174 protein-coding genes, 3 tRNA genes and 1 pseudogene are annotated in these 187936 nt (G+C 69.0%); 89 read left to right on the top strand and 89 right to left on the bottom strand.

The window, feature by feature from the left end:
* The 3 genes and pseudogenes from NVS83_RS20035 to NVS83_RS20025 form a co-directional block, all read right to left on the bottom strand.
* Window positions 1–239: pseudogene (locus tag NVS83_RS20035) on the bottom strand (SPOR domain-containing protein); the annotation flags it as partial.
* Between the two features lie 93 nt (window positions 240–332).
* Window positions 333–2099 carry an arginine--tRNA ligase gene (argS, locus tag NVS83_RS20030; protein WP_258740878.1) on the bottom strand — a complete coding sequence of 589 codons (1767 nt, stop codon included), beginning with the start codon at window positions 2097–2099 and terminating at the stop codon, window positions 333–335.
* 93 nt (window positions 2100–2192) lie between these two features.
* Window positions 2193–3365 (bottom strand): deoxyguanosinetriphosphate triphosphohydrolase, encoded by a 1173-nt coding sequence (locus NVS83_RS20025; RefSeq protein WP_258740876.1) that lies wholly within the window; start codon window positions 3363–3365, stop codon window positions 2193–2195.
* Window positions 3366–3457: 92 nt separating this feature from the next.
* Between NVS83_RS20025 and erpA the strand changes: the two genes are divergently transcribed.
* Genes erpA through xth form a run of 3 tightly spaced genes read left to right on the top strand, consistent with a single transcriptional unit; the run spans window position 3458 to window position 5436 of the window.
* Window positions 3458–3853, top strand: a complete 396-nt coding sequence (erpA, locus tag NVS83_RS20020) for an iron-sulfur cluster insertion protein ErpA (protein ID WP_258733060.1) — start codon at window positions 3458–3460, stop codon at window positions 3851–3853.
* Window positions 3850–4602, top strand: a complete 753-nt coding sequence (locus tag NVS83_RS20015; RefSeq protein WP_258740875.1) for a 5'-methylthioadenosine/adenosylhomocysteine nucleosidase — start codon at window positions 3850–3852, stop codon at window positions 4600–4602. The genes erpA and NVS83_RS20015 overlap by 4 nt, the downstream gene beginning before the upstream one ends.
* A gap of 45 nt (window positions 4603–4647) precedes the next feature.
* Complete coding sequence (gene xth, locus NVS83_RS20010) at window positions 4648–5436, top strand: exodeoxyribonuclease III (protein WP_258740874.1); 789 nt, start codon at window positions 4648–4650, stop codon at window positions 5434–5436.
* Between the two features lie 31 nt (window positions 5437–5467).
* On the opposite strand, the gene NVS83_RS20005 is transcribed toward xth, so the two are convergent.
* Both NVS83_RS20005 and ilvD read right to left on the bottom strand, forming a co-directional pair.
* Window positions 5468–6265 carry a tetratricopeptide repeat protein gene (locus NVS83_RS20005; protein ID WP_374115092.1) on the bottom strand — a complete coding sequence of 266 codons (798 nt, stop codon included), beginning with the start codon at window positions 6263–6265 and terminating at the stop codon, window positions 5468–5470.
* Between the two features lie 46 nt (window positions 6266–6311).
* Window positions 6312–8039, bottom strand: a complete 1728-nt coding sequence (gene ilvD / locus NVS83_RS20000) for a dihydroxy-acid dehydratase (protein WP_258740872.1) — start codon at window positions 8037–8039, stop codon at window positions 6312–6314.
* 242 nt (window positions 8040–8281) lie between these two features.
* Between ilvD and NVS83_RS19995 the strand changes: the two genes are divergently transcribed.
* The gene (locus NVS83_RS19995) at window positions 8282–8485 is read left to right on the top strand and encodes a hypothetical protein (RefSeq protein WP_258740871.1); all 204 of its coding nucleotides are present in this window, start codon (window positions 8282–8284) and stop codon (window positions 8483–8485) included.
* A 57-nt stretch (window positions 8486–8542) separates the two neighbouring features.
* On the opposite strand, the gene NVS83_RS19990 is transcribed toward NVS83_RS19995, so the two are convergent.
* The 5 genes from NVS83_RS19990 to NVS83_RS19965 all read right to left on the bottom strand — a co-directional run bounded on the left by NVS83_RS19990 (window position 8543) and on the right by NVS83_RS19965 (window position 16370).
* Window positions 8543–9259 carry an MgtC/SapB family protein gene (locus NVS83_RS19990; RefSeq protein ID WP_258740870.1) on the bottom strand — a complete coding sequence of 239 codons (717 nt, stop codon included), beginning with the start codon at window positions 9257–9259 and terminating at the stop codon, window positions 8543–8545.
* 43 nt (window positions 9260–9302) lie between these two features.
* Complete coding sequence (locus NVS83_RS19985) at window positions 9303–12140, bottom strand: valine--tRNA ligase (protein WP_258740868.1); 2838 nt, start codon at window positions 12138–12140, stop codon at window positions 9303–9305.
* 352 nt (window positions 12141–12492) lie between these two features.
* A complete protein-coding gene (locus tag NVS83_RS19980; protein ID WP_258740892.1) occupies window positions 12493–13683 on the bottom strand; it encodes a DUF2497 domain-containing protein in 1191 nt (396 codons plus the stop codon).
* A gap of 357 nt (window positions 13684–14040) precedes the next feature.
* The gene (locus NVS83_RS19970) at window positions 14041–15447 is read right to left on the bottom strand and encodes a TolC family outer membrane protein (protein WP_258733068.1); all 1407 of its coding nucleotides are present in this window, start codon (window positions 15445–15447) and stop codon (window positions 14041–14043) included.
* Window positions 15448–15707: 260 nt separating this feature from the next.
* Complete coding sequence (locus NVS83_RS19965) at window positions 15708–16370, bottom strand: protein-L-isoaspartate O-methyltransferase family protein (protein ID WP_258740865.1); 663 nt, start codon at window positions 16368–16370, stop codon at window positions 15708–15710.
* 247 nt (window positions 16371–16617) lie between these two features.
* Between NVS83_RS19965 and NVS83_RS19960 the strand changes: the two genes are divergently transcribed.
* From NVS83_RS19960 to NVS83_RS19950, 3 genes are all read left to right on the top strand, one after another.
* Window positions 16618–16691 (top strand) — tRNA-Cys (locus NVS83_RS19960).
* Between the two features lie 262 nt (window positions 16692–16953).
* Entirely contained in the window at window positions 16954–18726 is a 1773-nt protein-coding gene (locus NVS83_RS19955; RefSeq protein ID WP_374114569.1) for an ABC transporter ATP-binding protein, read from the top strand.
* 100 nt (window positions 18727–18826) lie between these two features.
* Window positions 18827–18902: transfer RNA gene (locus NVS83_RS19950), tRNA-Asn, on the top strand.
* A 168-nt stretch (window positions 18903–19070) separates the two neighbouring features.
* Here NVS83_RS19950 and NVS83_RS19945 read toward each other — a convergent pair.
* Genes NVS83_RS19945 through NVS83_RS19925 form a run of 5 tightly spaced genes read right to left on the bottom strand, consistent with a single transcriptional unit; the run spans window position 19071 to window position 22602 of the window.
* Entirely contained in the window at window positions 19071–20351 is a 1281-nt protein-coding gene (locus NVS83_RS19945) for an RNA polymerase sigma factor (protein WP_258740864.1), read from the bottom strand.
* On the bottom strand, window positions 20351–20722 hold the full coding sequence (locus NVS83_RS19940) for a YciI family protein (protein WP_258740863.1): 372 nt from the start codon (window positions 20720–20722) through the stop codon (window positions 20351–20353). The genes NVS83_RS19945 and NVS83_RS19940 overlap by 1 nt, the downstream gene beginning before the upstream one ends.
* 22 nt (window positions 20723–20744) lie before the next feature.
* A complete protein-coding gene (locus NVS83_RS19935) occupies window positions 20745–21062 on the bottom strand; it encodes a ubiquitin family protein (protein ID WP_258740862.1) in 318 nt (105 codons plus the stop codon).
* A 25-nt stretch (window positions 21063–21087) separates the two neighbouring features.
* Window positions 21088–22173 (bottom strand): WD40/YVTN/BNR-like repeat-containing protein, encoded by a 1086-nt coding sequence (locus NVS83_RS19930; protein WP_258740860.1) that lies wholly within the window; start codon window positions 22171–22173, stop codon window positions 21088–21090.
* A gap of 12 nt (window positions 22174–22185) precedes the next feature.
* Window positions 22186–22602: a VOC family protein gene (locus NVS83_RS19925; RefSeq protein ID WP_258740859.1), complete on the bottom strand. Its 417-nt coding sequence runs from the start codon at window positions 22600–22602 to the stop codon at window positions 22186–22188.
* A 287-nt stretch (window positions 22603–22889) separates the two neighbouring features.
* On the opposite strand from NVS83_RS19925, the gene NVS83_RS19920 reads away from it, so the two are divergent.
* The 5 genes from NVS83_RS19920 to NVS83_RS19900 all read left to right on the top strand — a co-directional run bounded on the left by NVS83_RS19920 (window position 22890) and on the right by NVS83_RS19900 (window position 26489).
* Entirely contained in the window at window positions 22890–23141 is a 252-nt protein-coding gene (locus NVS83_RS19920) for a GlsB/YeaQ/YmgE family stress response membrane protein (RefSeq protein ID WP_258740858.1), read from the top strand.
* Between the two features lie 212 nt (window positions 23142–23353).
* The gene (locus NVS83_RS19915) at window positions 23354–23674 is read left to right on the top strand and encodes a hypothetical protein (protein WP_258733077.1); all 321 of its coding nucleotides are present in this window, start codon (window positions 23354–23356) and stop codon (window positions 23672–23674) included.
* A gap of 144 nt (window positions 23675–23818) precedes the next feature.
* Window positions 23819–25528, top strand: coding sequence for a uracil-xanthine permease family protein (locus NVS83_RS19910; protein ID WP_258740857.1), 1710 nt, complete (start codon window positions 23819–23821; stop codon window positions 25526–25528).
* Between the two features lie 163 nt (window positions 25529–25691).
* The gene (locus tag NVS83_RS19905) at window positions 25692–26024 is read left to right on the top strand and encodes an STAS domain-containing protein (RefSeq protein WP_258740856.1); all 333 of its coding nucleotides are present in this window, start codon (window positions 25692–25694) and stop codon (window positions 26022–26024) included.
* A 39-nt stretch (window positions 26025–26063) separates the two neighbouring features.
* On the top strand, window positions 26064–26489 hold the full coding sequence (locus NVS83_RS19900; protein ID WP_258740855.1) for an ATP-binding protein: 426 nt from the start codon (window positions 26064–26066) through the stop codon (window positions 26487–26489).
* Between the two features lie 18 nt (window positions 26490–26507).
* Here the strand turns inward: NVS83_RS19900 and NVS83_RS19895 are convergent, their stop codons facing one another.
* The 4 genes from NVS83_RS19895 to NVS83_RS23490 form a co-directional block, all read right to left on the bottom strand.
* Complete coding sequence (locus NVS83_RS19895) at window positions 26508–28112, bottom strand: Na/Pi symporter (RefSeq protein ID WP_258740854.1); 1605 nt, start codon at window positions 28110–28112, stop codon at window positions 26508–26510.
* A 145-nt stretch (window positions 28113–28257) separates the two neighbouring features.
* Window positions 28258–28626, bottom strand: coding sequence for a response regulator (locus tag NVS83_RS19890; RefSeq protein WP_258740852.1), 369 nt, complete (start codon window positions 28624–28626; stop codon window positions 28258–28260).
* Window positions 28627–28642: 16 nt separating this feature from the next.
* The gene (locus NVS83_RS19885) at window positions 28643–30973 is read right to left on the bottom strand and encodes a response regulator (protein WP_258740851.1); all 2331 of its coding nucleotides are present in this window, start codon (window positions 30971–30973) and stop codon (window positions 28643–28645) included.
* Between the two features lie 4 nt (window positions 30974–30977).
* The gene (locus tag NVS83_RS23490) at window positions 30978–32165 is read right to left on the bottom strand and encodes a PP2C family protein-serine/threonine phosphatase (RefSeq protein WP_309486225.1); all 1188 of its coding nucleotides are present in this window, start codon (window positions 32163–32165) and stop codon (window positions 30978–30980) included.
* A gap of 170 nt (window positions 32166–32335) precedes the next feature.
* On the opposite strand from NVS83_RS23490, the gene NVS83_RS19870 reads away from it, so the two are divergent.
* The gene (locus NVS83_RS19870; RefSeq protein WP_258740850.1) at window positions 32336–32689 is read left to right on the top strand and encodes a hypothetical protein; all 354 of its coding nucleotides are present in this window, start codon (window positions 32336–32338) and stop codon (window positions 32687–32689) included.
* Between the two features lie 82 nt (window positions 32690–32771).
* On the opposite strand, the gene thrS is transcribed toward NVS83_RS19870, so the two are convergent.
* On the bottom strand, window positions 32772–34781 hold the full coding sequence (gene thrS / locus NVS83_RS19865) for a threonine--tRNA ligase (RefSeq protein ID WP_258740849.1): 2010 nt from the start codon (window positions 34779–34781) through the stop codon (window positions 32772–32774).
* Window positions 34782–34830: 49 nt separating this feature from the next.
* Window positions 34831–35175 carry a membrane protein insertion efficiency factor YidD gene (yidD, locus tag NVS83_RS19860; RefSeq protein WP_258740848.1) on the bottom strand — a complete coding sequence of 115 codons (345 nt, stop codon included), beginning with the start codon at window positions 35173–35175 and terminating at the stop codon, window positions 34831–34833.
* An 86-nt stretch (window positions 35176–35261) separates the two neighbouring features.
* Here yidD and NVS83_RS19855 point away from each other — a divergent pair, with 86 nt between their 5' ends.
* The gene (locus NVS83_RS19855; protein ID WP_258740847.1) at window positions 35262–35873 is read left to right on the top strand and encodes a hypothetical protein; all 612 of its coding nucleotides are present in this window, start codon (window positions 35262–35264) and stop codon (window positions 35871–35873) included.
* 28 nt (window positions 35874–35901) lie between these two features.
* Here NVS83_RS19855 and NVS83_RS19850 read toward each other — a convergent pair whose 3' ends face one another.
* Window positions 35902–36354, bottom strand: a complete 453-nt coding sequence (locus tag NVS83_RS19850; RefSeq protein WP_258733088.1) for an iron-sulfur cluster assembly scaffold protein — start codon at window positions 36352–36354, stop codon at window positions 35902–35904.
* 229 nt (window positions 36355–36583) lie between these two features.
* On the opposite strand from NVS83_RS19850, the gene folE reads away from it, so the two are divergent.
* The gene (folE, locus tag NVS83_RS19845; protein ID WP_258740846.1) at window positions 36584–37231 is read left to right on the top strand and encodes a GTP cyclohydrolase I FolE; all 648 of its coding nucleotides are present in this window, start codon (window positions 36584–36586) and stop codon (window positions 37229–37231) included.
* A gap of 18 nt (window positions 37232–37249) precedes the next feature.
* The gene (gene hisI / locus NVS83_RS19840) at window positions 37250–37741 is read left to right on the top strand and encodes a phosphoribosyl-AMP cyclohydrolase (RefSeq protein ID WP_258740845.1); all 492 of its coding nucleotides are present in this window, start codon (window positions 37250–37252) and stop codon (window positions 37739–37741) included.
* Window positions 37742–37866: 125 nt separating this feature from the next.
* Here hisI and NVS83_RS19835 read toward each other — a convergent pair whose 3' ends face one another.
* Both NVS83_RS19835 and NVS83_RS19830 read right to left on the bottom strand, forming a co-directional pair.
* Window positions 37867–38298: a CBS domain-containing protein gene (locus NVS83_RS19835; protein ID WP_258733091.1), complete on the bottom strand. Its 432-nt coding sequence runs from the start codon at window positions 38296–38298 to the stop codon at window positions 37867–37869.
* A gap of 178 nt (window positions 38299–38476) precedes the next feature.
* Window positions 38477–39247: a rhomboid family intramembrane serine protease gene (locus tag NVS83_RS19830; protein WP_258740844.1), complete on the bottom strand. Its 771-nt coding sequence runs from the start codon at window positions 39245–39247 to the stop codon at window positions 38477–38479.
* Between the two features lie 252 nt (window positions 39248–39499).
* Between NVS83_RS19830 and NVS83_RS19825 the strand changes: the two genes are divergently transcribed.
* A complete protein-coding gene (locus NVS83_RS19825) occupies window positions 39500–40165 on the top strand; it encodes a transglutaminase-like cysteine peptidase (RefSeq protein ID WP_258733093.1) in 666 nt (221 codons plus the stop codon).
* Between the two features lie 72 nt (window positions 40166–40237).
* Here NVS83_RS19825 and NVS83_RS19820 read toward each other — a convergent pair whose 3' ends face one another.
* From NVS83_RS19820 to NVS83_RS19795, 6 genes are all read right to left on the bottom strand, one after another.
* Window positions 40238–40768 (bottom strand): gamma carbonic anhydrase family protein, encoded by a 531-nt coding sequence (locus NVS83_RS19820; protein ID WP_258733094.1) that lies wholly within the window; start codon window positions 40766–40768, stop codon window positions 40238–40240.
* A gap of 15 nt (window positions 40769–40783) precedes the next feature.
* Entirely contained in the window at window positions 40784–40999 is a 216-nt protein-coding gene (locus NVS83_RS19815) for a DUF3126 family protein (RefSeq protein ID WP_258733095.1), read from the bottom strand.
* A 170-nt stretch (window positions 41000–41169) separates the two neighbouring features.
* On the bottom strand, window positions 41170–42018 hold the full coding sequence (gene cysE, locus NVS83_RS19810; RefSeq protein WP_258740843.1) for a serine O-acetyltransferase: 849 nt from the start codon (window positions 42016–42018) through the stop codon (window positions 41170–41172).
* Between the two features lie 219 nt (window positions 42019–42237).
* On the bottom strand, window positions 42238–42990 hold the full coding sequence (locus tag NVS83_RS19805; protein WP_258740842.1) for an alpha/beta fold hydrolase: 753 nt from the start codon (window positions 42988–42990) through the stop codon (window positions 42238–42240).
* A 48-nt stretch (window positions 42991–43038) separates the two neighbouring features.
* Window positions 43039–44052, bottom strand: coding sequence for a hypothetical protein (locus NVS83_RS19800; RefSeq protein WP_258740841.1), 1014 nt, complete (start codon window positions 44050–44052; stop codon window positions 43039–43041).
* A 65-nt stretch (window positions 44053–44117) separates the two neighbouring features.
* The gene (locus NVS83_RS19795; RefSeq protein ID WP_258740840.1) at window positions 44118–44816 is read right to left on the bottom strand and encodes a hypothetical protein; all 699 of its coding nucleotides are present in this window, start codon (window positions 44814–44816) and stop codon (window positions 44118–44120) included.
* Window positions 44817–44970: 154 nt separating this feature from the next.
* On the opposite strand from NVS83_RS19795, the gene NVS83_RS19790 reads away from it, so the two are divergent.
* Complete coding sequence (locus NVS83_RS19790) at window positions 44971–45219, top strand: zinc-finger domain-containing protein (RefSeq protein ID WP_258740839.1); 249 nt, start codon at window positions 44971–44973, stop codon at window positions 45217–45219.
* A 15-nt stretch (window positions 45220–45234) separates the two neighbouring features.
* On the top strand, window positions 45235–46410 hold the full coding sequence (locus NVS83_RS19785; RefSeq protein WP_258740838.1) for an FAD-dependent monooxygenase: 1176 nt from the start codon (window positions 45235–45237) through the stop codon (window positions 46408–46410).
* 5 nt (window positions 46411–46415) lie between these two features.
* On the opposite strand, the gene NVS83_RS19780 is transcribed toward NVS83_RS19785, so the two are convergent.
* On the bottom strand, window positions 46416–46730 hold the full coding sequence (locus NVS83_RS19780; protein ID WP_258733102.1) for a DMT family transporter: 315 nt from the start codon (window positions 46728–46730) through the stop codon (window positions 46416–46418).
* A gap of 151 nt (window positions 46731–46881) precedes the next feature.
* Between NVS83_RS19780 and NVS83_RS19775 the strand changes: the two genes are divergently transcribed.
* A complete protein-coding gene (locus NVS83_RS19775; protein ID WP_258740837.1) occupies window positions 46882–47808 on the top strand; it encodes a LysR substrate-binding domain-containing protein in 927 nt (308 codons plus the stop codon).
* A 208-nt stretch (window positions 47809–48016) separates the two neighbouring features.
* Window positions 48017–48922, top strand: coding sequence for a DMT family transporter (locus NVS83_RS19770; RefSeq protein WP_258740836.1), 906 nt, complete (start codon window positions 48017–48019; stop codon window positions 48920–48922).
* Between the two features lie 27 nt (window positions 48923–48949).
* Here the strand turns inward: NVS83_RS19770 and NVS83_RS19765 are convergent, their stop codons facing one another.
* Window positions 48950–49978 carry an LLM class flavin-dependent oxidoreductase gene (locus tag NVS83_RS19765; protein ID WP_258740835.1) on the bottom strand — a complete coding sequence of 343 codons (1029 nt, stop codon included), beginning with the start codon at window positions 49976–49978 and terminating at the stop codon, window positions 48950–48952.
* A 273-nt stretch (window positions 49979–50251) separates the two neighbouring features.
* On the opposite strand from NVS83_RS19765, the gene putA reads away from it, so the two are divergent.
* Window positions 50252–54118 (top strand): trifunctional transcriptional regulator/proline dehydrogenase/L-glutamate gamma-semialdehyde dehydrogenase, encoded by a 3867-nt coding sequence (gene putA, locus NVS83_RS19760; protein WP_258740834.1) that lies wholly within the window; start codon window positions 50252–50254, stop codon window positions 54116–54118.
* 80 nt (window positions 54119–54198) lie between these two features.
* On the opposite strand, the gene NVS83_RS19755 is transcribed toward putA, so the two are convergent.
* Together NVS83_RS19755 and NVS83_RS19750 are read right to left on the bottom strand one after the other, a co-directional pair.
* A complete protein-coding gene (locus NVS83_RS19755; RefSeq protein ID WP_374115091.1) occupies window positions 54199–55113 on the bottom strand; it encodes an alpha/beta fold hydrolase in 915 nt (304 codons plus the stop codon).
* Window positions 55114–55226: 113 nt separating this feature from the next.
* A complete protein-coding gene (locus tag NVS83_RS19750; RefSeq protein WP_258740832.1) occupies window positions 55227–56069 on the bottom strand; it encodes a helix-turn-helix domain-containing protein in 843 nt (280 codons plus the stop codon).
* A 422-nt stretch (window positions 56070–56491) separates the two neighbouring features.
* On the opposite strand from NVS83_RS19750, the gene NVS83_RS19745 reads away from it, so the two are divergent.
* From NVS83_RS19745 to NVS83_RS19725, 5 genes are all read left to right on the top strand, one after another.
* Window positions 56492–57958: a two-component system sensor histidine kinase NtrB gene (locus NVS83_RS19745; protein ID WP_258740831.1), complete on the top strand. Its 1467-nt coding sequence runs from the start codon at window positions 56492–56494 to the stop codon at window positions 57956–57958.
* Entirely contained in the window at window positions 57958–58608 is a 651-nt protein-coding gene (locus NVS83_RS19740; RefSeq protein WP_374115093.1) for a response regulator transcription factor, read from the top strand. Before NVS83_RS19745 ends, NVS83_RS19740 begins: the two co-directional genes overlap by 1 nt.
* Window positions 58609–58728: 120 nt before the next feature.
* A complete protein-coding gene (locus tag NVS83_RS19735; RefSeq protein ID WP_258733111.1) occupies window positions 58729–59103 on the top strand; it encodes a response regulator transcription factor in 375 nt (124 codons plus the stop codon).
* Window positions 59104–59209: 106 nt separating this feature from the next.
* Window positions 59210–59725: a hypothetical protein gene (locus NVS83_RS19730; RefSeq protein WP_258740829.1), complete on the top strand. Its 516-nt coding sequence runs from the start codon at window positions 59210–59212 to the stop codon at window positions 59723–59725.
* A gap of 168 nt (window positions 59726–59893) precedes the next feature.
* A complete protein-coding gene (locus tag NVS83_RS19725) occupies window positions 59894–60412 on the top strand; it encodes a Dps family protein (RefSeq protein WP_258733113.1) in 519 nt (172 codons plus the stop codon).
* An 81-nt stretch (window positions 60413–60493) separates the two neighbouring features.
* Here NVS83_RS19725 and NVS83_RS19720 read toward each other — a convergent pair whose 3' ends face one another.
* The 7 genes from NVS83_RS19720 to NVS83_RS19690 all read right to left on the bottom strand — a co-directional run bounded on the left by NVS83_RS19720 (window position 60494) and on the right by NVS83_RS19690 (window position 69196).
* Window positions 60494–61039 (bottom strand): DUF924 family protein, encoded by a 546-nt coding sequence (locus tag NVS83_RS19720; RefSeq protein ID WP_258740828.1) that lies wholly within the window; start codon window positions 61037–61039, stop codon window positions 60494–60496.
* Window positions 61036–62841: a monovalent cation:proton antiporter-2 (CPA2) family protein gene (locus NVS83_RS19715; protein ID WP_258740827.1), complete on the bottom strand. Its 1806-nt coding sequence runs from the start codon at window positions 62839–62841 to the stop codon at window positions 61036–61038. Before NVS83_RS19715 ends, NVS83_RS19720 begins: the two co-directional genes overlap by 4 nt.
* Before the next feature lie 75 nt (window positions 62842–62916).
* On the bottom strand, window positions 62917–63078 hold the full coding sequence (locus tag NVS83_RS19710) for a hypothetical protein (protein ID WP_258740893.1): 162 nt from the start codon (window positions 63076–63078) through the stop codon (window positions 62917–62919).
* A 279-nt stretch (window positions 63079–63357) separates the two neighbouring features.
* The gene (locus NVS83_RS19705; RefSeq protein WP_258740826.1) at window positions 63358–64080 is read right to left on the bottom strand and encodes an SDR family NAD(P)-dependent oxidoreductase; all 723 of its coding nucleotides are present in this window, start codon (window positions 64078–64080) and stop codon (window positions 63358–63360) included.
* Window positions 64077–65345 carry a M20/M25/M40 family metallo-hydrolase gene (locus NVS83_RS19700; RefSeq protein ID WP_258740825.1) on the bottom strand — a complete coding sequence of 423 codons (1269 nt, stop codon included), beginning with the start codon at window positions 65343–65345 and terminating at the stop codon, window positions 64077–64079. Before NVS83_RS19700 ends, NVS83_RS19705 begins: the two co-directional genes overlap by 4 nt.
* Before the next feature lie 2 nt (window positions 65346–65347).
* A complete protein-coding gene (locus tag NVS83_RS19695; RefSeq protein WP_258740824.1) occupies window positions 65348–67126 on the bottom strand; it encodes a hydantoinase B/oxoprolinase family protein in 1779 nt (592 codons plus the stop codon).
* A gap of 12 nt (window positions 67127–67138) precedes the next feature.
* Entirely contained in the window at window positions 67139–69196 is a 2058-nt protein-coding gene (locus NVS83_RS19690) for a hydantoinase/oxoprolinase family protein (RefSeq protein WP_258740823.1), read from the bottom strand.
* Between the two features lie 210 nt (window positions 69197–69406).
* Here NVS83_RS19690 and NVS83_RS19685 point away from each other — a divergent pair, with 210 nt between their 5' ends.
* On the top strand, window positions 69407–69997 hold the full coding sequence (locus NVS83_RS19685) for a helix-turn-helix domain-containing protein (protein WP_258733120.1): 591 nt from the start codon (window positions 69407–69409) through the stop codon (window positions 69995–69997).
* A gap of 42 nt (window positions 69998–70039) precedes the next feature.
* On the opposite strand, the gene NVS83_RS23485 is transcribed toward NVS83_RS19685, so the two are convergent.
* The 4 genes from NVS83_RS23485 to NVS83_RS19660 form a co-directional block, all read right to left on the bottom strand.
* Window positions 70040–71833: an amino acid ABC transporter permease/ATP-binding protein gene (locus tag NVS83_RS23485; protein WP_309486224.1), complete on the bottom strand. Its 1794-nt coding sequence runs from the start codon at window positions 71831–71833 to the stop codon at window positions 70040–70042.
* A 118-nt stretch (window positions 71834–71951) separates the two neighbouring features.
* Entirely contained in the window at window positions 71952–72815 is an 864-nt protein-coding gene (locus NVS83_RS19670) for an ABC transporter substrate-binding protein (protein WP_258733121.1), read from the bottom strand.
* Between the two features lie 219 nt (window positions 72816–73034).
* Complete coding sequence (locus tag NVS83_RS19665) at window positions 73035–74054, bottom strand: succinylglutamate desuccinylase/aspartoacylase family protein (RefSeq protein ID WP_258740822.1); 1020 nt, start codon at window positions 74052–74054, stop codon at window positions 73035–73037.
* 14 nt (window positions 74055–74068) lie between these two features.
* Window positions 74069–75565 carry a 4-hydroxyphenylacetate 3-hydroxylase family protein gene (locus tag NVS83_RS19660; protein WP_258740821.1) on the bottom strand — a complete coding sequence of 499 codons (1497 nt, stop codon included), beginning with the start codon at window positions 75563–75565 and terminating at the stop codon, window positions 74069–74071.
* Between the two features lie 163 nt (window positions 75566–75728).
* Here NVS83_RS19660 and NVS83_RS19655 point away from each other — a divergent pair, with 163 nt between their 5' ends.
* Entirely contained in the window at window positions 75729–76259 is a 531-nt protein-coding gene (locus tag NVS83_RS19655) for a MarR family winged helix-turn-helix transcriptional regulator (RefSeq protein WP_258740820.1), read from the top strand.
* On the opposite strand, the gene NVS83_RS19650 is transcribed toward NVS83_RS19655, so the two are convergent.
* Window positions 76256–77704 (bottom strand): 4-hydroxyphenylacetate 3-hydroxylase family protein, encoded by a 1449-nt coding sequence (locus NVS83_RS19650; protein ID WP_258740819.1) that lies wholly within the window; start codon window positions 77702–77704, stop codon window positions 76256–76258. The genes NVS83_RS19655 and NVS83_RS19650 overlap by 4 nt on opposite strands.
* Window positions 77705–77822: 118 nt before the next feature.
* Here NVS83_RS19650 and NVS83_RS19645 point away from each other — a divergent pair, with 118 nt between their 5' ends.
* Together NVS83_RS19645 and NVS83_RS19640 are read left to right on the top strand one after the other, a co-directional pair.
* Complete coding sequence (locus NVS83_RS19645; RefSeq protein ID WP_258740818.1) at window positions 77823–78719, top strand: polysaccharide deacetylase family protein; 897 nt, start codon at window positions 77823–77825, stop codon at window positions 78717–78719.
* Window positions 78716–79678: an NAD-dependent epimerase/dehydratase family protein gene (locus NVS83_RS19640; protein WP_258740817.1), complete on the top strand. Its 963-nt coding sequence runs from the start codon at window positions 78716–78718 to the stop codon at window positions 79676–79678. The genes NVS83_RS19645 and NVS83_RS19640 overlap by 4 nt, the downstream gene beginning before the upstream one ends.
* Here the strand turns inward: NVS83_RS19640 and NVS83_RS19635 are convergent.
* Window positions 79600–81117 (bottom strand): 4-hydroxyphenylacetate 3-hydroxylase family protein, encoded by a 1518-nt coding sequence (locus NVS83_RS19635; RefSeq protein WP_258740816.1) that lies wholly within the window; start codon window positions 81115–81117, stop codon window positions 79600–79602. The two genes, NVS83_RS19640 and NVS83_RS19635, sit on opposite strands and share 79 nt — an antisense overlap.
* Before the next feature lie 179 nt (window positions 81118–81296).
* On the opposite strand from NVS83_RS19635, the gene NVS83_RS19630 reads away from it, so the two are divergent.
* The 8 genes from NVS83_RS19630 to NVS83_RS19595 all read left to right on the top strand — a co-directional run bounded on the left by NVS83_RS19630 (window position 81297) and on the right by NVS83_RS19595 (window position 90030).
* Complete coding sequence (locus tag NVS83_RS19630) at window positions 81297–82463, top strand: M20 aminoacylase family protein (RefSeq protein ID WP_258740815.1); 1167 nt, start codon at window positions 81297–81299, stop codon at window positions 82461–82463.
* A 25-nt stretch (window positions 82464–82488) separates the two neighbouring features.
* Window positions 82489–84081 carry a gamma-glutamyltransferase gene (gene ggt / locus NVS83_RS19625; RefSeq protein ID WP_258740814.1) on the top strand — a complete coding sequence of 531 codons (1593 nt, stop codon included), beginning with the start codon at window positions 82489–82491 and terminating at the stop codon, window positions 84079–84081.
* A 236-nt stretch (window positions 84082–84317) separates the two neighbouring features.
* A complete protein-coding gene (locus NVS83_RS19620) occupies window positions 84318–85403 on the top strand; it encodes an ABC transporter substrate-binding protein (protein WP_258740813.1) in 1086 nt (361 codons plus the stop codon).
* A 45-nt stretch (window positions 85404–85448) separates the two neighbouring features.
* Window positions 85449–86243, top strand: coding sequence for an ABC transporter ATP-binding protein (locus tag NVS83_RS19615; RefSeq protein WP_258740812.1), 795 nt, complete (start codon window positions 85449–85451; stop codon window positions 86241–86243).
* Window positions 86240–87016, top strand: coding sequence for an ABC transporter permease (locus NVS83_RS19610; RefSeq protein WP_258740811.1), 777 nt, complete (start codon window positions 86240–86242; stop codon window positions 87014–87016). The genes NVS83_RS19615 and NVS83_RS19610 overlap by 4 nt, the downstream gene beginning before the upstream one ends.
* A 203-nt stretch (window positions 87017–87219) precedes the next feature.
* Window positions 87220–88158, top strand: coding sequence for a heme/hemin ABC transporter substrate-binding protein (locus tag NVS83_RS19605; protein ID WP_258740810.1), 939 nt, complete (start codon window positions 87220–87222; stop codon window positions 88156–88158).
* A complete protein-coding gene (locus NVS83_RS19600; protein WP_258740809.1) occupies window positions 88155–89246 on the top strand; it encodes a FecCD family ABC transporter permease in 1092 nt (363 codons plus the stop codon). The genes NVS83_RS19605 and NVS83_RS19600 overlap by 4 nt, the downstream gene beginning before the upstream one ends.
* 4 nt (window positions 89247–89250) lie before the next feature.
* Window positions 89251–90030 (top strand): heme ABC transporter ATP-binding protein, encoded by a 780-nt coding sequence (locus NVS83_RS19595; protein WP_258740808.1) that lies wholly within the window; start codon window positions 89251–89253, stop codon window positions 90028–90030.
* Between the two features lie 21 nt (window positions 90031–90051).
* Here NVS83_RS19595 and NVS83_RS19590 read toward each other — a convergent pair whose 3' ends face one another.
* From NVS83_RS19590 to gad, 3 genes are all read right to left on the bottom strand, one after another.
* Window positions 90052–90654: a biliverdin-producing heme oxygenase gene (locus tag NVS83_RS19590; RefSeq protein WP_258740807.1), complete on the bottom strand. Its 603-nt coding sequence runs from the start codon at window positions 90652–90654 to the stop codon at window positions 90052–90054.
* A gap of 37 nt (window positions 90655–90691) precedes the next feature.
* Entirely contained in the window at window positions 90692–92809 is a 2118-nt protein-coding gene (locus NVS83_RS19585; RefSeq protein ID WP_258740806.1) for a TonB-dependent hemoglobin/transferrin/lactoferrin family receptor, read from the bottom strand.
* 501 nt (window positions 92810–93310) lie between these two features.
* Window positions 93311–94717, bottom strand: coding sequence for a glutamate decarboxylase (gad, locus tag NVS83_RS19580; protein WP_258740805.1), 1407 nt, complete (start codon window positions 94715–94717; stop codon window positions 93311–93313).
* Between the two features lie 252 nt (window positions 94718–94969).
* Between gad and NVS83_RS19575 the strand changes: the two genes are divergently transcribed.
* Window positions 94970–95857, top strand: a complete 888-nt coding sequence (locus NVS83_RS19575) for a hypothetical protein (protein WP_258740804.1) — start codon at window positions 94970–94972, stop codon at window positions 95855–95857.
* A gap of 6 nt (window positions 95858–95863) precedes the next feature.
* On the opposite strand, the gene NVS83_RS19570 is transcribed toward NVS83_RS19575, so the two are convergent.
* From NVS83_RS19570 to NVS83_RS19510, 13 genes are all read right to left on the bottom strand, one after another.
* Window positions 95864–96934 carry a threonine aldolase family protein gene (locus NVS83_RS19570; protein WP_258740885.1) on the bottom strand — a complete coding sequence of 357 codons (1071 nt, stop codon included), beginning with the start codon at window positions 96932–96934 and terminating at the stop codon, window positions 95864–95866.
* A complete protein-coding gene (locus NVS83_RS19565) occupies window positions 96934–98142 on the bottom strand; it encodes an aminotransferase class V-fold PLP-dependent enzyme (protein ID WP_258740802.1) in 1209 nt (402 codons plus the stop codon). The genes NVS83_RS19570 and NVS83_RS19565 overlap by 1 nt, the downstream gene beginning before the upstream one ends.
* 6 nt (window positions 98143–98148) lie before the next feature.
* Entirely contained in the window at window positions 98149–98922 is a 774-nt protein-coding gene (locus NVS83_RS19560) for an amino acid ABC transporter ATP-binding protein (protein WP_309486223.1), read from the bottom strand.
* Window positions 98919–100046, bottom strand: coding sequence for an amino acid ABC transporter permease (locus tag NVS83_RS19555; RefSeq protein WP_258740800.1), 1128 nt, complete (start codon window positions 100044–100046; stop codon window positions 98919–98921). Before NVS83_RS19555 ends, NVS83_RS19560 begins: the two co-directional genes overlap by 4 nt.
* Window position 100047: 1 nt before the next feature.
* On the bottom strand, window positions 100048–101172 hold the full coding sequence (locus NVS83_RS19550) for an amino acid ABC transporter permease (RefSeq protein ID WP_258740798.1): 1125 nt from the start codon (window positions 101170–101172) through the stop codon (window positions 100048–100050).
* Window positions 101173–101293: 121 nt separating this feature from the next.
* Window positions 101294–102316, bottom strand: coding sequence for an amino acid ABC transporter substrate-binding protein (locus tag NVS83_RS19545; protein WP_258733145.1), 1023 nt, complete (start codon window positions 102314–102316; stop codon window positions 101294–101296).
* 22 nt (window positions 102317–102338) lie between these two features.
* Entirely contained in the window at window positions 102339–103034 is a 696-nt protein-coding gene (locus NVS83_RS19540; protein WP_258740797.1) for a GntR family transcriptional regulator, read from the bottom strand.
* Between the two features lie 266 nt (window positions 103035–103300).
* Window positions 103301–103386: transfer RNA gene (locus NVS83_RS19535), tRNA-Leu, on the bottom strand.
* Between the two features lie 199 nt (window positions 103387–103585).
* Window positions 103586–105280, bottom strand: coding sequence for a formate--tetrahydrofolate ligase (locus tag NVS83_RS19530; protein ID WP_258740884.1), 1695 nt, complete (start codon window positions 105278–105280; stop codon window positions 103586–103588).
* Window positions 105281–105304: 24 nt separating this feature from the next.
* On the bottom strand, window positions 105305–105715 hold the full coding sequence (locus NVS83_RS19525) for a DoxX family protein (RefSeq protein ID WP_258740796.1): 411 nt from the start codon (window positions 105713–105715) through the stop codon (window positions 105305–105307).
* Window positions 105716–105815: 100 nt separating this feature from the next.
* On the bottom strand, window positions 105816–106205 hold the full coding sequence (locus NVS83_RS19520) for a hypothetical protein (RefSeq protein ID WP_258740795.1): 390 nt from the start codon (window positions 106203–106205) through the stop codon (window positions 105816–105818).
* 25 nt (window positions 106206–106230) lie between these two features.
* Window positions 106231–106779, bottom strand: a complete 549-nt coding sequence (gpt, locus tag NVS83_RS19515; protein WP_374115090.1) for a xanthine phosphoribosyltransferase — start codon at window positions 106777–106779, stop codon at window positions 106231–106233.
* Between the two features lie 69 nt (window positions 106780–106848).
* On the bottom strand, window positions 106849–107601 hold the full coding sequence (locus tag NVS83_RS19510; RefSeq protein WP_258733150.1) for a competence/damage-inducible protein A: 753 nt from the start codon (window positions 107599–107601) through the stop codon (window positions 106849–106851).
* 202 nt (window positions 107602–107803) lie between these two features.
* Between NVS83_RS19510 and NVS83_RS19505 the strand changes: the two genes are divergently transcribed.
* The 6 genes from NVS83_RS19505 (at window position 107804) to NVS83_RS19480 (ending at window position 113734) form a co-directional block, all read left to right on the top strand.
* Complete coding sequence (locus NVS83_RS19505) at window positions 107804–109225, top strand: circularly permuted type 2 ATP-grasp protein (RefSeq protein WP_258733151.1); 1422 nt, start codon at window positions 107804–107806, stop codon at window positions 109223–109225.
* A 52-nt stretch (window positions 109226–109277) separates the two neighbouring features.
* Window positions 109278–109901, top strand: coding sequence for a LysE family translocator (locus NVS83_RS19500; protein WP_258740793.1), 624 nt, complete (start codon window positions 109278–109280; stop codon window positions 109899–109901).
* A gap of 11 nt (window positions 109902–109912) precedes the next feature.
* Entirely contained in the window at window positions 109913–110857 is a 945-nt protein-coding gene (locus tag NVS83_RS19495) for an alpha-E domain-containing protein (protein WP_258733153.1), read from the top strand.
* A 22-nt stretch (window positions 110858–110879) separates the two neighbouring features.
* Complete coding sequence (locus tag NVS83_RS19490; RefSeq protein ID WP_258740792.1) at window positions 110880–111722, top strand: transglutaminase family protein; 843 nt, start codon at window positions 110880–110882, stop codon at window positions 111720–111722.
* Between the two features lie 87 nt (window positions 111723–111809).
* Window positions 111810–112556: a proteasome-type protease gene (locus NVS83_RS19485; protein ID WP_258740791.1), complete on the top strand. Its 747-nt coding sequence runs from the start codon at window positions 111810–111812 to the stop codon at window positions 112554–112556.
* 431 nt (window positions 112557–112987) lie between these two features.
* Entirely contained in the window at window positions 112988–113734 is a 747-nt protein-coding gene (locus tag NVS83_RS19480) for an SDR family oxidoreductase (protein ID WP_258740790.1), read from the top strand.
* 85 nt (window positions 113735–113819) lie between these two features.
* On the opposite strand, the gene NVS83_RS19475 is transcribed toward NVS83_RS19480, so the two are convergent.
* Both NVS83_RS19475 and NVS83_RS19470 read right to left on the bottom strand, forming a co-directional pair.
* Complete coding sequence (locus NVS83_RS19475; RefSeq protein ID WP_258733157.1) at window positions 113820–114422, bottom strand: exopolysaccharide biosynthesis protein; 603 nt, start codon at window positions 114420–114422, stop codon at window positions 113820–113822.
* A gap of 153 nt (window positions 114423–114575) precedes the next feature.
* Window positions 114576–114902: an usg protein gene (locus tag NVS83_RS19470; RefSeq protein ID WP_258740789.1), complete on the bottom strand. Its 327-nt coding sequence runs from the start codon at window positions 114900–114902 to the stop codon at window positions 114576–114578.
* A gap of 290 nt (window positions 114903–115192) precedes the next feature.
* Between NVS83_RS19470 and groES the strand changes: the two genes are divergently transcribed.
* Both groES and groL read left to right on the top strand, forming a co-directional pair.
* Entirely contained in the window at window positions 115193–115507 is a 315-nt protein-coding gene (groES, locus tag NVS83_RS19465) for a co-chaperone GroES (RefSeq protein WP_258733159.1), read from the top strand.
* A gap of 49 nt (window positions 115508–115556) precedes the next feature.
* The gene (groL, locus tag NVS83_RS19460) at window positions 115557–117191 is read left to right on the top strand and encodes a chaperonin GroEL (protein WP_258733160.1); all 1635 of its coding nucleotides are present in this window, start codon (window positions 115557–115559) and stop codon (window positions 117189–117191) included.
* A gap of 101 nt (window positions 117192–117292) precedes the next feature.
* Here the strand turns inward: groL and NVS83_RS19455 are convergent, their stop codons facing one another.
* From NVS83_RS19455 to NVS83_RS19430, 6 genes are all read right to left on the bottom strand, one after another.
* Window positions 117293–118819 (bottom strand): MFS transporter, encoded by a 1527-nt coding sequence (locus NVS83_RS19455; protein WP_258740788.1) that lies wholly within the window; start codon window positions 118817–118819, stop codon window positions 117293–117295.
* Window positions 118820–118921: 102 nt separating this feature from the next.
* Window positions 118922–120085 (bottom strand): ABC transporter permease, encoded by a 1164-nt coding sequence (locus tag NVS83_RS19450; protein ID WP_258740786.1) that lies wholly within the window; start codon window positions 120083–120085, stop codon window positions 118922–118924.
* Window positions 120082–120990: an ABC transporter ATP-binding protein gene (locus NVS83_RS19445; protein WP_258740882.1), complete on the bottom strand. Its 909-nt coding sequence runs from the start codon at window positions 120988–120990 to the stop codon at window positions 120082–120084. Before NVS83_RS19445 ends, NVS83_RS19450 begins: the two co-directional genes overlap by 4 nt.
* Window positions 120991–121052: 62 nt before the next feature.
* Window positions 121053–122033, bottom strand: a complete 981-nt coding sequence (locus tag NVS83_RS19440; RefSeq protein WP_258740785.1) for an HlyD family secretion protein — start codon at window positions 122031–122033, stop codon at window positions 121053–121055.
* Entirely contained in the window at window positions 122030–122707 is a 678-nt protein-coding gene (locus tag NVS83_RS19435; protein ID WP_258740784.1) for a TetR/AcrR family transcriptional regulator, read from the bottom strand. Before NVS83_RS19435 ends, NVS83_RS19440 begins: the two co-directional genes overlap by 4 nt.
* 170 nt (window positions 122708–122877) lie before the next feature.
* Window positions 122878–125091 carry an esterase-like activity of phytase family protein gene (locus NVS83_RS19430; RefSeq protein ID WP_258740783.1) on the bottom strand — a complete coding sequence of 738 codons (2214 nt, stop codon included), beginning with the start codon at window positions 125089–125091 and terminating at the stop codon, window positions 122878–122880.
* 860 nt (window positions 125092–125951) lie between these two features.
* On the opposite strand from NVS83_RS19430, the gene NVS83_RS19425 reads away from it, so the two are divergent.
* The 7 genes from NVS83_RS19425 to bcsS all read left to right on the top strand — a co-directional run bounded on the left by NVS83_RS19425 (window position 125952) and on the right by bcsS (window position 132217).
* Entirely contained in the window at window positions 125952–127082 is a 1131-nt protein-coding gene (locus tag NVS83_RS19425; protein ID WP_258733166.1) for a TRAP transporter substrate-binding protein, read from the top strand.
* A gap of 71 nt (window positions 127083–127153) precedes the next feature.
* A complete protein-coding gene (locus NVS83_RS19420) occupies window positions 127154–127741 on the top strand; it encodes a TRAP transporter small permease subunit (protein ID WP_258733167.1) in 588 nt (195 codons plus the stop codon).
* A gap of 37 nt (window positions 127742–127778) precedes the next feature.
* Window positions 127779–129197, top strand: a complete 1419-nt coding sequence (locus tag NVS83_RS19415; RefSeq protein WP_258740782.1) for a TRAP transporter large permease — start codon at window positions 127779–127781, stop codon at window positions 129195–129197.
* Window positions 129194–130561 (top strand): amidase, encoded by a 1368-nt coding sequence (locus tag NVS83_RS19410; RefSeq protein WP_258740781.1) that lies wholly within the window; start codon window positions 129194–129196, stop codon window positions 130559–130561. The genes NVS83_RS19415 and NVS83_RS19410 overlap by 4 nt, the downstream gene beginning before the upstream one ends.
* A complete protein-coding gene (locus tag NVS83_RS19405) occupies window positions 130561–130728 on the top strand; it encodes a hypothetical protein (RefSeq protein ID WP_258740780.1) in 168 nt (55 codons plus the stop codon). Before NVS83_RS19410 ends, NVS83_RS19405 begins: the two co-directional genes overlap by 1 nt.
* A gap of 132 nt (window positions 130729–130860) precedes the next feature.
* Complete coding sequence (locus NVS83_RS19400; protein WP_258740778.1) at window positions 130861–131313, top strand: DUF488 domain-containing protein; 453 nt, start codon at window positions 130861–130863, stop codon at window positions 131311–131313.
* 211 nt (window positions 131314–131524) lie between these two features.
* Window positions 131525–132217 carry a cellulose biosynthesis protein BcsS gene (gene bcsS, locus NVS83_RS19395; RefSeq protein WP_258740776.1) on the top strand — a complete coding sequence of 231 codons (693 nt, stop codon included), beginning with the start codon at window positions 131525–131527 and terminating at the stop codon, window positions 132215–132217.
* Window positions 132218–132309: 92 nt separating this feature from the next.
* Here the strand turns inward: bcsS and NVS83_RS19390 are convergent, their stop codons facing one another.
* The 3 genes from NVS83_RS19390 to NVS83_RS19380 are packed head-to-tail and all read right to left on the bottom strand — an operon-like array spanning window position 132310 to window position 134995.
* A complete protein-coding gene (locus NVS83_RS19390; RefSeq protein WP_258740775.1) occupies window positions 132310–133974 on the bottom strand; it encodes an NTP transferase domain-containing protein in 1665 nt (554 codons plus the stop codon).
* Window positions 133971–134672, bottom strand: a complete 702-nt coding sequence (locus NVS83_RS19385) for an XdhC family protein (RefSeq protein ID WP_258740774.1) — start codon at window positions 134670–134672, stop codon at window positions 133971–133973. Before NVS83_RS19385 ends, NVS83_RS19390 begins: the two co-directional genes overlap by 4 nt.
* Window positions 134672–134995 (bottom strand): XdhC family protein, encoded by a 324-nt coding sequence (locus tag NVS83_RS19380; protein ID WP_258740773.1) that lies wholly within the window; start codon window positions 134993–134995, stop codon window positions 134672–134674. Before NVS83_RS19380 ends, NVS83_RS19385 begins: the two co-directional genes overlap by 1 nt.
* A gap of 104 nt (window positions 134996–135099) precedes the next feature.
* Between NVS83_RS19380 and NVS83_RS19375 the strand changes: the two genes are divergently transcribed.
* Together NVS83_RS19375 and NVS83_RS19370 are read left to right on the top strand one after the other, a co-directional pair.
* Entirely contained in the window at window positions 135100–136212 is a 1113-nt protein-coding gene (locus tag NVS83_RS19375; RefSeq protein WP_258740772.1) for a lysine-2,3-aminomutase-like protein, read from the top strand.
* Entirely contained in the window at window positions 136209–137399 is a 1191-nt protein-coding gene (locus NVS83_RS19370; protein WP_258740771.1) for a BaiN/RdsA family NAD(P)/FAD-dependent oxidoreductase, read from the top strand. Before NVS83_RS19375 ends, NVS83_RS19370 begins: the two co-directional genes overlap by 4 nt.
* 15 nt (window positions 137400–137414) lie before the next feature.
* On the opposite strand, the gene NVS83_RS19365 is transcribed toward NVS83_RS19370, so the two are convergent.
* Window positions 137415–137939 (bottom strand): flavin reductase, encoded by a 525-nt coding sequence (locus tag NVS83_RS19365; RefSeq protein ID WP_258733178.1) that lies wholly within the window; start codon window positions 137937–137939, stop codon window positions 137415–137417.
* Window positions 137940–138306: 367 nt separating this feature from the next.
* On the opposite strand from NVS83_RS19365, the gene NVS83_RS19360 reads away from it, so the two are divergent.
* From NVS83_RS19360 to NVS83_RS19330, 7 genes are all read left to right on the top strand, one after another.
* The gene (locus NVS83_RS19360; RefSeq protein WP_258733179.1) at window positions 138307–139224 is read left to right on the top strand and encodes a branched-chain amino acid ABC transporter permease; all 918 of its coding nucleotides are present in this window, start codon (window positions 138307–138309) and stop codon (window positions 139222–139224) included.
* 11 nt (window positions 139225–139235) lie between these two features.
* Window positions 139236–140672, top strand: a complete 1437-nt coding sequence (gene livM / locus NVS83_RS19355; protein ID WP_258740770.1) for a high-affinity branched-chain amino acid ABC transporter permease LivM — start codon at window positions 139236–139238, stop codon at window positions 140670–140672.
* On the top strand, window positions 140672–141640 hold the full coding sequence (locus NVS83_RS19350) for an ABC transporter ATP-binding protein (RefSeq protein ID WP_258733181.1): 969 nt from the start codon (window positions 140672–140674) through the stop codon (window positions 141638–141640). The genes livM and NVS83_RS19350 overlap by 1 nt, the downstream gene beginning before the upstream one ends.
* A gap of 68 nt (window positions 141641–141708) precedes the next feature.
* Window positions 141709–142422: an ABC transporter ATP-binding protein gene (locus tag NVS83_RS19345; RefSeq protein ID WP_258733305.1), complete on the top strand. Its 714-nt coding sequence runs from the start codon at window positions 141709–141711 to the stop codon at window positions 142420–142422.
* 113 nt (window positions 142423–142535) lie between these two features.
* Window positions 142536–142898, top strand: coding sequence for a DUF6867 family protein (locus NVS83_RS19340; RefSeq protein WP_258733306.1), 363 nt, complete (start codon window positions 142536–142538; stop codon window positions 142896–142898).
* A 131-nt stretch (window positions 142899–143029) separates the two neighbouring features.
* The gene (locus NVS83_RS19335; RefSeq protein WP_258733182.1) at window positions 143030–144130 is read left to right on the top strand and encodes a branched-chain amino acid ABC transporter substrate-binding protein; all 1101 of its coding nucleotides are present in this window, start codon (window positions 143030–143032) and stop codon (window positions 144128–144130) included.
* 128 nt (window positions 144131–144258) lie between these two features.
* Entirely contained in the window at window positions 144259–144771 is a 513-nt protein-coding gene (locus tag NVS83_RS19330) for a GNAT family N-acetyltransferase (protein WP_258740769.1), read from the top strand.
* Between the two features lie 20 nt (window positions 144772–144791).
* Here the strand turns inward: NVS83_RS19330 and NVS83_RS19325 are convergent, their stop codons facing one another.
* Window positions 144792–145523 (bottom strand): cytochrome c biogenesis CcdA family protein, encoded by a 732-nt coding sequence (locus NVS83_RS19325; protein ID WP_258733307.1) that lies wholly within the window; start codon window positions 145521–145523, stop codon window positions 144792–144794.
* Between the two features lie 228 nt (window positions 145524–145751).
* Between NVS83_RS19325 and NVS83_RS19320 the strand changes: the two genes are divergently transcribed.
* From NVS83_RS19320 to NVS83_RS19305, 4 genes are all read left to right on the top strand, one after another.
* The gene (locus tag NVS83_RS19320) at window positions 145752–146759 is read left to right on the top strand and encodes a P1 family peptidase (protein WP_258740768.1); all 1008 of its coding nucleotides are present in this window, start codon (window positions 145752–145754) and stop codon (window positions 146757–146759) included.
* Between the two features lie 139 nt (window positions 146760–146898).
* Entirely contained in the window at window positions 146899–148110 is a 1212-nt protein-coding gene (locus NVS83_RS19315) for a quaternary amine ABC transporter ATP-binding protein (RefSeq protein WP_258740766.1), read from the top strand.
* An 11-nt stretch (window positions 148111–148121) separates the two neighbouring features.
* Window positions 148122–148976, top strand: a complete 855-nt coding sequence (locus tag NVS83_RS19310; RefSeq protein WP_258740765.1) for an ABC transporter permease — start codon at window positions 148122–148124, stop codon at window positions 148974–148976.
* 77 nt (window positions 148977–149053) lie between these two features.
* A complete protein-coding gene (locus tag NVS83_RS19305; protein ID WP_258733187.1) occupies window positions 149054–149908 on the top strand; it encodes a glycine betaine ABC transporter substrate-binding protein in 855 nt (284 codons plus the stop codon).
* A 121-nt stretch (window positions 149909–150029) separates the two neighbouring features.
* Here the strand turns inward: NVS83_RS19305 and NVS83_RS19300 are convergent, their stop codons facing one another.
* Entirely contained in the window at window positions 150030–150413 is a 384-nt protein-coding gene (locus NVS83_RS19300) for a hypothetical protein (protein WP_258740764.1), read from the bottom strand.
* A gap of 168 nt (window positions 150414–150581) precedes the next feature.
* Here NVS83_RS19300 and rpe point away from each other — a divergent pair, with 168 nt between their 5' ends.
* Both rpe and purB read left to right on the top strand, forming a co-directional pair.
* On the top strand, window positions 150582–151268 hold the full coding sequence (rpe, locus tag NVS83_RS19295; protein WP_258740763.1) for a ribulose-phosphate 3-epimerase: 687 nt from the start codon (window positions 150582–150584) through the stop codon (window positions 151266–151268).
* 98 nt (window positions 151269–151366) lie between these two features.
* The gene (gene purB / locus NVS83_RS19290) at window positions 151367–152674 is read left to right on the top strand and encodes an adenylosuccinate lyase (RefSeq protein WP_258740762.1); all 1308 of its coding nucleotides are present in this window, start codon (window positions 151367–151369) and stop codon (window positions 152672–152674) included.
* A gap of 14 nt (window positions 152675–152688) precedes the next feature.
* Here the strand turns inward: purB and NVS83_RS19285 are convergent, their stop codons facing one another.
* From NVS83_RS19285 to NVS83_RS19275, 3 genes are all read right to left on the bottom strand, one after another.
* Complete coding sequence (locus NVS83_RS19285) at window positions 152689–153384, bottom strand: SH3 domain-containing protein (RefSeq protein ID WP_258740760.1); 696 nt, start codon at window positions 153382–153384, stop codon at window positions 152689–152691.
* 138 nt (window positions 153385–153522) lie between these two features.
* Entirely contained in the window at window positions 153523–156114 is a 2592-nt protein-coding gene (locus NVS83_RS19280) for an SH3 domain-containing protein (RefSeq protein WP_258740759.1), read from the bottom strand.
* A gap of 241 nt (window positions 156115–156355) precedes the next feature.
* A complete protein-coding gene (locus NVS83_RS19275) occupies window positions 156356–156679 on the bottom strand; it encodes a DUF1476 domain-containing protein (protein WP_258740758.1) in 324 nt (107 codons plus the stop codon).
* A 302-nt stretch (window positions 156680–156981) separates the two neighbouring features.
* Here NVS83_RS19275 and purC point away from each other — a divergent pair, with 302 nt between their 5' ends.
* The 6 genes from purC to grxD all read left to right on the top strand — a co-directional run bounded on the left by purC (window position 156982) and on the right by grxD (window position 161903).
* Window positions 156982–157791, top strand: a complete 810-nt coding sequence (gene purC / locus NVS83_RS19270) for a phosphoribosylaminoimidazolesuccinocarboxamide synthase (protein WP_258740757.1) — start codon at window positions 156982–156984, stop codon at window positions 157789–157791.
* Between the two features lie 141 nt (window positions 157792–157932).
* Entirely contained in the window at window positions 157933–158175 is a 243-nt protein-coding gene (purS, locus tag NVS83_RS19265; RefSeq protein ID WP_258733194.1) for a phosphoribosylformylglycinamidine synthase subunit PurS, read from the top strand.
* A 10-nt stretch (window positions 158176–158185) separates the two neighbouring features.
* Window positions 158186–158884, top strand: coding sequence for a phosphoribosylformylglycinamidine synthase subunit PurQ (purQ, locus tag NVS83_RS19260; RefSeq protein ID WP_258740756.1), 699 nt, complete (start codon window positions 158186–158188; stop codon window positions 158882–158884).
* Window positions 158885–158933: 49 nt separating this feature from the next.
* The gene (gene purL / locus NVS83_RS19255; RefSeq protein ID WP_258740755.1) at window positions 158934–161144 is read left to right on the top strand and encodes a phosphoribosylformylglycinamidine synthase subunit PurL; all 2211 of its coding nucleotides are present in this window, start codon (window positions 158934–158936) and stop codon (window positions 161142–161144) included.
* Between the two features lie 13 nt (window positions 161145–161157).
* On the top strand, window positions 161158–161394 hold the full coding sequence (locus tag NVS83_RS19250) for a BolA family protein (protein WP_258733197.1): 237 nt from the start codon (window positions 161158–161160) through the stop codon (window positions 161392–161394).
* Window positions 161395–161564: 170 nt separating this feature from the next.
* Window positions 161565–161903 (top strand): Grx4 family monothiol glutaredoxin, encoded by a 339-nt coding sequence (gene grxD / locus NVS83_RS19245; RefSeq protein WP_258733198.1) that lies wholly within the window; start codon window positions 161565–161567, stop codon window positions 161901–161903.
* 1002 nt (window positions 161904–162905) lie between these two features.
* Here grxD and rpsD read toward each other — a convergent pair.
* The 4 genes from rpsD to NVS83_RS19225 form a co-directional block, all read right to left on the bottom strand.
* Window positions 162906–163523 (bottom strand): 30S ribosomal protein S4, encoded by a 618-nt coding sequence (gene rpsD, locus NVS83_RS19240; protein ID WP_258740754.1) that lies wholly within the window; start codon window positions 163521–163523, stop codon window positions 162906–162908.
* A 216-nt stretch (window positions 163524–163739) separates the two neighbouring features.
* The gene (locus NVS83_RS19235) at window positions 163740–164978 is read right to left on the bottom strand and encodes a lytic murein transglycosylase (protein WP_258740881.1); all 1239 of its coding nucleotides are present in this window, start codon (window positions 164976–164978) and stop codon (window positions 163740–163742) included.
* Window positions 164979–165109: 131 nt separating this feature from the next.
* Window positions 165110–165958 (bottom strand): glutamate racemase, encoded by an 849-nt coding sequence (murI, locus tag NVS83_RS19230; protein WP_258740753.1) that lies wholly within the window; start codon window positions 165956–165958, stop codon window positions 165110–165112.
* A 150-nt stretch (window positions 165959–166108) separates the two neighbouring features.
* Window positions 166109–166930, bottom strand: coding sequence for an RNA methyltransferase (locus tag NVS83_RS19225; protein WP_258740752.1), 822 nt, complete (start codon window positions 166928–166930; stop codon window positions 166109–166111).
* Window positions 166931–167244: 314 nt separating this feature from the next.
* Between NVS83_RS19225 and NVS83_RS19220 the strand changes: the two genes are divergently transcribed.
* Window positions 167245–168456: an NADP-dependent isocitrate dehydrogenase gene (locus tag NVS83_RS19220; protein ID WP_258740750.1), complete on the top strand. Its 1212-nt coding sequence runs from the start codon at window positions 167245–167247 to the stop codon at window positions 168454–168456.
* 24 nt (window positions 168457–168480) lie between these two features.
* Here the strand turns inward: NVS83_RS19220 and NVS83_RS23480 are convergent, their stop codons facing one another.
* The 3 genes from NVS83_RS23480 to recA form a co-directional block, all read right to left on the bottom strand.
* A complete protein-coding gene (locus NVS83_RS23480; RefSeq protein WP_309486222.1) occupies window positions 168481–169737 on the bottom strand; it encodes a cyclic nucleotide-gated ion channel in 1257 nt (418 codons plus the stop codon).
* Window positions 169738–169774: 37 nt separating this feature from the next.
* Window positions 169775–172426, bottom strand: a complete 2652-nt coding sequence (gene alaS / locus NVS83_RS19205; protein ID WP_258740749.1) for an alanine--tRNA ligase — start codon at window positions 172424–172426, stop codon at window positions 169775–169777.
* Between the two features lie 246 nt (window positions 172427–172672).
* On the bottom strand, window positions 172673–173755 hold the full coding sequence (gene recA / locus NVS83_RS19200; RefSeq protein ID WP_258740748.1) for a recombinase RecA: 1083 nt from the start codon (window positions 173753–173755) through the stop codon (window positions 172673–172675).
* A 229-nt stretch (window positions 173756–173984) separates the two neighbouring features.
* Here recA and NVS83_RS19195 point away from each other — a divergent pair, with 229 nt between their 5' ends.
* Window positions 173985–174284 carry an antibiotic biosynthesis monooxygenase family protein gene (locus tag NVS83_RS19195; protein WP_258740747.1) on the top strand — a complete coding sequence of 100 codons (300 nt, stop codon included), beginning with the start codon at window positions 173985–173987 and terminating at the stop codon, window positions 174282–174284.
* A gap of 20 nt (window positions 174285–174304) precedes the next feature.
* On the opposite strand, the gene NVS83_RS19190 is transcribed toward NVS83_RS19195, so the two are convergent.
* Both NVS83_RS19190 and NVS83_RS19185 read right to left on the bottom strand, forming a co-directional pair.
* On the bottom strand, window positions 174305–175063 hold the full coding sequence (locus NVS83_RS19190; RefSeq protein WP_258740746.1) for a hypothetical protein: 759 nt from the start codon (window positions 175061–175063) through the stop codon (window positions 174305–174307).
* 5 nt (window positions 175064–175068) lie between these two features.
* The gene (locus NVS83_RS19185) at window positions 175069–176301 is read right to left on the bottom strand and encodes an LVIVD repeat-containing protein (RefSeq protein WP_258740745.1); all 1233 of its coding nucleotides are present in this window, start codon (window positions 176299–176301) and stop codon (window positions 175069–175071) included.
* 147 nt (window positions 176302–176448) lie between these two features.
* On the opposite strand from NVS83_RS19185, the gene NVS83_RS19180 reads away from it, so the two are divergent.
* The 11 genes from NVS83_RS19180 (at window position 176449) to NVS83_RS19130 (ending at window position 187785) form a co-directional block, all read left to right on the top strand.
* The gene (locus NVS83_RS19180; RefSeq protein WP_258740744.1) at window positions 176449–177669 is read left to right on the top strand and encodes a CobW family GTP-binding protein; all 1221 of its coding nucleotides are present in this window, start codon (window positions 176449–176451) and stop codon (window positions 177667–177669) included.
* 11 nt (window positions 177670–177680) lie between these two features.
* Window positions 177681–178460 (top strand): GntR family transcriptional regulator, encoded by a 780-nt coding sequence (locus tag NVS83_RS19175; protein WP_258740743.1) that lies wholly within the window; start codon window positions 177681–177683, stop codon window positions 178458–178460.
* A gap of 55 nt (window positions 178461–178515) precedes the next feature.
* Window positions 178516–178944 carry a cupin domain-containing protein gene (locus NVS83_RS19170; protein ID WP_258740742.1) on the top strand — a complete coding sequence of 143 codons (429 nt, stop codon included), beginning with the start codon at window positions 178516–178518 and terminating at the stop codon, window positions 178942–178944.
* Window positions 178944–180023: an Ldh family oxidoreductase gene (locus NVS83_RS19165; RefSeq protein ID WP_258733212.1), complete on the top strand. Its 1080-nt coding sequence runs from the start codon at window positions 178944–178946 to the stop codon at window positions 180021–180023. Before NVS83_RS19170 ends, NVS83_RS19165 begins: the two co-directional genes overlap by 1 nt.
* A gap of 143 nt (window positions 180024–180166) precedes the next feature.
* Window positions 180167–181660 carry a carboxypeptidase M32 gene (locus NVS83_RS19160; RefSeq protein ID WP_258740741.1) on the top strand — a complete coding sequence of 498 codons (1494 nt, stop codon included), beginning with the start codon at window positions 180167–180169 and terminating at the stop codon, window positions 181658–181660.
* An 89-nt stretch (window positions 181661–181749) separates the two neighbouring features.
* Complete coding sequence (locus tag NVS83_RS19155; protein WP_258740740.1) at window positions 181750–182730, top strand: LysR family transcriptional regulator; 981 nt, start codon at window positions 181750–181752, stop codon at window positions 182728–182730.
* Window positions 182731–182834: 104 nt separating this feature from the next.
* Window positions 182835–184115, top strand: a complete 1281-nt coding sequence (locus NVS83_RS19150; RefSeq protein WP_258740739.1) for a CaiB/BaiF CoA transferase family protein — start codon at window positions 182835–182837, stop codon at window positions 184113–184115.
* Window positions 184112–185062 carry a hydroxymethylglutaryl-CoA lyase gene (locus tag NVS83_RS19145; RefSeq protein ID WP_258740738.1) on the top strand — a complete coding sequence of 317 codons (951 nt, stop codon included), beginning with the start codon at window positions 184112–184114 and terminating at the stop codon, window positions 185060–185062. Before NVS83_RS19150 ends, NVS83_RS19145 begins: the two co-directional genes overlap by 4 nt.
* Window positions 185063–185090: 28 nt before the next feature.
* A complete protein-coding gene (locus NVS83_RS19140; protein ID WP_374115089.1) occupies window positions 185091–185948 on the top strand; it encodes an ABC transporter ATP-binding protein in 858 nt (285 codons plus the stop codon).
* On the top strand, window positions 185945–186739 hold the full coding sequence (locus NVS83_RS19135; protein ID WP_258733217.1) for an ABC transporter permease: 795 nt from the start codon (window positions 185945–185947) through the stop codon (window positions 186737–186739). Before NVS83_RS19140 ends, NVS83_RS19135 begins: the two co-directional genes overlap by 4 nt.
* Window positions 186740–186771: 32 nt before the next feature.
* The gene (locus NVS83_RS19130; RefSeq protein WP_258733218.1) at window positions 186772–187785 is read left to right on the top strand and encodes an ABC transporter substrate-binding protein; all 1014 of its coding nucleotides are present in this window, start codon (window positions 186772–186774) and stop codon (window positions 187783–187785) included.
* Window positions 187786–187936 lie beyond the last annotated feature (151 nt).

Genomic DNA, 187936 nt, shown 5'->3' with positions numbered 1-187936 from the left:
GGCGCGGGAGCGGCGGGACGCGGGGGCATCGGCGCGCGGGGGGCGGCGCCGGCACTGCCGGCTCCGGGCGCCGGCGCCGCGGGGCGCGGACGGGCGGGAGCACCGGCCGGCGGCGCGGAGGCCTGCGCCTTCTTCAGAAGGTCGGCGAACTCGTCTTCTTGGCCCATGAGGCGTGCGAGTTCGGCAAGCGGATCCTCGGCTGAAGAATCCTGCCGATTACGCATCGTATCGTTGCCCATATCACCGAACCTGTTCGCTGCGTCTCGAAACCTCGCCCCCGGGTGGGAGGCGGCGGTACGGCGGCGGCGGGCGCGAAAATTCGCGCGGCACGCTCACCGCATTTCTTCAGGAGCACCGACCCCAAGAATGGAAAGTCCTGAAGCGATGACCAGCGCGACGGCGTGAACGAGTGCCAACCGCGCATAAGTCAGTTTTCGATCATCTTCGATAATGAAGCGTAAATGAGGCAAGTCTTTGCCGCGATTCCACTGTGCATGCAGCGCACTGGCAAGATCGTAGAGGTAGAAGGCGAGCCGGTGCGGCTCGCGCGCGATAGAGGCTTGCTCGACAAGTCGCGGATAGTTGGCGATCAGCCTGGCGATCGCGACTTCCCCTTCGTCGCCCAGCAGCTCCAGCGGCGCCTCGGTGAAGGCGGACGCCTCCGGCGGCAGATCGGCGAACGCTTCCTTCGCGTTGCGCAGGATCGAATGCGCCCGCGCATGGGCATACTGGACGTAGAAGACCGGGTTGTCCTTGCTCTGCTCGATCACCTTGGCGAGGTCGAAATCGAGCACCGCGTCGTTCTTGCGGTTGACCATCATGAAGCGCACCGCGTCGCGGCCGACCTCGTCGACCACCTCGCGCAGGGTCACGAAGTCCCCTGCCCGCTTCGACATCTTCACCGGCTCGCCATTGCGCAGCAGCCGCACCAGCTGGCACAGCTCGACGTCGAGGCTCGCCGCCCCGTCGCTCGCCGCCTTCACCGCCGCCTGCATGCGCTTGACGTAGCCGCCATGGTCAGCGCCCCACACGTCGATCATGCGGGTGAAGCCGCGGTCGAACTTGTTCTTGTGGTAGGCGATGTCGGCCGCGAAATAGGTGTAGGCGCCGTCCGACTTCATCAGCGGACGGTCGACGTCGTCGCCGAACAGGGTGGCGCGGAACAGGGTCTGCTCGCGGTCCTCCCAGTCCTCCACCGGCTGCCCCTTGGGCGGCGCGAGGCGCCCCTCATAGACGAGGTCGCGCGCCCGCAGCTCCGCCAGCAGCCGGTCGATGACGCTCGCATTGCCGCCCGCGCGGTCATGCAGCGTGCGCTCGGAGAAGAACACGTCGTGATGGATGTTCAGCGCGGCGAGGTCGTCGCGGATCATCGCCATCATGGAATCGATGGCGATGGCGCGCACCGCCGGCAGCCAGTCCGCCTCATCCCGCTCGAGCAGGGTCCGGCCGTACTTCACCACCAGCGCCTTGCCCACGGGCACCAGATAGTCGCCCGGATAGAGCCCCTCGGGGATGGCGATGGTCTCGCCCAGCGCCTCGCGGTAGCGCAGGAAGGCCGAGCGGGCCAGCACGTCGACCTGCGCCCCGGCGTCGTTGATGTAGTATTCGCGCGTCACGCTCCAGCCGGCGAAGGCGAGCAGGTTCGCCAGCGCGTCGCCGAACACAGCGCCGCGGCAATGGCCCACATGCATCGGCCCGGTCGGGTTGGCCGAGACGTATTCGACGTTGATCGACGTGCCGCCGCCTATGTCCGCGCGGCCGAACTCGAGGCCCTGCGTCAGCACCGCCGCGATCACGCGCGGCCAGTAGGAAGCGTCGAGCGCGATGTTGATGAAGCCGGGCCCGGCCACCTCCACCCCGGCCACGCCAGCCACCGCGCTGAGCTTGCCGGCGATCTTCTCGGCGAGGTCGCGCGGCTTCATGCGCGCCTCCTTCGACAGCACCATCGCTGCATTGGTGGCGAGGTCGCCATGGCTGGCGTCGCGCGGCGGCTCGACGACCACGCGTGTCACGTCGACATCCGCCGGCAGCGCGCCTTCGCGGGCGAGCTCTTCGACGGCAGAGCGGACGTGATCGGCGAAGGTCGCGAACAGATTCATGAGGAGACGCTCCCGGCACGGCAGGCCGAAATGGGGGACCGCATCCGCGGTCACAACGGAGGCCATATCTGAGGCCAGATGGGGCCGCTGCCGCTACCGCAGTTCCGGTGCCCTGTCAAAGAGCCGCGCATATTCCGCCAGCGCATAGCGATCGGTCTGGCCGGCGAGGAAATCGGCGATCCGTCGCGCCCGTCCGTCCTCCGCCCGACCCTCGATGCCAGCGCGCCACTCCGGCGGCAATGCCAAGGGGTCAGCCATGTAGCGGGTGAACAGGGCGCGCACCACCTCGCCGGCGACCTCCATCTCGCGCATCACGCGCGGATGGCGGTACATGCGCGGGAACAGGAAGGCCTTGATCGCCCGCTCCGCCTCGGCGAACGGCGCGGAGAAGGCGACGACCGCCCCCTCGTGGCGGCGCACCTCGTCCGAGGAGCCCGGCGCAGCGGCGGCTAAGCGCCGGCGGGTCTCCCCCACCACATCCTCGATCAGCGCCGTGATCATCCGCCGGCCGATCTCATGGATGAAGCGGGAAGCGTCGAGATCGGGCCAGCGCACCGCGATCTCGGCGATGATGTCGCCGACCAGCGGCAGGTCGGCGATCTCGTCCACGGTGAACAGCCCGGCCCGCAGCCCGTCGTCGAGGTCGTGCACGTCATAGGCGATGTCGTCGGCGATCGCCGCTACCTGTGCCTCGGCGCCCGGCCAGCTCCACAGCCACAGATCCTGCCGCTCGGCATGGACGGCCATGGCGTGCGGAAGCGGCCCCGCCACCGGGCCGTTGTGCTTGACGATTCCCTCGTGAGTCTCCCAGGAGAGGTTGAGCCCGTCGAAGGCCGGGTAGCGGCTCTCCAGCCGCGTCACCACCCGAAGCGACTGCGCGTTGTGGTCGAACCCGCCATAGGCCCTCATGCAGGCGTCGAGCACCCGCTCGCCGGCATGGGCAAAGGGTGGATGGCCGAGATCGTGCGCCAGCGCCAGCGCCTCGGCGAGGTCCTCGTCGAGCCCGAGCGCCCGCGCCAGCGAGCGCGCCACCTGCACCACCTCCAGCGTATGGGTCAGCCGGGTGCGGTAATGGTCGCCCTCGTGGTACGAGAAGACCTGCGTCTTGTAGGCCAGCCGCCGGAACGCGGACGAATGGATGATGCGGTCCGCATCGCGGCGAAAGGCGCTGCGCCCGTCGCTTTCGGGCTCGGCGAACAGCCGACCCCGACTTTCCTCCGCCCGCGACGCCCACGCCGCGCGCGGCTCGGCTCCGGCCACCGCCATGCGCGGATCTCCCTTGCAGAATGCCCCTTTGACTCGGGGCCGCCAGCACTTAACTATTCGGGCAAGTCATATTCAACCCGAAGGCCCGCGACATGAGCGCAAGCACACAGGGCGCGAACGCGTCGAGCCCCCCCGTCTCTCCCGAGACGGCGGCCCCGCTGTCCCTTTCCGTCGGCGTCACCGCCAGCGCGGCGAAGCGCATCGCCGAGATTCTGTCGGCCGAGCCGGCCGAGAGCATGCTGCGCGTCAGCGTGGAAGGCGGCGGCTGCTCCGGCTTCCAGTACAAGTTCGACATCACCCGCGAGCGCGAGGCGGACGACGTGCTGATCGACGAACGCGGGGCGCGGGTGGTGATCGATCCGGTGTCGCTGGAATACATGTCGGGCTCGCATATCGACTTCGTCGACGACCTGATGGGCGCCTCGTTCCGCATCGAGAACCCGCACGCCACCGCTTCCTGCGGCTGCGGCACCAGCTTCGCGCTGTGAGCGGGCCGGTCGGCGTTCTCTGCGCCATTCCTCAGGAACTCGCCTTTCTCGCCGACAATCTCGACCATGCGGACATATCCGACGCCGCCGGCATGCGCTTCCATGCCGGCCGGCTCGACGGGCACAAGGTGGTGCTGGCGCAGGCCGGCATGGGCAAGGTCAACGCGGCCATCGCGGCCACGCTGCTGATCGAGCGCTACGACTGCCGTCTGGTGCTGTTCTCCGGCATCGCCGGCGGGCTCGACCCGGCGCTCGCCATCGGCGACGTGGTGGTGGCCGACCATGTGGTCCAGCACGATGCGGGCTACACCACGGCGGACGGGTTCACCGTCTACCAGGCCGGGCACCTGCCCTTCTTCAGCCCGCATGAAGAGCTCGGCCACGCCGCCGATGCCGCGCTGATGGAGCGCGTGCGCGCGGCCCTCGCCGATCTCGAGCTCAGCCCCCTCACCGTCGGCGAGGATGGCCGCCCGCCGCGCCTCCACTTCGGACGCGTGCTCACGGGCGACCAGTTCGTCGGCAGCGAAGCCATGCGCGAGCGCCTGTTCGGCGAGCTCGGCGGCCTTGCGGTCGAGATGGAGGGCGCGGCCATGGCGCAGACCTGCGCCGCCTTCAGCGTGCCCTGGCTGGTGGTGCGCGCGCTGTCGGACCTCGCCGGGCACGAATCCCGTTTCGACTTCCGGCAATTCGTGGACGAGGTGGCGCTTTCCTCGGCGCTGATCGTGCGCCGGCTGCTGCCTGTGCTGTAGAGTGCCGGCGAATCCTTCCCGAGCGCCCGCCCGGAGTGCCCGCCGATGCGCATCGCCACCTGGAACGTCAATTCCGTCCGGCTCCGTCTCGAGAACACGCTCGCCTGGCTGAACGAGACCCGGCCGGACGTGGTGTGCCTGCAGGAGATCAAGTGCCAGGACGACCAGTTCCCGCGCGAGGCGTTCGAGCAGGCGGGCTACAACGTCGCCGTCCACGGGCAGAAGGGCTTCAACGGCGTCGCCGTGCTCTCGCGCCTGCCCTTCGACGAGGTGAACACCGGCCTGCCCGGCGGCGACGGCGACGTGCAGTCGCGCTTCATCGAGGTGGTGGTCTCGACCCCCGAGGGCGTCGTGCGCGTGTGCGGCATCTACCTGCCCAACGGCAACCCGGTCGGCACCGACAAGTACCCCTACAAGCTCGGCTGGATGGAGCGCCTCAAGGCCCATATCGCCGAGCGCCTGACGCTCGAGGAGCCGCTGGTCGTGTGCGGCGACTACAACGTCATCCCCGAGGCGAAGGACGCGGCGCGGCCGGAGATGTGGGTGAACGACGCGCTGTTCCTGCCCGAGACGCGCAGCGCCTTCCGCGAGCTTCTCAATCTCGGCCTCACCGATGCGGTGCGCGCGACGACCGACCAGGGCGGCATCTACAGCTTCTGGGACTACCAGGCCGGCGCCTGGCAGAAGAACAACGGCATCCGCATCGACCACCTGCTGCTCTCGCCGCAGGCCGCCGACCGGCTCAAGGCGGTGGGCGTCGACAAGGAAGTGCGGAGCTGGGAAAAGCCGTCCGATCACGTCCCGGTCTGGGCGGAGCTCGGCCTCGGCGGCTGATTTCTGTTAAAAACCGAGCGTCACCAGTCGCTCAGCGGGCGATCTTCATGTACTTCTCGAGGTAGACGAGAGCCATGGACCGCTCGTCCGGCGTCGCCGAGGCGAAGGCGTCGTCATAGAGGTCGACGACCCATTTGTCGTCCGGGCCGGCCGCCGCGTCGCGCGCCAGCGTGAGCCACATCAGGCCCTGCGCCGCCTGCCGGGGCACGCCGTCGTCGCCCTTGAACAGCAGCCCGCCCAGCGCCGCCTGCGCCTGGTACTGACCCTTATGCGCGGCGAGGCCGAGCCAGCGGGCGGCGAAGCGCGGGTCGCGCCGCACGCCGTCGCCGTCGATATAGAGCCGGGCAAGATGGTACTGCGCGTCCGGGTCGCCGAAATAGGAGGCGGCATAGGCGAACATGTCGCGCGCCCGGCTCGTGTCGCGGTGGATCTTGGTGTTGGGAATGCCGACCAGATAATAGCCGCCCAGCGCCACGAAGGCGTCCGCCACGAAGCGGGCCTGCGGCGTCGCCGGGTTGTCGTCGGCGTGCATGTTGGCGATCTGGCTGAAATACTGGAACGCCTTGATGTCGTTGCGCTCGACGCCCTCGCCCTCGGCATACATGCGCCCGAGCTTCCACTGCGCGCCGGCATGGCCCTGGTCGGCCGCGTAGCGCAGGGAATCGATGCCCTTCTCGGTCTCGCCCGAGCGCAGCGCCTGGGTGCCGAGGCGCACCATCTCCTCGAGCGGGCGCGCACCGCCGGGCGTGACCGGCAACGCGGCATCGGTGGCGCCGGTGCCGTTGGTCGAGCCGTCGAATGCGGCCACGGGGACGAGCGTGGCCGCCATCGCGGACGCCACGATCACGCCCTTGAGGATGGAAAGGGGGAGTCGCTCAGATATCCGCATAGCACGATGTCTCAGCCGCGCCGCCGGGATGGGTGACCGCGCCCTCACGGGCGGGCCCCACGGCCTGCGCGAACTTCCAGATGGCCCCCGAGCCCACGGGCGACGGACGCGGCGCCCACGCCGCCTTGCGGGCGGCGAGTTCCTCGTCCGAAAGCGCCACGTCGAGCGTGCCCTCGATCGCGTCGATGGAAATGACGTCGCCGTCGCGGATCAGCCCGATCGGGCCGCCGACCGCCGCCTCCGGCCCGACATGGCCGATGCAGAAGCCCCGCGTGGCGCCGGAGAAACGGCCATCGGTGATGAGCGCGACCTTGTCGCCCATGCCCTGGCCGTAGAGAGCGGCGGTGGTCGCCAGCATCTCGCGCATGCCGGGGCCGCCCTTCGGCCCCTCATAGCGGATCACCAGCACCTCGCCTTCCTCATAGGCGCGGTTCGTCACCGCCTCGAAGCAGGCCTCCTCGCCGTCGAAGCAGCGCGCCGGGCCGGAGAACCGCTGGTTCTTCAGCCCCGCGACCTTCACGATCGCCCCGTCCGGCGCGAGATTGCCCTGGAGCCCGACCACGCCGCCGGTGGGGGTGATGGGATCGTTGGCCGGGCGCACCACGTCCTGATGCGGGTTCCACTTCACCGAGGCGAGGTTCTCGGCGATGGTGCGGCCGGTCACGGTCATGCAGTCGCCGTGCAGGAAGCCGTGCTCCAGCAGCGTCTTCATCAGCAGCGGAATGCCGCCCACCTCGAACATGTCCTTGGCGACATAGCGCCCGCCGGGCTTGAGGTCGGCGATGTAGGGCGTGCGCCGGAAGATCTCGGCGACGTCGAACAGGTCGAACTTGATGCCCACCTCGTGGGCCATCGCCGGCAGGTGCAGCGCGGCGTTGGTGGAGCCGCCCGAGGCCGCGACCACGGTCGCCGCGTTCTCCAGCGCCTTCAGCGTGACGATGTCGCGCGGGCGGATCTTCTTGGCGAGGAGGTCCATCACCTGCTCGCCCGCCGCCATGCAGAACCTGTCGCGGATCTCGTAGGGCGCCGGCGCGCCGGCCGAATAGGGCAGCGCGAGGCCGATCGCCTCGGAGACGGTCGCCATGGTGTTGGCGGTGAACTGCGCGCCGCAGGCGCCGGCCGAGGGGCACGCCACCTGCTCGAGCTCGTCCAGATCGTCGCCCGACATGGCGCCGACCGAATGCTTGCCGACCGCCTCGAACAGATCCTGGACGGTGACCGGCTGGCCGCGGAAGGAGCCGGGCAGGATGGAGCCGCCATAGATGAAGATCGACGGCACGTTGAGGCGCAGCATGGCCATCATCATGCCGGGCAGAGACTTGTCGCAGCCGGCGAGGCCGATCAGCGCGTCATAGGCGTGCCCGCGCATGGTCAGCTCGACGCTGTCGGCGATGACTTCGCGCGAGGCGAGCGAGGCCTTCATGCCGTCGTGGCCCATGGCGATGCCGTCGGTGACGGTGATGGTGCAGAACTCGCGCGGGGTGCCGCTGGCGGCGGAAACGCCCTTCTTCACCGCCTGCGCCTGGCGCATCAGCGCGATGTTGCACGGTGCGGCCTCGTTCCAGCAGGAAGCGACGCCCACCAGCGGCTGGTGGATCTGCTCCTTGGTCAGGCCCATGGCGTAGAGATAGGACCTGTGCGGGGCGCGCGCCGGGCCTTCCGTTACATGACGGCTCGGCAGGCTCCGCTTGTCGATAATGGTCCTGGCGTCCATTCTTGATCACACATCCCGGCGCGGAGGTTTCACACGGGCAACCGCGCCCGGACACTACTCTCCTCCGTCTATCAGTCGGATTTCGTGCCGGTTTGTGGCGGCTTCGGGGCGTGCGACCCGCCGCCTCTACATATGGTTGCGAATGCGTGACACTGTTGCGGTCCGGTCACAAATTCGCGATAGCTGCTCGGGCCGGGAATAGAGCCCGTTGTCGGCCGAAAAAGCCGGTTCTGGAGAGCATCATGACGAGCGGCAACATCGTCGAACGACTGCGGGCCATGGCGGCCGATATTGACAGCTTCCGTCGCGACAAGGTCGAGGACGAACTCTCCGAAGCCGCCGACGTCATCGAAAGACTGCGCGCCGAGCTCGACCGGATGGAAAGCCTGCTGAAGCAGGTCGAGCCCGCGAGCCCCGGCCTTTCCGGCCAGAACCCTGCATCCTGAAGCACCCACGCGGACGGACACTCCCGGCAGCGGTGCGCCCTGTCGGGCAAGCCGCGCTCAGTCCGACGCGCTGCGGGTCCAGGTCGCGGAGGCGACGCCGTCCAGCACACGCACGCGGGCAAGGGCCGCATCGAGTTCCTTGAGGCTCACCGACGTGTTGATGAGCGTCGCGCGGAGCTCGACCTTGCCGTCCGGCCGGTTCTGCGGCTCGATCACGTCGACCGGGAACTGCGCCGCCTCCAATAGGTCGGACAGCCGGCCCTGCAGTCCGGCGGCCTCGCCGGCCTGCGCGATGACGCTCACGCCATAGGTCGCCTCGGTCGATTCCGGGGTACGCGGCGCGCGCTCCAGGGCACCGACGAGCGGGCGCAGCATCGTGTTGCCGGCGAGGACGAAGGCCGTGAGCAGCGCCGCCTGCGCGATCAGGTCCGCGCCGGCGCAGGCGCCCACGGCGGCCGAACACCACAGCGTCGCCGCCGTGTTCAGCCCGCGTATGTTCGCGCCGTCTTTCATGATGACGCCGGCACCGAGGAAGCCGATGCCGGAGACCACGTAGGCGATGACGCGCACCGCGCCCTCGGGCCCGGTGAGGTGCATCGCCATGTCCACGAACTGGCAGGCGCCGAGCGCCACCAGCACATTGGTGCGCAGTCCCGCCGTGCGCTGGCGGAACTGGCGCTCGGCGCCGATCAGCGTGCCGAGGGCGAACGCCACCGCCAGGCTGATGAGCGTCGAGAGGAAGTCACCCGGATCGAAGCTTTCAATGAACGGCATTCAGCCCCCGCCCGCCCTTCCGTCCGTCGTGAAGGCCGCCGCCTCAGGCGGCCTTGCCGAGGCGTGAGAGTGCCTCGCGGATCTTGGCCGCGCGCGCCTCGGCGCCCTCGCGCCGCTCGCGCTGCTCCTCGATCACCTCTTCCGGCGCCCGGCGGATGAAGTCGGCATTGCCGAGCTTGGCGTCGACGCGGGCGATGTCGTCCGCCGCCTTCTTCAGCTCCTTGGTGAGGCGCGTGGCTTCCGCCTCCATGTCGATGAAGCCGGCGAGCGGCAGTGCCACGGTCTCCCCGCGCACCACGATCTGAGCCGAGCCGGCCGGCGCCTCGGGCTCGAACACGACGCTCGACAGCCGGGCGAGCCGGGTGAGCGCGTCGTGCCAGATCACCACCCGGTCGCGCGTCTCCTCGCCCGCGCCCACCAGCACCAGCGGAAGCTGGGCGCCGGCGGGCACGTTCATCTCCGCCCGCACCGAGCGGATCTCGGTCACGAGGTCGATCAGCCAGCCGAGCTCGGCCTCGGCGCCCGCCGCCTCCAGCCCCGCGGGCGCGGGCCATTCCGCCAGCGCCAGCATGGTGGCGCGCGGCGCGCCGGCATCGCCCGTCAGGCCCCACAGCTCCTCGGTGAGAAAGGGCATGAAGGGGTGCAGCATCTTCAGGATCTCGTCGAGCACGAAGGCGGTGGTCGCTCGCGTCTCCTCCTTCCAGCCGCCGCCCGGGCTCATGAAGACCGGCTTGGCGAGCTCGAGGTACCAGTCGCAGAAGATGTTCCACACGAAGCGGTAGGCCGCGCCGGCCGCCTCGTTGAACTTGTAGGCCTCCAGCGCCTGCGTGATCTCGGCGCTGGTCTTCTGCATCTCGCCGAGGATCCAGCGGTTCAGCGTCGATTCCGCGTTGCGCGGCCGGAAGGACGGCTCGCGCTTGCAGCCGTTCATCTCGGCGAAGCGGGCGGCGTTCCACAGCTTGGTCGCGAAATTGCGGTAGCCCTCGACGCGCGAGGTGGCGAGCTTGATGTCGCGCCCCTGCGCCGCCATCGCCGCCAGGGTGAAGCGCAGCGCGTCGGCGCCGTAGGTCGCCACCAGGTCGAGCGGGTCGATGACGTTGCCCTTCGACTTCGACATCTTGGCGCCCTTCTCGTCGCGGACGAGGGCGTGGATGTAGACGTCCTTGAAGGGCACCTCGTCGTCCATGAAGTGCAGGCCCATCATCATCATCCGGGCGACCCAGAAGAAGATGATGTCGAAGCCGGTGATCAGCACCGAGGTCGGGTAGTAGCGCTTCAGCTCCGCCGTCTCGTCCGGCCAGCCCAGCGTCGAGAACGGCCACAGCGCCGAGGAGAACCAGGTGTCCAGCACGTCCTCGTCGCGGGTGATGAGGGCGGCGCGCCGGTCCGCGTCCGCCGCCAGCGCGCGGGCCTCCTCGTCGGTGACGATGCCGTTCTGCACGCAGTGCGCCAGCGCGGCGGCCACGGCCTCTTCCTCGGTCTCCTCGACGAAGACCGACCCGTCCGGCCCGTACCAGGCCGGGATCTGGTGGCCCCACCAGAGCTGGCGCGAGATGCACCAGGGCTGGATGTTCTCCAGCCACTCGAAATAGGTCTTCTCCCAGTTCTTCGGCACGAAGGTGGTGCGCCCCTCGCGCACCGCCGCCAGCGCCGGCTGGGCCAGCGTGTGGGCGTCGACATACCACTGGTCGGTAAGCCAGGGCTCGATCACGACGTTGGAGCGGTCGCCATGCGGCACGGTGTGGGCATGCGGCTCGATCTGGTCGAGCAGGCCGCGCTCCTCCATCAACGCTACGATCGCCTTGCGCGCCGCCTCGCGGCTCTGGCCGTCGAGGCCGAGCACGATGTCGAGGTCCGGGCCCGGCTGGACACCGTCGAGGAAATCGCCATTGCCGACCAGCGTGAGCCGCGCCTCGGAATCGAGCACGTTGATCATCGCCAGCTCGTGGCGGCGGCCGACCTCGAAGTCGTTGAAGTCGTGCGCCGGGGTGATCTTGACCGCGCCGGTGCCCTTGGTCGGGTCGGAATATTCGTCGGCGACAATCGGGATCAGCCGGCCGACCAGCGGCAGGCGCACCTTCGCCCCCGCCGCGACCAGGCCCTGGTAGCGCGGGTCCTCGGGATGCACCGCGACCGCGGTGTCGCCGAGCATTGTCTCTGGACGCGTGGTGGCGACGACGATGTAGTCGCGGGTCTCGAACTCGACCGGCTGGTCGTTCTCGTCGAACACGATCGGGTGCTGGTAGGTGACGCCGTCCGCCAGCGGGTAGCGGAAGTGCCAGAGATGGCCCTTAACCTCGACCTGCAGCACCTCGAGGTCGGAGATCGCGGACTGGAACTTCGGGTCCCAGTTCACCAGCCGCTTGTCCTTGTAGATCAGTCCTTCCTTGTAGAGCCGGACGAACACCTTGAGGACCGCGCGCGAGAGCCCCTCATCCATGGTGAAGCGTTCGCGCGACCAGTCGCAGGAGGCGCCGAGCTTCTTCAGCTGGTTGATGATGGTGCCGCCCGATTCCTCCTTCCACGCCCAGACCTTTTCGACGAAGGCGGCGCGGCCCATGTCACGGCGGCCGGGAAGCTGGCGCTCGGCGAGCTGGCGCTCGACCACCATCTGGGTGGCGATGCCGGCATGGTCGGTGCCGACCTGCCACAGCACGTCCTTGCCGCGCATGCGCTCGAAGCGGCAGAGGATGTCCTGCAGCGTGTTGTTCAGCGCGTGCCCCATATGGAGCGAGCCGGTGACGTTGGGCGGCGGGATGACGATGCAATAGGGCTCGGCCCCTACCCGCTCCGCACGCCCGGCCTTGAACGCCTCGGCGTCCACCCAGGCCTGGTAGATGCGGTCTTCGACGGCGGCGGGATCGAACCTGTTGTCGAGCATGATGGCTCCGGCACCTCATTTGGAACGGGAGCGAGAGAAAGCGGAGCCGGTCGCTCAAGTCAACTCGCGCCGCGCCATGAAGCCGCGCATACGCTGCGTCGGAGCGGCAAAACGCGCCGATGGGGATGATTTTGTCTTTGAGAGAGAGTGCGCGGGCGCGGTGGGGCGACCAGCCACTCGCGCGGGGTGGGACACCCACGGGGTGGCTGTCAGCCGTCGACGCGCACAACGAGCCGCGATGCGCAGCCCAGCGTCAGGATGATCACTGGAAAGAGCAGAGCACCCTCGCCTGCCCCTCGCCATCGAAGCAGCGGCCGATCCCTGAGAACCCGGCCGCCATAACTCGAACCGCCTACTGCCCCTGGCGGGCGACGCGCTCGATCTCGGCGCGCACCAGCCGCTCCACCAGCTCCGGCAGGTGCTCGTCGAGCCATTCCTTCAGCATCGGGCGCACCGCCTCGGCGACGAGGTCGTCCACCGTGCGGGAGTTCGAGGCGACCGTGCGCGCCAGCGAGCCGAAGGCGGCCGAGACGGCGTTGTTGGTCGCTCCCGAGACGAGACGCTCGCGGACCGCATCGGCAAGCGGACCCGAGGCCGCCTCCGCCGGACGCACCGGGGCGGAGCGCTCAGCCGCGCGCGGGAAGGACGCGCCGGTCTCGGACGGCCGGAACTCCGCCGAGCGGCGCTCCTCCGTCGGCTCGGCGGTACGCTGGACGGCGGCGGGCTGAGCCGCGGCGGACTTCGGGTTCACCTGCATGTCGGCGGCCTCCGTGGCGGTTCGGGCAGCGAAGCTCGCCGTTTCGGCGGGCGGCGCTTCGAAAGGATCAGATTCGGCATCGTCCGGGGCAGCGACCATCACGTCGCCGGCGTCCTCGCGGGCATCTTCGTCGGAGGTCTCGACGTCGACGGGGTTGGCCTCAAGCTCGAGAGCCCCAGCCTCCTCGGCCTCGACGATGTCCGTGTCGCTATCGGCGTCGACGTCCGAGCCGACGGCCACTGCGGCGAGTTCGGCCTGCACCGCCCGCTCGACCATGGCGAGGTCGGCCAGCGCCGAGGAGAAAGGCCGCTCGAAGTCCATCTCCTCGCCGGCGGCCGGCTCGGGAGACGGCTCCGCGGCGGGTGCCGGTACGCGCTGCGCGGCGCCTGACGCCACGGCGGCGGCGCGGGCCGAACCGGGCAGGCGCGAACGCGCGGCGAACGGATCGGCCGCCGGGGCCCGCCCGACCGGCGCGTAGGTGGAATAGCCCTGCCCGCCCGCCGACGCACCGCGCGAGGGCGCATAGCCGCGCGCGGCGGCTTCGGCAGCGCGCGGGCGAAGGGAGGATTCGGCCTCGGAAGCCGAGGAGCGCATCGCGGCGAGGCGCATGCCCACCGCGCTCTCGCGCCGCCAGCCGGCGACGGCCGGGCGCACCATCTCCTCACGCGCATCGGCCTCGGCCTGCGCGGCGGACTCGTCGTGAGCAGAGATGTCTTCGTGGGCGGGAACGTCTTCGGCAGCAGCCTGCCGGCGTCCGGCATCACGGGTGCGCGACCGTTCGGGCATGCTGCCGGCAGCGGGCGAGCTATCCTCGGCCCGTCCGGAATTCCCGGCGCCGGGAGCTGGCTCTACCGATTCCGCGTCCGCCGCGGCCGCTTCCGCAACCGGAGCGGCGGGGGACGGGTCACCCGCAACCTCGTCGGAGATGATGCGCCGGATGGAGGCGAGTATCTCCTCCATCGACGGTTCGCTGCCTCTCGCACCCACCGACATGCGCTGCATCCGATTATTGTGACCGGCGCCGCCGAAGGCCCGCGCGAATCACGCGAATCACTCGTTAACGCCTCATGAATATGGCATTGCGCCAAGCGGCGCGCCAAGCCGACAGACCTTCAGGACTGTGGACGGGGGAGCCGGCGGCGCTTACTGGCCGCCGGGGGTGCGCACACCGATCCAGGCATCGCGGACCTGGTTGTAGTGCACCTGCGGATTGTAGTGCGTGACCTTGAGGCTGAGGCGGCTCGCGCTCAGGCCGCCGGCCGCCGACAGCACCGCGTAGGAGGCGACCACGCGGTCGCGCTGCGCCACCACCAGGCTGGCGCGGGCGTCGAACAGCGCCGTCTGCGCGTTCAGCACATCGAGCGTGGTGCGCTGGCCGACGCGCCATTCCTCGCGCACGCCGCGCAGCGCGATCTCGTTCGCGGCCACGGAGGCCTGCGCGGAGTCGATCGCCGCCTTGGCCGCTTCGAGCGCCCCCCAGTACTGCACCACATTGGCGCGGACCTGGTCGCGGTTCACGTCGACTTCGATGCGCTGCTGGCTCAGCAGTTCCTTGTTCTGCCGGATCTGCGCGTACTCGGCGCCGCCCTGATAGATCGGCACGGTGAGGTTGAGCGCGACCGCGGCGGAGGTCGAACGCTCCACGTTCTGCGTGCTGTTGTAGTCGGACGCCGCCGAGCCGTTCAGGGTCAGCGAGGGCGACAGCGCGGCCTCGGCCACCTTGACGTTGGACAGCGCGGCATCGACCGCGAACTCGGCCGCCTTCACCGCCGGATGATGGCTGAGACCGTCCTGGACCGCGCTGTTCATCGACTTCGGCAGCAGATTGTCAATCGGACGGCCCGGCTTGAGGTTGGTCGGCTGCAGGCCGATGACCTGGAAGAACACCGCGTTGGAGGTGTTGAGGTTGGACTGGGCGAGCGCCAGCTCGCTCTCGGCATTGGCGACGCTCGCCTCGGCCTGGGCGACGTCGGTACGGGTGATCTCACCCACCGAGAAACGGTCGCGCGCCGCGCGCAGCTCTTCGCGCAGGGCCTCGAGGTTCTGCTGCTGCAGCTCCAGCAGCGCCTTGTTCTGCAGCACGTTCATATAGGCGGTGGCAGCGTCGAGCAGCACGAGCTGCTCGGTGTTGCGCAGCAATTCGCGCTGGCCCCGCACCTGCGATTCGGCGCCACGAACCGAGTTCGCGGTCTTCAGCCCGTCATAGATGGTCTGGCTGATCGTGATGCCGAAGCCGGACGGGTAGGTCTTGTTGTTGGTGATCGACCCGGTGCCGAGCGCCGCAGCCTGGGCGCTGTCGACCCGCGTCTCCGCCCACTGCATGCCGACATAGGCGCTGCCGAACACCTGCGGACGGTAGCCCGACAGCGCGATCGGCACGTACTCGTCTGTCGCGCGGGTGGCCGCACGCTGCGAGTTCAGCGTCGGATTGTTCATATAGGCGGCGGAGAGTGACTGCTCGAGCGTTTGGGAACGAGCCGGATGGGCACTCACGACAAACGCCACCGTCGCGAATGCGACGATCCTGCCCCCGGTAGCAGACAGCGACATGGTCCCAAACCCCTGAGAACGCAACTTCTACGGAGTCTCCTTGAAAGGGAGACTCTCAATTTCTGTGCATGATGCGAATCTCAGAATAGGGGCTCGAACGGTGCATGTGAACCGGTCGGTTCACACGCGGATACGTTTTGCCGTGAACGCGGCAGAACGGCCACAGCACAGCGCCCATGCGGGGCTGCTGGCCCTATAAGGAACGGGCGCGCGGGCGCATCACCGCCCCGCGCGCCCGCGCCGTCCACAATCAGAAATATTCAGAAAACGAAGCCCGGCCGGGGTTCGAAGCCCGGCAGCGGCGGCACCGCCGCGTCGAACACGATGCGCGCGCCGACGCCGCCCGGCGTGTTGGTGTAGACCGTCGCGCGGCCCGAGCGCCCCTGCCCGACCACCGCCACCAGCCGCCCCTCGGGCTTGAGCTGGGCGAACAAGGCCTCGGGCGGCGAATCGATCGAGCCGTTCAGCAGGATCACGTCGTAGGGCGCCTCGGCCGACCAGCCGGCCGTCATCGGCCCCTGCACATAGGCCGCGTTCAGCAGCCCGAGCTCGACCAGCAGGTTCGAGCCCTGCCCGGCGAGCTCGGCGTCCTCCTCGAGCGCGACCACTTGTCCCGCCAGCCGGGCCAGCACGGCGGTAGAATAGCCGGTGGCGGCGCCGACATCGAGCACCAGCGCGTCCGGCCCGATCTCCGCCGCCTGCAGCAGCTTGGCGAGCACCATCGGCTCCATCAGGTAGCGGGCCGGGTTGCCCGGCTTCACCAGCAGGTCCTCGTCGATATAGGCGAAATTCTTCAGCCCCGGCGGCACGAAGCGCTCGCGTGGGGTGTCCAGCATGGCGGCAACGATCCTGAGGTCGGTAACGTCGTTGGCGCGCACCTGCGCGTCCACCATGGCGCGCCGCATCTCGGCGAAATCGATCATTCTGGGACAACCTCGCAAACAAAGCCGCCGCGCGGCGGCGGCTCCTGGCCGGAAACTGGAAGGGAGGATTGCGGCACACGCGCGCGCAATGCAAGCCTTCTCGAAGCTTTCCAATGTCGCGGAACGCCTCGCCCGGCCGGTTCGGCGCCCGGAAGCGGGGGACTGGCACGGATGCGCCGTTGCCGATCCCGGGCGGCTCTGTTATGAGGCGCCCCGGTCTTTCGGCCCGGCTGCGCGCCGGGCGTCTGGCCACGTGGCGGAGTGGTTACGCAGCGGACTGCAAATCCGCGTACGGGGGTTCGATTCCCTCCGTGGCCTCCAGTTCACACGCGCGTCGCCGGCTCCCCATAGGGAATGCCGGCGACGCGTGATGCGTGCGACACACCGGGGACGCTGCCGCCTGCCTTAGGACCTCCCATCGTTTGACAAGACCGGTTGATCGTCGTTGATGAAGCCGGAGTTCGACGCTGCGCGCCGCATGGGACGCGCCGTTTCGGAGCGCCCTGTGGCCGAAGGTCCCCGCAAGCGTGCTTCGTTGCAAAGGAAGTATCTGATGTTCCTGCCGCCCAAGCTGGCCAATGCGATGAAGAACATGATCAGTCGCGAAACCCGCGACACGATCCATCGCCTGTTCCTGAACGATGGCCGTCGCCACTGGAAGGGCTACGCGATCTCCTTCGTGTTCATGGGCATCATGGCGGGCTCGACCTCCGGCCTCGCCTATCTCATGGGCGATGTGATCAACCGCATCTTCGTCGAGCAGAGCACGGCGGCGATCTGGATCCTCTCCGCGGCCGTGCTGGCGCTGAGCGTCATCAAGGGCTTCTCGTCCTATGGGCAGGCCGTGACGCTGGCGCGGGTCGGCAACCGCATCGTCGCCGACAACCAGAAGCGCGTGCTCGACCGGCTGCTGACGCAGGATGTGCGCTATTTCAGCGCCAACCACACCGCCGAGATCATGATCCGCTTCAATGCGGGCGCGCAGGGCGCGCGTAACGTGCTGAACCTCATCATCACCAGCCTCGGCCGCGACCTGCTCTCCGTGGTCGGCCTGACGGCGGTGATGATCGTGCAGGACCCGTTCATGGCGCTGATCGGCCTCATCGTGATGCCGATCGCGGTGGGCGGCGTGCGCAGCCTGATCCGCAAGGTGCAGAAGATCTTCGCCCGCGAGTTCCACAGCGCGGTGCAGATCATGACCGAGTCGATCGAGGCGTTTCAGGGCATTCGCACCATCAAGTCCTTCACCATGGAGGAGGAGCTGCGCGGGCGCATCTACGGGCGCATCGATTCGCTTGAGAAGGCTTCGAACCGCATGATCCGCGCCCAGTCGCAGTCCGGCCCGCTGATGGAAGCGCTGGGCGGCGTAGCGATCGGCCTGGTGGTGATGTATGCGGGCTGGGGCGTGCTCCACGCCGGCCGGACGCCGGGCGAGTTCTTCTCCGTCATCACCGCGCTGCTGCTCAGCTACGAGCCCGCCAAGCGGCTCGCGCGCCTCAACATCGACATGACCTCGCACCTGCTCGGCGCGCGGATGCTGTTCGAGATCCTCGACATGAAGCCGGTCGAGCAGGACCCGCCCGGCGTACCGCAGCTCCAGCTCAAGGGCGGGCAGATCGAGTTCGACGACGTGTTCTTCGGCTACCGCCAGGACGAGCCGGTGCTGCGCGGCCTCACCTTCGTCGCCGAGGCCGGCAAGACCACGGCGCTGGTCGGCCCCTCGGGCGGCGGCAAGAGCACGGTGATGAACCTCATCGAGCGCTTCTACGAGGTCGAATCGGGAACCATCGCCATCGACGGGCAGAAGACCAACCAGGTCTCGCTGCGCTCGCTGCGCGAGGCCATTGGCTTCGTGAGCCAGGACGTGTTCCTGTTCTCGGGCACGATCCGCGAGAACATCGCCTTCGGCCGCCCCGGCGCGAGCGAGGAGGACATCGTCGCCGCCGCCAAGGCCGCCCATGCGCACGACTTCATCATGAGCTTCGCCGGCGGCTATAACAGCCGCGTCGGCGAGCATGGCGCCCAGCTCTCCGGCGGCCAGCGCCAGCGCATCGCCATCGCCCGCGCCTTCCTCAAGGACGCGCCGATTCTGCTGCTGGACGAAGCCACGGCGGCGCTCGACAGCGAATCCGAGGCCGAGGTGCAGCGCGCGCTCCGCTCGTTGCAGATGGACCGCACGACGCTGGTCATCGCCCACCGCCTGCAGACCGTCGTCAACGCGGACCGCATCTTCGTGATCGACGGCGGGCGCGTGGTGGAAAGCGGGCGTCACGACGAACTCGTGGCCCGCCGCGGGCGTTACTACACGTTCCATCAGCTTCAGTTCGCCGGGCAGCAGGAGCGGCTCAGCGCCTGAGGGATATCAACAGGCTGCGCATTGCGGCTTCACAAACCGGCCGAGCATTGCTATACGGCCGGCCTCCGAGACGCACAGCGCCCCGCGCCGGCGTCTCTGGTCCCTGATAGCTCAGTTGGTAGAGCGTTCGACTGTTAATCGAATGGTCGCAGGTTCGAGTCCTGCTCAGGGAGCCAACCCTCTTCCCGCACAGCCGAAGCCGGCAAGATGGCGTCCGCGATAGCGCGGGCGACGGCAGGTTCATACGCATCGGTGACGCGCCGCTTCTCCTGGAAAGCCGCGAACGCCGACGGTTCGGACGCATTGCCCCGGTTGCCCCGGCCACGCCCACTCCCCGACCCGCTTCAGGCGCTGTGGCCGGCTTCCGCCGCTTCCTGCTTCAGCGCGTCGAGCTGGGCGCGGATATGGGCGGCCTCGGCGGCGGTGGTGGCGAGGCTTATCGCCGACATGAAATCGTCGCGCGCCTCGCGGGGCCGGCCGAGCTGCATCAGCAGCGCGCCGCGCAGGCCGTGATAGTGGAAATAGCCCGACAGCCGGTTGCCCAGCGGCTCGACCATGGCGAGCGCCGCCGCCGGGCCTCGCAGCTTCGAGATCGCCACCGCCCGGTTCAGCGTCACCACCGGCGAGGGCTGCATGATCTCCAGCGTCGCGTAGAGCGCGTCGATGCCGGCCCAGTCGGTCTCCTCCGGCCGGGCGGCGCGGGCGTGCAGCGCCGCGATCGCCGCCTGCACCTGGTAGGGACCGGGCCGGCGATGGCGGATCGCCTTGTCGAGCAGGGCGAGGCCCTCGGCGATCATCGGCCCGTTCCACAGCCGGCGGTCCTGCCGGTCGAGCAGGCTCACCGTCCCCTCGCCGTCAAAGCGCGCCGCGGCGCGGGCGTGCTGGAGCAGCATCAGCGCGGCGAGCCCCATGATCTCGGGTTCGGCCGGAAACAGCCGCAGCAGCAGGCGGGCGAGGCGGATCGCCTCCTCGCACAGCGGCTCGCGCGCCGCGGCGGTGTCGCCCGCGGCCGAATAACCCTCGTTGAACACGAGATAGATCATCGCCGCCACGGCGCCGAGCCGCTCGGCGCGCTCCACCGCGCCCGGCGCCTCGAACGGCACTCCGGCCTCGCCGAGCTGGGCCCTGGCGATGCGCGCCTTGGCGCGGGTGATGCGCTGCTCCATCGCCGCCTCGCCGACGAGGAAGGCCCGCGCGATCTGGCCGACCGAGAGGCCGGAGACGATGCGCAGCGCGAGCGCGATCTGCTGCGTCGCCGGCAGCTCGGGATGGCAGCAGATGAACAGGAGCCGCAGCACGTCGTCGCGGTAGTGCGAACTGTCGAGGCGCTCGGCGATCTCGGCCTCGGCGTCCTCCGCGTCGGAGAAGGTCTCCTCCGGCGGTAGCGGCGCCTGCTTCGCCCGCCGGCGCACCGCGTCGATCGCGATGTTGCGGCCGACGAAGACCAGCCAGGCCGCGGCGTCGCGCGGCGGGCCCTTCTGCGGCCAGGTCTTCAGCGCGCGCAGGCACGCCTCCTGGAAGGCTTCCTCGGCGAGGTCGAGGTCATGGAAATAACGCAGCAGCGCGGCGAGCGCCTGCGGCCGGGCGGCGGCGAGCGTCGTGCCGATCCACGGCGCCTCCTCCATCACGGCCTCGCGCCGCCGTCATGGAACAGGCCGATCGGCCGGATCTCGTAGGAGCCGCCCGGATTGGCCGCGCCGAGCTCGCGGGCGATGTCGAGCGCTTCCTCCAGATTCGCGCAGTCGAGGACGTAGAAGCCGAGAAGCTGCTCCTTGGTCTCGGCGAAGGGGCCGTCGAGCACCAGCGGCGGGTCGCGGTCCTTGCGCAGCGTGGTGGCGGCGGTGGTCGGCAGCAGCCGGGCCACCGGGCCGAGCTTGCCCGCCTTGGCGAGCCGCTCCTGCACCACGGCAAGCTTCCGCATCACCGCGTCGTCCTCCTCCTTGGTCCAGGCGCAGACGACATCTTCCTGATGGTAGCAAAGGAGGGTGTAGAGCATGGCGGGCCTTTTCGCGTTGAGGTCAGCCGCCGCTGATGGCGGTGATGACGAAGACGTCCGCGCCGGCGGCGAGCGGGGTCGACAGGCTGGCGCGGCGGCCGCCGACGAAGACGTTGATGTGGCGCCGGATCGCCGGCGTCTCGTCGCACAGGCGCTCGCGCATGCCGGGCCAGAGCGCGTCGAGCCTATCCACCATCTCCGCCACGTCGCGGGCGGGGACGGAAACGAGCCGCCCGGCGCCGGGGAACAGGACGACGAGATGGGGCGGCAGGCGCACGAGGACCGGCGCGCGCGTCTCGCCCCCCTGCTCCTGCAACGTCCCCTCGCCCGTCGTCCTCATCGTCCGGTCCTCACGGTTCGGCTCCTCACGGCTCGATCACCAGCGTCTCGACCGAGGTGATGGTCGGCAGGTAGGGCGCGAGGCAGTCCCAGCTCTCGCCCTCGTCGGCGCTGCCATAGAGCCCGCCGGCATTGGTGCCGAAATAGACCCCCGCCGGCTCCAGCGTATCGGTCGCCATCGCCTGGCGCAGCACGTTGAAATAGGCGCCGTCCTGGGGCAAGCCCTCGCGCCGCGCCTGCCAGCTCCGTCCCGCGTCGCCGGTTCGCCAGACCGCGGTCCGGCCCTCCGGCATGAAGCGGCCCTTGATGTCGCCGTTCAGCGGGATGAGGTAGAGGCTGTCCGGGTCACGCGGATGCGCCGCCGCCGGGAAGCCGAAGGAGGACGGAAGCCCCTCCTCGATGCTCTCCCATTGCCGCCCGCCATCGTCCGAGCGGTACATGCCGCAATGGTTCTGCTGGTAGAGCCGCCCGCCCCCGCCCGGCGCCATGACGAGGCAATGCACGCACTGGCCGAATTCGGGGTAGTTCTGGCCCTCGGGCATGTAGTCGGCGCGGGTGCCGCGGTTGCGGGCCTGCCAGCTTTCGCCGCCGTCCTCGGTGGCGAACACGCCGGCGGCGGATATGCCGACCCAGATCCGGTCCGCATCCGCCGGGTCGAGCACCAGCGAGTGCAGGATCAGCCCGGCGCCGCCCGGATTCCATTCCGGCCGGCTCGGATGCTTCTGCAGGCCCTCGACATGGACCCAGCTTTCCCCGCCGTCGCGGCTGCGGAACAGCCCGGCCGGCTCGACGCCGGCATAGAGGCTGCCGTCGCGGCCGACGGCGAGGCTCCACACCGCCTTCACCGGCGCCTGCCCGGCCTCATAGGCGAGACCTTGGCTCGAATGGGTCCAGCTGCGGCCGAAATCGGTCGATTTCCACACCGCCGGGCCGAACCATTCATTGCCGCCGCCGGCATAGATCGTGCCGCTCGCCGGATCGGCGACGACGTGGTTGGTCGGCCAGGTCTCGCAGAACGGCCCGCGGACCTGCCATGAGCGGCGCGCGGCGTCGCTCTCGAGGATGAAGGCGCCCTTTCGGGTGCCGACGAGAATGAAGACCTGTTTCGCCATGATGTCCGCCCGTCACGTGGTCGAAACCAGGACCATCCAGGAAACGCCGAAGCGGTCGGTCAGTGTGCCGAAGCTCGGCGAGAAGAACGTCTTGGCGAGCGGCATGGTAACCGTGCCGCCCTCGGCGAGCGCGGCGAATTTCGCTTCCGCCTCCTCCGTCGAGGCGACGGAGAGCGCCAGCGAGATGCCCTGGAAGGTGCCGCCGCCGGACTGGCAGCCGTCCGAAGCCATCAATTCGACCTCGCCGACCCGGAAGCTCGCATGCATGATCTTGTCGTCCCACCCGTCCGGCGTCATGCCGGGCGGCGGCGGCTCCGGCGCTTCGCGGAAGCGCAGCAGCATCGTGACCTCGGCGCCCAGCACCTTGCCGTAGAAGGCGATCGCCTCCTCGGCGCGGCCGTTGAACATCAGATAAGCCTGTACATTCACCGTTTTGTCCTCCCTTTGCCGATCCCCATGCCCGGCATCGCGCCCATGCCGGGCGCCGCCGTCGACACGAGGACGAACGGGAACAGCCTAGCCCGACATCACGGCGGGATTTTTTTGCGGCCGCCTCACGCATCTCCCCGGCGCTTCGCTGCGGCGCTCCAGTTTAGGCAGCGACAGCGTACTGGGACCCGCCGCGCGGGACGACTTACCCACGGTAAGATTTTCTGGAACCGAATGCCGGGCGCCGCCGTTCTACCGGCGTCCTGAAAATCCGTTTGGGGGCTCTCATGGAAGACGCACAGATCGGCTGGATTGCCGCCATCATCATCGGCGGGCTGGCCGGATGGATCGCATCCGCAATCATGGATTCCGGCACCGGAATCCTGATGAACATCGTGCTCGGCATCATCGGCGCGGCCATCGCCAGCTTCATCTTCAGCTTCGTCGGCGTCGGCTTCGGCGGCTGGCTCGGCTATCTCATCGCCGGCATCATCGGCGCCTGTATCCTGATCTGGCTGGCACGCGCCATCCGCAGATGACGACGCCACAATGACCGGGCGATGGTGAAGCGGCAAAGGTGAAACGGCGCCGCAACCTGGTCACTCGCCGCACCGGCCGGTGCGGCGGATCGTGAACGGGTCCAATGGGTTCGGTCGCGCCCCGCGCGGCCGGACGGGGCGGATCATGTGCCCAAAATATCGCACTGCAAAATTTTCGTGCCGCGGGCGTGCGTTTGGGTTAACATCCGTTCATGGACGGAATCGAGGGTCGCGCACGCGCGATATGCGAGATCGGCCTGCGGGGCGGAGCCCTGATTAACGAGATCGATCTCCCCGCAGCGGTAGATCGCTACTGGCCGGTGTTCGCGGTCGAAATCGCCGCCGGCGTGATAAATCTCGATGCCCGCTGCTCGCTCGGCGACCTCGAAGCCGCGCTTGCCGCCTATGTCGCGTGGAAGGAGCGCCCGATGAGCGTTCCCCCGCTTCCCCCGGTCGATCCCCTCGCCCCCTCCCGTCGCCGGCCACGCCCGCGCGGCCGGATAGCTTGCGGCCCCACACTCAAGACTCCATAGTCGCGGTAACGGATTCGGCAGGTCGGGCGGGCTCGGGATTTCCTGCGCCCCGCGATCCGGCTGGCGACCCGGCCGAGCGTCGCCGCGATTTCCGCACGGCGTGAGGCCGGCCTCCCTCCACGACGTCTTCCCGGCCCCCGCACCATGCCGCGCAAGCCTTCCAACATTCTCTACGGCGCAGAGGACAAGGTCCCGCTCGGAACGCTGGTCAGCCTTGGCGTGCAGCACGCCTCGCTTGCCCTGCTGTTCGTGGTCTATCCGCTCGTCGCTGCCGCCGAGGCGGGGCTGTCCTTCGAGGCGACGCAGAGCCTCATCACCAGCTGCGTCATCTTCATGGGGATCGCCACCATACTGGAATGCTGGCCACGCTTCGGGTCCGGTGTCCTGCTGGTGCAGATCCCCAACACCTCACACCTGCCAATGGCGGTGCAGTCGCTCGCGGCCGGCGGGCCGGCGCTCTACGCCGCCATGAGCCTGGTCGCCGCCGTCTCCCAGCTCTCGCTGACCTTCTTCACCGGCGCGCTGCGCAAGCTGTTCCCGCCGGAGGTCTGCGGCGTCGCCGTCACCATGCTCGGCGTCGCGCTGGCCGAGCCCGCACTGAGGCGCATGTTCGGCCTCGCCCACCAGGCGAGCAGCGCCGGGATGGACCTGCGCTACCCGATGGTCAGCTTCGCCGCGCTGGTCGTCATCGTGGTGCTGGCCATCTTCTCGCGCGGCATGCTGCGCCTGTTCGCGGTCGCCATCGGCACCGGCGTGGGCTGGCTCCTCGCTCATTATGTCGGCCTCACCCACGGGCCGGCCGGCCGCGCCCTCGCCAACCTGCCGCTCATCGACCTGCCCGCCATCGCCTGGCCCGGCCTCGCCTTCTCCTGGGCCATGCTGCCGGCGGCGATCCTCACCGGCATCATCTCGGCGGTGGACATGATCAGCACCGTCGTCTCCATGCAGCGCATGGACGACGCCGACTGGCGCCGCGCCGACATGGGGCAGGCCGCGCGTGCCATCCGTCCCAACACGGTGAGCGACATGGGCGCGGCCCTCACCGGCGGCTTCGCCAGCGCCTCCTCGTCGGCCGCCATCGGCGTCGCCTTCGCCACCGGCGCCACGGCGTGGCGGGTGGGCGTGGCGTCGGGCATCATCATCCTGCTCGCCGCCTTCTCGCCGCGCCTCATCGGCGCGCTGTCGGTGATCCCGGACCCTGTGGTCGGCGCGATCCTGGTCTACAGCTCCGCCTTCCTCGTGGTCGCCGGCATGGAGCTTATCCTCTCCCGCCGGCTCAGCGACCGGCGGATCTTCACCGTCGGCCTCGCCATCATGGCGGGGCTCGCGGTCGCAATCCTGCCCGAGCTGGTGCAGGCGACGCCGAGCTGGGCGCACCCCATCCTCGGCTCGCCGCTCTCGGTCTCCACCGGCGTCGCCATCGGGCTGAACCTGTTCTTCCGCATCGGCATCCGGCAGGAGGCCTCGGTGCCGGTGACCGTGGACGACAACCCGTTCGAGGCCACCACCACCTTCCTCGAGTACCAGGGCGACATCTGGGGCGCGCGCCGCGACGTCATCGCCTCCGCCATCCCCGTCGTCGCCGAGGCGGCGGAGATGCTGCTCGACACCGGCGTCGCCGAGGACGGCCTCGTCATGCGCGCGCGCTTCGACGAGAACGACTTCGACGTCACGCTGCTCTATCGCGGCGCACCGATCGAGATCCCGACGCTGCGCCCCTCGCCCGAGGACCTGCTGGGCGACGCGGCTGCGGTGGCGCGCTTCGTCGGCTACATGCTCTCAAAGCGCGCCGACAAGCTGGTGCTCGGCAAGCTGGGCGAGCGGCAGGCGCTGACCCTGCGCTTCGAGCACTGACGATCGTTCCGCGCGGGCCGACTTCCTTTTCGTCGTCTTGCGCGCCCGACCCTTTGTGTTTAGTTCTGAGCGCGCTCATGCGACAGGAACGATGGCTAACCGCCCCTGCGGGACGGCACCTTCCTGTTGACGCATGACGGACTGACGAGAGCTGGAAAGCGCGATGCAGATCGACCGGCTGGTGGAAGGCAATACCGTCGTCACGGTGGTCAAGGGCCGCCTCGACAGCAGCTCCTCGCCGCGCCTCGACGAGATGCTCGCCGTGATCCCCGATGGCAGCACCGCGGTGCTGCTCGACTTCGAGGAGCTGACCTATATCAGTTCGGCGGGGCTGCGCGTGGTGCTGAAAGCGGCCAAGCTCGCCCGCTCTTCCAGCGTCGCGCTGGCGGTCTGCAGCCTCACGCCGCAGGTGCACGAGGTGTTCGAGGTCAGCGGCTTCTCGTCGCTGATCCCCATTCACCAAAGCCGCGAAACGGCACTTGCTTCCTTTACGTAGGGGTGTCTTTCTGAGGCGCTTCAGCCCTCGGACGGAAACATGACGCTCCGTGAGATGGATGTCCGCCTCCCCAACGACCTGTCGCAGATGCCGGCGCTCGTCGCCCGGCTCGACAGCTTCGCGGAAGCGGCCGATCTGTCGCCCAAGGCGACCCACCGGCTCCAGCTCGCGGTCGACGAGTTCGTCAACAACGCGGTCGATTACGGCTATCCCGACGGGCGCCCCGGCGAGATCGGCGTGCAGGTGCGCTGCGCCGACGATTCGGTCGAGCTCACGCTGAGCGACGACGGCGATCCGTTCGATCCCTTCACCGCGCCCTCGCCGGAAATCGACGGCACCCTCGACGAGCGGCACATCGGCGGGCTGGGCGTCCATCTGATCCGCACGCTCGCGCGCAGCTTCGCCTATCGCCGCGAGAACGGGCGCAACGTGGTCACCCTCTCCCTCGCCCGCGACGCGGCATAGCCGCCGGCTTCCCGCCCGTCACAGCCCCTCGGTCTGGGCGCGGTGCACCTGCGTGAAGCCGTTCACCAGCCGGCGCGACAGCCACACGATCCGCTCGAACAGCACCGTCATGCGGAACAGCCCGTCGAGCGCCTGCGGCGGGACGCCGGCCTGCGTCGACAGCCGGTGGCGCAGCTCGTCCATGAGCTGGTCGCGATGCCCGAGCAGGGTCAGCACCAGCTCGGGGTCCTCTGCGCCAAGACTGACGGCATGGTCCGCCACCGCCCCTAGCAGCGCGTGCAGAGCCTCGATCAGCCGCCCCGCGGCGGGAAGCTGGCGCGCCGGCGCCGAAGCCTCGACGAACTCGGCCAGCGCCTCGTGCAGCGCCGCGGCCGTCCCCGCCGCATCGTCGAGCAGCAGCGCGCGCGACACCCGCCGCGCCGAGAGCTCGCGGTCGAGCAGCGAAGCCAGATAGGACTTCACCAGGCCCGCCAGCCGCGTCCCGGCGACGCACAGCTGCGCCGGCGGCGGGGTCTCCTGCACCTTCTCGTCGCGCACGTGATCGAGCATCAGCGGCAGCCGGGCGGAAAGCCGTGCCAATTCGCGCGTGGCGAGGTCGAGCGCGGTGCCCGGGTCGGAGAGCGCCTCGCGCATGAGGAAGGCCGGCTCTCCCAGCGTCTCCGCCGGGCTCGACTTCATCCGCGCCAGCAGCCGGCGCGTGGGCATCTCGGCGAGATTGGTGATCAGCGCGCCTCCAGCCTGCGCGATCACGAACAGCACCGCGAGCTGCGCGGCCGCGTTCTCGCCCATCAGGCCGAACAGCCCGTCCATCTGCTGCGGCTCGGCGAGGCCGTAGAGGTAGAGCGCCAGCAGCAGCAGCGAGCCGCCGATCTTCTGCACCACCTGCAGCCCGAAGACGATGCGCCCCGCCCGGCTCTCGCCCGGGATCAGCAGCGCATGATTGAACGCCGACGCCGTGTTGGCGCCGATCATCAGCGGCAGCGCGGCGGCGAGGTCGAGCAGGTCGCTGCTCACCGCCGCGACCGCGATCGCCGCGGCGACCGAGGAGGACTGCGCCGCAAGCGCGAAGGCAGCGCCGATGCCGGCGAGCAGCAGCGGCGACTGCAGCGCCGCCGCCCACCAGGCGTCGTGCATCAGCTCCTCGCGCAGCGGGCCGACCGTCGCCGAGACCAGGTGCATGCCGAACAGCAGCAGCCCCGCTCCCAGCGCCGCGTCGAGCATCCGCCGCAGCCGGTCGCCCCGCGCCAGCTTGAAATAGCTGGCGAAGCCGACGAGGCCGATCACCAGCCCCGCCGCCACAGAGGTGTCGATGGCGACGATGATCGGCAGCAGCGCAGTGCCGACATTCGACCAGGTCGGCGCCAGCAGCGCCGCCCCCTCCCCCAACACGCCGCCCTTCACGAAGGAGACGATGATCCAGGAGACGGCGGTGGAGCTCTGCGTCACCAGCCCGGCGACGATACCGCTCAGCGCGCAGCTCGCGGGTCCGCGCAACGCGGCGGCGAAGGCGACCCGGGCGCGCCGCCCCACCAGCGGCACGAGGTTCGACGACAGCCCGCGCACGCCGAGAAAGAACAGGCCCAGCCCGCTCATGAGGGAGGCGATGGTGGCTATGGTACTCAAGGCAGGACGGTTCCCGGGACGGAGCCTTTCCCGTGGACGGCGGCACGCAGGTTTCCGCGTCGGATGAAAGACCGGGTCGGTTTGGTGCAGCGCAGCGTGACGCAGGTCGGCGGCCAGCACAAGCCGCCGGAGACCGCGGGGTGCCTCAACCCGGTGCGAGGAACGCGTTGATCTTGGACAGAAGGCGCGGCATTTCCACCGGCTTGGTGTCGAAATCGTCGCAGCCCGCCGCCATCGCCTCCTCGCGGTCCTGCGCCATGGCGTGGGCGGTCAGGGCGATGACGGGGATCGCCGCGGTCTCCGCGTTGCCCTTCACCTGCCGCGTCGCCTCCCAGCCGTCGAGGACCGGCAGGCTCATGTCCATGAGGATCAGGTCCGGCTTCTGCGCCACGGCGAGGTCCACTCCCTCCTGGCCGTTCACGGCGACGATCACCTCGAAGCCGTTGCGCGTCAGCCGCCGCGAGAGCATGTCGCGGTTCATCTCGTTGTCTTCCACGAGCAGGATCTTCGCCATCGCCTGAACGTCCCGTCTATTTCGCCGCCGGCCGGGCCGGCTTTTCCTGCCCGGCGATCGCCGCCAGCGCGGAGCCGAGCGTGCCGATGGGCTGGGCGCTCTTGCTCAGGATCAGCAGCGTGTTGCGCGCGAGGAAGCTGCGCTCGTCCTCGGTCAGCTCCTTGGCCGTGAGCACGACCACCGGCAGGTCCGCGAAGTCCGGCCGCTGGCGCACCTGCTCGAGGAAGGTGAAGCCGTCCATCTCCGGCATCATCAGGTCCAGCAGCACCAGCGAGGGGCGCGGATGGCGGTCGAGCCATTCCAGCGCCTCGCGCCCGTTGGCGGCCTCGATCGCGGTCAGCCCTACGCCCTCGATGGTCGTGCGCACCATGGCGCGCACATGCGGGTCGTCGTCGACCACCAGCACCGCGTGCTCGTCGCCCGGGGCGAATTTGTGGATCAGCGCGATCAGCCGCTGCCGGTCGATCGGCTTGGTCATGTATTCCGCTGCGCCGAGCGAATAGCCGAGATTCCGGTCGTCGACGATGGTGAGCATGATCACCGGAATATGCTCCAGCGCCGGCTCGGACTTCATGATGCCCAGCACCGACCAGCCGTCGACCTTCGGCATCATCACGTCGAGCGTCACGATGTCCGGCGGGTCGGTGCGCATGATGTTGAGCGCCTCGATGCCGTCGCGGGCATGGCGCAGCACATAGCCTTCCTTGCCCAGCGTCGCGGTCAGCACCTCGTGCACCGCCGGGTCGTCGTCGACCACCAGAACGGTGATCGCGCCCGGATCGGCAACCGCGCCGGTGTCGATCTCCGGCAGCTCGGCGGCGACCTCGGCCTCGCGCGCGACCGGCAGGTCGATGGTGAAGGTCGAGCCCTTGCCCGGCTCGCTGGTCACCGTGATGTTCCCGCCCAGCATCACCGCGAAATGCTTGGTGATGGTGAGGCCGAGCCCGGTGCCGCCGAAATTGCGCGTGGTGGAGGAATCCGCCTGCGTGAACGCCTGGAACAGCCGGCCGAGCTGCTCCTCGGTCATGCCGATGCCGCTGTCGGTCACTGCGAAGCGGATGAAGCCGCCATCCTCGCTCTCATGGCGCGACAGATGCAGCGCCACCTCGCCCTGCTTGGTGAACTTGGCGGCGTTGCTGAGCAGGTTGATGAGGCTCTGCTTGAGCTTGGTGACGTCGGTGCGCAGCGTGCCGATGTCCTTCGGACAGTCGATGACGAAGCGGTTCTCGTTCTTCGCCATCATCGGGCCGACGATGGTCTTCACCTCCTCGACCATGCGGGCGAGGAACACCTGCTCCAGATAGACGTCCATGCGCCCGGCCTCGATCTTCGACAGGTCGAGGATGTCGTTGATCAGCCCCAGCAGGTGCTTGCCGGCGCCCTGGATCTTGTCGAGGTCCGCGACCATGGCCGTGTTGCCCTCGTCGGCGGCATCCTCGGCGAGGATCTCGCTGTAGCCGATGATGGCGTTGAGCGGCGTGCGCAGCTCGTGGCTCATATTGGCGAGGAAGGCGGACTTGACCCGGCTGGCGGATTCGGCCGCCTCCTTGGCCTCGCGAAGCTGCTGCTCCATGCGCACGCGGTCAGAGATATCGACGAAGGTGGCGATCACCGCATGCGCGCCGCGGAACTCCAGCGGCTCGTGCGAGACCATGGTGCAGATCTCGGTGCCGTCGGCGCGCGGCAGGTAGAATTCGCGGCCCTCGGCGAGCGGGGTGAGCATCAGCTCGGCCATCTCCGCGCTCTTGGCCGGGTCGGCGAACAGCTCGGCCATCGGGTGGTCGATGAGGTCGCGCGTGTCGCGACCGACCAGCCGCCCGAAGCAGCCATTGGCGTGGCGCACGGCGCGCTTCTCGACATCCATAATCAGCAGGCCGACCGGCGCGGCGGCGTCGATGGCGCGAAGCTGCTCCTCGTCCTCGCGCAGCTTCATCTCGGCGAGCTTGCGCTCGGTGATGTCGGTGTAGATGGCGATGAAGCCGCCGCCCGGCACCGGGTCGCGGCGCACCTCGAGGATGGTGCCGTCAGGTCGCACCCGCTCGAAGGAATGGGAGTGGTCGAGCTGCGCCACCCGCTTGGCGAGCGCGGTCTCGATGTCGACGTCGCCGAACTCGCCGCGCGAGCCGAGATAGCGGATGTAGTCCTCGAACGTGTGCTCGGTGCCGAGGAATTCCGCCGGCATGTCGAGATACTCGCAGAACAGCGTGTTCCACGTCACCAGCCGGTGCTTGGCGTCGTACATGGCGACGCCCTGAGACATGTTCTCCAGCGTCGCGCGCAGCAGGGTCGCCTCGCGGCCCGCCTGCGATTCGTCCAGCGCGTTCTCCGGCATGGCGTCACTTCCCATCGATCTAGACTTCCCGTGCGCCGAAGGTGAGCAGAATGGCGGCCATGTCGTCAAAGGCGGGCAGCCCGGCCTCGAAGGCCCGGACCTGCGTGGCGAGCCGGGTAAGCACCTGCCCTCCCGCGCCGCCCACCTCCGCCCCGTCGGCAAAGAAGGCACCCACCCGGTCCTCGCCGAACAGTTCGCCGGCCGCGTTCTGCGCCTCGGTGAAGCCGTCCGTCACCACCAGCAGCCGGTCGCCCTCGTTCAGATCGACCTGCGCCGCCTGGTAGTCGAAGCCTTCCACCACGCCCAGCGGTGGGCCGCCCGGGCCGCCCAGCCGCTCCACGCCCCCGTCCGCGCCCTGCAGATAGGGCGGCACATGGCCCGCGCGCACATAGGCTAGCCGGCCGGCCGCGACGTCCACGCTCGCCAGCACGAAGGTGACGAACATGCACCCCGCATTGCCGCGCGCCAGCCCGTCATTGGCGATCGAGACCGCCCGCGCCGGGTCGGCAAACAGCTCGGGGGCGTCCGGCCGGCCGGAAAGCGCGCGGAACATGGAATGGGTGCGCGCCATCATCAGCGCCGCCGCCGCGCCCTTGTCGGAAACGTCGCCGATGGCGAGCACCATCAGCCCGTCGCCGACCGGGAAATAGTCGACCAGGTCGCCGCCGACCTCCTTGGCAGGCTCCAGCAGCGCGTCGACGTCGAGCCGGCGCCCGGCGACGGCGCCCGCAAAGGACGGCGGCACCAGCGAAAGCTGGAGCGTGCGCGCCTCGTTGAGCTCGACCTGCTTGCGCCGGAGTTCCTCGCGGGTCAGGTCGCGCAACGCCTTCTTCTCCAGCGTGGCGAGCACGCGGGCACGCAGCAGCGTCGGGTTGAAGGGCTTGAACAGGAAGTCGTCGGCGCCGAGCTCGATACAGCGCACGACGGGGTCGATCTCGTTGAGTGCCGAGATGACGATCACCGGAATGTCGTTGATCCGCCCGTCGCTGCGCAGCGCCTCAAGCACGCCGAAGCCGTCGAGCTCCGGCATCATGATGTCGAGCAGCACGAGGTCGAAGGCCGCCTGGCCGATAGCGGCCAGCGCCTCAACGCCGTCGGCGGCCTCCTCGATCCGCGAGAAGCCGAGCCGGCGCAGCCGCCGGATCAGCAGGTCGCGGTTCTCGGCGACATCGTCGACCACCAGAATCGCCGCGTTCTGGTCTGCCATAGGCCCGAATCCGTGATTTGCCGCGAGGAAGGCGAGCGAAAGCCGCGGGCGGGGAATATCCACGCAAAGCCCCGGCTACGCAACGGCGCCGGCGGCTTTTCCCTTTCCCGCATCCGACGATGGCAAAAGTGGGCGCGCGACCCCACATTCAGACGAGGAGAATCGGCACGATGAGACTGAAGGGGCTTGCCCTCACCCTCGCCATGCTCACGCCGCCCGCGCTGGCACAGGCCCAGACGCCGGGGCTGCGCGGCACGACGGCGGGCACGACGCTGAACCCGATCCTTTCCAATCCCGGAGCGGCCACGCCGCGGCCGTCGATACCGCAGGCCTCGGGTTCCGCCATACCCACGCGCCCCGACGCGGTGAAACCCAACAGCCAGAACCTCATGCAGGGCCCGTCCTACTGGACGCCGGGCCAGCGCCGGCTGAACGTGCCGAACGCCGACGCCAATCCCACGACGCGGCGCGAGACCCAGCCCTGGCCGCCGCCGCCCGCGATCCCGCGCGGGCCGAACAGGTAGCCTGAAAGCAGAAAGGGCCGGGGAGCTTCCTCCCCGGCCTTCGTGATTCTTGACGCCGTCGAACGTGCCTGCCGCGGCGGGCTCAGTCGCGCTCGCAATCCGGCGGGCACGCCTCTGCGACCAGCGCCTCCAGCGCCTCGTCGAGCGCCAGCGTGGTCTGGTTCGGCGAGCCCAGCCGGCGGATCGAGACGGTGCGCTCCGCCGCCTCCTTGCGGCCGACCACCAGCAGCGCCGGCACCTTGGCCAGCGAGTGCTCGCGGACCTTGTAGTTGATCTTCTCGTTGCGCAGGTCGGTCTCCACCCGCAGCCCCATCTTGGTGGCCGCGGCGGCGATCTCGCGCGCATAGTCGTCGCCATCGGAGGTGATGGTCGCCACCACCGCCTGCGTCGGCGCGAACCACAGCGGGAAGTGGCCGGCGAAATGCTCGATCAGGATGCCGGTGAAGCGCTCCATCGAGCCGCAGATGGCGCGGTGGATCATCACCGGCGTCTTCTTCTGCCCGTCGCCATCGACATAGAAGGCGCCGAAGCGCTCCGGCAGGTTGAAGTCGACCTGCGTGGTGCCGCATTGCCATTCGCGGCCGATCGCGTCGCGCAGCGTGTACTCGAACTTCGGCCCGTAGAACGCGCCCTCGCCGGGCAGGATACCGGTCTTGATCTTGCCGCCGGCCTGCTTCTCGATGGTCTCCAGCACGTCGCGCATCACCGCCTCGGCGTGGTCCCACACCGCGTCGGAGCCGACCCGCTTGTCCGGGCGGGTGGAGAGCTTCACCACGATCTCCTCGAAGCCGAAATCGGCGTAGGTGGAGAGGATCAGCTCGTTGATCTTCAGGCACTCGGCCGCCATCTGCTCCTCGGTGCAGAAGATGTGGGCGTCGTCCTGGGTGAAGCCGCGCACGCGCATCAGCCCGTGCAGCGCGCCGGAAGGCTCGTAGCGGTGCACCGCGCCGAATTCCGCAAGCCGCATGGGAAGATCGCGATAGGACTTCAGGCCGTGCTTGAAGATCTGCACGTGGCCCGGGCAGTTCATCGGCTTCAGCGCATAGACCCGGTCATTGTCCTCGGCGTCGCCCGCGGGCTGCACCTTGAACATGTTGTCCTTGTACCAGCCCCAATGGCCGGAGGTCTCCCACAGCGACTTGTCGAGCACCTGCGGGGCGTTGACCTCGGCATAGTCGGCCTTGATGCGCCGGCGCATGTAGGAGACGAGGTTCTGGAACATGTTCCAGCCCTTCGGGTGCCAGAATACGACGCCCGGGCCTTCCTCCTGGAAGTGGAACAGGTCCATCTCCCGGCCGAGCCGGCGGTGGTCGCGCTTCTCGGCTTCCTCGAGCTGGTGGATATAGGCGTCGAGCTCCTCGCGGCTGCGCCACGCGGTGCCGTAGATGCGGGTCAGCATCGGGTTCCTGGCGTCGCCGCGCCAATAGGCGCCGGCCACCTTCATCAGCTTGAAGGCGTCGCCCACCTTGCCCACGCTCGGCATGTGCGGGCCGCGGCACAGGTCGAACCACTCGCCCTGCCGGTAGATCTTGATCTGCTGGTCGGCGGGGATCGCGTCCACCAGCTCGACCTTGAACGCCTCGCCCTTCTCGGCGAAGACGCGCTTGGTCTCGTCGCGGTCCCACACCTCCTTGGAGAAGGGCGCATCGCGGGCGATGATCTCGCGCATCTTCTTCTCGATCGCCGGGAAATCGTCGAGCGAGAACGGCTCGTTGCGGAAGAAATCGTAATAGAAGCCGTTCTCGATCACCGGGCCGATGGTCACCTGCGTGCCCGGCCACAGCTCCTGCACCGCCTCGGCGAGCACATGCGCCGCGTCGTGCCGGATCAGCTCCAGCGCCTCCGGGCTCTCGCGGGTGACGAGCTCGAAACGGGCGTCGCGGGTTATGGGATCGGAAAGGTCGCTCAACACCCCGTCGAGCTTCATCGCCAGCGACTTCTTGGCGAGCGACTTGGCGATCGAGGCGGCGATCTCGGTGCCGGTGGTACCGGAGGCATAGGCTCGGACGGCACCATCGGGGAAAGTGAGATTGACATTTGCCGGCGCCGCGGCGCCCTCGACAAAATTGTTGCTCACGAGACTGTCGGACATGCGCTTTTCTCCTGCCCACTCCTGCGAACCACGCAGGTAGGCTTGTTTGTCAGGTGTCGCCCGCCTCCTTCATCGGAGTGCGCGCGTAACGCCACGGCATATACCACGCGGCTTTTGGCGGCAATTCGACGGGCACCGCCTCGTAGCCATGCCCGCCCCAGGGGTGGCAGCGGCACACCCGGCCGGCCGCCATCCAGCCGCCCGCCCAGGCGCCGTGCCGCTCGATCGCCTCCTCGGCGAATTCCGAGCAGGTCGGCAGGTAGCGGCACTGCCGGCCCATGAAGGCGGAGAAGGTGTAGCGGTAGACGAGGATCGGCACGCGCAGCGCCCGACGCGGCAGGCGCGCGGCGGCGTGGGCCAGCCAAGGCGGCGGGCGCAGGAAACGCGCGCTCATGGCCTTCTCCCCTTAACCCGGAACCACCGGGAGTCCGGAACGTTGCCTTTCGAACGATACACTGGCACCCGGCGGAGAACCGATCGATGAAAATGTCCCACCCGTCCGCCGCCTGCACCACCGTTCTCGGCGTGCTGGCGGGCCTTCTGCTGGCGATGGCCGCCATGGCCCAGGACGCGCCCCCCGCCCCCGCCGGGGCAGCACCCACGGTGCCGCCCAAAGCGGCTCCCGCGCCGGCCGCCAAGCCCCTCGAAAAGACCCCGCCCGAGAAGACCGCGCCTGCAGCGAACGCGCCCGCCGCAAAGCCGCCCGCCGCCAAACCTCCCGCCGCCACGCTTCCCGCGACCAAGCCGCCGGCGACGCCCGCTCCTCCGCCCGGCCCCACCGGCGGGACGCAGCCCGCGCCCTCGGCGGCGGATTCGCCCGAGGTCGACCCCGACATGCAGCGCATCGCCGCCTGCAAGGCCGAGGCGCTGAAGCGCCTGAAGCTGCGCTCCCCGGCGGTCGACGACATCTATCTCGACGTCGACGGCCTCACCGTGGCGCATGCCGACCTCAAGATCGGCGACACGCCGGTGAAGGGGGTCATCATGGGCGAGGCCTATATCCAGCGCGACCGCTCCGACACCGCCAACCGCTTCCTCTGCCTCACCGGCGACAAGGACCAGGTGATCTTCACCTTCTTCACGGAGCGATAGGACCATGCCACGGCCCAGGCGCCGCTTTCTATTCGGCAGCCTGGGCCGTGCCCTTGCGCGCCTCGATCTGGCCGAGCGCATCGACCACGGCGTCGAAGGTCAGCATGGTCGAGGCGTGGCGCGCCTTATAGTCACGCACCGGCTCCAGCACCGAAAGCTCGGCCCAGCGCCCGGTCGGCGGCGGGCCGTTCTCCTTCAGCATCTTGCGCATGGCCTCGCGCACCTCGCGCAGCTCGTCCGGCGTCGAGCCGACCACCAGCTCGCCCATGAGCGAGGACGAGGCCTGCCCGAGCGCGCAGGCGCGCACCTCGTGAGCGAAGTCGCTCACCCGGCCGTCCTTCAGCGCGAGATCGATGGTCACGGTGGAGCCGCAAAGTTTGGAGTGCGCCGTTGCCGTCGCATCGGGCGAGGCAAGCCGGCCCAGCCGTGGTATATCGGCAGCGAGCTCCAGTATGCGGCGATTGTAAACCTCGTTCAGCATGGCCCTTCCGTCCGTCAGCCCCGCTGCGCCATCATCGCATTGCAGCGTCCGGCGCGTTCCTTATATAGGAGCGGATATTGCGGGTGAAAGCAGCCGGCTTTTCGGCAACCTTCTCCGCATTCGTCGAGTACGATGCAAGGAACAAACAGCGTGCCGGCACGTATGTGGCGAGTTCAACCGGTGACACCCCGGCGCCCGGTCCCAGATGCGCCGTCGAACGGAGTTCGTCATGGATGCCGTGCTTAAATCCCTGATGGCCAGCGCGAAGAGCGAGGCGGAATCGGCCGTCCCGGTCAATCCGGCGCGTCCCTCGCGCGAGGAGGCCGAGGCCGCGGTGCGAACGCTGATCGCCTGGGCCGGGGACGATCCGGAGCGCGAGGGCCTGCTCGATACGCCCAAGCGCGTCGTGCGCGCCTATGAGGAGCTCTACAGCGGCTACCGCACCTCCGCCGACAAGATCCTCGACCGCACCTTCGGCGAGATCGGCAATTTCGACGACATGGTGCTGGTGCGCGACATCGAGTTCCACTCGCATTGCGAACACCACATGGTGCCGTTCATCGGCAAGGCGCATGTCGCCTATTTCCCGGTGGAGCGGGTGGTCGGCCTGTCGAAGATCGCGCGCATCGTCGACATCTTCGCCCGCCGCCTGCAGACGCAGGAGCACCTCACCTCGCAGATCGTGACCGCCATCGACGAGGCGCTGAAGCCGCGCGGCGTCGCGATCCTCGTCGAGGCCGAGCACATGTGCATGGCGATGCGCGGCGTGCGCAAGGCGGGCGCCTCGACCGTGACCACCCAGTTCACCGGCGTGTTCCGCGACGACCCGCAGGAGCAGGTTCGCTTCATGAGCCTGCTGCGCGGCATGCGTCCGTGAGCGCGCGGCGCTGATTCCATGCCCGATACCGTCCCGAGCTTCGCCCCGCGCGGCGACAAGGCCGCCATCGAGGAAGGCGATCGCCTCGCGCCGAAATTCGATGCCGACGGGCTGATCACCGCCGTCGCCGTCGACGCGCACGACGGTGCGGTGCTGATGCTCGCCCATATGGACGCGCAGGCGCTCGCCCTCACCATCGAGACCGGCTTCGCCCACTATTACAGCCGCTCGCGCCGCCGGCTGTGGAAGAAGGGCGAGGAAAGCGGCCACTTCCAGAAGGTGGTCGAGCTTTCCATCGACTGCGACCAGGACGCGGTGCTGATGCGGGTGGAGATGGCAGGCCCGGGCGCGGCCTGCCACACCGGGCACCGTTCCTGCTTCTTCCGCTCTGTGCCGCTGGGCGCTCCGCCCTCGCCCGAGCTGCAGCTCACGGTCAATGACGGCGGCAAGCTGTTCGACCCCTCGCAGGTCTACGGCGCGGCGAAGAAGACCGACACCCCGCGCTTCTGAGCGACGACAGGCGCATTGCGGCACGCGCCGGACGCGCGCGCGGCCCCGTCGTGCGCACACATCCTGCCCTCGCACGCCCCCTGCCGGCGGCGCCGGAACCCGGTTCGGCGCCCGCGCGGGTGTTCTCAGGTCGACATGATGTATTCGCGCATGGCGACGCTCTCGCGCTCCATCTCCGCCAGCCGGTGCTTCACCACGTCGCCGATGGAGATGATGCCGATGAGCTTGCCGCCCTGCACCACCGGCAGATGGCGGAAGCGTCCGCCCGTCATGTGCTCCATCACCTGATGCACGGTCTCGTTGCCGTCGGCGGTCACCACCTTGGTGGTCATCACCGCGCTGACGGGATCGCTCAGCCGGGCCGGGCCGTCGCGGCCGATGACGCGCACCGCGTCCCGCTCGGACAGGATGCCGACCACGCGGCGCTCGCCATCCGTCACCACGATGGCGCCGATGCGCTTCTCGGCCAGCACTTCCACCGCTTCGCGCAGCGAGGCGTTCGGGCTGATGGTCTGAACGTCGTAACCCTTCTCGTCGAGTATCGACCTCACGGTCATGGTCTATCTCCTTCCCGCCGGGACGCGCGCGGCCAGCCCGGTTCGGGGCATCGGCCGCGTCGCCCTCACCATCCGTCTCCTCCCGCGATCGGTGCGCGGGAATGCGGACATTTAGGGGATAATGATCGACCTTAACGCTACGGGAGGCAATAGGGTCCGCGTGGCGGCGCCGTCGGCCTCAGCCGCGCTGCCGGGCGTAGGGCCCCTGGCCGGGAAAGCGGCCGACGGGGTCGAACAGCGGGAACAGCAGCAGTCCGACGAGGAAGCCGCCAATATGCGCCTCCCAGGCAATGCTGCCGTCGACCAGCTGGCCGGGCGAAGCGAGGCCGACGCCCAGATTGATGAGGAACCAGACCGCGACGAAGGCGATCACCCGGCGGTCGCGCATCACCGCCATCAGCGGCTCGGCCGGGTAGTTGACCGACTGGCCGAACATTTCCGGCCCCCAGGCGACATAGCGCTCGGAGGCGAACATGAAGCGGATCGCCGCCGCCATGCAGCCCGACACCGAGGCCGAGGCGCCTATCATCGGCACCACTTCGCCCTCATGGGTCAGCAGATGCAGCCCCGCCCCCGCCGCCGCTGTCACGGCGAAGAACAAGAGAAAGCGCACCGGGCCGAAGCGCCGCGCCACCGGGCTGCCGAAGGCCAGCAGCCACAGCAGGTTGAGCCCGACATGGGTCCAGCCGCCATGCAGGAAGGCGTAGGTGACGAAGGTCCACACATCCGCGCCCCACCCGCCCGGCAGCACGCCCGCGGCCAGAACAGAAGGATCGAACCGGGCCGGGATGAAGGCGAACAGCGCCAATATGTCGACGCCGGTCTCCGGGTCGAGATGGTCGCGCACCAGCTGGATGGCGAGCATCGTCACGGCCAGGGCGGTTATGACCGCCGGCACGTTCAGAAGCGGCTGGCCTTTCTGGTGGGAAAGCTGGGTCGTATCGAGCACTCCGATCACATAGGCGCCGGCGCGCGGCGGGGCAAGTCGGCAGGGCGCGACGCGGGCAAAAGGCTGCGACCGGCAGACCTTGCGAGGGGCTTAAACGGCGTCGTGAACAAGTTGCCTATAGTTGTGGTTAATGCCAATAGAAAAGATATTAACAGGCTCTATCCGCTGTACTCGCGAATCTTCCGCATCGCTTAGATCAGAATAAAAATCTGTATGTCATGATGTCTTTCATAGACAGGAATGAGGTGCGCGATGAAAAAGAGGCTCGAACGGGCCCTTCTCGCGGCGGCGGTGGCGGTCGTGGCAGGTACGATGGCAGGCTCGGTGGCGGGGAGCATCCCCGCCGAGGCGAATGACCGGCTGGCGATGCACGCCAACCTATCCGCGAACATGATCGCGGGCGACAAGACCTCGACGCCGATCGGCTATGTCCAGTTCTGCACCGCCTTCCCCGGCGATTGCGGCGGCGGCAACCATCGCGGCGGCAAGATCGCGCTCAGCGAGGCCGACCTCGCCCAGCTCCGCGCGGTCAATGACGACATCAATGAGCGCATCAAGCCGATGACCGACATGGATCATTACGGCGAGGTCGAGCGCTGGACCTATCCCGAGGACGGCTATGGCGACTGCGAGGACTATGTGCTGCTCAAGCGCCGCACGCTGATCTCGCTCGGCTGGCCGCCGGAGACCCTGCTCATCACGGTGGTGCGCGACCATCAGGGCGAGGGACATTCGGTCCTCACCGTGGTCACCGACCATGGCGATCTGGTGCTCGACAATCAGGAATCGGCGATCATGCCGTGGCAGGAGACCGGCTACCGCTTCGTGAAGCGGCAGGCGCAGGGCAATCCAGACCAGTGGGTCTCGCTCGGCGACGTGCTGGCTCCGCTCACCGTGGGCCGCAACGGCACCCACTGATCAGCCAGCTTCCCGGCAGCCTTTTCGGCGGCCGGCGCCCGCGGGCCCTTCCGGCCGCGGGCGTCAGCGTGTTCAGTCGACCCGGCTCAACCCGGTCGAGAAGCGCCGCCAGTTGCGCACATAATGCGCGGCGGTGCCGTGGATACGCTCCGCCCAGCTCTCGTCCAGCGTGCGGATCGCCTTGGCAGGCGCCCCCACGATCAGCGAATTGTCGGGGAACTCCTTGCCCTCGGTCACCAGCGCGCCGGCGCCGACCAGGCAGTTGCGCCCGATCTTCGCCCCGTTCAGCACGGTGGCGCCCATGCCGACCAGGCTGTTCTCCCCGATCGTGCAGCCGTGCAGAATCGCCTTGTGGCCGATGGTGCAGTCGTCGCCGATCATCATCGGGAAGCCGGGATCGGTGTGCAGCACGCACAGTTCCTGGATGTTCACCCGGGCGCCGAGCGTGACCCGCTCATTGTCGCCCCGGATGACAGAACCGAACCAGACGCTCGCCTCGTCGCCGATCAGCACGTTGCCGATCACTTCGGCGGAGGGAGCGATCCAGCAGCGGCCGAGCGCCGGGAGGTCCGGCGCCACGCCGTCGAGCGCATAGATCGCCATGCCGCAGCCCCTTCCTCAGACCTCTTCGAGATCGGTATCGAGGATGGCCATCTGGAAGTTGTAGGAGAGGTCGCCGTCCTCCTTGTCCTCGAACAGGACGCCGATGAACTCGTCACCGAGATAGACCTCGGCCGAATCCTTCTTCTTCGGGCGACCGACGACGCGAAGCTGCGTGTTGCTGAACAGGCGGCGCATATAGGTCTGGATGCGCTCGCAATCCTTCTTCTCCAAGGCGGATGCTCCCGGAACTGGTTTCAGTGGGCCGCAGGCTTGCCACGCCCGGCGCGCAGGCGCAACCGGGGGCGGGCACCATCCTCAGGCCGTATCGCCCCGGGGCCGTTGCCCCGGACGGTTTCGACGGAGGCCGATCCCGTGCGGGCGCCGACCTCAAGCGAGCGGACTCAGCCCGGCTCGCCGGAGCCGCTCGGCTCGAAATTCTGGTTCATGCTGCGCGAGGGCTCGGCACAGCCCGCCTCCCCGACCACGCGCGCCGGCACGCCGGCCACGGTGGTGTTGTGCGGCACGGGCTTGAGCACCACCGAGCCGGCGGCAACGCGCGCGCAGTGGCCGACCTCGATATTGCCGAGCACCTCGGCCCCGGCGCCGATCAGCACGCCGCGGCGGATCTTCGGGTGACGGTCGCCATGCTCCTTGCCGGTGCCGCCCAGCGTGACGCCCTGCAGGATCGAGACGTTGTCCTCGATCACCGCCGTCTCGCCGACCACGATGCCGGTGGCGTGGTCGAAGAAGATGCCCCGCCCGAACGGCGCGGCCGGGTTGATGTCCACCTGGTGCACCACCGAGGAGCGGCTCTGCAGGTAGAGCGCGAAGTCCTTGCGCCCGTTCTTCCACAGCCAGTGCGCCAGCCGGTGGGTCTGGATGGCGTGGAAGCCCTTGTAATAGAGCAGCGGCTCGATCGCGCGCTGGGTCGCCGGGTCGCGGTCGCACACGGCGAGGATGTCGGCGCGGATGGCGACGCCGAGCTCGGGATCATCGGCCACCGCATCGTCGAACGCCTGCCGGATCAGCTCGCCCGGCACGTCGACATGGTCGAGCCGCTGGGAGATGCGGTGCGCCACCGCGCGCTCCAGCGTGTGGTGGTAGAGCACCGTGGAGAAGATGAAGCTCGCCAGCGCCGGCTCGCGCGCGGCGATGTCCTCCGCCTCGGCGCGGATGCGGGTCCATACCGGATCGACCTTGTCGAGCGCGCGCCCCTGCGCGTCGACGCGATGAAGTGAGTTCTGCGCCATGGACGTATGTCCCTCCGCGCCGGCCCGGCCTTGGCTGGCAGGTGGCCGGCGCCCTGTTACGAGTTGCTCCGGTTTTAGCACAGGCCGCACGATGAGCCTATGTCCGCCGCGCCCGCGCAGCGCCGGCTGAAGGGACCCTCGGAATCACTTTCTCAACACCGCCCGGCAACCGATTCCGTCCGCTCGCCTTTCGAGCGCCTCGGACGGAAGCCAGCCCGCTCAGGGCCGCGCGTTGAGAAAGGCCAGCGCGGCCTGCTTGAACACCTTGTCGCCCACCGCACGCATGTGGTCGCGGCCGGGAATGTCGACCACCTGCGCGCCGGGGATCAGCGCCCCGAGCGGGGCCGCCGCGCCCGCCACGTCGTCGGTCGTCCCCACCGCGATCAGCGTCGGCACGGCGATGCGCGCCACCTCCTCGCGGCTGAGCGTGCGGCGCGAGCCGACGATGCAGGCCGCCAGCGCCTCGCGGTCGGCCCTGGTCTGGTCGGCGAAGGCGCGGAAGGTGCGCCCCATCGGGTCGGTGACGTCCTCGAGGCTCGGCGCGCGCATCGCGTCGGCGATGGCCAGCGGCAGGCCCGCTCCTTCCACCAGATGGATGCCGATGCCGCCGAGGATGAGTGAGCGCACCCGCTCGGGCGCTTCCAGCGCCACACAGGCGCTGATCCGCCCGCCCATCGAATAGCCCATCAAGTCCGCGCGCGGCAGGCCGAGATGGTCCATCAGCGCCAGCACGTCGCGCGCCATGATCCACGGGTCGTAGGCCGCCGAGTCGTAGATCTTTCCCGAGGCACCATGGCCGCGATTATCGAGCGCGATCACCCGCCGCCCGGCGCCCGTCAGCGTGGTCACCCAGCCCGGGCCGACCCAGTTGATCTCCTTGGTCGAGCCGAAGCCGTGGACGAGGATCACCGGATCGCTCTGCCCCTCGTCGAGATAGGCGAAGTCGATACCGTCGTGCTGGAAGGTCGGCATGGTCTCTCTCTGGCGTCCTTGCGGGTGTCCGCGCGAATTCGCGGGAAGCTAGACAGCCAGCATGCCCCTGCCAAGCGCCGCCAGCGCATGGGTGGCTCCCGTCCGCCGCCGGCGCCAGAGCGGGCGCACCATCGCCACCACCAGCGCGTTAAACGAGCTGACCAGCCCGAACGCGTTCACCGCCAGCGCGATGATCCAGAACGCGAGCTTCCACATCGCCTCGGTGACGAACAGCGCCCCGCGCCCCAGCGTCTTCAGGATCGCCAGCGTCTTGCCGCCCTTCGCGCCGGAAAGCCGCGCCAGCCGCGCCGCGCCGGCGGCATCGTCGACATGGCGCAGCCCGGCGAGCGTGGCGCGCGTGCCCGCCTTGGCAGCGGTGCGCCCGACATCGGCGACGACCAGCGCCGCCTCGGCGCGCCGGCCGCCGCGCAGCGCCGTGACGAGGTTGCCCGCCAGCCGCGCGCTCAGCGCACCGGCCCGGCGCGCGCCCTTGAGCAGGCTCAGCCCGGCCCGCAGCGTCAGCGGCGCGCCGAACACCGCGTAGGTCGCCCCGGTCGCGACGATGCCGGCACCGGCGAGGCCCAGCATCACATCGTCCACCGGCTCGCCCCGCGCCCAATGCAGCGCCTCGCGCCCCGCATCGCGCAGGTCGCCCCAGACGGTAAGGTCGCCCGCCGCGGCACCGGCGAGCCCGGCCATGTCGTCGGCCGTGCCGGTGACGAAGCCTTCGCCGAAGGCGCCCGCGCGCCGCGCCGCGACCACCGCCGTGCTGTTCGCCGCCGCGACGCGCAGCCGGAGCGAGGTGTCGACCGCGATGCCGCGCGCATCCGCGAGCTCGACGAAGCTGGCCGCGAGTTCGCCATCGTCATTCGCCAGCGCGTCCTCGATCTCCTGCGCGACACGCGGGGCGGACAGCTCCCGGTCGAGCTGGAGATCGGCGATCCGCGCCGCATCGTCGCCCGCCGCCACCAGCTCATAGGCATAGCGCCCCGCCGGCACGACCCAATGGGCGGCACCTGCGAAGGCGAGCAGAAATCCGGCGGCGGCAAGAATGCGATACATGAACGGTTCCCGGGGAGCCCTCCATATGGGGAGCCATTGTGGCGACGCGATGGGGGGCGGAGCGCTCAGCCACCTACCCGTTCACGCAGAAACGCGTTGAGCTTCTGCCTGTCCTCGGCGCTGATGTGGGCCCCGCTCAGATGCAACACGCCCGTCGCCGGGCTTCCCCACAGCTCACCCGTCCGCGCGAGAACACGTCCTCTGTCCGAGACGAGCGCGTCGCGAACGGCAGCGGCTTCCGCCACGCCCACCGCGCGCTGGAACGTTCCGAGCCCGATCACGACGATGTGGCGGGGCGCAAGAGCTCGGACGATCCGGACGGCACGCGGCAGGCTGAATTCCTCGAGCTTTGCGCGGAGGGAGAGCGGAAGCTGCCGCCACTCACCTTGGCTTGCCGACCGGAAGAAGTTGAGGTTGAGCCCGGTACTTTCTCCCAGAGGCGGATCGTCCCACACGTTCCGGATTCGCTTCGCCAGTTTCCAGCAGGCGGTCGCGTAGTCGCTCGTCTCCGGCCAGATCTCGCGCTCGCCATCCGCCAGGCCCTTGCGATTGTCCTTCTCGCCGCCGCCGGGCTGGTCACCGAGAAACAGCAGCGGTGTCGCCACCCTGGGCGGCCCATAGAGAATGCGGAATCCGAAGTCAGCCTCGCCGAGTTCCATCGCAGTCCCGGCATGGAATGCGCGCGTTTCCTCATAGACCGACCGGCAGATCGCCACGGCGGATGTCGCCGCTCGCTCGTCCTCGCCTTCACCCCTTCCGCCCACGCTCCGCTATCCCTTTTCCCGCTGCCGCCATCTCTGTGACGGGACGGCATGATAGAGGGATCGCGGCTGCAATCGCCCTCTCGCCCCTTTGCCCCGGCGGTTTCAGCGGTTATGGTCCGCGCGGGTTTCAATTCGTGCGGACAGGCGAAAGATCATGGCGGGCCACGTCGTTCCCCATTTCCACAATTCGGCCGGCGTGCCGAGCATCGCCATCGGCGCGCGGAAGTTCATGTGCGTGGGCGCGCTGCCGCCCTACGACCATCCGCATGTCTTCCTCGACATGGGGTCGGACGACGAGATCATCTGCCCCTACTGCTCGACGCTCTACAAGTTCGACGCCAAGCTCCACGGCACCGATTCGACCCCGCCGGGCTGCCTCTACGAGACGCCCGTCGCGGCCTGACCGGGCAGCCGATCCATGCCCCGGGGCTCCATCGCCATTGCCGGTGCCGGCATTGGCGGCCTCACCGCGGCCATCGCGCTGGCGCGGGCCGGGTTCGAGGTCGCAGTGCTGGAGCGCGCCCATGCGCTGGAAGAGGCCGGGGCGGGCGTCCAACTCGCCGCCAATGCCACGCGCTGCCTGCAATCGCTCGGCCTCTATGAGCGCATCGCCGCTGACGCGGTGATTCCGGACGCCTTTGCGGTGATGGACGGGCGCCAGGGCACCGGCATCACGCAGGCCGCGATGGGCGCGGAGGCCGAGGCCCGCTTCGGCGGCCCCTTCATCGTCGTCCACCGCGCCGATTTGCAGGCCGCCCTGCTCGCGGCCGCGCGCGAGACGCCGGGTATCTCGATCCTCCTCGACTGCGCGGTGCACGGCTTCGAGCGGCAGGGCGATGCCCTCGCCATCCACGCCCATGGCGGGACCACGGCGCGCGCCGATGCGCTGATCGGCGCCGACGGGCTGCGCTCCTTCGTCCGCCTCCAGCTCTTTCCCGAGGCCAAACCGTCCTTCCGCCATCGCGCCGCCTGGCGTGCCACCGTGCCGACGAACGCCCTGCCCGCTGCCCTCGCCGACCCGGTGACGCGGCTCTGGCTCGGCCCGGGGGCCCATCTCGTCAGCTATCCGGTGAAGGCGGGCACGGCGGTCAACCTGGTCGCCGTCACGCCCGACGAGCGCGAGGACCATGGCTGGAGCCAGGAAGGCTCGCCCGACGAACTCATCGCCCATTATCGCGGCTGGAGCCGGCAGACCCTCGCCCTGCTCGGCGCGCCCGAGCGCTGGCTGCGCTGGGCGCTGTTCGACCTCGACCCGCTGCCCGGCTGGGGCGCGGCGACGGGGCCCGTCACCCTGCTCGGCGACGCCGCCCATGCAATGCCGCCCTTCCTCGCCCAGGGCGCGGCGCAGGCGATCGAGGATGCGGTCGTGCTCGCCCGCTGCCTTGCGGACGGCGGCGACATTCCCGCCGCCCTCGCCCGCTACGAGGCCGCGCGCCGGCCACGCACCGCCGCCGTGCAGCGCGCCGCCCGCTCCATGGACCGCATCTACCACCTCTCCGGCCCGGCGCGGATGGCACGCGACTTCGTCATGCGCGCCCGCTCGGGCAGCGCGGTGCTGGAGCGCTATGGCTGGATCTATGGCTGGACGCCATAAGGCGCCTACACCGCCGCCTTCAGCCCGGAAATGCCGATCACGATCATGGCGAGGCAGACGAGCTTGGAGACGCTCAGCGTCTCTCCCAGCATGAGCGTGCCGAACAGCACCGTGCCCAGTGTGCCGATCGCGGTCCACACCGGGTAGGCGACGCTCACCGGCAGGTCCTTCAGCGCGAGACCGAGGCAGATGAAGCCGGCGATGCCGGTGGCGCCGGTAATCAGGCTCGGCACCAGGCGAGTGAAGCCTTCCGCATTCTTCATGCTCATCGCGAACACGACTTCGAGCAGGCCGGCAATGCCGAGATAGACCCAGGCCACGATATTCGAACTCCAAGGACGACCCGACGCCGGACGATTCGACGGCGCCGCGAGAAATGACTCAGGCTTCGTTTAGTCGATGCCGCCGGCACTGGACAAACGCCGATTTCTCACCTCATGAATGAGTTTCATTCATCCGTAGGATTGCCCCATGCGCCGCCTTCCGCCGCTCGGCTCGCTGCGCGTCTTCGAGGCGGCGGCCAGGCTCCAGAGCTTCAAGCGCGCCGCCGCCGAGCTCGGCGTGACGCCGACCGCCGTCAGCCACCAGATCCGCCGGCTGGAGGCGGAGCTGGGCGTAGCGCTGTTCGTGCGCCAGACCCGCAAGGTGGCGCTCACCACGGAAGGGCGAGCGCTCCTGCCGCCGCTGCGCGGTGCGTTCGACGACATGGCCGAGGCGATCGACGCGCTGCGTCCGCGCACCGGCCGGCAGGTGGCGACGCTGTCCGCCACCACGGCGCTGAGTGCCCGGCTGCTGGTGCCGCGCATCGCCGGCTTCCGGGCCCGCCATCCGGGCTGGGACCTGCGGCTGCACGCTTCCGACGAACTGGTCGACCTTGCCGCCGGCGAGGCGGACGCCGCCATTCGCTACGGGCGCGGTCCCTATCCGGGCCTCACCGCCCTACCCCTGCTAACGGAAGGCTTCGCGCCGGTCTGCAGCGCCCATCTCACTGTCCGCCGGCCCGAGGACCTCGCGGGCGCGACGCTCATCCATCTGCGCGGCGTGCCGCCGGCGCTGGAGGCGATCCTGCCGAGCTGGGCCGCCTGGGCGCGCAAGGCCGGGCTGAAGACGCTCGACACCGATGCCGGCCTCTCCTTCAGCGACGAGACCAGCGCCATACAGGCGGTCATCGCCGGTCACGGCGTCGCGCTGCTGGGGCTTCCGCTCGTCGCCGCCGAGCTCGCCTCGGGTGCGCTGGTGCAGCCCTTCGGCCCGCGCATCGAGGGACTGGCCTATCATCTCGTCTACCCGGCCAACGCGGCGGAGCGGCCGGCGGTCGCGGTGCTGCGGAGCTGGGTGATGGACGAACTCTCCGCCATCCGCACGCCAAGCCCGCCGCCCATGCCCGGCAATGGCTGAAACATGCCGGACAATTGCGCTGGGTCACGCCCGCCCGGCGCGCGGAATGCTAGACGGTCCAGAGGCTTGGATTCAGACGACCGGCCTTGAATCGTCTTTGCTCATGGCGGCCATGAAAACATCTCGTTTTCCGATCGAAGGCGGCGACGTTAACATGCGTGCATCACGTCGGCACTCAACCTGCCCGCGCGCTCCCGGAGATTGACCCATGCCCGCCGCCGCACCCGCGCTTGCCGCGCCACGCAGCTTTTTGCCCTTGCCGCTGCTGATCGCGCTGTTCTGCGTGCTCTGGTCGGCAGCCTTCGCCGGGGCCAAGCTCGCGCTGGGTGACTGCCCGCCGCTGATCCTGCTGTCGGCCCGGCTGCTCGTGGCCGGCGTGATCATGATCGTGCTTGCCTGGTGGGTGGACGGGCGGCCGGCCATCGGGCGGCGCGACCTGCTCGCGCTCGTCTTCGTCGGGCTGCTCAACAATTCGCTCTATCTCGGCCTCAACTGGACGGCGCTTACCTTCACCTCCTCCGCCTATACGGCGGTGCTCACGAGCTGCCTGCCGCTGGTGGTGGCGCTGTTCGCCGGGCCGCTGCTGGGCGAGCGCATGACGCTGGTGAAATGGGCCGGCATCGGCCTCGGGCTGGTCGGCGTGGTGATCGTGCTGCGCTCGCGCCTTGCCGGCGCGCATGAGAGCCTGGCCGGCACTCTGCTCGTCGCCGGCGGGGTCTCGGCGCTCGCGGCCGGGACGCTGGCCTTCAAATATCTGCGGCCGCGCGGCGGGGTGTGGACCGGCAACGCCATACAGTGCCTCGCCGGAGGGCTGGCGCTGGTGCCGATCGCGCTGATGACGGAGAACATGGGCGATATCCGCCTCACCGCCAACCTGTTCGCCGGCTTCGCCTATCTCGTGATCGGCGTGTCGATCGGCGGCTACGGGCTGTGGTTCTACCTGCTCACCCGTTCGAGCGCGACGGCGGCCTCGAGCCTGCACTTCCTGATGCCGCCGCTCGGCCTGTTCTTCGGCTGGCTGCTGCTCGGCGAGGCGGTGCCCCCGCTCGACATTCTCGGCATCGTGCCGATCGCGCTCGGCATCTGGCTGGTCACCCGCCCGGCGCAGGCCTGAGGCGCGGCCCGGCGAGGGAGGCCACGCTCAGGCCGCCACGTGCGCGGCCTGCAGCGCCTTGACCAGCGTGTAGGAACGCTTCTTGGCGGCGAGGTCATGCACCGGGGTGGTGATCATGATCTCGTCGGCCAGCGTGGTGTCGAGGAAGTTCTCAAGCCCTTCCGCCACTTTCTGCGGGCCGCCGACCAGCACCTTTGAGCGGTTGCGGCGGATGAAGGAGCGGTCGGCCTCCGTATAGGGATAGGCGGCCGCCTCCTCCGGGCTCGGCACCGGCCCGTAATCGCCATGCATGCGCCGCAGATGCGAGAGATCGACGCTGCCGGCCAGCCACTCGGCCTCCTCGTCGGTCGGCGCGCACACCACCGACAGGGCGAGGAGCGCGTGCGGCTTGTCGAGCCGCTCGGAGGGCTGGAACGCCTCGCGATAGCCCAGCATGGCGTCGAGCACGTCGTGCTCGGCGAAATGATGCGCGAAGGCGAAGCCCACCCCGACCTGCGCCGCCAGCCGCGCGCTGTAGCCGGACGAGCCCAGCAGCCAGATCGGCGGCAGCTTCACGTCGACCGGCATCACCTTGATGTTGCGGAAGGGATGGTCGGCCGGCCAATTGCCGGTGTCCCAGGCCATCAGTTCGCGCAGGCGGTCGAGGAAATCGTCCGCCACTTCGACGTCGCGCCGCCGGCGCAGCGCCAGCGCCGTGAGTTGATCGGTGCCGGGCGCGCGCCCGAGGCCGAGATCGACCCGGCCGGGATAGAGCCCCTCCAGCACCTTGAAGCGCTCCGCCACCATCAGGGGGGCATGGTTGGGCAGCATCACCCCGCCCGACCCGACGCGGATCCGCTCGGTCGCGGCAAGGATCTGCCCGGACATCACGTCCGGCGCCCCCGAGGCGACCGATGGCAGGTTATGATGCTCGGCAACCCAGAACCGGGCGAAGCCGAGCTGATCGACATGGCGGGCAAGCTCGACCGTCCCGCGCAACGCCTGCGGCCCGGTGCCGCCGGAGATCACGAAGGAAAGGTCGAGCACGGAGAGCGGGACGGAGGAGAGACGGGTCATCGGCCTGAGATGGGCAGCCTACGCGCCTTTGCAAGCATGCGGGACGATGCGGACAGGACGATGAACCGATGACGGATGGTGACGTTGCGTCATTCTCGACCTTCGCCATTTGTGGCCCGCCGCGAGCCGGACGGCGCGGCGGAAGGCCGGACGGCATCCAAGGTGTAACCTCATACGAGATAAGGTTGTACCTTGCCGAAATGCGGTTTCACCGATAAGGAGAACCCGCCCTGAACGAGGCGCAACCAGGTACGGCGGAGCGGAGAGCGGGTCATGGCCAACACGACCATCGGCGTGAAGATCGACGAGGAGCTGCGCGACCGCCTGAAGGCCGCCGCCGAGCGCGAGGGCCGTTCCGCCCACGCCCTCGTCAAGCAGGCCCTCATCACCGCCATCGAGCGCGTGGAGCACGGTCTGCCGCCCGCCACCGGCACGGGCGAGGCCGAACCCGCGGCGCCGGATGGCGCGGATACGGCCGATGCCGCCGCCAGCCCCTTCCTGCCCTTCGCCCGCGGCGTGCACCCGCAGAGCGTCCTGCGCGCGCGCATCACCGGCGCCTACCGCATGCCGGAGACCGAATGCCTGCCGCTGCTCGTCGGCCCCGCCACCCTGCCGGGCCCGCGCGCAGAGGCCGCGAAGGAGCGCACCCGCGCGCTGGTGGAAGCGCTGCGGGCGAAGGGCCAGAAGGGCCCGGTGGAAGGGCTGATCCACGAATATTCGCTCTCCAGCCAGGAGGGCGTGGCGCTGATGTGCCTCGCCGAGGCGCTGCTGCGCATCCCGGATCGGGCGACACGCGACGCGCTGATCCGCGACAAGATCGGCCATGGCGACTGGCAGGCCCATCTCGGCCATAGCCCTTCGCTGTTCGTCAACGCCGCGACCTGGGGCCTCGTCCTCACCGGCAAGCTCACCACCACCTCGAGCGAGGCGGGCCTCTCCGGCGCGCTGACCAAGCTGATCGGGCGCGGCGGCGAGCCGCTGATCCGCAAGGGCGTCGACGTCGCCATGCGGATGATGGGCGAGCAGTTCGTCACCGGGCAGACCATTTCCGAGGCGCTCGCCAATTCGCGCCGCATGGAGGCTAAAGGCTTCCGCTACTCCTTCGACATGCTCGGCGAGGCCGCCGCCACCGAGGCCGACGCGCAGCGCTACCTCGCCGATTACGAGCAGGCGATCCACGCCATCGGCAAGGCCTCGGCCGGGCGCGGCATCTATGAGGGGCCGGGCATCTCGATCAAGCTCTCGGCCCTGCATCCGCGCTACTCGCGCGCCCAATATGACCGCGTTATCAACGAGTTGCTGCCGCGTATTGTCACGCTGGCCAAGCTCGCGCGGCATTACGACATCGGCATCAACATCGACGCCGAAGAAGCCGACCGGCTGGAGCTGTCGCTCGACCTTCTGGAATCACTTTGTTTCGAAGAGTCTCTAAGTGGCTGGAACGGCATCGGTTTCGTCATCCAGGCCTACCAGAAGCGCTGCCCCTATGTGATCGACTACCTCATCGACCTCGCCCGTCGCTCCGGTCACCGGCTGATGATCCGGCTGGTCAAGGGCGCCTATTGGGACAGCGAGATCAAGCGGGCGCAGCTCGACGGGCTGGAAGGCTTCCCGGTCTATACGCGCAAGGCGCACACCGACGTCGCCTATCTCGCCTGCGCCCGCAAGCTGCTCGCCGCGCCGGACGCCGTGTTCCCGCAATTCGCCACCCACAACGCGCAGACCCTCTCCACCGTCATGGAAATGGCGGGGCCCAACTACTATGCGGGGCAATATGAATTCCAGTGCCTGCACGGCATGGGCGAGCCGCTCTACGAGGAGGTGGTGGGCCGCGAGAAGCTGGGCCGGCCCTGCCGCATCTACGCGCCGGTGGGCACGCACGAGACGCTGCTCGCCTATCTGGTGCGCCGGCTTCTGGAGAACGGGGCCAACTCCTCCTTCGTCAACCGCATCGCCGACAAGGCTGTCCCGCTCGAGGAGCTGATCGAGAGCCCGGTCGAGGCCGCCGCGCGCGTCGAGCCGCTGGGCGCGCCGCACCCGCGCATCGCCGCCCCGGCGGAGATGTTCGGCGAGGTGCGGCGCAATTCCGCCGGCCTCGACCTCTCCAACGAGCAGCGCCTCGCCTCGCTCGCCGCCGCCCTGCTCGCCGGCAGCGCTGCGCCGCTGAAGGCCGTGCCGCTGCTCGGCGACGGGTCTGCCGCCGGCATCGCCCGCCCGGTGCTGAACCCGGCCGACCATCGCGACGAGGTCGGCACGGTCGAGGAAGCGACGCCGGAAATCGTCGCCCGCGCCATGGAGCTCGCCCATGCAAGCGCGCCGATCTGGCAGTCGACGCCGCCCCAGGAGCGCGCCGCCTGCCTGCTGCGCGCGGCCGAGATCATGGAAGCGCGCATGCCGGCGCTGATCGGCACCATCGTGCGCGAGGCCGGCAAGTCCTATCCCAACGCCATCGGCGAGGTCCGCGAGGCGGTGGATTTCCTGCGCTATTACGGCGCGCAGGTGCGCGACGGCTTCTCGCTCGACACCCACCGCCCGCTCGGCCCGGTGGTGTGCATCAGCCCGTGGAACTTCCCGCTCGCCATCTTCACCGGCCAGGTCGCGGCCGCGCTCGCCGCCGGCAATGCGGTGCTCGCCAAGCCGGCGGAGGAGACGCCGCTGATCGCCTGCGCCGCCGTCGAGATCCTGCGCGAGGCCGGCGTCCCGCCGGGCGCGGTCCAGCTCGTGCCAGGCGCGGGCGAGGCCGGCGCGGCGCTGGTCGGCGACGCGCGCACGCGCGGCGTCATGTTCACCGGCTCCACCGAGGTCGCCCGCCTCATCCAGCGCCAGCTCGCCGAGCGGCTGAACCCGGACGGCGGCGTCATCCCGCTCATCGCCGAGACGGGCGGGCAGAATGCGATGATCGTCGATTCCTCGGCGCTGGCGGAACAGGTGGTGGCGGACGTGCTGACCTCCGCCTTCGATTCCGCCGGCCAGCGCTGCTCGGCGCTGCGCATCCTGTGCCTTCAGGAGGACGTCGCCGACCGGATGCTGGAGATGCTGCGCGGCGCGCTCAAGGAGCTGTCGGTCGGCAATCCGGTGCACCTGTCGACCGATATCGGCCCCGTCATCACCGCCGAGGCCAAGGCCGGCATCGAGTCCCACATCGCCCGGATGCGGGAGGCCGGCCGGCGCGTCGAGCAGCTCGCCCTTGCCGAGGTTTGCCAGCAGGGCACCTTCGTGCCGCCGACCCTGATCGAGATCGACCATATCGGCGAGCTGACGCGCGAGGTGTTCGGCCCGGTGCTGCATGTCGTGCGCTACCGGCGCGAGGCGCTCGGCGAGCTGATCGAGGCGATCGACGCCACGGGCTACGGCCTCACCTTCGGGCTGCACACCCGCATCGACGAGACCATCGCCCAGGTCACCGCGCGCATCGAGGCCGGCAATATCTATGTGAACCGCAACGTCATCGGCGCGGTGGTCGGGGTCCAGCCCTTCGGCGGGCATGGCCTGTCGGGCACCGGGCCGAAGGCCGGCGGGCCGCTCTATCTGCTGCGCCTGCTGTCGCAGCGCCCGGCGGTCAGCCTCGCCGCCTCGAACGCCTCGAACGCCTCGGACGAGGCGCGGCTGTGGGTCGACTTCCAGTCCGATCCCCTCACCCGCGATCTCGCCGGCGCCGCGGTGGGCTGTGCGCCCTACGGCCATCAGGCCGAGCTTGCCGGGCCGGTGGGCGAGCGCAACCTCTACGCCCTCGGCCCGCGCGGCACGGTGCTGTGCCTCGCAGCCACCGAGCGCGGCCTCGCGGTGCAGATCGCCTGCGCGCTCGCCACGGGTAACCGTGTGCTGCTGGAAGGCTCGACCCTGCCGCCGCTGCCGGCCGGGCTGGAGGGCTGGATCTCGCTGGCCGAGGCTCCGGAGGGTGGCGACATCGAGGGCGCACGCTTCGACGCCGTGCTGTTCGAGGGCGACGGCGACGCGCTCCGGCGCCTCAACCAGGACATCGCCGCCCGGCAGGGCGCCATCGTCCTTGTGCACGGGCTCACGCCCGAGGCGCTGGAATCCGGCGCGCTCTACCCGCTCGACATGCTAATGCTGGAGCGCTCGATCAGCACCAACACGGCGGCGGCCGGCGGCAATGCCAGCCTGATGAGCATCGGCTAGCCAAAAAGCCGCCAAGCCACGAAAAAGGGACGGCAGTCGCCCGCCGTCCCTTCCTGCGTTTGTCGTGTCGCGCGATAGGCTTACGCGGCCTGAGCCAGCGGCTTGCCCTCGACGAAGGCGAGCAGGTCCGGGTTGAGCACGTCCGCATGCACGGTCAGCATGCCGTGCGGATAGCCGGGATAGGTCTTCAGCGTGCCGTTCTGCACCAGCTTGACCGAGAGCCGGCCGGCATCGTCGATCGGCACGACCTGGTCGTCCTCGCCGTGCAGCACCAGCGTCGGCACGCTGATCGCCTTCAGGTCCTCGGTCTGGTCGGTCTCGGAGAACGCCTTGATGCCCTCGTAATGGGCCTTGGCCGAGCCCATCATCCCCTGCCGCCACCAGTTGCGGATGACGCCATCGGAGATCGTCGCGCCCGGCCGGTTGAAGCCGTAGAACGGCCCTGTCGGAACGTCGAGGAAGAACTGGGCGCGGTTGGCGGCCAGCGCCGAACGGAAGCCGTCGAACACCTCGATCGGGGTGCCGCCGGGATTGGTCGCGGTCTTCACCATCAGCGGCGGAACGGCGCTCACCAGCACCGCCTTGGCGACCCGGCCCTGCGGCTCGCCGTGCCGGGCGACATAGCGCGCGACCTCGCCACCGCCGGTGGAATGGCCGACATGCACCGCGTTGCGCAGGTCCAGATGCTCCATCACCGCCGCGGCGTCGGCGGCGTAATGGTCCATGTCGTGGCCTTCGGAGACCTGCGCCGAGCGGCCATGGCCGCGCCGGTCGTGGGCGATCACGCGGTAGCCCTTGCCGAGGAAGAACAGCATCTGGGTGTCCCAATCGTCGGCCGAGAGCGGCCAGCCGTGGTGGAACACGATCGGCTGGGCGTCCTTCGGACCCCAGTCCTTGTAGAAGATCTCGACACCATCCTTGGTTGTAACGTAGCCCATGGTGAAATTCCCTGTGTTTGCGAGGCGTTCAGTCTGGACGGATGCCCCGATCGCCATACCGTGGACGGCGCGGTCGAGGGACGGGACGGGCGCTCACGGGCGCCCGTCGAACGTGGCCGGCTTCGTCGCGGAACCGGATGCGCCGCGGCTGCGCGGCGAAGCCCGCCCGGTCAGCCCCGCATGCGGTTGGCGCTGCGCCACTGATAGGGCGTCTCGCCGACGATCTTGCGGAACACGGTAGTGAAATGTGCCTGCGTCTGGAAGCCGACGCCGAGCGCGATCTGGATCAGCGAGTCGCCGCTCTCCAGCATCATCTGCTGGGCCGCCTCGATCCGCTGGCGCAGCAGGTAGTCGTGCGGGCGCATGCCGGTCGAGACCCGGAACTGGGCGGCGAAGTGCATCCGGCTCAGCCCGGCCGCGGTCGCCATGTCGGCCAGCGTGACGCTTTCGGCCAGGTTCTCGGCGACATAGGCGGCGACGCGCTTGAAGCGCCACTTCGGAAGGCCGGACTTGGGCCGGCGCGTTTCCTTCGGTTGCACCGGCGCGTCGGCCGGAGCCTCGAGATCCGCGGTGCGGGTTTCACCGCCGGGCAGACCGAGCAGCCGGGTGAGGATGGCGAGCCGCAGCGCGTCGGCATAGAGGCCGGAATATTCGCTGCCATTGCCCTGCGCGGCACCGAGCGCGAGGGTCAGCCGGTCGATCACCGGATCGCCGCGGCCGGAGAGGTCGCCGTCCCGGCCGGACAGCATGCCGACCACGCGCTCATATTCGCTGCGGGGCATGGCGAGGCGGACGACGTCCGCGTCCGGCCCTTCCGGCGTCCGCCCGTTCTGCGGCGAGACGGCGACCGACATGCCGACATGGTCGAGGCGGACGGAAAGACTTTCATTCGCGCCGTCCCATGCGCCCGCGGCGCTGCGGGGCGCCCGGCCATGGGCGGCGGCCGGCTGGATTTCGACGATACGGGGGGTGACGGCGAGGCCTTCGAAAGGCGGCGAGACATGGAGCGACATGGGCCTGATCCTCTGATCTTCGAAGCTGCAGAAGCCGCTGGATGCTGCCTTCAGGAGAGATCCGCAGATCGGGGGATGGTGCTTTGCCCTCCCCGCGACATCGGTTGGTTCTCTCGATCCGGCGATGCGTTCCGCTCGTTGCTGGCGATGTTCGAAGGATGATCGAGCCGCGTCCCGCCCTCCATTCTACGTGGGTTTGGCCGCTTATATGATGAGTTTGAACGACCGATACCTTGGTATGGTGCCGCCGGCACGGGACGAGGAGAACCGGGAGAGGACGGCCGTCGGGAAGCGCCGCCTCGCGCCCGGTGCGTGCGTTTCGGATAGACTGCCGCGCGCCGACGCGGCGTTGATGGGCCCGCATGGCATGCGGAGGATGGCGCGCGGCAAACAGGCGCCATCGGGGATCGGCAGGCTGGGACATGGACGATCGCGGTGATGCGACGGGGCACGAGGATACCGACATCGAACCGAGGAAGAACTGGCAGATGGCCGTGCTGGCCACCATCCTCGCCGCGGCGATCTTCGCGCTCGACACGTTCTCGCCGGTCGACATGGCGATCGCGGTTCTCTACGTCGTCGTCGTCCTGCTGGCGGCGAACTATGTGGAGCGGCGGGGCCTTCTGGCCATTTCCGGCCTGTGCGTCGGCCTGACGCTGGCCAGCTTCTTCATCATCCATGGCGACAGCTTCGATCTCGGTTCGGTCATGCGCTGCGCGGTCAGCATCGCGGCGATCACGGTCACCACGCTGCTGTCGCTGCGCAACCAGGACGCCACCGATTCCCTGAAGGAGCAGGCCGCCCTGCTCGACCTCACCCATGACGCGATCTTCGTGCGCGATACGGAAGACGTCATCCGCTACTGGAGCCAGGGCGCGCAGGAGCTCTATGGCTGGACGCGGGCCGAGGCGGTCGGCCGCAACGCCGCCGATCTGCTGAAGACCGCCTTCCCCCACGCGCTCGCCGCCATCCGCCGCGAGCTGCTCCAGACCGGCCGCTGGGAGGGCGAGCTGACCCATACCCGCAAGGACGGCAGCCGGGTGACGGTGATGAGCCGCTGGTCGCTGCAGCGCGACGAGCGCGGGCGCCCCGCCGCCACCATGGAGACCAACAGCGACCTCACAGAGCGGCGCCGGGCCGAGGACGCGCTGCACCAGACCCGCACCCAGCTCACCCACGTCACGCGCATCACCACGCTCGGCGAGCTGACCGCTTCCATCGCCCACGAGATCAACCAGCCGCTCGCCGCCGTTGTCACCAACGGCGCGGCGTGCCTGCGCTGGCTCGACCGGCCCGAGCCCGACATCGGCGAAGCCAAGGCCAGCGTCGAGCGCATGATCAGCAACGGCCGCCGGGCGAGCGACGTGGTAGCGCGGCTGCGCGCCCTCGCCCGCCGCAGCGAGCCCCAGCACACGCCGCTCGACGTCAACGAAGTGGTCGAGGAGATGCTGCAATTGCTGGAGCGCGAGCTGGCCCAGCACCGCATCGCGCTGGAGCTGGCGTTCGACCGCCACGTGCCGGCGGTGGCCGGCGACCGGGTGCAGCTCCAGCAGGTACTCATCAACCTCTCGCTCAACGCCATGCAGGCGATGGACGCGGTCCCGCCGCGGGGCCGGCGTCTCGGCATCGTCACCCGTGCGGAACAGGACGAGGACGGCCGCGCCGTCGTCATCGAAGTGCGCGACCGCGGGCCGGGAATCGCGCCGGAGAACCTGCCGAAGCTCTTCAACGCCTTCTACAGCACCAAGCAGGACGGCATGGGGATGGGCCTGTCCATCTCCCGTTCCATCATCGAAGCCCATGGCGGGCGCATCGCCGCCGCGCCGAACGAAACGGGCGGCATGACCTTCGCCGTCAGGCTGCCCGTGCCGGAGGATGAACCGACGTGATCGCCCCGCCCTCTCAGCCTACCTCCCCGACCGACGAGCCGCTGGTGATCGTGGTCGACGACGACGCCGAACTGCGCGAGGGCCTCTCGAGCCTGTTCCGCTCCATCGGGCTCCGGGTCGAACTGTTCGGCTCGGCCGGCGAGCTGCTGGCGGCCCGTCTGCCCGACGTGCCGCGCTGCCTCGTGCTCGACATCCGGCTGCCGAATGTGAGCGGCCTCGATTTCCAGAGCCAGCTCGCCCGCTCGGACGTCGAGATGCCGATCATCTTCATGACCGGCCACGGCGACATCCCGATGTCCGTGCGGGCGATGAAGGCGGGCGCGGTCGACTTCCTCACCAAGCCGTTCCGCGACCAGGACATGCTCGACGCGGTGTCGGCGGCGCTGCAGATGGACCGCGAGCGGCGCGCGGCCCAGAAGAGCGTTTCCGACGTGCGCGCGCTGTTCGACACGCTGACCGCGCGCGAGAAGGAAATCATGACGCTGGTGACCACCGGCCTCATGAACAAGCAGGTCGCCGCCGAAGTCGGCTTGAGCGAGATCACGGTCAAGATCCACCGCGGCCATGTAATGAAGAAAATGGGCGCGCGCTCGCTCGCCGATCTCGTGCGCATGGCCGAGACACTCGGCCTGCATGATGCCAAGAGATAGGCTGGCAAACCTGCGTATAATTCGAATTCGATGGGGACCGGCCTATATTCCGACCAGAAACGGCGCCCGGCGCCGCATTGGAATTCAACCCCGAGGTATAGTGAAGTGTCCCCTCTACCGATGATTTCGATCATCGACGATGACGAATCGGTTCGCGTCGCGACGGAAAGCCTGGTGCGCTCGCTGGGCCTCGCCGCCCGCACCTTCGCCTCCGCCGAGGATTTCCTGAAATCCTCGCTGGTCGAGGAGACGGCCTGCGTCATCACCGATGTGCAGATGCCCGGCATGAGCGGGGTCGAGCTGCAGAGCGTGCTGCGCGCCCGCGGCGCGGATACGCCGCTCATCTTCATCACCGCCTTCCCCGAGGAACGCGTCCGCCGGCAGGCGGATGCGGGTGGCGCCATCGGCTTCCTCGCCAAGCCCTTCGACGGCTCCGCCATGATCGAATGCATCGACCGCGCCCTGACCGCGCGCGGCGCAGCGCCCCGCCCCTGAGCGGGACGCAGAGCGCCGAAGCCTCCGACGACCGAAGACCGGACAGCGGAAGTCCGAGACAGTGGAAGTCCGGGACAGCGGCCGACAGATCGGCTCTAATGTCGACATGACCCGTTCTCCAGTCCCGCCGGCGCGCGCGAGGCGCTGGCCGCTACGCGCCGGACTGCTGTTCCTGCTCCGGCTCCTGCTCGCGATCATCATTCTCGCCGACGAGCTGTTCCGGCCGTTCTACCGTCCGCTGATCGACCGCCTCGCCGCGCTCAGGCTGATGCGGGCCTTCGAGCGCTGGGTCGGCGCGCGCTCGCCCTTCACCATCCTGGTCCTGCTCGCCATTCCCTACCTCACGGTCGAGCCGTTCAAGTTCATCGCGCTGATCTGGATCGCCGACGGCGCGGTGCGCACGGGGACGCTGGCGCTGGTGCTGGCCTATCTGATCAGCTTCGTCGTGGTCGAGCGCATCTTCACCGCCGGCCGGCCGAAGCTGATGACCATTGCGTGGATGGCCTGGCTGATCGAGACCGCGACCGCCGTGCAGCGCCAGCTCTTCGCCTGGCTGCGGATCGACCTCATCAAGCAGGAGACGCTGCGTCAGCTTCGCCGGCTGCGAGCCTCGCTCCGCTGAGCGGGCAAACGCAGGTATGAGCGATCTAGACGAGCGGTCAATTCTCAAGCGCGGGGCAGCGCCCTAGATCATTGTCGTGGGACGGGCCTCTCGCCTGTCTTCCTCTACGGGTGTACCGTCGCACCGGTCTCCCGGGTCAATCTCGATCGTCAGCCATGGAGCGCGACAATGGACTCAGCCTCGGCAAAGAGCCGCCAGAAGGCCCCTCTCTCCACCCCCACCGATCTCGGCTCGAACGCCACGCGTGACGTTGCCGCCGCGCTCACCGGCGTCCTCGCCGACATGTTCGCCCTGTACCTGAAGACGAAGAACTTCCACTGGCACATGTCCGGCCCGCATTTCCGCGACTATCACCTGCTGCTGGACGAGCATGGCGACCAGATCTTCGCCACCACGGACGACCTCGCCGAGCGCGCGCGCAAGGTCGGCGGCACGACGCTGCGCTCGATCGGCCATATCAGCCGGCTCCAGCGGCTCGAGGACAACGACGCCGAATATGTCACCCCCGAGGACATGCTGGCCGAGCTCGCCGAGGACAACCGCCGCATGGTCGGCTTCCTGCGCGAGGCCCACAATGTGTGCGACGAGTACGAGGACGTCGCCAGCGCCAGCCTGATCGAGAACTGGATCGACGAGGCCGAGCGCCGCGCGTGGTTCCTGTTCGAGATGACCCGCAAGCCCAAATAGGCAGCAAGGCGAGGCACGCCCGACTGCCTCGCGCCAGAACCCGAGACCGGCCGGCGCCACGCCGGCCGGAATGATTCCCGGCTATCCCGAGAAGCCGCCGGCGGCGAGGAAGGCCGCCTCTTCCGCCGTCGTCACGCGGCCCAGCACGGAATTGCGGTGCGGGAAGCGGCCGAAGCGGCGGATGATGTCCCGGTGCCCATCGGCGTGCCTGAGCACCTCCTCCCCGATCCCGGCGCAGATCGAGACCGAGATGTCCTGGTCCGCCATCTGCTCGGAGTGGCCGAAGGGAAGGCTGAAGAAGACGCGCAGCGCCGGCTCCACCTGCCCGTCGAGGCCCGCGAGCCGCGCATGGCGGGCATAGAAGCGCGCCAGCGGATCGGTCGCGTACATGTGGCCGGTGCCGCGAAAGGCGTTGCGCGGAAACTGGTCGGTGAGGATCAGCAGCGCCAGCGTGCCCTCGGCCGTCGCCATCCAGCCGTCGTGCCGGCGGGCGGCCACCTCCATGTGGAGATCGAGGAACAGGTCGCGGAACTGCCGGTCGAACGCGTCGTCCTTGGCGAACCAGCGCTCCTCGCCGGCCTCGCGCCAGAACGCGACCACGCCCGCGCCATCGCCATCGGCGCTCACGAGGAAGCCCCCGGCGGCGCGGTGCCGCCCGGCTTGTTGCCGTGAATGAAGTCGAGGCCGGCATAGATGCCGCCGGTGAGTTCCTCGGCGAACCGCGCCGCGTCGCGGCGCCTGACATCCTCCATCACCCGCGCGCACTCCTCCTCGTCCACGTCCATCAGCCGTAGCGCCTGCTCGCCGAGGGCGAGCGCCGATTCGAAGGTCTCGCGGATCTGCCAGTCCGCGCCGGCATGGACGAGCGCCACCGCGTGCTCGCGATTCATGGCGCGGGCGAGCACCGGCACCAGCGGGAACTCGGCCTTCACCAGTTCGACGATCCGCACGATCGACTCGGGATCGTTCGCCGCCACCACGATCAGCCGCGCCTCGGGCGCGCCGGCCGCGTGGAGGATGTCGAGCCGCGTGCCGTCGCCATAATAGACCTTGAAGCCGAAATCGCGCGCGTCGCGGATCATGTCGGGGTCGGATTCGATGATCGAGATCGAGCAGCTGCGCGCCAGCAGCGGCTGGCTGACGATCTGGCCGAAGCGGCCGAAGCCGATCAGCAGCACGCTGGCGGACAGGTTCTCGGCCGCATCGATGCCGTCCATCGAGGGCGCCACCTTCGGCATCAGCCGGTCATGCGCCATCATAAGCAGCGGCGTCAGCGCCATCGAGACGATGATGGTCGCGGTCAGGATCGCGTTGGCCTCGCCGTCGATGATGCCCACCGCCGATGCGGCGGCGTAGAGCACGAAGGCGAACTCGCCGCCCTGCGCCATCAGCACCGCCCGCTCCAGCGCCTCGCGGTTGCTCGCCCGGAACAGCCGCGCGACGGCGTAGATGCCGATCATCTTCAGCACCATGTAGGCGACGACGGATATGGCGATCAGCGCCCAGTTGGCGGCGATGACGTCGAGGTCCAGCGCCATGCCGACGCCGAGGAAGAACAGCCCCAGCAGCACGCCGCGGAACGGCTCGACATCGGCTTCGAGCTGGTGGCGGAAGGAGGATTCCGACAGCAGCACGCCCGCCAGGAAGGCGCCCATCGCCATCGACAGCCCGCCGAACTGCATCGCCAGCGCCGCGCCGAGCACGACGAACAGTGCGGCCGCCGTCATCACCTCGCGCGCCCGCGCCTTGCCGAGGATGCGGAACATGGGATCGAGCAGATAGCGCCCGGCAATCACCAGCGCGGCGATCGAGGCGAGCCCGATGCCGATGCTGGTGAGCCGGTCGGCCAGCGTCGCGTTTTCACCGCCCGGCGCGAGGAAGGCGACCAGCGCCAGCAGTGGCACGATGGCGAGGTCCTCCAGCAGCAGGATGGCGACGATGCGCCTTCCCTTGGGCAGGGCGAGCGAGCGCCGCTCCTCCAGCATCTGCATGACGATCGCCGTGGAGGTGAGCACGAAGCCGGTGCCGGCGACGAAGCTCTGCGCCACCGGATAGCCGAGCGCGAGGCCGACGCAGGTCAGCACGCCGATACACACCAGCACCTGCGCCAGCCCGAGCCCGAAGATCTCCCCGCGCATCGCCCACAGCCGCGAGGGCTGCATCTCCAGCCCGATGACGAACAGGAACATCACCACGCCGAGTTCGGCGACGTGCAGGATCGACTGCGGGTCGCTGAACAGGCCGAGGCCGAACGGCCCGATGACGAGGCCGGCGGCGAGATAGCCCAGCACCGAGCCGAGGCCGAGCTTCTTGAACAGCGGCACCGCGACCACCGCCGCGCCCAGCAGCACGACGACGGGAACGAGATTGAAGCCGCCATGCGCGGCGGCCTGGCTGGCGTGAACGGCTTCGGCAGCCTCGGCGACCATGCTTTGCTCCCTGGGGAATCACAGGAACCGCATCCGCGGCCTTACGCAACGCTACCTCAGAATGGCGGCCGCGTTTCACCCCGCCGCCGCGCAGGCCACCTTCCCGCCTTCCCATTTCGTCGTATAGCCGCCACCGACGAGGCGGGTCTGGCCCGTCATCCACCGGCCGTCAGAGGCCGGGAACCGGATATAGGGGACGATGTCTTCGATATCGGTCGGTCCGATCATGAAGAACACTGACGGCGCCGCCCGCTCGGTGAGCTGGTGCCGATCGACCCGGTGGGTCCCGCCGCCGTCTCGCCGCAGATCACGCCTCGCCCTCCAACGGCCGCGTCGAGCCTCGGATGGGTGGCCTCATGCGCACGCGGCAGAGCCCGGACCGGTCAGCTTCAACCGATCCCAGCCAACGACGTGGGCGGCCCATAGAAGCTAGCGAGCCGGTCGAGGTGACGTCCACCCATCGTGCGCCGCCGATGACGCCGCTCTGCCCGCACCGCCGGCATCCTCGCGCCAGCCTCAGCCGGTCAGGTTCTCGCCCCCGTTGAGGTGCATCACCGTGCCAGTCATGTAGGCGGCCGCGTCGGAGGCGAGGAAGGCGGCGATCTTCGCTACCTCGTCGGTGCGCCCGTGCCGGCGCAGCGGGATGCCCGCCAGCCGCTCCGGGCTGGTCTCCAGCAGCGCGGTCTCGATGCCGCCGGGCGCAATCGCGTTGACCGTGATGCCCCAGGGCGCGAATTCCAGTGCCCATGACTTGGTGAGGCCGAGAATGGCCGCCTTGGACGCCGCATAGATCGACGAATCCGCGTGGCCGAACACGCCCCAGTTCGACGAGGTGTTGACGATCCGCCCGGCGCGGCGCGCCTTCATGCCGGCGATCACGCCCCGCGTCGCCGCGATGGTGCCGCCGACATTCACCTTGAAGACGAGGTCGACGAAATCGGGCGTCACGACGTCCATCGGGCCGTCGCCGGCGATGCCGACATTGTTCACCAGCGCGTCGATCGCCCGCACCGAATCGAGCGCGCGCACGCCTTCCTCGAAGCGATCGGCCTCGCACACGTCGCAGGCGAAGGGCGCCGCCGCCGGCACCAGCGCAAGCGTGCCGGCGAGGGCCTCGTGCGAGATGTCGTGCGCGATCACGTGGCAGCCGAGCGCGGCGAAATGGACCGCATGCGCCTGGCCGATGCCCGACCCGGCGCCGGTGATCAGGACCGTCCGGCCGGCGAGGTCTGCGCTCATGGCCGCCCCGCGAGATAGTCGAAGGCGGTGAGCACATAGATCCGCCCGAGCGCCACCAGTTCGTCGATAGCGACGTGCTCGTCGGCCGCGCCCATGTTCACCGGCGTCAGCCCGCACACCACGGTCGGCACGCCCGCCGCCCGATAGTGGCGCGCGTCCGACGCGCCGACCCGCATGTTCAGCACCGGGTCGATGTCGAGCACCTTGCGCACGTTGCGCGCCAGAAGGCCGATGACCGGATGCTCCGGGTCGGTCCAGCTCGCCTCGTAGCGCCGCGTGATCTCGACGGCGACGCCGTGCTCGGCGGCGATGCGCAGGATCTCGGCCTCGATCGTGGCGACGCTGATGCCGACCGGGATCCGCACGTCCGCCGTCGCCTCGGCATGGTCGGCGACGAGGTTCGACAGCCGCCCCCCGCTCATGGTGCCGAAGGTCACCGTCACCTTGCCGAGAACCTCGCTCTCGCCGGCGCCGGAAAGTTCCTCGGAGACCGGGCCCGCCGCCGCGATCGCCTCGACCACCTTCTGCGGCGCCGCCACCGGCAGGTCGCGGATGGCGCGCAGTGCGGCGATGGCGTCGATCAGCTTCTCCAGCGCGCTCTCGCCCTTATGCACATGGGCGGCATGGGCGGAGCGGCCGCTGGCGGACAGCTTCATCCAGATCATACCCTTCTCGCCGAAGCGCAGCACCCGCGGCGAGCCGGCATCGGCGCTGATCATCACGTCGCCGCCGGCATGGGGCACCGTGTCGAGCAGCAGGCGCGAGCCGAGCACGCCCATGGTCTCCTCGTCGCCGGCGAAGGTGGCGACGAGCTCGCCCGCGAGCTGCTCGCGGATCGGCGCGAGGCGGCGCAGCGCGAACAGGATCGCCGCGATGCCCGCCTTCATGTCCGAGACGCCGAGGCCGTAGAGCTTGCCCTCACGCGCCTCCCCGGTCGGATCGGCGGTCCATTCGGCCGCGTTGCCGAGCGGGAACGTGTCCATATGGCCGTTGAAGACGAGACGCGGGCCGGGCTTGCCGCCCTTCAGCCGCAGCACGAGGTTCATCACGTGCTCGGCGCCGGGATGACGCTCGATCTCGATCCCCGGCAGGTCGGCGATCAGGGCGACGATTTCCTCGGTCATCGCCCGCGTGTCGCCCGGCGGCGTCCCGCTCGGGCAGGCGACGAGGCGCTTGGTGGCCTCGACCAGCCAGTCCGCATCCGCGCCGGCGGCCTCGTCCGGCAGATCTTTCGTCGTCGCGTCGCTCGTCATCGTATCGCCCATTCTCAGCCCGCCCTCAGCGCGGCGGTCGCCGCCTCGTCGACCGCGCCGCCCGGCGTCAGCGCCACCCGATAGACGTCGCGCGCCCGGGCGGGGCTGATCCAGCCCTCCTCGACGTCGCGCGCCACGCGATGGGGATCGCGCGTCAGCGCGTCGCCATAGCCGCCCCCGCCATTGGTCATCGAGACCACGCGCTGGTCGCGCCGCACATGGACATGCTCGGAGGTCGTCATCTCGGTGATCTCGCCGGCGTCGGATTCGAGATATTGCCGCGCCGGCCGGGCATCACCGCCGCCGCGCGTGCCGAGCGAAGGGTTCACCGTGCCGTCGGAGCAGAAGCCGAGCTCGAAATCGCAGTCGATCGGGCGGAATGCCGTCACGATGCCCGGCGCCCCGCGATGCGCTCCGGCGCCCTCGCTGTCGGTCAGGATCTTGCGGGTCTCGATCATCATCGGGTGCAGCATCTCGTCGATCTCGACGCTGTCGTAGAACGGCATGCCGGCATTGCCCATGCAGAACAGCGAGAGCCAGCCATCTTCCACCGGCGTGCCCGGCCCGCCGCCGGCGGCGAGGATCACCTCATTGACGAAGGCATGGCCGTTGCGCGGGTCGTGGCCCGAGATCACGCCCGCCGCGGGCGGCAGCGCCGCGCCGCCCTCCGCCATGCCGACCTTCGGGTCGATCGCGGCCATGGCGAGTTGCACCGCGTTGGAGACGCGGTCGCCCAGATTGGTGGTGGCGACCGAGGTGGAATGGGGATGGCGGGGAATGCCGACGCAGCAATTCTCGCGCAGCTTCACCTCGATCCGGCGCAGGCTCCCCGCATTGGGCGTCACCGGCTTGGGCAGGCTGTTCAGCACCCCGACCAGCGCCGCCGTGCGGGCGCAGGCATGGGAGAGGTTCACCCCCACCGGCAGGCAGTCGATATTGTCGGTGAGGTCGACCGTGATCATGCCGTTCGCCGCGTCCACCGTGACGTCGGCATTGGCGGGAATGCCGCCCGCCGGCGTGCCGGGCAGCGGGTCGTGCGTGCAGGTGCCGCGGGCCGAGCCAGAGGCGATGGTCGAGATGATCTCCACCATCTGGCGCTCGGTCATGTCGAACCACTGCCGGGCGTGCTCGGAGAGCGCCTCCCAGCCCAGCTCCGCGCCCATGCGCATGATCTCGCGCTCGCCGATCCGCGCCGCGCCCAGCATGGCGAGATAGTCGCCGCGCCACTGCTCGGGCACGCGGATGCGCATCATGCACATGTTGATGATGTCGCGATTGTCCGTGTAGTCCGACTGCACCTTCACCGCCGGGAAGATCAGCGCACCTTCCTCATACACGTCGCGGGCGTTGCCCATATAGGTCGTGGGCAGCGAGTTGCCGCAGTCCGCCTGGTGCGCCTTCGCCACCACGGTGAAGCGGTGCACGTCGTTATCGTCGAACACCGGCACCAGTATGGTGTGGTCGGCGGCGTGCGAATTGCCGTGATAGGGCGAGTTGTGCAGGAAGGCGTCGCCGCGCTTGAGGTTGGGATGGATGTCGAGCATCGCCCGCGCCATCAGGTCGGCGCCCCCGATCACGTGGATCGGGTAGCTGTCGGCGGCGGTCAGCAGCTCGCAATCGGCGGTCACCAGCGCGCAGGAGAAGTCGCGCGCGGTGTTGATGACGCCCGAGCGGGCGGTGCGCAGCAGCGTGTTGGCCATCTTGCGCGTCACGCCGTCGAAGCGCTTCTGCATGATGGCGAGCTTGACGCCGCTGGCGAGCGGGGCCGTCGGGGTCTGGGTCTGGACGTTCATCGGCCGGTCTCCTCAGGCTGCGCTGCGCACGACGAGGTGCCCGCCGGGCCGGCGCACGGCCCGCGCCCCCGGGTTCACGACGATGGTGGTGAAGTTGCTGTCGACGATGGCGGGACCTGTGATCTCCTCGCCCTCCGCCATGTGCTCGAGCCGGTAGGCCGGCGCCTCGGTGAGGCCGGTCTCGCGGAAATACATCGGGCGCCGGGTGGAATCGGCCACCGCCCCCTCCTGCGCCAGCCGGATCAAGGTCGGGTCCGACAGCCGGCAGCGGGCGAGCGCGCGCCAGCTCATGATCTCGATCGCGTCGCCATCGTCGCGGAACGAGAACAGCTCGGTGTGGCGGGCGTGGAAATCGGCGATCAGCGCCGCCACGTCCGCTTCGCTGGCGAAGCCGTCGCCGCGCAGCGGCACGTCGATCTCCCACACCTGGCTCGGATAGCGGCCCTCGATGGAGAAATCGATGCGCTTGTCGCGCGCATGCGGCCCGGCCTTGGCGAAGAAGCCCTGCGCCTGAGCCGCCAGCTCGGCGATGATGGCATTGGCCTTGTCGCGGTCGAAGGCGGTGGTTTTCATGAAGGCGGTGCGGGCGAATTCGGTGGTGAGCTCCGACATCATCGCCCCCGCCGCGCTCAGCGCCGCGCCGACATCGGGGAAGATCACCGTGTCGCAGCGCAGCCGCCGCGCGATCAGCACCGCGTTGATGCCCGCCGCGCCGCCGCCGCCGATCATCGCCGTCTCCTCCGGGTCGATGCCCTGCTTGACGGTGATGTCCTCGATTGCGTGCACCATGCTCTCGGTCGCGAGGTCGAGCACCGACAGCGCCGCCTCCTCCACGCCGATGCCGAGCGGCCCGGCGACCTCGCGCGCGATGGCCTCGCGCGCCGCCTCGCGCCCGAGGCTCATCTGCCCGCCGAGGAAGAAGGCCGGGTCGATATAGCCCAGCACCACGGCCGCGTCGGTGACGGTGGGCCTGGTGCCGCCGCGCCCGTAGCACACCGGCCCCGGCGTCGAGCCCGCGCTCTCCGGCCCGACATGCAGCAGCCCGGCCGCGTCGACGCGGGCAATGCTGCCACCGCCGGCACCGACGCTCTTCACGTCGACCGAGGGAAAGCCGGTGAGGTTGCCCTGATAGACCGGGCCGAGCCAGGTCTCGCGGGTCCAGGGCAAGGCACCCTCGCGCACCAGCGAGACGTCGTAGGTGGTGCCGCCGGCATCGGTGACGATGGCGGTGCGCGCGCCTTCCGCCTCGGCGAAGAACCGCCCGGCGACCGGCGCCATGGCCGGCCCGGAATTGAGCGCCAGGATCGGGCGCTCGGCGAGGTCGGCGACGTCGACCAGCCCGCCCTGCGAGGTCACCGCGAAGATCTGCCCCTTCAGCCCGCGCCCTTCCAGTCGCGCCTTCAGCGTGCGCAGATAGTCGCTCATGATCGGCTTCAGCGAGGCGTCGATGGCGCAGGACGAGGTGCGCCGATATTCGCGCACGGTCGGGTTCAACCGGTGCGAGAGCGTGTAGGGCACGCCCGGCAGGTGCTCCTCCAGCAGCTCGGCCACCCGCTCCTCATGCGCCGGATTGACGATCGACCAGATGAGCGCGACCGCCACCGCCTCCACCTTCTTCGCCTTCAGCTCGGCGATGATGGCGAGCACCGCCGCCTCGTCGAGCGGCTTGTGGACGCGCCCGTCGGCCCAGATGCGTCCGGGCACCTCGAAGGTCAGCGCGCGCGGGATATAGGGCGCGGGATAGGGAACGCGGTAGTTGAACGGGTCGGTGCGCCCGCCCTCGCGGATCAGCAAGATGTCCGGGTGGCCCTCGGTCGCCAGCAGCGCGGTGCGCGCGGCGTTGCCGGTGATCACCGCGTTGATGGCGCGGGTGGTCGAGTGGAACAGGATCTCGGTCTCGCCGAGAAGCGCCTCGACCCCGACGCCGCGGGCCTGCGCGGCGAGCTCGATCGCGCCGAGAATGCCGCCGATCGGATCGGGATAGGTGGTCGGCGACTTGAACATCGTCGCCGCCCTGCCGGGCTCGTCCACCATCAGATCGGTGAAGGTCCCGCCCACGTCGATCGACATTCGCATTTTGCCCAACTCCCATACGGTGATATTCATCTTATGCAAGAGAGTTGCATATAAGACAAGTTAATTTGCTTTAACGCCAGTGATCCGCCCTAACTTGCGTGGTGCACAAGCGAAAAGGGTTCTGCTAGACAGGCAAATAAGCCAGCCGGGAATCGGAAGCGGGCAGCATGCCGACGGCTGGCGGCAGAGGGAACGAACGCGCCCATGGCCAATTCGGATGGCGAGAAGCTCGACGAGGGACTGGCGGCGGTCGGGCCGCGCGTGCGCTATCTGCGCCGGCTGCACCGCCTGCGCCTCAAGGACCTCGCCGCGCTCGCCGGCTGCTCGGAAAGCCTGCTCTCGCGCATCGAGAACGCGCTGGTCGTTCCCTCGCTGAGCACGCTGCACCGGCTCTCCAAGGCCCTCAACGTCAATGTCGCGGCGCTGATCGACCCGAAGGAAGAGCAGATCTGCACCATCTACGGGCCCAACGACCGGCCGCGCTACACCCGCGCCGCCGAGGAAGGCGACGGCAGCACGGCGGAGATCCTCACCCCCTTCTCCGAGCATCGCCAGCTCGAGGGGCTGCTGCTGGAAATGCCGGCCCACGGGCCGATGTGCGGCCCGTTCCAGCACGCGGGCGAGGAGGTCGGCTATGTCCTCGCCGGCGAGCTCGAGCTCCATGTGGAAGGCGAGCAGTACCGCGTGCCGACCGGCTACAGCTTCTTCTACCAGTCGGACCGCATCCACAGCTACCGCGCCTCCGGCGACGAGAATTGCCGCGTCATCTGGATCAACACCCCGCCGACCTTCTGAAGGCCGGCGGCCGGCCGACCCTCCCCGTTAGGCAGGCACCGCTCAGGCCGGATTGACTGCCCGCAGGAAGCGCTGCGTGCGCTCCTGGCGCGGATTGTCGATCACCGTCTCGGGCGTGCCCTCCTCGACGACCACGCCGCCATCCATGAACACCACCCGGTCCGCCACCTCGCGGGCGAAGCGGATCTCGTGCGTGACGACGATCATGGTCATGCCGGCCTCGGCCAGCTTGCGCATGACGGTCAGCACCTCGCCGACCAGCTCCGGGTCGAGCGCGGAGGTGGGCTCGTCGAACAGCATCACCCGCGGCGAGGTCGCGAGCGCGCGGGCGATCGCCACGCGCTGCTGCTGGCCGCCCGAGAGCCGGTGCGGCAGGTGGTTCACGTGGTTCTGCAGCCCCACGGCCGCCAGCAGCCGCAGCGCGGTCTCGCGCGCCTGGGCATTGGGCACGCCGAACACGCGCACCGGCGCCTCCATCACGTTCTCCAGCGCCGTCAGGTGGTTGAACAGGTTGAAGTGCTGGAACACCATGGAGAGCCGCGCCCTGGCGCGGGCGCGCGCCAGCCGGCCGGTCGGGCGCGGCTGGCCGCCCGCCACCGGCTCGTAGCCGACGAACTCGCCCCCGACCGTGATCGTGCCCCAGTCGACCGGCTCCAGATGGTTGATGGTGCGCAGGAAGGTGCTCTTGCCCGAGCCGCTGGGGCCGAGCAGCACCACCACCTCGCCGCGATTGACCGTGAGGTCGACGCCGCGCAGCACCTTGTTGGACCCGTAGTCCTTCTGCACGTTGTGGCAGACGACCAGCGGCTCGCCACGCGGCACGGGATCGGCGTCGGCATTGACGATGGTACGGAACAGGTCGTCGGAATCGCGCGCCGCGACCGCCGCCGCCTCGGCCGGGGTGTCGAGCGACGAGCGGTCCTCGCCCGCCTCGACGCCGGCTGCGGCGATGGCGGCGGCATCGGGCACCGCCTCCTCGCGGCTCAGCCGGAAGCCGAGCATGCGGCTCATCGCGCCGCCGTCCGTGCGGGTGTCCTTCTCGAGGTCGAAGCGGCGCTCGGCCCAGGCCTGCGCCACCGAGATGATGCTGACCATGACGAGGTAGATCACCGAGGTCGCCGCGAAGACCGTGAAGAACTTGTTGTTCTGCCCGACGATCTGCTGCGAGCGGAAGGTGAGTTCGTTGACGAACACGATCGAGGCGATCGAGGTCAGCTTGAGCATGCTGATCGTGTCGTTGCCGATGCCCGGCAGGATGGCGCGCATCGCCTGCGGCAGGATGATCCGGCGCAGCGTCAGGAACGGCCCCATGCCGAGCGAGGTCGCGGCGATGGACTGGTTGCGGTTCACCGACAGGATGCCGCCGCGGATGGTCTCGGCGCTGAAGGCGGCCTGGTTCAGCGAGAAGCCGACCACCGCCGTTGTGAAGCTGTCGAAGCGCAGGCCGACATAGGGCAGCGCGTTGAAGATGAAGACGAGCTGCAGCAGCTGCGGCGTGCCGCGGGTGAAGAAGATGTAGAGCCAGGCCGAGGCGTTGAGCAGCTTCTGCGAGGAGAGCCGCATCAGCGCCAGCACCAGCCCGAGCAGCAGGCCCAGCGTCATCGAGATCGCGGTGATCTGCACCGCCACCCACGCGCCCTCCCACAGGAAGGTGGAACGGCAATAGTTCAGAAACTCCCAGAACCAGCCGAACGCCATGGCGGCGTAGGGGTCCTGCATGCTCAGGCCGCTCGCCTGGTCCTCGATCGACTGGCCCTGCGCCTGGGCGAAGGCCACGGCCGTGCCGACCATGAACAGCACCGCCACGCCCGCGAGCAGCTTGGCAGATCGTTTCATCGGGAAGTCTCCGTTTCAGGGGCCGACCGGGGGCGGCCCGAGACGAGATCATGCCGGAACGGGGGCCCGTCCCGGCATGCTCGAAGGGTCGTAGGGTCGGATTATGCCGCCCGTGTCGTCACTTGGTGCGGATTTCCGCCGGGATCATCAGCGCCGGGTCGGTGTTGTACTTGGCGAAGATCTTCTTCTGCGTGCCGTCCGCCTGGATCACGCGGATGCCGTCATAAATCGCCTTCACCAGGTCTTCCTTGCCCTTGCCGATGCCGACGCCGATCTGGAAGCCGGAGACGATGCTGAAGGCGCGGCTATACTTGGTGGAGTTGTTCTTGGCCATGAAGTCGATATAGCCGAGGTCCCACATCAGCGCGTCGGTGCGCCCGCTCTCCAGCAGGCGCAGGCCCGCGGCGAGATCCTGGAACGGCATGGTGTTGATGGCGGCCTTGCCCTCGCTCTTGCAGACCTCCTGCTGCTTCAGCGTGGCGGCCTCCTCGATCGAGCCGATGCCGTAGGCGACGGTCTTGCCGCAGAAATCGTCGAGCTTCTCGATCTTCTGCGGGTTGCCGGCGGGCACGAGCACGCCGGTGCCGGCGCCCATATACATCACGTAGTCGACGTTCTTGGCGCGGTCGGGCTTGTAGTAGAGATCGTCCCACATGGCGTCGATCTGGCCCGAGCTCACCGCCGGCAGGATGCCGGACCACGCGCCGAGCGTGAACTTGTACTTCACGCCGGCACAGTCCATCACGGCCTTGGCCATGTCGACGGCGATGCCGTTGAGCTTGTTCAGGTCGGCGCCGTCGCGCACCACGTAGGGAGGCGTCTGCGGATCGGCACCGAAGGTCACGGTCTTGCCGGCGAGGGAGGGATATTTGGTGGCGACCTTGTCCGGCTCGCAGGTCGGATCGGCGGCGAAGGCACTGCCGGCCACCAGCAGGCCGGCGGCCAGGGCCGCAGCAGCCGTGAGGGATAGGCGAACACTCATTTCCGTCTCCTGGAAGTGCGGCCACGGCCCGAACCGCCGGCCTGTTTTTGGCAATTGATTTCAGCGAGATGCAAGTTCACTTGCATACTACGCAACTAAAGCAATTCGCATGCCAATCCAGAAGCCCGCTTCGGCCGAGGGTTTCCCGATCAAGGCGGCGGCGACGTGCCCAACTCGCAGGCACTTCACCGCCCATTGCCCACAACGGCGCCAGCCGGCCTAGACCACGCCGAGCGTCGCCACCCGCTCCCCGCGCGAGACGGTGCCCAGCGTCGTCGCCCGCACGAACAGGCCGTCGACCGGCGCCACCACTTCCTCAACAACGTCGCCAAAGACGTCGAATATGCGGCACAGGCGCTCGCCCCTGCTCACCGCCTGGCCGAGCTCGACCTCGGTCACCAACACGCCGCCATGGGTGGCGCGGATGCCGACGAAGTCGCGCATGACATGGGTCACCTTCGGCTCGACCCGCGCACCGGGGATCATGCCGAGCCCCTTGAGCAGGTTCAGCACGCATTGCGCGCCGGTCTCGACGAAATCGAGGTCGAGCCGCCCACCCTCGCCGATCTCGAAGGTGAAGCACGGCACGCCCGCGCGGGTCGCCTCGACGCACAGGATGCCATCGCTGACATACATGCCGCGCTCGCCGCGCACGATCCAGCCGGTGCCGAGCTCATGGGCGAGTTGTTCGGCGCGCTTCGCATGCGTGCCCATGCCGTGATGCGGGAGGATCGCGATCGGCACGTACTTGCCGCCGCGCGTGGGGGTGTGGACGTCGAGCGCGACGTCGCACTGCGTGATCAGGCCGAACAGCCGTGCGGCCATCACCTGGGCGATGTTGCCGTTCGCGTCGCCCGGGAAGCAGGTCCAGGCGTCGGCCGGCACCTGGTCCAGCGGCGATTTGAGGTACTGCGCCAGCGGCAGGCGGTGGTCGGCCTGCAGCGCCAGCGGCTGCTGCACCGGCACGCAGACGATGCTGCCGGCGAGATCGCCCGGATCGACCGCCGCCAGCGCCTTGGTCACCAGCGCGACGCTGTTCACCTCGTCGCCATGAATGCCGGCGCCGATATAAATTCGCGGGCCCGGCCGCACGCCGTTGATCAGGATCAGCGGCAGGCTGATGAGCGTGCCGTCGGCGAGCTCCAGCGCGGGAATGCGTGTCTTCAGGCGCTGGCCGGGGCCGACGGTGAAGCCTTCGATGGTCAGATCTTCCATCACGTCGTCCATCTGATCGTCCATGGGGGTCCTCGAACTCAGCCGGCGCGCGCGGCGGAAGCGCACGGCTCCGCGCGGGCGATGTCCGGCGTGGGGTAGCTGGCGAGCATGGCGTCGACGGCGCCGGTGGCGCGGTCCCAGTCGAAGGTGCGGAACGCCATGCCGGTCGTCACCGGGCGCGGCCCGGAATAGAACATCTCGTACTGGGTGTGGCGCGAGGCGAACTCCGAGCCGACCGCGTCCCAGGCGAGCTTGAACAGCTTCACCCGCTCCTGCGAGCTCAGGCTCGGCGAGTACTGGGTGCGCCCGATCAGCGCAGCGATCTCCGGATTGGCGAAGTCCTCCACCGATGAGGGCAGCATCAGCACGCCTCCGCCCGACAATTCGCGCAGGAAGTGGATGATCTTCGGGTAGAGGAGCTGCGACTGGATCTGCGCGGCGTAGACGAGGCCGGCATCGGGCATGAAGTACGGCCCGCGTTGGCGCCCCTTGGCCTCCATGCCGTAGACGAAGGCCTCGATCATGCCGACATGGCCGGCGAGCTCGCCCAGCGTCTCGCGCACCTGCGGGAAATTGAAGGTGCCGATGGTCTCGGTGATCTTGCGCGCCAGCCCGACCAGGAAGCGCATCTTCACCAGCAGCCGGATCTCGGCCTGATAGTTCTGGTAGGCATGGGCCGGCGTGTCGTGCCACTGGGCGAGCTGGCAGGCCGGGTCGCGGTGCACGAAGACGCGGTCCCACGGGATCTTCACGTCGTCGAAGAACAGCAGCGCGTCGTTCTCGTCGAAGCGGCTCGACAGCGGGTAATCGAAGGTCGAGGGCGAGGCCCGCTCATAGGAGCGGCGCGAGAGCAGCGACATGCCGGCAAGGTTCAGCGGCACCGCGGCGGTGAAGGCGTAGCGCCCCTCGTCCGGCTTCAGCGGGCGCAGCGTGGTCACGAGGATCTCGTTGGAGAGCACCGCGCCGGTGCCCAGCATCTTCGAGCCGCGCACCGTTATGCCGCCGGCATCCTCGTCGACGATGGCGACCGCGAGGTCGGCATTGCCCTCCGCGCTCGTCGCCTTGGAGCGGTCGCCCTGCGGGTCGATGATGACGTAGGAGATGTAGAGGTCGTTGTCGCGGGCATGGGCGTAGTAGTCGCGCACCACGTCCGGCCGGCCGCCCTCATACGCCTCGTAGACGTCGAGGCCCATATACATGGCGGCGACGGTCGAGGCGACGTGGTCGGGCGAACGGCCCATGAAGCCGTGATGCAGCTCGGCCCAGGCCACCAGCGCCTCGCGCCGCGCCACCAGCTCCTCATAGGAGGTCGGGAGCTGCCAGGCACGGCTCACGCGCCGCCCGTTGCCGGGGTCGAAGGTCATCTTCTCCCGCTGCGCCGGCTCCGCCTGGAAGTCGTACAGGCCCGCCACCGACCGCGCCGCCTGGCGGAAGGCCGGGTGCTCCGTGACGCGCTCCACGCGCTCGCCGTCGATGAAGATACGCCGCCCGTCATCCAGGCTGCGCAGATGGCTCTCGGCTGTCTTATGCCCCATGAGGGATGCCTCCACTACATCCTTTGGATTAAGGATAAGTTACTTAGGTTTGTCAATTACCTATTATGGACACGAGGATTACGATTTCGTCGGGCTTTGCGAGTGACGCCGCATCGGATACTCAGGTTTGGGGCATTGCGGCTGACGTTAGGAAGGACACTGAATGGACGAGGTTGGGCGCCCGCGGCCATTGACGACATCCCGCTCCGCGCTGCTCAGCGAGGGCACCGACCAGGCCTTCCGCGAGATGATCGGCGAGCTCATCGCCTTCTCCGGCCGGCTTCAGGAGATCCGCGAGGCGATCGCCCGGGCCATGGGCGTGACGCCGCCGCAGTACAACATCGTGATGACGCTCTCGCAGCTCGGCGACGAGGTCACCGTCACCGACCTCGCCGAACGCCTGCGGGTCAGCGTGCCCTTCATCGTCACCGAGACGCGCCGGCTGGAAGAGCTCGGCCTGCTCGAGAAGCGGGGTGATCCGGTCGACCGGCGCAGGGTCAAGCTGGTGCTGACCGACGAGGCGGCGGCAGCCCTCGACGAGATCGCGCCGGTGCAGGTGCGGGTGAACGACGTCCTGTTCCAGACGCTCGGCCCGCGAGACCTGAAATCGCTCAGCCGCCTCACGCGCGGCCTGCTCGGCTCGTGCGACGCGGCGCTGGAGGAAGCCCGCGCGGCCGGACGGGCCGAGGTCTAGCCGGGTACCGCCGGCGGCGGCAGCACGCCGTCCACCAGTGCGCGCGCCGTCCCCCAGTCGAAGGTGCGCATCATATGGGCGTGGTTCACATAGGACGCGCCGCCATAGAACATCTCGTACTGGGTGTGGCGCGAGGCGTATTCCGAGCCGAGCGCGTCCCAGGCGAGCTTCATCGTGCGCACCCGTTCGTCGGCGTCGACGATTGAGGACACCTGCGTCGCCTCGACATAGTCGCGCGTGTGAGGGCTCGTCATGTCGGCGACCGAGGACGGCAGCATGATCACCCCGCCGCCGGCGAGATCGCGGATCGCCATCACGAATTGCGGGTAGAGCTCCTGCGTCAGGGTCTGCGCGGCGTAGAGCAGGTGCGCGCTCGGCACGTAGTGCTCGCCGACCATGCGCCCTTCCGCCTCCATGCCGGCGACCAGCCCCTCCACCATCGAGGCCTGCGCCGCCAGCCGGCCGAGCACGCCCTTGACCTGGGGGATGTCGATCGTGCCGTTGATCTCGGCGACACGCCGCGCCAGCCCGGTGAGGAAGCGCATCTTCACCATCAGCCGGATCTGCGCCTGGTAGTTCTGCATCACATGCGCCGGCGTGCCGTGCCACTGCGCCGCCGCAGCAGCCGGATCGCCGCACACGAACACGCGCTCCCACGGCACCCGCACCTCGTCGAAGAACACGACGGCGTCGTTCTCGTCGAACCGGCTGGAGAGCGGATAGTCATAGACCGAGCTCGCCGCCTGCTCGTAGGAGCGGCGCGAGAGAAGGCGCACGCCGGGATGGTTGACCGGCACGGCGAAGCTCAGTGCATAGCGCTCCTCACCCGGCCGCACCGGCTGGATCGTGCCGACGAGGATCTCGTCCGCCATCACCGAGGAGGTGCCGAGCATCTTGGCGCCGGAGACGACGATGCCCTGCGAATCCCGAGACACGATATGGGCCACCACGTCGCGCGCCTGCTCGGAGGCGGAGCACGCCTTGTTGGCCTGCGGGTTCTGGATCACGTAGGTCACGAACAGGTCGCGCGCGCGCACCTCCTCGAAATACGCCGCGAAGGCCTCCGCCCGTGCCGGATCGAAACCGCGCATCACCGGCAGGCCGATCATCATCCCGGTCAGCGTGGTCGCGAGATGGTCCGGCGAGCGCCCGAGGAAGCCGCAATGGGGCGCGGACGATTCGGCGATGGCGTGGCGCCGGTCCACCAGCTCGGCATGGTTGCGCGGCAGCGACCACGCCTTGTGGACCCGTGCCTCGCCGACCGCGAAGGTCAGCCGCTCCCGGTTGGCCGGGTCGGCCTGCTGGTCGTAGAACCGCGCGAAGGAGGCGACCGCGTTGCGGAAGGCCGGGTGGGTGGAGACGTCCGCGACCGGCTCGCCATCGATCAGGACCCTGCGGCCATCATTCAGCCCGGCACGATAGGCCGCTCCGTCGCGCACACGCATCTTGCGTTCTCCACTCCCGTAAACGCCTTGCAGCTAACACCGTCATTGCATAACATGCAAGTCACTTGCATAACTCGCTTGCCCACCTGTTGCCTCCCCTCCGAACCATGAGAGCCTCATGTCCGACCGCGATTTCGTTGGCTATGGCGCGCACCCGCCGAAGGCCAACTGGCCGAACGGCGCGCGTCTCGCGCTCAACATCAACCTCAATTTCGAGGGCGGCGGCGAGCGCTCGATCATGGAGGGCGACGGCTGCTCGGAAGGCATGCTCAACGACATCGGCCAGCCCGCCATTCCGGACCGGCGCAGCCCGCTGGTCGAGAGCGTGTTCGAATACGGTTCGCGGGTCGGCGGCTGGCGGCTGCTGAACCTGTTCCGCGAGCGCGGCATCAAGGTGTGCCTGCTCGCCGTCGCCAAGGCGGCCGAGGCCAATCCCGAGCTCACCCGTGCCTTCGTCACCGAGGGCCACGAGCTGGTCTCGCACGGCTATCGCTGGATCGACTACCAGGTGGTGCCCGAGGAGATCGAGCGCGAGCACATCCGCCTCGCCGTCGAGACGCTTGAGGCGATCACCGGCGTACGGCCCACCGGCTGGATGACCGGCCGGCCGGGGCAGAACACCCGGCGCCTGCTGGTCGAGCATGGCGGCTTCGCCTATGACCGCGACTCGCTCAATGACGAGTTGCCCTACTGGCTGAAGGTCGAGGGCCGATCACACCTCGTCGTGCCCTACTCGTTCGAGACCAACGACAACCGCTTCAACGAGAACAGCGGCTTCAGCACCGGCGACGACTTCGCCCGCTACATGTGCGACTGCTTCGACGTGCTCTATGCCGAGGGCGCACGCACCCCGAAGCTGATGTCGCTCGCCATCCATGACCGCCTGATCGGCCGGCCGGGGCGCATCACCGGGCTGATGCGCTTTCTCGATCATGTCGCCAACCATTCCGACGTGTGGATCGCCACCGGCGCCGAGATCGCCGCCCACTGGCGCGCGGAGCACCCCGCGCCATGATCGGCATGCTCGGCATCACCATGGGCGCGGCGCCTGCCGGCCCGCATATCCACGTCACCGGCGCCAACGGCTTCATCGGCCGCGCGGTCGCCGACCGGCTGCGCGCGGAAGGCTGCGAGGTCAGCGGCAGCGACCTGCGCGCGGGCAACGCCGAGGACGAGGACGTTGCCGCGCTCGACCTGCGCGAACGCGCGGCGGTCATCGAGCACATCGCCGCCCTAGCGCCCGACATCGTCGTCCATGCCGGCGCGATCTCGGGGGCGATGCTCGCCGCCGACGATCCCGCGCTGATGTTCGACGTGAACGTCACCGGCACGCTGAACCTCGCCGAGGCGATGCGCCTTGCCGGCGTGCCGCGGCTGGTCTTCCTCTCCTCCAATGCGGTGTACGCGCCCGCCCCCACGCGCGCCCCGGTGCCGGAAAGCGCGCCGGTCGGCCCGGCGGACGCCTATGGCGCCTCCAAGCTCGCCGCCGAGGCGGTGCTGCGCAGCTATGCCGAAAGCCAGGGCATCGCCACCATCGCGCTCAGGGTCTCCTCGGTGTTCGGGCCGGGCCGGGTGACGCCCTACCTCGTCTCGCAGACGCTGGAGGCGATCCGCGCCGGCGAGCCGCTGACCGTGACCGACGAGCGCTCCAACATGCGTCAGTTCGTCCATGTCGACGACGTGGTCGAGGCGGTCTGGCGCGCGGTAGAAGCCGACCTTCCCGGCTTCACCCCGATCAACATCACCGGCGGCACCTATCTTTCCGAGGAAGCGATCGTGCGCCTGCTCGCGGGCGAGCCGCCGCGCGTGCCGATCACCGTCATCGGCGAGCGCGGGCGCGAGGATGACGGGCATGTCGGCCCGCTGGACATCGCCCGCGCCCGCGAGCTCCTCGGCTACGAACCCGCGGTCGACATCGCCGCCGCGCTGGGCGAGATGGCGGGCCCGATCGTCGCCGGCTCCTCGCCGGCCTGATAGCTCGCCAGCAGCTCGTCGAGGGGGGCCAGCACGCCGTCCCAGTCGGTCTCGCGCCCGACATGCTCGCGCACCACGAAAGCCGGCCCCATGTAAAAGCGCTCATATTGCGCATGGCGGCCGGCGAAGTCGGTGCCGAGCAGGTCCCAGGCGAGCTTGAACAGCTTCATCCGCTCGCGCGCGCTCCAGCCATTGCCGGCCCAGTTGGCCTCGAACACGCGCGCCGTCTCCTCGGCGTCGAGCACGCCGATATCGGCCGGCATCTGCAGCACGCTGCCGCCCATCAGCTCACGCAGGCGGGAACAGATCTTGTCGTAGTTCTGCGTCGCCCAGTAGATCGAGGCGTACATGGCGCGGCGGTCGAAGCAGGTGAAGCCGCCCGGCAGCGTCTCGTAGCCCTGGATCTGGCCGTTGATCAGCGTCGCGATCAGCGCGTCCTGCGCCGAGAGGTGGTTCAGCGCGTCGCGCACCGCCGGCACCTTGTCGGTGCCCATGCATTCGGTGATGCGCCGCGCCAGCGCCAGCATCAGCCGCGTCTTGGCCCGGTAGCGCACGCTCGACTGGTGGTTGGAGAGCGTGTGGGCGGGGGTGTCGAAATAGATCGAACGCGACCACGCCACGTCGTCGAGGGTGAAGACCCGCTCCCACGGCACCTTCACGTTCTCGCACACCACCACGCAGTCGGATTCGTCGAAATGGGTGGTGAGCGGGTTCTCGAACGTCCCCTCCCCGTGCGCCGCATAGGGCTTGCGCGACCACAGGCTGAGTCCCGGCGCGTTGACCGGCAGCGCGCAGGTGATGGAGGCGGCCTTCTGCTCCGGCGCCAGCGGCAGGATGTTGCCGATCCACAGCTCGTGGGCGAAGGCGGCGCCTGTCGCCAGCATCTTCATGCCGTTGACGATGACGCCTCCCGCATAGCTCCCCGTCACCTGCAGCGTCGGCACGGCCTCGCTGTCGCGGCCGAACTTCGCCGGGTCGCGCGTGCCCTGCGGCGGGGCCACGGCATGGGCGAGATAGAGGTCGTTGCGGCGGCAATGCTCGTAATAGGCGGTGACGTTGGCGGAGAAGTCGTGCCCGTTGCGCGCGAAGCGGTCCGGCTGCATCGCCGCGCCGGTGATGTAGCCGCCGACGAAGTCGGGCGAGCGGCCGAGCAGGCCGCAGGAGAGCTCGGCGATGACCGCGCTGCACCGGCTGCGCTCCTCGAGGTCCTCGCGGCTGCGCGGCATCAGATAATAGCCGGCGAAGCTTTCTCCGCCCTCCTCGCTCACCAGATGTCCTCGGTAGCGCGGATCGCGGCGCGCGTCCCAGATGCGGGCGAAGGAGCGGGCGCTGGGCGCGAAGCCGGGATGGGTGGTGACGTCATCGACCCGCTGCGAGCCGACATGGATCACCCGCCCGTCGCGCAGGCTCTCGAGATATTGCGCCCCGGTCATCAGCATCGGCGGTCTCCTGAACGTCTCTCAAGGTGGCGCGCACGAAAGGTACATGTTCGCGAAAGAGACTTGCATAAAATGCAAACACGTTCACAGATGACCCGAGACGGGCGCCGATTGCAAATGCCAATTCGCGTCCAAATCCCTCGCGCAGCCTTCCCGCGCCTTCGCCAGGAGCCTTCCGCATGCCGCTCGTCGACGAGATCGCCGGTTTCCACCCCGAGATGACGGCATGGCGCCGCGAGTTGCACAGCCATCCCGAGACCGCCTTCGAGGAGAACTGGACCGCGGCCTTCATCGCGGACAAGCTCAGCGCCTTCGGCCTGCCCTTCGAGAGCGGCATCGCCCGCACCGGCATCGTCGCGACGCTGAAGGGCCGGCTTGGCGAGGGACCGGCGATCGGCCTGCGCGCGGACATGGACGCGCTCGACATCACCGAGATGACCAACCTGCCCTACCGCTCGACCATTTCCGGCAAGATGCACGCCTGCGGGCACGACGGGCACATGACCATGCTGCTCGGCGCGGCGCGCCACCTCGCCGCCAACCCCGACTTCGCCGGCACGGTGCATTTCATCTTCCAGCCGGCCGAGGAGATGAACGGCGGCGGCAAGGTGATGGTGGAGGAAGGCCTGTTCGAGCGCTTCCCGATGGAGCGCGTGTTCGGCCTGCACAACTGGCCGGGACAGGCCTTCGGCAGCTTCTCGGGCAAGCCGGGGCCGATGCTCGCCTCCTCCGATCTGTTCGAGATCACGGTGAAGGGCCGCGCCGCCCACGCCGCCATGCCCCATCTCGGCATCGACCCCGTCACCGTTGCCGGCGAGCTGATCGGCGCGCTGCAGACCATCGCCAGCCGCACCGTCGACCCGCTCGAGGCGGCGGTGGTCAGCATCACGCAGGTCCATGGCGGCGACGCGTGGAACATCATCCCGGACGAGGTGGTACTGCGCGGCACGGTCCGCACTTTCCAGCCCGCCGTGCGCGATGCCGTCGAGGCGCGCGTGAAGGCGATCGCCACCGGCGTCGCCGGGCTCCACGGCGCCACCGCCTCCGTCTGGTACGACCGGCGCTATCCGCCCACCGTGAACACCGCCGCCGAGGTCGCGCTCGCGCTGGACGCGGCCGGCGCGGCGGCGGACCAAGACCACGTCATCCCCGATCCCGCCTCCTCCATGGCCTCGGAGGACTTCGCCTACATGCTGGAGAAGACGCCCGGCGCCTATCTCTGGCTCGGCAGCGGGCCGGGCCCCGCTCTCCACAGCTCGGGCTACGATTTCAACGACGAGCTTCTTCCCCTCGGCGCCAGCTACTGGGTAAGGCTGGTGGAACGTCTCCTCGCGCCCACGGCGTGAGTCCCGATCAGGTGAGGCTACGCCGATGAGAGATTTCGAAACCCCCGGCCGCTCGCTGGTGATGGCGACCAACGGCATGGCCGCGACCTCGCACCCGCTGTCGAGCCTGGTGGCGCTCAACGTGCTCCAGTCCGGCGGCAACGCGATGGATGCGGCGATCGCCGCCTGCGCCGTGCAGGGCGTCGTCGAGCCGGGCTCGACCGGGCTCGGAGGCGACTGCTTCGTGCTCTACGCCCCCGGCGGCACCGATGACATCGTCGCCTATAACGGCTCGGGCCGGGCTCCCGCCGCCGCCAATGCCGACTATTACGCCGCCCACGGCATAACGGCGCTGGAGCGCCAGTCGCCGCATGCCGTCACCGTCCCTGGGGCGGTGGAAGCCTGGGCGCGGCTGTCGCAGGACCACGGCACGCGCCCGCTCGGCGATCTGCTTCAGCCCGCCATCGCGCTGGCGCGCGGGGGCTATGCCGTCGCGCCGCGAGTCGCTCTCGACTGGCGCGAGCAGGCCGGCCTGCTGGCCGGGGACACGAACACCGCGCGCGTGTTCCTGCCCGAGGGCCACAGCCCTCATGCGGGCACGCTGCACCATCAGCCCGAGCTCGCCGCCACGCTCGAGCGTATCGCCGCCGAGGGGCCGGACGGCTTCTATCGCGGCCCCGTCGCCGAGGACATCGTCGCCTATCTGCAGAGCCTCGGCGGCCTCCACACGCTGGAGGATTTCGCCACCGCCCGCGGCGCCTATGTGACGCCGATCTCCACCCGCTTCCGCGATTTGCGGGTGCATGAATGCCCGCCCAACGGGCAGGGCATCATCGCGCTGATGCTGCTCAACATCCTGTCGCACGGCTCGACCCGCCCCGACCCGCTCTCGGCCGAGCGGGTGCATTTCGAGATGGAGGCGGCACGCCTCGCCTATTCGGTGCGCGACGCCGTGCTGTGCGACCCCGACCATATCGAAGTGCCGATGCGCGAGCTGCTGTCGAGCTCGCTGGCGAGCCAGCTCGCCGGCATGATCCGGCCCGACGCCCGCCTCGCCGAGCTGCCCGCGATCGACCTGCCGAGCCACAACGACACGGTCTACATCGCGGTGGTCGACAAGGACCGCAACGTCGCGAGCTTCATCAACTCGATCTTCAATCCCTTCGGCAGCGGCCTCGTCGCCCCGCGCTCGGGCGTGCTGCTGAACAACCGGGCGCAGGGCTTCTCGCTGAAGCCCGGCCACCCCAACGCCATCGCCGGCGGCAAGCGGCCGCTGCACACCATCATTCCCGGCCTGACGACGCGCGACGGGCGCGTGGAGCACTGCTTCGGCGTGATGGGCGGGCAGTACCAGGCGCTCGGCCAGGCCTATTTCCTCGCCCGCGTGCTCGATTACGGGCTCGACATGCAGAGCGCGATCGACATGCCGCGCGCCTGCCCGCTGTTCGGCACCGACGCGCTGGAGGTCGAGGGCAGCATGCCGGACGCGGTGCGGCGCGACCTCGCCGCGCTCGGCCACCGCATCGTGCGCCCCTCGCGCCCCATCGGCGGGGCGCAGGCGATCCGCATCGACTGGGCCAACGGCGTGCTCACCGGCGCCTCCGATCCGCGCAAGGACGGCTGCGCGCTCGGCTACTGAAGCCCGGTGGCGGCGCCAGGCCGGCACGATACCCCGGCACGTTGCCCACGAATCGGGCGCCCGCGTGCCGGAGCGGGCGGGGAGGACGGGCGCGAGGACTGGTGCGCCCACGGCAGCCCGCGCTTGGCGGCACTCTTGCATGCTGCTGCGCCTCCCGTGCCCCCTGCGCAGCGCCCCTTGCGCACTGCCCCGCGCAGAGGGCCATACTGAGCGTCCCGTTGCCGGAGGTGACCGTCATGATCCGCCTGTTCAGCCGTCTCGCCACCCGTTTCAGATCGAGCCCCGCCCGCCAGCGCACCGGCGGCGCCGCGCATCTGGCGGGCGCGACCAGCCTCGCGGCCATGATCGCCCTCGCCGCGGTCACCGGAGCCCATGCCGACACGCCGGTGAAGTTCACCCTCGACTGGGTGTTCCAGGGTCCGACCTCGCCCTTCCTCGTGGCGCTGGAGAAGGGCTACTACAAGGATGAGGGGCTCGACGTGACGATGGACCCCGGCCAGGGCTCGGCCGGCGCGGTGCAGCGTGTGGCGTCCGGCGCCTACGACATCGGCTTCGCCGACGTGAACTCGCTCATCGAGTATAACGCCAAGAACCCGGGGAAAGAGATCCTGTGCGTGTTCATGGCCTATGACTTCCCGCCCTTCGGCGTCTACGCGCTGAAGAAGTCCGGCATCAAGACGCCCGCCGACCTCGCCGGCAAGAAGCTCGGCGCGCCGGTGTTCGACGCCTCGTTCCGCCTCTTCCCGGCCTTCGCCAAGAAGGTCGGCATCGACCCGAAGAGCGTCGAGAGCGTCAACCTCACGCCCCAGCTTCGCGAGCAGTCGCTGGTGCAGGGCACGGTCGACTTCATCTCCGGACACTACTTCTCCTCGGTCCTCGACCTTGAGGCGCGCGGCGTAAAGCTCGACGATCTCGTCGTCTTCACCTACAGCGACGCCGGCATGGACGTGTACGGCAACGGCATCATCGTCTCGCCGCAGATGGCCGAGAAGCCGGAAGTCGTGAAGGGCTTCCTGCGGGCCACGATCAAGGCGTGGAAGGAAGTCGCGGCCAATCCCGAGATCGGCGTCGCCGCCGCCAAGAACCGCGACCCGCTGATCGACGAGGCGCTGGAGCTGCGGCGGCTCAACATGTCGCTGCAGATGAACGTGCTGACGCCCTATGTGAAGGAGAACGGCATGGGCGACGTCGACCCGAAGCGCTTCGCCCGCTCGATCAAGGACGTCGCCGACGCCTTCGGCCTGCCCGACGCGCCCGCGCCGGAGAAGGTGTTCACCGACTACTATCTCCCGCCCAAGGCCGACCGGATGGTCGCCCCCTGACGGCCCGCCGTCCGGATGCCCCCTTCGCCTGACACCGAAGCCTGCATGCCCTCACCTCCCCTCGTCGAACTGAAGAATGTCAGGCTCGCCTATGGCGAGGGCAGCGAGCGCATGCTGGCGCTCGGCGACGCCACGATGAGCATCGCCGATGGCGAGTTCGTCGCCGTCGTCGGCCCCTCGGGCTGCGGCAAGTCCACGCTGATGAAGCTGGTCACCGGCCTCCTGCCGCCCACCGGCGGCGAGGTGAGCGTGCGCGGCCAGCCCGTCACCGGCCCGATCAAGGGCGTCGGCATGGCGTTCCAGAACGCCACCCTCATGCCCTGGCGCACCACCCGCGACAACATCATGCTGCCGCTCGAGGTGGTGGAGCCGCACAAGCGGCGCCTGCGCGCCAACCGCGCCGAATACATCGCCCGCGCCGAGGCCCTGCTCGCCTCGGTCGGGCTCGGCGGCTTCGGCGACAAGTTCCCCTGGCAGCTCTCCGGCGGCATGCAGCAGCGCTCCAATGTCTGCCGCGCGCTGATCCACGAGCCGCAGATCCTGATGCTCGACGAGCCCTTCGGCGCGCTCGACGCCTTCACCCGCGAGGAGCTGTGGGGGATCATGCAGGCGCTGTGGCTGGAGCGGCGCTTCACCGCCGTGCTGGTCACGCACGATCTACGCGAGGCGGTCTACCTCGCCGACACGGTCTACGTGATGAGCCGCCGGCCGGGCCGGATCGTGAAGGTCCGCAAGGTGGATCTGCCCCGCCCGCGCACGCTGGAGACCACCTTCGAGCCCGCCTTCGTCGATATCGTGCACGAGCTGCGCGAGCGCATCCAGCAGGAGCACGCCGAATGAGCGCCCTGCAGCGCCGCGCCATCCGCCTCGCCATGCCGTGGCTGACCCTCCTCGCCCTGCTGGTGCTGTGGGAGGTGGCCTGCATCGCGTTCCACATTCCCGAGATCGTGGCGCCGCGACCCACCCGCGTATTCGAGGTGGTCATCCAGCGCTGGGACCTGCTGCTGCGCTTCTGCCTCGAGACGCTGTGGACGACGCTGATCGGCTTCTTCCTCGCCATCGGCTTCGGCCTGCTGCTGGGCCTCGCCATCGGCGCCTCGCCCTTCATCTATTCCGGGCTCTACCCGCTGCTGATCGCCTTCAACGCCATCCCCAAGGTCGCCATCGTGCCGATCCTGATGATCTGGGTCGGCATTGGCGCGCTGCCGGCGATCATCACCGCCTTCGTCATCTCCTTCTTCCCGATCGTGGTGAACGTCGCCACCGGCCTCGCCACCATCGAGCCGGAGATGCGCGACCTGATGCGCTCGCTCGGCGCCAGCAACCGGGAGATCCTGGTCAAGGTCGGCATTCCGCGAGCGATGCCCTACCTGTTCGCCAGCCTCAAGGTGGCGGCGACGCTGGCTTTCGTCGGCTCGGTGCTGTCGGAGACGGTCGGCGGCAATCGCGGCATCGGCTTCCTCATGCTCTCGGCCAGCGCGCGCAACGATTCCGCGACCACCTTCGCCGGGCTGTTCGCCATCGCGGTGATGGGCGTGGGCGTCTACGCCGCCTGCGCGCTGATCGAGCGGCGCATGACCCGCTGGGCCTTCCGCGGCGAGCTGGTGCGGTAGATCGCGCCCGCATCGCTGCAGTGACGATTGCCGACGACCATCGATATTTTCATGAATTTGCCCACGAATACTTAATTCAACTAATTCCAATCGAACGTATTGGTCGAATTAGCGTTTCAAATCCGTTCGGCCAGCGGATATCTGCATAGGCGACTGCCGCGCCCCTGCGCGAGCCCCTTCGTCGCCAATGCGGAAGAACGTCCATGTCGAGATCCCGCCCCGGACCGCGCGCCGCCGCCGTGCTGCTGGCCGCCCTGCTCGCCTTCACCCTCGCCCCGGCCGCCCGCGCCGACGACGCTCCCACCCCCGCGCAGGCCCGCCACGTGGTCGCCATCGGCGGCGCGGTGACGGAAATCCTGTTCGCGCTCGGCCTCGGCGATCGGGTGATCGCGGTCGACACGTCGAGCACCTACCCGCCCGAGGCACTGGCGAGCCGCCCCAATGTCGGCTACATCCGCGCGCTTTCGCCGGAGGGCGTGCTCTCCGTCGGGCCCGATCTCATCATCGCCCAGGAAGATGCCGGCCCGCCCGACGCAGTCGCGGTGCTGAAGGGCGCCGCCATACCGTTCGAGACCATTCCGCTCGCCCGCGATCCGGCGGATGTGAGCGCCAACATCCGGGCCGTCGCCACGCTGATGGGCGTGCCCGCGCGCGGCGAGGAACTGGCCGGCGCCGTGGAACGCGACTTCGCCGCGCTCGCCGCCATGCGGGCGAAGATCACCTCGCCGCGCAGCGCGACCTTCGTCCTCTCCGCCTCCGGTGCTGCGCCGGTGGTGGGCGGCTCCGGCACCAGCGCGGACGCCATGTTCCATCTCGCCGGCGTCGAGAACGCGATGGCCGGCGTGCACGGCTACAAGCCCGCCGTCGACGAGGCGGTGCTGGGCGCCGACCCCTATCTCATCATCCTGATGAAGGACCGCGGCCACGGACTCACCGACGCGGCGGTCGCGCAGATGCCGGCCTTCGCCGGCACGCAGGCCATCGCCGCCGGGCGGCTCCACCGCATGGACGGCGGCTACCTGCTGAACTTCGGCCCGCGCACGCCCGAGGCCGCCCGCGACCTCGCAGCTCTCGTCTATCCCGAGCTCGACCTGCCGGCGATGCCGTCCCATCCCTGGACCCGGGGCTCCGACACGCCGTGAGCGAGACCGCCCTGCCTCTCGCGGCCGCCCGTGGCGCGCGAGCGTCCCGCGCCTGGCTCGGCATCGCCCTGTGCGGCGCGCTGCTCGTCCTCGCTTTCCTCGCCTCGCTGGCAATCGGCCCGGTGACCATCGCCCCGGGTCAGGTGGCGACGATCCTCATCGACGCGCTCGCCGGCAAGCGCGCGACCGGCGGCGCGGCGTTGCGCGAGGCGGTGATCGTGCTCGATATCCGCCTGCCGCGCACCCTGCTCGGCCTGCTGGTCGGCAGCGGCATCGCCACCGTCGGGGCCATGATGCAGGGCATCTTCCGCAACCCGCTCGCCGATCCGGCGCTGATCGGCGTCTCAAACGGCGCGGCACTGGCCGCCGTGACCTGGATCGTGCTCGGCACCCATATCGCCCTCCTGCTGCCGCCCGTGCTCGCCGATGCCGGGCTGCCACTGATGGCCTTCCTCGGCGCGCTGCTGGCGACGCTGACGCTCTATGCCATCTCCACCCATCAGGGCCGCACCTCGGTGCCGACCATGCTGTTCGCCGGCATCGCCATCGGCGCGCTGGCGGCGGCGGGCACGGGGGTGATGATCTTCATGGCCTCCGACCAGCAGCTTCGCGACTTCACCTTCTGGTCGTTCGGCAGCCTCGGCGGAGCGACCTGGCGCAAGGTGCTCGCCGCCCTGCCCTTCATGGCCGCGCTGGCGCTCGCCGCCGCGCGCCTTGGTCGCCCGCTCGACGCGCTGGCGCTGGGCGAGGCGGAAGCCTTTCATGTCGGCGTCGACGTGCAACGCACCAAGCGGCTCGCCGTCGCCGGCATCGCGGCCGGCACCGGTGCCGCCGTGGCCGTCGCGGGAGTGATCGGCTTCGTCGGGCTGGTGGTGCCGCACCTCATCCGGCTGGTGATGGGCCCCGGCCACCGCACGCTGCTGCCCGCCGCCGCCCTGCTCGGCGGCGCGCTGCTGCTCGGCGCCGACGTCATCGCCCGCACCGTCGCCAGCCCGGCCGAGCTCCCGCTCGGCGTCGTCACCGCCGCGCTCGGCGCGCCCTTCTTCATCGGGCTGCTGCTGAAGCGCCGCGCGGCCCTGTTCGGCTAGCGCCATGTACGCCGCCCTCGACATCGAGATGACTGCCTCGGGACGCGCGCTGCTCGCGGGCGCGAGCGCCGCGATCGCGCCGGGCCGCATCACCGTGCTGATCGGCCCCAACGGTGCGGGCAAGTCCACCCTTCTCAAGGTCATCGCCGGCGAGCTGCGCCCGCAGCGCGGCCATGTGCGGCTCGAAGGCTCCGACATCGCGACACTGCCGCCGGCCCGCCTCGCCCTGCGGCGCGCGGTCGTGCCCCAGCACGCGCAGGTCGCCTTTCCCTTCACCGTCGCCGAGGTGGTCGCCATCGGCACGCCGAGCGGGCGGTTCGACCCTGCGCCCGTCGCCCGCGCGCTGGCCGAGGTCGAACTCTCCGGCTTCGAGCATCGCGCCTATGAGAAGCTGTCGGGCGGGGAGCGCCAGCGCGTCCAGCTCGCGCGCGCCCTGGTGCAGCTCGACCCGGGCCGGCGCGAGGCGGGCCATGGGGACGGCTACCTGCTGCTCGACGAGCCCACGGCGAGCCTCGACCTGGCGCAGCAGATCCTCGTCGTTCGGCTGATGCGCAAGCTCGCCACGACGCGGGGAATCGGCATTCTCGCCGTGCTGCACGACCTCAACCTCGCCGCCATGGCGGCCGACCAGATCGTGGCGCTGAAGGAAGGGCGCGATGTCGCCAGCGGCACGCCGCGCGAGATCATCACCGACGATGCGCTGGCCGCGCTCTACGGCGTCGCGGCGCGGGTCGGCTGGGCGCCGGGCACGCCGTTCCTGCTGCCGCAGTCGCTCGACCGCTGACGAGAGACGGCGCGCCGGCGGTCAACGGCTGCCGGCGCCTTCCGGGCCCAGCTCGTCACCGATCAGGCCGAGCACATGGTCGAAGGCCGCGCAGGCGGCCCGCTCGGCCGCGCGCTCGCCGTCCTCGTCGAGTTCCACCGCGTCGAGCGCGGCGGTGAAGCGGCGCCAGTGCAGCCCCCGCCCTTCCGGGTGGCCGGCGAGATGGCGCGCCCCAAACGTGTCGGAAAAGCCGATCTTCGCCGCATCCTTGGCGAGGAAGGCCGCGCCCATGTTCGAGCCCTCGACCACATAGAGCCAGCCCAGCGCCTCGGCCTGCGGCAGGCACGGCCCGAAGGCGGCGTCCGGCGGCGCGAGACCGAGATCGGCGAGATCCTGCTCCAGCGCCGCGAGACGCGAGCGCATCAAGAGGTCCGGCAGCAGCGCGTGCATGGCCGGGTCGGCATAGAGCGGCTCGACATGCCGGTGCAGCCGGTACTGGAACCGCAGGAAGCGCGCATAGCTCTCCCGGTCGGCGAAGGGGTTCGCCGCCATCACCGCATGGTCCACCCGCTCATGGGCGGCGCTGGTCGCCGCCCGGAGCCGCTTCGCACGGGTCTCGGTTCCCGCATCCGTCGCGATCGTCATCATTCGTCCTGCTTCAGGAGTTCCGCCTCGGCGGTCGTCACTTGGTGATCAGCGCCGGCTCGGCCTGCGCGACCTCGCCACCACCGAAGCGGACCGTCAGCCCCGCCTTCACCGTCAACCCCGCGCTCGGCAGGAAGTTCTGATACTGGGTATATTGCTCGTCGAGAAGGTTCTCGACAGAGAACCGCACAAGCGTGTTCTCGTTGGGCTGGTAGCCCGCATAGAGGCTGACGAGGTTGAAGCTGTCGGTCGCGTCGTAGACCGAGTTGGTCGGCAGGTCGCTCGCGGTCACAGCCGCCACCGCCGTCCAGCGCGCCGCGACCGTGAGCTTGCCCTCCCAGAAGCGGAAGCCGAGCGTGGTGGTGATCTGGTCGGGCTGCACGGTGGAGAGCGGCTGGCCTTCGTCCGGCCCCGCCGTCACCTCGCCGGTCATCGTCTGGCCGGACAGGCCGAGGAACCACTTGCCGGCATCGTAGGTGCCCTCGAACTCGAAGCCGCGCAGCCGCGCCTCGTCGACATTCTGGTACTGGGCGAGCGAGTAGTCGTTATAGGCGACGCAGTATCCGCGCACCTGATAGATGCAGGCCGGGCTGCCATAGGTCACCAGCTCGATGTAGTTCTCGACATCGTTCTGGTAGTAGTTCGCCTTGATGCGGAGCCGGTCCCCGGTGACGAACAGGTTGTCCTGCTTGATGTTGACGCCGACTTCCTTGTTCTTCCCGATCTCGGCCTCGAGATTGGGGTTCGGCACGAAGCTGAACGGGGTCAGGCCGCCGGAGAAGACCGCCGGATGCGGGCCGGCCACCAGCGCCTCGGTCACGCTCGGCGCGCGGTAGCCTTCGGCATAGGTGCCGTAGACGGTCAGCCACGCCACAGGCGTGATGCCGAGGGTGAACTTCGGCGACAGCCGGTCGCCGCTGGTGCCGCCATCGGCCGAGCTGAGCGAATAGGCGTCGTAGCGCAGCGCCGCGATCGCCTCGAGCCAGGTCGAGTAGTTCGCCTTCCACTGCACGAAGGCGCCGCCCACGCCGCGCTCGCCCGAGGGGTTGTAGCCCTCGCCGAAGCCGTAGTCGTCCGTGTTGTCGACGTCGTCATGGAAGTAGTCGCCGCCATAGGTGATGGCGTTCTCGACCGCGCCCAGGGTGAAGCGGCTGGTGTTGTTGGCGTCGAAGCCCACCGTGTCGATGACGAAGCTGCGCGGATCGCCGACGTCGCCGGTGATCAGGCTAGAGCTGCCTACGACCTTCACCTGATCCTCGTCCACGCGGTTCCAGTAGACGGAGGAGCGCCAGTCGAACAGGTTGTCGTCGGGGTTCGAGTAGTTCCAGCTCGCCGCGGCGGTCGTGTTGGTCACGTCCGTCGCATATTGCGTGGCGGTCGAGGAGGCAGAGCTGCCGGTGGTGAACTGGCTCTCATAGTTCATCACCTCGAACTTCAGCTCATGGAAGTCCGCCGGCCGGATGGTGGCCTTGGCGATGCCGGTCCAGGTCTCGTAGCCGGTATAGGCCACCTCGTTCCCGTCGCCGTCCTTGTAGTCGTCCTGGTTGCGGTAGGTGCCGCCGACGAACAGGTCGACGTTCTGGCCCACCCGCGCCGCGCCGAGCAGCGAGCCGTAGCCCATCGGCCCGTTGCCGGCGAACTCGCCGTCCGCCTCGACGCCCCAGGTCTCGTTCGGCCGCATAATGTCGTTGGCGTCCTTGGTGCGCATCGTCACCACGCCGCCGATGGCGCCCGAGCCGTAGATGTTCGAGACCGGGCCGCGCACCACGTCGACGTCGGCGATCAGCCCCGGCTCGACGAAGAAGGTGCCCGCCCCGTCGCCATGGCCGAGCTGGGTGAAGTTCTGCCGCGCCCCGTCGACGAACACCGCCACGCGGCCGAAATCCTGCAGGCCGCGAATGTTGATCGCGGTCTGCGTCGAGTTGCCGTTCTGGATAGCGGTCACGCCCGGCATGCCCTGGAACAGGTCCTGCGTGCGCATGGGCATGAGCATCTCGATCTGCTCGGGCCGCACCACGCTCACGGCGGCGAGCGTATCGATCCAGCTCTGCTGCGTGCGCGTGGCGACGACGGTGATCGGATCGAGCTCGACCATCTGGTCGGTCAGCACCACCTCGGCGGAGGACGCCGGCGTCGCGGCCGGCTCCTGCGCCAATGCCGGCGCCGTTGCCGTTGCCGCGGCCAGGGCGAGCAGCGAAACGCCCCACCCGGCGCTACGGGCGGAGAGAACCGAAGAGAGCCCGGGCAAACGGCGGATCACGCGTGTCATCATCTTCCCCTGACAGAACGAAGCATCGGTCGCGGAACGTCACCGCTCCCCGCCGGAAATCGATCAGGACGAAGAATCCCCCAACGTCCTGTACAGGGATTTGAGTAGATTTGCTTAATATCCGAGTCAACGAGTATGTTTTTACAGTATAAAAGTTCAAATCTACGTTTATTTGAACGATTTTAAACCACGAACGACTCGCGATCCCGCATAAGGCTTCGGCCGCTTATGCAATTTATACGAATTAAAAGAAGCCCCCCTCGCCGTCTCCAGCGACATGCCGCAACTGACGCCGGCAACGCCCATTGCCGGAGGCGGCATGCCCACAAACGAAGGGCGCCGCCCGCGCGCTGGCGGACGGCGCCCCTTCAGCGATCGTCGCTCGGGTCAGTTGTGGTTGAAGCCCGCCGCCTCGTCCGGCGTCATGGGCAGCGTCACCGGATGCTGGGCGAAGAACTCCACCGAGCGACGGATGTCGTCGATCAGCAGGCAGGCGAGGTCGTAGCTGACGCCGTGCCGCACGAGGATGCGCTGGATCACCAGGTCCTGCCGGTCGGCCGGCATCGAATAGGCCGGCACCTGCCAGCCGCGCGAGCGCAGCCGGTCGGCGAGATCGTACAGCGTGTAGCCGCCGATCCCCTGCTCCTCTTTCAGCTTCCAGCACAGAGCCGGAATGCCGTCGCGGCTGTCGCCGTCGAACAGGATCTCGAACGGGCCGATCTTGCCGATCTCCTTGGCGAGGAACTGCGCCGTCTCGTAGCAGGCGGTGTGGATCTTGCGGTAGCCTTCGCGGCCGAGCCGCAGGAAGTTGTAGTACTGCGCGATCACCTGCCCGCCCGGGCGCGAGAAGTTGAGCGCGAAGGTCGGCATGTCGCCGCCGAGATAGTTTACGTCGAAGATCAGCTCCTTCGGCAGGTCGTCCGCCTCGCGCCACACCACCCAGCCCACACCGAGCGGGGCGAGGCCGAACTTGTGGCCGGAGGTGTTGATCGACTTCACCCGCGGCAGCCGGAAGTCCCATTCGAGGGTCGGGACGCAGAACGGGGCGAGGAAGGCCCCGCTCGCGCCGTCGACATGGATCGGGATGTCGAGCCCGGTCTCGCGCTGCAGCTCGTCCAGCGCGTCGCTCACCGCCTTCACCGGCTCATACTGGCAGGTGAACGTCACACCGAGCGTCGGCACCACGCCGATCGTGTTCTCGTCGACCCGCTTGAGCACCTCTTCCGAGTTCATGATCAGCCGGTCGCCCTCGAGCGGGATCTCGCGCAGCTCGACGTCGAAATAGCGGGCGAACTTGTGCCAGCAGATCTGCACCGGGCCACAGATCATGTTCGGCTTGTCGGCGGGCAGGCCGGCCGCCTTGCGCTTCGCGCGCCACTGCCATTTCAGCGCCAGCCCGCCCAGCATCGCCGCCTCCGACGAGCCGACCGTCGAGCAGCCGAGCGTGCCCTGCGGGTCGGGCGAATTCCACAGATCGGCCAGCATGTGGACGCAGCGCGCCTCGATCTCGGCGGTCTGGGGATATTCGTCCTTGTCGATCATGTTCTTGTCGATCGACAGCGACATCAGGTCCTGGATCTCGTCGTCGACCCAGGTCTGGCAGAAGGTGGCGAGGTTCTGGCGCGAATTGCCGTCCAGCATCAGCTCGTCGCGCACGGCGGCGAAGACGTGGCGCGGATCCCGCTCGGCCTTGGGAAAATGGACCTTGGGAAGCTGCTTCAGGAGGTCGCTCGACGAATAGACGTCGTCGAGGATCTCGTTGCGCAGCTCGCGGCCGGAATGATGCGACGTCAAGGCTAGCCTCCCTCACCAGAGTATGTCGGTTATCCCGCGGCGCGGAACGTCATCGGCGCGGCACGATGGATGACTGTTCTGGCGCGACCATCGCGCCATCCGCCGATTGCGGTCAATGTGAGCCGGATATTGAATCACTCATCTTCGGACCCGTGAGGATAGACATATCGCCCATTCGCCGATACCGCGAGCGGGTAACGGAGCGAGGCTCAACCTGAGCGCCTCTCGAGCGGATCTCGGACGATGACGGGCATGGAGAGGCTGCGGACCCCGGACGACGAGGATGGCCATGGCGGCCCATCGCCCGGCACGCCCATGGCGACGGCCGGGGCGTGGCCCTTCGTCACGCTGCGCCGCTACCACCTGCCGGGCCGGCGCGTGGTCTGGCGCGACCGCCAGCACCGCAAGGGGCTCGCGCGCGAGGCCCGCGCGCTGGAGGCCCTGCCGGTCGCGTTCTGGCAGACGCAGATCTACAATTTCTACGTCGGCCTCATCTTCGCCGTCGGGTCGTTCCTGTTCATGCTCGGCAGCGCGCTGTCGCTGATCCCCGGCAACGCGGGGGTCCCGCTCCACATCGTCAACGCCATCTTCTTTGCCGGCTCGGTCCCCTTCACCACCGCCGCCTACATGCAGCACCTGCAGGCGGCGAATGCGAGCGCGTTCGCGCCCGACCCGGCCGCGCACCTCCCGCGCGAGCGCCCTTCCCTGATCGGCTGGCATCCGCGCAGCCCGGGCTGGCTCAGCACCTTCACCCAGTTCATCGGCACGCTGGCGTTCAACGTGAACACCTATGACGGGCTTCACGCCCCCGCGCGCTGGTACATGCAGGACCTCGCGCTCTGGCTGCCGGACATGGTCGGCTCGGTGCTGTTCCTGGTCTCCGCCTATCTCGCCTTCATCGAGACCAGCCACGGCTACTGGAGCTGGAAGCCGCGCGAGCTCGCCTGGCAGATCGTGTTCGTCAATCTCGCCGGCTGCGTCGCCTTCATGGTGGCGGCCGTCTTCGCCTACGTCCCGCGCGGCGCGGAGCCGGCATGGATCGGCGCCGCCTCGAACGCGAACCTGTTCGCCGGCGCGCTGTGCTTCTTCATCGGCGCCGCGCTGTCGATGCGCGAGAGCCGCCTCGCCGCGCCGGCGTAAGGGGCGTCAGCCGGCCCGCGCCGCCCGCTCGAGGATGCGCACGAGCTGCGCCGCCGCTTCCTCGACCTGCGCCGTGCCCACGTCGAGATGGGTGACGACGCGCATGCGGGTCGGACTCTCCACGCCGAGCCGGATGCCCTGCTCGGCGAGCGCGGCGGCGATCCCACCGGCCTCGATCCCGCAGCCGGACAGGTCGAGGAACAGGATGTTGGTCGTCACTTCTGCCGGGAACACCTTCACCCCGCCCGCGCCGTCGACCTTGCGGGCGAACAGGCGTGCATTGGCGTGGTCCTCGGCGAGGCGCGCCAGATTGTGGTCGAGCGCATAGAGGCCGGCCGCGGCCAGATAGCCGGACTGGCGCATGGCGCCACCGAGCCGGTGCTTCCAGTACCAGGCTTCCTCGATGAATTCCTTCGTGCCCGCCAGCACCGCCCCGACCGGGCAGCCGAGCCCCTTGGAGAGGTCGATCCAGGCGCTGTCAAAGCCGCGGGTGTGCTCGGCCATCGGCGCGCCGGAGGCGATGGCGGCATTGGGGAGCCGGGCGCCGTCCATATGGGCGGCGAGGCCGCTCGCATGGGCAAGGCGCGCCATCTCCCCGAGCGTCGCCGTCGGCCACACGCTGCCGCCGCCGCGATTGGCAGTCTGCTCGACCGATATCACCCGGCTGCGCGGCGAGCGGTGGCGCGGCGCCCGGATCGCGGCGCGCGCCTCCTCGGCGCTGAAGATACCGTCCGGCGTCGCGACAGGGCGGAACTGCGCCCCCGCGAGCGCCGACGCCCCCGCCCCTTCCGAGCCGAACACATGCGCGTTCGCGGCGACGATGATCTCGTCGCCGGGCCGGCAATGCACGAGATAGGCGATCTGGTTGCACATGGTGCCCGAGGGCAGGAACAGGGCGTCGTCCATGCCCAGCATCTGCGCCACCCTTGCGCACAGGGCGAGCGTGGTCGGGTCCTCGCCGCGCTGCTCGTCGCCGACCTCGGCCGCGCCCATCGCCGCCAGCATGCCGGCCGAGGGGCGGGTCGAGGTGTCGGAGACGAGATCGATCGCCCAGCTCTTGGTCGCGGTACCCTGCATCACTTTCCGGCCTCCAGATGATGGGCGAGCCGCTCGAACAGGCGCGCCACGTCATCCTCGTTGTTGTAGAAATGCGCCGCCGCGCGCAGATGGCCGTCCTTGCTGGCGACCCGCACCCCGTCGGCCGCCAGCAGGGATTCCATCCGGTCCGCGTCCGCGCCGCCGAGATCGAAGCTGACGATGCCCGCCCGCTGGTTCCACGGGCGCGGCGTGCGCAGTCCGAGCCCGTGCCGGTCGGCCTCCTCGATCATCCGATCGGTCAGCGCGTGCACCCGCGCCTCGATGGCGCCGAGCCCGATCGCGCCGATGAAGCGGGCCGAGCGGCGCTGCACGGCGAGGCCGAGGAAGTTCGGATTGCCGTATTCGAACCGGTGCGCGTCCGGCGCCAGCTCCGGCTCGGGATCGGTACGGTCGAAGGTGGCGAAGGAGTATTTGGCGGCGAAGGGCGGGCGGAAGCGATCGAGCGCCTCGGGTGCCACATACATCAGCCCCGCGCCGGCGACGCTCATCTGCGCCTTGTGCCCGCCCGAGGCGACCACATGCGCGCCGAGATCGTCGAGCCGCCGGTTCAGCACGCCGATCGCCTGGATGCCGTCGACAAGGAACAGCGCGCCCTTCTCGCGGCAGAGCTGCGCCAGCGCGTCGACATCGGCGCGCTCGCCGAGCCCGTAGGCGACCCAGGCGATGGACAGGATGCGGGTGCGCGCATCCACCGCCGCGCACAACGCATCGGTGCTCACCTGCCCGTCCGGGCCGGCGGCGACGATGCGCAGCTCGACCCCGCGCCGGGTGAGCGGACGCCAGGGGAAGGTGTTGTTCTCGTGCTCGGAGACCGAGATCACGACATTGTCGCCCTCGCGCCAGTCGAAGCCCTGGGCGACGATGTTCACCGCCTCCGAGGTGTTCTTCACCAGCGCCAGCGTCTCCGGCGCCGCGCCGAAGGTCTCGCCGACCGCGCGGCGCGTCTCCTCGACCTTGTCCATCGAGAAGGACAGCTTGCCGGCCGCCGGACCCTCGATGTCGGCGAACCAGTCGGCGGCGGCCTGCGCCGCGCAGCGCGGCAGCAGCGCCTTGCGGGCGATGTCGAGATAGGCGGTGGACTGCGTCGCGCCGAACTCGCGGCGCAGCGCGGCCCAGTCCGGCGTGCCGTCGGCGAGGCGAGGAACGAGCGGGGTCTCGTCCTGCGGCGGATGCATGGTCTTGTTCATGACGTCCTACGTAATGGGGCCCTGATTGGCGTGGGAAATCTGTCCGATGAAGGTCCGGGCGCGTTCCGTCGCTGGAGCTTCGAAGAAGGTGGCCGGCGGCGCGGCCTCGACGATCTCGCCGCGATCCATGAACACGACGAGATCGGCGACGCGGCGCGCGAAGCCCATCTCATGGGTCACGACGATCATGGACTGGCCGGCCGCGGCCAGCTCCTCCATCACGTCGAGCACCTCGTGCACCATTTCCGGGTCGAGCGCCGAGGTCGGCTCGTCAAACAGCATCACCTCCGGCTCGAGCATCAGCGCGCGGGCGATCGCCACCCGCTGGCGCTGGCCGCCGGAAAGCTGGCCGGGAAACTTCAGCGTCTGGTCGCTCAGCCGCACGCGGGCGAGAAGGCCGTGGGCGCGCTCGGCCGCCCGCGCCTCCGGCTCGCCGCGCGCATAGACCGCGCCGAGCGTCAGGTTCTCCAGCACGGTGAGGTGCGGGAACAGGTTGAAGCTCTGGAACACCATGCCGGCGTGCCGGCGCACCTCGGCCAGCGCCTGCGCGCTGCCGTCGAGCCGGGTGCCGCACACGGTGAGGTCGCCCTCGTGGAACGGCTCCAGCCCGTTGATGCAGCGGATCAGCGTCGACTTGCCCGAGCCGGACGGCCCGCACAGCACGATCTTCTCGCCGCGCGCGAGGCCGAGCGCGACGTCGCGCAGCACATGGTGCTCGCCGTACCATTTGTTGAGGCCGGCCATCTCGACCACCAGCCCGCCGCGTTCGATCCCGCTCATCGCGCCGCCTTCCGCGCCCGACGCTGGTTGTCCCGCTCGATCGACGAGCCGTAGGCGGACATGGCCGAACAGATGAGGAAATAGAGCAGGAACACGAACAGGTAGCCCTCCGTGCCGTAGCGCACCCACTGCGGGTCCTGCAGCGCCGCCTTGGTGGCGCCGAGCACGTCGAACAGGCCGAGAATGCTGAAGAAGGTGGTGTTCTTGAAGGCGCGGATGATGTCGTTGAACAGCGCCGGCACCACGATGGCGAGCGCCTGCGGCAGGATGATCTTGCGCGTGCGCAGCCAGTAGCCGAGCCCGAGCGCCTTGGCCGCCTCGTCCTGGCCTTCCGGTATCGCCTGCAGCCCGCCGCGGATCACCTCCGCCGCATAGGCGGCGAAGAATATGATCATGCCGACCTCGGCGCGGATCAGCTTGTCGACCGTGAGCTGCGGCGGCAGGAACAGCGGCAGGATCAGCGCCGCGAAGAACAGCAGCGCCAGCAGCGGGATGCCGCGCACGCCCTCGATCGTCGCCACGCAAATGAACCGCACCACCGGAAGCTGCGAGCGCCGCCCCAGCGCCAGCAGCACCGCGAGCGGCAGCCCGCCGGCCACCGTGCCGCCGAAGATGATGAAGGTCAGCGGCAGGCCGCCCCACACATCGGTGCCCACCGCCTCGAGGCCGAGGAAGCCGCCGCCGAGCAGCAGGATCGAGGCGACGAACACCACCGCCCAGCCGGCGAGGCGCAGCGTCACCGACAGCAGCCGCGTCGCCGAGATCGCGCCCCAGCCGAGCCAGAGCGCGACGACGAGCGCGCCACGCCACTGCTGGTGATAGGGATAGGCGCCGAACAGGATGACGCGGTACTTCTCGGCGATCACCGCCCAGCAGGCGCCGGCCGCGTCGCGGCAGGCGCTGCCGTCGCCCGACGAATACCAGACGGCGTCGACCAGGCTCCACTGCAGCACCCGCCACAGCACGATGGCGATGACGGCACCCAGCACGAAGGTCGCGACGCCGCCCAGCGGCGAGTTGAACAGGTGCCGGTGCAGGAAGGCGCGGATGCCGCGCGGCACCTCGGGCGGGGTACGGGTCGCCGCCGTGCCGGAATAGGCGAAGGAGCGGGGAGCGGTCGTCATCTCAGCGCTCCGGGATCTGCACGAAGCGGTTGACGAGATTGGCGACCGCACCGATGGCGAGGCACATCAGCAGGTAGATCACCGCCATGATGCACAGCACCTCGATGGTGCGCCCGCTATAGGTCAGCGCCGTGTTCGAGACGCTGAACAGGTCCGGATAGCCGACCGCGACGCCGAGCGAGGAGTTCTTCAAGAGGCTCACATATTGCGCGGCGAGCGGAGGCACGATCACCCGCATCGCCTGCGGCACCATCACCTTGCGGTAGAGGTCGGCGCGGCGCAGCCCGATGGCGTTGGCGGCCTCGATCTGGCCGGCGTCGACGCTGATCAACCCGCCGCGGATGATCTCGGCGATGAAGGCGGCGATGTAGAAGGAAAGGCCGAAATAGATGGCGAGGAATTCCGGCGCCAGCGTCGCCCCGCCCGTATAGTTGAAGCCGCGCAGCACCGGCACCGACCATCCTGTCGGCGCGCCCATGGCGAGCCAGGCGGCGAGCGGCGGCAGCACCAGCGCGGCGATCTCGACGACGCCGACATATCGCCAGCGCCGGCCGGTGCGGCGACGGCGACGGTCGGCGAGACGGCCGATGGCGAATGCCGCGAGCGCGCCCACGACCAGCATGCCGGCCACCAGCAGCGCCACCCCGCCCTGCTCCGGCGCCGGCACGGTCAGGCCGCGATTGGAGGCATAGCCGAGCCCGAGCAGCGGCCAGGACTGCCGGGGCGGCGGCAGCAGGGTGAAGAAGCTGTACCAGAAGACGATCTGGACGAGCTGCGGCGTGTTGCGGAACGCCTCGACATAGGCCTTGGCGAGGCCAGAGACGAGCGCGTTGCCCGACAGCCGCGCGAAGCCCAGCGCCACGCCGAGAACGGTCGCGGTGACGATGCTCACCAGCGAGAGCAGCACCGTGTTGCCGACGCCGACCGCGAAGGCGTCGAGATAGGGCGAGCCGGGCGTGAAGGTGAAGAAGGCTTCGCCGAGCGCGAAGTTCGCCGGGTCGAGCAGGAAGCCGAAGCCCGAGGTCATGCCGCGCTCGTCGAGCGCGCGGCGGGCATTCATGGCCAGCCACAGCACCAGCGCCAGCAGCGCCAGCACCAGCAGCGCCTGCCAGACGAAGGCGCGCACGCGCGGGTTCCGCCACGGCGGGATACCCGGGGACGGCGCGCCGGAGGACGGCACGCGCGGCGCCGCCCCCTGCGATGTGGATGACAGGCTCATCGACGAGCGCTCGCCACCGTTGCCATGGTCACAGCGGCGGCGCGTAGATGAGGCCGCCGTCGGTGTACTGGGCGTTGATGCCGCGCTCCAGCTTCAACGGCGAATCCTTGCCGACATTGCGGTCGAACACCTCGCCGTAATTGCCCACCTGCTTGATGACGTTGTAGGCCCACGCCGGATCAAGACCGAGGCCCTTGCCGCCGGAATCGTCGACGCCGAGCAGGCGGCGCACGGTGGCATCCTTGGAGTCGGCCTTCATCTCGTCGACATTCTTGGAGGTGACGCCGCTCTCCTCGGCCTGGAACAGCGTGAACACGGTCCACTGCACGATGTCGCGCCACTGCGGGTCGTCCTGGCGCACCACCGGGCCCATCGGGTCCTTGCCGAAGATCTGCGGCAGGATCACGTAGTCGTCCGGGTTGGGCGCCACCGCCGCGCGGGTCGAGGACAGGCCGGAGGTCGACTGCACCGCCACGTCGCAGCGCCCGCCGAAGAAGGCGGTATTGATCTCCTTCTGGTCGTCGATCACGACGAGCTTCAGCTTGATGCCGAACTTCTTCTGGATGTCGGCCACCACGCGCTCGGAAGTCGAGCCGGGACGCACGCAGACGCTGGCGCCGTCGAGCTCCTGCGCGTTCTTCACGCCGAGCGCCTTGGGCACCATCAGGCCCTGGCCGTCATAGAAGGTGGGCGACACGAAATCGAGGCCGAGATCGGTGTCGCGGGCGCGGGTCCAGGTGGTGTTGGCCACCGTGACGTCGACCTCGCCGGTCTGCAGCGCGGTGAGGCGCGTCTGGTTGTTGGTCTTGAGGAACTTCACCTTGCTCGCATCGCCGAACACCGCCGCGGCGAGGGCCCGGCAGGTGTCGACGTCGATGCCGTGCCATTCGCCCTTGCTGTCGACCGCCGAGAAGCCCGGGCGGCTGCCGTTGACCGCGCAGGTCACGACCCCGTTCTTCTTCACCGTGTCGAGCGTGGACGCGCCGGCCGGGCCGCACACGGCGGCAAGCGCGCTCAAGGCCACGAGCCCCGTCGCCAGATAGTTCCTCATCTCACTGTCTCCGTGCCTCTGGTTATGACGCTTGTGCGTCGCTTTTCTGCTTGGAAGTTCGGGGCGCGCTGGTCGCACCGAGACGCAGCCGCATCTCGAGGCCGCGACGCAGATGCGCGCGCATCAGCTTCGCGGCGGCCCGCGGCTTGCGCGCGATGATGGCGTCGAGGATCTCGATGTGGTCGGTGAGCGTCGAATAGACGTTCTCGTGCGAGAAGTAGCGCGGCAGGTGGAAGGCGAGCCGGAAGCGCAGGCGCAGCAGGCGCACCGTCTCGACCAACGCGGCGTTGCCCGCCGCCTGCATCATCAGCTCGTGGAACTCGGTGCCGGCGTCGTCGATCTCCACCGCCGTGAAGGCGGAAGGGTCCTGCGCCATGGTCCGCATGCGCGTGCCGCAGGCGACGAAGGCCGGCGGCGCCTCGCTGCCCGCGGCGAGTTCGGCGGCGAGGCATTCGAGCGCCTCGCGCACGCGGTAGATCTCGGCGAGGTCCTCCGCCGCCACGCGCCGCACGAAGGTGCCGCGCGCCGGCTTCACCTCGACCACGCCCTCCTGCTCGAGCTGGTGCAGCGCCTCGCGCACCGGCATGCGGCCCATGCCGAGCTGCTCGGCGAGCTTGCGCTCGGAAAGGGGCGCGCCCTCCTCCAGCGTGCCGCTGAAGATCAGCGCCACGAGGCGGTTATAGGCGCGGTCGCGCTCGAATTCGAAGGTGCTCGTCATACCGGCATACTGGACGACCGGTATACCAGCTACAAGCCGAAAGATTGGACGGAAGCTGTCCGTTTCGTGGTCATCGAGGTGCTAATGGAGCGCCCCGGACGGCACGCCGGAACGGGACGCGGCCGCTCGGAGACGGCAACGGACCCTCGGTATTTCAGGGAAATCGCGGGATTGGCGTTCCGCCGCAGGGAAGACGGCGAGGCGGCCGCACTATGTGACAAAGTCGTGCCGACGGCGCCCCGTCGTCGGGACGGCGGCATGATCACTGGTGCGGGCGGCCGGACTCGAACCGGCACTCTCAGAGAGAAACGAATTTTAAGTTCGTTGCGTCTACCCGTTTCGCCACGCCCGCAGGTGCTGCCGTATCGGCCAGCTTAAAGGGATTCCCGACTTGGCGCGCCGGCACAACGAATATCCTTCAATATTCCAAATATCTCTGCGGGGCGCCGCCTGACGAGCGGCCGATCGGCCCCGCGAACAGCCGTTCGCGCCGCCCTCGACCGTCCACCTGCCCGCCACATACGGACGCCGGACGGGCGGGACGGGCTGAATCAGCTCAGCCCGCCGATGAAGCCCGATTCGTCGACGAAGATGTTCTCGGCCGCGGGGTGCGAAGGCAGCCCCGGCATGGTCATCACGTCGCCGCACAGCGCCACCACGAAGCCCGCGCCGGCGGAGAGCCGAACGTCCCGGATCGGCAGGATGAAGCCCTCCGGCGTGCCGCGCCAAGTCGGGTCGGCGGAGAAGCTGTACTGCGTCTTCGCCATGCAGACCGGCAGCTCGCCATAGCCCATCGCCTCGAAATCGGTCAGCTTCCTCAGCGCCGCCGGCTCGACCGAAACGCCCGCCGCGCGATAGATGCGCTGCGCGATCGCCTCGATCTTCTGCACCAGCGGCAGGCCGCTCTCATAGAGCAGGCGGAAGTCGGACGGCGCGTCGGCGAGCCGGATCACGTCCTCGGCGAGGTTCATCGCGCCGGCCGAGCCATCGGCCCAGTGCGAGCACGGATGCACCCGCGCGCCGACCGCCGCGCAGGCCGCCTCGATGGCCGCGATCTCGTCGGGCGTGTCGCTGGTGAAGCGGTTGATCGCCACCACCACCGGCACGCCGAACGCCGTCATGTTCTCGATATGCCGCACGAGGTTTCCCGCGCCGCGCTTCACGGCGGTGACGTTCTCCGGGCCGAGATCCTTCTGCGCCACGCCGCCATGCATCTTCAGCGCGCGCACGGTGGCCACGATCACCACCGCCGAGGGCGCGAGGCCCGCCTGCCGGCACTTGATGTCGAGGAACTTCTCGGCGCCCAGATCGGCACCGAAGCCGGCCTCCGTCACCACATAGTCGGCAAGGCCGAGCGCGGTGCGCGTCGCCATCACCGAGTTGCAGCCATGGGCGATGTTGGCGAACGGGCCGCCATGCACCAGCGCCGGCGTCCCCTCTAGTGTCTGCACCAGATTGGGCTGGAACGCGTCGCGCAGCAGTGCCGCCATGGAGCCGGTGATCTTGAGCTCGCCGGCCGTCACCGGCTGGCGAGCGCGGTTCTGCGCCACCACCATGCGCCCGAGCCGCTCCTCGAGATCCTCGAGCGAGCGGGCGAGGCAGAAGATCGCCATCACCTCGCTGGCGACGGTGATGTCGAAGCCGTCCTCGCGCGGGAAGCCGTTGGCCGGCCCGCCGAGGCCCACGATCACGTTGCGCAGGGCGCGGTCGTTGAGGTCGACCACCCGGCGCCAGCTTATGCGGCGGGTGTCGATGTCGAGCGCGTTGCCCCAGTAGACGTGGTTGTCGATCGCCGCCGCCAGCAGGTTGTGGGCGGCGCTGATGGCGTGGAAATCGCCGGTGAAATGCAGGTTGATGTCCTGCATCGGGATGATCTGCGAATGCCCGCCGCCGGTCGCCCCGCCCTTGGAGCCGAACACCGGGCCGAGGCTCGGCTCGCGCAGCGCGATGGCAACCTTCTTGCCCGCGCGCGCCAGCGCGTCGCCGAGGCCGATGGTGGTGGTGGTCTTGCCCTCGCCCGCGGGGGTCGGGTTGATGGCGGTGACGAGGATCAGCTTGCCGCCGGCCCTCGCCTCGGCGTGACGGGCAAAGCCGAGCGCGATCTTGGCCTTGTCATGGCCGTAGCGGAACAGCGCCTCGGCCGGCACGCCGAGCTTGGCGCCGATCTCCTCGATCGGACGCGGCTCGACCTTCGCCGCGATGGCCACGTCGCTGTTCGGATCGATCTCACGCACTGCCTTGTCCATCACGCTTGCCACCCTCTTCACGTCTCAGGCCGTGCGCGCACGCTCGGCCAGTATGGCCACCAGCAGCATGCCGCCGATGACCGACAGATGCTCAATGGCGAAAAAGAACTCGATCTGCGCCATGTCGCCTTCCATCGTCCAGAAATGATGGACGATCGGAATCGTCAGCAAGGTGAAGACCCCGAGCACGCCGGCGCCAAGCCACGTCGCCCGGTTGATGAGGATCAGCACGCCGCCCGTCAACTGGGTGACGATCGTGAGCACGGCGAAAAGCCAGGGCGGGTTGAGCCCGAAATGGGCCATCTCGGCCTGGGCGCCGGTGAAGTTCAATAGCTTGTCGATGCCGCTGCCGAGGAACATGAACACCAGCAGGAGGCGCGCCACGAAGGCGGTCACGGGGGACCGCAGGATGCCGGAGATCAGGGCGGGAGTCATGGGTGAGTTTTCCTAAGGAGAGCCGCACGTATTTGGATACTGCAACATCCGGTTGAAAGCGAGTGGCCATGCGGTCTCGCGCGGCCTTCCGCCCTCCCCGCTAGGCCGAACCCGGACCGTCCTTCTCCCCGGGCTTCTCCTTCCCTTCCTCCTCGCCCTCCTCGTCCTCCTCCTCGCGCGCGGCCTTGGCCTCGGCGATGAACTCGGCGGCGTGGCGCTTGGCCTCGCGCACGCTCTCGCCCAGTTCGCGCGCGTAGCGGTCGAGGTCGAGCCTCAGCCCGCCGATCGAGGGCTTCTCGGTCTCCGCCGCATAGGCGATCATGCGCAGCGACAGCGCGAGATCGGCGACGAGGTCGGCCATGAAGCCGTCGCTCAGATCGTGATCCTCGGCATAGGCCATGAGCTGGTCGTAGAGCCCCGCGCGGTGCTCCTCATAGGCCTGCTCGTAGCCGTCGTCCTCGTCCTCGGGTTGCCCGTCCCATTCCGCCATGATCGCCCCTCCGGCCTGATGAACGTCAGGCGACGCCGTCGCGGATCGGTGGCTGAAAGCTCAGCCCCATGTCCCACGGAAAATAGATCCAGGTGTCCTGGCTAACCTCGGTGATGAAGGTGTCGATCACCGGCCGTCCCAGCGGCTTGGCGTAGACGGTGGCGAAATGCGCCTCCGGCAGCATGTCGCGCACCACCCGGGCGGTCTTGCCGGTGTCCACCAGGTCGTCGATCACCAATATGCCCCGCCCGTTCGCGCCGGCGGCGCGGATCACCGCCTCGGAGATCGGCTTCAGCACCTCCGCCTCGCCCTGCGTCTGGTAGTCGTGATAGCTGGCGATGCAGACCGTCTCGATCATCCGCACCCCGAGCTCGCGTGCCACGATTGCCGCCGGCACCAGGCCGCCGCGGGTGATGCAGACGATGCCGAGGAACGGCCCGGCCCCGGCCAGCCGCCAGGCCAGCGCCCGCGCGTCGCGGTGGAACTGGTCCCAGGAGACCGGGAAGGCCTTTGTCTGGCGGTCGTCGGACATGGGTCTACCTTCGGATCGTCCGGTTGCAGCGCCCGAGATCATTAGCGGGAGCGCGGCGGCTACTCCAGTGGCGGCGCGGGCGCGCGCGCACGATATCCCCGCTCATGCGGCTCAGGAGGCGAGCCGCACCGCGACCTCCGCCACCATGCGCCGCACCTCGTCCATCGCCGCGGCGAGCTTTTCCGGGTCGCGCGAGCGCACCACCAGATTGGTGTTCGGCCGCCCGTCCTCGCCGATGAAGGGATAGGAGCCGATCGTGACCTCGGGATGGGCCTGCGCGATCGCCCGCAGCGGGCCGCCGACATCGCCCTCCTTGGCGTTGGCGGGGATGGTTTCGGAGAGCATGCGGATGCCGGTCTTCAGCTTCGGCGCCACCTCGTCCAGCATCGCCTGCATGATGGTCGGCACCCCCGCCATGACGATGACGTTGCCGATCCAGAAGCCCGGCGCCTTGGAGACCGGGTTCGCCACCAGCTCCGCGCCGGCGGGAATGCGCGCCATGCGCAGGCGCGCCTCGTTGAGCTCGGCTTCCGGAATGCGCTCCAGCAGCATGGCGCGGGCGCGCGGATCGACGTCGATCGTCACCCCGAAGGCGGCGGCGATGGAATCGGCGGTGATGTCGTCATGGGTCGGCCCAATGCCGCCGGTGGAGAACACATAGGTGTAGCGCGCGCGCAGCGCGTTCACCGCCGCGACGATCTCCGCCTCGATGTCCGGCACGACCCGAACCTCGCACACATCGATGCCGATCCCGGTGAGATATTCCGCGATGTAGCCGATGTTCCGGTCCTTGGTGCGCCCGGACAGGATCTCGTCGCCGACCACCATGATGGCCGCTGTGACGGGCTCGACCTTGTCGTTCATCCGATTCCACTCCCGATCCCGGCGCTCACGGGCCGTTTCGCCGCAAATGAACGCACCCTGCGCCCCAAGCAAGTGCATCAAGCCTGCCAATTGGGCAAATGCACGTCTTTCCCTCGAATATCGCCATTCGGATTCTTCCGCCTCTTCCGCTGGCACGGCGTTTGTAGCTAACTTGGCTGAGTTGGGGAGTAGATTTGCACCGATGAGCGTCGCTTTCGACGAGATGACCAACGCGGACGGCTCTGTCCGTTCCGCCTATTCCGCCCTGGCCCGCTGGCTCAGCGATGTTCCGCCTGACGTGCTCGACTATCGCCGCAAGGAGGCGGAATTCATATTCCGCCGCATCGGCATCACCTTCGCCGTCTATGGCGACAGTGACGCTCAGGAGCGGCTGATACCGTTCGACATCATCCCCCGCGTCCTGACCGGGACCGAATGGCGGCGCCTCTCGCGCGGGCTCGAGCAGCGCACCAAGGCGCTGAACCTCTACATCAAGGACGTCTACTCCAAGCGCGACATCCTGAAAGCGGGCGTCGTGCCGGAGGACCTCGTCTACCAGAACCCGGTGTTCCGGCCCGAGATGAACGGCCAGAAGGTCCCGCACGACCTCTACGTCCACATCGCCGGCATCGATGTGGTGCGGGTCGACGCCGACACCTTCTACGTGCTCGAGGACAATGCCCGCACGCCCTCCGGCGTCTCCTACATGCTGGAGAACCGCGAGATCATGATGCGGCTGTTCCCCGAGCTGTTCGCCGACAACCGCGTCGCCCCGGTCGAGAACTACACCGACGAATTGCTGGCGACGCTGAAATCGCTCGCCCCGAACACGGCGACCAGCGATCCCGTGGTGGTGGTGCTGACGCCGGGCATCTACAACTCGGCCTATTACGAGCACTCCTTCCTCGCCGACAAGCTGGGCGTCGAACTGGTGGAGGGGCGCGACCTGTTCGTGCGCAACGACATCGTCTACATGCGCACCACCGAGGGCCCGCGCCGGGTGGACGTGATCTACCGCCGCCTCGACGACGACTTCCTCGACCCCCTCGCCTTCCGCCCGGACAGCGCGCTCGGCGTGCCAGGGCTGATGAGCGCCTATAATGCCGGCAACGTCACGCTCACCAACGCGGTCGGCACCGGCGTCGCCGACGACAAGGCGGTCTACAGCTACATGCCGGAGATCATCCGCTTCTATCTCGGCGAGGAGCCGCTGCTGAAGAACGTGCCGACCTGGCGCTGCCGCGAGCCGGACCACCTCAAATACGTGCTCGACCATCTGGGCGAACTGGTGGTCAAGGAGGTGCACGGCTCAGGCGGCTACGGCATGCTGATCGGCCCGCGCGCCGACAAGGCGCAGATCGAGCTGTTCCGCGCCAAGCTAATGGACGACCCGACCAACTTCATCGCCCAGCCGACGCTGGCGCTCTCCACCTGCCCGACCTTCGTGGACGAGGGGATCGCGCCGCGCCATGTCGACCTGCGCCCCTTCGTGCTCACGGGCTCGGACCGGGTCCGCATCGTGCCCGGCGGGCTCACCCGCGTGGCGCTGCAGGCCGGCTCGCTGGTGGTGAATTCGAGCCAGGGCGGGGGCACGAAGGACACCTGGGTGCTGGAGGAGAGCTGAGCCGACGGACCTCGCGCCGTATTGGGCCCATCGGAGTTGAGGGAGCGCACCGATGTCGATCGAAACATGGCTGGCCTTCGTCGCCGCCTCGGCGGTCCTCCTGCTGATCCCGGGGCCGACGGTGCTGCTCGTCGTCTCCTACGCGCTCGGCCAGGGGCGGCGCGTGGCACTGCCGGTCGCCGCCGGCGTGACGCTGGGCGACTTCACCGCCATGACGCTGTCCATGCTCGGCCTCGGCGCGCTGCTGGCGACCTCGGCCGCGCTGTTCACGCTGCTCAAATGGATCGGCGCCGCCTATCTGATCTGGCTCGGCATCCGGCTGTGGCGCGCCGGCGGGCAGGCGCAGTTCGGCGCCGAGCGTTCGGAAGGCTCGCGGGCGCGGCTCGTCGCCCATGCCTGGCTCGTCACCGCGCTCAACCCGAAGAGCATCACCTTCTTCGTCGCCTTCCTGCCGCAGTTCCTCGATCCCGGCCGGGATTTCCTCACGCAGATGATCGTGATCGAGGCGACCTTCCTCGCGCTGGCCGCGGCCAACGCGTTCAGCTTCGCGCTGGTCGCCGGGCGCATGCGCGAGGCGATCGGCCGTCCTTCCATCGTCACCGCCATCAACCGGGTCGGCGGCTCGCTCCTCATCGGGGCGGGTGTCGCCACCCTCGCCTGGCGCAACGCCAAATAGACGCGGGTCCCATGCTTTCACGTACTGCAGACAACCTCTACTGGCTCGCCCGCTACATGGAGCGCGCGGACTGCCTCGCCCGCATCATCGACGTCACCCAGCGCCTGGCGCAGCTTCCCGCCTCCTATGGCGGCTCGACCAATGAATGGCGCTCGGCCCTGCTCACCGCCGGCTGCGCCGACCTGTTCAAGCAGTTCCACGGCGACGCCACCACCGAGCAGAACGTCATCGCCTTCCTCGCCTTCGCGCCGGAGAACCCCTCCTCCATCCGCAACTGCTTCGAGACCGCGCGTACCAACGCCCGCTCGGTGCGCACTGCGCTCACCATCGAGATGTGGGAGACCATCAATTCCGCCTGGCTGGAGCTGAAGCGCTATTCGACCAAGAACATGACGCGCGAGGAGCTCGCCCGCTTCCTCAGCTTCGTCAAGGAGACCTCGCTGCGCTTCGATGGCGCCGCCTACCGCACCATGCTGCGCAACGACGCCTTCTGGTTCTCGCGCGTGGGCATGTATGTCGAGCGCGCCGACAACACGGCCCGCATCCTCGACGTGAAGTACCACGTGCTGCTGCCCGATTCCGAGCATGTCGGCGGGCCGCTGGATTATTTCCAGTGGGCCTCGATCCTGCGCTCGGTCTCCGCGCTCACCTCGTTCCACTGGGTCTATCGCGAGAGCGTCAAGCCGTGGCTGGTGGCGGACCTGCTCATCCTCAACGGGCAGATGCCGCGCTCGCTCACGAGCTGCTACCAGAACATCACCCGCTATCTCGACGACATCGCCGCCTATTACGGCCGGCAGGGCCACGCCCAGCGCGTCGCGCGCTCCACCCTCACCCGCCTCGGCAACAGCCGCATGGACGACGTGTTCCAGACCGGCCTGCACGAGTACATCGACAATTTCGTCATCGAGAACAACCGGCTGGGCAGCAACATCACCGAACAGTACCTGCTCTGACCGGCCTACAGGTGCCTGCGTCATGCGTATCCAGATCAACCACGCGACCACCTACACCTATGATCCGCCGGCCAATGGCGCGATCCAGGTGCTGCGCCTCACGCCCGGCAATCACGACGGGCAGTATGTCGTGCGCTGGCGGATCGACGTGTCCGAGAACTGCCGCCTGCGTGCCCACCAGGACGCGTTCGGCAACATCACCCATTCCTTCGCCGTCGACGGCCCGCTGAGCACGCTCACCGTGCTGGTCGAGGGCGAGGTGGAGACGCAGGACACCTCCGGCGTGGTGCGCGGCGTGAAGGAGCGCTTTCCGCCCTCGCTGTTCCTGCGCGAGACCGATCTCACCGCCCCCGACGCGGAGCTGCGCGCCTTCGCCGACACGGCGACGGCGGCGGTCGAGGAGCCGGGCCGCCTGCCCCTGCTCCACGCGCTGATGGACGCGGTCGCGGACACCATGACCTACGACGCCGATCCCACCCATGCCTCGACCACGGCCGGCGAATCCTTCGCGCTGAAGCGCGGCGTGTGCCAGGACTTCGCGCATATCTTCATCGCCTGCTGCCGCCATCTCGGCGTGCCGGCACGCTATGTCAGCGGCTATCTGGTGGGCGACGGCGCGGCGCCCGGCAGCGGTGCCGGCCATCAGGCCGGCCATGCCTGGGCCGAGGCCTATGTCGAGGACCTCGGCTGGGTCGGCTTCGACTGCACCAACCGGCAATGCCCGACCGAAGCCTATGTGCGCCTCGCCATCGGGCTGGACTATCTCGGCGCGGCGCCGGTGCGCGGCAACCGCTATGGCGGCGGCGACGAGCAGCTCTCGGTCGCGCTGAAAGTCGACCAGTCGAGCCGGCAGATTCAGGGCTGACCTGTTGCCCGGCGGGAAAGCGCCCCGCTATAAGAGCGCGCGAACACTGCACGCCTTGACGCGGCGGATCAGGGGGAAGTGCCTTTCATGACCTATTGTTGCGGGATCCTGGTGCGTGACGGCCTGGTCATGATCGCCGACACGCGCACCAATGCCGGGCTCGACAACGTGTCGACCTTCCGCAAGCTCCACATCTTCGAGGAGCCGGGCCGGCACGTCATGGCGCTCGCCACCGCCGGCAATCTCTCGATCTCGCAGGCCGTCATCAGCACGCTGCAGGAAGGTCTCGACAATCCCGAGACCGGGGTCAGGGAGACGCTGGTCGGCTGCACCAGCATGTTCCGCGCGACCCAGCTCGTCGGGCGCGCCACCCGCCACGTCTACAGCCTCTATGGCGAGAGCCTGAAGGCCGCCGACGTGCGTTTCGACGTGTCGTTCCTGTTCGGGGGGCAAGTGAATGGCGGCCGGTTGCGGCTGTTCATGATCTACGCCGCCGGCAATTTCATCGAGTGCACCAACGACACACCGTTCCTGCAGATCGGCGAGCACAAATACGGCAAGCCGGTGCTGGACCGCTCCATAACCTACGACATGGACCTGTATGACGCGCTGAAATCGGGCCTGATCTCGATGGATTCGACCATGCGCTCGAATCTCGGCGTCGGCATGCCGATCGACATTCTGGCCGCGCGCCGCGACGCGGGCCAAGCGGAGCTGAACTACCGCATCGAGCCCGGCGAGCCCTATTTCCACGATCTGCGCGAGCGCTGGTCGGCGGCGCTCAGGGCCGCCCACACCTCGATCCCGCGCCCACCCTATGGCGACGGACGCTAGACCGGCGTCGAGACGGCGCCGTATACGGCCCGCCTCTCCGCTCGAAGAAAAGAAAAGCGCCTGAAGGACAGGCAGCTTCCTTCAGGCGCTTTTCGGTCCGCCCACCTGCGGTGTGGGGCGACAACATCCGATCATCAGGTAATCAGATAAAGAAGAATGATGATCGGAATCGGAATACCAATAAGCCACATCAGAATAGCAGGCATTGGAAAGCTCCTTCCTCGTCCGTCACTTGAGCGCTTTCGTAATGACTTGATTTACTCAACGCGCTGTCGAGGAAACAACGCGGAAGGCACCCGCCGGTTCCCACCCCTGCCTCATCGGCATCCCGGTGGGCAATCCGGCCGGTATCCCGAGGGGATTTCGGGCACAGGCGCGCCTTGCCCGCTGCGTGGGGCTCGTCCATCTTCCGCCGCTTGGGAGGAGAACCAATGAGTCTGAAGCGCATCGCCCTCGTCACCGGCGCCGGCACCGGCATCGGCAAGGCCGCCGCCCTCGCCCTGGCGCAGGACGGGTTCACCGTCGTCCTCACCGGCCGCCGCCGCGAGCCGCTCGAAGCCGTGTCCGACACGATCGGCCCGAACGCCGAGGTGATCCCCGCCGACGTCGCCAGCCCGGATTCCGTGGCGGCACTGTTCGGCGCGGTAGCGGAACGCCACGGCCGGCTCGACGTGCTGTTCAACAATGCCGGCGGCTGGTCGGCCGCCACCCCGATCGAGGACATCGCGCTGGAGGACTGGCAGCGCGTGGTGAACGTCAACCTCACCGGCGTGTTCCTGTGCATCCAGCACGCCATGCGGATCATGAAGGCGCAGGACCCGAAGGGCGGGCGCATCATCAACAACGGGTCGATCTCGGCCCACGCGCCGCGCCCGCTCACCGGCTCCTACACCGCCACCAAGCACGCGGTGACCGGCCTCACCAAGCAGGTCGCGCTGGAGGGCCGCGCCCACAACATCGCCTGCGGCCAGATCGACATCGGCAATGCCGACACCGACATGGCGGCGAAGATGAAGACCGGCATCCTGCAGCCCAACGGCCAGATCATGGTCGAGCCGACCTTCGACCCCGCCGATGCCGGCCGCGCCGTCGCCTATATGGCGAGCCTGCCGCTGGAGGCGAACGTGCTGACCATGACCATCATGGCGAGCGCCGCCCCCTTCGTCGGGCGCGGCTAGATCGGATCGCGAACGTCTCGGGGAGCGGAGGCGATGATCGCAAGCCCGTCCGGCGCACCGGCACCGGGCGGCCGCCTTCCGGGCGTCAGATGTAGGCCAGCGCGCCCTGGAACAGCATCCAGCTCAGCAGCCCCATCACCCCGAGGCTGATCAGGGTCGCGACGATGCCGGCGAAGATGAAGGCGCCGTCGCGCTCCACCAGGCCCAGCCCGAGAATGCACACCGCGATGCCCGGCGGCAGGTTGCCGAAGATCGGGATCGGCAGCAGCAGCAGGAGCCCCAGCACCAGCACCATGCCGCCGAGCACGAAGCGCGCCGAGGGGCTGGAGAAGTAGATCAGCCGCGGGCGGGAATAGCTCTCGAACCGGCGCACCCATTTCAGGGCGCCGCTGATGATCTTGTCGAGCAGGCGGCGGGAGATGGTCTTGTTGGCGAGCCAGCGCGGCAGCCACAGCTCGTCGCGGCCCACCATCATCTGCGCGCCAACGAAGCACAGCAGCACGCCGCAGATGACCGGAATGCCGGGCGGCATGGGCAGGCAGTTGGGCAGGCCGAGCAGCAGCAGCGAAAGGCCGAAGGCGCGGTTGCGCAGGGCGTGCACGACTTCGCCCACGCCGATGCGTTCCGCCGAATGGGCGGTGACGATGGCGGAGAGCAACTCCGACGTACGCGGCGATCGGTGATCCACTGGCCGACCTGATACCTCATGCCACGGCGGCCGTGCCGGCCCCCGTTTCGCCGCCCTCATAACACGGCGAACGCGGCAAAGAGAGGGCCTATCCGAGGAAAAGCCCGTTCGGCCGGCTGGCGGCCCGGCGTGTGACCCGCGGCGTCTACCCGCTCAGTTGAGCCGGAACATGCCGTCCACGCTGCGCAATTCGGCCGGCTGGATCAGCCGCGAATGCGTCACCGTGACCGAGTGCAGCGGGCCATCCAGCTCGCGCTTCCAGAACTCCAGGAAGCGGTTCAGCTCGGGGAAATGCGGGCACAGGTCGTAGTGCTGCCAGAGATAGGTCTGCAACAGTCCGGGATGGTCGGGCATGCGGTAAAAGATCTGTGCCGTCGTCAGCCCGTAGCCGGCCCATTGGCGGACGAAATCGGCCGAGGCGGAGCGCTGCGGCGAACCGGCCTCCTCGGCCGGCCCTTTCGACGCGTCGTGAAATGCCATGCGGAACCTCCTTTCGCGATGATTCTAAATTCTGCGGGCGTCGCGAAGGTCCGGCAAGGTTAAAGATTAAATTTCGCGTTCAATATCAATGCATTGGCAGCATATGCAAAAGAGTGCTGACAAAGGTTCGGGTCGCGACCCTGGCAGTCTCGAAATGAGAGTGCCAATTTTTTCGCCTCCGGCCCTTGCGTCGCTTTTTTCTGACTCCTAGATGTCCGCCCAGCGGCACGCCGGCGAGACCGGTGCCGTGCCGCAGACCTCGCGATCGACACGAATTCTGGAGAGAACCGATGAAGTTCCGTCCCCTGCATGACCGGGTCGTGGTCAAGCGCCTCGACGCGGAGCAGAAGTCCGCTGGCGGCATCATCATCCCCGACACCGCGAAGGAAAAGCCCTCCCAGGGCGAGGTGATCGCGGTCGGCCCCGGCGCGCGCGACGAGGCGGGCAAGCTGGTCCCGCTCGACGTCAAGGCCGGCGACAAGGTGCTGTTCGGCAAGTGGTCCGGCACCGAGGTCAAGATCGACGGCGTCGATTACCTCATCATGAAGGAAGCCGACATCCTCGGTGTCCTCGAAGGCACCGCCTCGGCCAAGAAGGCCGCGTGAGCCCCCTCTGAGCCTGCTGGCCGCAACGCTTCACCGGAGTTGAAAAGATATGTCTGCCAAGGAAGTAAAATTCTCGACGGATGCGCGCGACAAGATGCTGCGCGGCGTCGACATCCTCGCCAATGCGGTGAAGGTGACGCTTGGCCCGAAGGGCCGCAACGTCGTCATCGAGAAGAGCTTCGGCGCCCCGCGCATCACCAAGGACGGCGTCACCGTCGCCAAGGAGATCGAGCTCGAGGACAAGTTCGAGAACATGGGCGCGCAGATGGTGCGCGAAGTGGCCTCGAAGACCAACGACCTCGCCGGCGACGGCACCACCACCGCCACCGTGCTGGCCCAGGCCATCGTCAAGGAAGGCGCCAAGGCGGTTGCCGCCGGCATGAACCCGATGGACCTCAAGCGCGGCATCGACCTCGCGGTCGAGGCGATCGTCGCGGACATCAAGAAGAACGCCCGCAAGGTGACCTCCAACGGCGAGATCGCCCAGGTCGGCACCATCTCCGCCAATGGCGACGCCGATGTCGGCAAGTTCCTTGCCGAGGCCATGCAGAAGGTCGGCAACGAGGGTGTCATCACCGTCGAGGAAGCCAAGACCGCCGAGACCGAGCTCGACGTCGTCGAGGGCATGCAGTTCGACCGCGGCTACCTCTCGCCGTACTTCGTGACCAACGCCGAGAAGATGCGCGTCGAGTTCGAGGACCCCTACATCCTCATCCACGAGAAGAAGCTCTCCGGCCTGCAGGAGCTGCTCCCGGTCCTCGAGGCCGTCGTCCAGTCCGGCAAGCCGCTGCTGATCATCGCCGAGGACGTCGAGGGCGAGGCCCTGGCCACGCTCGTGGTGAACAAGCTGCGCGGCGGCCTGAAGGTCGCGGCCGTGAAGGCGCCGGGCTTCGGCGACCGCCGCAAGGCCATGCTGCAGGACATCGCGATCCTGACCGGCGGCGAGGCGATCTCGGAAGACCTCGGCATCAAGCTCGACTCGGTGACGCTCAACATGCTCGGCCGCGCCAAGAAGGTGGTGATCGAGAAGGAGAACACCACCATCGTCGACGGCGCCGGCAAGAAGAAGGACATCGAGGGCCGCGTCGGGCAGATCAAGGCGCAGATCGAGGAGACCACCTCGGACTACGACCGTGAGAAGCTGCAGGAGCGCCTCGCCAAGCTCGCGGGCGGCGTCGCGGTGATCCGCGTCGGCGGCGCGACCGAAGTCGAGGTCAAGGAGAAGAAGGACCGCGTGGACGACGCGCTGCACGCCACCCGCGCGGCGGTCGAGGAAGGCGTCCTTCCGGGCGGCGGCGTCGCGCTGCTGCGCGCCACCAAGGCGCTCGAGGGCATCAAGACCGCGAACTCCGACCAGAAGACCGGTGTCGACATCGTCCGTCGGGCGATCCAGGCCCCGGCGCGCCAGATCGCCAGCAATGCGGGCGAGGACGGCTCGGTGATCGTCGGCAAGATCCTCGAGAAGGACAGCTACGCCTACGGCTTCAACGCCCAGAGCGGCGAGTATGTCGACATGTTCAAGGCGGGCGTGATCGATCCGGCCAAGGTGCTGCGCTCCTCGATCCAGAACGCGGCCTCCGTGGCCTCGCTGCTGATCACCACCGAGGCGATGGTCGCCGAGCTGCCGAAGAAGGCGGCCCCGGCGGCGCCGGCCATGCCCGACATGGGCGGCATGGGCTTCTGATCGGTTCCCGATCGAAGCGTTCGCTTCAGAGATGCGGAAGGGCGCGGCGAAAGCCGCGCCCTTTTCGTTTGCGCGCCCCGAGAGATGGTTTCTTCCGGCGGCTATGCCGCCTCGCGCCCCACACCCGCCGCCGCGTCGAGCTCGGCATCGAGCTCGCGCTCATGCGCGCGGTCGAGGTTCACGCCCTTGGTCTCGATCCGGAACGTCCAGGTGACGAACGCGCCGATCACCGAGGTCGCGGCGAGGCCGTAGAGCAGGTGGGTCGTGCCGATATCCGCCAGCAGGATCGGGAACAGGAACGCCGTCGAGACGGCGCCGATCTTGCCGAACGCCGCCGCGAAGCCGGCGCCCTTTCCGCGCACCGCGGTGGGGAACACCTCGCCGGCGAGAAGGTAGGTCTGCGCGTTCGGACCGATATTGGTCATGAAGTTGAACAGCATGAACCCGGCGAAGATCAGCGCCGTCTGCATCGCGCCCGTGTAGTTCTGCGCGAGCGAGGCGATCAGCAGCCCCGCCGCGCAGCCGACGAAGCCGAGCGCCTGCAGGGGAATGCGCCCTACCCGGTCGGCCAGCAGCACCGCCCCGACGATGCCGACGATCAGCAGCACGTCGATCAGCGCCGCCCCTTCCGCGGCGAGGATCTGGTCGGCGATGATGTCGGTGATGTCGTGCGTGTGCACCGTCGCGTGGCCGAGCGCGGCGGCGAGGATGGTCGGCGTGAACAGCCCGATGCCGTAGGTGCCGAGGTCCTGCAGGAACCACGGCACCGAGGCGAGGATGGTGGCGCGCCGGTTGCGCGCGCCGAACAGCGCCGCCCAGCCGCTGCCGGCCGCATGGTGCCGTCCCTCGCCGCGATGGCGGGCGAGCCGAATCTCGGACGGATAGGCCGGCTCACGCCTGAGCAGCTTCGCCGCCTCGCGCTCGGCGTCGTCGAAGCGTCCATGGGCGAACAGCCAGGGCGCGCTCTCCGTCACGTAGAAGCGGCCCACCGTGACCAGCGCCGCCGGGATGATGGCGGTGGCGTACATCCAGCGCCAGGCGGAAATCTCCGGCAGGTTGGCGAGCACGACATAGCCGACCGCGCTGCCCACCAGCGCGCCCAGCGCCTGGAAGCCGAAGGCGCCCAGCACCAGCCGGCCGCGCGCGGCGCTGGGAATGCTCTCGGAGATGATGAGGTGGGCGGTCGGGTAGTCGCATCCCAGCGCCACGCCGACGCCGAACAGGAACACGACGAGCCACGGATAGCTCGGACTGAGCGCCAGCAGGACAAGGAAGACCATGAAGATGATCATCTCGACCACGAACATGAACTTGCGCCCGAACGTGTCCGACAGCCCCCCGAGGGCGAGCGCGCCGACCAGGATGCCCGCCAGCGAGGCGGCGCCGACGATGCCGTGCTGGGTCGCGCTCATGTCGAACTCGGTAGCGATCAACGGAATGGCGACGCCGGTCATGAACACGACCAGACCCTCGAAAAACTTGCCGAAGGCGGCCAGCCACCAGATGCGCCACTGCATCACCGTCATCGGCGCGCGCCCGACCGGCGTGCCGTCGGCCCAGAGCGGCGACTCGTCGATATAATCCTGCACCCGCTTGCCGGCGCCCGGCCCGATGGAAGGCTCACGCATCATCGCATCCCCTGATACCTGCGAACGCCACCAGTTACGGCGTGCGGCGTGAATGCGCTGTGACAGCCGCCCCGGAACCTGCCGGACCCGCGCGAGGAAGGGTCAGTCGAGCGTCTGGCGGAAGCGGCGCACCGCGATCACCATCGCCACGAGCATGATCGCCGACAAGGCAAGGATGTTGTTGAGCAGGTCGGAGACGTCCGCACCCTTCAGCAGGATGCCGCGGACCATCCGCAGATAATGCGTCAGCGGCAGCGTCTCGCCGATCCACTGCGCCCATTCCGGCATGCCGGCGAAGGGGAACATGAAGCCGGACAGCAGGATGTTCGGCAGGAAGTACATGAAGGTCATCTGCACCGCCTGGAGCTGGTTCTGCGCCAGCGTCGAGAAGGTGTAGCCGATCGACAGGTTGGCGACGATGAACAGCACGGTGAGCGCGGTGAGCAGCGATAGCGAGCCAATCATCGGCACGTCGAACAGGAACAGCCCGGCGAGCACGATCATCGACGCCTGCCCCGCGCCCACCAGCACATAGGGCGCGATCTTGCCGAGCATCACCTCGACCGGGCGGATCGGCATGGCGAGCAGCGTCTCCATGGTCCCGCGCTCGATCTCGCGCGTCACCGAGAGCGCGGTGAAGATCAGCATGGTCATGGTGAGGATGGTGCCGAGCAGGCCCGGCACGATGTTGAGCTGCGTCACCGCCGCCGGGTTGTAGCGCGCGTGGGTGATGATCTGGAACGCCGGTGGCGCGGTCTCGAAGCCCGAGCCCGACGGCCCTCCCTCCTCGGCGAAGCGCTCGCGCCGCACCGCGGTCTCGATCAGCCCGCGCAGCGCGGCGACGGCGCTGCCGGAGGCGACCGGATCGGTCGCATCCGCCGCCACCAGCATGGACGGGCTCTCCCCGCGCCGCACCGAGCGCCCGAAGCCGGCCGGAATCTCGACGATGAAGGACACGTCGCCCGCGCGCATCAGGTGGTCGGCCTCCGCCGCGCTCGTGGGATGGGCGACGACGGCGAAATACTTGGTGTTCTCGATCGCGGCGAGGATGGAGCGCGTGAGCGAGGTGTTCTCATAGGCCAGCACCGCGGTCGGCAGGTGCCGGGGCGTGGTGTTGATCGCGTAGCCGAACAGCACGAGTTGCAGCAGCGGGATCGAGATCATGGTGGCGAAGGAGATGCGGTCGCGCGCGAGCTGCAGGAACTCCTTGCGCATCATCGCGCCCACGCGCCGGAAGAAGCCGCCGACGGCGGACGCCCCGCTCATTGGAAATTGTCCCTGGAGCGGCTCATCAGGTCGATGAACACGTCTTCCAGCGTCGGCTCGTCACGCCGCCAGGTCAGGCCCTCGCGCTCGCGCAGCGGCGCGATCGCCGCTTCCAGCGCCTTCTCGTCATGGCCGCCGACATGCACCGAGTTGCCGAACGGCGCCACCATGTCGACGCCCGGCAGGTCGGCCAGCTCACGGGCCAGCGCGGCCGGGTCGGGGCTGGAGACGCTCCACGTCACCAGCCCGGCGGAGGCGACCACCTCGTCCACCGTGCCCTGCGCCAGCAGGTCGCCATAGGCGATGTATGCGATCTCGTGGCAGCGCTCGGCCTCGTCCATGTAGTGGGTCGAGACCAGCACGGTCAGCCCGTCGGCGGCGAGCTCGTGGATCTGCGCCCAGAACTCGCGCCGCGCCTTGGGATCGACGCCGGCGGTCGGCTCGTCGAGCAGCAGGAGCTGGGGCTGCGGCAGGATGCAGGCGCCGAGCGCGAGCCGCTGCTTCCACCCGCCCGAGAGCGAGCCGGCGAGCTGGCGCCCGCGCCCGTCGAGTCCCAGCCGCTTCACCGCCGCGCGCGCCGCACCCACAGGGTCCGGCACGCCGTAGACCCGGGCAACGAATTCGAGGTTCTCGCGCACCGACAGATCGGCATAGAGGCTAAAGCGCTGCGTCATGTAGCCGACATGGCGGCGTATGGCGCGCGACTGGGTGAGGATGTCCATGCCGAGGCAGGTGCCGCGCCCGGAATCGGGCGTCAGCAGGCCGCACAGCATGCGGATCGTGGTGGTCTTGCCCGAGCCGTTCGGCCCGAGGAAGCCGTAGATCTGCCCGCGCCGCACCCGCATGGTGAGGTCGCGCACCACCACCCGGTTGCCGAACGACTTGGACAGGCCCTCGACCTCGATCGCGTATTCGACCTTGGCGGCATCGGGGGCGCCGGGCGGGGCGGTATGGGGCGTGTCCTCCTTCACGGCGCGATCTCGACCGTGATCGGCTGGCCCGGGCGCAGCTTCAGCGGCTCGTCCGGCTTCGCCTCCAGCACGAAGACCAGCTTGGAGCGCTCATCGAGGCTGTAGATGACCGGCGGGGTGTATTCCGAATCCTGGGCGATGTAGCTCACCGTGGCGGCGACGCCCCCGCCGCAGCCGTCGCAGCTCACCTGCACCCGGGTGCCGAGCTTGAAGCGGTTGAGATCGGGCTCGGGCACGAAGAAGCGCATCTTGATGAGGTCCGGCGGCAGCAGCGCGAGCACCGGCCGGCCGACCGGCACCAGTTCACCGGGGCGGAAATAGACGGTCTCCACCGAGCCGTCGGCGGGGGCGGCGAGCTTGCGGCGCGCGAGCCGCGTCTTCGCCGCCTCGAGGCTCGCCTGCGCCGCGTCCACCGCCTTCTGCGCCGCGCCGATCTGCGCGTCGCGCGAGCCCATGCGCCCGACCTCGATCTGCTTGTTGATCTCGTCGAGCGCCGCCTTGTTCTGGTCGAAGGTTGCCTGCGCGGTGTCGAGCGCGGCCTTGGAGCCGACCTTCTTGTCGTAGAGGTCCTGCTGCCGGCCCAGCTCGATGCGCGAGAGCTCGAGTGCCGCCTCGGCCCGCCGCTTGCTCGCCTGCAGCACCTCGATCTCCTGTGGCCGCTGCGCGCTGGCCTGAAGATCGGCGAGTTGAGCCTTGGCCTGCTCCAGGCTCGCCGCGGCGGAATCGACATCGGCCTGCTGGAGGTCGGCATCGACCTCGAACAGCGGCTGGCCCTTCTTGACCCGGTCGCCCTCGTCGACGTCGAGCCGCGTCACGCGCCCGGCCTCGTCCGGGCCGACGAACACCAGATCGGCCTCGGCATAGCCCTGATAGCGCGGCGGCCCCTTATCGGCGCAGGCGGCGAGCGAGAGCGCGAGAAGCGCGGCACAGAGCGGCCCGCGCCACGCGAGGGAGCCTCGTGAGCGGATGCGCATCATGGCTCCTTCCATCCGAGGCCGCGCAGCGTGATTTCGGCATGCGCTTCCAGCATGCCCTGGACATCGAGCGCCTCGTGGCGCTGGAACAGCCCCTCCCACACCGTCGCGACGAGCAGCGGGGCGATGAGGAGCTGGGGGAAGCGCAGGCCGGCGTCGGAGGAAATCTCGCCGCGCTCCAGCGCCCGCGCATTGATCGCCCGCAACAGGCCGAGCCCGCGCGAGACCACTTCGCGATAATAGAAGCCGGCGATCTCCGGGAAGCGCTCGCCCTCGCCCAGCATCAGCCGCACGATGTGCCGGCGCGGGGAATGCACCGCCTCGTTGGCGAGATGGGCGAACAATACCGAGAGGAACGCGCGGGTGCTGCCGGGAAAGTCCGCGAACTCGCGCTCCAGCCGCCCCAGCACGGGGTCGATCGCCTGCCGCACCAGCCCTTCGAACAGGGCTTCCTTGTCCTTGAAGTAGAGGTAGAGCGTGCCCTTGGCGACGCCCGCGCGCGCCGCCACGTCCTGCATGCGCGCGCCGGCGAAGCCCGCCTCGGCGAACACCACCAGCGCCGCCTCCAGTATCTCGCGCCGCCGGTCGGCCGGCTCCTTGCTGGCGCGGCGGCGCGCCGGGGCAGTCGCCCGCGGCTTCGCGCCGCCGCCCTCCCCGCTTCCGTCTCCGCTCGCCATGGCACACCTCGAAAATGACTGACCGGTCAGTCATACCGCAGCGCGCGTCTTCTGGCGAGGTTCCGCAACGGGAAATTTCGGTGATGGCCGACGGGTGGCGGACCCCAGCCCGAAAACGAAACGGGCGCCCCGAAGGGCTCCCGCTCGCAGCGTCTGCAGAAGGTTCGCGATCAGTCCATCTTGCCGATGGCGATGAACTGCGTTTCGCCCGAGGAGCCGTCGACGCCGTCATTGTCGGTGACGATAAAGGCGTTGCCGTCCTTGTCGATGGCGAAGCTCTCGACCTTGTCGAGCACATAGCCGTTCGGCGCCTTGAGCAGCGGCATCAGGTCCTTGGCCTCGGTCTTGGTGAGGACCGGCGGCTTCGCCTCCGAGCCCAGCGCCACCGGCGTCACGCCGTTCAGCGAGACGAAGGAGAGCTTCTTCACCTTTGCCTCGGGGCCGATCAGGTTGTCACGCTCGATCACCACCAGGCCGTCCTTGTAGGCGGTGATTTCGGAAAGGCCGATCCAGCCCTTCTCCGGCGTGTCGAGCGGGTAGCGCACATAGCTCCAGCTCTTGTCGGCGGGCTTGTAGGCGATCAGCTTGACGAAGCCCTTCGGGTCGTCCTTCCACTCGCGCTGCACCGCCATCCACACGGTCTCGTCGGCGCCCGAGCCGGTCACCGTCACGCCCTCAAAGCCGTAGCGGATCGCCTGCGCGGCCACCGCCTCCGGCAGCGCGATCTCCTGCGCGATGGCGCCGTCCGCGCCCACCTGCAGCAGCAGGTTCTGGGTCGGGTCCTGCTTCTTCTCCGGGTTGCCCTCGGAGACCAGCCAGAAGCCGCCTTCAGGCCGCGCCGCGATGCCCTCGAGGTCGAGCCCCTTGGCCGGCTTGCCGTCGCGGGTGACGATCGTCGCCGCGGTGATCCTCGCCGGCATCGCCGAGGCGTCGACGGTGAGGATCCGGCCCTGCGCATAGGCGCTGTCGGTCACCGCGTAGAGCTTGCCGGGGGTCGAGGGGTCGGCCGCGAAGCCCGAGAGCGCCGACCACCAGATCGGCAGGCCATCCGGCCCGTTCGCGGATTCGATGGTCGGATAGGCGACCTTGGCGCCGGGCTGGCGCTCATAGATCGTCACCAGCGCGCCGATACCGCCCTCTTCGCGCAGGTCGGTCTCGCTCGCGGTCACGAACAGGTTGCGCGAGGGGATCGCCATCAGGCCTTCGGGGCCGACGCCGCCCGGCAGCACCTGCAGGAACTCCGGCACCTCGGCGCCGCCCTTGTCGCGGTAGACGAACACGATCGAGCCGCGCTCGGAGGCGACGAAGATCAGGCGATCGTCGCCGAAGGTCGCGACCTCCGCGCCCTCCATCTCGATGCCCTTCTTGTTGCGCTTGTCGGGATAGTGGCCGAGGCGCACCGCCATGTGCTCCGGCGCGGTGCCGGATTCGAACAGCAGCTTGCCGGTCTTGTCGAAGATCGAGAAGCCGCGCGTGCCGCCCTTCCAGTCGCCCTCATTGGCGATGACGAAGCGGTCGTCGTCGATCCACTGCACCGTGTCGGGCTCGCGCGGCACGTCCTTCATCGAGCCGGACAGGTCGATCACCTTGTCCTTCTTGGTGTCGATGTGGTCGAGGTCGACCGTGCCGGCGGAGAAGCTGTTCGTCACCTTGCCGGTGGGCAGGTCGACGATGACGATGTGGTTGTTCTCCTGCAGCGTGACGACGACCTCGTTGCGGGAATTGATGTCCACATATTCCGGCTCGGGATCTTCCGGCGCCACGGCGGCGAGGCCGGTCAGGTCGACCACCTTCTTGGAATCGTCGACCACGCGCCCGTCCTTGACCTCGAAATAGGTCAAATTGCCGGGCGGCATCTGCGGGATGGCGCCGTCATTGATCTCCTCGTCGCGCTCGTTCTCCATCGCGATGGCGAGGTAGCTGCCGTCCGGGCTCTTGGTCACCGCGTCGGGCTGGCCGCCGAGGTCGATCTTGTCCTCGACCTTGCGCGAGGCGATGTCGACCACCGCCAGATGGCCCGAGGGGTTCGACTTCGATTCAGAGGTGTTCACGCCGACATAGGCCTTGCCGCCGATCACCACCGTGGTGGTCGGCTCGCCCTCGAGCGCCACCACGCCCGCCGCCTTGGGCATGTTGGGGTCGGTGATGTCGACGAAGCCGATCCGGTGGCCGGGGCTGTCGCTGTAGATCAGCGTCTTGCCATCTTCCGTGAAGGTGATGATCTCCGCCGCCGTCGACTTCGCCGGATCCGCCCCCGCCGGCAGGTTGTCGATCACGTTGAAGGTCGCGATCCGGTTGAACGGAGCCGGCGACTGGGCCACGGCGCCGGCCGCCGTGAGGCCGAGCACGACCGCCGACACGCCTGCGAGAAGAATCGAGCGCATGATTGATGTCCCCTGATGATACGGGGCCGGGCCCCGTCGTCGCGGCACTTCAAAGGGCCGCGAATGACAGGCGGATGACAAATGGACGCGGAAACTGTGCGGAAACACGGAGACGTACGACTTTCGTACAATCGGAATAGGCGGAAAACGACGAAATAGTACTTGCACTTACCTCTTGGGCATCGTCTCCTTGCAGCAGCGGGACAAGGCGCGAAAAGCGCTGCCCGGCGCGATCATTTCTTGGTCGCGCGGTGTGGAAGACTCGGCCTGGCCGGGCACGCACATTGGGAGGATTTATGAGCCAGAAACGCCATGGCATCGCCACCGACACATGCCGAGCCGGCCGCGACCTGACGGGCGCCGACGGCCCCGCCGCGAGACCGCGGCAAGTCTAGGCGCGCCAAGGGCTCATGGCGTGAAGGCCCCGCCCCGGATCCGGTTCGGGGCCACCCATTTGCGAAGCGTTTTCCACGGGCAAGGATTCCTGCCGGCCTTCGGCCGAAGGCACGGAACGCCATAGGGATCCGACGTCCGACGCCATCGGGGAACGCGCGCCCGCATCCGCCGCAGCCCTTCCGCGTGCCAGGACCCGTATCGGAGCGATCTCCGGGGCGGGCCCATGTGTTGCAGACCGATCCGCCGTCCCCGGAAAGCATCTCCGGGGCGAATGCGGTGTCTTATGCTCGAACGCTCGATGTCTTACGACAATGTCATTTACGTAAGGCGCGCTTGTAACTTGCCGAACGTGGTTTCCTGATCAATAGTTTTTAATGCAAACCGGCCATGCAAAGCGCTGGAGGCACCTGGGCCGTGTCAGGAAACGTGGACCGTGTCCGGAAATACGAAAAAGGGAGGACGAAATGTCTGAATCAACCAAGGCGCTGTCGCGCCGCTCGTTCCTGAGTTCGGGTGCCCTGGCCGGCGGTGTCGCCGCCAGCGCCCTTGCCGCCCCGGCCGTGCTGGCCCAGGCGCCCGTCGTGGTGAAGATGCAGACCTCCTGGCCCGCGTCGGACATCTGGATGGAGTTCGCCCGCCAGTACGTGGTCGCGGTGGAAGAGATGTCGGGCGGCCGCCTGAAGATCGACCTGCTGCCCGCGGGCGCCGTGGTCGGCGCCTTCCAGGTGCTCGACGGCGTGAACGACGGCGTCATCGATGCCGCCCACAGCGTGTCGTCCTACTGGTACGGCAAGCACAAGGGCGCCTCCTTCTTCGGCACCGGCCCGGTGTTCGGCGGCTCGGCCACCACCATGCTCGGCTGGTACTATCAGGGCGGCGGCCAGGAGCTCTATCGCGAGCTCACCCAGGAGATCCTCGGGCTCAACGTGGTCGGCCTGTTCGGCTTCCCCATGCCGGCGCAGCCCTTCGGCTGGTTCAAGAAACCAATCAACGGCCTCGCCGACATCAAGGGCCTCAAATACCGCACGGTCGGCCTCGCCGCCGACCTGATGCAGCAGATGGGCATGAGCGTCGCCCAGCTTCCCGGCGGCGAGATCGTGCCGGCGATGGAGCGCGGCGTCATCGACGCCTTCGAGTTCAACAACCCCTCCTCCGACCTGCGCTTCGGCACGGCGGACGTCGCCACCAACTACTATCTCAGCTCCTACCACCAGGCGTCCGAGGCCTTCGAGTTCCTGTTCAACAAGGACTTCCTGGAAGACCTCGACCCCGACCTGCAGGCGATCCTGAAGCACGGCGTCAACGCGTCGGCCTCGGCGAACACCTACTTCGCGCTCGATAACTACTCCTCCGACCTGCAGAAGCTTCAGAACGACCTCGGCGTCACGGTCTACCGCACGCCGAAGGACATCCTGAACGCGCAGCTCGTGGCGTGGGACGTGCTGATCGAGACGCTCAGCCAGGACGACTACATGAAGCGGGTGATGGACAGCCAGCGCGCCTGGGTGGAACGCGTCACCTATTACGAGCTCATGAACCAGGCCGATCTCGGCCTCGCCTATGAGCACTACTTCCCGGGCAAACTCTCGATCTGACCTGTTCGGAAGCCTGAATCGGCCGGCGGCGCGCCCGACGCGCTGCCGGCATCCTGACCGGGGAGCTCCCATTGATCGGATACATACGCTTCGCCGACCGGCTGTCGGGCTGGTTCGGGAAGACCTTCGCCTGGCTGATCATCCTGATGACCTTCGGCACCAGCTACGAGGTCTTCGTGCGCTACGTGCTGAACGCGCCGACGCCGTGGGCGTTCGACATGTCGTTCATCATGTACGGCACGCTGTTCCTGATGGCGGGCGCCTACACCCTGTCGCAGGGCGGGCACGTGCGCGGCGACTTCGTCTACCGGCTGTGGAAGCCCCGCACCCAGGCGGCGGTCGATCTGGTGCTGTACCTGATCTTCTTCTACCCGGGCGTGATCGCGCTGATCGTCACCGGCTGGAAGTATTCGAGCCGCTCCTGGAGCTATGGCGAGGTCAGCATCAACAGCCCCGCCGGCGTGCCGATCTTCCAGTTCAAGTCGGCCATGGTGGCGGCCGGCATCCTGCTCGCGATCCAGGGCCTCGCCCAGATATTCCGCTGCATCCTGTGCCTGCGCACCGGCGAGTGGCTGCGGGCGGAGAAGGACGTCGAGGAGACCGAGGACGCCCTGATCCATCAGCACGAGTACGAACTCGAGCACCAGCCCCGTCCGTGATCGCCCACCTGTTCAGACAGACCGACGGAGCACGTCTGTGACCGACCCTCAAGTCGCCCTGCTGATGCTGGGGCTCTTCATCTTCGTGGTGTTCCTCGGCTTTCCCATCGCGTTCACGCTGATGGCGATGGGCATCGGCTTCGGCTACTACGCCTATTTCGACGGCGACCGCATGTGGCGCGCCTATCACCGGCTGTCCGAGACCGCCGGCGCGCTGGAACGATGGTCCGACTGGATAGCCGGCTTCTTCAACAACCGCATCTTCGACCTCTTCATCAACCAGACCTATTCGGTGATGTCGAACGAAGTGCTCACAGCCGTGCCGCTGTTCCTGTTCATGGGCTACATCGTCGAGCGCGCCAACATCGTCGACCGCCTGTTCTCGACCCTCAATGTCGCGTCCAAGAACATCCCCGGCTCGATGGGCGTCGCGGCGCTGATCACCTGCGCGCTGTTCGCCACCGCCACCGGCATCGTCGGCGCGGTGGTGACGCTGATGGGCCTGCTCGCCCTGCCGGCGATGCTGAAGGCGCGCTACGACAAGAGCTTCGCCACCGGCATCATCTGCGCCGGCGGCACGCTGGGCATCCTGATCCCGCCCTCGATCATGCTGATCGTCTACGCCGCCGCCTCGGGCGTCTCGATCGTGCGGCTCTATGCCGGCGCGCTGCTGCCGGGCTTCATCCTGGTCGGGCTCTACCTCGTCTATGTGATGGGCCGCTCGATCCTGCAGCCGCACGCGGCCCCGCGCCCCACCGCCGACGAGGTGCCGGACGTGCCGATCGGCCGGGTAGTGTGGATGCTCATCACCTCGTTCTTCCCGCTCGCGGTGCTGATCCTCGCCGTGCTCGGCTCGATCCTGTTCGGCCTCGCGACCCCGACCGAGGCGGCCTCGATCGGCGCGCTGGGCGGCATCGTGCTGGCGGCCGGCTACCGGGCGCTCACCTTCCAGCGGCTGCGTGAGTCGGTCTACCTGACCGCGCGCACCACGGCGATGGTGTGCTGGCTGTTCGTTGGCTCCTACACCTTCTCCTCGGTGTTCTCCTATCTCGGCGGCGAACAGATCATCGCCAACTTCGTGACCGGCCTCGACCTGTCGCCGCTCACCTTCCTGATCCTGGCGCAGATCATCATCTTCCTGCTCGGCTGGCCGCTGGAATGGTCGGAGATCATCATCATCTTCGTGCCGATCTTCCTGCCGCTGCTGCCGCATTTCGGCATCGACCCGCTGTTCTTCGGCATCCTGGTCGCGCTGAACCTGCAGACCAGCTTCCTCACGCCGCCCATGGCGATGTCCGCCTACTATCTGAAGGGGATATCGCCCCCCGAGGTGCAGCTCACGGACATCTTCCGCGGCGTGATGCCCTTCCTGTTCATGGTGTTCATCGCCATGGCGATTGTCTATGCGGCGCCGGACGCGATCTACTGGCTGCCCAACCTGGTGTATGGCCGATGACAGCGAAACCGACCTTCAGGGGAGCCGAGGCGATCGTCGGGCTCGGCGCCGTCGAACAGCGCAACCGCATCGCCTCGGGCGCGCTCAGGGCCGAGGAGCTGACCGAAGCCTGCATTGCCCGCATAAGCGCGACCGAGCCCGACCTGCACGCCTGGGCCTGGTTCGACCCCGAGCATGCGCGCGCCCAGGCGCGGGCGCTCGACGCCTATCGCGGCACCGGCCAGCCTATCGGGGCGCTGCACGGCGTGCCGGTCGGGCTGAAGGACATCATCGACACGGTCCGCATCCCGACCGCCAACGGCACGGCGCTCGACGAGGGCCGCACGCCCGAGCAGGACGCCTTCGTGACCGCCCAGCTCAAGGCGGCCGGCGCCGTCATCATGGGCAAGACGGTGACGACCGAGCTCGCCTATCTGCACCCCGGCCCCACCCGCAACCCGCACAATCCGGCCCACACGCCGGGCGGCTCCTCCTCGGGCTCCGCCGCTGCGGTCGCCTCCGGGCAGGTGCCGCTCGCGGTCGGCACCCAGACCGGCGGCTCGCTGATCCGCCCCGCCGCCTATTGCGGCGCGGTCGGCTTCAAGCCGAGCTTCGGGCGGATCCCGCGCACCGGCATCCTCGCCGAGAGCCCGAGCCTTGACACGGTCGGCGTCATCGCCCGCTCGGTGCCGGACGCCGCGCTCCTCGCCGAGGTGCTGTTCGGCCACGACCCGGCCGACCGGGCCACCTCCCCGGCCCCCGCCCCCCGGCTTCTGGAAAGCGCGCTCTCCACCGCGCCGCTGCCGCCGGTCTTCGCCTTCGTGCGGCCGCCGCACTGGGAGCTCGCCGCGCCCGAGACGCGCGACGCGCTGGCCGAGGTCGCGGGCCTGCTCGGCGAGCAGTGCTTTGCGGTCGAGCTTCCGCCCGCCTTCGACGAGGCACAGGCGGTGCACCGGCGCATCTATTCCGCCGAGATGGCCAAGTGCCTGCACACCTATGAGCGGCGTGGGCGCGACCGGCTCTCCGACGTGCTGCTCGGGGCGATCGACGCCGGCAAGGCGATCCCGGCCCGCGACTACATCGCCGCGCTGGACTGGCCGGACGTGCTCTATGCGGGCCTTGCCGAGATTTTCACCCGCTGCGACGTGATCCTGACCGCGGCCGCGCCGGGTCCCGCGCCGGCCGGGCTGGAGAACACCGGCGACGCCGTCTTCAACGCCCTCTGGACGATGCTCGGCGTGCCGGCCATCACCCTGCCGCTGCTGCAGGCGGACGGCCTGCCGATGGGCGTGCAGCTCATCGGCCGCCGCGGCGACGACGGACGGCTGCTGCGCACCGCCCGCTGGCTGACGGACCATCTCACGCGCATAGAAGGAGGCGCCTGATGACCGAACGGCTCATGGCCCTGCTCGCCTTCCTGGTGCTCGCCGGGTTCCTGTCGATCCTGGTGATCTGGGTCCCGCGCGTCGATCTCGGCGCCTGGGTGCTGCTGACCCTCGTCTGCGCCGGCTACGACATGATCGACAGCCATCGCGGCCAGGGAACCTCCTGAGCGCGGCAGGCCTGTCAGCGCCACGGCGATCACCATCGTCTTCGAAGCGATGACGCACTAAGCTCGCGCCCGTGCCAACATCGTGGCGCCGCCCTCCCCCCCGGCGGCGCCGCTCCACGACGGGACTGCGCGATGCCGCCGCTCTTCACCATCGGCTATGAACAGGTCTCCGCCCCCGCCGTGCTCGACACGCTGGCGCAGGCCGGGGTCGGGCTGCTGGTGCATGTGCGCGCGGTCGCCGCCTCCCGGCGCGCCGGCTTCTCCAAGAGCCTGCTCGCCGCCGGCGTCGCCAGCCGCGGCATCGACTATCTCCATTTGCGCGGCCTCGGTACGCCCGCCGAAGGCCGGCAGGCGGCCCGCACCGGGCGTTACGACGAGATGCGCCGCATCTTCGCCGAGCACCTCGCCACGCCGACCGCGCAGGAGCAGCTCGACGAGCTCGCCGGCCTCACCGCCGCCGGCCGCGCGGTCTGCCTGCTGTGCTACGAGCGCCACCCCGAGCACTGCCACCGCCAGATCATCGCCGACCTCATCTGCGAACGGGTCGGCGTGAAGGTGGAGCATCTGGCCGCCCCGCCGGTGTGATCGCGGCCACACTGCGGCAAAAGGCACGGCCCGGATGCCGATACCGTGGATATTTCAATTTTTGATTGATTGAGCACAACCGCCCAGAGGTGCTCGGATGGGTTGCGTGCCCTCGCGGCACCAGCTCCCCCACCGGATCGGGCAAGGTATGGGCGCTCCGTCGACGCTTGCAGCATCGTGCCTGGCCGTCCTCGCGACCCTCGTCGCGTCGATGGCCGCGGGCGCGGGCGGCGATGCCCTCGCCGGCGACGGGCCGGCCGGCGCCTTCACGAAGCGGTTGTATTTCTATTCGGGCGTCGATGTCGCCCGCGACAACGTCTACGGCTGGGCCGGCGCCGCCTGGTCGCCGCGCGGCCTGATGGACCAGGAGGGGCTGCGGGTGCGGCTCCAGGGCGGCGGCGGGCAGTACAAGTACCGCACCGACGCCGTGCCGGGCGGCTGGAACACGGTCAGCAAGACCGAGGGCGAACTGCTCCTCGGCTGGCAGTTCCTCAACGGCCGCCAGGCGCTGGCGATCTATGGCGGCGTCAACGTCACCGAGAACCTGCTGGACCAGCCCGACCCTTACAATCGCGACCAGGGCACGGCGGTCGGCGCCAAGGCGGTGGCCGAGTGGTATTACCGCTACGACGACGACTGGACCTTCACCGCCGCGCTGGGCGGTTCCACGGCCGACGAGACCGCCTTCCTGCGCGCCACCGCCGGGCGCCACGTCACGTCATGGTTCGATCTCGGCGCAGAGGCCGGCACCTCGACCGATTGGCTGTCGCAGGATGCGCGCGCCGGCCTGTTCATCGCCACCCCGCTGCCCGGCCGGCAATGGCGGGCCGCCGGCGGCTGGCGCTGGAGCAGCGACAGCGACGACGGCGCCTATGCGACGCTCTCGCTCTACGCGCCGTTCTAGGCCGGCTGGCGGCGCCGCACAGGCCTTCCGCTGGGTCGGGCGACCGGGAGCCCCTAAAGGGCCGCAGCGGACGGCACAGGCCGGCTCCAGCCTCAGGCGTCCTCCGCCTTCATCGCGTCAAGCGCGGGCCCTGCATCCACGCTCGCCGTCTCGGCCAGTTCGTGGATCTCCAGCGCCTCCAGCTCCTCGCGCGTGTCGATGTCGGCAAAGGCGGCGTCGCCCTCCACCGGCACCTCGGCCACCGCCTCGGCATGGGCGGCAATGAGGTGGCGCGCGCCGACATCCCCACTGAGCGCCGCCAGCTCGGGGAACAGGCGGGCCGACCAGGCCACCGGATTGCCCCGGCGCCCCTCGGCGACCGGCACCGCGACCAGCCTGCCGGCCTCATCGTCGAGCGCCTCGGCGAGCCGGTCGATCAGGCCGGCATCCACCTTCGGCATGTCGGCGAGCGTCACCACCGCGCCCGACGCCTTCGGCGGCAGCGCGGCGATGCCCGCCTTGAGCGAGGTCGAGAGCCCGTCGGCGAAATCGGGATTGTGCACGAACTTCACGTCGAGGCCGGCGAGCGCGCGCCGCACCTCCTCGGCCTCGTGGCCGGTGACGACCACCACCGGGCGCTGCTTCGAGGCGAGGGCCGCGCGCACGGCGCGGCGCACCAGCGGCTCGCCATTGACCGTCGCCGTCAGCTTGTAGGCGTGCGGCATGCGGGTGCCGCGTCCGGCGGCGAGCACCACCACGCCGATGCCCTCGCTGCCATCCGGCGCCTTCTCCCGCGGCTGCGGGCGTGAGGGGATTTCCATGAGCAGTCCTCCAACCCCCATGGACATGATGTCGTGCGAGGTGACGTCAAGGCCCGCCAGCAGGCGATGCAGCACCCAGTCGAAGCCGTTCTCCTTCGGGCTGCGCGCACAGCCCGGCGCGCCGAGCACCGGCATGTCGCCGATACGCCCGACCAGCAGGAGGTTGCCGGGGTCGACCGGCATGCCGAAATGGTCGATCCGCCCGCCCGCCGCCTCGATGCCGGCGGGGATGACGTCCAGCCGGTCGGCGATGGCCGAGGCGCCGAACACGATGGCGATCTCCGCCCCGCAGGCGAGCGCCCGCCGCAGCGCCGGCGCCAGCGCGCCCTCCTCGTGGCGCACCCGCTCCTCGCTGACGATGCGCGCGCCCGCGGCGGCGAGCCGGGCCGCCGTGGTCCTCAGCGTGCCGGCGACCACCTTCTCGGTCGAGCCCGGCAGCATGGTGCAGATGACGGCGGCGCGGGTGAGCCGGAACGGCGCCACCTGCACCATCGGGCCCGAGGCCAGCCGGATGCGTTCCATCACGCCGGCCGGCACGGCGAAGGGGATGATCTTCACCGTCGCCACCATGGCGCCGGCCTCGACCGGATGAAATTCCGGCAGCGTCGCCAGCGTCGCCGCCTCGTCGATCCGGTTGAGCGCGTCGACCGCCCGGCGGTCGATCCTCATCAGGCCTGCCGCGCCGGCGCGCAGATTGGCGCGTCCGGTGAAGGCCCGGTCCACCCGCACATGGTCGCCCGCGATGGCGGCCGCGATGCGGGCCGCCGCCTGGTCCTCGCCGACGTCGCCCGGTTCCAGCCGGGCCGCGACGATGCTCTCCACCCCGGCCGCGCGCAGCTTCTCGAGCGTCGGCCGGTCGATCGGCGCGCCCTTCTTCAGCTCGATGCCGGGCAGACGCAGCGCGTGGACGTTCACGGCGCCTTCCGCCTCGTCGACCGGAAAGCGCCCGAACCTCACGCCGCCTGCTCCCGTGCCGCCGGCCGGCGCCGCAGGACGCCGATCACCTCGGCGAGGATCGAGACCGCGATCTCGGCCGGGCTCACCGCGCCGATATCGAGCCCGATCGGCGCGTGGATGCGCGCCAGATCCTCGCGCGGAACGCCAAGCCCGGCGAGGCGCTCCACCCGCGTCGCATGGGTGCGGCGCGAACCGAGCGCGCCGACATAGAAGCAGCCGCGCGCCAGCGCCTCGACCAGCATGCCGTCGTCGATCTTCGGGTCATGGGTCAGCGCCGCCACGGCGGTGAAGGGGTCGAGCGCGAGTTCGGGCAGCACCACCTCCGGCCACTCGGCCCGCAGGTCGACGCCGGGGAAGCGCTCGGGCGTGGCGAAGGCGGTGCGCGGATCGACGATGGTGACGTCGAAGCCCGCGCCGGTCGCCATCGGCACCAGCGCCTGCGAGATGTGCACCGCGCCGGTGATCACCAGCCGCGGCAAAGGCACCTGCACGGTCAGGAACACCCGCTCATTGCCGAGGTCCACCAGCGCGCTGCGCCCGGTGCGGAAGCCCTCCGCCAGCCGCTCGGCGAGCGGATCGGACGGCGCCTCGGCGGGCGTCACCAGCCGCTGGCGGCCGCTCCCGATTTCGGTGACGAGGATCGTCGCGCGCCGCGCCGCGCGCTCGGCGTTCAGCCGCTCCAGCAAAGCGAGTTCCATCAGGCGACCTTCTCGACATAGACGCTGATGCGCCCGCCGCAGGAGAGACCGACCTCCCACGCCGTGGCGTCGGCAACGCCGAACTCCAGAATCCGCGCCTGCCCGTCCGCGATCACCTCGGCCGCCTCGGCCACCACCGCGCCTTCGACGCAGCCGCCCGAGACCGAGCCGAGGAAGTTGCCCTCCTCGTCCACCGCGAGGTGGCTGCCGACCGGGCGCGGCGCCGAGCCCCAGGTCTCCACCACCGTGGCAAGCGCCACGCCGCGGCCCTCGCGCCGCCAGCCGGCGGCGGCTTCAAGCACGTCTTCCTCGCGCGCGAACATCGCGGCCTCCACGTTCCGTCCGAAGGGTCATATTCAGATGTATATAGCGCACTGCAACATCAAGCGCCTTGCCCCTAAAGGCGGAAGATATCAAAACAGCGCGCATGAGCGCCCTCCGCCGTCCCTCCGCCACCCCAGTCGTCCCTCAGCACGCGCCCTCGCACGCGCCGCTGCCGCTTCCTGCACGCACCCTGCGCAGCGTCGGGGAGCTGGCCGAGGCCGGCCTGCTGCAGGACAGCGAGGGGCTCGAGGCCGTCGCGTCGCGCTACGCGACCGCCGTGACGCCGACGCTGGCCGGCCTGATCGACCCGCAGGACGCAGCGGACCCCATCGCCCGCCAGTTCCTGCCCGACCCGCGCGAGCTCGACACCCGGCCCGAGGAGCTCGCCGACCCGATCGGCGACGAGACGCACAGCCCGGTGCCGGGCATTGTCCACCGCTACCCGGACCGGGTGCTGCTGAAGCTGGTCGGCGTCTGCGCCGTCTATTGCCGCTTCTGCTTCCGGCGCGAGATGGTCGGGCCGGGGGCGGAGACGAGCCTTTCCGAGGCGGCGCTGGACGACGCTCTCGCCTATGTCGCCGCCCATCCCGAGGTGTGGGAAGTGGTGGTGACGGGCGGCGACCCGCTGGTCGTCGCGCCGCGCCGGCTCGCCCATCTCATGGCGCGCCTCGCCGCCATCGATCACGTGAAGATCGTGCGCTTCCACACCCGCGTGCCGGTCGCCGCGCCCGAGCGCGTCACGCCGGCTCTGGTGGAGGCGCTGCGCGCGCCGGACGTCACCGCCTATGTCGCGATCCACGCAAACCATGCGCGCGAACTCGGCCGCGAGGCCCGCGCGGCCATCGCCTGCCTCGCCGATGCCGGCCTTCCGCTGGTCGGCCAGAGCGTGCTGCTCGCGGGCGTCAACGACGATGCGGACACGCTCGCCGCCCTGTTCCGCGCGCTCGTGGAATGCCGGGTGAAGCCCTATTATCTGCACCATCCCGACCTCGCCCCCGGCACCGCACATTTCCGCCTGCCGATCGCGCGCGGGCAGGAACTGATGCGGGCGCTGCGCGGGCGCGTCTCCGGCCTCGCGCTGCCGACCTATGTGCTCGACATTCCGGGCGGCTACGGCAAGGTGCCGATCGGCCCCTCGCATCTCAAGCCCGCACCCGAGGGCTGGCGCGTGACCGACTATTGCGGCGGAGTACACCGCTACGGCGACCCGGCGTGAACGCTCCGCGCCAGGCCGACGTGGTGATCGTCGGCGCCGGTGCCGCTGGCATGATGTGCGCCATCGAGGCCGGCCGGCGCGGGCGCTCGGTGATCGTGCTCGACCATGCTCGCGCGCCAGGTGAGAAAATCCGCATATCCGGCGGCGGACGCTGCAATTTCACCAATCGTGACGCGGCGCCCCGCCACTATCTTTCGGCCAATCCGAGCTTCTGCATCTCGGCCTTGCGACGGTATTCCGCCCAGGATTTCATCCGCCTCGTCGAGGCCCGCGGCATCGCCTATCACGAGAAGACGCTGGGCCAGCTCTTCTGCGACAGCTCCTCGCGCCAGATCGTCGAACTGCTGACGGACGACGTCGCCGCGGCCGGCGCCGAGCTCAGCCTGTCGACCGGCGTGCGCGAAGTGGCGAAGACGCCCGACGGCTTCCGTCTCGAGACCGACCACGGCACGCTGGCCTGCCGCTCGCTGGTGATCGCCTCGGGCGGCCGCTCGATTCCGAAGATGGGCGCCACCGGCTTCGGCTATGACGTCGCCACGCGCTTCGGGCTTGGCGTCGTGCCGACCCGCCCCGGCCTCGTGCCGCTCACGCTCGACCCGCCGCCGCTGGAGCGGCTGGCCCCGCTCGCCGGCGTCGGCGTGGAGGCGCGCGTGCGCCACAGCCGCACCGCCTTCGAGGAGGGCCTCCTCTTCACCCATCGCGGCCTCAGCGGCCCCTCGATCCTGCAGATCTCGTCCTACTGGCGCGAGGGCGAGGAGATCGAGATCGCCCTCGCCCCGCATGTCGACGTCTTCGCCCATCTGCGCGAGGCACGCGGCCGCAACGGCAAGCAGTCGCCCGCCACCACCCTCGCCGCCCTGCTGCCCAAGCGCCTCGCGCAGGCGATCGGCGAGGCGGCGGAGCCGGCCGCCGCCCGCCTCGCCGACCTCTCCGACAAGGCGCTGCGCCGGCTCGAGCAGGCGGTGAATGGCTGGCGGCTCAAGCCCGCCGGCTCGGAAGGCTACCGCACCGCCGAGGTCACGCTGGGCGGTGTCGACACGGCCGACCTCGATTCGCGCACCATGCAGGCGCGCAACGTGCCCGGGCTCTATTTCATCGGCGAGGTGGTGGACGTCACAGGCTGGCTCGGCGGCTATAACTTCCAGTGGGCCTGGTCCTCCGGCTGGGTCGCCGGCCAGCATGCGTGAGCAGGCGCCCGCCCGTCAGACCACGAGGAAGTCGCGGCCGAGATAGGCGAGCTTCGGCCCGTCGGGGCCCAGCGTCACCGCCTCGACCCGCCCCACCAGCACGTCATGGGTGGCGATGGTGCGCGCTTCCACCAGCCGGCACTCGAAGCTCGCGACCGCACCGGCCAGCACCGGCACGCCGAGCCTTCCCTCGTGCCACTGCCCGACCGCGAATCGCGTCTCGCCGGTGACAGCGGTCCGCCCGCCGAAGGCCTGCGCCAGCGCCTGCTGCTCGCCCGCCAGCATGTTGACCGCGAACACGCCCGCGCGCCGGAACGCCGGGGCCGAATGGATGCGCCGGTTGAGGCAGACGAGGAGCGTCGGCGGCGTGTCGGAAACTGAGGCGACCGCCGTGGCGGTGAAGCCGGCGCGCCCTTCCTCGGTGCGGGTCGTCACCACATGGACCGCGGCGACGAGCCGGCTCATCGCCTCGCGGTAGAGCCCGGCCTCGACCGGACGTTCCGTGCCGTGATTGGCCCCCTGGCCGCTCGCCTCGTCCACAACCGCCTCCGATCGCCGTCAGTCACCGGATCGCGCGTAACTTACCGAGGGGAAAAGCGAAACGCTGTGTCCGGCGGACATCACAACCTTGTCGTCAACAGGCCGGGAAAGAAAGTCGCGACACGGCCGACGAACGCTACGTCCACAGGCAAGCAATTGAATTGTAATGGATTCGTTGCATTTCCATATCTGGATACCGTTGTATCACTTGTTTCGATCAATTGCATTTCGTCTTTCGATCGAATTGTATCAGGTCGCCGTGCACGCTAAGAGTCAGTCGGCGCACATGACACGGGCACGATCAGAATATGTGCAAGGCCCGGCGTGAGCGCTCACTCGATGCGGCTGAGGGGAGCCGAAAAGCACAATGGATATTTTTGTTCAGCAGCTCATCAACGGGCTGACGCTCGGCTCCATCTACGGGCTGATCGCGATCGGCTACACCATGGTCTTCGGCATCATCGGCATGGTGAACTTCGCCCATGGCGACGTGTTCATGGTGTCGACCTTCATCGCTCTGATCTGTTTCCTGCTGCTGACCACCGTGATCGGCATCACCTCGATCTTCCTCGCGCTGGCGATCGTGCTGGTGGTGGCGATGTTCTTCACCGCGCTCACCAACTGGGCGATCGAGCGGGTCGCCTACCGGCCGCTGCGCGGCTCGTTCCGCCTCGCGCCGATGATCTCGGCCATCGGCATGTCGATCTTCCTCGCCAATTTCGTGCAGGTCTCGCAGGGCCCGCGCAACAAGCCGATCCCGCCCATGGTCACGGACGTGATCGTGCTGATGGACAATAACGGCTACCAGGTCACGCTGGCCTGGAAGCAGATCATCATCATGGTCTCCACCGCGGTGCTGCTCGGCGCGTTCTGGTACCTCGTGCAGAAGACCTCGCTCGGCCGCGCCCAGCGCGCCTGCGAGCAGGACCGCAAGATGGCGGCGCTGCTCGGCATCAATGTCGACCAGACCATCTCGCTGACCTTCGTCATCGGCGCCGCCCTCGCCGCCGTCGCCGGCGTCATGTACCTGATGTATTATGGCGTGGCGCATTTCGCGGACGGCTTCGTTCCGGGCGTGAAGGCCTTCACCGCGGCGGTGCTCGGCGGCATCGGCTCGCTCCCCGGCGCGGTGCTGGGCGGGCTGCTGATCGGCCTGATCGAGGTGTTCTGGTCGGCCTATTTCTCAATCGAGTACAAGGACGTCGCCGCTTTCTCGATCCTCGCGATCACTCTCATCTTCATGCCCCAGGGCCTGCTCGGCCGCCCCGAAGTCGAGAAGGTCTGAGGTAGGTCGACATGGCGCAGATCGTCGATACCGCGCCCGCCTCAGCGCAGGCTTCCGAATCCATTCTGGCCCACGCGCTGAAGGACGCCTTCATCACCGGGCTCGTCGCCCTCGGGCTGCTCGGGCCGCTGATCGGCTTCGAGACCGTCATCATCGACGGCGCGCTGGGGCTGAACTACCGCCCGCTGGTGCTGGCGGTCATGGTCGGCATCATCTTCTTCGGTCGGCTGATCCTCAACCTGACGGTCTGGTCGCCCAACCGGCAGCCGAAGATCCGCACCGGCCCGACGGTGTTCGACCGCGCCGGCGCCATCATCGGGCCGGTGGTGAAGCCCGCCCTGCTCGCCTTCGCGATCTGCTTCCCGGCCATCGCCGTCTTCTGGAGCGGCGGGCTCAACCCGAGCCGCTACCTGGTCGACCTCGGCATCCTCATCCTCACCTACGTCATGCTGGGCTGGGGCCTCAACATCGTGGTCGGCCTCGCCGGGCTTCTCGACCTCGGCTACGTCGCCTTCTACGCGGTCGGCGCCTACACCTACGCGCTGCTGGCGACCTCGCAGCCGATCCACGACTTCTTCGCCGCGCTGGTCGGCGAGGATTTCTGGTCGAACTGGGCGTTCTGGTTCTGCCTGCCAATGGCCGGCCTGTTCTCCGGCCTGTGGGGCATGATCCTCGGCTTCCCGGTGCTGCGCCTGCGCGGTGACTATCTCGCCATCGTCACGCTGGCCTTCGGCGAGATCATCCGCCTGGTGCTGATCAACTGGGTGGACTTCACCGGCGGCGGCGCCGGCATCGCCTCGATCCCCCGCGTCACCTTCTTCGGCGTCCCGTTCGAGCGCGGCGAGGACGGCTTCGCGGCGCTGTTCGGGCTCTCCTACAGCCCGATGCACCGGCTGATCTTCCTTTACTTCGTCATCCTCGGCCTCGCCCTGCTGACCGCCTTCGCCACCGTGCGGCTGCGCCGGCTGCCGGTCGGCCGGGCCTGGGAAGCGCTGCGCGAGGACGAGATCGCCTGCCGCTCGCTCGGCATCAACACCACCAACACCAAGCTGTCCGCCTTCGCCACCGGCGCCATGTTCGGCGGCTTCGCCGGCTGCTTCTTCGCGGTGCGCGCCGGCTTCGTCAGCCCGGAAAGCTTCACCTTCGACATCTCGGCCATGATCCTCGCCATCGTCGTGCTGGGTGGCATGGGCTCGCAGATCGGCGTCGCGGTGGCGGCGGCGGTGATGATGGGCGGCATGGAGATGCTGCGCAATCTCGACTTCCTTAAGGAATTCTTCGGCGACGCGTTCGACCCGACCCTCTACCGCATGCTGATCTTCGGCTTCGCCATGGTCGCGATCATGGTCTGGAAGCCGCGGGGCCTCGTCTCCACCCGCGATCCGACCATCTTCCTCAAGGAGAAGAAGTCCGTCTCGGGTGACCTCGTGAAGGAGGGCCACGGCTGATGGCGACCGCTCCCCACACTCCCCTCCCGCGCTGGGAGGAGGACCCGATCCTCGCCGTCGAGCACCTGTTCATGCGCTTCGGCGGGCTGATCGCGGTCAACGACCTCAGCTTCAAGGTCGGACGCGGCGATATCACCGCGCTGATCGGGCCGAACGGCGCGGGCAAGACCACGGTCTTCAACTGCATCACCGGCTTTTACAAGCCGAGCGAGGGCCGCCTCGTGCTGGCCCATGGCCGCGCGCCGACCGATGGCGAGCTGGCCAGCGTCACCCTGATCGGCGAGCGCGCGCTGGTGGGCGCGAGCTCGGGCGTCTACCTGCTCGAGCGCATGCCCGACCACCGCGTCTCGGGCGAGGCCAAGGTCGCGCGCACCTTCCAGAACATCCGCCTGTTCACCGGCATGACCGTGCTGGAGAACCTGATGGTGGCGCAGCACAACGCGCTGATGGCCGCTTCCGGCTACTCGCTCAAGGGACTGTTCGGCCTGCCGAGCTGGAACACCGCGCAGTACGAGGCGACCGAGAACGCCAAGTACTGGCTCGACAAGGTCGGCCTCACCGACCGCGCCGACGACCCGGCCGGCGACCTGCCCTACGGCGCGCAGCGCCGGCTCGAGATCGCCCGCGCCATGTGCTCGGGGCCGATCCTGCTATGCCTCGACGAACCCGCCGCGGGCCTCAACCCGCGCGAGAGCCTCGAGCTCAACGAGCTGCTGCGCTCGATCCGTGCCGAGCACGGCACCTCGATCCTGCTGATCGAGCACGACATGAGCGTGGTGATGGAGATTTCCGACCACGTCATCGTGCTCGACTACGGCACCAAGATCTCCGACGGCACGCCCGACGCGGTGAAGAACGACCCGCGCGTCATCGCCGCCTATCTCGGCGTCGACGAGGACGCGGTCGAGGAGGTCGAGGCCGAGATCGAGGCGGAAGTGGCCGGCAGCACCACAGAGGCGACATCGTGAGCGCAAGCGATACACTGGCTCCCGCCCCCGCGGCAGCCTCCCAGCCCGCCGGCTCGGGGGCCGTGCCGATGCTCTCGGTGCGGGGCGTGAAGACCTTCTACGGGAACATCATGGCGCTGAAGGGCGTCGACGTGGACGTCTACCAGGGCGAGATCGTCACCCTGATCGGCTCCAACGGCGCCGGCAAGTCGACGCTGATGATGACCATCTTCGGCCAGCCGAGGGCGCGCGAGGGCGCGGTGATCTACGAGGGGCGCGACATCACCAAGGTGCCGACCCACGAGATCGCCCAGCTTCGGATCGCCCAGTCGCCCGAGGGCCGGCGCATCTTCCCGCGCATGACCGTGTTCGAGAACCTGCAGATGGGCGCGGCGGTTGACGGCTTCGCCCATTTCGACGACGACCTGCGCAAGGTGTTCGACCTGTTCCCCCGGCTCAAGGAGCGCATCAACCAGCGCGGCGGCACGCTGTCGGGCGGCGAGCAGCAGATGCTCGCCATCGGCCGCGCGCTGATGAGCCGTCCGCGCCTTCTGATGCTCGACGAGCCCTCGCTCGGCCTCGCCCCGCTGATCGTGAAGCTGATCTTCGACGCGATCCGCGAGCTCAACCGCTCCGAGGGGCTCACCGTGTTCCTCGTCGAGCAGAACGCGTTCCACGCGCTCAAGCTCGCCCATCGCGGCTACGTGCTGGTGAATGGCGCCGTCACGCTCTCGGGCAGCGGCCACGAATTGCTGGAGCGCCCGGAAGTCCGGGCGGCCTATCTGGAAGGCGGGAAGCACTGATGTCCGATCGCGCCGGCACCCTCATCTCCCAGGGCGCCCCGACCAGCCTCGCGGTCGTGGTGCCGATCGTCATCATCGTCGCGCTCGTGCTGGCCTGGGTCTTCGCGCCCACGCTGGTGGCCGGGGTCTCGCGCGGCGAGTTCGCGCTGGTCACCGCCTTCCTCGGCGGCGGCGCGGCCTGGCTGTCGGGACGCTCCATGGCCCACACCTGGCGCAGCTACCGGCAGGCGGTGCTCTACGCGCTGCTGCTGGCCTGCGTGGTGCGTTTCTTCCACTACGCGCTGTTCCAGGGCACGTTGCTGTCGCTCCACTATTTCATCGTCGACGCCGCCTTCGTCATCTCGGTCACCACGCTCGGTTTCCGCGCCGAGCGCGCGAACCAGATGGCCACGCGCTATGGTTGGATTTACCGTCGGTCAGGACCGTTCGGCTGGACCGAGGACGCCAGCCGCGCGAGCGCCGGGAACTCGGCGTGAACGACCTTCGCCATGTTTCGCTTCGTAATCGACACGGGCATGGAAAAGGGCATGATATCGGCTCGGGGGGAGAGCCACCGCGCCGTAGAGGCCGTGAAAACACCACCCTTGGATAACCAGGAGAGAAGTTCATGAAGAAGCTTCTGTTTGCCGGCATCGCGCTTGGCGCCATGGCGGCCTTGGCCGTACCGGCCTCGGCGCAGGTCAAGGTCGGCGTTGCCGGCCCCATCACGGGGGCGAACGCAACCTTTGGTGCGCAGCTCAAGAACGGCGCCGAGCAGTGGGCGGCGGACGTCAATGCCGGCGGCGGCCTGCTCGGCAAGAAGGTCGAGATCGTCATCGGCGACGACGCCTCCAAGCCCGAGCAGGGCATTTCGGTGGCCAACAAGTTCATTGCCGACGGCGTCAAGTTCGTGCTCGGCCACTTCAACTCGGGCGTGTCGATCCCGGCCTCCGAGCAGTATGACGAAGCCGGCGTGCTGATGATCTCCCCGGCCTCCACCAACCCGACCCTGACCGAGCGCGGCCTCGCCGAGGTGTTCCGCACCTGCGGTCGCGACGACCAGCAGGGCGCCATCGCGGCCGAGTACATCCTGAAGAACCTGAAGGACAAGAAGGTCGCGATCGTCCACGACAAGACCCCGTACGGCAAGGGCCTCGCCGACGAGACCAAGAAGGCGATGAACGCCGGCGGCGTCGAGGAAGTCGTCTATGAAGGCATCAACCCGGGCGAGAAGGACTATTCGGCCCTCGTCTCGAAGCTGAAGGCCGCGGGCGTCCAGGTCCTCTACTATGGCGGCCTGCACACGGAAGCCGGCCTGCTGGTGCGCCAGATGCGCGACCAGGGCATGGACACCGTGCTGTTCTCGGGTGACGGCATCACCGACAAGGAGTTCTGGACCATCGCCGGTCCGGGCGCCGCCGGCACGCTCATGACCTTCGGCTCGGATCCGCGCAAGATCCCCTCGGCCGCCAAGGTTGTGGACGAGTTCAAGAAGAACGGCATCGATCCGGAAGGTTACGTGCTCTACACCTACGCCGCCGGCCAGGTGCTGCAGCAGTCGGCCGACGCGACCAAGTCGCTCGATCCCGAAAAGATCGCCGAGTACATGCACTCGGGCAAGGAGTTCGACACCGTGCTGGGCAAGCTCTCCTTCGACAAGAAGGGTGACCGCACCAGCGGCGACTACGTCGTCTACGTCTGGAAGGACGGCGGCTACTCGGAGCTCTGAGCGCGCGCGCCGACCGGGCGCCAGCGTCTGAACGAGGAAACCCGCCGGAGCGATCCGGCGGGTTTTCTTATGGGTGACTTGTCGGGCGATTTGCGGAAACCTGCCGCGCCGTGCCGCAGGATTCCGAAATGCCGATGCCTCCCGATATCCGCCTCGCCACTGCCCGCCCCGACGATGCCGAGGCCATCCTGGCAGTGCACCGCGCCGCCATAAGGGGCACGGCGGCGGACTTCTATCCGCCCGAGATCATCGAGGCCTGGGCTCCGGTCCCGATCCGGCACGCGCATGTCGAGGCCCTTGCCCTGCGCATCGAGAACGGGATCGAGGAGGCGGTCGTGGCGCGGGCGCGCGGGGTGGGGATCGTCGGCTTCGGCTCGTTCGTCCCGGACCGGCGCGAATTGCGCGCGGTCTATGTGCACCCCGACTATGGCCGCAAGGGCATCGGCGCCGCCATGCTCGCGGCGCTGGAGCGCCGGGCCCGCAGATACGGCCTTCGCGAGCTGGTGATGGATGCGAGCCTCAATGCGGAGGCGTTCTACCGCAGCCACGGCTTCGTGGTCGAGCGAACCGGCGAACACGTGCTGGGCGGCGGGCTGCGGATGGCGTGCATCCGCATGCGCAAGCCGCTCGGCGGACACTGACGGCCGCGCCGGCGCGGGTCTCAGCCGAAATTGGCCAGCCCCGGAAAGGTCTCCAGCATCCAGTAGCTCAGCGTCGACATCCATCCCGACAGGAAGCCGATGCCCGTGAGCACCAGCAGCGCGCCCATCACCTTCTCGACCACCGGCAGGTAGCGGCGCGCATGGCCGAGCATGCCGAGCGCCGGCCGCGCCATCGCGGCGACGAGGATGAACGGCACGCCGAGCCCGGCCGAATAGATCGCCAGCAATCCGGCACCGTGGGTCAACGTCTGCTCGCTCGCGGCGACCGCGAGGATCGCGGCCAGCACCGGGCCGATGCAGGGGGTCCAGCCGAAGGCGAAGGCGAGGCCCATCACATAGGCGCCGGCGAGCGTGGTGGGCGCGTCGACATGCACCCGCTTGGTCTGCGTCAGCCAACCGAACCGCAGCACGCCGAGGAAGTGCAGCCCCATCGCCAGGATGGCGACGCCGGCCACGATCGCCAGCTCCTGCGAATAGAGCCGCAGATAGCCCCCGATCACCGAGGCGCCGGCGCCCAGCGCGACGAAGACGGTGGAGAAGCCGGCCACGAACAACAGCGCCGCGCCGAGCGTGCGCCGCGCGGCGGCATCGGTCGGGGCCTTGTGCGTGATCTGGTCGAGGCTGGTGCCGGCGAGATAGCACAGATAGGGCGGGACCAGCGGCAGGACGCAGGGAGAGGCGAAGCTGGCGATTCCGGCCACGAACGCGGCCGGGAGCGTGACGTCGGCCATGAAACTGGACAACCTTGCATCGTTCCGAGAGCTTCCCAATGCACGCCCGCCGGAGGTTATGCAATGCGGCGGGTTGGAGCACGGGCCGCGGGACTTGAACCCGGACCGCGCCCGGCACAAGCTGCAAGCCGTTGAATCGGCGCCCTTTCCGGGCGTCGGGGCCGGCGGGCCGGATCGCGGGGAAGCGCGCCTCTCGCCATGATGTGATGCCGGGATACGGAGATTTCCATGCGCAACCTGATCACCGACGTCGCCGGCCTGAAGGTGGGCAACGCCACCGACCTCGCCCTCGCCTCCGGCGTGACGGCGATCGTGTTCGACGAGCCGACCGTCGCCTCGGTGGATGTGCGCGGCGGCGGTCCCGGCACGCGCGAGACCGACCTGCTCGCGCCCGACGAGACGGTGGGCGCCATCCACGCGCTGTGCCTCTCGGGCGGCTCGGCCTTCGGGCTCGATTCCGCCGCCGGCGTGATGGCGGCGCTGGCCGAGCGCGGCATCGGTTTTCCGGTTGGCGATGCGCGCGTGCCGATCGTGCCCGGCGCGGTGCTGTTCGACCTGATCAATGGCGGCGACAAAGAGTGGGGGCGCTTCCCGCCCTATCGCGAGCTCGGCTACGCCGCCGCCAATGCGGCCGCCATCAACTTCGCGCTCGGCACGGTGGGCGCGGGCACCGGCGCGACGACGGCGACGCTCAAGGGCGGGCTCGGCTCGGCCTCCATGGTCGCGGCCTCCGGCCACGTGGTCGGCGCGCTGGTGGCGGTCAACGCCTGCGGCGCCACGAACGTCGGCGAGGGCCCGCATTTCTGGGCCGCGCCGTTCGAGCGGGAGGCCGAGTTCGGCGGCCTCGGCCTGCCGAGCCCCCTGCCCGACCTGCCCTCCCGCCCGGCACTGAAGGGCCTGCCCCCGGAGGTCGAGCCGGCCATCGCCAACACCACCATCGCGGTGGTAGCGACCGATGCCGTGCTGACCAAGGCGCAGTGCAAGCGCCTCGCGGTCATGGCCCATGACGGCTATGCCCGCGCCATCTGGCCGGTCCACACCCCGCTCGACGGCGACACCATCTTCGCGGCGGCGACCGGCAAGCGCGCGCTGGCCGATCCGGTGTTCGACCTCGCGCTGATCGGCTCGGCGGTGGTGGCGACGCTCGCCCGCGCCTGCGCTCGCGCCGTCTACGAGGCGACCGCCCTGCCCCAGCCCGGCACCCTGCCGACCTGGCGTGCGCGCTGGGACGGCTGAGCAGTCCGCTTATTGCGGGGAACGCAACAGAAGTGACCTTTCGTCATAGAAGTGTCGTTTCCGCAGCCCTGCTTGTCGCATCGGTCCAATCTGCATAGCAGCCATGCGCCCGACACTTCCCTCAATCAGAGGGGAGCGCATGAGCCAGAACCGGCCACGCATCAAGGTTCGCGGCCTGACCAAGATCTTCGGCGACGACGCCGGGGCCGCGCTGTCGCTGCTGCAGGCCGGGCGCGACCGCAACGAGGTGCTCAAGGCCACCGGCGCGGTGGTCGGGCTTCAGGACGTCTCCTTCGACATCGCCGAGGGCGAGATCCTCGTCGTCATGGGCCTCTCGGGCTCGGGCAAGTCGACCTGCCTTCGCTGCATCAACCGGCTGATCGAGCCGACCGCCGGCCAGGTGATGGTCGACGATGTCGACGTGACGGCGCTGGGCGAGCGGGAGCTGCTGGCGTTCCGGCGCACCCGCTTCGGCATGGTGTTCCAGCAATTCGCGCTGTTCCCCCACCGCACCATCCAGCGCAACGTCGAGTACGGGCTCGAAGTGCAGGGCGTGCCCGTCGCGCAGCGACGCGAGCGCGCCCTCACCGCCATCGAGACGGTCGGGCTAGCGGGCTGGGACCAGCACTATCCCGCCCAGCTTTCCGGCGGCATGCAGCAGCGCGCCGGTCTCGCCCGCGCCCTCGCCCTCGATCCCGACATCCTGCTGATGGACGAGGCGTTCAGCGCCCTCGACCCGCTGATCCGCCGCGACATGCAGCAGGAGCTGGTGGCGCTGCAGCGCCGGCTGAAGAAAACCATCGTCTTCGTCAGCCACGACCTCGACGAGGCGATCGCGCTGGGCGGGCGCATCGTGCTGATGAAGGACGGCCGCGTGGTCCAGGAAGGCACCGCCGCCGATTTCCTCGCCGCCCCGGCGGACGAGTATGTGCGCCGCTTCGTCGAGCATATCGACGTGCTCGGCGTGGTGACGGCGGGCGACGCGATGCGCGCCCCGGCGGCGGTGAAGCCCTGGTTCAGCACCGCCGCGGCGGCGCTCGCCAGCCTCACCCAGTCGGGCGAGCCGGTCGTCACCGTGGTCTGCCAGGAGGGCCGCTTCCAGGGCACGGTCGACGCCGAGACCCTGAAGGGCGCGGGCGAGACCGAGCTGCGCTTCCTGCTCAGCGACAAGGACGCCTGCGTGCCCGAGGGCGCGACGCTCAACGACGCGGTGTCCAAGCTCGCCTCCGGCCGCGGCGAGATCGCCGTGGTCGGCAGCGGCCGCGAGCTGAAGGGCGTCATCGCCAATGCCGACCTCGTCGCCGCGCTGGCGCGCCGGCGGCAGGAAGCCGGCCCGCACACGGCGCATTGAGGGGACCGGCCATGGCGTTCGAGATTCCGCAGATCCCCCTCGCCGAATGGTGCGACATCGCGCTCGACTGGGCGACCGACCATTTCTCCGGCGTCACCCGGGCGATGAGCGCGGTGGTCGGCACCGGCATCGAGGCGACCACCGATTTCCTGGTCGGCCTGCCGCCCTGGCTCGTGATCGCCGCCTTCGGGCTGATCGTGTGGCGGCTGACCACGGTGCGGATCGCGCTGTGGTCGGTGCTCGGCTTCCTGTTCCTGTGGAACGTGGAGCTGTGGCGCGCGACCCTGCAATCGCTGGTGCTGGTGCTGGTCTCGACCCTGTTCGCGCTGGCGATCGGCATCCCGATCGGCATCGGTGCCGCGCTCAGCAAGCGGTTCTGGCGCGTCGCCTCGCCGGCGCTCGACATGATGCAGACCATGCCGAGCTTCGTCTATTTGATCCCGGCGATCCCGTTCTTCGGCCTCGGCGCGGTGTCGGCGAGCTTCGCCACCATCGTCTTCGCCATGCCGCCGACGATCCGGCTCACCGCGCTCGGCATCCTGCAGACACCGCCCATGCTGGTGGAGGCGGCCGACGCGTTCGGCTCCACCAAATGGCAGAAGCTGTTCAAGATCCAGCTTCCGCTCGCCATCCCGACCATCATGGCCGGCATCAACCAGACCATCATGCTGGCGCTCTCCATGGTGGTGATCGCCGCCATGATCGGCGCCGGCGGGCTCGGCGGCGAGGTGTGGAAGGCGATCCAGCGGCTGGAGGCGGGCATGGGCTTCCAGGCCGGCATCGCCATCGTCGTGCTCGCCGTCATCCTCGACCGCATCACCCAGCACATCGCCCGGCGCCTGCGCACCGACACGGAGCACGGCTGACCGCGTGGCCTGAACGAACCGGCACAGAAAGGGCGTCAGCAGCCCTGCCCCGAACCTCTCAGAGTGGAGCAACCGACATGTCCATCCTAGGAAAACTCGCCCGCACAGCCGCCGCGGCGGCCACCGTCTTCGGCCTCGCCTCGGGCGCGGCCCATGCGGAGAAGAAGGATCTGACCATCGCCTATGTGGAGTGGTCGGATGCGGTGGTGGCGACAAACATCGTCAAGGCCGCGCTCGAGGACAAGGGCTATACGGTGAAGATCGTGCCGCTCTCGGGCGCCGCCATGTGGCAGGCCGTCGCCTCCGGCGAGGCGGACGGCATGGTCGCCGCCTGGCTGCCGGCGACCCACGCCGCCTACTACAAGAAGCTGAAGGACAAGGTGGTCAATCTCGGCCCGAACGTAACCGGCGCCAAGATCGGCTGGGCCGTGCCGACCTATGTCGACATCGACTCGATCGAGGACATCAAGGGCAAGGCCGACATGTTCGGCGGCAAGATCATCGGCATCGATCCCGGCGCCGGCCTGATGAAGGCCTCGGAAACGGCGATCAAGGACTACGACCTGCCGGTGACGCTGGTCGAGGGCTCGGACGCCACCATGGTCGCCGCCCTCAAGGACGCCTATTCCAAGAAGCAGCCCATCGTCGTGACGACCTGGACCCCGCACTGGATGTTCGCCACCTGGGACCTGAAGTACCTCAAGGACCCGAAGGGCGTGTTCGGCGGCGAGGAGACCGTCAACACCGTGGTCTCGACCGGCCTCAAGGACGAGGCACCGGAGGCCTACAAGATCCTCGACAATTTCAACCTGTCGCTCGCCGACGAGCAGGCGGTGATGGTGGAGAACAACAAGCCCGGCACCGATCCGGCGGCCACCGCCCGCGCCTGGGTCGACGCCAACAAGGACAAGGTCGACGCCTGGTCCAAGTGACCTTGGTCTGAACGAGGCCCGCTCGACCGGCCGCAAGGTCCGGCATGAAAAGAGAGCGGCGGCCGGGACGTCATCCCGGCCGCCGTTTCGTATCGCACGCTTCAGGCGCGAACGTCCCCGATCAGGGGCACGGCTCCCAGAAGCCGGTCGTGCGCTGGGGGTTTGTGTAGTACCAGCAATAGTTCGGCCGGGGCGGCGGGCCGGCGAGGCTCGCCGCGGCGACGCCGGTGAGGAAGCCGAGCGCGGCGCCCGCGGCCACCGCTCCACCCGGCGCCCAGTAGCGGCGCGGATTGACCACCACCACCCCGCCACCGCGCGGCACGGGGCCGTAATAGCGCCCGGCGCCGTAGTAATGGCCGGGATTGTAAAAGCCGGGCCCGCCTGCGCCGACGCAGCCGCGCGCCCCGCAGGCGCCGGCGCGCCAGGCATTCGCCTGCGGCATCGCCGCGAACAGGCTGACGGCAGCGACCATGGCGCCCGCCGCCAGATAACGTGCACTCTTCATACCGGGATCTCCCTCGTCGATCGTTTCGCTCGTGCCGCCGACCGCATCAGCGCGAATCGCAGCCTAGCCGCACATGGTTAACGGAGCATCCGGGTTCGCCGGGATCGGGGACAATATTGCGGGGGCCCTGCACGCATGCTACGGCCCGCCCAGCCGGAGGCCCGCCCCATGAACATCCGTCCGCTCATCATCGCCCCCTCCATCCTCGCCAGCGACTTCGCCCGCTTCGGCGAGGAAGTGCGCGCGGTCGACGCGGCCGGCGCCGACTGGATCCACATCGACATCATGGACGGGCATTTCGTGCCCAACATCTCGTTCGGCCCGGACGTGGTGAAGGCGATCCGCCCGCTCACCGCCAAGCCGTTCGACGTGCATCTCATGATCGAGCCGGCCGATCCCTATCTCGAAGCCTTCGCCAAGGCCGGCGCCGACCACATCAGCGTCCATGTCGAGGCGGGGCCGCACCTGCACCGCTCGCTGCAGGCGATCCGCGCGCTGGGCAAGAAGGCGGGCGTCGCCATCAACCCGGCGACCCCTCCCGAGACCATCGAATACGTGCTCGACATCATCGACGTGATCATCGTGATGACCGTCAATCCCGGCTTCGGCGGCCAGGCCTTCCTCACCCCGGTGATGGACAAGGTGCGGCGCCTCGCCGCGATGATCGGCGACCGGCCGATCGACATCGAGATCGACGGCGGCGTCGCCCCCGACACGGCGGGCCTGTGCATGGTCGCCGGCGCCAACGCGCTGGTCGCCGGCTCGGCGGTCTTCAAGGGCGGCCCCGGCGCCTATGCCGCCAATATCCGCGCCATCCGCGACGCCGCCGCGCGCGAGCGCGGAGAGCTTGTCTGAGCGGGCCGCACGGACCGGCGCCGACGGCGGGATTTGTCGTGTCCCCGCCTATCTGCTAATGCGCGCCATCCATTGCCCGACTGCCGAAAGAGCCGCCCGTGATCCCGCGCTATACACGTCCCGAGATGGCTTCCATCTGGGAGCCGCAGACCCGCTTCCGCATCTGGTTCGAGATCGAGGCCCACGCCACCGAAGCCCTCGCCGAGATCGGCGTCGTGCCGAAGGAGGCCGCGGCGAAGATCTGGGAGATGGGGAAGAACGCGACCTTCGACGTCGCCCGCATCGACGAGATCGAGGCGGTCACCAAGCACGACGTGATCGCCTTCCTCACCCATCTCGCCGAGATCGTCGGCCCGGAGGCGCGCTTCGTCCACCAGGGCATGACCTCCTCGGACGTGCTCGACACCTGCCTCAACGTGCAGCTGGTGCGCGCGGCGGACATCCTCATCAAGGATGTCGACCGCCTGCTCGCGGCGCTGGAGGCCCGCGCCTTCGAGCACAAGCTGACCCCGACGGTCGGCCGCTCGCACGGCATCCACGCCGAGCCGACCACCTTCGGGCTCAAGCTCGCCCAGGCCCATGCCGAGTTCCAGCGCAACCGCGCCCGCCTCGTCGCCGCCCGCCACGAGGTCGCGACCTGCGCCATTTCCGGCGCGGTGGGCACCTTCGCGCAGATCGACCCGCGGGTTGAGGAATATGTGGCGGAGAAGATGGGGCTCGCGGTAGAGCCGGTCTCGACCCAGGTCATCCCGCGCGACCGCCACGCCATGTTCTTCGCCACGCTCGGCGTCGTCGCCTCGTCCATGGAGCGCGTGGCGACCGAGATACGCCACCTGCAGCGCACCGAGGTTCTGGAGGTCGAGGAGTTCTTCTCCGCCGGCCAGAAGGGCTCCTCGGCCATGCCGCACAAGCGCAACCCGGTGCTCACCGAGAACATCACCGGCCTCGCCCGCCTCGTGCGCGGCATGGTGACGCCGGCGCTGGAGAACGTCGCCCTCTGGCACGAGCGCGACATCTCGCACTCCTCGGTGGAGCGCATGATCGGGCCGGACGGCACCGTCACGCTCGACTTCGCGCTGAACCGCCTCGCCGGCGTCATCGAGAAGCTCGTCGTCTACCCGGAGAACATGCAGAAGAACCTCGACCGGCTCGGCGGGCTGGTGCACTCGCAGCGCGTGCTGCTGGCGCTGACCCAGAAGGGCGCCTCGCGCGAGGACGCCTACCGCCTCGTGCAGCGCAACGCGATGCCGGTGTGGCGGGGCGAAGGCGAGTTCCAGACCCTTCTCACCAACGACCCCGAGGTCCGCCAGTATCTCTCGGCCGAGGAGATCGCCGAGAAGTTCGATCTCGGCTACCACCTCAAGCACGTCGACACGATCTTCAGGCGCGTCTTCGGACGCGCCTGAGAACGCTCAGCCGTTCAGCGGTGAAAGCCCGGTGGACGGACCATCGGGCGGCCGCCACCGCCCGGGCGGCCGTAACCCGGGCCGCCGCGTGGCACATAGCCCGGCCCCGGACGGTAGCCGGAAGGCCGTGGGCCGTAGCCCGGCCCCCGCCCCCAGCCGCGGGACGGACCCGGCCCCATGTGAGGCGGCCGGTTCCAGCCGCGGGACGGATACCCCCGGTAGCCGTAGCGCGGCCGGAAATTCGGCGGCGGCCGGTAGCCGGGCCTGCCATTGGGCCCCCAGTAATTGCGCCCATAATAGCGTGGCGGGCCCCAGTAATTGCCCCAGGGTCCACCCCCCCAATAGCCGCCGCCCCAGCCCCAGCCGAGCCCCACGGCGGGGCCGAAGCCGAAGCCCACATAGCCATCGTCGTAGCCGTCATAATAGTCCGGATTGACGATGACGCGCGTGCCGCCGCCCCCGAACGACAGGTAGCTCGAGCTCGCATAGCCGCCGCCGACGCGGCACCAGCCGCCGCTGCATGAGCCGGCATCCACCTGCTGGCCCGCCTGCAGCACCCCAACCACCCGGTAGCGGGTGCCGGGGCCGCTGCGCACGTTGAGATCGGCCGTGGCGACGGCGGGACGCGCCGCCGCGGCCGCGGTGCCGGCCAGCAGGAGGCCGAGCGCCAGAAGCATCGATCTTGGGGAAAGGAATCCGGGAAGCAACATGGCACTCTCCTCACCACGCCGGGGCTCGGCCCGGCCGGCTGCCCCAGAGGCAGCCATGGCGTTCATGTGAGATAGCAACATGCAAACCGGCAATCGGTTGCACCACCTATCCCTCCGGACGATCCGGTCACGTGATCGTCAATACCACCGCGAGGAGGCGCGCCAGACCACCGGGCGGCCGCGATAGCCCGGCCCCTCCTGGTAGGGCCCCTGCCAGTGCGGGCCGATGCCGTAATAATAGCTGGGCCGCTGCGGCAGGCGCCCGCCGCCGCGCCGCGACCAGTAGGTGTCGCCGTTGCGGTCTCCGAAGCGCGCGGTGTAGGCGGGATAGCCCGGATGCATGTTCCAGTAGGTCGGCCGCCCGCCCCAGTAGCTCGGCCGCGCGCCCCAATAGGTCGGGCGGTTGGCGCCGTAGAGGCCCGGGCCCCAGTAGCCCGGCCCCCAGCTCGCCCGCCAGCGGTAGTTGAAGCCGTAGCCATAGCCATAGGTCGGCGCGCCGCCGCCCCAGCCGTCGAAGCCGCTGGCCAGCGTATCGACGGCCGCCGCCACGCCCACCACCGGCGCCGCGAGCGCCGCGAGCACCGGCGAGCCGACATAGGTGGGATAGGTGCCGCCGGGATAATACCGTCCGGGATAGCTCTCCGGCGGATAGTCCTCGGCGGGATAGCCCTGCGCCACATAGGTCGGGGTCGTATCGGCATAGCCCGCGGTGGCGCCGTAGCTCGGCCCGGCATAGGCGGCGCTGGAATAGCTGCCCGAGCCGGCCTGCGCGGGCCGCACCGTCACGCGCGTCGGCGCCGCGCCGGAGGTCGAGAGATGCCGCGCGCTGACATAACCGTACTGGGTCGCGCACCAGCCGGTGCCGCAGGAGCGCACCTCCACCGGGCTGCCGGCCGGCAGGGTGGAGATGACGTCGTAGCTGGTGCCGGGGCCGGTGCGCACATTCACGCCGGCGAGCGTGGTGGCAGTGTAGCCGACCGGCGTCGCGGTCGTGCTGCCGCCCGCCATCTGCGAGGTCGAGGTGCCGGCGGGCGAGACGCCCGGCGCATAGGCCCGCCCGACGGGCACCGTGGCCGGCGCCGCAGCCGATGGCACTCCGGCCGGCGGCTGCAAGGCGCTTCCGGCGAGTGCCCCCGCGCCTACCTGCCCGAGATAGCGGGCGCTGACATAGCCGTACTGGGTGCGGCACCAGCTACCCGAGCAGCCGGCGACGTTCACCGGCGTCCCGGCCGGCAGCGTGCCGAGCACGTTGGTGCCGGTGCCCGGACCCGAGCGCACATTGACGGTGGCGGTCGTCGCCGCCGTCGCCATGGCCGACGTCCCGTAAGCCGGGTTCGCATAGGCCCGCCCGGTCTGCGGCGCCACGTTCGGCGTCAGTCCGTAGATCTGGGTGGTCTCCTGCCCGGAGCCGGGAAGACGGGGCTGCGCCTGCGCCGGCAGCACCTGCTGCACCGCTCCCCGCGAGAGCAGGTAGATGCTGACATAGCCGCCATCGACCTGGCACCACTCATTGTCGCAGCCCGACACCTCGACCGAGGTCGCGTCCGGCAGCGTCTTGACGATGTCGTACTGGGTGCCGGGGCCGCTGCGTACATTGGCGGTGCCGATGGTGGTCCGCGTGCCCTTCATGCTGGTGTCGGCGCCCGCATGCACCGCGCCGGGCGCGGTGGCGATCTGCGCCGCCATCGCCGCGGTCGAGCCGGCATCGGCCATGCCGGCCGGCGCATAGGCCGGCACCGTGCCCGGCGCCGCCATCCCCGGGGCGCCATAGGCCGGCGCGCCGGCATAGGTGGGCGCCGCGTAGCTCGCGGCGGGCGGCGCCATCATCGGCCGGGCCTGCGACAGGCCGGGGCCCACCCCGCGAGCGGCCTGGCCGAGATAGCGCGCGCTGACATAGCCGTACTGGGTGCGGCACCAGCTACCCGAGCAGCCGGCGACGTTCACCGGCGTCCCGGCCGGCAGGGTGCCGAGCACATTGGTGCCGGTGCCCGGACCCGAGCGCACATTGACGGTGGCGGTCGTCGCCGCCGTCGCCATGGCCGTCGTCCCGTAGGCCGGGTTCGCATAGCCAGCCGTCCCGTAGGCCCGCCCGGTCTGCGGCGCGACGTTCGGCGTCAGCCCGTAGATCTGGGTGGTCTCCTGCCCGGAGCCGGGAAGACGCGGCTGCGCCTGCGCCGGCAGCACCTGCTGCACCGCCCCGCGCGAGAGCAGGTAGATGCTGACATAGCCGCCGTCGACCTGGCACCACTCATTGTCGCAGCCCGACACCTCGACCGAGGTCGCGTCCGGGAGCGTCTTGACGATGTCGTACTGGGTGCCGGGGCCGCTGCGCACATTGGCGGTGCCGATGGTGATGCGCGTGCCCTTCATGCTGGTGTCGGCGCCCGCGTGCACCGCGCCGGGCGCGGTGGCGATCTGCGCCGCCATCGCCGCGGTCGAGCCGGCATCGGCCATACCGGCCTGCGCATAGGCCGGTACCGCGCCCGGTGCCGCCATTCCCGGAGCGCCATAGGCCGGCGCACCCGCATAGCCGGGCGCCGGCGCGCTCTGCTGCAGCAGCCCGGCGCTGATATAGCCGTACTGGGTACGGCACCAGTCATTGGCGCAGGAGACGACGTCCACCGGCGCGCCGGCCGGCAGGGTGCCGAGCATGCCATAGGCGGTGCCCGGCCCGCCCCTCACATTCGAGGTCGCGCGCGTGGTCGCCGGCCAGGCATCGGCCGACGGCATGCCCGCCACCAATGTGCCGGCTACCGCCAGGCCATACGCCATAGGCCCGGACGCAAGCGCGAAGGGTGTCGTGAACCGCATCGGTTCCTCCTGACGCCGCCGCCACCACGTCGCGGCAACGGCCCACCTTCACGCTTGCCCGGAATACCCTCTATTTGCAATTGAATGCCGAAAAGATGGTTGCCAACGTGCAACCTCTGTGCATGCCGCCCGAATCGGGCGACACCGCCCGGCGGCCTGCTCAGCCTTCGGTCTTGAGCGTCTGGATGGCTTCGGCGAGCAGCTCTTCCATGGTCCGGCGGATGCGATGCTCGGACACGTCGATGCCCTTGGCGTCGAAATCGGCCTTCACCTTGCGGAAGACATCCTCGTCGCCGGCCTCTTCCAGATCGGCCTCGATGAGCGTGCGCGCATAGGCCTCGGCCTCGGCGCCGGCCAGGCCGAGCTTCTCGGCCGCCCACATGCCGAGCGCCTTGTTGCGGCGCGCATGCGCCTTGAAACGCAGCGTCTCGTCGTGGGCGAACTTCGCCTCGAACGCATCTTCGCGCTTATCGAACGTGCTCATGCGGTCTCGCCCCTGTTCCGGAAATCGCGGGGTTGATTATCCCGAGCCCGCACCCAAATCAACGCCGTCGACGCGTCATGGCCGCCCCTACGTCAATGTGACGCTCACAGGCCCTCTCGGGCGCCGCAGAACCGAACATGCACAGGCCCTTTCCGCCGGCGCGTTTGTATCCGCTCCCCCGATCGGCTAGTGTCCGGGCGTGGGTGCCGGTGCCTATGCGACGCGAATCGTCACGCGAGGGGTCGCGCAAAAGTTCGGTACCCCCGCCGTGAAGCCGTACACATCGGAGCCTCGGCACACCAATGGACTTCCTCAACCGACGGTACCCCCCCATGAGCCGCCGCCGCCGCATTTATGAAGGTAAGGCGAAGGTCCTCTATGAAGGCCCTGAGCCCGGCACCCTGATTCAGCATTTCAAAGACGACGCCACTGCTTTCAACAACAAGAAGCATGACGTCATCGATGGCAAGGGCGTCCTCAACAACCGCATCTCGGAATACGTCTTCCAGAAGCTGAACGAGATCGGCGTCCCGACCCATTTCATCCGGCGGTTGAACATGCGCGAGCAGCTCATCCGCGAGGTCGAGATCATTCCGCTCGAAGTGGTCGTGCGCAACGTCGCCGCCGGGTCGCTCTCCTCGCGCCTGGGCATCGAGGAAGGCACGCAGCTCCCGCGCTCGATCATCGAGTTCTATTACAAGAACGACCAGCTCAACGACCCGATGGTGTCGGAAGAGCACATCACCGCCTTCGGCTGGGCCACCACCCAGGAGATCGACGACATCATCGCGCTCGCGATCCGCGTCAACGACTTCCTGTCGGGCCTGTTCCTCGGCGTCGGCATCCGTCTCGTCGACTTCAAGATGGAATGCGGCCGGCTGTGGGAAGGCGACATGATGCGCATCGTCGTCGCCGACGAGATCAGCCCGGATTCGTGCCGGCTGTGGGACATCAAGTCGAACGACAAGCTCGACAAGGATCGTTTCCGCCGCGACATGGGCGGCCTCGTCGAGGCCTATTCGGAAGTCGCGCGCCGTCTCGGCATCATGGCCGAGAACGAGCGGCTCCAGGGCAGCGGCCCGGTTCTGGTGAAATCCGAGCCGGAAGAGTGAGGGCCGGCGGCCGGAGCGATGCCCACATGGCTCGGCTGCCATCCGCATTCGCGCATTGAGCCGTTCGCGGCATGATGATAGGCGGGGGCGCAAAGGCCCCCGCTTCTTTATTCCCGAACCATTGTCGTCAAGAGTGGTCTGATGAAGGCACGCGTTCTCGTCACCCTGAAATCCGCGGTGCTCGATCCCCAGGGCAAGGCCATAGAGGGCGCCCTGCGCTCGCTCGGCGTGCCCGGCATCGCCAGTGTCCGCCAGGGCAAGGTGTTCGACGTCGAGCTCGACGGAACGGACAAGGACAAGGCCGAGGCGACCCTGAAGGACGCCTGCGAGAAGCTTCTCGCCAATACGGTGATCGAAACCTACCGCATCGAATTCGTCGGGTGAGGCCTCGCCGATGAAAGCCGCCGTCATCCTCTTCCCCGGCTCGAACCGCGAAGGCGACGTCGCCCACGCCATCCGGCAGATCACCGGCGTCGAGCCGGCCGTAGTCTGGCACGCCGACACCGAGCTTCCCGCCGGCACCGACCTCGTGGTGCTGCCGGGCGGCTTCTCCTATGGCGACTATCTGCGCTGCGGCGCCATCGCCGCCCGGGCCGCGATCATGGAGGCGGTGCGCGCCCATGCCGCGCGCGGCGGGCTGGTGCTGGGCGTGTGCAACGGCTTCCAGATCCTGTGCGAGAGCGGCCTGCTGCCGGGCGTGCTGGTGCGCAATGCGCGCCTGCGCTTCATCTGCCGCGAGGCGCTGCTGAAGGTCGAGCGCAACGACACCCCCTTCACCAGCCGCTACGCCCGGGGCGCTCTGGTGCGCTACCCGGTCGCCCATGGCGAGGGCAACTACGCCGCCGATGCCGATACGCTGAAGCGGCTGGAAGGCGAGGGCCGCGTGGTGTTCCGCTATGTGATGCCCGACGGCCGGCGCGACGACACGCAGGTGCTGAACGGCGCCGCCAACTCGATCGCCGGCATCGTTTCCGAAAAGCTCAACGTGCTCGGCCTGATGCCGCACCCGGAGAACCAGGTCGATCCGCTCCTCGGTTCCACCGACGGGCGCGCCCTGTTCGAGAGCATGGTGGATGCGCTGGAGCGGGTGTGAGACCGCGGCTTCCCGCCCTCACCTCGCGCAACCGGATGACCGAACCCGCATGATCAGCGAACCGAAGATCACTCCCGAGCTCATCGCCGAACACGGCCTGAAGCCCGACGAATACGAGCGCATCCTCACGCTCATCGGCCGCGAGCCGAGCTTCACCGAGCTCGGCATCTTCTCGGCGATGTGGAACGAGCACTGCTCCTACAAGTCCTCGCGCCTGCACCTGAAGGGCCTGCCAACCAAGGCGCCCTGGGTGATCCAGGGCCCGGGCGAGAATGCCGGCGTCATCGACATCGGCGACGGCGAGGCCGCCGTGTTCAAGATGGAGAGCCACAACCACCCCTCCTATATCGAGCCCTACCAGGGTGCGGGGACGGGCGTCGGCGGCATCCTGCGCGACGTGTTCACCATGGGCGCGCGGCCGATCGCGGCGCTGAACGCGCTGCGCTTCGGCGATCCCGCCCACCCGCGCACCCGCCATCTGGTGGCGGGCGTGGTGGCCGGCATCGGCGGCTACGGCAATTCCTTCGGCGTGCCGACGGTCGGCGGCCAGGTGGGCTTCCATACCCGCTACGACGGCAACTGCCTCGTCAATGCGATGGCGGTGGGCCTCGCCGACGCCGACAAGATCTTCTACGCGGCGGCGACCGGCGTGGGCCTGCCGGTGGTCTATCTCGGCTCCAAGACCGGCCGCGACGGCATCCACGGCGCCACCATGGCCTCCGCCGAGTTCGGCGAGGGCGCGGAGGAGAAGCGCCCGACCGTGCAGGTCGGCGACCCCTTCGCGGAAAAGCTGCTGCTGGAAGCCTGCCTCGAGATCATGGGCGCGGGCTGCGTGGTCGCGATCCAGGACATGGGCGCGGCCGGCCTCACCTGCTCGGCGGTCGAGATGGGCGCCAAGGGCGACCTCGGCATCGAGCTCGACCTCGACGCCGTGCCCTGCCGCGAGGAGGGCATGAGCGCCTATGAGATGATGCTCTCCGAGAGCCAGGAGCGCATGCTCATGGTCATCGCGCCGGGCAAGGAGGAGCAGGCCGAGGCGATCTTCAGGAAGTGGGGGCTCGACTTCGCCATCGTCGGCCACACCACCGACGACCTGCGCTTCGTGGTGAAGCACAAGGGCGAGGTGAAGGCCGACCTCCCGATCAAGGAGCTCGGCGACCAGGCCCCGCTCTATGACCGCCCCTGGGTGGAGACGCCCAAGCAGCAGCGCATCGAGCCGGCTTCGCTGGAGATCACTGGTACGCTGCCGGGCGCGCTGGAGCGGCTGATGGGCTCGCCCAACTTCGCCTCCAAGCGCTGGATCTGGGAGCAGTACGACCACCTCATCCTCAACAACACGGTGCAGCGCCCGGGCGGCGACGCTGCGGTCATCCGCGTCGCGGACGGCCCGAAGGCGCTCGCCCTGACCTGCGACGTCACCCCCCGCTATTGCGAGGCGGACCCGTTCGAGGGCGGCAAGCAGGCGGTGGCGGAAGCCTGGCGCAACATCACCGCCGTCGGCGGCAAGCCCTTGGCGCTGACCGACAATCTGAACTTCGGCAACCCCGAGAAGCCGGAGATCATGGGCCAGCTCGTATGCTGCCTGCGCGGCATCGGCGAGGCCGCCCTCAAGCTCGACTTCCCCGTCGTCTCGGGCAATGTCAGCCTCTACAACGAGACCCATGGGCGCGGCATCCTGCCGACCCCGACCATCGGCGGCGTCGGCGTGCTGCCGGACGTCGAGAAGATGGCCACGCTCGCCTTCAAGGCGAATGGCGAGACCATCCTCGCCGTCGGCGAGACCAGCGGATGGCTCGGCCAGTCCGCCTTCCTCGCCGAGGTGTTCGACCGCGAGGACGGCGCACCGCCGCCGGTCGACCTCGAGCTCGAGAAGCGCAATGGCGACTTCGTGCGCGCGCTGATCGAGGACGGGCTCGTCACCGCGGTCCATGACGTGTCCGACGGCGGCCTGCTGGTCGCGGTCGCGGAGATGGCGATGGCCGCGGGCATCGGCGCCACGCTGGTCTCCCCGCCCGCCGAGATGAGCCCCTTCGCCTACTGGTTCGGAGAGGACCAGGCCCGCTACGTGCTGACCGTGAATGGCGGCACCAAGGGCGCCGTCATCAAGCGCGCCGAGGCCGCCGGCATCGCGCTCTCCAAGCTCGGCACCACGGGCGGCGACAAGATCGCCCTGCCCGGCGAGCGGGCGATCGTGCTGGAGGCCCTGCGCGAGCGCAACGAAGCCTGGCTGCCCATCTATATGGGCGCGGGCATGATGTGAGGGAGCCCCGACCATGGCGATGGAAGCAGCCGAGATCGAACGTCTCATCCGCGATGGCCTGCCGGACGCGCAGGTGACGATGCGCGACCTGGCCGGCGACGGCAATCACTGGCACGCCACCGTGGTCAGCGAGAGCTTCCGCGGCAAGTCGCGCGTGCAGCAGCACCAGATGGTCTATGCCGCCATCGGCGAGCCCATGGGCGGCGTCCTGCACGCCCTCGCCCTGCAGACCGAAATACCCAAGGCCTGACGGTAGCGGGCGGCGAAAGCCGCTGCCGAAGGTTTGAGGCGGCGCGGCACGACAGCGCGGCGGGCGTGGTTTATATAGGGTCCAAGGGTTGAATGGCGCGCCGGCGCCATCACCTATTCCACAGGACCAGGAACACGCGGCCCGGCGGGCCGCCAACGGGTGAATGCCAGATGAGCATCCAGGATTTCATCGACAGCCAGGTGAAGAGCAACGACATCGTCGTCTTCATGAAGGGGACGCCCCAGTTCCCCATGTGCGGCTTCTCGGGCCAGGTGGCGCAGATCTTCACCCTGCTCGGCGCCGACTACAAGGGCATCAACGTCCTCGATTCCGACGAGATCCGGCAGGGCATCAAGCAGTACACCAACTGGCCGACCATCCCGCAGATCTTCGTCAAGGGCGAGTTCGTCGGCGGTTGCGACATCCTGCGCGAGATGTACCAGTCGGGCGAGTTGCAGACCCTGCTCGAGGAGAAGGGCATCCCGGTCATGGGCCGCGCGAGCGCCTGAGGCCTCGCGCGCGGGGTCGTCTCCCGGGTAGGTTTCGCGGCACCGATGGGGCCGGCGGCGATCGGCTGTTCTTGAACCCGGCGTCCAGGGCCGCAGCCGGCCCGGACCGACGTGACCGGAAGAGGCGTGTCGCCCGAGCGACTGCCGCTACGCGGCTATTTCGGCTTCATTGAGCCGGTCCAATTCCAGCTCAAAAAGACCGCAAATCCGGGATCGCCGTTATCTACGAACTGCCGATCGCCGCGCTTTGATTGAGCGATCCCGTTCGGCCGGCGGATTGTAGAGAGCTCGCAGCTCTTCGCCTTCAAGTCCACGCGTGCGAGCGCATCGCCGGGTCCGCGGCACGGCACGGCGAGCCTCATCGACCTCGATCGTTTCGGCGCCCTATATCCTCACCATCAAGAAGACGACCAGACGGGGCATCACCCGCGAACCGCGCGTGACGCGCGAGCAGGGCTATCGCTGCCGCCGGTTCTAGCGCTTCGCCCATGGCGCTGACCTCTACGAGATCGAGACCTCGAAGCTGTTCCGCACCGACGGGGCAGTAGTGAAATCGCGCGCGCGGCGGGTCGGCCTGCGCGACGACGGCATGAAGGACGGCGGCGCGAAGGAAAACCCCGGCACGGCTCGCCTTCCCCGACCTGCTGAACGTAGGGCTGAGGCGTGTTCCTGTCCGGCAAGGCGGGTTGCGGCCAGCGCTTCATCGGCCACATCATGCCGAGGCGCGCGGGCACTTGCGCGCATGGCCAGCATCACGGCACATGCCGACCACCTGCCGCACGCGGCGCTGAAGCGGCTGCTCGTCGAGGTCGTTGGCTGACTGCCGGCCCGCGACGAGAACCCTCCGAGCGGCCTGCGCAACGTCATGGCCCGGCGATGGAGCACGGCAGGCTCGGCCTGCCGGACCGGAATCAACCTCTCCAAATTCGCCCGCATCTCCTTGACCAACAACAAAAAAGCCGCCCGGATGGGCGGCTTTTCGTGTCTCGCGATCCGGAAGGATCAGCGCGAATAATACTCGACCACGAGGTTCGGCTCCATCACCACCGGATAGGGCACCTCGTTGAGCTCGGGCACGCGGGCATACTTCGCGGTCATCTTGGAGTGATCGACCTCGAGATAGTCCGGCACGTCGCGCTCGCCGGAGGCGACCGCCTCGACCACCAACGCGAGCTGCCTGGAAGCTTCCTTGACCTCGATCACATCGCCGATCTTCAGCTTGTAGCTCGGGATGTTGACGCGGCGGCCGTTCACCTTGACGTGGCCGTGGCTCACGAACTGGCGGGCGGCGAACACGGTCGGAACGAACTTGGCGCGATAGATCACCGCGTCGAGACGGCGCTCGAGCAGGCCGATCAGGTTGGCGCCGGTGTCGCCCTTGAGGCGCGAGGCCTCGACATAGACGGCGTAGAACTGCTTCTCGCCGATCGAGCCGTAATAGCCCTTGAGCTTCTGCTTGGCGCGCAGCTGCACGCCGAAGTCGGAGAGCTTGCCCTTGCGGCGCTGGCCATGCTGGCCGGGGCCGTATTCACGCTTGTTGACGGGGCTCTTGGCACGGCCCCAGATGTTTTCGCCCATACGGCGGTCAAGCTTGTGCTTGGCCGAAACGCGCTTGCTCATGCGCAGGTCCTCTTCGCATCATGTTGCGTTTGGATCGCGCCCCCTCCTCTGCCCCTCGGGATTCTTCCCTGAGGGCCGACAGGACCCCTCCGAACGCGCCGGAGGCATCCACGGGTGCGTGAAACACCACGCGGGGCCGTTGGACAGCCCCGCGAGTGGCGGGTGCATAGTGGGAAACGGACGAAAGGTCAAGGTGCGCGGCCCGGCCTGCCGCCCTCAGTGCGCCTTCCTCAGCGCCGCCAGCACGTCAAGCCCGGCATAGCCGTCCGGCTTCACGCCCATGCGGCGCTGGAAGGTGGCGACCGCGCCCATCGTCATGTTGCCGACGCGCCCGTCGACGCCGCCGGTGTCGAGCCCGATCCGGGTCAGGCGGCGCTGCACCTCCTGCACCTCGGCCAGCGTCAGCGCCCGCTCGCCGCCCGGGAACGGCGTGACGAAGTCGCCGCCGCCCAGCACCCGGTCGCCGAGATGGCAGACGGCGAGCGCGTAGTTCATCGACGGGTTGTAGCTGCGCACCGCGTAGAAGTTCTGCGTCAGCAGGAAGCACGGGCCGTCGGTGCCGACCGGCGCCCACAGGCGCGCCCGCGCCTTCGGATAGGCGAAGCGTCCCCCACCCGCCGGCCGCACGCCGAGCTTGGCCCAATCGGCAACCGTGCGCCAGCGCCGCGCATCGGCATATTTGTCGTCGACGCCCTGCATCGTCACCTCGAAGCCCCAAGGCAGGCCCCGCTGGTAGCTTCCGCGCTTGATGAGGTAGCGCGAGCTGCCCGCCAGCGCGTCGGCCACCGAATAGGGCGAGGGATAGCCGTTGCCGTCATAGTCGACGCCGAGATTGAGCCACACCTCCGGCATCCACTGGGTGTGGCCCATCGCGCCCGCCCAGGAGCCGAGCATGCCCTCCGGCTTGCCCCAGCCGCGCTGCACGATCGCCAGCGCGTTCAGGTACTCGGTCTCCCAGTAGCGCCGCCGGCGCCGTTCACCCCAGGCGAGCGCGGCGAGCGAGGGAAAGACCGGGTGCATGTGGTCGGGATCGGTGACGAGTTCGCCGAAGGCGCTCTCCATGCCCCACAGACCGAGCAGCACGTCCGGCTCGACGCCGTAATCGGCCTTCAGCCGCTTCAGCAGCGACGCGTTCTCCTTGGCCGCCGCCCGGCCGGTGATCAGCCGCCATTCGGAAATCCGCCGGTTCAGATATTGCCAGAGCTCCTCGCGGAATTCGGGCTGGGCGCGGTCCTTGGCATAGACCGAGAGGTCGGGCTGCAAGCCGCGCGTCACCCGGTCATAGACCGCGTCGGTGATGCCGCGCGCCCGCGCCTTGGCCCGGAACTCCGCCACCCATACCGAGAAAGGCTGCTTGGCCGATTGCGCGACCGCCGGCGAGGCGCCGCCGGCAAGCGCCAGCGCACCCGCCCCCATCAGCAGCCCGCGGCGGGACAGCGCCCCCCGCCGGGCCATGCCGAGGCCGCTCTCATGCTCGTCGCTCACGGGGCGAATCTCCTCCGGCCATTGCCGCCGCTGCGTCATGCTGGGGACGGATCGTGTCGTCGGCAAGGCGCCGGGCTACCGCGCCAAAGATTGCCGACGCCTCAGGCCGGCTCGGACACCGTCGGCACCAGCTCTCCCGCCCGCGCCGGGCGCCCGACGATACGCTCCACCAGCGCCGCGTCGAGGGGCGCGCCGGTGGAGAACAGGCGCAGCGGCGCCGGGCTCGCCGCGAAGGCGACCGGCCCGATGAGCGAGCTCAGCCGCCGGGCGATCGCCGCCGCCGGATCGATCCAGCGCACCGGCCACGGCGCCAGCCGCTCCAGCCGGTCGAGGATCAGCGGATAATGGGTGCAGGCCAGCACGATCGTGTCGGTGCGCGCACGGCCTTCGCGCAGGAAGGCCGGCGCGCTCTCGGCGGCGATATCATCGTCCGCTACCTGCTCGCCCCGCATCGCCGCCTCGGCGAGCGCCGCGAGCCGCGCGCTGCCGACCAGATTGACGGCACAGCCGCCGGCGAAGTCACGGATCAGCGCCTGCGTATAGTCGCGGTGCGCCGTGCCGGGGGTGGCCAGCACGCTCACCTGCCGCGACAGCGAGCCCTCGCAGGCCGGCTTGATGGCTGGCACGGTGCCGACGAAGGGAATGGGGTAGCGCGCGCGCAGGGCCGGCAGCACCAGCGTCGAGGCGGTGTTGCAGGCGATCACCACGGCGTCGGGCGCGATGCGCGCGATGAGCGCGTCCATCACCCCCAGGACGCGCGCGACGAGGGCCCCCTCCTCGCGCCCGCCATAGGGAAAGCCGGCATCGTCCGCTGCGTAGACGAAGCGCGCATCCGGCCGCGTGCGGGCCAGCTCGCGGAACACGGACAGCCCGCCGAGGCCGGAATCGAAAACCAGAATGGTCGGCGCACGCAGCGCGCTCGCGGGCGGGTGGGACGGCGCGGAAGACACGAGCGCGGAAACCTGGGACGACCCTGAGGAACGGAGCGAGGCGCCCCGCGCGGCGGGATCCAGACCGGAAACGGGTGAAGCCTCGATACGCATCTGATGTCCTCCATCCCGGCAGGATTGTGACGCATCCTGGTGAACGGAATCTTTCTTTCAGCGCTCCGTCCCGGCCTCTCCTTCCGCTTCGACATCGGGCGCCTCCGGATCGCTCCCGGAAGGCCCGCGCCGGCCGCCCAGACGGGCCGCGGTGCGCGCCGCGCGCGTCTCCCGCCCCTCCACCAGCGCGGCCACCATGCCGTGCAGGGTCGCGAGGTCCTGGCGGGTCAGCCCCAGCCGGTGGAAGATGTTGCGGATGTTGCGGGTGGTGACGGGCTGCTTCTCTTTGGAGCGGAAGAACATCGCCGCGTCGAGCTCGCGCTCGACATGGTCGAAGAAGGCGTAGAGGTCCCCCTTGTCCGCGAGCGGATAGCGGTCCGGCTGCTGGAACGGCAGCGTGCCCTCGGAGGCGAGCTTGAACCACTCATAGCTCACCACCGCGACCGCCATGCCGAGATTGAGCGAGGCGAAGGCGGGGTTGACCGGCAGGGTGAGGATGACGTCGGCGAGCGAGACCTCCTCGGTATAGAGGCCGGTGCGCTCGCGCCCGAACAGGATGCCCACCGTGTCGCCGGCGGCGATGCGCGAAGCGGTCTCGACCGCCATGGTGTCGGCGCCGATCACCGATTTCTGCATCCCCCGCTCGCGCGCCGTCGCGGCGGCGAGGAAGTTGAGGTCCGACACCGCCGAGCGCAGGTCGGGGAAGATCTCCGCCTCCTCGAGGATGCGGTCCGCGCCGGAGGCGAAGGTCACCGCCTTGGGGTTCGGCCAGCCCTCGCGCGGATTGACGATGCGCAGCCGCGACAGGCCGAAATTGCCCATCGCCCGCACGGCCGAGCCGATATTCTCGCCGAGCTGCGGCTCGACAAGAATGACCACCGGCCCACCCTCCGGCCACGCCCTCGTGCTGTCCGTCCCGGCGCCGGGCATCGCTTGTCTCCTCTCCGCACGGGCGCCGCTCCGTCCGGCGCCGAAAGCCCGCTGATATAGAGGTTGCGGGCGGCGATGCGAAGCGCCCGCCGCGCGCGGCACGCCGCGGCAATAAATCGTGCCGATCGCCCGATTGGTCGAAAATTGGCCCGCCGCATGCTTTCCCTCCGATCCGAGGCGCGCTATCACCCGCGCACCCGGCGTCTGCCGCGCGGACACGACGCCGACCCTCCGACAACGATTTCCGTGCGAGGTGGCTATTCATGGCGAAGATCAAGGTGGCGAATCCGGTCGTCGAACTCGACGGCGATGAGATGACCCGGATCATCTGGCAGTACATCAAGGACAAGCTGATCCATCCCTATCTCGACATCGATCTGGAATATTACGACCTCAGCGTCCAGAACCGGGACGCCACCGAGGACCAGGTCACCGTCGATGCCGCCGAGGCCATCAAGCGCGTGGGCGTCGGCGTGAAGTGCGCCACCATCACCCCGGACGCCGGCCGCGTCACCGAGTTCAGCCTCAAGAAGATGTGGCGCTCGCCGAACGGCACCATCCGCAACATCCTCGGCGGCGTGATCTTCCGCGAGCCGATCATCTGCAAGAACGTGCCGCGCCTCGTGCCCGGCTGGACCCAGCCGATCATCGTCGGCCGCCACGCCTTCGGCGACCAGTACCGCGCCACCGACTTCACCGTCCCGGGCCCGGGCACGCTCACCATCAAGTTCGTGGGCGAGAACGGCGAGACGATCGAGCACGAAGTGTACAAGTTCAAGGATTCGGGCGTCGCCATGTCGATGTACAACATCGACGAGTCGATCACCGAATTCGCCCGCGCCTCGCTGAACTACGGCCTGATGCGCAAGTACCCGGTGTACCTGTCGACCAAGGACACCATCCTGAAGCAGTATGACGGCCGCTTCCGCAAGATCTTCCAGGACGTCTACGAAACCGAGTTCAAGGCCGAGTTCGAGAAGAACAAGATCTGGTACGAGCACCGGCTGATCGACGACATGGTCGCCTCGGCGCTGAAGTGGTCCGGCGGCTATGTCTGGGCGTGCAAGAACTACGACGGCGACGTTCAGTCGGACATCGTCGCGCAGGGCTTCGGCTCGCTCGGCCTGATGACGTCGGTGCTGATGACGCCGGACGGCAAGGTGGTCGAGGCCGAGGCCGCGCACGGCACGGTGACCCGCCACTACCGCGAGCACCAGAAGGGCAAGGAGACCTCGACCAACTCCATCGCCTCGATCTTCGCCTGGACCCGCGGCCTCGCCCATCGCGCCAAGCTCGACAACAACACCGAGCTCGCCGCCTTCGCATCCACGCTGGAGAAGGTGTGCGTCGACACGGTCGAGAGCGGCGACATGACCAAGGACCTCGCCTTGCTGGTCGGCGCCGACCAGAAGTGGCTGTCCACCACCGGCTTCCTCGACAAGATCTCCGACAATTTGCGCAAGGCGCTCGCCTGACGCGCGAACCTGCGCGGCGGGCGCTCAGCCGTCCGCCGCGTCGCCCTTGCCGGGCAGCTCCGGCACCGCGATGTCGACCCGGTGCCGCACCGCTTTCAGCCCTTCGTCGTCATTGATCATCGCGCGGATGCGCTCGCCGATCTCCGGGTGGCGCGAGATGACGTCCGCCAGATCCCGCGCGTCGAGCATCAGCAGCATGGCGCGGGTGCGCGCCCGCGCCGTCGCCGCCCGCCGGGCATGCTGCATGAGCGCCATCTCGCCGAAGAACTGCCCGTCCGACAGCACGACCGTCTCGTCCGCGAACTCCAGCGCCACCTCGCCGGAGGCTATGAAATACATCGACGTGGCCTCGTCGCCGCGGCGCACGATGAGCTCGCCCGGCTGGGCGGTGTGCGCCGACAGCGCCTTGTGGATCTCGCCGATCGCCCGCGCGTCGAGGTCGGCGAAGAGCGGCACGCGAGCCACCATGCCCCAGGTGATGATGAAGTCGCGCCGCTTGATCACGTCGACGAAGGCGGTCGCGATGATGCCGACCGGCAGGGCGATCATGATGATGCCGGTGATCATGGTCAGCGCCGCGACGACGCGCCCGGCCAGCGTCACCGGATAGGTGTCGCCATAGCCGACCGTCGTCACCGTCGCCATAGCCCACCACATGGCCGCCGGGATCGAGCCGAACTGCTCGGGCTGCACGTTGCCCTCGACCACATACATGGCGGAGGCCGAGATCAGCACCGCAGCGGCAAGCAGCCAGAAGCAGGCGATCAGCGACTGGCGCTCGCTGTGCAGCACCTCGAGCAGCGACTGCATGCCCGGCGAGTAGCGCGCCAGCTTGACGAAGCGCAGCAGCCGCAGGATCGCCAGCGTGCGCAGGTCGATGCCGAAGAACATGGTGAGCACGAAGGGCAGCCAGGCGATCAGATCGATAATCGCCGCCGGCGTGCGGACATAGATCGCGCGCGCCCGCGCGTCGGACAGGCCGCGATAGCGTGGGTTCTCCGGCGCCACCCACACGCGCAGCAGATATTCGATGGCGAAGATGGTCAGCGAGAACAGCTCGAAGGCGCGGTAGAGCACGGCCTCGCGCAGCATCATGCTCGGCACCGTCTCCAGCACCGCGGTCAGCACATTGACCAGGATGAGGGCGATCAGGCCGTAGTTGACCTTCTCGGCCAGCTTGTCCTGGGGCGAGTCGCGCTCCAGCACCTCATAGGTGCGCCGGCGCCGGCCGCGTCTCCAAATGGCCGAGCGCCAGCCGGCCTGGCCCTTGCCGGCTCCCATGCCGGTCACTCCTCCCCACGGCCCGGCCCGCCCGGCCTCACCCCGCCAGCGCGCTCTCGATCGCCGCCAGGGCCTCGGCCGCGCGCGCGCCATCCGGCCCGCCCGCCTGGGCCATGTCCGCACGGCCGCCGCCGCCCTTGCCGCCCAGCGCCTCGGCGCCGCGACGCACCAGCGCGACCGCGTCATAGGTGCCGGTCAGGTCGGGGGTGACGCCGACGACGATGCCCGCGCGCCCTTCCTCGGTGACCCCGACGATCGCGACCACGCCGGAGCCGAGCCGCTTCTTGCCTTCGTCGACCAGGCTCTTCAGGTCCTTGAGGTCGATGCCGCTCACCTGCCGCGCCATCAGCTTGACCGAGCCGACCATGCGCGCTGCGTCGCCGTCGCCCTCGCCGCCGCCCATGGCGAGCTTGCGGCGCGCATCGCCCAGCTCCCGCTCGAGCTTGCGGCGCTCATCGACGAGCTGGGCGATGCGCACCTCGACCTCGCCGACCGGCGCCTTGAGCAGGCCCGCGGCGCCGCGCAGCGCACGGCTTTCGGCGTTGAGGTGGTGGCGCGCGGCATCGCCCGTCATCGCCTCGATGCGCCGCACGCCGGCGCCGACCGCGCTCTCGCCGACCACGCTGATGAGGCCGATATCGCCGGTGCGCGCCACATGGGTGCCGCCGCACAGCTCGACCGAATAGGGCGCGCCGTTGCCCGCGTCCGTGCCCATCGAGACCACCCGGACCTCGTCGCCGTATTTCTCGCCGAACAGTGCGCGGGCGCCGGAGGTGATGGCGTCGTCGACGCCCATCAGCCGCGTCACCACCGGCTCGTTGCGCAGCACGATGGCGTTCGCCACGTCCTCGACCTTGATGAGTTCGGCCTCGTCGACAGGCTTGGGATGGCTGAAGTCGAAGCGCAGCCGGTCGGGCGCGACCAGCGAGCCCTTCTGCGCGACATGGTCGCCGAGCACCCGGCGCAGCGCCTCGTGCAGCAGGTGCGTCGCCGAATGGTTGGCGCGGATCTCGCGGCGCCGCGCACCGTCCACCGTAAGCACGAGGCTGGCGCCGACGGCGAGAGTGCCCGATTCGACCTCCACCTCATGGGCAAAGACGTCGCCGAGCTTCTTCTGCGTGCCGAGCACGCGCAGCACGACATCGTCCTCGCCGACCATGCGGCCGGTATCGCCGACCTGGCCGCCCGATTCCCCGTAGAAGGGCGTCTGGTTCAGCACCACAAGCCCCTGCATGCCGGCGGAGAGTTCCTTCACCTGCCGCCCCTGCGCGACCAGCGCCGTCACCGCGCCCTCGGCGGCCTCGGTCTCGTAGCCGAGGAACTCGGTCGGGCCGACCTCCTCGCGCACGGCGAACCACACCGCATCGGTCGCCGCCTCGCCGGATCCCGACCAGGAGGCGCGCGCCTCGGCCTTCTGCCGCTCCATCGCCGCGTCGAAGGCGGAGGTGTCGACGCTCACGCCCCGGGCGCGCAGCGCGTCCTCGGTCAGGTCGAGCGGGAAGCCATAGGTGTCGTAGAGCTTGAACGCCGTCTCGCCGGAGAACTTGGCGCCCGCGCCCAGCCCCTCGCTCTCGGTCTCCAGGATCGACAGGCCGCGCTCCAGCGTCTTGCGGAAGCGCGTCTCCTCGAGCCGCAGCGTCTCCGTCACCAGCGCCTCCGCGCGTACGATCTCCGGATAGGCGCGGCCCATCTCGCGCACCAGCACCGGCACGAGGCGGTGCATCAGCGGGTCGCGCGCGCCGAGAAGCTGCGCGTGGCGCATGGCGCGGCGCATGATGCGGCGCAGCACGTAGCCGCGGCCCTCATTCGAGGGCAGCACCCCGTCCGCCACCAGGAAGGTCGAGGCGCGCAGGTGATCGGCGATCACCCGGTGGCTCGCCTTCTGCGGGCCGTCCGCGGGAACGTCGGTCATCTCCTCGACGGCGCCGGTCAGCGCGCGCATCAGGTCGATCTCGTAATTGTCGTGCGTGCCCTGCAGCACGGCCGAGATCCGCTCGAGCCCCATACCGGTGTCGATCGAGGGGCGCGGAAGGTTGACGCGCTCGCCGCCCGGAAGCTGCTCGAACTGCATGAAGACGAGATTCCAGATCTCGATGAAGCGGTCCCCGTCGGCGTCGGGCGAGCCGGGGGGGCCGCCGAAGATGTGCGGGCCGTGATCGTAGAAGATCTCCGAGCAGGGACCGCACGGCCCCGTGTCGCCCATCTGCCAGAAATTGTCCGAAGTCGGGATGCGGATGATCTTCGAATCCGGCAGCCCCGCGATCCGCTTCCACAGGCTGAACGCCTCGTCGTCCTCAGAATAGACGGTGACGAGCAGCTTCTCGACCGGGAGCTCGAACTCGCGCGTGATCAGGTTCCAGGCAAACTCGATCGCGTTCTCCTTGAAGTAGTCGCCGAAGGAGAAATTGCCGAGCATCTCGAAGAAGGTGTGGTGGCGCGCCGTGTAGCCCACATTGTCGAGATCGTTGTGCTTGCCGCCCGCGCGCACGCATTTCTGCGAGGTGGTCGCGCGCGAATAGGGCCGCTTCTCGATGCCGGTGAAGACGTTCTTGAACTGCACCATTCCGGCATTGGTGAACATCAATGTCGGATCGTTGCGCGGGACAAGCGGCGAGGACTCCACGACCTCATGGCCGTTCCTCGCGAAATAGTCGAGAAAGGTCGATCGTATCTCGTTAACGCCGCTCATTGAATCCGGTCCGCCGCAATCTAGACTGCCGGCGCCGCGAGACGTCCGGCCCGCGCCGCAGGCGCGAGTGCACGGTTCTAGCGATGCGCCAAGACCTTGTCCAGAAAGGCCGGCCGGCTCATTTCGAAGGTCCCCGGGAGACTTCCGGAAGGCTTCCGGAACCGCGCCGGACGAGCCCGCCGGCTTGAGGGAAAAGGCGCGGGAGCCGGGCCGCGGCGCGTCCCGGACCTCGCATGGCGCACGGCGTCAGGCCTCGGCCGCGCCGTCGTCCTCTTCCCCTGCGTCGCCGGCGAGAATCTGCTCGGCGATCAGGCCGGCATTCTGTCGGATGGTCGCCTCGATCCGCCCGGCGACCTCGGGATGCTGACGCAGGAAGTTCTTCGCATTCTCGCGCCCCTGCCCCAGCCGCTGGCTGTCATGGGAGAACCAGGCACCGGACTTCTCGACCACGCCGGCCTTGATGCCGAGGTCGATGAGCTCGCCCATCTTGGAGACGCCCTCGCCATACATGATGTCGAACTCGACCTGCTTGAAGGGCGGCGCCAGCTTGTTCTTCACGACCTTGACGCGGGTCTGGTTGCCGACGACCTCGTCGCGCTCCTTGATCGCACCGATGCGGCGGATGTCGAGACGCACGGAGGAATAGAACTTCAGCGCATTGCCGCCCGTCGTCGTCTCGGGGCTGCCGTACATCACGCCGATCTTCATGCGGATCTGGTTGATGAAGATCACCATGGTGTGGGAACGGTTGATCGAGGCGGTGAGCTTGCGCAGCGCCTGGCTCATCAGCCGCGCCTGCATGCCGGGCTGGTTGTCGCCCATCTCGCCGTCCAGCTCGGCACGCGGCGTCAGCGCCGCCACCGAATCCACCACCAGCACGTCCACCGCGCCGGAACGCACCAGCGTGTCGGCGATCTCCAGCGCCTGCTCGCCGGCGTCCGGCTGCGAGATCAGCAGGCCATCGAGGTCGACGCCAAGCTTGCGGGCGTAGATCGGGTCGAGCGCGTGCTCCGCGTCGATGAAGGCGCACACCCCGCCCTTCTTCTGCGATTCCGCGATGGTATGCAGCGCCAGCGTGGTCTTGCCCGACGATTCAGGGCCGAAGATCTCGACCACACGCCCGCGCGGCAGCCCGCCGATACCGAGCGCGATATCGAGCCCGAGCGAGCCGGTCGACACGGTCTCGATCTCCATTATGCGGTCGTTCTTGCCGAGCCGCATGATCGAGCCCTTGCCGAAATGCCGCTCGATCTGGGTGAGTGCGGCGTCGAGCGCCTTGGCCTTGTCCATGGAAGATCCTTCGACGAGTCGCAAAGTCGCTTGAGTCATTGCCGGGCTCCGGTTCGCACGCAAGGGGTAGGAGATGGGATCGGCGGGATTTCGGTGGATCGTACCCTTTTTGTTCGATGTTCGCAATATGTTCTGGCCATTTCGCGCCGAAATTCGGCTCCCTCGCGCGCCGGCCCCTCCTCTCTTTACGGCTTTGCCTCGCCGGCGCACGTGGTATGGGTGCGGCCGAGCCGGCACCGGCAATCACCTGCCTGAAGAAAGTCCCGACATGATCCTCGAAATCGCTCTCCTCGAAATCACCCCCGGCAAGGAAGCCGAGTTCGAACAGGCCTTCGTCAAGGCCGGCCCGCTGTTCCAGCGCGCCAAGGGCTGCCGCGGCATGGAGATCCAGCGCTCGATCGAGCACCCGAGCCGCTACCGCCTGTTCGTGAGCTGGGAGACGCTCGAGGATCACATGGTCGGCTTCCGCGAGTCGGAGGACTTCCAGGGGTGGCGCGCGCTCGTCAGCCCTTATTTCGTCAAGCCGCCCGAAGTGGAGCACACGCAGCTCGCGGTGAAGAACTTCTGAGGCGCAAGGCCGCGCGGCCGTCAGCGCGGCCAATGCCCGTCCCGCAACGCGGCGGGGCGGATGAGGCCGAAGGGAAGCTCGCAATCTTCCCAGAAGCCGTCCAGCGCGGCGGCGAGCGCACCGTCGGTCCATCCCCTCCCCGGCTCCCGTTCCGCGTGAAGCATGCGCACCTGCGGCAGAAGGGCGAGGCGCTCTCTCGCCCGCCGCTCGCGCGGCGTCGGCATCGAGCCGCCCTCCAGGAAGACGACGAGCAGCTCGCGCCCGGTCCAGAACGCCGCGTCGCAACGCACGAAGCCGTGCGGACCGCCCACCTCCTCGCGCCAGCCGACATGGGCGGCGGGAAGCGGCAGGAGGGCGCTGAACGCCCAGTCGCGATAGTGCGGCAGCGCGCCCCCGGGGTCGAACCCCGCCCGCGCGAGGCGCTCGCTCAGCACGGCGCGCGCATCCTCCACCCGCGCCGCGACGAAGCCGACATAGTCGTCGAGAAAGGCCCGCAGCGGCGCGGCGAAGAGCGGCGCGCGGCGCCGCAGCGCCACGCCGGCGAAGGCGAGCATGGCCCGGCTGTCGTCGAGCCCGGCGATGGCGGCGGCCGGCACGCGCAGCCAGCCGGCGCTGTTGAGGCGCAGCGCCGGCATGCCCGGCTGAACCAGGGCGAGCCTCGGGCTGAGGCACGCCCTGGCGGCCCGCATCGCGGCCTCCTCCTGGCGCACGGCCTCGCCGGCATCGGTGATCGGCCCGTAGGCGATGGCGAAGCCGTCGGCCGGCGGTAGGGCGGGCATGGTCGTCAGATGTCCGCCTCGAGGCAGTACAGCCCGCCCGACCAACGGTCGCCCGAATAGATGACGCCGCGCTCGTCGACATAGATGTCGTTCATCTGCGCCGTCGGCACGCGCGAATTCTCCGGCCCCGGCGGGATGAAATAGGCGATGGTCTCGGGGCGGTACGGGTCCCGGATATCGTAGATGCGGATCCCGGCATTGAAGAAGCAGCCGAAGATGATCTCCTCGCTGTAGAAGGAGGGACCCGGCCGGTTCTCATGGATGTTGTGCGAGCCGAAGCGGCCGCCCTTGTGGCCGAACTCCTCCACCGGCGGCAGCGGAAAGGTCGAGATCGGCACCAGATTGCTCTCCAGCCGGGCATCGACCATCCAGGTCAACTTCGGCCAGTCCCCGGCGTCGTCGAGCACGCACTCGTCGCTCACCACCAGCAGCTCGCGCTCGAACAGCGGCAGCACGGTGTGGGTGAAGCCGGGATAGGGCGGATGCGGATTCCAGGCGCCGACGACCTTCGGGTTGGCCTTGTCGGCGATGTCGAGGATGAAGGCGCCGCCGTCTATATAGCCGAGATAGGCGCGGTCCGGCCGCTGCGGGTAGACATTGGCGTTGTGGAGGCGCACCGCGTCCGGCCCGCGGATGATGTCGAGCGGCTGCGGGTTGAGGCGCTTGGGCGGCGAGGCCTCGTCGCCCATACGCGTGCCGGGATACCACCAGCGACCCGCCTCGCGCGGGCGGGCAGGATCGCGCACATCGATGATCTGGTAGAATTGGTCGTCGCGCGGATGGGTGGGCGTGAAATCGGCCGCGCCGCTGGCGCAATGCACGAATTCCCCGTCGACGAACCACAGGCAGTGCACGCCGCGCGAATGCGGCCCCGACGTATCGTAGAACGACACCGAGCGCGGCTGTTCGGGCACGGAGACGTCGAACAGCTCGAAGCCGGCCGGCTTACCGCCATATTCCGAGGTCTGGTAGGCCACGGCCATGAGGTCGCCGACCACCTCCAGCGAGTTCGAGCGCATGTTGCGGTTGGGCAGGTCGGTCTGGCAGACCACCGCCGGCTTGCGCGGGTCGCTGACGTCGACGCCGGTGAAGTTCTTCGGCGGCCCCTCATGGGCCAGCCACAGAATGCGCCGGCCGTCCCTGGCGATCTGCATGCTCATGCCTTCGCCCAGCGAACCGAAGCCGTTCAGCGTGTCCTGCGACAGCAGCTTCATGTTCTTCGATATGGCGCCCTGCATGACTTTCCTCCCCGTTCATTCTTGGTTTCGGCGGATCTGGCGGCCCGCTCGATTGGCACCAAGTATACAAATTCTTGCCACTCTGGTATGAAAATATAAATTTTGTCAGCCGGTGCCGCCGCGCTTCCGGCGGCGCAAGTTCGAGGAATGTGTGATGAGCCTTCCGGCACCGACCGGCCCCGCATGGCGCTGCCCGACCGGCTGGAGCCGGGGTGCCGCGTGATGGCCGTCCTGCCCTTCGAGGACCCGCCTGCCGCGCGACGGGGCGCGATCCCGGCCTATCTGGTCTCGGGCTTCCTCGGCAGCGGCAAGACGACCCTGATCCGCCACCTGCTGGAACAGCCGGGCATGGCCGACACGGCACTGGTCATCAACGAGTTCGGCGAGGTCGGCCTCGACCAGATGCTGGTCCAGAGCGCGGTCGAGAACGTGCTGCTGATGGAGAATGGCTGCGTGTGCTGCTCGATCCGCGGCGATCTCACCGACACGATCGGTGACCTGTTCGCCAAGGTCGCGACGGGGCGTATGCCCGCCTTCTCGCGCATCGTGATCGAGACCACCGGCCTCGCCGATCCCGCCCCGATCGTGCAGGAGCTGACGACGACGCGCGGGCTGGTCGAGCGGATCCGGCTGGAGAAGGTGATCGTCACCGTCGATGCGGTGCTCGGCGCCCGGCAGCTCGGCGACACGCCCGAGGTGGCGGCGCAGGTGGCGCAGGCGGATCTGCTGCTCGTCACCAAATGCGACCTCGTGGACGACAACGCCGTCGCGGCGCTGGTCGTGCAATTGCAGGCGCTCAACCCGGCGGCGGAGATCGTGCGCTCCTCCGGCGCCGGCTTCGACGTCGGTTACCTGCTCGCCCCCGCCGCCGCGCCGCTTGCGCGCCTCCCCGCGATGCGCTGCGAGGGCGGAGAGCTCTGCACCCACGCGCCCGGCGAGCCGTGCCCGGAGCATGGCCTTGCGACCTCCGCGCCGGCATCCGAGCGCCACCACGGCATCGAGAGCTGGTCGACCCGCCACGACGCGCCGCTGCGCTGGGAGGACGTGCGCGACTGGCTGGACCTGATCTATTCGCTGCGCCCGGCTCATCTCCTGCGCATGAAGGCGATCCTTCATCTCGCGGAGAGGCAGTCGCCCGTCGTCATTCACGGCGTCGGGCATCTCATCGACCCGCCGTCGACGCTCGACCGCTGGCCGCAGGGCCGCCCGCGCTCGGAGATCGTGGTCATCACCCGAGGGCTGGACCCGCGCCTCATCGGCCGGAGCTTCGAGGCGCTCGCCCTTCGCGGGACGCGCGCGCCGGCCCGGACCGCCTCCCCCTTCGCCGGCCGCGATCGCGCGGTGCCCGGCATTCCCCTCCCCAGTTGACGAGCGACGCCATGGCACGCCGGAAAGCACAGCAGGACGACAAGGAGCGGGAAAGCGACAAGCCGCCGTCGCTGGCGATGGCCGCCTACCGCCAGCTCTACCGCGACATCACCAACGGCACGCTGGCCCCGGGCCGCAAGCTGCCGGTCGGCGAGCTCCACGCCACCTACGGCATCGGCTTCAGCCCGATGCGCGACGCGCTGAACCGGCTCTGCGCCGAGGGGCTGGTCGAGAAGCGCGAGCAGCGCGGCTTCTTCGTCGCCGACCTCAACGAGGATGTCTTCCTTGAGATCACCAATGCGCGGCTGGTGCTGGAGGAGACCGCGCTGCGGCTCTCTATCGCCGCCGGGGACGTCACCTGGGGCGAGTCCGTGATCCTCGCCTTCTACCATCTCAGCCGCGCCGCGCGCGACGAGACCAGCTTCGTGCTGACCCCGGAATGGTCGGCCGCCCACCGCGAGTTCCATTTCGCGCTGCTCGCCGGCTGCGGCAATGAATGGCTGCTCGGCTTCTGCCGCAAGCTCTACGAACAGAGCGAGCGCTACCGCGCCCGCCGGCGCCTGCTCAGCACCGGCTTAGCGCCCGGCACGCGCAGCCACCTTCAGGTGCACGAGGCGATCATGAAGGCCGCGCTCGCGCATGACGCCGATACGGCCAGCGATCTGCTGGTCCGGCACTACAAGGAATCGTTCGAGATCGTGATGAACGCGGATTTCGAGCTGCTCGACAATCCGCGCCGCCTTGTGCCGCGGGCCGCGAGCGAGCCCGAAGGCCGGCGCGACGCGGTCTGACCCGCAAGGGATCGAAAGGGTGCGACGCCAAGTCCGCCCGCCTAGGGAGGAAACCATGGGAGACACCATCGTGAAGAGCGAAGGCGTGATATTGCGCCCCGACGAGATAAGGCCCGCCGACCGCGGCGGCGGGGCGAAGACCATCCCGCTCGTGACGCCCGGCATCGGCGCCGAGAGCCTCATCAACGGCATCACCATCTTCGCGCCCGGCGCCGCCGTGCCGTTCCACCTGCACAATTGCGAGGAGAGCGTGATGGTGCTGGCGGGCGACGCCCTCGTCATCATCGACGGCGTCGAGCACCGGCTGAAGCCGATGGACACGGCCTGGGTGCCGGCCAACCTGCCGCACCGCTTCATCAACGCCTCCTCCACCGAGGAGATGCGCATCTTCTGGACCTATGCCGACGCGCACGCGACCCGCACCATCGTCGAGACCGGCGAGACCCGCCCGATCGCCGCCGAGCACCTGAAGAGGATGTCGTGATGAGCGAGACCGCGCTGAAGACCCAGCCGGCCCGGCAGGCGTGGCCGGCGGCGATCCTCATCGACTTCATCGCCCGCGCGCTGGAGACGACCGGCATGCGGCCGGCCGACGCCGCCATCGTGGGCGAATTGATGATCGAGGCCGACCTCAACGGCGCCGACGCCCACGGCATCTTCCGCCTGCCCCAATATGTCCAGCTCATCAGGGACGGCGCCATCAACCCGACCGCCGAGATCAGCGTGAAGAAGACCGCCGCCGCCACCGCGCTGGTCGATGGCGGCAACGGCATGGGGCACCTGGTGGTGAAGCGCGTGGCCGATACCGCGATCGAGCTCGCCCGCGAAAGCGGCATCGGCTGGGTGGGCTGCCACCGCTCCAACCATGCCGGCTCGGGCTCGGTCTATGCGGCGATGCCGGTGCAGGCCGGCATGATCGGCATCTATGCGGCGGTCGCCAACGCCAACCACATGGCGGTCTGGGGCGGCATGGAGGCCGCGCTCGGCACCAACCCGCTCGCCATCGGCATGCCGATGGGCGAGGACCGCCAGCTCATGCTCGACATGGCGACCTCGATGGTCTCCTACGGCACCGTCAAGAAGCACGCCATGCAGGGCCAGCCGCTGCAGGAGGGCTGGATGGTCGATTTGCGCACGGGCGGTCCGCTGATCGACGCCGCGCAGTCCTCGCACGGCCTCCTGCTTCCGATCGGCGGCTACAAGGGCAGCGGCCTCGCGCTGATGCTCGGCTTCCTCGCCGGCACGCTGAACGGGGCCGCGATGGGGCTCGACATCGTCGACTTCAACGCCGTGACCGACACACCGACCGACACCGGCCAGTTCGTGATCGCGATCGACATCGAGCGCTTCGTGCCGCGCGCCCAGTTCGAGAGCGAGCTGCGGCGCCACAGCAAGGCGCTCAAGGGCACGGCCCGCATGCCCGGCGTCGACGAGATCCGCCTGCCGGGCGAGCAGCGCAACGAGCGGCGCGCCCGCCGCATGAAGGACGGCTTGCAGCTCGCCGCCCCGCTGGTGGCGAAGCTGAACGCGCTCGCCGACAAACTCGGCATCGCTCCGCTCTGACACCGCATCCGGTGGCTGCGCGCCCAAGCGCCGCCGCCGGATTGCCGGCTGGCTCCCGACGGGATTGGCGAGAGCATTTGTGCGCGCGGCGCAAATCGCTCAAGAAGGCGACTCGTCTCGCAGCCTCCCGGAGAATGGACGTCATGTCTGCCTATGCCTCGCTGTCCGGCCATTTCGACCGCATCGCCGCCATGTCGAACGCCATCGGCATCCTGCAATGGGACAGCGACGCGATGATGCCGACCGGCGCGGCCGGCGCCCGCGCCGAAAGCATGGCGCTGCTGCGCGTTCTCCAGCACGAGATGGCCGTCGATCCGCGACTGGGCGACTGGCTCGCCGAGGCCGAGGGCGACGCGGACCTCACCGACTGGGAGCGCGCCAATCTGCGCGAGATCCGGCGCGTATGGAGCGTGCAGACCGCGCTCCCCGCCAATCTGGTGGCGGCCTCGAGCAAGGCCGTCTCGGCCTGCGAGATGGCATGGCGGCAGGCCCGGGCCGACTCCGACTTCCCTTCCCTGCTGCCCTATCTCGCCGAGGTGCTGAAGCTCCAGCGCGAGGCCGGCGCGGCCAAGGGCGAGAGGCTCGGCCTCGGCGTCTACGATGCGCTGCTCAACGACTACGAACCGGGCGGCCGCGCGCAGAAGATCGACGCGCTGTTCGACGACCTCGCCGCCTTCCTGCCCGGCTTCACCGAGGAGGCCCTCGCCGCGCAGGCGCGCCGCCCTGCGCCCGAACCGCTCGAAGGGCCGTTCCCGGTCGAGGCGCAGCGCCGGCTCGGCACCAGGATCATGGCCGCGCTCGGCTACGACTTCTCGCGCGGGCGGCTCGACGTCTCCACCCACCCCTTCTGCGGCGGCGCCGACAACGACGTGCGCATCACCACCCGCTACGACGAGACCGATTTCAGCAAGGCGCTGATGGGCGTCATCCACGAGACCGGCCACGCGCTCTACGAGCAGGGCCGCCCCACCGCCTATATGGGCCAGCCGGTCGGGCAGGCGCGCGGCATGAGCGTGCACGAAAGCCAGTCGCTGCTCATGGAGATGCAGGCCTGCCGCAGCCCGCAATTCCTCGCCTATGCCGCCCCGGTCATGCGCGAGGCCTTCGGCGCCTCCGGCCCGGACTGGGAGGCGGAGGCGCTGTGGCGGCGCTACACCCGCATCGAGCGCGGCTTCATCCGCGTCGACGCGGACGAGGTGACCTATCCCGCCCACGTCATCCTGCGGTACCGACTGGAGAAGGCGCTGATCGCCGACGCCATGCCGCTCGCCGAGCTGCCGATGGCGTGGAACGCCGGCATGAAGGATCTGCTCGGCATCATCCCGCCCAACGACGCCCTCGGCTGCCTGCAGGACATCCACTGGCCGAGCGGGGGCTGGGGCTACTTCCCGACCTACACGCTCGGCGCGATGACCGCCGCCCAGCTCTTCGACGCCGCCTGCCGGGCGGAGCCGGACGCCCTGCCCGGCATCGCGCGCGGCGATTTCGCGCCGCTGGTCGGCTGGCTGCGCACCAACATCTACGAACAGGGCTCGCGCTACGAGACCGACGAGTTGCTGACCCGCGCCACCGGCCGCCCGCTCGACGCGAGCGTGTTCAAGGCCCATCTGGCCCGGCGCTACCTCCCCGCCGGCTGAGCGCGAACGCGCTTGGTTCGCGGGCCGCAGGCGCCGATAGTGGGCGCCCTCGCGGCCTCGGTCGCTGCCTCACACGAGGGTCCGTGCGAATGTCGCAGCCCGAAGCGGTGCCGACGGAGACCTCCGTACCGGCGATGCAGCAGGTCCTGCGGCGGCTGGACCTCACCTCGCTGCGCCTGTTCATCGCCATCGGCGAAGAAGGATCGCTGACCCGCGCCGCCGGGCGCGAGGGCATCGCTGCCTCCGCCGTCTCGAAGCGCCTCGCCGACCTCGAGGAGATTCTCGGCGTCGCGCTGTTCGAGCGGCTGGCGCGCGGCATGGCCCTCACCCCGGCCGGCGAGACGCTGCTGCACCACGCCCGCGTCACCATGCGCACCATCGAGAAGATGGGCATGGAGCTCGGCGAATATTCGCTCGGCGTGCGCGGGCATGTGCGCATGCTGGCCAACCTGTCGGCCATCGTGCAGTTCCTGCCCGAGGACCTGCCCTCCTTCCTCGAGAGGCACAGCCTGCTGCGCTTCGACCTGCAGGAATGCCCGAGCTCGGAGGTGGTGCGCGGCATCGAGGAAGGCGCGGCCGATATCGGCATCTGCGCCGGCGACATCGAGAGCCGGGCGCTCGAGACCTTCCGCTACCGGCGCGACCGGCTGGTGGTGGTGGTCCACCGCGACCACCCGCTGGCGGCGCGCGACGAGGTGCATTTCGAGGAAACGCTCGATCACGACTATATCGGCCTGCATGCCGCGAGCTCGATCTTCCTGCGCTCGCAATACGCCGCGAACCTTGCCGGCCGCAGCATCCGGCTGCGCGTCCACGTGCCCGGCTTCGACGCCGTCTGCCGCATGGTGCAGGCCAATATGGGCATCGGCCTCATCCCCGACCGCGCTTTCGAAATCCTCGGCAAGGGCATGGGATTGAAGGCGATTCCGCTGCGGGACCGCTGGGGCCAGCGCCAGCTCAAGCTGGTGGTGCGCGAGGTGCAGGCCCTGCCCCCGACCGCGCGGCTGATGCTGGAGCACCTGCGCGCCAAGGACCGCCCGGAGCGTCGCGGGCGCCGCACGGCGGGATGAAAGCGTTCGCGTTTGGCGAACGGTCTTTGTCTAAAGACTATTGGACCTGCGCCCCGTTTCGACCGATAGAGCGAAAAAAAGCATGTCGGTGAGGAGCGTCGCGTATGGAAGGATCGACATCGATCCCGCACGAGGAGCCGCGTGAGGCCGGGCAGCAGGGCCCGCTCGCAGGAATCCGCGTCATCGAACTCGGCAACCTGATCGCCGCGCCGTTTGCCGCGCGGCTGATGGCGGAGTTCGGCGCGGAGGTCATCAAGGTCGAGGCCCCCGGCGAAGGCGACCCCATTCGCAAATGGCGCAAGCTCCACAAGGGCACCTCCCTGTGGTGGTACCTGCAGTCGCGCAACAAGAAGTCGATCGCCATCAACCTGCGCGCGCCCGAGGGACAGGAGATCGTCCGCCGGCTGGTGCGCGACGCCGACGTGCTGATCGAGAACTTCCGCCCCGGCACGCTGGAGCGCTGGGGCCTCGGCTGGAATGCGCTGAAGCAGGTCAACCCCAACCTCGTCATGGTGCGTATCTCCGGCTTCGGCCAGGACGGGCCCTATCGCGAGCGCCCCGGCTTCGGCGCGGTGGGCGAGGCGATGGGCGGCATGCGCTTCACCACCGGCGACCCCGACCGGCCGCCGGCGCGCACCGGCATCTCCATCGGCGACTCGCTCGCCGCGCTCCACGCCGTGATGGGCGCGCTGATGGCGCTCCTGCACATCAAGTCCGGGCGCGGCACGGGCCAGGTGGTCGACGTCTCGCTGTTCGAGAGCGTCTTCAACATGATGGAGAGCCTCGTCCCCGAATACGACCTGCTCGGCTATGTGCGCGAGCGCTCCGGCGGCTCGCTGCCGGGCATCGCGCCGTCCAATTCCTACGCCACCGCCGAGGGCAGCTATGTCATCGTCGCCGGCAACGGGGACGCCATCTTCCGCCGGCTGATGGCCGCCATCGGCCGCGACGACCTCGCGAGCGACCCGCGCCTTGCCTCCAATGACGGGCGCGTGGCGCATGTCGAAGAGATCGACGGCGCCATCTCGGACTGGACGCGCCGCCACTCGATCGAGGAGGTCACCGCCGCCCTCGACCGCGCCGAGGTGCCCAACGGGCGCATCTATTCGGTCGCTGACATCGTGCGCGACGAGCAGTATCTCAGCCGCGACATGATCCTTCCCTCGCAGCTGCCGGACGGCACCGAGGTGAAGATGCCCGGCATCGTGCCCAAGCTCTCGCAGACCCCCGGCGGCGTGAGCTGGCCGGGACCGCGGCTCGGCGAGCACACCGCCGCGCTGATGGCCGGGCTCGGCTACGCGCCCGGGGAGATCGACGCGCTGGTGGCGAGCGGCGTCGTCGCCCGCGCACAGGAGCGCGCGGACAAGGCGGAGGACGTCGAATGAACTGGGAAGGCTTTCCCGAGCGCGTTCACATCCAGGAAGTGGTGACGCGCGACGGGCTGCAGATCGAGCCGCGCTTCCTGCCGACGCAGGAAAAGATCGCGCTGATCGATGCGCTCTCGCTGACCGGCGTGTCGAAGATCGAGGTCACCTCCTTCGTCTCGCCCAGGGCGGTGCCGAACCTTGCCGACGCGCGCGAGGTGGCCGGCGCGATCAAGCGTCGCCCCGGCGTCACCTATGTCGCGCTGGTGCCCAATCTGCGCGGCGCGCAGGAGGCGCTCGCCGCCAATATGGACGAGCTCAACCTCGTCATGTCGGTGAGCGAGACCCACAACCTCGCCAATATGCGCATGACGCCGGCCCAGTCGCTGGAAGCCTTCCGCACCATCATCGAGGCCGCGCGCGGCACGCCGGCGGCGCTGAACGGCTCCATCGCCACCGCCTTCGGCTGCCCCTTCGAGGGCGTCCAGCCCGAGGACAAGGTGCTGAAGCTCGCCGAGGCCTATCTCGCGCTCGGGCTCGATTCCGTCACGCTTGCCGACACCACCGGCATGGGCAATCCGCGCCAGGTGGAGAGCCTCGTCGGCGCCTTCCGCCGCCGGTTCGGCTCGGTGCCGCTGACGCTGCACTTCCACAACACCCGCGGCATGGGGCTGGCGAACGTGCTCGCCGCGCTCGACGCGGGCGCTGACCGCTTCGACGCCTCGCTGGGCGGCCTCGGCGGCTGCCCGTTCGCGCCGGGCGCGACCGGCAACATCTCGACCGAAGACCTCGTCCACATGCTCGACGAGATGGGCGTCGCCACCGGGGTCGACCTCGGGCGCCTGATCGAACTTGCGCGGGGCCTGCCGGCCCTTCTCGGCCACGATATCCCCGGACAGGTGGCCAAGGCGGGGCGGAGCGGCGATCTTCATCCCGCGCCGGCAGACATTCGCCTCGCCGCGAAATAAGAAGAACCGCCGAATGGGAGGACGTGACATGGATACCGCCACCGCGCGGAAGCCGGCCACCGAGCCGCCGCCGTCCGTCGCCGCCGCGCCCGTGGCGGTGGCGCTCGACGATGTGAGCATCAGCTTCGCGATGAAGGGGCAGCCGCTGTTCAAGGCGGTCGCACCGACCTCGCTCCACGTGCGCGAGGGCGAGTTCGTCGCCATCGTCGGGCCGACCGGCTGCGGAAAGTCGACCCTGCTCAACGCCACCGCCGGGCTGCTGCGGCCGGCCGGCGGCACGGTCGCCATCTTCGGCGAGCCGCTGAGCGGGCTGAACGAGAAGGCCGGCTACCTGTTCCAGCAGGACGCGCTGATGCCGTGGAAGACGGCCGTCGACAATGTGGCGATCGCGCTCGAGATTGGCGGCACGCGCCGCGCCGAGGCCCTCGCCCAGGCGCAGGACTGGCTGAAGAAGGTGGGCCTCGGCCGTTTCGGCGACCGCTACCCGCACCAGCTTTCTGGCGGCCAGCGCAAGCGCGTCGGCCTCGCCCAGGTGTTGGTGCGCCACCCCAAGATCCTGCTGATGGACGAACCCTTCGGCCCGCTCGACGCGCAGACGCGCCAGATCATGGGCACGCTGCTCCTTCGGCTGTGGGCGCAGGACCGCAAGGCGGTGATGTTCGTCACCCACGACCTCGAGGAGGCGATCGCGCTGTCCGACCGCGTGGTCATCATGTCGGCCGGGCCCGAGGCGCGCATCATCGGCGATTTCCCGATCGACCTCGAGCGTCCGCGCGACACCGCCGAGATCCGGCTCGACCCGCGCTTCCACACGTTGCACCGGCAGATCTGGGACCAGCTCAAGACCGAAGTCGCCAAGACCTACGGGGAGGACATGCCCTCATGAGGATACATCCCGCCAAGCTGTTCCTCCTGCAGATCCTGGTCGCGGTGGCCGTGCTCGCTTTCTGGCAGGTCGGGGCGACGGTGCCGATCGGCGGCGACTACCTGCTGCCGGAGTTCTTCTTCTCCAAGCCCTGGGACGTGATCGCCCGCGTCTACCAGCTGTTCGCGACCGGCACGATCTGGAAGCACCTCTACATCACGCTGACCGAGACCGTGCTGGCCTTCGTGATCGGCTCGGCGGGCGGCATCGTCATCGGCTTCTGGTTCGCCCGCAAGCCGACCGTGGCGGCGGTGTTCGACCCCTATGTGAAGATGGTCAACGCCCTGCCCCGCGTCGTTCTGGCGCCAATCTTCATGCTGTGGCTCGGCCTCGGCATCTGGTCGAAGGTGGCGCTGGGCGTGACGCTGGTGTTCTTCATCGTGTTCTTCAACGTCTATCAGGGCGTGAAGGAGGTGAGCCCCGTCGTGCTCGCCAATGCGCGCATGATGGGCATGAGCGAGCGCCAGCTCTTCCGCAACGTGTACTGGCCCTCGGCGCTGTCCTGGATGTTCTCCTCGCTGCACACCTCGGTCGGCTTCGCGCTGGTGGGCGCGGTGGTGGGCGAATATCTCGGCTCGTCCGCCGGGCTCGGCTATCTCATCCATCAGGCCGAGGGCGTGTTCGACGTGACCGGCGTGTTCGCCGGCATGTTCATCCTCGCGGCCTTCGTGCTCGTCATCGACTTCGGCGTCACCCGGGTCGAGCGGCGCCTCCTCGTCTGGCGGCCCCAGCCGGCCGGCGAGCAGAACTGACAACGGATCCGACAATAAAGGGAGGAAAGACAATGAAGATGCGTGCATTGCTGCTCGCCGCGAGCCTGCTGATCCCCGCCTTCGGCGCGGCGCAGGCCGGCGAGATCGAGAAGCCGAACGTCACCCTCGGCGTCGGCGGCAAGCCCCTGCTCTATTATCTCCCGCTGACGCTGGCGGAGCGGCTCGGCTACTTCAAGGATGCGGGCCTGAACGTCGAGATCAACGATTTCGGCGGCGGCTCCAAGTCGCTTCAGGCGCTCATCGGCGGCTCGGTGGACGGCGTCACCGGCGCCTATGAGCACACCATCCGCATGCAGCAGAAGAAGCAGGACATCCGCGCCGTCATCGACCTCGGCCGCTATCCCGGCATCGTCGTCGGCGTGCGCAAGGCCGAGGCGGACAAGATCAAGTCGGTCGCCGACCTCAAGGGCGCCAAGATCGGCGTCACCGCGCCCGGTTCCTCGACCTACATCCTGGTGCAGTACCTGATGCGCAAGGCAGGCATGAACCCGGACGACGCCTCCTTCATCGGTGTCGGCGGCGGCGCCTCGGCGGTCGCGGCGATGCAGAACGGCGAGATCGACGCCATCTCGCATCTCGACCCGGTGATCTCCAAGCTGCAGGACATGGGCGAGATCAACATCCTGGTCGACACCCGCACCACCGAGGGCACCGAGCAGGTGTTCGGCGGCATGAACCCGGCCGCCGTGCTCTACTTCAAGGAGAGCTTCATCAAGGACAACCCGAACACCGTGCAGGCGCTCACCAACGCCTTCTACCGGACGCTGAAGTGGCTGGAGAAGGCGACGCCGGAAGAGGTGGCCGCGACGGTGCCGGAGGAGTACTGGCTCGGCGACAAGTCGCTCTACATCAAGGCGTTCAACGCCTCGCGCCAGTCCTACTCGACCGATGGCAACATCGACGAGGCGAGCATGAAGAGCGCGCTGAACCTCATCACCACCACCGATCCGAGCGTCGACCCGAAGAGCATCGACCTGTCGAAGACCTTCGACGGCTCGTTCCTGGCCAAGGCCAAAGGCCAGTGACGACGGGCCAGTGATCGCGGGCGAGTGATCTCGCGAGAGCATTGAAACGCCGCGACCGCCGCTAGCCGGTCGCGGCCCATCCGAACGACCCGTGGCCGGCGCCACGCGGGCGGCCCGACAGGTTCCGACGCACGCAATCAGGCCGGGTCCG

Source organism: Ancylobacter mangrovi (assembly GCF_024752335.1).
Taxonomy (GTDB): domain Bacteria; phylum Pseudomonadota; class Alphaproteobacteria; order Rhizobiales; family Xanthobacteraceae; genus Ancylobacter; species Ancylobacter mangrovi.
Note: the sequence above shows the minus strand (reverse complement) of the source record. Positions and strands in the feature narration are given on the sequence as shown.

Coding starts and splice junctions, on each gene's coding strand:
- argS (WP_258740878.1), bottom strand. CDS start 2,099: ATGAATCTGTTCGCGACCTTCGCCGATCACGTCCGCTCTGCCGTCGAA.
- NVS83_RS20025 (WP_258740876.1), bottom strand. CDS start 3,365: ATGGCGGTGGCCGGAGCCGAGCCGCGCGCGGCGTGGGCGTCGCGGGCG.
- erpA (WP_258733060.1), top strand. CDS start 3,458: ATGAGCGCAAGCACACAGGGCGCGAACGCGTCGAGCCCCCCCGTCTCT.
- xth (WP_258740874.1), top strand. CDS start 4,648: ATGCGCATCGCCACCTGGAACGTCAATTCCGTCCGGCTCCGTCTCGAG.
- NVS83_RS20005 (WP_374115092.1), bottom strand. CDS start 6,265: ATGGCGGCCACGCTCGTCCCCGTGGCCGCATTCGACGGCTCGACCAAC.
- ilvD (WP_258740872.1), bottom strand. CDS start 8,039: ATGGACGCCAGGACCATTATCGACAAGCGGAGCCTGCCGAGCCGTCAT.
- NVS83_RS19995 (WP_258740871.1), top strand. CDS start 8,282: ATGACGAGCGGCAACATCGTCGAACGACTGCGGGCCATGGCGGCCGAT.
- NVS83_RS19990 (WP_258740870.1), bottom strand. CDS start 9,259: ATGCCGTTCATTGAAAGCTTCGATCCGGGTGACTTCCTCTCGACGCTC.
- NVS83_RS19985 (WP_258740868.1), bottom strand. CDS start 12,140: ATGCTCGACAACAGGTTCGATCCCGCCGCCGTCGAAGACCGCATCTAC.
- NVS83_RS19980 (WP_258740892.1), bottom strand. CDS start 13,683: ATGCCCGAACGGTCGCGCACCCGTGATGCCGGACGCCGGCAGGCTGCT.
- NVS83_RS19970 (WP_258733068.1), bottom strand. CDS start 15,447: ATGTCGCTGTCTGCTACCGGGGGCAGGATCGTCGCATTCGCGACGGTG.
- NVS83_RS19965 (WP_258740865.1), bottom strand. CDS start 16,370: ATGATCGATTTCGCCGAGATGCGGCGCGCCATGGTGGACGCGCAGGTG.
- NVS83_RS19955 (WP_374114569.1), top strand. CDS start 16,954: ATGAAGAACATGATCAGTCGCGAAACCCGCGACACGATCCATCGCCTG.
- NVS83_RS19945 (WP_258740864.1), bottom strand. CDS start 20,351: ATGGAGGAGGCGCCGTGGATCGGCACGACGCTCGCCGCCGCCCGGCCG.
- NVS83_RS19940 (WP_258740863.1), bottom strand. CDS start 20,722: ATGCTCTACACCCTCCTTTGCTACCATCAGGAAGATGTCGTCTGCGCC.
- NVS83_RS19935 (WP_258740862.1), bottom strand. CDS start 21,062: ATGAGGACGACGGGCGAGGGGACGTTGCAGGAGCAGGGGGGCGAGACG.
- NVS83_RS19930 (WP_258740860.1), bottom strand. CDS start 22,173: ATGGCGAAACAGGTCTTCATTCTCGTCGGCACCCGAAAGGGCGCCTTC.
- NVS83_RS19920 (WP_258740858.1), top strand. CDS start 22,890: ATGGAAGACGCACAGATCGGCTGGATTGCCGCCATCATCATCGGCGGG.
- NVS83_RS19915 (WP_258733077.1), top strand. CDS start 23,354: ATGGACGGAATCGAGGGTCGCGCACGCGCGATATGCGAGATCGGCCTG.
- NVS83_RS19910 (WP_258740857.1), top strand. CDS start 23,819: ATGCCGCGCAAGCCTTCCAACATTCTCTACGGCGCAGAGGACAAGGTC.
- NVS83_RS19905 (WP_258740856.1), top strand. CDS start 25,692: ATGCAGATCGACCGGCTGGTGGAAGGCAATACCGTCGTCACGGTGGTC.
- NVS83_RS19900 (WP_258740855.1), top strand. CDS start 26,064: ATGACGCTCCGTGAGATGGATGTCCGCCTCCCCAACGACCTGTCGCAG.
- NVS83_RS19890 (WP_258740852.1), bottom strand. CDS start 28,626: ATGGCGAAGATCCTGCTCGTGGAAGACAACGAGATGAACCGCGACATG.
- NVS83_RS19885 (WP_258740851.1), bottom strand. CDS start 30,973: ATGGGAAGTGACGCCATGCCGGAGAACGCGCTGGACGAATCGCAGGCG.
- NVS83_RS23490 (WP_309486225.1), bottom strand. CDS start 32,165: ATGGCAGACCAGAACGCGGCGATTCTGGTGGTCGACGATGTCGCCGAG.
- NVS83_RS19870 (WP_258740850.1), top strand. CDS start 32,336: ATGAGACTGAAGGGGCTTGCCCTCACCCTCGCCATGCTCACGCCGCCC.
- thrS (WP_258740849.1), bottom strand. CDS start 34,781: ATGTCCGACAGTCTCGTGAGCAACAATTTTGTCGAGGGCGCCGCGGCG.
- yidD (WP_258740848.1), bottom strand. CDS start 35,175: ATGAGCGCGCGTTTCCTGCGCCCGCCGCCTTGGCTGGCCCACGCCGCC.
- NVS83_RS19855 (WP_258740847.1), top strand. CDS start 35,262: ATGAAAATGTCCCACCCGTCCGCCGCCTGCACCACCGTTCTCGGCGTG.
- NVS83_RS19850 (WP_258733088.1), bottom strand. CDS start 36,354: ATGCTGAACGAGGTTTACAATCGCCGCATACTGGAGCTCGCTGCCGAT.
- folE (WP_258740846.1), top strand. CDS start 36,584: ATGGATGCCGTGCTTAAATCCCTGATGGCCAGCGCGAAGAGCGAGGCG.
- hisI (WP_258740845.1), top strand. CDS start 37,250: ATGCCCGATACCGTCCCGAGCTTCGCCCCGCGCGGCGACAAGGCCGCC.
- NVS83_RS19835 (WP_258733091.1), bottom strand. CDS start 38,298: ATGACCGTGAGGTCGATACTCGACGAGAAGGGTTACGACGTTCAGACC.
- NVS83_RS19825 (WP_258733093.1), top strand. CDS start 39,500: ATGAAAAAGAGGCTCGAACGGGCCCTTCTCGCGGCGGCGGTGGCGGTC.
- NVS83_RS19820 (WP_258733094.1), bottom strand. CDS start 40,768: ATGGCGATCTATGCGCTCGACGGCGTGGCGCCGGACCTCCCGGCGCTC.
- cysE (WP_258740843.1), bottom strand. CDS start 42,018: ATGGCGCAGAACTCACTTCATCGCGTCGACGCGCAGGGGCGCGCGCTC.
- NVS83_RS19805 (WP_258740842.1), bottom strand. CDS start 42,990: ATGCCGACCTTCCAGCACGACGGTATCGACTTCGCCTATCTCGACGAG.
- NVS83_RS19800 (WP_258740841.1), bottom strand. CDS start 44,052: ATGTATCGCATTCTTGCCGCCGCCGGATTTCTGCTCGCCTTCGCAGGT.
- NVS83_RS19790 (WP_258740839.1), top strand. CDS start 44,971: ATGGCGGGCCACGTCGTTCCCCATTTCCACAATTCGGCCGGCGTGCCG.
- NVS83_RS19785 (WP_258740838.1), top strand. CDS start 45,235: ATGCCCCGGGGCTCCATCGCCATTGCCGGTGCCGGCATTGGCGGCCTC.
- NVS83_RS19775 (WP_258740837.1), top strand. CDS start 46,882: ATGCGCCGCCTTCCGCCGCTCGGCTCGCTGCGCGTCTTCGAGGCGGCG.
- NVS83_RS19770 (WP_258740836.1), top strand. CDS start 48,017: ATGCCCGCCGCCGCACCCGCGCTTGCCGCGCCACGCAGCTTTTTGCCC.
- NVS83_RS19765 (WP_258740835.1), bottom strand. CDS start 49,978: ATGACCCGTCTCTCCTCCGTCCCGCTCTCCGTGCTCGACCTTTCCTTC.
- putA (WP_258740834.1), top strand. CDS start 50,252: ATGGCCAACACGACCATCGGCGTGAAGATCGACGAGGAGCTGCGCGAC.
- NVS83_RS19755 (WP_374115091.1), bottom strand. CDS start 55,113: ATGGCGATCGGGGCATCCGTCCAGACTGAACGCCTCGCAAACACAGGG.
- NVS83_RS19750 (WP_258740832.1), bottom strand. CDS start 56,069: ATGTCGCTCCATGTCTCGCCGCCTTTCGAAGGCCTCGCCGTCACCCCC.
- NVS83_RS19745 (WP_258740831.1), top strand. CDS start 56,492: ATGGACGATCGCGGTGATGCGACGGGGCACGAGGATACCGACATCGAA.
- NVS83_RS19735 (WP_258733111.1), top strand. CDS start 58,729: ATGATTTCGATCATCGACGATGACGAATCGGTTCGCGTCGCGACGGAA.
- NVS83_RS19730 (WP_258740829.1), top strand. CDS start 59,210: ATGACCCGTTCTCCAGTCCCGCCGGCGCGCGCGAGGCGCTGGCCGCTA.
- NVS83_RS19725 (WP_258733113.1), top strand. CDS start 59,894: ATGGACTCAGCCTCGGCAAAGAGCCGCCAGAAGGCCCCTCTCTCCACC.
- NVS83_RS19715 (WP_258740827.1), bottom strand. CDS start 62,841: ATGGTCGCCGAGGCTGCCGAAGCCGTTCACGCCAGCCAGGCCGCCGCG.
- NVS83_RS19705 (WP_258740826.1), bottom strand. CDS start 64,080: ATGAGCGCAGACCTCGCCGGCCGGACGGTCCTGATCACCGGCGCCGGG.
- NVS83_RS19700 (WP_258740825.1), bottom strand. CDS start 65,345: ATGGGCGATACGATGACGAGCGACGCGACGACGAAAGATCTGCCGGAC.
- NVS83_RS19695 (WP_258740824.1), bottom strand. CDS start 67,126: ATGAACGTCCAGACCCAGACCCCGACGGCCCCGCTCGCCAGCGGCGTC.
- NVS83_RS19690 (WP_258740823.1), bottom strand. CDS start 69,196: ATGTCGATCGACGTGGGCGGGACCTTCACCGATCTGATGGTGGACGAG.
- NVS83_RS19685 (WP_258733120.1), top strand. CDS start 69,407: ATGGCCAATTCGGATGGCGAGAAGCTCGACGAGGGACTGGCGGCGGTC.
- NVS83_RS23485 (WP_309486224.1), bottom strand. CDS start 71,833: ATGAAACGATCTGCCAAGCTGCTCGCGGGCGTGGCGGTGCTGTTCATG.
- NVS83_RS19670 (WP_258733121.1), bottom strand. CDS start 72,815: ATGAGTGTTCGCCTATCCCTCACGGCTGCTGCGGCCCTGGCCGCCGGC.
- NVS83_RS19665 (WP_258740822.1), bottom strand. CDS start 74,054: ATGGACGATCAGATGGACGACGTGATGGAAGATCTGACCATCGAAGGC.
- NVS83_RS19660 (WP_258740821.1), bottom strand. CDS start 75,565: ATGGGGCATAAGACAGCCGAGAGCCATCTGCGCAGCCTGGATGACGGG.
- NVS83_RS19655 (WP_258740820.1), top strand. CDS start 75,729: ATGGACGAGGTTGGGCGCCCGCGGCCATTGACGACATCCCGCTCCGCG.
- NVS83_RS19650 (WP_258740819.1), bottom strand. CDS start 77,704: ATGCGTGTGCGCGACGGAGCGGCCTATCGTGCCGGGCTGAATGATGGC.
- NVS83_RS19645 (WP_258740818.1), top strand. CDS start 77,823: ATGTCCGACCGCGATTTCGTTGGCTATGGCGCGCACCCGCCGAAGGCC.
- NVS83_RS19640 (WP_258740817.1), top strand. CDS start 78,716: ATGATCGGCATGCTCGGCATCACCATGGGCGCGGCGCCTGCCGGCCCG.
- NVS83_RS19635 (WP_258740816.1), bottom strand. CDS start 81,117: ATGCTGATGACCGGGGCGCAATATCTCGAGAGCCTGCGCGACGGGCGG.
- NVS83_RS19630 (WP_258740815.1), top strand. CDS start 81,297: ATGCCGCTCGTCGACGAGATCGCCGGTTTCCACCCCGAGATGACGGCA.
- ggt (WP_258740814.1), top strand. CDS start 82,489: ATGAGAGATTTCGAAACCCCCGGCCGCTCGCTGGTGATGGCGACCAAC.
- NVS83_RS19620 (WP_258740813.1), top strand. CDS start 84,318: ATGATCCGCCTGTTCAGCCGTCTCGCCACCCGTTTCAGATCGAGCCCC.
- NVS83_RS19615 (WP_258740812.1), top strand. CDS start 85,449: ATGCCCTCACCTCCCCTCGTCGAACTGAAGAATGTCAGGCTCGCCTAT.
- NVS83_RS19610 (WP_258740811.1), top strand. CDS start 86,240: ATGAGCGCCCTGCAGCGCCGCGCCATCCGCCTCGCCATGCCGTGGCTG.
- NVS83_RS19605 (WP_258740810.1), top strand. CDS start 87,220: ATGTCGAGATCCCGCCCCGGACCGCGCGCCGCCGCCGTGCTGCTGGCC.
- NVS83_RS19595 (WP_258740808.1), top strand. CDS start 89,251: ATGTACGCCGCCCTCGACATCGAGATGACTGCCTCGGGACGCGCGCTG.
- NVS83_RS19590 (WP_258740807.1), bottom strand. CDS start 90,654: ATGACGATCGCGACGGATGCGGGAACCGAGACCCGTGCGAAGCGGCTC.
- NVS83_RS19575 (WP_258740804.1), top strand. CDS start 94,970: ATGGAGAGGCTGCGGACCCCGGACGACGAGGATGGCCATGGCGGCCCA.
- NVS83_RS19570 (WP_258740885.1), bottom strand. CDS start 96,934: ATGCAGGGTACCGCGACCAAGAGCTGGGCGATCGATCTCGTCTCCGAC.
- NVS83_RS19565 (WP_258740802.1), bottom strand. CDS start 98,142: ATGAACAAGACCATGCATCCGCCGCAGGACGAGACCCCGCTCGTTCCT.
- NVS83_RS19560 (WP_309486223.1), bottom strand. CDS start 98,922: ATGAGCGGGATCGAACGCGGCGGGCTGGTGGTCGAGATGGCCGGCCTC.
- NVS83_RS19555 (WP_258740800.1), bottom strand. CDS start 100,046: ATGACGACCGCTCCCCGCTCCTTCGCCTATTCCGGCACGGCGGCGACC.
- NVS83_RS19545 (WP_258733145.1), bottom strand. CDS start 102,316: ATGAGGAACTATCTGGCGACGGGGCTCGTGGCCTTGAGCGCGCTTGCC.
- NVS83_RS19540 (WP_258740797.1), bottom strand. CDS start 103,034: ATGACGAGCACCTTCGAATTCGAGCGCGACCGCGCCTATAACCGCCTC.
- NVS83_RS19530 (WP_258740884.1), bottom strand. CDS start 105,280: ATGGACAAGGCAGTGCGTGAGATCGATCCGAACAGCGACGTGGCCATC.
- NVS83_RS19525 (WP_258740796.1), bottom strand. CDS start 105,715: ATGACTCCCGCCCTGATCTCCGGCATCCTGCGGTCCCCCGTGACCGCC.
- NVS83_RS19520 (WP_258740795.1), bottom strand. CDS start 106,205: ATGGCGGAATGGGACGGGCAACCCGAGGACGAGGACGACGGCTACGAG.
- gpt (WP_374115090.1), bottom strand. CDS start 106,779: ATGATCTCGGGCGCTGCAACCGGACGATCCGAAGGTAGACCCATGTCC.
- NVS83_RS19510 (WP_258733150.1), bottom strand. CDS start 107,601: ATGAACGACAAGGTCGAGCCCGTCACAGCGGCCATCATGGTGGTCGGC.
- NVS83_RS19505 (WP_258733151.1), top strand. CDS start 107,804: ATGAGCGTCGCTTTCGACGAGATGACCAACGCGGACGGCTCTGTCCGT.
- NVS83_RS19500 (WP_258740793.1), top strand. CDS start 109,278: ATGTCGATCGAAACATGGCTGGCCTTCGTCGCCGCCTCGGCGGTCCTC.
- NVS83_RS19495 (WP_258733153.1), top strand. CDS start 109,913: ATGCTTTCACGTACTGCAGACAACCTCTACTGGCTCGCCCGCTACATG.
- NVS83_RS19490 (WP_258740792.1), top strand. CDS start 110,880: ATGCGTATCCAGATCAACCACGCGACCACCTACACCTATGATCCGCCG.
- NVS83_RS19485 (WP_258740791.1), top strand. CDS start 111,810: ATGACCTATTGTTGCGGGATCCTGGTGCGTGACGGCCTGGTCATGATC.
- NVS83_RS19480 (WP_258740790.1), top strand. CDS start 112,988: ATGAGTCTGAAGCGCATCGCCCTCGTCACCGGCGCCGGCACCGGCATC.
- NVS83_RS19470 (WP_258740789.1), bottom strand. CDS start 114,902: ATGGCATTTCACGACGCGTCGAAAGGGCCGGCCGAGGAGGCCGGTTCG.
- groES (WP_258733159.1), top strand. CDS start 115,193: ATGAAGTTCCGTCCCCTGCATGACCGGGTCGTGGTCAAGCGCCTCGAC.
- groL (WP_258733160.1), top strand. CDS start 115,557: ATGTCTGCCAAGGAAGTAAAATTCTCGACGGATGCGCGCGACAAGATG.
- NVS83_RS19455 (WP_258740788.1), bottom strand. CDS start 118,819: ATGCGTGAGCCTTCCATCGGGCCGGGCGCCGGCAAGCGGGTGCAGGAT.
- NVS83_RS19450 (WP_258740786.1), bottom strand. CDS start 120,085: ATGAGCGGGGCGTCCGCCGTCGGCGGCTTCTTCCGGCGCGTGGGCGCG.
- NVS83_RS19440 (WP_258740785.1), bottom strand. CDS start 122,033: ATGATGCGCATCCGCTCACGAGGCTCCCTCGCGTGGCGCGGGCCGCTC.
- NVS83_RS19435 (WP_258740784.1), bottom strand. CDS start 122,707: ATGGCGAGCGGAGACGGAAGCGGGGAGGGCGGCGGCGCGAAGCCGCGG.
- NVS83_RS19430 (WP_258740783.1), bottom strand. CDS start 125,091: ATGCGCTCGATTCTTCTCGCAGGCGTGTCGGCGGTCGTGCTCGGCCTC.
- NVS83_RS19425 (WP_258733166.1), top strand. CDS start 125,952: ATGTCTGAATCAACCAAGGCGCTGTCGCGCCGCTCGTTCCTGAGTTCG.
- NVS83_RS19410 (WP_258740781.1), top strand. CDS start 129,194: ATGACAGCGAAACCGACCTTCAGGGGAGCCGAGGCGATCGTCGGGCTC.
- NVS83_RS19405 (WP_258740780.1), top strand. CDS start 130,561: ATGACCGAACGGCTCATGGCCCTGCTCGCCTTCCTGGTGCTCGCCGGG.
- NVS83_RS19400 (WP_258740778.1), top strand. CDS start 130,861: ATGCCGCCGCTCTTCACCATCGGCTATGAACAGGTCTCCGCCCCCGCC.
- bcsS (WP_258740776.1), top strand. CDS start 131,525: ATGGCCGCGGGCGCGGGCGGCGATGCCCTCGCCGGCGACGGGCCGGCC.
- NVS83_RS19385 (WP_258740774.1), bottom strand. CDS start 134,672: ATGGAACTCGCTTTGCTGGAGCGGCTGAACGCCGAGCGCGCGGCGCGG.
- NVS83_RS19380 (WP_258740773.1), bottom strand. CDS start 134,995: ATGTTCGCGCGCGAGGAAGACGTGCTTGAAGCCGCCGCCGGCTGGCGG.
- NVS83_RS19375 (WP_258740772.1), top strand. CDS start 135,100: ATGAGCGCCCTCCGCCGTCCCTCCGCCACCCCAGTCGTCCCTCAGCAC.
- NVS83_RS19360 (WP_258733179.1), top strand. CDS start 138,307: ATGGATATTTTTGTTCAGCAGCTCATCAACGGGCTGACGCTCGGCTCC.
- livM (WP_258740770.1), top strand. CDS start 139,236: ATGGCGCAGATCGTCGATACCGCGCCCGCCTCAGCGCAGGCTTCCGAA.
- NVS83_RS19350 (WP_258733181.1), top strand. CDS start 140,672: ATGGCGACCGCTCCCCACACTCCCCTCCCGCGCTGGGAGGAGGACCCG.
- NVS83_RS19345 (WP_258733305.1), top strand. CDS start 141,709: ATGCTCTCGGTGCGGGGCGTGAAGACCTTCTACGGGAACATCATGGCG.
- NVS83_RS19335 (WP_258733182.1), top strand. CDS start 143,030: ATGAAGAAGCTTCTGTTTGCCGGCATCGCGCTTGGCGCCATGGCGGCC.
- NVS83_RS19330 (WP_258740769.1), top strand. CDS start 144,259: ATGCCGATGCCTCCCGATATCCGCCTCGCCACTGCCCGCCCCGACGAT.
- NVS83_RS19325 (WP_258733307.1), bottom strand. CDS start 145,523: ATGGCCGACGTCACGCTCCCGGCCGCGTTCGTGGCCGGAATCGCCAGC.
- NVS83_RS19320 (WP_258740768.1), top strand. CDS start 145,752: ATGCGCAACCTGATCACCGACGTCGCCGGCCTGAAGGTGGGCAACGCC.
- NVS83_RS19315 (WP_258740766.1), top strand. CDS start 146,899: ATGAGCCAGAACCGGCCACGCATCAAGGTTCGCGGCCTGACCAAGATC.
- NVS83_RS19310 (WP_258740765.1), top strand. CDS start 148,122: ATGGCGTTCGAGATTCCGCAGATCCCCCTCGCCGAATGGTGCGACATC.
- NVS83_RS19305 (WP_258733187.1), top strand. CDS start 149,054: ATGTCCATCCTAGGAAAACTCGCCCGCACAGCCGCCGCGGCGGCCACC.
- NVS83_RS19300 (WP_258740764.1), bottom strand. CDS start 150,413: ATGAAGAGTGCACGTTATCTGGCGGCGGGCGCCATGGTCGCTGCCGTC.
- rpe (WP_258740763.1), top strand. CDS start 150,582: ATGAACATCCGTCCGCTCATCATCGCCCCCTCCATCCTCGCCAGCGAC.
- NVS83_RS19285 (WP_258740760.1), bottom strand. CDS start 153,384: ATGTTGCTTCCCGGATTCCTTTCCCCAAGATCGATGCTTCTGGCGCTC.
- NVS83_RS19280 (WP_258740759.1), bottom strand. CDS start 156,114: ATGCCGTCGGCCGATGCCTGGCCGGCGACCACGCGCGCGACCTCGAAT.
- NVS83_RS19275 (WP_258740758.1), bottom strand. CDS start 156,679: ATGAGCACGTTCGATAAGCGCGAAGATGCGTTCGAGGCGAAGTTCGCC.
- purC (WP_258740757.1), top strand. CDS start 156,982: ATGGACTTCCTCAACCGACGGTACCCCCCCATGAGCCGCCGCCGCCGC.
- purS (WP_258733194.1), top strand. CDS start 157,933: ATGAAGGCACGCGTTCTCGTCACCCTGAAATCCGCGGTGCTCGATCCC.
- purQ (WP_258740756.1), top strand. CDS start 158,186: ATGAAAGCCGCCGTCATCCTCTTCCCCGGCTCGAACCGCGAAGGCGAC.
- purL (WP_258740755.1), top strand. CDS start 158,934: ATGATCAGCGAACCGAAGATCACTCCCGAGCTCATCGCCGAACACGGC.
- NVS83_RS19250 (WP_258733197.1), top strand. CDS start 161,158: ATGGCGATGGAAGCAGCCGAGATCGAACGTCTCATCCGCGATGGCCTG.
- grxD (WP_258733198.1), top strand. CDS start 161,565: ATGAGCATCCAGGATTTCATCGACAGCCAGGTGAAGAGCAACGACATC.
- rpsD (WP_258740754.1), bottom strand. CDS start 163,523: ATGAGCAAGCGCGTTTCGGCCAAGCACAAGCTTGACCGCCGTATGGGC.
- NVS83_RS19235 (WP_258740881.1), bottom strand. CDS start 164,978: ATGGCCCGGCGGGGGGCGCTGTCCCGCCGCGGGCTGCTGATGGGGGCG.
- NVS83_RS19220 (WP_258740750.1), top strand. CDS start 167,245: ATGGCGAAGATCAAGGTGGCGAATCCGGTCGTCGAACTCGACGGCGAT.
- NVS83_RS23480 (WP_309486222.1), bottom strand. CDS start 169,737: ATGGGAGCCGGCAAGGGCCAGGCCGGCTGGCGCTCGGCCATTTGGAGA.
- alaS (WP_258740749.1), bottom strand. CDS start 172,426: ATGAGCGGCGTTAACGAGATACGATCGACCTTTCTCGACTATTTCGCG.
- recA (WP_258740748.1), bottom strand. CDS start 173,755: ATGACTCAAGCGACTTTGCGACTCGTCGAAGGATCTTCCATGGACAAG.
- NVS83_RS19195 (WP_258740747.1), top strand. CDS start 173,985: ATGATCCTCGAAATCGCTCTCCTCGAAATCACCCCCGGCAAGGAAGCC.
- NVS83_RS19190 (WP_258740746.1), bottom strand. CDS start 175,063: ATGCCCGCCCTACCGCCGGCCGACGGCTTCGCCATCGCCTACGGGCCG.
- NVS83_RS19185 (WP_258740745.1), bottom strand. CDS start 176,301: ATGCAGGGCGCCATATCGAAGAACATGAAGCTGCTGTCGCAGGACACG.
- NVS83_RS19180 (WP_258740744.1), top strand. CDS start 176,449: ATGTGTGATGAGCCTTCCGGCACCGACCGGCCCCGCATGGCGCTGCCC.
- NVS83_RS19175 (WP_258740743.1), top strand. CDS start 177,681: ATGGCACGCCGGAAAGCACAGCAGGACGACAAGGAGCGGGAAAGCGAC.
- NVS83_RS19170 (WP_258740742.1), top strand. CDS start 178,516: ATGGGAGACACCATCGTGAAGAGCGAAGGCGTGATATTGCGCCCCGAC.
- NVS83_RS19165 (WP_258733212.1), top strand. CDS start 178,944: ATGAGCGAGACCGCGCTGAAGACCCAGCCGGCCCGGCAGGCGTGGCCG.
- NVS83_RS19160 (WP_258740741.1), top strand. CDS start 180,167: ATGTCTGCCTATGCCTCGCTGTCCGGCCATTTCGACCGCATCGCCGCC.
- NVS83_RS19155 (WP_258740740.1), top strand. CDS start 181,750: ATGTCGCAGCCCGAAGCGGTGCCGACGGAGACCTCCGTACCGGCGATG.
- NVS83_RS19150 (WP_258740739.1), top strand. CDS start 182,835: ATGGAAGGATCGACATCGATCCCGCACGAGGAGCCGCGTGAGGCCGGG.
- NVS83_RS19145 (WP_258740738.1), top strand. CDS start 184,112: ATGAACTGGGAAGGCTTTCCCGAGCGCGTTCACATCCAGGAAGTGGTG.
- NVS83_RS19140 (WP_374115089.1), top strand. CDS start 185,091: ATGGATACCGCCACCGCGCGGAAGCCGGCCACCGAGCCGCCGCCGTCC.
- NVS83_RS19135 (WP_258733217.1), top strand. CDS start 185,945: ATGAGGATACATCCCGCCAAGCTGTTCCTCCTGCAGATCCTGGTCGCG.
- NVS83_RS19130 (WP_258733218.1), top strand. CDS start 186,772: ATGAAGATGCGTGCATTGCTGCTCGCCGCGAGCCTGCTGATCCCCGCC.